This is a genomic window from Roseibium sp. 10G30-5 (assembly GCF_055809635.1).
On sequence record NZ_CM147918.1, the window covers coordinates 1,837,501 to 2,068,186 of the forward strand.

At 56.8% G+C, this 230,686-nt stretch carries 203 protein-coding genes, 4 tRNA genes and 31 pseudogenes (1 of these 238 cut by a window edge); 120 read left to right on the forward strand and 118 right to left on the reverse strand.

What is annotated here, in order from left to right:
• The first annotated feature begins 39 nt into the window (after positions 1-39).
• A complete protein-coding gene (locus AC0L7U_RS09305) occupies positions 40-1,938 on the forward strand; it encodes a M23 family metallopeptidase (protein WP_473695529.1) in 1,899 nt (632 codons plus the stop codon).
• A gap of 125 nt (positions 1,939-2,063) precedes the next feature.
• Here AC0L7U_RS09305 and clpB read toward each other — a convergent pair whose 3' ends face one another.
• From clpB to AC0L7U_RS09335, 6 genes and pseudogenes are all read right to left on the reverse strand, one after another.
• Positions 2,064-4,670: an ATP-dependent chaperone ClpB gene (gene clpB, locus AC0L7U_RS09310; RefSeq protein WP_473695531.1), complete on the reverse strand. Its 2,607-nt coding sequence runs from the start codon at positions 4,668-4,670 to the stop codon at positions 2,064-2,066.
• 273 nt (positions 4,671-4,943) lie between these two features.
• Entirely contained in the window at positions 4,944-5,663 is a 720-nt protein-coding gene (locus AC0L7U_RS09315; protein WP_473695533.1) for a DUF4167 domain-containing protein, read from the reverse strand.
• 402 nt (positions 5,664-6,065) lie between these two features.
• Positions 6,066-6,920, reverse strand: coding sequence for a peptide chain release factor N(5)-glutamine methyltransferase (gene prmC, locus AC0L7U_RS09320; RefSeq protein ID WP_473695535.1), 855 nt, complete (start codon positions 6,918-6,920; stop codon positions 6,066-6,068).
• Between the two features lie 3 nt (positions 6,921-6,923).
• Positions 6,924-7,997, reverse strand: coding sequence for a peptide chain release factor 1 (prfA, locus tag AC0L7U_RS09325; RefSeq protein WP_473695537.1), 1,074 nt, complete (start codon positions 7,995-7,997; stop codon positions 6,924-6,926).
• Between the two features lie 66 nt (positions 7,998-8,063).
• Positions 8,064-10,328: a phosphoenolpyruvate--protein phosphotransferase gene (gene ptsP / locus AC0L7U_RS09330; RefSeq protein WP_473695539.1), complete on the reverse strand. Its 2,265-nt coding sequence runs from the start codon at positions 10,326-10,328 to the stop codon at positions 8,064-8,066.
• A gap of 72 nt (positions 10,329-10,400) precedes the next feature.
• Positions 10,401-11,650, reverse strand: a pseudogene (locus AC0L7U_RS09335) (aspartate kinase).
• 172 nt (positions 11,651-11,822) lie between these two features.
• Here AC0L7U_RS09335 and ubiG point away from each other — a divergent pair.
• Together ubiG and AC0L7U_RS09345 are read left to right on the forward strand one after the other, a co-directional pair.
• The gene (ubiG, locus tag AC0L7U_RS09340) at positions 11,823-12,581 is read left to right on the forward strand and encodes a bifunctional 2-polyprenyl-6-hydroxyphenol methylase/3-demethylubiquinol 3-O-methyltransferase UbiG (RefSeq protein ID WP_473695541.1); all 759 of its coding nucleotides are present in this window, start codon (positions 11,823-11,825) and stop codon (positions 12,579-12,581) included.
• A gap of 261 nt (positions 12,582-12,842) precedes the next feature.
• Positions 12,843-13,313, forward strand: a complete 471-nt coding sequence (locus AC0L7U_RS09345; RefSeq protein WP_473695543.1) for a hypothetical protein — start codon at positions 12,843-12,845, stop codon at positions 13,311-13,313.
• A 466-nt stretch (positions 13,314-13,779) separates the two neighbouring features.
• Here the strand turns inward: AC0L7U_RS09345 and AC0L7U_RS09350 are convergent, their stop codons facing one another.
• The 4 genes from AC0L7U_RS09350 to AC0L7U_RS09365 form a co-directional block, all read right to left on the reverse strand.
• Complete coding sequence (locus tag AC0L7U_RS09350) at positions 13,780-14,238, reverse strand: DUF1178 family protein (protein ID WP_473695545.1); 459 nt, start codon at positions 14,236-14,238, stop codon at positions 13,780-13,782.
• Between the two features lie 90 nt (positions 14,239-14,328).
• On the reverse strand, positions 14,329-15,198 hold the full coding sequence (locus AC0L7U_RS09355; protein ID WP_473695547.1) for a carbon-nitrogen hydrolase family protein: 870 nt from the start codon (positions 15,196-15,198) through the stop codon (positions 14,329-14,331).
• Positions 15,199-15,306: 108 nt separating this feature from the next.
• Positions 15,307-15,564 (reverse strand): glutaredoxin 3, encoded by a 258-nt coding sequence (grxC, locus tag AC0L7U_RS09360; protein ID WP_473695549.1) that lies wholly within the window; start codon positions 15,562-15,564, stop codon positions 15,307-15,309.
• A 150-nt stretch (positions 15,565-15,714) separates the two neighbouring features.
• Entirely contained in the window at positions 15,715-16,464 is a 750-nt protein-coding gene (locus tag AC0L7U_RS09365) for a ComF family protein (RefSeq protein ID WP_473695551.1), read from the reverse strand.
• A gap of 232 nt (positions 16,465-16,696) precedes the next feature.
• Here AC0L7U_RS09365 and AC0L7U_RS09370 point away from each other — a divergent pair, with 232 nt between their 5' ends.
• Positions 16,697-17,593: a methyltransferase domain-containing protein gene (locus tag AC0L7U_RS09370; RefSeq protein ID WP_473695553.1), complete on the forward strand. Its 897-nt coding sequence runs from the start codon at positions 16,697-16,699 to the stop codon at positions 17,591-17,593.
• Positions 17,594-17,658: 65 nt separating this feature from the next.
• Here AC0L7U_RS09370 and AC0L7U_RS09375 read toward each other — a convergent pair whose 3' ends face one another.
• The 6 genes and pseudogenes from AC0L7U_RS09375 to AC0L7U_RS09400 form a co-directional block, all read right to left on the reverse strand.
• Complete coding sequence (locus tag AC0L7U_RS09375; protein ID WP_473695555.1) at positions 17,659-17,880, reverse strand: Flp family type IVb pilin; 222 nt, start codon at positions 17,878-17,880, stop codon at positions 17,659-17,661.
• Between the two features lie 40 nt (positions 17,881-17,920).
• Entirely contained in the window at positions 17,921-18,328 is a 408-nt protein-coding gene (locus tag AC0L7U_RS09380) for a (deoxy)nucleoside triphosphate pyrophosphohydrolase (protein ID WP_473695557.1), read from the reverse strand.
• A gap of 75 nt (positions 18,329-18,403) precedes the next feature.
• Entirely contained in the window at positions 18,404-19,639 is a 1,236-nt protein-coding gene (argJ, locus tag AC0L7U_RS09385; protein WP_473695559.1) for a bifunctional glutamate N-acetyltransferase/amino-acid acetyltransferase ArgJ, read from the reverse strand.
• 202 nt (positions 19,640-19,841) lie between these two features.
• Entirely contained in the window at positions 19,842-20,279 is a 438-nt protein-coding gene (locus tag AC0L7U_RS09390; protein WP_473695561.1) for a peptidylprolyl isomerase, read from the reverse strand.
• A gap of 22 nt (positions 20,280-20,301) precedes the next feature.
• Positions 20,302-20,463, reverse strand: a pseudogene (locus tag AC0L7U_RS09395) (peptidylprolyl isomerase); the annotation flags it as partial.
• 31 nt (positions 20,464-20,494) lie between these two features.
• A complete protein-coding gene (locus AC0L7U_RS09400; RefSeq protein ID WP_473695563.1) occupies positions 20,495-20,950 on the reverse strand; it encodes a hypothetical protein in 456 nt (151 codons plus the stop codon).
• 107 nt (positions 20,951-21,057) lie between these two features.
• Here AC0L7U_RS09400 and secA point away from each other — a divergent pair, with 107 nt between their 5' ends.
• Both secA and AC0L7U_RS09410 read left to right on the forward strand, forming a co-directional pair.
• Entirely contained in the window at positions 21,058-23,811 is a 2,754-nt protein-coding gene (secA, locus tag AC0L7U_RS09405) for a preprotein translocase subunit SecA (RefSeq protein WP_473695565.1), read from the forward strand.
• A gap of 573 nt (positions 23,812-24,384) precedes the next feature.
• Entirely contained in the window at positions 24,385-25,185 is an 801-nt protein-coding gene (locus AC0L7U_RS09410) for an alpha/beta fold hydrolase (protein WP_473695567.1), read from the forward strand.
• Positions 25,186-25,390: 205 nt separating this feature from the next.
• Here AC0L7U_RS09410 and AC0L7U_RS09415 read toward each other — a convergent pair whose 3' ends face one another.
• The 5 genes from AC0L7U_RS09415 to AC0L7U_RS09435 form a co-directional block, all read right to left on the reverse strand.
• Positions 25,391-26,575 carry an NAD(P)/FAD-dependent oxidoreductase gene (locus tag AC0L7U_RS09415; protein ID WP_473695569.1) on the reverse strand — a complete coding sequence of 395 codons (1,185 nt, stop codon included), beginning with the start codon at positions 26,573-26,575 and terminating at the stop codon, positions 25,391-25,393.
• A 188-nt stretch (positions 26,576-26,763) separates the two neighbouring features.
• On the reverse strand, positions 26,764-28,068 hold the full coding sequence (locus AC0L7U_RS09420) for a methyl-accepting chemotaxis protein (protein ID WP_473695571.1): 1,305 nt from the start codon (positions 28,066-28,068) through the stop codon (positions 26,764-26,766).
• Entirely contained in the window at positions 28,022-28,750 is a 729-nt protein-coding gene (locus AC0L7U_RS09425) for a CHASE3 domain-containing protein (RefSeq protein WP_473695573.1), read from the reverse strand. Before AC0L7U_RS09425 ends, AC0L7U_RS09420 begins: the two co-directional genes overlap by 47 nt.
• 290 nt (positions 28,751-29,040) lie before the next feature.
• Positions 29,041-29,247 carry a YhjD/YihY/BrkB family envelope integrity protein gene (locus tag AC0L7U_RS09430; protein ID WP_473695575.1) on the reverse strand — a complete coding sequence of 69 codons (207 nt, stop codon included), beginning with the start codon at positions 29,245-29,247 and terminating at the stop codon, positions 29,041-29,043.
• Positions 29,219-29,851, reverse strand: coding sequence for a YihY/virulence factor BrkB family protein (locus AC0L7U_RS09435; protein WP_473695577.1), 633 nt, complete (start codon positions 29,849-29,851; stop codon positions 29,219-29,221). Before AC0L7U_RS09435 ends, AC0L7U_RS09430 begins: the two co-directional genes overlap by 29 nt.
• Before the next feature lie 222 nt (positions 29,852-30,073).
• Here AC0L7U_RS09435 and AC0L7U_RS09440 point away from each other — a divergent pair, with 222 nt between their 5' ends.
• Positions 30,074-30,460 carry a YkvA family protein gene (locus AC0L7U_RS09440; RefSeq protein WP_473695579.1) on the forward strand — a complete coding sequence of 129 codons (387 nt, stop codon included), beginning with the start codon at positions 30,074-30,076 and terminating at the stop codon, positions 30,458-30,460.
• Here AC0L7U_RS09440 and AC0L7U_RS09445 read toward each other — a convergent pair.
• Positions 30,452-30,913 (reverse strand): translation initiation factor IF-3, encoded by a 462-nt coding sequence (locus AC0L7U_RS09445; RefSeq protein WP_473695581.1) that lies wholly within the window; start codon positions 30,911-30,913, stop codon positions 30,452-30,454. The two genes, AC0L7U_RS09440 and AC0L7U_RS09445, sit on opposite strands and share 9 nt — an antisense overlap.
• A gap of 274 nt (positions 30,914-31,187) precedes the next feature.
• Between AC0L7U_RS09445 and infC the strand changes: the two genes are divergently transcribed.
• Entirely contained in the window at positions 31,188-31,730 is a 543-nt protein-coding gene (gene infC, locus AC0L7U_RS09450; RefSeq protein WP_473695739.1) for a translation initiation factor IF-3, read from the forward strand.
• A 130-nt stretch (positions 31,731-31,860) separates the two neighbouring features.
• Here infC and AC0L7U_RS09455 read toward each other — a convergent pair whose 3' ends face one another.
• The 3 genes and pseudogenes from AC0L7U_RS09455 to AC0L7U_RS09465 form a co-directional block, all read right to left on the reverse strand.
• Positions 31,861-32,772 (reverse strand): Gfo/Idh/MocA family protein, encoded by a 912-nt coding sequence (locus AC0L7U_RS09455; protein ID WP_473695583.1) that lies wholly within the window; start codon positions 32,770-32,772, stop codon positions 31,861-31,863.
• A 296-nt stretch (positions 32,773-33,068) separates the two neighbouring features.
• Positions 33,069-33,979: pseudogene (gene ppk2 / locus AC0L7U_RS09460) on the reverse strand (polyphosphate kinase 2).
• Positions 33,980-34,163: 184 nt separating this feature from the next.
• Complete coding sequence (locus tag AC0L7U_RS09465) at positions 34,164-35,069, reverse strand: hypothetical protein (protein WP_473690191.1); 906 nt, start codon at positions 35,067-35,069, stop codon at positions 34,164-34,166.
• A gap of 413 nt (positions 35,070-35,482) precedes the next feature.
• Here AC0L7U_RS09465 and AC0L7U_RS09470 point away from each other — a divergent pair, with 413 nt between their 5' ends.
• From AC0L7U_RS09470 to AC0L7U_RS09480, 3 genes are all read left to right on the forward strand, one after another.
• Positions 35,483-35,635, forward strand: coding sequence for a hypothetical protein (locus tag AC0L7U_RS09470; protein ID WP_473690193.1), 153 nt, complete (start codon positions 35,483-35,485; stop codon positions 35,633-35,635).
• 933 nt (positions 35,636-36,568) lie between these two features.
• Positions 36,569-36,790, forward strand: a complete 222-nt coding sequence (locus AC0L7U_RS09475) for a helix-turn-helix domain-containing protein (protein WP_473690195.1) — start codon at positions 36,569-36,571, stop codon at positions 36,788-36,790.
• 39 nt (positions 36,791-36,829) lie between these two features.
• The gene (locus AC0L7U_RS09480) at positions 36,830-37,588 is read left to right on the forward strand and encodes a hypothetical protein (RefSeq protein WP_473690197.1); all 759 of its coding nucleotides are present in this window, start codon (positions 36,830-36,832) and stop codon (positions 37,586-37,588) included.
• 46 nt (positions 37,589-37,634) lie between these two features.
• Here the strand turns inward: AC0L7U_RS09480 and AC0L7U_RS09485 are convergent.
• From AC0L7U_RS09485 to hemC, 5 genes are all read right to left on the reverse strand, one after another.
• Positions 37,635-37,710: transfer RNA gene (locus AC0L7U_RS09485), tRNA-Thr, on the reverse strand.
• A 195-nt stretch (positions 37,711-37,905) separates the two neighbouring features.
• Complete coding sequence (locus tag AC0L7U_RS09490) at positions 37,906-39,831, reverse strand: heme biosynthesis HemY N-terminal domain-containing protein (protein WP_473690199.1); 1,926 nt, start codon at positions 39,829-39,831, stop codon at positions 37,906-37,908.
• A 162-nt stretch (positions 39,832-39,993) separates the two neighbouring features.
• Positions 39,994-41,859 carry a COG4223 family protein gene (locus AC0L7U_RS09495; protein ID WP_473690201.1) on the reverse strand — a complete coding sequence of 622 codons (1,866 nt, stop codon included), beginning with the start codon at positions 41,857-41,859 and terminating at the stop codon, positions 39,994-39,996.
• Positions 41,860-41,986: 127 nt separating this feature from the next.
• Complete coding sequence (locus tag AC0L7U_RS09500) at positions 41,987-42,682, reverse strand: uroporphyrinogen-III synthase (RefSeq protein WP_473690203.1); 696 nt, start codon at positions 42,680-42,682, stop codon at positions 41,987-41,989.
• Between the two features lie 14 nt (positions 42,683-42,696).
• Positions 42,697-43,620, reverse strand: coding sequence for a hydroxymethylbilane synthase (gene hemC, locus AC0L7U_RS09505; protein WP_473690205.1), 924 nt, complete (start codon positions 43,618-43,620; stop codon positions 42,697-42,699).
• 105 nt (positions 43,621-43,725) lie between these two features.
• Between hemC and tsaD the strand changes: the two are divergent.
• The 12 genes and pseudogenes from tsaD (at position 43,726) to AC0L7U_RS09565 (ending at position 53,672) form a co-directional block, all read left to right on the forward strand.
• Positions 43,726-44,832: pseudogene (gene tsaD, locus AC0L7U_RS09510) on the forward strand (tRNA (adenosine(37)-N6)-threonylcarbamoyltransferase complex transferase subunit TsaD).
• 109 nt (positions 44,833-44,941) lie between these two features.
• Entirely contained in the window at positions 44,942-45,283 is a 342-nt protein-coding gene (locus tag AC0L7U_RS09515) for an NUDIX domain-containing protein (protein WP_473690207.1), read from the forward strand.
• A 1-nt stretch (position 45,284) separates the two neighbouring features.
• Entirely contained in the window at positions 45,285-45,434 is a 150-nt protein-coding gene (locus AC0L7U_RS09520) for a hypothetical protein (RefSeq protein WP_473690209.1), read from the forward strand.
• Positions 45,431-46,435: an NAD(P)H-dependent glycerol-3-phosphate dehydrogenase gene (locus tag AC0L7U_RS09525; RefSeq protein ID WP_473690211.1), complete on the forward strand. Its 1,005-nt coding sequence runs from the start codon at positions 45,431-45,433 to the stop codon at positions 46,433-46,435. Before AC0L7U_RS09520 ends, AC0L7U_RS09525 begins: the two co-directional genes overlap by 4 nt.
• Positions 46,436-46,468: 33 nt before the next feature.
• Positions 46,469-46,759 (forward strand): YciI-like protein, encoded by a 291-nt coding sequence (locus AC0L7U_RS09530; RefSeq protein WP_473690213.1) that lies wholly within the window; start codon positions 46,469-46,471, stop codon positions 46,757-46,759.
• A complete protein-coding gene (locus tag AC0L7U_RS09535; RefSeq protein WP_473690215.1) occupies positions 46,760-47,185 on the forward strand; it encodes an EVE domain-containing protein in 426 nt (141 codons plus the stop codon).
• 19 nt (positions 47,186-47,204) lie between these two features.
• Positions 47,205-47,897: a class I SAM-dependent methyltransferase gene (locus tag AC0L7U_RS09540; RefSeq protein ID WP_473690217.1), complete on the forward strand. Its 693-nt coding sequence runs from the start codon at positions 47,205-47,207 to the stop codon at positions 47,895-47,897.
• 136 nt (positions 47,898-48,033) lie between these two features.
• Positions 48,034-49,207: pseudogene (locus tag AC0L7U_RS09545) on the forward strand (M20 aminoacylase family protein).
• A gap of 174 nt (positions 49,208-49,381) precedes the next feature.
• Positions 49,382-50,176, forward strand: coding sequence for a sulfite exporter TauE/SafE family protein (locus tag AC0L7U_RS09550; RefSeq protein WP_473690219.1), 795 nt, complete (start codon positions 49,382-49,384; stop codon positions 50,174-50,176).
• 99 nt (positions 50,177-50,275) lie between these two features.
• Positions 50,276-51,388, forward strand: a complete 1,113-nt coding sequence (gene leuB, locus AC0L7U_RS09555; protein WP_473690221.1) for a 3-isopropylmalate dehydrogenase — start codon at positions 50,276-50,278, stop codon at positions 51,386-51,388.
• A gap of 113 nt (positions 51,389-51,501) precedes the next feature.
• The gene (locus AC0L7U_RS09560; protein ID WP_473690223.1) at positions 51,502-51,918 is read left to right on the forward strand and encodes a hypothetical protein; all 417 of its coding nucleotides are present in this window, start codon (positions 51,502-51,504) and stop codon (positions 51,916-51,918) included.
• Between the two features lie 719 nt (positions 51,919-52,637).
• A complete protein-coding gene (locus AC0L7U_RS09565; RefSeq protein ID WP_473695741.1) occupies positions 52,638-53,672 on the forward strand; it encodes an aspartate-semialdehyde dehydrogenase in 1,035 nt (344 codons plus the stop codon).
• Positions 53,673-53,902: 230 nt separating this feature from the next.
• Here the strand turns inward: AC0L7U_RS09565 and AC0L7U_RS09570 are convergent, their stop codons facing one another.
• The 5 genes and pseudogenes from AC0L7U_RS09570 to typA all read right to left on the reverse strand — a co-directional run bounded on the left by AC0L7U_RS09570 (position 53,903) and on the right by typA (position 59,815).
• Positions 53,903-55,945 (reverse strand): autotransporter outer membrane beta-barrel domain-containing protein, encoded by a 2,043-nt coding sequence (locus tag AC0L7U_RS09570; RefSeq protein WP_473690225.1) that lies wholly within the window; start codon positions 55,943-55,945, stop codon positions 53,903-53,905.
• Positions 55,946-56,255: 310 nt separating this feature from the next.
• Positions 56,256-56,904: pseudogene (locus AC0L7U_RS09575) on the reverse strand (carbonic anhydrase).
• A gap of 183 nt (positions 56,905-57,087) precedes the next feature.
• Positions 57,088-57,537 carry a hypothetical protein gene (locus tag AC0L7U_RS09580; RefSeq protein ID WP_473690227.1) on the reverse strand — a complete coding sequence of 150 codons (450 nt, stop codon included), beginning with the start codon at positions 57,535-57,537 and terminating at the stop codon, positions 57,088-57,090.
• Positions 57,530-57,793, reverse strand: coding sequence for a hypothetical protein (locus tag AC0L7U_RS09585; protein WP_473690229.1), 264 nt, complete (start codon positions 57,791-57,793; stop codon positions 57,530-57,532). Before AC0L7U_RS09585 ends, AC0L7U_RS09580 begins: the two co-directional genes overlap by 8 nt.
• Positions 57,794-57,997: 204 nt before the next feature.
• Positions 57,998-59,815, reverse strand: coding sequence for a translational GTPase TypA (typA, locus tag AC0L7U_RS09590; RefSeq protein WP_473690231.1), 1,818 nt, complete (start codon positions 59,813-59,815; stop codon positions 57,998-58,000).
• A gap of 354 nt (positions 59,816-60,169) precedes the next feature.
• On the opposite strand from typA, the gene AC0L7U_RS09595 reads away from it, so the two are divergent.
• The 3 genes and pseudogenes from AC0L7U_RS09595 to folK all read left to right on the forward strand — a co-directional run bounded on the left by AC0L7U_RS09595 (position 60,170) and on the right by folK (position 62,807).
• Positions 60,170-61,411 carry a multidrug effflux MFS transporter gene (locus AC0L7U_RS09595; protein WP_473690233.1) on the forward strand — a complete coding sequence of 414 codons (1,242 nt, stop codon included), beginning with the start codon at positions 60,170-60,172 and terminating at the stop codon, positions 61,409-61,411.
• 138 nt (positions 61,412-61,549) lie between these two features.
• A pseudogene (gene folP / locus AC0L7U_RS09600) lies at positions 61,550-62,218 on the forward strand (dihydropteroate synthase); the annotation flags it as partial.
• Between the two features lie 97 nt (positions 62,219-62,315).
• Positions 62,316-62,807 (forward strand): 2-amino-4-hydroxy-6-hydroxymethyldihydropteridine diphosphokinase, encoded by a 492-nt coding sequence (gene folK / locus AC0L7U_RS09605; protein ID WP_473690235.1) that lies wholly within the window; start codon positions 62,316-62,318, stop codon positions 62,805-62,807.
• Positions 62,808-62,916: 109 nt separating this feature from the next.
• On the opposite strand, the gene AC0L7U_RS09610 is transcribed toward folK, so the two are convergent.
• From AC0L7U_RS09610 to AC0L7U_RS09625, 4 genes and pseudogenes are all read right to left on the reverse strand, one after another.
• Positions 62,917-63,144, reverse strand: coding sequence for a TspO/MBR family protein (locus AC0L7U_RS09610; RefSeq protein WP_473695743.1), 228 nt, complete (start codon positions 63,142-63,144; stop codon positions 62,917-62,919).
• A gap of 61 nt (positions 63,145-63,205) precedes the next feature.
• Positions 63,206-63,268: pseudogene (locus AC0L7U_RS09615) on the reverse strand (tryptophan-rich sensory protein); the annotation flags it as partial.
• A gap of 158 nt (positions 63,269-63,426) precedes the next feature.
• Positions 63,427-64,649: pseudogene (locus AC0L7U_RS09620) on the reverse strand (argininosuccinate synthase).
• Positions 64,650-64,819: 170 nt separating this feature from the next.
• Positions 64,820-65,302 carry a hypothetical protein gene (locus tag AC0L7U_RS09625; protein WP_473690237.1) on the reverse strand — a complete coding sequence of 161 codons (483 nt, stop codon included), beginning with the start codon at positions 65,300-65,302 and terminating at the stop codon, positions 64,820-64,822.
• 325 nt (positions 65,303-65,627) lie between these two features.
• Here AC0L7U_RS09625 and AC0L7U_RS09630 point away from each other — a divergent pair, with 325 nt between their 5' ends.
• The gene (locus AC0L7U_RS09630; protein ID WP_473690239.1) at positions 65,628-67,193 is read left to right on the forward strand and encodes an OpgD/OpgG family glucan biosynthesis protein; all 1,566 of its coding nucleotides are present in this window, start codon (positions 65,628-65,630) and stop codon (positions 67,191-67,193) included.
• Between the two features lie 128 nt (positions 67,194-67,321).
• Here AC0L7U_RS09630 and rlmN read toward each other — a convergent pair.
• Positions 67,322-68,510: pseudogene (gene rlmN, locus AC0L7U_RS09635) on the reverse strand (dual-specificity RNA methyltransferase RlmN).
• A 363-nt stretch (positions 68,511-68,873) separates the two neighbouring features.
• Complete coding sequence (locus AC0L7U_RS09640; protein ID WP_473690241.1) at positions 68,874-69,383, reverse strand: invasion associated locus B family protein; 510 nt, start codon at positions 69,381-69,383, stop codon at positions 68,874-68,876.
• 253 nt (positions 69,384-69,636) lie between these two features.
• On the opposite strand from AC0L7U_RS09640, the gene AC0L7U_RS09645 reads away from it, so the two are divergent.
• Positions 69,637-70,203, forward strand: coding sequence for a sigma-70 family RNA polymerase sigma factor (locus AC0L7U_RS09645; protein WP_473690243.1), 567 nt, complete (start codon positions 69,637-69,639; stop codon positions 70,201-70,203).
• A 99-nt stretch (positions 70,204-70,302) separates the two neighbouring features.
• Here the strand turns inward: AC0L7U_RS09645 and AC0L7U_RS09650 are convergent, their stop codons facing one another.
• Complete coding sequence (locus AC0L7U_RS09650) at positions 70,303-70,851, reverse strand: RNA methyltransferase (RefSeq protein WP_473690245.1); 549 nt, start codon at positions 70,849-70,851, stop codon at positions 70,303-70,305.
• Between the two features lie 98 nt (positions 70,852-70,949).
• Entirely contained in the window at positions 70,950-71,762 is an 813-nt protein-coding gene (gene xth, locus AC0L7U_RS09655; RefSeq protein ID WP_473690247.1) for an exodeoxyribonuclease III, read from the reverse strand.
• Positions 71,763-71,984: 222 nt separating this feature from the next.
• Here xth and AC0L7U_RS09660 point away from each other — a divergent pair, with 222 nt between their 5' ends.
• Together AC0L7U_RS09660 and AC0L7U_RS09665 are read left to right on the forward strand one after the other, a co-directional pair.
• The gene (locus AC0L7U_RS09660; RefSeq protein WP_473690249.1) at positions 71,985-72,458 is read left to right on the forward strand and encodes a GH25 family lysozyme; all 474 of its coding nucleotides are present in this window, start codon (positions 71,985-71,987) and stop codon (positions 72,456-72,458) included.
• Positions 72,397-72,774, forward strand: coding sequence for a GH25 family lysozyme (locus tag AC0L7U_RS09665; protein ID WP_473690250.1), 378 nt, complete (start codon positions 72,397-72,399; stop codon positions 72,772-72,774). Before AC0L7U_RS09660 ends, AC0L7U_RS09665 begins: the two co-directional genes overlap by 62 nt.
• Positions 72,775-72,802: 28 nt before the next feature.
• On the opposite strand, the pseudogene xerA reads toward AC0L7U_RS09665, so the two are convergent.
• Positions 72,803-73,710: pseudogene (gene xerA, locus AC0L7U_RS09670) on the reverse strand (site-specific tyrosine recombinase/integron integrase).
• A gap of 43 nt (positions 73,711-73,753) precedes the next feature.
• Entirely contained in the window at positions 73,754-73,897 is a 144-nt protein-coding gene (locus AC0L7U_RS09675; RefSeq protein WP_473690252.1) for a hypothetical protein, read from the reverse strand.
• 175 nt (positions 73,898-74,072) lie between these two features.
• Between AC0L7U_RS09675 and AC0L7U_RS09680 the strand changes: the two genes are divergently transcribed.
• The 3 genes from AC0L7U_RS09680 to AC0L7U_RS09690 are packed head-to-tail and all read left to right on the forward strand — an operon-like array spanning position 74,073 to position 77,235.
• Complete coding sequence (locus tag AC0L7U_RS09680) at positions 74,073-74,714, forward strand: shikimate kinase (protein WP_473690254.1); 642 nt, start codon at positions 74,073-74,075, stop codon at positions 74,712-74,714.
• A gap of 29 nt (positions 74,715-74,743) precedes the next feature.
• Entirely contained in the window at positions 74,744-75,892 is a 1,149-nt protein-coding gene (gene aroB, locus AC0L7U_RS09685; RefSeq protein ID WP_473690256.1) for a 3-dehydroquinate synthase, read from the forward strand.
• A 5-nt stretch (positions 75,893-75,897) separates the two neighbouring features.
• Positions 75,898-77,235: an HlyC/CorC family transporter gene (locus tag AC0L7U_RS09690; protein ID WP_473690258.1), complete on the forward strand. Its 1,338-nt coding sequence runs from the start codon at positions 75,898-75,900 to the stop codon at positions 77,233-77,235.
• A gap of 51 nt (positions 77,236-77,286) precedes the next feature.
• Here AC0L7U_RS09690 and AC0L7U_RS09695 read toward each other — a convergent pair whose 3' ends face one another.
• Positions 77,287-77,592 (reverse strand): BolA family protein, encoded by a 306-nt coding sequence (locus AC0L7U_RS09695; RefSeq protein WP_473690260.1) that lies wholly within the window; start codon positions 77,590-77,592, stop codon positions 77,287-77,289.
• Positions 77,593-77,746: 154 nt separating this feature from the next.
• Here AC0L7U_RS09695 and AC0L7U_RS09700 point away from each other — a divergent pair, with 154 nt between their 5' ends.
• From AC0L7U_RS09700 to AC0L7U_RS09720, 5 genes and pseudogenes are all read left to right on the forward strand, one after another.
• Entirely contained in the window at positions 77,747-78,337 is a 591-nt protein-coding gene (locus AC0L7U_RS09700; RefSeq protein WP_473695745.1) for a J domain-containing protein, read from the forward strand.
• A gap of 66 nt (positions 78,338-78,403) precedes the next feature.
• Positions 78,404-79,390: a cobaltochelatase subunit CobS gene (cobS, locus tag AC0L7U_RS09705; protein WP_473690262.1), complete on the forward strand. Its 987-nt coding sequence runs from the start codon at positions 78,404-78,406 to the stop codon at positions 79,388-79,390.
• Positions 79,391-79,397: 7 nt separating this feature from the next.
• Positions 79,398-81,325 (forward strand): annotated as a pseudogene (gene cobT, locus AC0L7U_RS09710) (cobaltochelatase subunit CobT).
• Between the two features lie 29 nt (positions 81,326-81,354).
• Positions 81,355-81,933, forward strand: coding sequence for an esterase-like activity of phytase family protein (locus tag AC0L7U_RS09715; protein WP_473690264.1), 579 nt, complete (start codon positions 81,355-81,357; stop codon positions 81,931-81,933).
• Positions 81,872-82,474: an esterase-like activity of phytase family protein gene (locus tag AC0L7U_RS09720; RefSeq protein WP_473690266.1), complete on the forward strand. Its 603-nt coding sequence runs from the start codon at positions 81,872-81,874 to the stop codon at positions 82,472-82,474. Before AC0L7U_RS09715 ends, AC0L7U_RS09720 begins: the two co-directional genes overlap by 62 nt.
• Before the next feature lie 96 nt (positions 82,475-82,570).
• On the opposite strand, the gene AC0L7U_RS09725 is transcribed toward AC0L7U_RS09720, so the two are convergent.
• Both AC0L7U_RS09725 and rpmB read right to left on the reverse strand, forming a co-directional pair.
• Entirely contained in the window at positions 82,571-83,224 is a 654-nt protein-coding gene (locus AC0L7U_RS09725) for a VUT family protein (RefSeq protein WP_473690268.1), read from the reverse strand.
• A gap of 31 nt (positions 83,225-83,255) precedes the next feature.
• On the reverse strand, positions 83,256-83,558 hold the full coding sequence (rpmB, locus tag AC0L7U_RS09730; RefSeq protein ID WP_473690270.1) for a 50S ribosomal protein L28: 303 nt from the start codon (positions 83,556-83,558) through the stop codon (positions 83,256-83,258).
• Positions 83,559-83,907: 349 nt separating this feature from the next.
• Between rpmB and AC0L7U_RS09735 the strand changes: the two genes are divergently transcribed.
• From AC0L7U_RS09735 to AC0L7U_RS09750, 4 genes and pseudogenes are all read left to right on the forward strand, one after another.
• Positions 83,908-84,729, forward strand: a complete 822-nt coding sequence (locus AC0L7U_RS09735; RefSeq protein ID WP_473690272.1) for a DUF3108 domain-containing protein — start codon at positions 83,908-83,910, stop codon at positions 84,727-84,729.
• A gap of 348 nt (positions 84,730-85,077) precedes the next feature.
• Positions 85,078-86,035, forward strand: a pseudogene (locus tag AC0L7U_RS09740) (acetyl-CoA carboxylase carboxyltransferase subunit alpha).
• A 303-nt stretch (positions 86,036-86,338) separates the two neighbouring features.
• Entirely contained in the window at positions 86,339-86,644 is a 306-nt protein-coding gene (locus tag AC0L7U_RS09745) for a hypothetical protein (RefSeq protein ID WP_473690274.1), read from the forward strand.
• Positions 86,645-86,744: 100 nt separating this feature from the next.
• Positions 86,745-87,707: a hypothetical protein gene (locus AC0L7U_RS09750; RefSeq protein WP_473690276.1), complete on the forward strand. Its 963-nt coding sequence runs from the start codon at positions 86,745-86,747 to the stop codon at positions 87,705-87,707.
• 121 nt (positions 87,708-87,828) lie between these two features.
• On the opposite strand, the gene AC0L7U_RS09755 is transcribed toward AC0L7U_RS09750, so the two are convergent.
• From AC0L7U_RS09755 to ispG, 3 genes and pseudogenes are all read right to left on the reverse strand, one after another.
• Positions 87,829-88,554, reverse strand: coding sequence for a DUF429 domain-containing protein (locus tag AC0L7U_RS09755; RefSeq protein WP_473690278.1), 726 nt, complete (start codon positions 88,552-88,554; stop codon positions 87,829-87,831).
• Positions 88,551-89,489, reverse strand: coding sequence for a pyridoxal kinase (gene pdxY / locus AC0L7U_RS09760; RefSeq protein WP_473690280.1), 939 nt, complete (start codon positions 89,487-89,489; stop codon positions 88,551-88,553). Before pdxY ends, AC0L7U_RS09755 begins: the two co-directional genes overlap by 4 nt.
• Positions 89,490-89,605: 116 nt before the next feature.
• Positions 89,606-90,878, reverse strand: a pseudogene (gene ispG, locus AC0L7U_RS09765) (flavodoxin-dependent (E)-4-hydroxy-3-methylbut-2-enyl-diphosphate synthase).
• Positions 90,879-91,351: 473 nt separating this feature from the next.
• On the opposite strand from ispG, the gene AC0L7U_RS09770 reads away from it, so the two are divergent.
• Positions 91,352-92,134: a 3-hydroxybutyrate dehydrogenase gene (locus tag AC0L7U_RS09770; RefSeq protein ID WP_473690282.1), complete on the forward strand. Its 783-nt coding sequence runs from the start codon at positions 91,352-91,354 to the stop codon at positions 92,132-92,134.
• Between the two features lie 57 nt (positions 92,135-92,191).
• A pseudogene (locus AC0L7U_RS09775) lies at positions 92,192-93,362 on the forward strand (patatin-like phospholipase family protein).
• An 11-nt stretch (positions 93,363-93,373) separates the two neighbouring features.
• Here AC0L7U_RS09775 and AC0L7U_RS09780 read toward each other — a convergent pair.
• Positions 93,374-93,520: a hypothetical protein gene (locus tag AC0L7U_RS09780; RefSeq protein WP_473690284.1), complete on the reverse strand. Its 147-nt coding sequence runs from the start codon at positions 93,518-93,520 to the stop codon at positions 93,374-93,376.
• Positions 93,521-93,767: 247 nt separating this feature from the next.
• Between AC0L7U_RS09780 and AC0L7U_RS09785 the strand changes: the two genes are divergently transcribed.
• Positions 93,768-94,616: a pentapeptide repeat-containing protein gene (locus AC0L7U_RS09785; RefSeq protein ID WP_473690286.1), complete on the forward strand. Its 849-nt coding sequence runs from the start codon at positions 93,768-93,770 to the stop codon at positions 94,614-94,616.
• A gap of 287 nt (positions 94,617-94,903) precedes the next feature.
• On the opposite strand, the gene AC0L7U_RS09790 is transcribed toward AC0L7U_RS09785, so the two are convergent.
• Positions 94,904-95,710: a MipA/OmpV family protein gene (locus AC0L7U_RS09790; RefSeq protein ID WP_473690288.1), complete on the reverse strand. Its 807-nt coding sequence runs from the start codon at positions 95,708-95,710 to the stop codon at positions 94,904-94,906.
• A 277-nt stretch (positions 95,711-95,987) separates the two neighbouring features.
• Between AC0L7U_RS09790 and AC0L7U_RS09795 the strand changes: the two genes are divergently transcribed.
• Entirely contained in the window at positions 95,988-96,278 is a 291-nt protein-coding gene (locus AC0L7U_RS09795) for a YggT family protein (protein WP_473690290.1), read from the forward strand.
• 109 nt (positions 96,279-96,387) lie between these two features.
• Here the strand turns inward: AC0L7U_RS09795 and AC0L7U_RS09800 are convergent, their stop codons facing one another.
• From AC0L7U_RS09800 to AC0L7U_RS09815, 4 genes and pseudogenes are all read right to left on the reverse strand, one after another.
• Positions 96,388-96,591 (reverse strand): Trm112 family protein, encoded by a 204-nt coding sequence (locus AC0L7U_RS09800; protein WP_473690292.1) that lies wholly within the window; start codon positions 96,589-96,591, stop codon positions 96,388-96,390.
• Between the two features lie 28 nt (positions 96,592-96,619).
• Positions 96,620-97,300, reverse strand: a complete 681-nt coding sequence (locus tag AC0L7U_RS09805) for an LON peptidase substrate-binding domain-containing protein (protein ID WP_473690294.1) — start codon at positions 97,298-97,300, stop codon at positions 96,620-96,622.
• A gap of 75 nt (positions 97,301-97,375) precedes the next feature.
• A pseudogene (trxA, locus tag AC0L7U_RS09810) lies at positions 97,376-98,330 on the reverse strand (thioredoxin).
• Positions 98,331-98,483: 153 nt separating this feature from the next.
• The gene (locus tag AC0L7U_RS09815; protein ID WP_473690296.1) at positions 98,484-99,005 is read right to left on the reverse strand and encodes a prolyl-tRNA synthetase associated domain-containing protein; all 522 of its coding nucleotides are present in this window, start codon (positions 99,003-99,005) and stop codon (positions 98,484-98,486) included.
• A 244-nt stretch (positions 99,006-99,249) separates the two neighbouring features.
• On the opposite strand from AC0L7U_RS09815, the gene AC0L7U_RS09820 reads away from it, so the two are divergent.
• Together AC0L7U_RS09820 and AC0L7U_RS09825 are read left to right on the forward strand one after the other, a co-directional pair.
• Positions 99,250-99,324 (forward strand) — tRNA-Gly (locus tag AC0L7U_RS09820).
• A gap of 70 nt (positions 99,325-99,394) precedes the next feature.
• Positions 99,395-99,469: transfer RNA gene (locus AC0L7U_RS09825), tRNA-Gly, on the forward strand.
• A gap of 209 nt (positions 99,470-99,678) precedes the next feature.
• On the opposite strand, the gene AC0L7U_RS09830 is transcribed toward AC0L7U_RS09825, so the two are convergent.
• Positions 99,679-100,362: a metal ABC transporter permease gene (locus tag AC0L7U_RS09830; RefSeq protein WP_473690298.1), complete on the reverse strand. Its 684-nt coding sequence runs from the start codon at positions 100,360-100,362 to the stop codon at positions 99,679-99,681.
• A gap of 338 nt (positions 100,363-100,700) precedes the next feature.
• Between AC0L7U_RS09830 and AC0L7U_RS09835 the strand changes: the two genes are divergently transcribed.
• From AC0L7U_RS09835 to AC0L7U_RS09875, 9 genes and pseudogenes are all read left to right on the forward strand, one after another.
• Positions 100,701-100,997: a YchJ family protein gene (locus AC0L7U_RS09835; protein WP_473695747.1), complete on the forward strand. Its 297-nt coding sequence runs from the start codon at positions 100,701-100,703 to the stop codon at positions 100,995-100,997.
• A 119-nt stretch (positions 100,998-101,116) separates the two neighbouring features.
• Positions 101,117-102,523, forward strand: coding sequence for a lipopolysaccharide biosynthesis protein (locus AC0L7U_RS09840; protein WP_473690300.1), 1,407 nt, complete (start codon positions 101,117-101,119; stop codon positions 102,521-102,523).
• The gene (locus AC0L7U_RS09845) at positions 102,520-103,398 is read left to right on the forward strand and encodes a GNAT family N-acetyltransferase (RefSeq protein WP_473690302.1); all 879 of its coding nucleotides are present in this window, start codon (positions 102,520-102,522) and stop codon (positions 103,396-103,398) included. The genes AC0L7U_RS09840 and AC0L7U_RS09845 overlap by 4 nt, the downstream gene beginning before the upstream one ends.
• Positions 103,399-103,460: 62 nt before the next feature.
• Positions 103,461-103,679, forward strand: coding sequence for a hypothetical protein (locus AC0L7U_RS09850; protein WP_473690304.1), 219 nt, complete (start codon positions 103,461-103,463; stop codon positions 103,677-103,679).
• Positions 103,680-103,904: 225 nt separating this feature from the next.
• Complete coding sequence (gene queC / locus AC0L7U_RS09855; protein ID WP_473690306.1) at positions 103,905-104,594, forward strand: 7-cyano-7-deazaguanine synthase QueC; 690 nt, start codon at positions 103,905-103,907, stop codon at positions 104,592-104,594.
• Positions 104,587-104,943: a 6-carboxytetrahydropterin synthase QueD gene (gene queD / locus AC0L7U_RS09860; protein ID WP_473690308.1), complete on the forward strand. Its 357-nt coding sequence runs from the start codon at positions 104,587-104,589 to the stop codon at positions 104,941-104,943. The genes queC and queD overlap by 8 nt, the downstream gene beginning before the upstream one ends.
• Positions 104,940-105,713, forward strand: coding sequence for a 7-carboxy-7-deazaguanine synthase QueE (gene queE, locus AC0L7U_RS09865; protein ID WP_473690310.1), 774 nt, complete (start codon positions 104,940-104,942; stop codon positions 105,711-105,713). Before queD ends, queE begins: the two co-directional genes overlap by 4 nt.
• A gap of 3 nt (positions 105,714-105,716) precedes the next feature.
• A complete protein-coding gene (gene queF / locus AC0L7U_RS09870) occupies positions 105,717-106,184 on the forward strand; it encodes a preQ(1) synthase (protein ID WP_473690312.1) in 468 nt (155 codons plus the stop codon).
• A 420-nt stretch (positions 106,185-106,604) separates the two neighbouring features.
• Positions 106,605-107,028, forward strand: a pseudogene (locus tag AC0L7U_RS09875) (VOC family protein).
• Positions 107,029-107,099: 71 nt separating this feature from the next.
• Here AC0L7U_RS09875 and AC0L7U_RS09880 read toward each other — a convergent pair.
• From AC0L7U_RS09880 to acnA, 3 genes are all read right to left on the reverse strand, one after another.
• The gene (locus tag AC0L7U_RS09880; protein ID WP_473690314.1) at positions 107,100-107,627 is read right to left on the reverse strand and encodes a rhodanese-like domain-containing protein; all 528 of its coding nucleotides are present in this window, start codon (positions 107,625-107,627) and stop codon (positions 107,100-107,102) included.
• A complete protein-coding gene (locus tag AC0L7U_RS09885) occupies positions 107,624-107,953 on the reverse strand; it encodes an ArsR/SmtB family transcription factor (RefSeq protein WP_473690316.1) in 330 nt (109 codons plus the stop codon). Before AC0L7U_RS09885 ends, AC0L7U_RS09880 begins: the two co-directional genes overlap by 4 nt.
• Positions 107,954-108,141: 188 nt before the next feature.
• Positions 108,142-110,817 (reverse strand): aconitate hydratase AcnA, encoded by a 2,676-nt coding sequence (gene acnA, locus AC0L7U_RS09890; RefSeq protein WP_473690318.1) that lies wholly within the window; start codon positions 110,815-110,817, stop codon positions 108,142-108,144.
• Positions 110,818-111,377: 560 nt separating this feature from the next.
• Between acnA and AC0L7U_RS09895 the strand changes: the two genes are divergently transcribed.
• The 11 genes and pseudogenes from AC0L7U_RS09895 (at position 111,378) to AC0L7U_RS09945 (ending at position 119,590) form a co-directional block, all read left to right on the forward strand.
• A complete protein-coding gene (locus AC0L7U_RS09895) occupies positions 111,378-113,060 on the forward strand; it encodes a methyl-accepting chemotaxis protein (RefSeq protein ID WP_473690320.1) in 1,683 nt (560 codons plus the stop codon).
• A gap of 135 nt (positions 113,061-113,195) precedes the next feature.
• Positions 113,196-113,681: a GAF domain-containing protein gene (locus AC0L7U_RS09900; RefSeq protein WP_473690322.1), complete on the forward strand. Its 486-nt coding sequence runs from the start codon at positions 113,196-113,198 to the stop codon at positions 113,679-113,681.
• A gap of 4 nt (positions 113,682-113,685) precedes the next feature.
• Positions 113,686-114,378 carry a sensor histidine kinase gene (locus tag AC0L7U_RS09905; RefSeq protein ID WP_473690324.1) on the forward strand — a complete coding sequence of 231 codons (693 nt, stop codon included), beginning with the start codon at positions 113,686-113,688 and terminating at the stop codon, positions 114,376-114,378.
• A 325-nt stretch (positions 114,379-114,703) separates the two neighbouring features.
• Positions 114,704-115,015 (forward strand): ATP-binding cassette domain-containing protein, encoded by a 312-nt coding sequence (locus AC0L7U_RS09910; protein ID WP_473690325.1) that lies wholly within the window; start codon positions 114,704-114,706, stop codon positions 115,013-115,015.
• 34 nt (positions 115,016-115,049) lie between these two features.
• A complete protein-coding gene (locus tag AC0L7U_RS09915; protein ID WP_473690327.1) occupies positions 115,050-115,364 on the forward strand; it encodes an ATP-binding cassette domain-containing protein in 315 nt (104 codons plus the stop codon).
• Positions 115,365-115,372: 8 nt separating this feature from the next.
• Positions 115,373-116,029: a heme exporter protein CcmB gene (gene ccmB / locus AC0L7U_RS09920; protein WP_473695749.1), complete on the forward strand. Its 657-nt coding sequence runs from the start codon at positions 115,373-115,375 to the stop codon at positions 116,027-116,029.
• Between the two features lie 66 nt (positions 116,030-116,095).
• The gene (locus AC0L7U_RS09925; RefSeq protein ID WP_473690329.1) at positions 116,096-116,869 is read left to right on the forward strand and encodes a heme ABC transporter permease; all 774 of its coding nucleotides are present in this window, start codon (positions 116,096-116,098) and stop codon (positions 116,867-116,869) included.
• The gene (gene ccmD / locus AC0L7U_RS09930) at positions 116,870-117,076 is read left to right on the forward strand and encodes a heme exporter protein CcmD (RefSeq protein WP_473690331.1); all 207 of its coding nucleotides are present in this window, start codon (positions 116,870-116,872) and stop codon (positions 117,074-117,076) included.
• Complete coding sequence (locus AC0L7U_RS09935; RefSeq protein ID WP_473690333.1) at positions 117,073-117,693, forward strand: DsbE family thiol:disulfide interchange protein; 621 nt, start codon at positions 117,073-117,075, stop codon at positions 117,691-117,693. The genes ccmD and AC0L7U_RS09935 overlap by 4 nt, the downstream gene beginning before the upstream one ends.
• 129 nt (positions 117,694-117,822) lie before the next feature.
• Positions 117,823-118,556 (forward strand): annotated as a pseudogene (locus tag AC0L7U_RS09940) (DUF1223 domain-containing protein).
• Positions 118,557-118,702: 146 nt separating this feature from the next.
• On the forward strand, positions 118,703-119,590 hold the full coding sequence (locus AC0L7U_RS09945) for a cation diffusion facilitator family transporter (RefSeq protein WP_473690335.1): 888 nt from the start codon (positions 118,703-118,705) through the stop codon (positions 119,588-119,590).
• Positions 119,591-119,741: 151 nt separating this feature from the next.
• Here AC0L7U_RS09945 and AC0L7U_RS09950 read toward each other — a convergent pair whose 3' ends face one another.
• Positions 119,742-121,094 (reverse strand): ammonium transporter, encoded by a 1,353-nt coding sequence (locus AC0L7U_RS09950; RefSeq protein ID WP_473690336.1) that lies wholly within the window; start codon positions 121,092-121,094, stop codon positions 119,742-119,744.
• Positions 121,095-121,112: 18 nt separating this feature from the next.
• A complete protein-coding gene (locus AC0L7U_RS09955; protein ID WP_473690338.1) occupies positions 121,113-121,451 on the reverse strand; it encodes a P-II family nitrogen regulator in 339 nt (112 codons plus the stop codon).
• A gap of 478 nt (positions 121,452-121,929) precedes the next feature.
• Here AC0L7U_RS09955 and AC0L7U_RS09960 point away from each other — a divergent pair, with 478 nt between their 5' ends.
• Positions 121,930-122,232 (forward strand): sulfurtransferase TusA family protein, encoded by a 303-nt coding sequence (locus tag AC0L7U_RS09960; RefSeq protein WP_473690340.1) that lies wholly within the window; start codon positions 121,930-121,932, stop codon positions 122,230-122,232.
• A gap of 28 nt (positions 122,233-122,260) precedes the next feature.
• On the opposite strand, the gene AC0L7U_RS09965 is transcribed toward AC0L7U_RS09960, so the two are convergent.
• Complete coding sequence (locus tag AC0L7U_RS09965) at positions 122,261-122,560, reverse strand: 4a-hydroxytetrahydrobiopterin dehydratase (RefSeq protein ID WP_473690342.1); 300 nt, start codon at positions 122,558-122,560, stop codon at positions 122,261-122,263.
• Positions 122,561-122,662: 102 nt separating this feature from the next.
• Between AC0L7U_RS09965 and AC0L7U_RS09970 the strand changes: the two genes are divergently transcribed.
• The 3 genes from AC0L7U_RS09970 to AC0L7U_RS09980 all read left to right on the forward strand — a co-directional run bounded on the left by AC0L7U_RS09970 (position 122,663) and on the right by AC0L7U_RS09980 (position 123,707).
• Positions 122,663-122,887: an arsenate reductase/protein-tyrosine-phosphatase family protein gene (locus tag AC0L7U_RS09970; RefSeq protein ID WP_473690344.1), complete on the forward strand. Its 225-nt coding sequence runs from the start codon at positions 122,663-122,665 to the stop codon at positions 122,885-122,887.
• Entirely contained in the window at positions 122,790-123,152 is a 363-nt protein-coding gene (locus tag AC0L7U_RS09975; protein WP_473690346.1) for a low molecular weight protein-tyrosine-phosphatase, read from the forward strand. The genes AC0L7U_RS09970 and AC0L7U_RS09975 overlap by 98 nt, the downstream gene beginning before the upstream one ends.
• Positions 123,153-123,257: 105 nt before the next feature.
• On the forward strand, positions 123,258-123,707 hold the full coding sequence (locus AC0L7U_RS09980) for a host attachment family protein (RefSeq protein WP_473690348.1): 450 nt from the start codon (positions 123,258-123,260) through the stop codon (positions 123,705-123,707).
• Positions 123,708-123,899: 192 nt separating this feature from the next.
• Here the strand turns inward: AC0L7U_RS09980 and AC0L7U_RS09985 are convergent, their stop codons facing one another.
• Complete coding sequence (locus AC0L7U_RS09985) at positions 123,900-124,454, reverse strand: phosphatase PAP2 family protein (RefSeq protein WP_473690350.1); 555 nt, start codon at positions 124,452-124,454, stop codon at positions 123,900-123,902.
• Between the two features lie 387 nt (positions 124,455-124,841).
• Entirely contained in the window at positions 124,842-126,017 is a 1,176-nt protein-coding gene (locus AC0L7U_RS09990; protein WP_473690352.1) for a hybrid sensor histidine kinase/response regulator, read from the reverse strand.
• 211 nt (positions 126,018-126,228) lie between these two features.
• Between AC0L7U_RS09990 and AC0L7U_RS09995 the strand changes: the two genes are divergently transcribed.
• Complete coding sequence (locus tag AC0L7U_RS09995; protein WP_473690354.1) at positions 126,229-127,197, forward strand: AEC family transporter; 969 nt, start codon at positions 126,229-126,231, stop codon at positions 127,195-127,197.
• A 98-nt stretch (positions 127,198-127,295) separates the two neighbouring features.
• Here the strand turns inward: AC0L7U_RS09995 and AC0L7U_RS10000 are convergent, their stop codons facing one another.
• The 3 genes and pseudogenes from AC0L7U_RS10000 to gluQRS form a co-directional block, all read right to left on the reverse strand.
• Positions 127,296-127,877 (reverse strand): EAL domain-containing protein, encoded by a 582-nt coding sequence (locus AC0L7U_RS10000; RefSeq protein ID WP_473690355.1) that lies wholly within the window; start codon positions 127,875-127,877, stop codon positions 127,296-127,298.
• The gene (locus tag AC0L7U_RS10005; RefSeq protein WP_473690357.1) at positions 127,849-129,441 is read right to left on the reverse strand and encodes a diguanylate cyclase domain-containing protein; all 1,593 of its coding nucleotides are present in this window, start codon (positions 129,439-129,441) and stop codon (positions 127,849-127,851) included. Before AC0L7U_RS10005 ends, AC0L7U_RS10000 begins: the two co-directional genes overlap by 29 nt.
• A gap of 267 nt (positions 129,442-129,708) precedes the next feature.
• Positions 129,709-130,615, reverse strand: a pseudogene (gene gluQRS / locus AC0L7U_RS10010) (tRNA glutamyl-Q(34) synthetase GluQRS).
• A gap of 112 nt (positions 130,616-130,727) precedes the next feature.
• Between gluQRS and AC0L7U_RS10015 the strand changes: the two are divergent.
• Positions 130,728-131,399: a DNA-3-methyladenine glycosylase family protein gene (locus AC0L7U_RS10015; protein ID WP_473690359.1), complete on the forward strand. Its 672-nt coding sequence runs from the start codon at positions 130,728-130,730 to the stop codon at positions 131,397-131,399.
• Positions 131,400-131,409: 10 nt separating this feature from the next.
• Here AC0L7U_RS10015 and AC0L7U_RS10020 read toward each other — a convergent pair whose 3' ends face one another.
• A complete protein-coding gene (locus tag AC0L7U_RS10020; protein ID WP_473690361.1) occupies positions 131,410-131,535 on the reverse strand; it encodes a hypothetical protein in 126 nt (41 codons plus the stop codon).
• A gap of 9 nt (positions 131,536-131,544) precedes the next feature.
• A complete protein-coding gene (locus AC0L7U_RS10025; protein WP_473690362.1) occupies positions 131,545-132,189 on the reverse strand; it encodes an alpha/beta hydrolase in 645 nt (214 codons plus the stop codon).
• Between the two features lie 77 nt (positions 132,190-132,266).
• Between AC0L7U_RS10025 and AC0L7U_RS10030 the strand changes: the two genes are divergently transcribed.
• Positions 132,267-133,463 (forward strand): glycosyltransferase family 4 protein, encoded by a 1,197-nt coding sequence (locus AC0L7U_RS10030; protein ID WP_473690364.1) that lies wholly within the window; start codon positions 132,267-132,269, stop codon positions 133,461-133,463.
• Here the strand turns inward: AC0L7U_RS10030 and thpR are convergent.
• From thpR to AC0L7U_RS10045, 3 genes are all read right to left on the reverse strand, one after another.
• Positions 133,454-134,002, reverse strand: a complete 549-nt coding sequence (thpR, locus tag AC0L7U_RS10035; protein ID WP_473690365.1) for an RNA 2',3'-cyclic phosphodiesterase — start codon at positions 134,000-134,002, stop codon at positions 133,454-133,456. The genes AC0L7U_RS10030 and thpR overlap by 10 nt on opposite strands.
• A gap of 211 nt (positions 134,003-134,213) precedes the next feature.
• Complete coding sequence (locus AC0L7U_RS10040) at positions 134,214-135,266, reverse strand: aldo/keto reductase (RefSeq protein WP_473690366.1); 1,053 nt, start codon at positions 135,264-135,266, stop codon at positions 134,214-134,216.
• 55 nt (positions 135,267-135,321) lie between these two features.
• Positions 135,322-136,089 carry an arylesterase gene (locus tag AC0L7U_RS10045; protein ID WP_473690367.1) on the reverse strand — a complete coding sequence of 256 codons (768 nt, stop codon included), beginning with the start codon at positions 136,087-136,089 and terminating at the stop codon, positions 135,322-135,324.
• A gap of 41 nt (positions 136,090-136,130) precedes the next feature.
• Between AC0L7U_RS10045 and AC0L7U_RS10050 the strand changes: the two genes are divergently transcribed.
• The 3 genes from AC0L7U_RS10050 (at position 136,131) to AC0L7U_RS10060 (ending at position 140,376) form a co-directional block, all read left to right on the forward strand.
• Positions 136,131-136,856, forward strand: coding sequence for an ABC transporter ATP-binding protein (locus AC0L7U_RS10050; RefSeq protein ID WP_473690369.1), 726 nt, complete (start codon positions 136,131-136,133; stop codon positions 136,854-136,856).
• 2 nt (positions 136,857-136,858) lie between these two features.
• Positions 136,859-139,417 carry an ABC transporter permease gene (locus tag AC0L7U_RS10055; protein WP_473690371.1) on the forward strand — a complete coding sequence of 853 codons (2,559 nt, stop codon included), beginning with the start codon at positions 136,859-136,861 and terminating at the stop codon, positions 139,415-139,417.
• 176 nt (positions 139,418-139,593) lie between these two features.
• Positions 139,594-140,376: a Bax inhibitor-1/YccA family protein gene (locus AC0L7U_RS10060; RefSeq protein ID WP_473690372.1), complete on the forward strand. Its 783-nt coding sequence runs from the start codon at positions 139,594-139,596 to the stop codon at positions 140,374-140,376.
• Between the two features lie 224 nt (positions 140,377-140,600).
• Here the strand turns inward: AC0L7U_RS10060 and AC0L7U_RS10065 are convergent, their stop codons facing one another.
• Positions 140,601-141,053 (reverse strand): DUF2794 domain-containing protein, encoded by a 453-nt coding sequence (locus AC0L7U_RS10065; RefSeq protein ID WP_473695751.1) that lies wholly within the window; start codon positions 141,051-141,053, stop codon positions 140,601-140,603.
• Between the two features lie 792 nt (positions 141,054-141,845).
• On the opposite strand from AC0L7U_RS10065, the gene ppa reads away from it, so the two are divergent.
• Positions 141,846-142,373 (forward strand): inorganic diphosphatase, encoded by a 528-nt coding sequence (gene ppa / locus AC0L7U_RS10070; RefSeq protein WP_473690374.1) that lies wholly within the window; start codon positions 141,846-141,848, stop codon positions 142,371-142,373.
• A gap of 52 nt (positions 142,374-142,425) precedes the next feature.
• On the opposite strand, the gene AC0L7U_RS10075 is transcribed toward ppa, so the two are convergent.
• The 4 genes from AC0L7U_RS10075 to AC0L7U_RS10090 all read right to left on the reverse strand — a co-directional run bounded on the left by AC0L7U_RS10075 (position 142,426) and on the right by AC0L7U_RS10090 (position 144,357).
• Complete coding sequence (locus tag AC0L7U_RS10075; protein ID WP_473690375.1) at positions 142,426-142,860, reverse strand: metallopeptidase family protein; 435 nt, start codon at positions 142,858-142,860, stop codon at positions 142,426-142,428.
• A 100-nt stretch (positions 142,861-142,960) separates the two neighbouring features.
• Entirely contained in the window at positions 142,961-143,218 is a 258-nt protein-coding gene (locus AC0L7U_RS10080; protein WP_473690377.1) for a hypothetical protein, read from the reverse strand.
• Positions 143,218-143,733 (reverse strand): disulfide bond formation protein B, encoded by a 516-nt coding sequence (locus AC0L7U_RS10085; protein WP_473695753.1) that lies wholly within the window; start codon positions 143,731-143,733, stop codon positions 143,218-143,220. Before AC0L7U_RS10085 ends, AC0L7U_RS10080 begins: the two co-directional genes overlap by 1 nt.
• 45 nt (positions 143,734-143,778) lie before the next feature.
• Positions 143,779-144,357, reverse strand: coding sequence for a YqaA family protein (locus AC0L7U_RS10090; RefSeq protein ID WP_473690379.1), 579 nt, complete (start codon positions 144,355-144,357; stop codon positions 143,779-143,781).
• A gap of 206 nt (positions 144,358-144,563) precedes the next feature.
• Between AC0L7U_RS10090 and AC0L7U_RS10095 the strand changes: the two genes are divergently transcribed.
• From AC0L7U_RS10095 to AC0L7U_RS10110, 4 genes are all read left to right on the forward strand, one after another.
• Positions 144,564-144,648 (forward strand) — tRNA-Leu (locus tag AC0L7U_RS10095).
• A 284-nt stretch (positions 144,649-144,932) separates the two neighbouring features.
• Positions 144,933-146,021, forward strand: coding sequence for an MFS transporter (locus tag AC0L7U_RS10100; RefSeq protein WP_473690381.1), 1,089 nt, complete (start codon positions 144,933-144,935; stop codon positions 146,019-146,021).
• A 129-nt stretch (positions 146,022-146,150) separates the two neighbouring features.
• A complete protein-coding gene (locus AC0L7U_RS10105) occupies positions 146,151-147,344 on the forward strand; it encodes a CYTH and CHAD domain-containing protein (RefSeq protein ID WP_473690383.1) in 1,194 nt (397 codons plus the stop codon).
• Positions 147,305-147,721, forward strand: coding sequence for a CHAD domain-containing protein (locus tag AC0L7U_RS10110; protein ID WP_473690385.1), 417 nt, complete (start codon positions 147,305-147,307; stop codon positions 147,719-147,721). The genes AC0L7U_RS10105 and AC0L7U_RS10110 overlap by 40 nt, the downstream gene beginning before the upstream one ends.
• Before the next feature lie 142 nt (positions 147,722-147,863).
• On the opposite strand, the gene phnF is transcribed toward AC0L7U_RS10110, so the two are convergent.
• From phnF to urtA, 8 genes and pseudogenes are all read right to left on the reverse strand, one after another.
• Positions 147,864-148,649, reverse strand: coding sequence for a phosphonate metabolism transcriptional regulator PhnF (gene phnF, locus AC0L7U_RS10115; RefSeq protein ID WP_473690387.1), 786 nt, complete (start codon positions 148,647-148,649; stop codon positions 147,864-147,866).
• A gap of 332 nt (positions 148,650-148,981) precedes the next feature.
• Positions 148,982-149,977 carry an AsmA-like C-terminal region-containing protein gene (locus AC0L7U_RS10120; protein ID WP_473690388.1) on the reverse strand — a complete coding sequence of 332 codons (996 nt, stop codon included), beginning with the start codon at positions 149,975-149,977 and terminating at the stop codon, positions 148,982-148,984.
• A gap of 14 nt (positions 149,978-149,991) precedes the next feature.
• A complete protein-coding gene (locus tag AC0L7U_RS10125; protein WP_473690390.1) occupies positions 149,992-151,473 on the reverse strand; it encodes an AsmA family protein in 1,482 nt (493 codons plus the stop codon).
• Between the two features lie 94 nt (positions 151,474-151,567).
• Positions 151,568-152,263 carry an urea ABC transporter ATP-binding subunit UrtE gene (urtE, locus tag AC0L7U_RS10130; protein ID WP_473690392.1) on the reverse strand — a complete coding sequence of 232 codons (696 nt, stop codon included), beginning with the start codon at positions 152,261-152,263 and terminating at the stop codon, positions 151,568-151,570.
• Between the two features lie 24 nt (positions 152,264-152,287).
• Complete coding sequence (urtD, locus tag AC0L7U_RS10135) at positions 152,288-153,034, reverse strand: urea ABC transporter ATP-binding protein UrtD (protein ID WP_473695755.1); 747 nt, start codon at positions 153,032-153,034, stop codon at positions 152,288-152,290.
• A gap of 72 nt (positions 153,035-153,106) precedes the next feature.
• A pseudogene (gene urtC, locus AC0L7U_RS10140) lies at positions 153,107-154,225 on the reverse strand (urea ABC transporter permease subunit UrtC); the annotation flags it as partial.
• Entirely contained in the window at positions 154,222-155,853 is a 1,632-nt protein-coding gene (gene urtB / locus AC0L7U_RS10145) for an urea ABC transporter permease subunit UrtB (protein ID WP_473690394.1), read from the reverse strand. The pseudogene urtC and the gene urtB, both read right to left, overlap by 4 nt.
• A gap of 144 nt (positions 155,854-155,997) precedes the next feature.
• Positions 155,998-157,281, reverse strand: coding sequence for an urea ABC transporter substrate-binding protein (gene urtA, locus AC0L7U_RS10150; protein ID WP_473690396.1), 1,284 nt, complete (start codon positions 157,279-157,281; stop codon positions 155,998-156,000).
• A 345-nt stretch (positions 157,282-157,626) separates the two neighbouring features.
• Between urtA and AC0L7U_RS10155 the strand changes: the two genes are divergently transcribed.
• The 4 genes from AC0L7U_RS10155 (at position 157,627) to rplT (ending at position 162,844) form a co-directional block, all read left to right on the forward strand.
• Positions 157,627-161,085, forward strand: coding sequence for an ATP-binding protein (locus tag AC0L7U_RS10155; protein WP_473690398.1), 3,459 nt, complete (start codon positions 157,627-157,629; stop codon positions 161,083-161,085).
• Complete coding sequence (locus tag AC0L7U_RS10160) at positions 161,078-161,989, forward strand: response regulator (protein WP_473690400.1); 912 nt, start codon at positions 161,078-161,080, stop codon at positions 161,987-161,989. The genes AC0L7U_RS10155 and AC0L7U_RS10160 overlap by 8 nt, the downstream gene beginning before the upstream one ends.
• 267 nt (positions 161,990-162,256) lie before the next feature.
• A complete protein-coding gene (gene rpmI, locus AC0L7U_RS10165) occupies positions 162,257-162,454 on the forward strand; it encodes a 50S ribosomal protein L35 (RefSeq protein ID WP_473690402.1) in 198 nt (65 codons plus the stop codon).
• A gap of 30 nt (positions 162,455-162,484) precedes the next feature.
• Positions 162,485-162,844: a 50S ribosomal protein L20 gene (gene rplT / locus AC0L7U_RS10170; protein WP_473690404.1), complete on the forward strand. Its 360-nt coding sequence runs from the start codon at positions 162,485-162,487 to the stop codon at positions 162,842-162,844.
• 95 nt (positions 162,845-162,939) lie between these two features.
• Here rplT and AC0L7U_RS10175 read toward each other — a convergent pair whose 3' ends face one another.
• On the reverse strand, positions 162,940-163,902 hold the full coding sequence (locus AC0L7U_RS10175; protein WP_473690406.1) for an NAD(P)H-binding protein: 963 nt from the start codon (positions 163,900-163,902) through the stop codon (positions 162,940-162,942).
• A gap of 96 nt (positions 163,903-163,998) precedes the next feature.
• Between AC0L7U_RS10175 and AC0L7U_RS10180 the strand changes: the two genes are divergently transcribed.
• Both AC0L7U_RS10180 and AC0L7U_RS10185 read left to right on the forward strand, forming a co-directional pair.
• Positions 163,999-164,892 carry a LysR family transcriptional regulator gene (locus tag AC0L7U_RS10180; protein WP_473690408.1) on the forward strand — a complete coding sequence of 298 codons (894 nt, stop codon included), beginning with the start codon at positions 163,999-164,001 and terminating at the stop codon, positions 164,890-164,892.
• A 175-nt stretch (positions 164,893-165,067) separates the two neighbouring features.
• Complete coding sequence (locus tag AC0L7U_RS10185) at positions 165,068-165,400, forward strand: hypothetical protein (protein ID WP_473690410.1); 333 nt, start codon at positions 165,068-165,070, stop codon at positions 165,398-165,400.
• A 62-nt stretch (positions 165,401-165,462) separates the two neighbouring features.
• On the opposite strand, the gene AC0L7U_RS10190 is transcribed toward AC0L7U_RS10185, so the two are convergent.
• From AC0L7U_RS10190 to phaR, 3 genes and pseudogenes are all read right to left on the reverse strand, one after another.
• Positions 165,463-166,716, reverse strand: a complete 1,254-nt coding sequence (locus AC0L7U_RS10190; RefSeq protein ID WP_473690412.1) for a gamma-glutamyltransferase family protein — start codon at positions 166,714-166,716, stop codon at positions 165,463-165,465.
• The gene (locus tag AC0L7U_RS10195) at positions 166,691-167,065 is read right to left on the reverse strand and encodes a gamma-glutamyltransferase (RefSeq protein WP_473690414.1); all 375 of its coding nucleotides are present in this window, start codon (positions 167,063-167,065) and stop codon (positions 166,691-166,693) included. Before AC0L7U_RS10195 ends, AC0L7U_RS10190 begins: the two co-directional genes overlap by 26 nt.
• A gap of 151 nt (positions 167,066-167,216) precedes the next feature.
• Positions 167,217-167,800: pseudogene (gene phaR, locus AC0L7U_RS10200) on the reverse strand (polyhydroxyalkanoate synthesis repressor PhaR).
• A gap of 327 nt (positions 167,801-168,127) precedes the next feature.
• On the opposite strand from phaR, the gene AC0L7U_RS10205 reads away from it, so the two are divergent.
• The 3 genes from AC0L7U_RS10205 to AC0L7U_RS10215 all read left to right on the forward strand — a co-directional run bounded on the left by AC0L7U_RS10205 (position 168,128) and on the right by AC0L7U_RS10215 (position 171,003).
• Positions 168,128-169,309: an acetyl-CoA C-acetyltransferase gene (locus AC0L7U_RS10205; RefSeq protein ID WP_473690416.1), complete on the forward strand. Its 1,182-nt coding sequence runs from the start codon at positions 168,128-168,130 to the stop codon at positions 169,307-169,309.
• A gap of 159 nt (positions 169,310-169,468) precedes the next feature.
• A complete protein-coding gene (gene phbB, locus AC0L7U_RS10210; protein ID WP_473690418.1) occupies positions 169,469-170,197 on the forward strand; it encodes an acetoacetyl-CoA reductase in 729 nt (242 codons plus the stop codon).
• A gap of 155 nt (positions 170,198-170,352) precedes the next feature.
• Complete coding sequence (locus AC0L7U_RS10215; protein WP_473690420.1) at positions 170,353-171,003, forward strand: septation protein A; 651 nt, start codon at positions 170,353-170,355, stop codon at positions 171,001-171,003.
• 122 nt (positions 171,004-171,125) lie between these two features.
• On the opposite strand, the pseudogene AC0L7U_RS10220 reads toward AC0L7U_RS10215, so the two are convergent.
• The 4 genes and pseudogenes from AC0L7U_RS10220 to AC0L7U_RS10235 form a co-directional block, all read right to left on the reverse strand.
• Positions 171,126-171,537, reverse strand: a pseudogene (locus AC0L7U_RS10220) (hypothetical protein).
• A 208-nt stretch (positions 171,538-171,745) separates the two neighbouring features.
• A complete protein-coding gene (gene rpmF, locus AC0L7U_RS10225) occupies positions 171,746-171,931 on the reverse strand; it encodes a 50S ribosomal protein L32 (protein ID WP_473690422.1) in 186 nt (61 codons plus the stop codon).
• A gap of 169 nt (positions 171,932-172,100) precedes the next feature.
• Positions 172,101-172,805: a monofunctional biosynthetic peptidoglycan transglycosylase gene (mtgA, locus tag AC0L7U_RS10230; RefSeq protein WP_473690424.1), complete on the reverse strand. Its 705-nt coding sequence runs from the start codon at positions 172,803-172,805 to the stop codon at positions 172,101-172,103.
• Between the two features lie 293 nt (positions 172,806-173,098).
• Positions 173,099-174,390 (reverse strand): annotated as a pseudogene (locus tag AC0L7U_RS10235) (class I SAM-dependent methyltransferase).
• A gap of 199 nt (positions 174,391-174,589) precedes the next feature.
• On the opposite strand from AC0L7U_RS10235, the gene AC0L7U_RS10240 reads away from it, so the two are divergent.
• On the forward strand, positions 174,590-175,495 hold the full coding sequence (locus AC0L7U_RS10240; RefSeq protein WP_473690426.1) for a polyprenyl synthetase family protein: 906 nt from the start codon (positions 174,590-174,592) through the stop codon (positions 175,493-175,495).
• Between the two features lie 75 nt (positions 175,496-175,570).
• Here AC0L7U_RS10240 and AC0L7U_RS10245 read toward each other — a convergent pair whose 3' ends face one another.
• Both AC0L7U_RS10245 and hisC read right to left on the reverse strand, forming a co-directional pair.
• On the reverse strand, positions 175,571-176,497 hold the full coding sequence (locus AC0L7U_RS10245; RefSeq protein ID WP_473690428.1) for a prephenate/arogenate dehydrogenase family protein: 927 nt from the start codon (positions 176,495-176,497) through the stop codon (positions 175,571-175,573).
• 19 nt (positions 176,498-176,516) lie between these two features.
• Positions 176,517-177,645, reverse strand: a pseudogene (gene hisC, locus AC0L7U_RS10250) (histidinol-phosphate transaminase).
• A gap of 469 nt (positions 177,646-178,114) precedes the next feature.
• On the opposite strand from hisC, the gene metX reads away from it, so the two are divergent.
• Both metX and metW read left to right on the forward strand, forming a co-directional pair.
• A complete protein-coding gene (gene metX, locus AC0L7U_RS10255; RefSeq protein ID WP_473690430.1) occupies positions 178,115-179,311 on the forward strand; it encodes a homoserine O-acetyltransferase MetX in 1,197 nt (398 codons plus the stop codon).
• Between the two features lies 1 nt (position 179,312).
• Positions 179,313-179,954 (forward strand): methionine biosynthesis protein MetW, encoded by a 642-nt coding sequence (gene metW / locus AC0L7U_RS10260; protein WP_473690432.1) that lies wholly within the window; start codon positions 179,313-179,315, stop codon positions 179,952-179,954.
• Here metW and AC0L7U_RS10265 read toward each other — a convergent pair.
• Positions 179,938-180,237 carry a hypothetical protein gene (locus AC0L7U_RS10265; RefSeq protein ID WP_473690434.1) on the reverse strand — a complete coding sequence of 100 codons (300 nt, stop codon included), beginning with the start codon at positions 180,235-180,237 and terminating at the stop codon, positions 179,938-179,940. The two genes, metW and AC0L7U_RS10265, sit on opposite strands and share 17 nt — an antisense overlap.
• Positions 180,218-180,721 (reverse strand): methyltransferase domain-containing protein, encoded by a 504-nt coding sequence (locus AC0L7U_RS10270; RefSeq protein ID WP_473690436.1) that lies wholly within the window; start codon positions 180,719-180,721, stop codon positions 180,218-180,220. Before AC0L7U_RS10270 ends, AC0L7U_RS10265 begins: the two co-directional genes overlap by 20 nt.
• A gap of 134 nt (positions 180,722-180,855) precedes the next feature.
• On the opposite strand from AC0L7U_RS10270, the gene gloB reads away from it, so the two are divergent.
• Complete coding sequence (gloB, locus tag AC0L7U_RS10275; protein WP_473690437.1) at positions 180,856-181,638, forward strand: hydroxyacylglutathione hydrolase; 783 nt, start codon at positions 180,856-180,858, stop codon at positions 181,636-181,638.
• Between the two features lie 78 nt (positions 181,639-181,716).
• Positions 181,717-182,143, forward strand: a pseudogene (locus AC0L7U_RS10280) (cupin domain-containing protein).
• 22 nt (positions 182,144-182,165) lie between these two features.
• Here AC0L7U_RS10280 and ftsY read toward each other — a convergent pair.
• The 4 genes and pseudogenes from ftsY to AC0L7U_RS10300 all read right to left on the reverse strand — a co-directional run bounded on the left by ftsY (position 182,166) and on the right by AC0L7U_RS10300 (position 186,468).
• Positions 182,166-183,632: a signal recognition particle-docking protein FtsY gene (gene ftsY, locus AC0L7U_RS10285; protein ID WP_473690439.1), complete on the reverse strand. Its 1,467-nt coding sequence runs from the start codon at positions 183,630-183,632 to the stop codon at positions 182,166-182,168.
• A gap of 44 nt (positions 183,633-183,676) precedes the next feature.
• Positions 183,677-184,946: pseudogene (gene mtaB, locus AC0L7U_RS10290) on the reverse strand (tRNA (N(6)-L-threonylcarbamoyladenosine(37)-C(2))-methylthiotransferase MtaB).
• Positions 184,943-185,863 carry a diaminopimelate epimerase gene (gene dapF / locus AC0L7U_RS10295; protein ID WP_473690441.1) on the reverse strand — a complete coding sequence of 307 codons (921 nt, stop codon included), beginning with the start codon at positions 185,861-185,863 and terminating at the stop codon, positions 184,943-184,945. Before dapF ends, mtaB begins: the two are co-directional and overlap by 4 nt.
• A 155-nt stretch (positions 185,864-186,018) precedes the next feature.
• Positions 186,019-186,468, reverse strand: a complete 450-nt coding sequence (locus AC0L7U_RS10300) for a L,D-transpeptidase family protein (RefSeq protein ID WP_473690443.1) — start codon at positions 186,466-186,468, stop codon at positions 186,019-186,021.
• A gap of 298 nt (positions 186,469-186,766) precedes the next feature.
• Here AC0L7U_RS10300 and AC0L7U_RS10305 point away from each other — a divergent pair, with 298 nt between their 5' ends.
• A complete protein-coding gene (locus tag AC0L7U_RS10305) occupies positions 186,767-187,450 on the forward strand; it encodes a response regulator transcription factor (protein ID WP_473690445.1) in 684 nt (227 codons plus the stop codon).
• 68 nt (positions 187,451-187,518) lie between these two features.
• Positions 187,519-188,025: a cyclic nucleotide-binding domain-containing protein gene (locus tag AC0L7U_RS10310; protein WP_473690447.1), complete on the forward strand. Its 507-nt coding sequence runs from the start codon at positions 187,519-187,521 to the stop codon at positions 188,023-188,025.
• A gap of 125 nt (positions 188,026-188,150) precedes the next feature.
• On the opposite strand, the gene AC0L7U_RS10315 is transcribed toward AC0L7U_RS10310, so the two are convergent.
• The 3 genes and pseudogenes from AC0L7U_RS10315 to argC all read right to left on the reverse strand — a co-directional run bounded on the left by AC0L7U_RS10315 (position 188,151) and on the right by argC (position 190,766).
• Positions 188,151-188,990 (reverse strand): protein-methionine-sulfoxide reductase heme-binding subunit MsrQ, encoded by an 840-nt coding sequence (locus tag AC0L7U_RS10315; protein ID WP_473690449.1) that lies wholly within the window; start codon positions 188,988-188,990, stop codon positions 188,151-188,153.
• Positions 188,991-189,165: 175 nt separating this feature from the next.
• Positions 189,166-189,770, reverse strand: a pseudogene (gene leuD / locus AC0L7U_RS10320) (3-isopropylmalate dehydratase small subunit).
• A 48-nt stretch (positions 189,771-189,818) separates the two neighbouring features.
• Positions 189,819-190,766 (reverse strand): N-acetyl-gamma-glutamyl-phosphate reductase, encoded by a 948-nt coding sequence (gene argC, locus AC0L7U_RS10325; RefSeq protein ID WP_473690451.1) that lies wholly within the window; start codon positions 190,764-190,766, stop codon positions 189,819-189,821.
• 389 nt (positions 190,767-191,155) lie between these two features.
• Here argC and AC0L7U_RS10330 point away from each other — a divergent pair.
• Positions 191,156-195,975 (forward strand): annotated as a pseudogene (locus tag AC0L7U_RS10330) (NAD-glutamate dehydrogenase).
• Positions 195,976-196,103: 128 nt separating this feature from the next.
• On the opposite strand, the gene AC0L7U_RS10335 reads toward AC0L7U_RS10330, so the two are convergent.
• The 7 genes from AC0L7U_RS10335 to htpX all read right to left on the reverse strand — a co-directional run bounded on the left by AC0L7U_RS10335 (position 196,104) and on the right by htpX (position 202,968).
• Positions 196,104-196,232 (reverse strand): hypothetical protein, encoded by a 129-nt coding sequence (locus tag AC0L7U_RS10335; protein WP_473690453.1) that lies wholly within the window; start codon positions 196,230-196,232, stop codon positions 196,104-196,106.
• 121 nt (positions 196,233-196,353) lie between these two features.
• A complete protein-coding gene (gene purH, locus AC0L7U_RS10340; protein WP_473690455.1) occupies positions 196,354-197,970 on the reverse strand; it encodes a bifunctional phosphoribosylaminoimidazolecarboxamide formyltransferase/IMP cyclohydrolase in 1,617 nt (538 codons plus the stop codon).
• Between the two features lie 351 nt (positions 197,971-198,321).
• Entirely contained in the window at positions 198,322-200,010 is a 1,689-nt protein-coding gene (locus tag AC0L7U_RS10345) for a heparinase II/III family protein (RefSeq protein WP_473690457.1), read from the reverse strand.
• Positions 199,968-200,099 (reverse strand): hypothetical protein, encoded by a 132-nt coding sequence (locus AC0L7U_RS10350; protein ID WP_473690459.1) that lies wholly within the window; start codon positions 200,097-200,099, stop codon positions 199,968-199,970. The genes AC0L7U_RS10345 and AC0L7U_RS10350 overlap by 43 nt, the downstream gene beginning before the upstream one ends.
• Before the next feature lie 126 nt (positions 200,100-200,225).
• Positions 200,226-200,837 carry an RsmB/NOP family class I SAM-dependent RNA methyltransferase gene (locus AC0L7U_RS10355; RefSeq protein ID WP_473690461.1) on the reverse strand — a complete coding sequence of 204 codons (612 nt, stop codon included), beginning with the start codon at positions 200,835-200,837 and terminating at the stop codon, positions 200,226-200,228.
• Positions 200,725-201,630: a transcription antitermination factor NusB gene (locus AC0L7U_RS10360; RefSeq protein ID WP_473690463.1), complete on the reverse strand. Its 906-nt coding sequence runs from the start codon at positions 201,628-201,630 to the stop codon at positions 200,725-200,727. The genes AC0L7U_RS10355 and AC0L7U_RS10360 overlap by 113 nt, the downstream gene beginning before the upstream one ends.
• Before the next feature lie 195 nt (positions 201,631-201,825).
• Complete coding sequence (gene htpX, locus AC0L7U_RS10365; RefSeq protein ID WP_473690465.1) at positions 201,826-202,968, reverse strand: zinc metalloprotease HtpX; 1,143 nt, start codon at positions 202,966-202,968, stop codon at positions 201,826-201,828.
• A gap of 215 nt (positions 202,969-203,183) precedes the next feature.
• Between htpX and AC0L7U_RS10370 the strand changes: the two genes are divergently transcribed.
• Entirely contained in the window at positions 203,184-203,390 is a 207-nt protein-coding gene (locus AC0L7U_RS10370; protein WP_473695756.1) for a DUF1674 domain-containing protein, read from the forward strand.
• A gap of 62 nt (positions 203,391-203,452) precedes the next feature.
• Here the strand turns inward: AC0L7U_RS10370 and AC0L7U_RS10375 are convergent, their stop codons facing one another.
• A complete protein-coding gene (locus AC0L7U_RS10375; RefSeq protein WP_473690467.1) occupies positions 203,453-204,196 on the reverse strand; it encodes an SGNH/GDSL hydrolase family protein in 744 nt (247 codons plus the stop codon).
• A 103-nt stretch (positions 204,197-204,299) separates the two neighbouring features.
• Between AC0L7U_RS10375 and AC0L7U_RS10380 the strand changes: the two genes are divergently transcribed.
• The 13 genes and pseudogenes from AC0L7U_RS10380 to AC0L7U_RS10440 all read left to right on the forward strand — a co-directional run bounded on the left by AC0L7U_RS10380 (position 204,300) and on the right by AC0L7U_RS10440 (position 221,110).
• Positions 204,300-205,184 (forward strand): aminotransferase class I/II-fold pyridoxal phosphate-dependent enzyme, encoded by an 885-nt coding sequence (locus AC0L7U_RS10380; protein ID WP_473690469.1) that lies wholly within the window; start codon positions 204,300-204,302, stop codon positions 205,182-205,184.
• 331 nt (positions 205,185-205,515) lie between these two features.
• Positions 205,516-208,345, forward strand: a pseudogene (locus AC0L7U_RS10385) (DNA translocase FtsK).
• A gap of 275 nt (positions 208,346-208,620) precedes the next feature.
• Entirely contained in the window at positions 208,621-209,208 is a 588-nt protein-coding gene (locus AC0L7U_RS10390; RefSeq protein WP_473690471.1) for an outer-membrane lipoprotein carrier protein LolA, read from the forward strand.
• Between the two features lie 2 nt (positions 209,209-209,210).
• Positions 209,211-210,125, forward strand: coding sequence for an ATP-binding protein (locus AC0L7U_RS10395; protein ID WP_473690473.1), 915 nt, complete (start codon positions 209,211-209,213; stop codon positions 210,123-210,125).
• A 438-nt stretch (positions 210,126-210,563) separates the two neighbouring features.
• The gene (locus tag AC0L7U_RS10400) at positions 210,564-211,796 is read left to right on the forward strand and encodes a quaternary amine ABC transporter ATP-binding protein (protein ID WP_473690475.1); all 1,233 of its coding nucleotides are present in this window, start codon (positions 210,564-210,566) and stop codon (positions 211,794-211,796) included.
• A 14-nt stretch (positions 211,797-211,810) separates the two neighbouring features.
• Positions 211,811-212,731, forward strand: a complete 921-nt coding sequence (locus tag AC0L7U_RS10405; protein WP_473690477.1) for an ABC transporter permease — start codon at positions 211,811-211,813, stop codon at positions 212,729-212,731.
• A 99-nt stretch (positions 212,732-212,830) separates the two neighbouring features.
• On the forward strand, positions 212,831-213,379 hold the full coding sequence (locus AC0L7U_RS10410; protein ID WP_473690479.1) for a glycine betaine ABC transporter substrate-binding protein: 549 nt from the start codon (positions 212,831-212,833) through the stop codon (positions 213,377-213,379).
• Positions 213,313-213,855 (forward strand): glycine betaine ABC transporter substrate-binding protein, encoded by a 543-nt coding sequence (locus tag AC0L7U_RS10415; protein WP_473690481.1) that lies wholly within the window; start codon positions 213,313-213,315, stop codon positions 213,853-213,855. Before AC0L7U_RS10410 ends, AC0L7U_RS10415 begins: the two co-directional genes overlap by 67 nt.
• 354 nt (positions 213,856-214,209) lie before the next feature.
• The gene (gene proX / locus AC0L7U_RS10420; protein WP_473690483.1) at positions 214,210-215,343 is read left to right on the forward strand and encodes a glycine betaine/L-proline ABC transporter substrate-binding protein ProX; all 1,134 of its coding nucleotides are present in this window, start codon (positions 214,210-214,212) and stop codon (positions 215,341-215,343) included.
• A 200-nt stretch (positions 215,344-215,543) separates the two neighbouring features.
• Positions 215,544-216,569 (forward strand): glycine betaine/L-proline ABC transporter substrate-binding protein ProX, encoded by a 1,026-nt coding sequence (proX, locus tag AC0L7U_RS10425; RefSeq protein WP_473690484.1) that lies wholly within the window; start codon positions 215,544-215,546, stop codon positions 216,567-216,569.
• A gap of 159 nt (positions 216,570-216,728) precedes the next feature.
• A pseudogene (locus AC0L7U_RS10430) lies at positions 216,729-219,193 on the forward strand (beta-glucosidase).
• Between the two features lie 114 nt (positions 219,194-219,307).
• Positions 219,308-220,030 (forward strand): GntR family transcriptional regulator, encoded by a 723-nt coding sequence (locus tag AC0L7U_RS10435; RefSeq protein ID WP_473690486.1) that lies wholly within the window; start codon positions 219,308-219,310, stop codon positions 220,028-220,030.
• A gap of 141 nt (positions 220,031-220,171) precedes the next feature.
• Positions 220,172-221,110, forward strand: coding sequence for a dihydrodipicolinate synthase family protein (locus tag AC0L7U_RS10440; protein ID WP_473690488.1), 939 nt, complete (start codon positions 220,172-220,174; stop codon positions 221,108-221,110).
• 97 nt (positions 221,111-221,207) lie between these two features.
• On the opposite strand, the gene AC0L7U_RS10445 is transcribed toward AC0L7U_RS10440, so the two are convergent.
• From AC0L7U_RS10445 to AC0L7U_RS10455, 3 genes and pseudogenes are all read right to left on the reverse strand, one after another.
• Positions 221,208-221,639 carry an RbsD/FucU family protein gene (locus AC0L7U_RS10445; RefSeq protein ID WP_473690490.1) on the reverse strand — a complete coding sequence of 144 codons (432 nt, stop codon included), beginning with the start codon at positions 221,637-221,639 and terminating at the stop codon, positions 221,208-221,210.
• Positions 221,640-221,783: 144 nt separating this feature from the next.
• On the reverse strand, positions 221,784-222,473 hold the full coding sequence (locus tag AC0L7U_RS10450; protein ID WP_473695759.1) for a hydantoinase/carbamoylase family amidase: 690 nt from the start codon (positions 222,471-222,473) through the stop codon (positions 221,784-221,786).
• 182 nt (positions 222,474-222,655) lie between these two features.
• A pseudogene (locus tag AC0L7U_RS10455) lies at positions 222,656-222,904 on the reverse strand (M28 family peptidase); the annotation flags it as partial.
• 263 nt (positions 222,905-223,167) lie between these two features.
• Between AC0L7U_RS10455 and AC0L7U_RS10460 the strand changes: the two are divergent.
• The 6 genes from AC0L7U_RS10460 to AC0L7U_RS10485 all read left to right on the forward strand — a co-directional run bounded on the left by AC0L7U_RS10460 (position 223,168) and on the right by AC0L7U_RS10485 (position 230,638).
• On the forward strand, positions 223,168-224,727 hold the full coding sequence (locus AC0L7U_RS10460) for an ABC transporter substrate-binding protein (protein ID WP_473690492.1): 1,560 nt from the start codon (positions 223,168-223,170) through the stop codon (positions 224,725-224,727).
• A 185-nt stretch (positions 224,728-224,912) separates the two neighbouring features.
• Positions 224,913-225,860, forward strand: coding sequence for an ABC transporter permease (locus tag AC0L7U_RS10465; RefSeq protein WP_473690494.1), 948 nt, complete (start codon positions 224,913-224,915; stop codon positions 225,858-225,860).
• Positions 225,857-227,824, forward strand: coding sequence for a dipeptide/oligopeptide/nickel ABC transporter permease/ATP-binding protein (locus AC0L7U_RS10470; RefSeq protein ID WP_473690496.1), 1,968 nt, complete (start codon positions 225,857-225,859; stop codon positions 227,822-227,824). The genes AC0L7U_RS10465 and AC0L7U_RS10470 overlap by 4 nt, the downstream gene beginning before the upstream one ends.
• Entirely contained in the window at positions 227,805-228,833 is a 1,029-nt protein-coding gene (locus AC0L7U_RS10475; protein WP_473690498.1) for an ABC transporter ATP-binding protein, read from the forward strand. The genes AC0L7U_RS10470 and AC0L7U_RS10475 overlap by 20 nt, the downstream gene beginning before the upstream one ends.
• A gap of 39 nt (positions 228,834-228,872) precedes the next feature.
• The gene (locus AC0L7U_RS10480) at positions 228,873-229,679 is read left to right on the forward strand and encodes a FadR/GntR family transcriptional regulator (protein WP_473690500.1); all 807 of its coding nucleotides are present in this window, start codon (positions 228,873-228,875) and stop codon (positions 229,677-229,679) included.
• Complete coding sequence (locus tag AC0L7U_RS10485; RefSeq protein WP_473690502.1) at positions 229,676-230,638, forward strand: acetamidase/formamidase family protein; 963 nt, start codon at positions 229,676-229,678, stop codon at positions 230,636-230,638. Before AC0L7U_RS10480 ends, AC0L7U_RS10485 begins: the two co-directional genes overlap by 4 nt.
• An 8-nt stretch (positions 230,639-230,646) precedes the next feature.
• Here the strand turns inward: AC0L7U_RS10485 and AC0L7U_RS10490 are convergent, their stop codons facing one another.
• Positions 230,647-230,686, reverse strand: partial view of a GatB/YqeY domain-containing protein gene (locus AC0L7U_RS10490; protein WP_473690504.1) — the final stretch only. It continues 488 nt past the right edge of the window; only the last 40 of its 528 coding nucleotides appear in the window; the start codon falls outside the window, past its right edge; the stop codon is at positions 230,647-230,649.

The window sequence follows — 230,686 nt, forward strand, 5'->3', positions numbered from 1 at the left end:
GGTGATCAGGCCCCTCTGATCATCCGGGAAGAAGGGCGCATGCTGCCTGACCGTCGGCAAGTCTCCTTGCGGTGGCTGACCGGCACTGTCTTGACGGGACTGACGTCCATCGCATTGATGGGTGGCGCTCTCACGGTCGCAATGAATGGACAGTATAGCGTCGCTGCGGCGACGAACCTCGCAGGCGAGCGTCTCGACGATCAGGGCATGCCCGGTCAGGAAGTCGGCGCCAAGGGTGACAAGTTCGTTCGCGAGACAGCCTATTACGCCAACAAGCAGACAATTCCAGTCAGTGTGATGACCAAGGTCGGCGACCGCGAACACATCAAGGTGCGCCCTTACATTCTCGTCACGTCAACATTGTCTATGCGCAAGGACCCGGATCTCAAGGCCGATATTCCGCCGTTTGACCCAGTCAAGATGTATGCCAATGCCAAAAGTGGCGCAGCGCCTGAAAAGCCGACAACCGAGCCCGGCGCCTTTTCAGACTCCATCTACAGTGCCAATGTGCAAGGCGAAGTCAGCATCTCACTGAAGCCTTTCCCCGCTGATGCCAGCGACATCGACGTGAAGGCGACGCCGGATGAAACCGCAATTGAAAAGCGGGTTCGCGGATCCGCTCGTTTTCTCGGAGCAAGCCAGGCCGACGCGGGCACAGGTGCGGAAGCGCCCCTGATCGACCCGGCCCGCTTCAGCTTCAAACTCGCAAGCACCCCGGATCTTGCCCGACTATCGGTGAGGATCACGCCGGAGAACGTTTCTTTCGTTTCCAAGAACGAGAGCGCACAGGACGACCCATCCGAGAAGATTATCCCGATCTCTCAAGACAGCGACCTCACCGAAGTGCTCGGTACAAATCTGGACAGCAAGCAGGACGCTGCCAAAGTGGCTAAAGCGTTCGCTGAAAATTACGACATCGACTCTTTGGAAAAAGGCCAACGGCTGCGCATTGCCTATGCCCCGGATGCCGATGGCGAGGATGTGCACCATCCTGAGCGCGTCAGCCTCTATTCGGGCCGCGATCATGATGCGACGGTGGCCCTGTCTGATCACGGCGACTACGTGAAAGCCAAAGCGCCCGCGAATTTCTTGCCTGACGCATTCGCCGAGGCCGATCGCATGTCCTATACGGGACAATCTGCCGACCTTTACGACAGCATTTATCAAACGGCGCTTGAACAGGCGATCCCGAAGCCTCTCATTGATCAGTTGATCCGGGTGTTTGCCCCTAATGTTGACTATAAGTCGCATGCCAAGCCGGGCGACTCCCTCGATGTCTTCTATTCCAGCGATGACGAAGGGGAAAAGTCCGAGATCCTATTCGCTTCGCTGACCACCGGCTCAGGCGAGCACCGCTACTATCGCTTCCGGACACCGGATGATGGTCAGGTCGAATACTATGATGAAGAAGGCCGCACGGGGAAAAAATTCCTTCTGAGAAAGCCTGTAGCGCATGCCCGCTTCTCTTCCGGGTTCGGCATGCGGATGCATCCGATCAAGCATTATGAATATATGCATACTGGCGTCGACTGGGCCGCGCCACGCGGTACGCCAATCATGGCAGCAGGCGATGGAACCATTGAATACATGCGCTGGCGGTCAGGCTATGGCCGCAGCATCGGCCTGAAACATGCCAATGGCTATGAAACGACCTACAATCACATGAGCGGGTATCAGTCGAACCTCAAGGTCGGCGATACGGTGAAGCAGGGTCAGATCGTCGGTTTCGTCGGCTCGACCGGCCTGTCGACCGGTCCGCATTGCCACTTTGAAGTCAAGGTCAATGGCCGCTTTGTAGATCCGATGCGCGTCCGCCTGCCGCGCGGTCGGGTGCTGGAAGGGGAAGAACTGGCGATGTTCGAGGCCGAACGCGAGCGCATCGACTCCCTCGTCAACCGAGCCCATCCGCCGTCGCATCTGGCCATGGCAGACGAATAAACGCACCAGCCTTTCTGGCATTCACCTGCAAAGTGACCACCACAAGACAAAAGCCGCCGCTTCCAAATCAGAGGCGGCGGCTTTTTTACCTAGTCAACCAATCAGCCATTCTGCTGAATGGGGCATCAGGCAGCGGCAGCATCGCTGTGCTTGACCTGAAACAGCAGACGATCAGACCCGGCTGAAATTTCAACAGTCTGACCATCCAGAATTTGCCCCGACAGCAAGCGCTCGGCTAAAGGATCCTGCACTTCCTTCTGGATTGCACGCTTCAGAGGTCGTGCGCCATAAGCCGGATCATAGCCTTTGTCGGCAAGCCAGTCCCGAGCACCACCATCCAGGTCCAGCGTGATCTTGCGATCCTCCAGGAGTTTGTGCAGACGCTCCATCTGGATGTCCACAATCGTTCCCATCTGAGCCCGTTGCAAACGGTGGAATAGAACGATTTCATCCAACCGATTGAGAAACTCCGGCCGGAAGTGACCCCGCACGACGTCCATCACATGGCCTTCAACATCCTTGCTGTCTGCCCCATCGGCCTGATTGACCAGGAATTCAGCCCCAAGGTTAGAGGTCATGATGATCAGCGTATTGCGGAAATCGACCGTCCGCCCCTGTCCATCAGTCAACCGACCGTCATCCAGAACCTGCAACAGAACGTTGAAGACATCTGTATGAGCTTTTTCGATCTCGTCGAACAGGATCACCTGATACGGACGGCGACGGACCGCCTCCGTCAAGGCTCCCCCTTCTTCGTAGCCGACGTAGCCGGGAGGCGAACCGATCAGCCGAGCAACCGAATGCTTCTCCATGTATTCCGACATATCCATACGCACCATGGCGCTGTCATCATCGAAGAGAAAGCGGGCCAAAGCCTTGGTCAACTCCGTCTTGCCAACACCCGTTGGCCCAAGGAACATGAATGAGCCAATCGGTCGGTTGGGATCCTGCAACCCCGCCCGCGCACGGCGGACGGCTGTTGCAACTGCATGAATAGCTTCACTCTGTCCGACGACCCTGTCGGCCAGCACATCTTCCATTCGCAGCAGTTTTTCCCTTTCACCTTCCAACATCCGATCAACGGGAATGCCCGTCCACTTGGACACAACACGGGCAACATCTGCGGCGGTCACCGCCTCATCAACCATATTGCCTGAACCGGCACCTTTTTCATGGGTCTCCGCCTCGGTGAGCTGGCGTTCCAGATCCGGGATCGTGCCATAAGCGAGTTCACCAGCTTTTGCCAGATCACCACGCCGCTGTGCAATCTCCAGATCAATGCGGGCATGATCCAATTGCTCCTTCAGCTTATGCGCCAGGTTCAGTCGGTCTTTTTCCGCATGCCAGCGCTGCGTCAGCGCAGAGGCTTCCTCTTCAAGATCCGCAAGCTCGTGTCCCAGACGCTCCAGCCGATCCTTGGCTGCCTCATCCGTTTCAGTCTTCAAGGCTTCCCGCTCGATCTTCAACTGAATGATCCGGCGGTCGAGCTCGTCCAACCGTTCCGGCTTGGAATCCACCTGCATCCGCAGGCGGCTGGCAGCCTCGTCAACCAGATCGATTGCCTTGTCCGGCAAGAACCGATCCGTAATGTAACGATCTGACAGAGTAGCGGCCGACACAACTGCTGAATCAGTAATGCGAACGCCGTGATGCAACTCGTATTTTTCCTTGATGCCGCGCAGGATGGACACCGTATCTTCCACCGTCGGTTCACTGACGAACACTGGCTGAAAACGACGAGCCAACGCCGCATCCTTCTCAACATACTTACGGTATTCATCCAGCGTGGTCGCGCCAATGCAGTGCAATTCACCACGCGCCAGAGCTGGTTTCAGCAAATTGGACGCATCCATGGCGCCATCGCTTTTACCTGCCCCGACAAGCGTGTGCATCTCGTCGATGAACAGCACAATCTCACCAGCCGCCGCCTGAACTTCGGACAGAACGCTCTTCAGGCGTTCCTCGAATTCGCCGCGATATTTGGCACCAGCAATCAAAGATCCCATGTCGAGTGCCAGAAGACGCTTATTCTTCAAGGACTCCGGTACGTCGCCGTTGACAATGCGCAGCGCCAGACCTTCGGCAATGGCTGTCTTGCCAACCCCCGGCTCGCCAATCAGCACCGGATTGTTCTTGGTACGGCGCGAAAGAACCTGGATTGTGCGGCGAATTTCTTCGTCTCTGCCAATCACCGGATCCAGCTTGCCGTCCCGCGCCACTTCCGTGAGATCACGAGCAAATTTTTTCAAGGCGTCATAGGTGTTTTCAGCCGTGGCACTGTCCGCCGTCCGACCCTGACGCAGGGCGTTGATCGCCTCATTCAGAGCGTTCGGCGTTGCACCTGCCTTTTTCAGGATCTTGCCAGCATCGCCGTCCGTATCCATGGCCAGCGCCAAAAGAAGACGCTCGACGGTGACAAAACTGTCCCCGGCCTTTTGGGCAATCTTTTCAACCTGATCGAAAAGGCGCGCCATGGCTGGCGACAGATACAACTGGCCATTGCCACCCGACACTTTCGGAAGACGTTGCAAATGGGCTTCAAGTTCAGCCCGAGCCAGTTTTGAATTTGCGCCGGCAGCGTCAATCAGTCCGGACGATAGACCTTCCGGATCATCGAGCAAAACCTTCAAGAGATGCTCGGGCGTGAATTGCTGATGGCCCTGCCCAAGCGCAAAGGTCTGAGCGGACTGAATAAATCCGCGAGACCGTTCAGTATATTGTTCCAAGTTCATGTTTGTCCTCCAAACAGCCCAGCTACCCGAAGCATAGCTGGCATCTTTGAAATCGAGCCTTTTTAGAAAGCACCCGCGAGACCGAACATCGTCTCTGGATGAGATATAGTGTTGCAAAATGACAACAAAAGGGGCTGCGACAAATTTATACAGCACCGATAAAGCCGACTGCAAAAATGCCTGCGCACAAACAAAAACCGGCACCCTAAGGCGCCGGTTTCAACATTTCTCTGAGGGTGCGAACCCATAAACCAGTCCGCGTGCGCAAATAGGTTATTCGCCAGCAGGAACCGTTTCTTTGCTGTCAGAAGCGTCCGCCTTCTCAGCAGCAGGCGCACGCGGCTTGCGTGCACGTGGAACCCGCTTTGGCTTCGGCTTTTCATCTGTGCCCCCCGATGCGGCAGAGGCCTCTGTCGGGGCGGCCTCTGCGGCAGACCCTTCGCTGGTTTCGCTGCGCTTGGGAGCACGGGCGCGTGCAACGCGCGGCCTCCGGCGCGGCTTCTCGCCATCATCGGACGCATCCGACTTGCCAGAAGCAGCTTCGCCAGACCCTTTGACCTGGCCGGATTCATCGATCACCGGCATGTCGTCAATAAAGGGCTGAGGCGCATCCTCATCCACAGACGTGTCGGACTGAGCCGACGACTGATTGCGGTTGTAACGCTCACGACGACCACTATTTGCAGCGACCGGAGCATTTTCCGTCTCGTTGTTCATGCCCGTATCGTCGCCATCGTCGGCGTTGTCACCGCGACCGGACGACTGAGCAGGCTGCACACTGCCCTGAGCGGCTGCGATGATACGCAGGTAATGCTCGGCGTGCTGGAAATAGTTCTCGGACATGACACGGTCACCAGACACCTGGGCATCTCGTGCCAGTTGCTGATACTTCTCCGCGACATGTTGAGCGGTTCCTCGAATTTTGACATCCGGACCATTCGATTCGTAAGTCCGGCTCAGCGGGTTCGGACCTTTGCGGCCACGACCACGCATACGCTTGTTGCTTTGATTTCCATAGTCTCATCCTGCCGTTTTCTCTTAAGTAACGGCGGCCGGCAAAACGCCAGCCCAAAATCGGAATTGCCTAAATACCGATGCGAAAGTAACACCGAAACCAACCGTGACGGCCAGCGGCTGTCGTCCATTGAGAGACATCACGAGTCTTCAGGGCGCAAAAAGCATCCACTCATTCGTGATTTTCGGCGACAGTCCGAAAAGTCCGGAGATCCGTAAAACAACAGGGTTTAAAGCATCTTTATGAAAGCTTGCCCCGTTGCCGGATAGGCATGTGCCGCTTAGCAGTAATCACATTATCCGGTCTCGGCGAAACTGAAACTAACCGGTTCCCTCATGATTTCCAAGCGATTTCTCCGATAAAGCGCAAAAGAATACGCGTTAACCCCATTGGCCGGTAACGACGCGCTCGTTGCCACCAAGATCACGCAAAACCTCAAGTCCGCGAAAGCCCGCATCACTCAAAAGTCGCGACACCGCCTCGGCTTGATCAAAGCCGATTTCAAGAGCGATGCGCCCGCCAAAGGCGACAGCCTGTCGCGCCTCGGAAACAATCACCCGGTAGGCCAGAAGTCCATCCGCACCACCATCAAGCGCAAGACGCGGATCATTGTCCCGCACCTCGGGTGACAAAGTCTCGATGACATCGCTGACGATATACGGCGGATTGCTGATGACCCAGTCATAACTGCGGCCCAATGCCGCACCGAAATCTCCCAACACCGGAAAGAAGCGCTGCCCAACCCCAAGCCTGTCAGCATTTTGCTGCGCGCAGGACAGAGCCTCGGGCGCAATATCGACTGCGGTACAAGTGGCTTGCGGCATTTCACTCAAAAGCGCGATAGCAATCGCTCCGGTGCCTGTACCGATGTCCGCCAGACGCAACGCGCCCTCGGGAGCAGAGCGTGCAAGCACAGCCTCGACCAGGCATTCGGTATCTGCACGGGGCTCCAGCGTCGCTGCATTCAAGGCAAACTCCATGCCCCAAAAATCGCGCCGTCCCAAGAGCCGGCCAACCGGCTCATGTGCGATACGCCGCATGATCAGATCTTCAAGGGGCCCGACCATCTCAGCCGGGAACGTCTCCTCAAAGCGCAAGAACAAGTCAGAGGGAGACACCCCCAGAACCCCGGTTAGAAGAAGGCGGGCATCACTTGCACAATTCTCAAGTCCCGCCGCTTCGAAACGTTGGGTCATATCACGACAAACGGTGCGCAAAGATCTGGGGCCGCTCATGGCTCAGACCTCTTCGCTGGCAAGCAGCGTTGCCTGATAGTCCAGCGTCAGCGCTTCAATCACTTCGCCCAACGCCTCCCCCGCCACGATCTGCTCCAGCTTGTAGAGCGTCAGGCCAATGCGGTGATCCGTAACCCGACCTTGCGGAAAGTTGTAAGTGCGGATGCGCTCAGAACGATCACCGGACCCAACCTGCACACGACGCGCTTCGGTGCGCTCATTGGCGGTTCGCTCGCGTTCAGCATCATAGATGCGGGCGCGCAACAACTGCATGGCACGCGCCTTGTTCTTGTGCTGCGAGCGCTCATCCTGAACCGCCACAACAATGCCGGTCGGTTCATGCGTGATACGCACGGCAGAATCCGTTGTATTAACGTGCTGTCCCCCAGCACCGGAGGCACGGTAGGTGTCAATGCGCAAATCACTGTCGTTGATTTCAATATCAACGTTTTCGGCCTGCGGCAGCACCGCAACGGTGGCTGCCGAAGTATGAATACGGCCACCGGATTCGGTCGCTGGAACCCGCTGCACACGATGGACCCCGGACTCGAACTTCAACCGTGCAAAGACATTTTCGCCAGACACCGCGGCGATCACTTCCTTGAAGCCGCCAACCTCACCTTCGCTGGCCGAGACCACCTCGATCTTCCAGCCCTGAAGTTCAGCAAAACGCTGGTACATGCGAAACAGGTCCCCGGCAAACAGCGCCGCTTCATCGCCACCCGTTCCGGCACGCACTTCCAGAATGGCGTCGTTGGCGTCGGCCTCGTCCTTGGGCAGTAGCCCAATGCGAACAGCTTGCGCCAGCGTTTCAAGCTGCTCGCCAAGATCTTCGCGCTCCAACTCGGCCAGTTCACGCATATCCGCATCGGTGGACGGGTCCTTCAGCAAGGTCTCCGCATCAGCAAGCCCCTGCTCCACCTTCTTGTACGCCCTGATTTCATGAACCAGCGGCTCCAGCGCCGCATATTCCCGAGACAAACGCACATAGGTTTCAGGGTCCGCGCCCGACGACATCTGGTGCTCGATTTCGGCAAAACGATCCAGCAGGGTATCAAGCTTGTTTCGCGCGAGCATCGGCGCACGTCTCCTTCAAGGAAAGACAATTGGGAACGGGGCAGGCTCGCCAGATCAGGGATCTCGCTAGACGAGAACCCCATTTTCACGGGCAAACGCTTTCAGGAAACCGCGGATATCACCATCACGATAACCGGTTTCAAGCCGCGGCAAAAGCTGCGAGGACAATTGCTGCGCATCAAGTGACCGCAGCATTGTCTTCACCGGCCCCAAGGCTGCCGGAGACATGGACAGATCGCGGAACCCGAGAGCGATCAACGCCATCGCCTCCAACGGACGCCCGGCCAGTTCACCGCACAAGGTCACCGGCACATGGGCCTCTGTTGCCGCACACACGATCTTGCGCAAAGCCCGCAAGAACCCGACGCTCAAAGTATCAAACCGTTCGGCAACACGAATATTGCCGCGATCCGCCGCACAGAAGAACTGAAACAGGTCATTTGACCCGACCGACACGAAATTCACATGTTCCAGCAGTTCTTCCAACTGGAACAAAAGCGATGGCACCTCGATCATGACGCCAAGCTTGATGACCTCGGGCACGTCGTGACCATGCCGCCGCAGATGACGCAGCTCCTGATCGACCAACCCACGCGCTTGCAGAAATTCATCCACTTCTGCAACCATCGGGAACATCAGCTTGAGTTCACGGCCTGCCGCAGCCTTCAAAAGTGCGCGCACCTGCATACGCAGCAACCCCGGACGATCCAGCCCAAGGCGCAACGCCCGCCAGCCCATCGCCGGGTTCTCTTCCTGAATGGAGCGCAGATACGGCAGCACCTTGTCGCCACCAATATCCAACGAGCGGAACGTCACGGGGCGATCACCAGCAGCTTCCAACACCTGTTCATATTGGGCTTGCTGTTCCCGCAACTTCGGGAAGGACGAGGCGACCATGAACTGAAGCTCTGTGCGAAACAGTCCAACGCCAGACGCCCCGGCTTCAATCAGATGCGGCATGTCAACCAACAGTCCAGCATTCATCTGCAAGGTGATGTTGACGCCGTCCTTGGTGACGGACGCCTTAGACCGCAAACGACGGTACTGCGCCTGCCGCTTGGCACGGAACCGGATCTTCTCGCCGTAAGCGTGCTCAACATCTTGTGCCGGACGCAGGTGAACTTCACCTGCATCACCGTCTACAATGATCGCATCACCGACATCCGCCAGGCTAACGATATCCTCAACCTGTCCGACAATCGGAATGTTCAACGCCCGCCCGACAATCGCGACATGACTCGTCGGACCACCCTCTTCGAGAACCAACGCGCGTATACGGTCGCGGCCATAGTCCAGCAATTCGGCAGCACCCATGGTCCGAGCCACAAGGACAGCGTCATTGGGCAACTCGCCGCCTGCCGTCGGATGACTGCCTGTCAATTCACGGATCAACCGATGCGCAAGGTCATCGAGGTCGTGCAAGCGCTCACGCAAATACGGGTCGGTCTGCCGCAACATGCGGGCGCGCATATCACTCTGAACCTTTTCCACCGCAGCTTCTGCGGTCAGTCCATTGCGGATCGCCTCGTCGATCTTGCGGATCCAGCCGCGATCATAGGCAAACATGCGATACGCTTCGAGAACATCACGGTGCTCGCCCAGCGCGGCCATGTCGCCACGCGACAACAAATCATCAATGGACAGGCGCAATCGACTGATCGCCTCATCCAGACGTTTCTTTTCGCTGTCACTGTCTTCGGCGATCAGATTGGTCACAACGACGCGCGGCTCATGCAGAACCACCTGACCAAGGCCAACGCCCTCGGCAAGCGGAGCGCCTACGACATGGATTGGACGCGACATGTCGAGGCCGGTCGCCTTTTGCGAAATAGCCTCCAGCTCACCGGCAGCAACCATTTCTGCAATGACCATTGCCGTGGTCTGTAAGGCCTCAACTTCGTCTTCCAGATAGGTGCGATGCGCCTTGTTCTGCACAACAAGCACGCCAAGAGTTCGCCCGGCGCGCAAGATCGGCACACCCAGAAACGAGTTATAGACCTCTTCGCCAGTCTCCGGCAGATAGGTAAATCCGGGATGCGCCTGTGCGTTGGGCAAATTGAGGGGGCGCGCCTCTGCGGCAATCAGGCCGACAAGGCCCTGCCCCACGCGCAAGGATGCATTATGCACGGCGCCCGCGTTCAGGCCTTCCGTTGCATAAAGTTCGAGCACTCCGTCCGCACGCAGAATGTAGACCGAGCACACCTCGGCAACCACATTCGCGGCAATCAGAACCACGATCTTATCGAGCCGTTCCTGCGCCTTGATCGGCTCGGCCATGACTTCGCGAAGCTGGCGGAGCAGCAGGCGAGGTCCGGCGAGGTTGCTGCGCATGGGCTACCCCGTCATCCTTGTCGGATCACACTCAAATGGGCACGCACGCCCACCTGTTGCGAGTCAAAGTTGCTATCCGTCTAATCCGTATAGCGAATGGAGTGTTCTCACTGCAAGTTCCGTGTATGCGGAATCAATCAGAACCGAGATCTTGATTTCTGAAGTTGTAATGGCACGGATGTTGATACTTTTCTCCGCGAGGCCGCGGAAACACTGGGCTGCGATGCCCGCATGAGACCGCATTCCAATGCCGATCACCGACACCTTGACCACGTTGCGCTCGCCTTCCAGATTCTGGAAACCGATGGCCTCGCGATTGTCATGTAACACCTTGTTGGCACGGTCGAAATCGGTTTCAGGAACCGTGAAGGTAATGTCCGTCGTCTTGCCATCTGGCGAAATGTTCTGGACAATCATGTCAACATTGATGTTGGCGTCGGCCAAAGGCCCAAAGACAGACTGGGCCACGCCCGGCTTGTCGGCAACATCGCGGAGAGAAATCTGTGCTTCGTCCTTGGAAAAGGCGATGCCGGTGACAACCTGCTGTTCCACGAGTTCGTCCTCGTCGCAAATAAGAGTGCTCTGGGGAAGATCGCCAACGCCGATCTGCGGGGCGTCGGGATCATCAAAACTGGATCGCACGAACGTGCGGACGCCATAAATCATGGCCATCTCGACAGAGCGCACCTGAAGCACTTTCGCACCCAGGGACGCCATTTCGAGCATCTCCTCGAACGACACACGGTCGAGACGACGCGCACGCGGCACGATGCGCGGGTCTGTCGTATAAACCCCGTCAACATCGGTGTAGATATCACAGCGATCCGCCTTAATGGCGGCGGCGATAGCGACGGCGCTTGTGTCGGATCCACCGCGACCCAGCGTCGAAATGCGATTGTCCGGTGCAATGCCCTGAAGCCGGCCAAAACAGCGACCTGCTTCTGTGACAGCCGCTCATTCAAAAGGCTTCCGTCGATGTCCATGATGCGAGCAGCGCCATGGTTCTCATCTGTGCGGATCGGCACCTGCCACCCCTGCCAGGAACGAGCATCGACACCCATGTCCTGCAACACGATGGATAGCAAGCCCGATGTCACTTGCTCACCGGACGCCACAACGGCGTCATATTCGCGCGCATCATGCATCAGGGATGCCTGACGGCAAAATTCAACGAGCTTGTTCGTCTGTCCAGCCATGGCCGACACGACGACTGCAACTTCGTTTCCTGCATCGACCTCGCGCTTCACATGACGCGCCACGTTGCGGATGCGATCAAGGTCTGCGACGGACGTGCCGCCAAATTTCATAACCAGTCGCGCCATTGGTACCGTATTCTCTCGTAAAAGGACATGAGCGCCAGTCGCGCCCGGCGGATCGGGCGCCATCCTTACAACCCCAACGCGGGACCTGCAAGGTTGCACCTTGACAAAAGCGTCAGATCCTCCAAGGACACAAGATGAATGCCATGTTCCAACGGCAAGGGAAAGGACGCAAATGGCTGACAATGAAAAGACAACCATCGGAACGGTCGACTCGTCGGAGGTTGCCCGCTTTTCCGCAATGGCTGCCGAGTGGTGGGACCCGAAAGGCAAGTTCAAGCCATTGCACAAGTTCCATCCGGTGCGCCTTGGCTACATCAAGGAACACGTCTGCGCTAACTTTGACCGCTCGCCCAATGACCCGCAGGCTTTCAAGGGCTTGCGCTTCCTTGACATTGGCTGCGGTGGCGGTCTGCTCAGTGAGCCCATGGCACGGGTGGGAGCAGAGGTGGTCGGGGCCGACCCTTCGGACATCAACATCGAGATTGCCCGCACGCACATGAAGCTTTCGGGCCTCGACATTGACTACCGCGCCGAGACGGCGGAAGCGCTGGCAGAGGCTGGAGAGACCTTCGACGTTGTGCTGAACATGGAAGTCATCGAACACGTTGCAGATGTGCCGCTGTTCCTGAAGGAAACATCACGCATGGTGCGACCGGGTGGGCTGATGTTCGTCGCGACCATCAACCGCACGCTCAAAGCCTATGCGTTGGCGATCGTCGGGGCCGAGCGCGTGCTGCGTTGGCTGCCCAAAGGCACGCACTCCTACGACAAACTGGTGCGTCCGGAGGAAATTACGAGCCCACTCAAAGGCCACGGCATGCAGATAATGGATCGTTGCGGGGTGACGTTCAACCCTCTGCAGGACATCTGGAAACAGTCGTCCGACATGGACGTCAACTACATGATTCTGGCAAAACGTCCGTCAGACTAACGCTAAAATTGTCACGATAATATGACAAATACTTGCAAGAAATACGGTGGCAACATTCGTAATCTTGCAAGTATCTCATTCCATTCAGATAAATTTGAAAAATTTTATCCATTGTAAGTATTTACGAGATTGAGAGTCATTCCAAACTAAATATTTTATCCAAAATTTCTTGCAATCAACGCTCCATGGATCGAAAATATACCCGTGCACGGTGCAAAATCCCCGCATCTCCCACAGGTGCTTCACGAAAAGGAGTGTCAGATGTCCAAAACAGATAAAATTGCAAATGCCGAAAACCAGACCCTGTCCATGTTCCCAGGCTGGGATTGGTTGATGGGATCCCACGCGCGTGACAAGCGCCCGGAAGCTCTTCTGGACGGCTGGCAACAGACGCAACAACAGTTTGCTCATGCTGCCGAAACCATGATGAAAAACAATATGGATTTCATGAGCCGACGTCTTCAGACGTACCGTGACTGTCTTGACGAAACCGCTCAAGCACGTTGCCCGGAAGACATGGCGGAAACCTTTCAGGATTTCATCAGCAGAACAGCAAAAGATTATCAGGCTTTCTCGTATCTGATGCGTGAACAGCTTGAAACCACCGCAAACGCACAGGCCGACAAGGCAGAAGCTACGGCGGACGATATGGCTGACACAGCTGAAGAGCTGACGGATCAGGCTGCTGAAACGGCTGAAAAAGTATCAAAGCTGTCCCAAAAGGCGGCCTGACCGCAAAAGCCGAGGCGGGCTGCCGAAAACGGCCTGCCACCTGCTGCTCCATCTTGGTGCGGCTATCAGAGACTGACACGAAATCGCAGAGAGTTTGCGCGACGAACCGCCATCTGTTTGGCGTCGCAGTGGGCGCAAACCAATTTTGAAGAGGCTTCGGCCCTAGGCACGCAACGGTACATCGCGGCCAAAGGACAATATCGTCTCTTCAGCACGCCCATAGGCTGTCGGTAGCCTCAAAGCTCCAGAGGCGATGGAAAGCGTATGGGTCACAAGAAGCGTAAAACACAGCAAGGCTCCTTGGACGGCCAGCCGAGGACCTTCAGGGCTCTTGGCGCTCGTGTTTTGATGCGTTTCTGGACGAAAGCCGGGGCAAACTTCTGCTCCGGCTTTCTCGTCAAAACATAAACGAATAAAGCGGACCGCGCACACCAACGGCACCCCATTTCACGCTGGCGACTCGCCGTCAGTTCTTGTCGCCGGGCAAGCTGGGCAATGGCAGGATCGAGACGCCTTCTTCAATCAGATCTTTTGCCTCTTCAAGCGTGGTCTCGCCGTAAATGTTACGTTCTTCCGCCTCGCCGTAGTGCATCTTGCGGGCCTCCTCTGCGAAGGCCTTGCCAACATTGTCAGACGTCGCAAGAACTTGCTTGCGCACCTCCTGAAGGGCGGAGAGCACTTCTTTCTGACGCTCTGTCAAAGCCGGTGCAAAAACAGTCGCCGCTGCATCTGACGCAGGACATTCTCCATGTGACTGCGTCTCAGCCTCCACATCCACAACAAGAGCCTGCTTGTGAGCCGTGCTCTGAACAGGCGCTTCAGACGGCACAACGTCTTGCTTATCTCGACGACGCACGGTCGAAACGGCAGGCGCCATCAGAGCCTTGCGCACATCAGACGAGCCACACAGCGGACACGTAACCAACGCGCCCGCAACCTGGATGTCATAATCATCGGAATTCCGAAACTAAGGCCTCAAAAAGGTGTGAGGCCTCACACGAAAGAGCATATCGGATCAAGCACGTGTCTCCGCCGGACGCGGATCACCGCTGATAGAGGCACCCAAAGTGTTGAAATCACGCTCATTGGCGAGCGCCGGAATACGCTGACGCGCCTTGCGAACATCCTCAAGGCTGATCTTCGCGGTCAAGACCCCCGGTTCAGCATGGGCCAGTTCCGCTATAATCTCTCCCCAAGGGCCAACGATCACGCTGTGGCCATAGGTTTCACGACCATCTTCATGCACACCGCCCTGCGCAGCCGAAACCATATAGGCCCCGTTTTCGATAGCGCGGCAGCGCTGAAGGATATGCCAATGCGCTTCACCTGTCTGACGCGTAAAGGCGGCAGGTGCCGTCAACACCTCGGCCCCAGAATGGGCCTGCTGGCGGAAGACGGAAGGAAAGCGCACATCATAGCACACGGCAAGCCCCAGCCGTGTCCACGGCATTTCCGCCAGAGCGCTGGAGTGACCCGGCTCATAAGTCGCGGATTCTCGCCAGCTTTCACCGTTTTCAAGATCAACATCGAACATATGGATCTTGTCGTAGGTGACGGTGATCTGCCCATCCGGAGCGATCAGAAATGCCCGATTGGCAGCCTTGCCGTCTTCACGCAGGATCGCCAGTGATCCCAAGTGCAGCCAGATCCCCAACTCCTGCGCAAGGGCGCGGTAAGCGGCAACTGACGTGTCTTCCTCTTGCAAGCGGATCCGCTCTTTCAACTCATCAAAGCTACGGACCAGAAGATTGGTCATTTCCGGCGTCTGGACATATTGCGCGCCTTCGCTCGCCGCCTGCCGGATCAGTCCGGTTGCGATTTCAAGATTGGATTCAACATCCTTGCCGCTGCGCAACTGAATACAGGCTGCCAGAAAATCACTCATTTCAGTCCTCCAATCTTGGTTTCACGCTGTGCTCGCAACAATCTGTCGCTCACATCGGGCCCACAGTCCGAGACACGACACCATCGCCGTGTACTCTCTTGAGGCTGGTCAAGCAGCAAGCAAACCATCCAGCTTGCCCTGACGTTCCAGCGCATGCAGTTCGTCGCAGCCGCCCACATGCACGTCACCAATAAAGATCTGCGGAAAGGTTGCCCGCCCGTTGGCTTTCTGGATCATCTCCTGCTTCAATGCCGGATCGCCGGAGGCGTCGATTTCCCGAAAGGAAATGCCCTTCTTGTGCAGAAGAGATTTGGCTGCGGTGCAAAACCCGCAAAGCTGGCGTGTGTAGATAAGAACGTTGGCCATGATGCCCTCATACTAGCGGGTGCGTCTGTCTTGGGGGCACCCGAAAATCCCCCATAGTCTCCCCTGTATATGTTTTCTCGACGCAAAAGAACAAGCGTTGAGCCCGACTGCCGTTTTCGAGCAGTAGTCAAAACGCAGCAAGACGGTGCGTCACAGGGCGAGCGAAAACGTCAAAACATCAACGGAAGAGGCGCCCGCCTTGAGCAGAACGCTTGCACAAGCTGTCGCCGTTGCACCCGTGGTCAAGACATCGTCAACCAGAACGATTGATCGTCCCTCGACCTTCATCTGCGCGTCCGGTCGAAGCGCAAATGCACCGCGAACATTCTTATGACGCGCGCCCGCATCCAGACCGACCTGCTGGTGGGTGCGCCGCACCCGCGCCAGCACAAAAGCATCACTGAGAAGATCGTGACGGCGAGCCACCTCTTGCGCCAGCAAGGCCGCCTGATTGAAACGACGATGCCAAAGCCGGGTGCGATGCAAGGGAATGGGCACCAAAAGAGGTCGTGAGGCAAGAAGCTCCTGACCCGCTATAGCCATCCAGCCGCCCATCGCGCGGGCCAACTCGCGCCGCGCACCAAATTTGAAGCGGGTAACGAGATCTTGCGCCGGTCCCTCATGCCGCGCTGCCGCACGCGCGCGGCCAAACACCGGCGGGTCACTGATGGCACGTGCACTCCAAGCCCCTGCACCAAGATCGTGACTGAAAGGGATTCCCAACCTGTCGCACACCGGTTGGGCGATGAACGGCATGGTCGCCCAACAGCGCCCGCACACACCGTCCGCCATGCCCATGCGCGCATCACATGCCAGACAACGGGGCGGCAGCAAGCCATCCAGCATCATGCGGGTGAGATTTCCACCTGCCTGAGCCGCAAAGCGCCGCAGCGATTGCACGTGCCTGGATTGTCCTGCGAGAAATCCGCCCATCACGCCCCCTCTGTAGGAGACTAGGCCACTACATCGACAAAGGAAAGACGGGACCGCGCTGCGTGATCATCAGTGCCCCACTCGTGCGCGACGCAGCAGAGCGTTTTGCCCTTGCAGGACAACGCGACCATATGGGATAGCATCAAAACCTCTTGCGGTGTCACCCCCTGCCCTCGCCTCTGGCCGACTGGACCACGCCATGACCCACCCAAACCTCTTCGACCGCTCCGTCTTGAAACGGCACCGCCAACGAGCGCTCATGCAGGCGACGAAAGGCGCAGACTTTCTTCTCGCGACAGCCGCGGAAGACCTGACCTTCCGGTTGCAGATGGTGGCGCGCGACTTTGACATCGGCATCGATCTTGGTGGACATACAGGCCGGATTGCGGACGTGCTTTCAGAAAGCGGCAAGGTGGCGCGCGTGCTCCGCGGCGATCTGTTTCTGCCAGATCCACATCTGGCAGAAACCCCGGACTTTGTGTTCGACGACGAGTTGACCCCATTGCGAACCGAAAGCGTCAACCTGATCGCCTCCGCCCTGACCCTGCATTGGGTAAACGATCTGCCGGGCGCCCTCATCCAGATCCGCCAGGCCCTGAAACCAGACGGCCTGTTCATGGGGTCGCTGCTTGGCGGAGATACGCTGCTGGAATTGCGGGATGTGATGATGCGAGCCGAACTTGATGTGACCGGCGGTGCGTCGCCGCGTGTCTCGCCTTTTGCCGACACACGCGATCTTGGTGCCCTGCTGCAACGCGCAGGCTTCGCCTTGCCCGTAACCGATATGGATCGGCTGATAGTGCGCTATGACACGCTGTTTGCACTTTTACAGGACCTGCGTGCCATGGGGGCCACCAGCGTTTTGAGCGAGCGTAGCCGAACGCCCTTGTCTCGAGCGGTGCTTCTGCGCGCTGCAGAGCTTTACGCACAAGACTACAGTGATCCCGATGGCCGCCTCAGAGCAACGTTTTCAATAGTCACTCTGTCGGGCTGGGCACCGCATGAAAGCCAGCAGAAACCGTTGCAGCCCGGCTCTGCAAAAAGCAGGCTCGCAGATGCACTCGGCGCTCAGGAAGTCAGATTGAAGAAAGATTAGGGTACGGGTCACAGGCTGACAGCCCGTTGAACCTCGCAGAAGCACTGGCGACCTGCATGATTGAATTACCCGGAGATGTTGTTCAACGTTGTGGCGATCACCGAAAAGACATCATCACGCATTGTCACGGCGATGGCGGACAGGGTCGAGACGATAGCAAGGGCAATCAGTCCAACCATGATGCTGTATTCAACCGCGGTCGAACCGGACTCGTCAGCAGCAAACTTTTTGCAAACGGATCCTGCCTTGGCGGCAACCGAACGAATATGCGTTCCGAATGACTGCATGACTGGACCTCAACGCTTTCCCCGCAAACGGGGGCCATTATCAGGACGCCAGCAGATCCTGAAGAATGGGGATCAGTGGCTCATCTGCCGGCGGCATGGGGAACGACCGAAGCGCATTGGCCCGCACCCATTTGAGCGCCTGACCTTCGCGACCGGACGGGATATTCTCCCATCGCCGACAAATGAATAATGGCATCAGAAGGTGAAAATCCTCATAAGCGTAGCTTGCAAAGGTCAAAGGTGACAGGCACGCTTCGTTAACCACCACCCCCAGCTCTTCGTTAAGTTCCCGGATCAAGGTTTCTTCCGGCCGCTCGCCGGCTTCCACCTTGCCCCCTGGAAACTCCCACAATCCCGCCAGAGATTTTCCTTCCGGGCGCTGCGCCAGCAAAATCCGGTCATCGGAATCTATTAACGCACACGCGGAGACGAGGACCAGACGGCTCATGACAGGTGTTCCATGCTCTGACAGCTTAAAAAGGTTTGATTCACCGTATTGGATAAATCTCGAATAGAAAGCGGCTCAACTGCGATAGTCGCCGTTAATTTCGATATACGCCTTGGTCAGATCGCAAGTCCACACGCGGGCTTCACCAGACCCGAGACCCATTTCGACGCGAATGACGATGTCCTGCTGCTTCATCACCTCTGAGGCCGCCTCTTCGCTGTAGTCGGGATCCCGCTCGCCTTCGACTGCCACCCGGATATCGCCGAACCAGATCGCCAGCTTGTCCCGGTCTGCTGGCTCGCCTGCCTTGCCGACAGCCATGACGACACGACCCCAATTGGCATCCTCCCCGGCAACCGCTGTCTTCACCAGCGGCGAATTGGCGATCGCCATGGCGATCTTATGCGCAGACGCATCGCTGTCTGCGCCCCCGATCTGCACTTCGACGAACTTGCGTGCACCTTCCCCATCACGAACGATCTGCTGCGCCAGATTGGTCATGACATCGGCAAGAGCCGCCCGCAGCGTCGGAACGCGCGGATCGTCAAGGCTGGCAACAGGCTCGACGCCCACTGCTTTGCCCGTTGCAAAGACCAACACCGTGTCAGAGGTCGATGTATCGCTGTCAACAGTGATCGAATTGAAACTCTGATCGGTTTCGCCTGACAGCATGGTCTGCAAAACATCGGCAGCAATCGGCGCATCGGTAAAGATGAACGACAGCATGGTCGCCATATCCGGCGCGATCATGCCTGCACCCTTGGCAATCCCGTTGATAGAGACAGTCACCCCATCCAGATCCACCGTTGCGGTGGCCACCTTCGGATAGGTGTCCGTTGTCATGATGGCACGCGCAGCGTCCATCCAGGAGGCTGGATTTTCAGCGGACGCCAGTTCACCGATCACACCCTCGAAACGATCCGCAGGCAGCGGCTCGCCAATCACGCCTGTGGACGCAAGGTAAATCTCATCCTGCGAACAGCCAACCGCATCAGCCACGATCTTTGCCGACAGATTGACCGCAGCCTTACCCTTCTTGCCAGTAAAGGCATTGGCATTGCCCGAGTTTACCAGAAGCGCACGGGCCCCTCCGCTCTGGAGAACGGACTTGCACCAATCAACCGGAGCCGATGGGCATTTGGAGCGAGTAAACACGCCCGCAACTGTCGTGCCCTCAGCGATGTTTGCAAGAAGAACATCCGTCCGCCCTTTGTACTTGATGCCAGCAGCGGCTGTGGCAAAGACGACGCCGTCGATTTCAGGCATCTCCGGATAGGTTGCGGGAGCGAGCGGCGAAACTTGGGAGGACATGATTTTCATCCAGCATAAAGAGATCAGTGAGCGAGCCTTGCCCCAACCAACGGTATGGTGCAAGCCCTTATGCTTGTGAAGGGGAACCATCAGGCATCCGTTTGTGGATCGTAGACGACCCTGACTGGCTCGGCCGCTCGCCCGAACAAAAAAGGGGACAGCCAGTGGCCGTCCCCTCATCAGAGTACCAACAAAAATCAGATCAGTTCGACGAGCTGTCGTCCTGATCCTTCTTCATGTCGTCGGCCTTCTTTTCATCAGCCTTTTTCTCTTCGGTCTGCTCGATCTGGTCAAAGCTCTTCTTCAGCTCAGGATCCGTGATCTCAACCTTGGCATCAGACTTCAGTGCCTGGAGCTTTTCCTGATATTTCTCGCGCATCAGGCCCTGACGGATCTGATCGGAGACATCTTTCATGGCGGGCTTCGGCTCGGTACGCTTGTCTTCAAGCTTGATGATGTGCCAGCCGAACTGGGTCTTTACCGGAGTCTTGGTGTAAGATCCGACCTTCATCTTTTCGACGGCCTGCGAGAACGGCTTGACCATCTGATCCGGCGTGAAATAGCCGAGATCGCCACCGTTTCCAGCGGAAGGGCCGGTGGAGTTCTTCTTTGCTAAGGTCGGCAAAGTCAGCACCCCCATCCAGCTTCTTGATCAGAGCCTTGGCCTTGTCTTCAGTTTTGACGAGGATGTGGGCTGCCTTGAACTGTTCAGGGCCTTTATAGTCGGCATACTTTGCGTCGTAAGCCTTCTTCACATCAGCGTCTGTCACAGACGCATTGATCGTCTTGGACAGATATTCCCCGCGCAGAGCCTGCAGTTTCATGAAAGCAAGCTGCTTCTGGAAGTCCGGATCCTTATCCAGACCGTCCTTGACCGCTGCATTGCCGACTAAGGTGCATGTCGACAAGATAGTCGACCAAAAGGCCGCGCCACTGTGCAGGAGGAAACTGACGGAGCTGTTGACCAAGGGTCTGGGCTGCAAATGCCAGATCACCTTCTGTAATAGTACTATCTCCGACCTTGGCCACGACGTGATCCTTGTCGGTCGTGTCGGCGGCCATTGCCGTGCTGCAGCCGATCGTCAGGGCGATGGCCGAAACAGCCAAGGCACGAACAGGTTGGCGCATTGAAAAACGGAACATCAGTTGTCCTTTACACATAGAAACAGGAATCTCGAAAAGCCCAGAAGTGATCCGGCTGCCGCAACTTTGCTCAAACCAGCGGCGTTGACAAGCATTGGGGTCCCTCTTATCTGTCATTCGTCCTGGGAACTCTCGCTGGATATCACCTTCGCTTCGGGCTTTATACATGCGTATGTCATACGCACTGTGAAGAACTTGGACAGTAAATTAGACGATTTCATGGGCATGGGGTATCACACGGTGAATAGCCTGCTCACAATAAGAAGGACCGCCACATGGCTGGCCTCGGCGCTCTAGCACGTAAGATTTTCGGTTCTGCCAACGACCGAAGGGTAAAAGCATTCCGGGCAAATGTAGAAGCGATCAATGCGCTCGAGCCCGAATTGCAAAAATTGACAGATGATGAGCTTCGTGCTCGCACGGCGGAATTCAAGCAGCAGCTCGCCAGTGGCGCAAAGCTGGAAGATCTTCTCGTTCCAGCTTTTGCGACAGTGCGTGAGGCAGCGAGACGGACGATCGGACTGCGCCACTATGATGTCCAGCTCATTGGCGGCATGGTGTTGAATTCCAATCAGATCGCCGAGATGCGGACGGGCGAGGGCAAGACGCTTGTCGCAACCGCCGCCGGCTATCTGAACGCCCTGACCGGCAAAGGTGTTCATGTCGTCACCGTCAACGACTATCTCGCACAGCGCGATAGTGAGTGGATGGGCCGCGTTTATCGGTTCATGGGCCTGACGACCTCCTGCATCCTGCACGACATGGACGATGACCAGCGTCGTGAAGCCTACGCAGCAGATGTCACCTACGGTACGAACAACGAATTCGGCTTCGACTATCTGCGCGACAACATGAAACATGAACGCGAACAGATGGTTCAGCGCGGGCATTTCTATGCCATCGTCGATGAAGTGGATTCCATCCTGGTGGATGAAGCCCGCACACCGCTCATCATTTCCGGCCCGCTCGAAGATCGCTCCGACTTTTACAACACGGTCGATGCCTTCATTCCGCATCTGGAAGAAGACGATTACGAACTGGATGAAAAGCAACGCTCCGCCAATTTTACCGACAGCGGCAACGAAAAGCTGGAAACCCTGCTGACCGAAGCCGGTCTGCTCAAGGGTGAATCGCTCTACGATCTGGAAAACGTGTCCGTCGTCCATCACCTGCAGCAGGCGCTCAAGGCGCATAAACTGTTCCAGCGTGACAAAGACTACATCGTCCGCAACGGCGAAGTCGTCATCATTGACGAGTTTACCGGTCGGATGATGCCGGGTCGTCGCTTCTCCGAAGGTCTGCATCAGGCTCTCGAAGCGCGCGAGCACGTGCAAATTCAGCCGGAAAACCAGACGCTTGCGTCCATCACCTTCCAGAATTACTTCCGCATGTACGAAAAGCTTTCGGGCATGACGGGGACGGCAGATACCGAGGCGGAGGAGTTCGCCGACATCTATGGTCTGGAAGTTGTCACGATCCCGACCAACGTGCCAATCCAACGCAAAGACGAGCACGACGAAGTCTATCGCACCGTACAGGAAAAGTTCGAAGCCATCGTCGGTCTTATCGATGATTGCAAGACACGCGGACAGCCGATCCTTGTCGGCACGACCTCGATTGAAAAGTCTGAACTTCTTGCCGAATTGCTGAAGCGTCATGGCTACAAGCAGATCGACGTGACCGACGCCCAGGGCTTTACCGAAGCCCAGATGCAAGAAGGCGGCAAGTCCAAGGTCTTTGCCGTGTTGAACGCCCGCTACCATGAACAGGAAGCGCTGATCATCGGCCAGGCAGGTCTGCCGGGCGCCGTGACAGTAGCCACCAACATGGCAGGTCGCGGAACCGACATCCAGCTTGGCGGGAACGCCGAGATGCGTGTCGACATGGAACTCGACGGTCTGCCGGAAGGTCCCGAGCGCACTGCACGCATCGAGACCATCGAAGCGGAAGTCGAGGAGAACAAACAGCGCGCCCTGGAGGCCGGTGGCCTTTATGTTGTAGGCACAGAACGCCATGAAAGCCGCCGTATCGACAACCAGTTGCGGGGTCGTTCCGGTCGTCAGGGCGATCCCGGCCGGTCGAAGTTCTTCCTGTCTCTGGAAGATGACCTGATGCGCATCTTCGGCTCCGAGCGCATGGATTCCATGCTGCAGAAGCTCGGGCTGGAAGAAGGTGAAGCCATCACGCACCCGTGGATCAACCGGGCGCTTGAAAAAGCACAGCAGAAGGTCGAAGCTCGGAACTTCGACATCCGCAAGAACCTGCTCAAATACGACGATGTCATGAACGATCAGCGCAAGGTGGTGTTTGAGCAGCGCCTTGAACTGATGGACGGCGAGACCACGCTGGAAGCCGTAACCGACATGCGTCACGACGTGGTAGAAGACCTAGTGTCACGCCACATTCCTGAGCGGGCCTATCCTGAACAATGGGATATGGAAGGGCTTGAACGCGAAGTCGTCGAGACGCTGAACCTGGAACTCCCGGTCAAGGCTTGGGCCGAGGAAGAAGGTATTGCCGACGAGGAAGTGCGCGAACGCCTGTTGAAGGCCGCCAACGAAAATATGGCACAAAAGGTAGCCCGCTATTCGCCAGAGGTCATGCGTCAGGTGGAAAAAGCCATTCTGTTGCAAACCCTCGACAATCTGTGGCGCGAGCATCTGGCCAACCTTGACCACTTGCGCTCTGTTGTCGGCTTCCGCGGCTACGCCCAGCGTGATCCGCTGCAGGAATATAAGACCGAGGCGTTCACGCTGTTCGAGACCATGTTGCAACAGCTGCGCCATATCACCACATCGCAACTCATGCGTGTCGAGCTCATCCAGCAAGAAGACGAGCCAGACTATCCGCAGTTTCCAGAGTATCCGGAAGGCGTTGCTCATCACTACAACCCGGACACGGGCGAAGATGAGATGGCATCTAAGCGTGACCCGAACGATCCCTCGACCTGGGGCAAGGTCGGTCGGAACGAAGCCTGCCCATGCGGCTCTGGCAAGAAGTACAAGCATTGCCATGGCGCCCTCGTCTGATTTGAAAACATCAGCGTGGACTGGAACTCAAAAAGGGCAGCCACTTGGCTGCCCTTTTTTAATATCCCGCATTATGGACGGCCGATGATATCGGCCGCAACCGCCTGAAGTACTGGACCAGCCGCAGGTTTCTTGAATAGAAAAACTGTGGATAAAAATTTCACTTACCGATACCCCCTGCTCAAGGCCGCTGTGGCGCGCCGGTCACCGCTTTATCACGTCTCGAAACCCATTTTATACTGGCCCCGCCTCCCCTCGAAAGACCTACTGGGCCGGACCTTCGACCGTCCTGAAAGCCGTTGGTTTATTCTCAGAAATGAGCTGAAATAAGCCGTTCCAGGCAATCTTGTGGCGAGAAACGCCTCACAAGTTTGACGCTGAACCACACGCTCAAATCTGGCCTTTCAGAAACACTCGGCCATCAACGGGCGCATTTTCTGACTGACAGACCAGAGAACAAAGGCAAGGTTCTCGCGTTCAAACCCTTGTGAAATCCCGCAAGGGTCGGCTAACAAGCAAACAGCGCAAGCGAAATTCTGCTGCCTGCACCCCATCAGTGCCCCTGGAGCCCAGATGATTGACCTGACGCCAAACCCGCCACGCCATCTGCCCTATTTTGAGCAGCCACTCGAAACGGAAACGCCACTGGCGGAACCTATCGTCTTTTTGCATGGGTTTGGTGCAGATCGGCAGAACTGGTTCATGCTGCAATCCGCCTTCGCGCGCACGGCACGCACACTGGCGTTTGATCTGCCCGGACATGGCCAAGCGCTGGACTGGCCAGTAATCGGCAATGCATCTGTCTCCGCCAAGGCCGTTCTGCAATCCCTTGATGCGCTTGAGTTGACGAAGGTCCACCTTGTTGGCCACTCAATGGGCGGTGCTGCGGCAACACTCCTCGCACTGCACGCTCCTGAACGCATTGCAAGCCTGACATTGCTGTCCCCCGGCGGGTTTGGCCCCGAGGTCAACCAAACGCTGCTTGAAGGCTACGCACTCACCCGCGATGCCGACACGCTCACACCCTTTCTTGCCGATTTCTTCGGACCGGAGTTTCGCTTGCCCCGAGCCTTGCCGCAGCATGTTGCAGCCAGCCGCTCCAAACCCGGAACCGTAGAGACCCTGGAAGAGATCCTAGGGTCTATCATCATCGACGGAGAGCAAACTCTGGTGCCAGTAGACGCGCTGGAACAGTCCCCCTTTCCAATTGCACTTGCCTGGGGGCTTGAGGACAAGGTGGTGCCCCACACACAGGCACACCGCCTTGCCAGTCTCACGCCGCTGTTGTTGAAGGGGGTTGGTCATATGCCCCATGTGGAAGCACAACGCGCCACCCTCGACCTGATCCGGCGGACAATCGCTCGTGCGGAATAATCTCGGAGCCAATTGTGCAGGTTACACCACCACCACCGACGAAATGTGTCTGCGTGTTGCTTTGATCATCTCGCCAAAATGGCAGGCCCGGTTGAGCCGTCTGTGTCGTTACGACGTCTTGAACCCAAAGAGTTTACTGCGCATCCACGCCGAACAGGCAGGAAAATCTGCTCGACCATTTGAAACGCATTTATGGGTCCACACCCTAGGCGTCAGGCAGAAGGCCCTCGCGCCAGACCTCACCAATCACGCGACGCGCCGTCATGTGCGAACGTGGAGAGTTGATGCTATCGACAGCAATCAGCCTGCCCTCCAGAAGATAAGCCACATAGAACTTGTCATCCTCCGGTGAGCCAACCAAATGGGTTTCGTCGTAGCCTTCGGACAGACCCGCGATCTGCAACTTGACGTGATACTGATCGGACCAGAACCACGGCAGCGGATCATAGACCAGCTCTTCGCCCAGGATTGCCCGAGCGACAGCCTTGGCCTGATCAATGGCGTTTTGTACGCTTTCCAGCCGGATGCGACGGCCATACCGCCCGGAATCGAAGCATGTGCAATCACCCGCCGCAAACACCTTTGGTGCACTCGTATGGCCGCTTCCATCGACAAGGATGCCATCGCTCACCTCAAGTCCCGCCTCAACGGCCAACTCCATATTCGGGACTGCCCCGACGGCCAGCAACACCAGATCAGCAGGCACGATTTCGCCGGTCGCCAACCGCACACCATCCACATGCCCATCACCGACAAGTTCAGTGATGCCCGTGTTGAGCCGCAAATGAATGCCATTCTCGGTGTGAAGGTCACGGTAATAATTGGAAATTGCAGGCGACACGACCCGCTTCATCGGACGATCCTGTGCCTCGATAACCGAGACATTGGCACCGAGTTTGCGCGCAACAGCCGCGACTTCCAGACCGATGTACCCTGCCCCCACCACGGCCATATTTTCACGGCCTGACAGCGTGTCACGCAAACGGTCAACATCTGCCATCGAGCGCAAAGTGATGACGCCGTCCAGCTCTGTGCCCGGCAATGGAATGTGCCGAGCCCGTGTCCCCGTTGCCAGCACAAGATAGTCGTATTCAAAGGAAGCACCACTTTCCATATGGACCGTCTGCGCTTCCGGATCGACATAAGAAACTCGCTCACCGCACATCAGATCGATGCCCTGCATCTTGTAGAAAGCAGGTGGGCGTAACAACAGGCCTTCCGCATCCATCTCACCGGAAAGGTATTTTTTCGATAAAGGTGGCCGTTGATAAGGAGCGCTTGCCTCTTCACCGATCAGCCGAATGGATCCCGTGAACCCACCCTGACGCAGACTGTGCGCCACCTGTGCCCCGGCCTGCCCGGCTCCGACAATCACCACAGCCTCGCCCATCAACGTCCATCCTCTTGATTTGAAACGAATTCGATTGGACGAACCGTAGCGTCGAAGGCGTAACGAAAAAAGGCGGTATCTGGGTTTTCTCACGACAAGACTAAAACACCGGCACGATTTTGCGCGCCTGCACGCCAAAACCACCATACCCGCAAAACTTCAAAGCGCTGGAGGCAGCAATCCCCGCCTCAGGCAGCCCGGACATTGGACAGGAAGGAGGAGATCTCACGACGGATCAACCCGGCCTGCTGAGCCAGATCACTGGCTAGTTCTTCCACCTGACTGCCCGTGGAACGGGAGTGCTCTGTTGCCTGCCCTACCGACACCATGCTGTCGCGACCTTCCTGAGCCCGGCTTGCTGCATCAGAGACATTCTCCGCGATCCCTCGTACTGCCGCATCCTGCTGCACCACGGCAGACGCAACACTGGACGCCAAGTTTTCCATTTCCGAAATAATGTCAGAAACATCCTGAATGGCCAGCGACGCCGTCGAGGACGATGCCTGAATGGCTTGAACCTGATTGGAAATATCTTCCGTGGCACGGGACGTTTGTTCCGCAAGCTGCTTTACTTCCGCCGCCACGACCGCAAACCCCTTGCCGCTTTCCCCGGCACGGGCCGCCTCAATGGTCGCGTTCAGCGCCAGAAGGTTCGTTTGATTGGCAATATCACGGATCAGCCCCATAACCTCGCCGATACGATCTGCCGCCGCCGAAAGTTCGCCCATTGTCGAGGATGTCTCTTCCGCGCTTGCGACTGCTTTCTTGGCAACGTCCGTCGACTTGTTGGCCTGACTTGAAATTTCGGCGATAGAGGCTGCCAGTTCTTCACTGGCTGAAGAGGCCGAACTGACGTTCTCCGCCGCCACTTCCACAGCCCTCGTTGCGCGCTGGGACTGATCCAGCACATCATCGGCCGCAGCCTCAACGGCGGCAGATGTCTGCGACAACTCGTTGGTCGCCTGATCCAGGCTGGTGAGCGCAGCATCTACCGTTTGCTCAAAGTTGGAAATGTAGCCCTCAAGTCGTTTGACACGCTCATCCCGCTGCGCATTCTGCTCTTCGGAAACAGTCTGCAAGTGTTGCCGTTCAATTGCGTTATCCCGGAAAATACCGACAGTTCCTGTCATCGCAGCAATTTCGGATTTGCCCTGAGCATCCGGCAGATCGACATCCGTATCCCCGGCGGCAAGCTTCTGCATGGCCTTTTGCAAGACAGCGAGGGGGCGTGTGATCGAGCCGCCGATCACCACTGCAAGACCAGAGAGGATCAGCAGAACGGAGATGATGACTGCGGAGGACACAAGAGAGGAAAACTCCCGAATACGATTGAATTCCTGCTTCGCCTTGTCTTGCAGGACATGCGCTGCATCATTCAGGGCTTTGATATGCGGGGGGACCAGGTCGAAGAGATTTTCCATCAGCTCGACGTTCTTGGTCTTGTCGTCAATCAATGTCCCGTAGCTGTCGAAGGCCTGGCGATAATCCGCCATGGCCTGTGTCACTTTCGTGGTCGTCGCAGCATCCAGCTTGGCGCGCTTCACATAGCGAGTGAAACGACCATATGCGACCTCGAAACTGCCCAGTGACAAATCGTCTTGTCGAACAATGTATTCCTTCTCGGCCAAGGCGCAATTCCAGCACGGCGAGATAAAGCTTCTTGACCATTTCGGAGCCGCCAAAATTGACCATCTTCTTCAAATCGCGCTGCACCGCCCCAGCTGTCGCTGACAGTGTGCCGCGCACACCGTCCTGTTCACTGAAACCGATCTGCTTCTGTACATCGTTGATCTTGGTGAAGGCAGCCGTCGCGGCGACAAGGCTCTTGCTCACATCGGCGATTTCAGATTTGAGCCGAGCGCCGGCATTGGATGTCTTCAGCGCATCGATTTGAAGTTGAGCTTGAGCCAGTTGCGTCTTGAAATTGCCAAGCGAAGAATCCTTCGGCACGGCCAGATAGCCTTTCTCCGTGGCATGCATCTCACCCGACAGGGTTGAAAGCTCTCCGACGTGCCGGACGATGGTATTGCTGTCACTCAAGCGGTTGAACGCGCGCCCGGTCTCGATCTGGTTCCACCAGAAAACACCCCCGACAAGCAGCATACCGAATGCTGACAAGAGGCACAGGGACAGAATGCGGGCCTTGACCGAAAGACGCTCAAGTCTTCCCTTCAAGAAGTTCGCTTTCAGACGCATATTCATAGACCCTCGACCACGACTGTATTTGGTCAGTCAGCGTGAGAGCAAGTGGTTAACAAATATCCTTGTTTTCAAAGAACCTTTTATAATTAACTGACCTTCTTTTAAGCAATCAGTGTAAAAATTGACCATTCTACAAGGATCTGTCTTTTCTTACCTAACGTCAGGAACACCCTCCGGCTCAGGTTCCGGCAAATCTTCCGGCGTCGATGCCGACACCTGATGACGTTCGCGATAGATCCGTTTTTGCCGAATAATTGAGGCGTTCAACTCCCCCCGATAATAAAGGCGGCCGAGCACATATAGAGGAAGACAATTGCCGACATGATACCTGCCAGGCCGCCGTAGGTGGAGACGTAGTTGGCGAAACGCGCCAGATAAGCGCCGAAAGCCACACCGGCAATCATCCACATAAACAGCGTTGCAATAATCCCCGGAAGAAGCTCAGTGATCTGACGCCGAACAGCGGGCAAGAACCAGTGCACCGCGGTCAACCCGACGAAAAGCAGAGACCCAGCGACAATGTAGCGGGTACAGGTTGAGCGAGGTCAGTGCGCTGCCAATCCGTGGTGAAAAATCGGAAATAGCCGAAATGAGCAACGGCCCGAGGATCACCAGAAACGTGAAAGACACCAGAACCGTGCCGCCCAGCAAGACAAGACCAAGAGATTGCAGACGCAAGAATATGAAAGAGCGCGTATCAGGCACCCGGTAAGCACGATTGAGAGCAACGCGCAGAGCCTCAACGCCATTGGACGCAAACCAGATGGCGCCAATCACACCGACAGTCAGCAAATCACCGCGACGCACCGTCAGCACGTTGTGTATTTCTCTCACCATTGGTGCAGCCACCTGGTCCGGCCACGTCTGGAAGATAAGATCGGAGACCTGATCCGTTGCCCCCTGAACGCCAATAAAGCCCGCCAGTGACGAAATGAAAATCAACATGGGAAAGAGCGCGAGCAGCCCGGATAGCGCCACATGACTGGCCATTGCTGAGCCATCGTCTCTGAAAAAATGGCCGATCGCATTTTTGAGAACGCGATAGGCGAACAAGGCTGCATGTGTCAATTTCATCAAGAAGTGCCTGCGGCGTCAGGGGTGAGTGACAAAAAATGTCTCTATTATGTCAAAGCATGAAAGCGCAATTGGTTCGATCATCACAGGCAATGATCTTCACTTTCTCGACAAACCTCCCACATGATGGAGATCACGTCACCTTTCACGGAACAAGGATTTGGGCACAGGTGTTTACGTACCAACGCACACCCTTGATGAAATGCTCGATGGAGACACACGATGGCATCGCCATTTGACGACATGGACTTCGACACAGATACACTTGGCTCGGAAGCTCATCAAAAGAAGACCGTGCGTGAAAAACTGATCGGCACGGCCCGCAAGGCCGTCGGACAAATCCCTTTTGTCGAGGATGTCGTCGCCGGGTATTACTGTGCACTCGACAGCGACACTCCCCTTCGGGTGCGCGCTGCAACCTTTGCGGCCCTTGCCTATTTCGTCATGCCGTTTGATCTGGTGCCAGATTTCATCGTAGGCATTGGTTTTGGCGACGATGCCACGATCCTGATTTCAGCGCTCTCGCTTCTCAGCGGTCATATCAAGGATGAACATCGCGCAGCAGCCAAAGCCGCCCTCAAGACGGGCAAGTTCCGTCCATCAGTCTGACGGGAGGTTGGAACTGTCGTCGCGTGACCAACCAGAGTGCCAAGTGCCTGAAAAGCGCCCGGCGATGACCCAATAGACGATACCGGCAAAGAAACCTGCCGCCAGGACGACAACCGTACCCGGACGCATCATCTCGCCTTGGGGTGACAGAGGCCCGAACGACCAGAGCCCACAGGCAATAAGCCCACAAACCGCCAGATGATAAATCCAGCTTCGCAGGCCCGCGAGTTCTGCCAGAAGAATGGCAGCACCAGCCGGCAGGAAGGCTTGTGCACCCAGTTGACTGGCAACAATGAAGCTTGTGCCCACGCCTGCGCTGATCGCAAACCACTGCGGCGTCTCCGGCTCCAACTGGAATCCACCCCACACGAGAAACCCTGCAGCAGCCATCAACGCACAGACGTACCCGAAAACCACCAGCACCGCCTGACCGCAAAATCGTAGACCATTCATGATGCCGCCTCTTTCTTCACTTTTCGTCGCTTTTGGAGCCGATCTGCCTGTCAGACCGGGAAAACACCCCAAATGCCCCCTGATGCCGGTGTCTTGATGCAGTTAGATAGCTTTGAAATACGGTTTCAGGTTGACATTTTGGCCGTTTCACCCAATTTTCAGGGCGATCCCCCAGTCTCTGGAGCTTTCGGCAGAAACTTTTTTCTGAACCGGGCGTTCTATCAGAGATAGGGTACAGAAATCCGAATGTTTAACAATATGGGAGATAGCGACCATTCGCCGTCCGTTCCGCGCCCCGCCTCCTACCAAGGATGGCCCACGCACCAACCAAGAAATTCGCGTTCGCGAAGTTCAGTTGATTGATCACGAAGGTAGCAACCGCGGGATCATATCGACAGATGAGGCTATGCAAATCGCAGGAGATGCTGGCCTTGATCTCGTAGAAATTCAACCGAACGCACAGCCCCCGGTTTGCAAGATTCTGGACTATGGCCGGTACAAGTACCAGGCTCAGAAGAAAGCTGCCGAGACGCGCAAGAAGCAGAAGACTGTCGAGATCAAAGAGATCAAGATGCGTCCGAACATCGACACCCACGATTACGAGGTGAAGATGAAGAACATGCTTCGCTTCTTCAACGAAGGCGACAAGGTTAAAGTCACCTTGCGTTTTCGTGGGCGTGAAATGGCCCACCAGAACCTCGGCATGGAGTTGCTCAACCGGGTCAAGGACGAAACGTCCGAGATCGCCAAGGTTGAATCCAATCCGAAACTGGAAGGCCGTCAGATGGTCATGGTTCTTTCGCCGATCAAAGCCTGATCGACGGAGACCACTGAAACGCGAAACCCCGCTTCAAGCGGGGTTTTTTGTGTCTGCCCTGCCAGAAGGCCGCCCCCAAGCCTTCACTGCTATAAAACGCGCCTGAAGCCGCGTCGCCATAACACCGCAGCTAGTCGACCGATGCCCAGCCGCCGGACGTTTCCGACGCAAAAAGTGCATCCAGTGCCTTCATATTGGCAACGGCGTCCTCGATGCCGAAGGGCAACGGGCTTTCACCGCGCACCGCCCGGGCAAACACATCGGCCTGTTCTGCATATTGATCACTTGCAGCAATGATCTCCGGACGCGCTGACAGATCCGAGTGGCAGGTTCCTGCATCAATCGAAATTGCCACTTCTTCGCCCTGAGGGGCATTGAAGGGAATATTGATTTCCAGACGCGCCTTGGTGCCAAAGAGATGCAGGCGTTGATACGGCACCAACTGGGTCGACACGGTGAAATCCAGACGCCGCCCCTGCCCGAAGTCCAGCAACGCACTGGTCAGCCGATCTGTCTGAAACGCAGGATCGCGCTCGATCAAGCTCATGACACGCTGCGGCTCGGCCTCGAAGAAATAACGCCCGGCGACCAACGGATAACAGCCGATGTCCAGCAAGGCCCCGCCGCCGATGTCCGGGTTGTTGCGAATATTGTCCGACGCGTCATTGTAATAGCTGAAGAACGACTGGATCGCGCGCAGGTCGCCAAGACCACCACTGCGCACAATTTCGCGAGCCCGCAGCCACTGTGGGTGCGCCCGCACCATGAAAGCTTCCGCAACCAACCGGTCTTTCGGCAATTCCAGCAAGGCGCTGGCGTCTGCCGCCGTCAGCCCGATAGGTTTTTCGCACAGCACATGCTTGCCTGCCTTCACGGCCTGAATGGTCAGCGGCACGTGCATATGGTTTGGCAAGGGATTGTAGATCGCATCGATCTCCGGATCTGCCAAAAGCTCCTCATAAGAGCCGTAAGCCGTGTCGATGCTGCATGTCGATGCCGCTTGCCGCGCCCGCTCCAGATCGCGCGAGGCGATCGCAACCACCTTGCCGGTCGTGGACCTATTGATGCCCGGGATCACCTTCTCAAGCCCGATCCCTAGCAGTTGAGAGCACTCCCCAGCGCAACGGTTCACTTCCGGCCATGATCATTCTCCGTCTGTTGAAATCGCGTCGTTCTCACCGGGCCTGGCGACCCGAAAGCCGAGCAGGCTCTCCGACAAATCATTGAATGAGAATGCAGATCCGTGAAACAGAGGCAAGGGGGCAGCAGTCAAACAAATGTGTGCAGGCCCAACAAAGCACACTTTTGCCGGGCATTCCGCGGGAGATGACCGAGAATTCAGTAACTTTCAGGCACATACAGCTCGTCAGGCAGTACCTTACGCTCGTAATCCGGGTTGGACACCCGCTCAGGTAACTGGATCTTGGTGTGCGGTATGTCCTCATATGGCAGCAATGACAGGAAGTGGTTGATGCAATTCAACCGCGCACGCTTCTTGTCATTGCCCGGAACAATGAACCACGGAGCTTCTGGAATATTTGTGCGCTCGAACATGGCTTCCTTCGCCAGGGTATAATCTTCCCAGCGCACCCGCGATTCCAGATCCATGGCACTGAGCTTCCACTGCTTCAAAGGATCGTGAATCCGCATCAGAAAGCGCAGTTGCTGCTCTTCATCCGTGATCGAAAACCAGTATTTCACCAGTCGCACGCCAGAGCGTACCAACATCCGCTCAAACTCGGGCACATCATGAAAAAATTCTTCGACCTGTCCATCGTTGGCAAACCCCATGACCCGCTCCACCCCGGCGCGGTTGTACATAGAGAGCGGTCAAAAAGCACGATCTCTCCGGCAGCAGGCAGATGCGGCACATACCGCTGAAAATACCATTGGGTTTTTTCGCGCTCACTGGGGGCAGACAGGGCCACGACCCGGCAAACACGTGGATTGAGCCGCTGTGTGATACGCTTGATGACACCGCCCTTGCCTGCGGCATCACGCCCTTCGAAAAGCACCACGATTTTCTCGCCGGTGTGCTGCACCCAGTCTTGCAGCTTCACCAGCTCTGCCTGCAACCGCAGCAGTTCGTGAAAATAGACCTTGCGATCAAGCGTGGACGTGTGGCGCTTGTGCGAAATGAAAGCAAGCTCGCGGGAGATGAGATCATCGTCGATCTCCATTTCCAGCTCTTCATCCAAACCGTCGAGCCACTCCTCCTCGACCCAGCTCCGCTCACCATCTTTCGTCATTCGCCCAAGCTCCTTCAGATACAAACACGCTCATTCGCCGTGCAAAACCCCGAAGGTGCCTGCAAGCGACATATCGCGCAAGACGCGACTGTCCCCTGATCGTTTGACAGATGAATGACATCGGCGAGATTATGCGAACCGGCACAGATCCAAGATCCGGAAAACAAAACTTTCTCTTGGGTCTTCAGGCGATCTGCTGTCGATACTTGCGGACAGTTTCTGCAATCCGGGCCACATCTGCGCCATTTCCGCCGGTGGTCGCTTTCTTGCTGTCGAGCTTGCCGTACATACGCTCGCGCAACTTGCGGATCTTCTGCTTTTGGCGCTCGCTGAGGCCTTCTGGCAATTTCAAACCTGCCCGGTCAATCTCCACCAGCACCCGTTGCAGGTTGGGAATAGCCTCACAGGACACCGCCAGCTCAGAGCGATCTCTGGCAGTAAAGATCAACGTCGTGGTCTCTTCACGGCTGCTGAGAAGCGCCACGCGCTTGCGATGTGCCGGGGTAAGGAGCCCCGCCAGAGATCCCAATGGCCCAGCTGCTTTCAACTTGCAAACGCGCACCTCCAGAAGTTCAGTGTACCGGAATCGCCCTCGCAATCCGAATTCGCTGATCTCGAAGCCATTGCCGAAAAATCGGATCCACGATGTCTCGTAATGCGCCGCAACCATGAAGGCCAGCAAACTGATGCTGGCAGGCACCAGCAGGCACAAGAAGGAAAGCCCCGCCAGGCCATCGCCATTGGCGGCTCCCAGAAAGGACACGATGATCAACGGAATGGCGATCATGAAGCCAATCGCATCAATCACCAGAACCGGGAACATCCCGTCAGGACGCAGCGCGCCCTTCGGCAAGCGCGGCTTTGGGATCAGCACGTAAATGGCAACGGCCGCAGCAAGACAGAAAAAGCCACTGAACAGGGACATGAACGTAAAGACCCCCACGCTCCCCAGAACCACAAGTCCAGTCGGCACCAGACGCCTTACCAACTCAAGACGAGCTGCTTTTCCCAACTGCCCCTCCTCGGTTCCACGCAGATCGAACCCACACAGTGATTCGTCTATCAGAATGCGAACTTGAAAAATGGTCAAGCACTGTCACTTTCCACGTGACAAACGATCCCCCACGAAAGCTGTTCCGACTTTTCTTTTCGCTTGGTAAGCAAGCAGTTAACGAGCAGATGCTGATAGGCACCAACATCGAACTCGGCATAAAACGGGGAACTGACCATCCGTCAAAAATGTCAGGAATATTTGAGAGCAACATGCAGTTGGACGCAGTTGCCACGTATGGAACAAGACAATGGTATGTCGCCTACACAAGCCGCGTCCGGAGCATTTGTGGACTTTTTAAAAAGCACGCATTTGGCGTGACGGTTCATCGACAAGACTATTGTTAGAAATGCAGAGGCTGATTGAGACGCTTCAGCGCAACTTATTCTTGACCCACACCTGACGCACATCGCGACCTGAAACACACGCCACTCTTATGGGCAGAGGCGGTCGTGCGCGAGGCAGCGGGCGAATCCATCGTCTTGTCTGAACATTTGTGGGAAGCAGCGGCAGAACTGACCGACGTGCGGCTGATCGAGGATGCCTTCGCGGCGGCCCTGGGCGACTGGTTCGCGGATAAGGCCGGGTGCCGTCTCAATGGATAGCCTGAATCTCCTTCTCAGCTTCGATGGGGGAGGCGCCTGTCGCCTATCGAGGTGTAGCAGATCAAGGCAGAAATGGATCGCTTGGGATGGGAAGAAAAAACCCACCGACTGCATGATCTGTCGCAGCGCGAAAAGACACAGCGGCGGGGATTCGCAAGGGGCCACCTGACGAGCGCAAAACGGAATGGCTTGCTCGGCGCGTCGAGCACGGCGTTATCACACTGTTCCGCATCGATGACCCTGCACGATGCGCTTGCGTATGTAACCTGTAACCCCAACACAAGCCCGGCAACCTATTGCGGCCTGCGCTCGGCAGGGGCAGTACACCACTCCTCCTACCCACTTCGAAGCTTTTCGACCTTAAGTTACAGTTACAAGCTACAGCTCCGGCAAGCTCCCGCTGGCGCTGCACTTGGGTGTGGTGTATGCCAGCGGTGCAGCGATGCCCCTCCGAGCCGCCTCAGACGCCCGAGGAGGGCGGTTTGGCAACTTGTCGGCTTTGCGGTTTTATGCCTGCTTGCCGTGATAGTGTGCCTCAGACGTGCTCTGAGCGCCAGCGCAGTGGGGTTATGTACGACGGGCTGGGTTTTGCGGCGCGTGACGGTCGCGGTGGATCGAGTAGACCAGTTTTCCGGTGAAGCCGTGGGCGGCTTACTTCAAGTCAATCCGCATGCACATTAACAGCGCGATCAGACCGAGGACGGAGGCGGGCGGGACGATCAGCCAAAGCATTTTCATCCAGTCCGATAGCGACTGGTATGTGTCGAAGAAATCCTGCCAGAAGTTGTAGGGTTCCATTGCTCTGACGCTCAAATATCCAACTAGATTGTGACTTATAGTGTGCATTCAAATGCAAGATAACGCCAGCACATTCTTGGCGTTGTTACTTATAGTATGTAGACTAAAAAGTCACATCACCCATCTTATGCCGCCATGGACTCGCGGCAGGTGGTTGGCAGAAACGTAAGACGTATTCGGGAGGAGCTAGGCTTATCCCTGGAACAGCTTGCTTTTGAGACTGAGCTGCACCGGACCTATATCAGCGGTGTCGAACGTGGGGTCAGGAATCCGACTGTCCTAGTGATCGATCGCTTGGCAAAGGCGCTGAAGGTTCCATCTCACATACTTCTTATGGTCGGGGATGAATCGCGCTAGCCTTCCTGCCCGAGTATTGCATTTATGGGCAAATTTATAATGAGCCACAACAGAATACCACCTCAATTTATTCAGTACGCGGCTGACATATTGGCCGAAACGGATGGTGGGCTGACCGGTCCAAATATCGTGAAAGCTACGACGGCCTATGCCGTGGAGTATGACGTTGATATTCCCCACGCTTCGTATCCACTTGACGCGCCGAACAAGAGAACGGCTCTTTATGAAAACGTCATGCGCTTTGAACCGGCTCAACAATATCGAATAATCAAAGAACTATGTGATCATCACGCATTTAAGGGGCAAAACGAAAAAGCCCGTAGGGAACTTAAAATAAAGCTAGTCACCCGCTATCGACATCTGGCGGATGAGGATCAATTGTCGGAAATCAGTGAAACTCTCATTGAGGAAACACGACATTGGTTGGATGACCATCAAAGTGTATTGTCACTCTATAATGATGCGCTTCAAAAATATGACGCGGGCATCTTCCACCGCAATTTGCTGGATGATTTGAGGCTAGCGCTAGAGAAACTGCTGCAATCGGTTTTCGGTAACTCAAAGTCTCTTGAAAACCAAATTAGTTTCATCGGCGCATACATAAAGCAGCGAGCTGGATCGAAGGAGCTCTCAAATATGTTTGTGAAGCTAGTCGACTACTACGCGAGCTATCAGAATAGCTACGTGAAGCATGACGATGCGATAATTGAGGAAGAAATCGAATTTGTATTCGAGATCACCTCATCGTTCATGAAGCATCTGATCAGGCTAAGTTCTGTAGAGGTTCCAGATGGCTAAAGCTTGGAAACTCAGAGACTAATATGCTGGTTGTTCAAAGATTTGGTGGTGCCGCCTACGTGACTCGAACACGTGACCCCCGCATTACGAATGCGATGCTCTACCAACTGAGCTAAGGCGGCATATTGCAGGTCGACAGGATCGACCGCATTCACAAAATCAGTTGTGATGCGCCGCTTGATAACCGACGCCTCGCTTTGATGCAAGCCCCTTGTTGCCATCCTGTTGATGACTTTGCGCGGCGCCTTGCCGACAGCCCGGCATTCCTGCGAAACCAGCGCTGTCGGCAAAGCGGAACAGAGCAATGCTCCGGGTGGTCAGTTCAGAAATCGCGGGCGCGGCGGCCCCTCTCCTGCGTCCTGATCATCTTCTGCCTGATCCTCAACGCCCGGATCATCCGGCATCCGGGGCAGATTGAAGGAAATCGGCCCTTTCAGACTGCTCTTGTGAACGCCTGTGCCGCCATCCTCATGGACGGCAGTCGCCTCATCATCTTCACTGAAATCAGTCTCATCGACGGTGACGGAATAGACCGGTTTCTTTGGCATATCAGGGGTTGTCTTGCCACCCGCCTGCGCTGCATCGGTCTTTGAGGACGCTGTGGTCTTCGCAGAGCGTTCGGCCTCGGCGGCATCCTTCGCGGCCACGGCACGCGCGGCGGGTGCCGGATCAGCAGCAGGGTCAACCGTCACTGGCTTCGCCTTTGACACGACCTTGGCTTCCCCCACGATGTCGGTCTTTTCAGCCCCTTTCGATGGCGTAGCAGCGGTTTGCGCATTTGGCATAGGCGTTGATGTCGACGCAGAAGACGCAGCAGCGCCAGAAGGCATGGACAGAGACACGCCCTGATCCGCCATCGGCGCCGTATCCCATTCGCCCGCAACATCCGGTCCAATATCAACAACCGTCAAGACAGGCACATCAAACATGGCCTCATCCAGAACGACGGCGTCTCCACGCTCAAGACCAACCGGGGTAACCCATTCGAAGGCATCAAGACGCCCGGAGACGGGCGACACAGGCTGCCAGTCGCGCGACAGAATACCATCGGCAACCCAAGCCTTGTCTTGCGGCGAGTTGACAGCTCTCGCCAGCCACTCCTGCATCCGGCCCCGATCATCGTATTCAGCCTCTTCCAATTCAGCCATCATCAGAAAAGCACTTTGCACAGGCTCGGTCTTGAGAACGGCCTTCAGCTCCTCGCGTGCCAGTCCGAATTCCTTGGCATCCAGCGCAGCGCGGGCCACACCAAGTCCACCGACCTGCACGTCCTTGCGCAGGCTGACAAGATAGCGCACGCGCTTCAAACGCTCCGTTGCGCTGTCGCCAATGCGGGCATGGGCATAAGTTTCGATGAGATCGGGGTGCGAGGTCATCTTCCAGGTGGTTTCAAGGACCTTGGACGCCTTGCGATACTCGCTATGGCGGGTGGCCAGACGCGAGGCCACGACGGCTGCCGGCACAAGATCCCGCGCAAGTCCATGCGCTTCCTTGGCCAGACCGTAGGCGCGATCCGGATCCGTGTTTTCGATCTGCTGCGCCAGCGCAGTCAGCACAACGGCACGCTGGCGGCGATAGGTCTTCTTGTCCAGAAGTTTGGCCGTATAGTTTCGTTCAAGCGTGCGAAGCGCTTCCTCCCACTTGTCATAGACCGCCTGATAGCCGAGCAATGCCCGACCCGCCCATTCCAGACCGGGTCGTTCGCGCAGGGCCTCTTCTGCATAATGATGTGCGGCAACCGGCTCTTCGAGACGCTCTGCTTCGATGAACAGCCCATGCAGACCAACACTGCGGGTCGCATCATCCGACAACATCGCTTCGAACCGCTCACGCGCCTCCTCATCCCGCCCGGCCAATTGCGCCGATTGGGCAAGCAGCAACTTCGTCGCAGGCTCGCTTCTGAGAAGCTTGTCGGCATCCTGACCATAGCGCCGTGCTAGCCCGGCATCGCCGCTGCCCAGCGCCAGAAGCCCTTGCGACAAGGCCTTATACCCCCTGTCCTTACGGCGCTTTTGAAAGAACCGGCTGGTCAGCCCCGGCGACTTGACGATGGCCACCAACAGCCAGATGGCCGCGAGAAAGACCAAAAGTGCCAGACCAACCAGAACGACAAGCACGATGGGAGGTTTTTCCCAAATGTACCCCTGCCAGCTTATGGTCACGACACCCGGAATATCCGCGAGCCAGGAAAAGCCCAGCGCGACCAGGAAAAGAACACCAAAAAAGATCAGGACACGGATCATTCCGCCAGCTCCCAACAGATCACGACCGAAATCGGACAAAAGGTCTGTTCGATTTTCGGCACCATGCACCGAGCCTTCGAACACAAGATCAAACTTGCCGGCACCCCGGCAAACACGACCTGAATGATGATCTTCAGAGAAAGGTCATCATTCGATGAAAATTCATTTCTGCTTGCGAGACAACTCGCTCAACACTTCGTCAGAAGCCTGCTGCATCAATTGGTTGGCCTCCACACGCGCTTTTGCCTGACGCGCCCAATCCGCCCCGGCATCCTGAGCGGCTTGCGGCAATTGATCATAGGCTTGCAGAGCGGCTGCAAGGTCACCTTTGCCGACAGCATTTTCCATACGGCGCAACACGGCCTGAGGGCTCTTGCCATCCGAAGAGCCTGGACCGCGCACAGCCACCATGGACCGCGCGCCAGACACCAGACTGTGCCAGACATCGCCGTCCGATTTGGGCTGCGAGAAGGCCGAGAACATCTTGTCTGCCACCTTGGGGAATTCGGCAATCAGAACGGAATCCGGCACAAGTCCCGTTTTGGCGTGAGATTCCAGCGCCGACATATCGAGATTGTCCGGCAAGCCTGCCTTCACCGCCGTCAGTTCGTTCTCATAGGAGCGACCAGAATCCACCGCCGACTTCAATGCGGATACGGACAGAGCGCGCGCAGCGACTTCACGCGCCGTCGCATCCCCCATGGTCGCCTCAACCTTTGCCAGACGCGTCGACAGGCTGTCCATCTTGGACTTGACCGACTGCAATCCGTTCTGCGTGGTACTCATATCCGAAGAAATGGTCTGCAAAGTCTGGCTTTCGCGGGCCTGCGCATCCGTCAGGGTTTTCAGGGATGCATTGGACGCCGCCAGTGCCGATTGCGCTCCCTCGCTCTGGGTTTTCAGATCCGCGACCTGCCCTTTCAAAGCGCTCAGATCGTTTTTGAGATCATCAGACACACTGGCGTTGGCGGCCGTCTTCTCCACGGCGCTCACACGGTTCGAGAGAGCAGCAAACTTGTCTTGCAATTGAGAGATCTGCTGATCTGAGGCCCCATCGGTCGCAGCGTCACCACTGTCCGTCGTCGAGGTCATCTTTTGATCGAGAGCTGCGAGTTGCGATTTCAAATCCGCATTGCTGGCAGACAAATCCGATAGCTTCTGCTGAAGACTGCTGATCTGCGCCGCATCTCCCGCACCCGTTGATTGCGACACGGTGAAAGGTCCCAGAAGCTTGGCGGAGTAAAGACCATATCCGCCCCCAAGCACGACAAGCCCACCGAAAATCGCCGCAGCAAGAACCCCCACCGGGCCAATGCCACCCGAAGGGGCAGGGTCCGAATTGGAGAACGCACTGGAGCGCTGATCTTTCGATCCGCCCCCATTGCCGCTGCCCCCGGATGACGGGGAAGACGTGCCCGCCGACGTTTTGCCACCGGCACTTGAGGCAGAGGCTCCCCCGGTTGTGACTTTTGGATCTGCGGCAGCTGTCGATTTTGACGCCGCAGACGAGGATGGCACAGAGGCAGACGCCTTACTTGGCTCCCGGTCTCGATTGGCCGCTGTCGCAGACAACCGTTCGACAGACTTTGCCGCATCTTCTGAAAGCTGGCCCGCAGTCTTGCGCTCTGACTTGGAGCCTGACGAATCGGAGGAGGCTTTTGCAGTAGACGCAGCCGCGGGAGAGGCCGAAGACGGCGACGCTGAAGATGAACCTTTTGCGTCATTGCCAGTCAGATCAGACCCTGCCGTCTTGGCACTTGCGGTCGCCGATGCGGAGGAATTGGGCGACGCGCCAGCCTGTGCAGTGCCGGACGACGCCGCACTGCTCGAGCCTGCCTTGGTGGCAGACTCCTTCGGCGGCACTTTATCGGCCTTTAAATCAATTGTCACAGACCGCTTGGCCTTGGGATTGGCTGTTGAGGGGGCCGCAGGAGACGCCTTTTCACGGGCATCCTTGGCGCCATTGCCAGATGCCGATGCCTGCGATCCGGATTGTGTGCTCCCAGGCTTGTCGTTTTCGGTCGCCATCAAAATTCCCTCAATTTGTAAAACCGGAATGACCCGAAACCTGCGGTCAGACAGCATCCACTATACACGTTTGACCGCCGTGCAGAACCCGTCACACCATCGACGCTGCCCTGCCGCGTCTGCTGCCTCACCCGCACTTTGACAGAAGCGACAAGAGGCTTCGTTCGCTCGGGTGATCACTGACATGCTGCTCGCCAAGACCGGACAGAGGCTCAAGACATCTTTCAGACATGCCAAAAAGGCGCAGATATGGCCAGCGATGCTGCAAGCCACTGTTTTCCATCAACGTTCGAAACACCCTTGCGGTTCTGCGCGAATACAAAAGAATATCGCAAAGCTGCCCGGATCGCAGGTCGTCAACGATAGCCTCTGGCAACACCGTCACCGCTTGCATGGCATAAACGTCCCAAGTGACGCAGCCTATAGCGCGGCTTTCCAACGCGCCCGCCAGATCTCCGGAGCGATCTCGTGCAGCAACATAGGCAACTTTCGCTATGTTTTGATCATGCGCAATGAGCTGTGCCAAGGCGTTCACATCTGCGTTAGCGGATATCACCCTCTCAAAGCCTGCTGCCTCCATTGCGGCGGCCGTCCGCGCGCCCACCGCAAAGACCGGCAAGCGTCGAAGATCATTGATCTGAGAATGCACCAGCAAGGGCCGCACGACCCTCTGGCTCGTCACCGCAAGGGCTGACACGCCATCAAGGTCAAATCGGTCTGGCGCAATGTCTTTCAAGGTCAGCAATGGAGCCTGACGCGCCTCAATACCCAGCCCAAGCAATTCCTTGCAGGTCTGCTCGGCCTCAGGCAGCGGGCGCGTCACCAGAACCCTCAACGCTATCCCTCCAGAAAATTTGGCCCTGCCAGATCCTTGAGTGCCACACCGGCGTCGTGGCCAATGGCCTCAGCATCCTGCGCAAGGCCATGTCGCTCGATCTCGTGAGCCACCGATCCATCTGGCTTCAAGACGATACCGCGAAAATGCAGCTTATCGCCGTCCACCTCGGCAAGCCCGCCGATTGGCGTTTTGCAGGAGCCATCCAGCACCGCCAGAAAAGCCCGCTCCGCGCTCAACTGAAATTCGGTTTCTCTGTCGCTGATGGCTCTGAGCAGCTTGAGCGTCGCCTCATCATCAACGCGACTTTCAATGCCAATAGCTCCTTGGCCGACAGCGGGAAGAAAGGTCTCGGTATCGAGCAGACACGTGACTTCCCCTTCCATTCCCAACCGTTTCAGCCCGGCAAAGGCCAACAACGTTGCATCGACCTCGCCTTCAGCCAGCTTGCGCAAACGGGTTTGCAGGTTTCCGCGATACGTCACCACCTCAATGTCCGGGCGCAAGCGCTTGATCATCGCCTGTCGACGCAGCGAGGCCGACCCCACCACCGCATTGAGCGGCAGATCCAGCAATGTGTTGGCTTTAGGCGAGATGAACGCATCGCGCGCATCTTCGCGCGGCAGAAAAGCTGTCAGCGCCAGTCCATCCGGCAAAACCGTTGGCATGTCCTTGGAGGAATGCACGGCAATATCCAGACTGCCATCCAGCAGCCCGTCCTCAATTTCCTTGGTGAAGAGCCCCTTGCCCCCAACCTCGGACAAGGCCCGGTCCTGAATGCGATCTCCCGATGTCCTGATGACAACAATTTCGAAAGCCTCTTCGGCCAGCCCATGCGCCTGCATCAGGCGATTGCGGGTTTCCTGTGCCTGTGCCAGCGCAAGAGGACTGCCACGGGTTCCGATTCGCAAAGGTTCCGATTGCAACAAACAAGCTCCTGATGTTAGGCCGCAGACCACTGAAGAAACAGGGGACATATTCTGTCCCAGATGATAGGTACTTATGCAGCTTTGGCCAGTGCAGCAAATAAAATGACCTCAGAAAAATGCGAAAGCGACAGTTTGTCGCTCACGGTCTTAGGGATCGAAACCAGTTGTGACGAGACCGCTGCAGCCGTGGTCCGCACAGCTGCAAAGCCTCAAATCCTGTCGAATGTCGTTCACTCGCAAATCGATGAGCACACCGAATTCGGCGGCGTGGTTCCTGAGATTGCGGCACGCGCGCACATTGAGGTTCTGGACCGGATCGTACGCGAGGCAATGGGACAGGCAAATTGCACCTGGGACGACATTGATGCCGTTGCTGCAACTGCCGGACCCGGCCTGATCGGCGGCGTGATCGTGGGACTGATGACAGCAAAGGCAATCGCCTTGGCTGCCAACAAGCCACTGATTGCCGTCAATCATCTGGAAGGCCATGCGCTGACTGCCCGCCTCACCGATGATCTCGATTTTCCCTATCTATTACTGCTGGTATCCGGTGGTCACAGCCAGTTCCTGTTGGTCGAAGGCGTTGGGCGCTATGAGCGTCTCGGCTCTACAATTGATGATGCCATCGGCGAGGCCTTCGACAAGACCGCCAAGCTGCTCGGCCTGCCCTATCCCGGCGGCCCGGCGGTGGAACGTATGGCGGCAAAAGGCGACCCCAGCCGGTTCAAGATGCCACGTCCGCTGATGGATCGGCCCGGTCTGGATATGTCCTTCGCCGGTCTCAAAACCGCGCTGAGAACCTAGGCCAAGAAAATGGAACCAGTGGACGAACAGACCATTGCCGACCTCTGCGCCGGATTTCAGCTTGCCGTGACCGATGTTCTTGCTCGACGCACCAGGACGGCCTTTGACGTCTTTCAGGCTCGTTTTCCCGGCCTCAAACCGACCATCGTGGTGGCTGGGGGCGTGGCCGCCAACAGCCAGATCCGGGCCGCACTGACCTAGGCCGCAGAGGCTGCCAACGCGCGGTTTGTCGCTCCACCAATGGCACTGTGCACCGACAACGCCGCCATGATCGCGTGGGCAGGCATCGAGCGCATGGCGCTTGGCCCGATCGACGATCAACACGTCGCACCGCGCCCCCGCTGGCCGCTGGACGAACGCGCCGGCCAACTGCTTGGCGCGGGAAAAAAGGGGGCCAAGGTCTGACGACCGGCACTGCACAACGAGAGCCATGCGTTTGACGACAGGGCGGTTTCCCATGGCCCTCAGACTTGCTACTGAAGAAGCACCAGTTAAACGGATTCGAGGAGTTCCGATGATCAAGCACAAAGCCTACGTCTACCTGACGTGTGGATCTGAGCTGCTCGTTTTTGACGAACCGGAGACCCCGAACAGCCAGTTTCAGGTGCCCGGTGGAACAATCGATCCCGGTGAAAGCTACCTGATCGGTGCAAGGCGTGAATTTGAGGAAGAAACCGGCATTGCCCCGACATTCGCCCTCGATCTGTTTGCAGAGTTCAATCTTGATTTCGACCGCATGATCCGGGATGGCGAGTTGGTCAACCTGCCCGCCCGCCCCTTGGAAGGGCGTCATTTGCGCAAGTGTTATCATGTTCAACTGGCCGAGAAGCCCGCCGACACCTTGGCAGCACTATGAAATGACCCCCAGCAGCGGTGGTGATCCAATTCTCTTTCGCTTCTTCTGGATCGACCTTCTGAATGATGCCTTGCACCACGACCGGAATTTCAGCAGTTTCTTCGAAAAGCCTCTGGATACCTTGCGCCAACGGATCAGGGAAACAGCATGACCAAATTGCAAAATATCTGGGTTCTTGGCAGCGGCGCATGGGGCACGGCCCTGGCGTTAACCGCAGCCCGTGCTGGCCATAGCGTCACCCTGTGGGGCCGCGACCAGACAATCATTTCCGAGATCCGCTCCAAACAACGCAACACGCGCTATCTGCCCTCCATCACCTTCGACGAGCAATTGGACGCAACCGCCGATCTGAGCGGCGTGCGCGGTGCCGATATGGTGTTGCTGGTCACACCAGCCCAGACCACACGTGATATCGCCCGGAGCCTTGCCGGAGCCTTGCGCGAAGATGCCATCGTTGTTCTGTGCGCCAAGGGGCTGGAACAAGGCACAGCCCGCACTCTGTCGGACGTGGTACGGGATGAATTGCCAAACAATCGGGTGGCTGTCCTTTCCGGCCCGAGTTTTGCGGCCGATGTGGCAAAGGGGCTACCAACGGCCGTGACTGTAGCCGCAGACACGGCAGATCTCGCCCAAGACGTTTGCGCCAGCCTCGCAGGCCCCGCTTTTCGCCCCTATGCCTCCGACGACATGACCGGCGTGCAGATTGGCGGCTCCTTGAAGAATGTCCTCGCCATCGCCTGCGGGGCCGTCAATGGCCGCAGTCTTGGCGCCAGTGCTCAGGCGGCCCTGATCGCACGCGGGTTTGCCGAATTGCAGCGTGTTGGACTAGCTCTTGGTGCCCAGCCAGACACGCTGGCGGGGCTTTCCGGCCTGGGCGACCTGACGTTGACCTGCTCGTCGCCCCAGTCTCGTAACTTTTCCTTCGGCGTACAGCTTGGCAAAGGCAAAACCGCCAGCGAATTGATCGAAGACGGCATCAAGCTGGCCGAAGGCGTCTTCACCGCCGATGTTGCCGTGCAGACGGCAGAAACACATAATATTGATGTTCCGATTTGCGCTGCCGTGGCCAAGGTCATTCGCGGCGAACAATCAATTGACGCAGCCCTTGCCGATCTTATGTCGCGCCCGCTAAAAAAAGAAACAACGCGCTGAATTCTTCTCAGCCCACGCCCAAAGGAAACCCGGATGCTTTACGCAATTCTTTGCACAGACAAGCCAGGCGCTTTGCAACTGCGCATGGACACACGCGAGGCTCACCTCGCCTTTCTTGAGCCCTTGAAACAGAACATCAAGTTCGCGGGCCCCTTCCTTGATGATGATGGGGGCATGACCGGCTCGATGATTGTCATTGAGGCAAGCAACCGCGAGGAAGCCCTCGCCATTTCGCAGGAAGATCCTTACGCAAAGGCCGGCCTGTTCGAAAGCGTCGAGATTCGCCCGTGGCGCTGGCTGATCAACAACCCGGAGACCGCATAAGTGCAGTACTGGCTGATCAAGTCCGAACCCAATAAATGGTCCTGGGAACAGCAGAAAGCCAAGGGCGACGAGGGCGAACCCTGGGACGGTATCCGAAATTATCAGGCCCGCAATCATATGCGTCAGATGGAAATTGGCGACCGCGCCTTTTTCTATCATTCCAACATCGGCAAGGAAGTTGTCGGGATCGTTGAGGTCTGTAGCGGAATTCATCCGGATCCCATGACCGACGATCCACGTTGGGAGTGTGTGGACTTCAAGGCCCTGCGTGACATGCCCAAGCCTGTGACACTGGCCGACGTGAAAGCCGAACCCCAATTAGCGGACATGTCGCTGGTCACATCCATGCGCTTATCGGTGCAACCGGTGAAACCAGACGAATGGAAACTTGTTTGTAAAATGGGTGGCTTGACCGACGACATCTGACCGAAAGGCGAACAACCAAGTGGCACGCAGCTCCGATCCCGAGATCTTTATCAAGACAGAAACGCGGATCGACCGCGTGCCGCATGTTCCAGAAATCGAACTCTATCTTGCCGGCGAAGCCATGGGACTTTGGCAGAAGACCGAGGATGAGCTGGAAGCTATTGGTCTTGCTCCTCCCTTCTGGGCGTTTGCCTGGGCTGGGGGGCAAGCGCTGGCACGCTATATCCTCGACACTCCCGATCTGGTCAAGGGCCGCAAGGTGCTGGACTTCGCCTGCGGATCGGCCCTTGTTGGCATTGCCGCAATGAAAGCGGGCGCGGCGCAATGCACCAGCATTGATATTGACCCGTTTGCCATCACGGCGGCACGGATGAATGCACACCACAATGGTGTTGCGCTTGACCTCATCTGTGCCGACATCACCAGCGATCCCATCGACGACTATGAGGTCGTCTTTCTGGGCGATGTCTTTTACGAATTGCCGATGTCCAATCGTGTTCTGGGCATGGCTGATCGGTTTTTGACAACTGGTGTGCCTGTATTCATCGGCGACCCCAACCGCTCCTATCTGCCAAAGCAACGCTTGCAGACGCTGGCGACCTATACAGTGCAGGTCAGCGGCAATCTGGAAGATGCGGACACCAAGGAAACCAGCGCGTTCCGTCTGCTGCCTTTGCCAGATACACCTTTGCCTGACACGCTGACCGGGTAACCCACGTCACCCCGGCTGAACACGCATGTGCATCACACCTTGCATAGGCTGGCACTTTTTTGCGGCATGACTATAGTGCAGGCAAAATGGTGACCCACACTCTGGTGTCACCTTGCAGGACCTACAGGAGACCCTCATGCCAATCGTCAATCGTCTCGCCGATTTTCACGACGAGATCACGGCACTAGCGCCGCGATATTCACGAGAATCCGGAACTGTCTTTCGACACGCACCGGACCTCCGGCAAGGTCGCCGAGCTTCTGAAGGAATTCGGCGTTGATGATATTACGACAGGCGTTGGTCGCACCGGCGTTGTCGGCGTGATCAAGGGGCGTAATGGCGGCACAGGCAAGACACTTGGCCTGCGCGCCGACATGGATGCACTGCCGATCCACGAGACCACCGACCTCGACTACGCCTCCAAAACCGCAGGCAAAATGCACGCCTGTGGTCACGATGGGCATACCGCCATGCTGCTGGGTGCCGCAAAATATCTGGCCGAGACCCGCAACTTTGATGGCACCGTTGTCGTGATCTTCCAGCCGGCTGAGGAAAAGGGCGGCGGCGGAGAAGCCATGTGCAAGGACGGCCTGATGGACCGCTGGAACATCGACGAAGTCTACGCCATGCACAACCTGCCAGAACTGCCGCTGGGTGAATTCTGCCTGCGCCGTGGTCCGATCATGGCCGCCGTTGATGACTTTGAGATCCATATTACCGGCAAGGGGGGCCATGCCGCACATCCCAATGTCACAATCGATCCGATCATCGTCGGTTCGCAGATGGTCATGGCGCTTCAAACCATCGCCAGCCGCAACATCGATCCGCTGGAATCAATCGTCGTGTCTATTACGGCATTCCAGTCGGGCGAAGCCTTCAACGTTATCCCGCAGGAAGCGATGCTGCGCGGCACCATTCGTGTGTTGGACCCGCAGGTGCGCGAACAAGCTGCAGAGCGCTTGCGCCAGATTGTTCAGTCAACCGCAGCCACCTTTGGCGCAACAGCCGAGATCAAGTACGAAGACGGCTATCCGGTGGTGATCAACAATCCGGAAAAGGCAGAATTCCTCGCCTCCATCGCCGAGAATGTCTCCGGCCCCGGCAAAGTGGACCTGGATATTGCCCCCACCATGGGCGCAGAAGATTTCGCCTACATGCTGGAAGAGCGCCCGGGCGCCTTCATTTATTGCGGTAATGGCGACAGCGCTCCGTTGCACCACCCGGACTACAACTTCAACGACGATGCCATTCCGGTCGGGTGTTCCTTTTGGGTCAACCTGGTGGAAACAGCTCTGCCCGCGGCCAAATAAGGCCACACAGACAAACGGCCGGGCCGAAGATTTCGGCCCGTGGGGCAACTTGCCTCCGGGGCACCCAACCCTTGCTGGAAACCCTCTTTGCTCCACAGGACGAAGAGGGTTTTCTTTTTCGTGACATCATTGTATACGTTTGCACACAATATAAAAACAAGACAGAGACCACACGTGACCCTTTCCCTCTTTGCTCAAAACCTGCTGCCCGACCAGATCAGCCAGGGTGCCAGCCTGCTGCTGATCGTCATCAGCTTTTTCACCTCAGCCCTGACCGCCAGCTTCGGCCTTGGAGGTGGTATTGCATTAATTGCGGTGATGGCCTCCATCGTACCTGTCAGCGCGCTCGTGCCCGTGCACGGCGCGGTTCAGATCGGATCCAACACTGGCCGGGCGCTGCTGATGCTGCGCGAAGTAGACTGGCTGATTGTGCTGTGGTTTGCAGGAGGCGCGATTTTGGGCGCGTTGCTCGGTGGCAGCATCGCCGTCGCCCTGCCTGCAGAGATACTGCGCCTTGGCCTCGCCCTCTTTATTCTCTGGACGCTTTACGGTCGGATGCCAAAGATCAAGGGTACGGGGCGTCCGTTGATGGGCTTTGCCGGGACCTTTGCAACCTGTCTGTCGATGTTCTTCGGCGCCGGTGGCCCCATCTCAGGTACCATCCTCAACACCCTCAATCTGCCGCGCCGCGTCTTCGTTGCCACCAACGGCGCAATGGGCGTCATCATGCACACCTTCAAGATCATCACTTTTGCCGCGCTGGGATTTGCCTTTGCTCCCTGGCTCGGTTTGATCATCCTCATGGTCATCAGCGGCTTCATCGGCACGATCTTCGGTCGCAAGCTTCTTGGGCGTATGCAGGAACGCACATTCCGCGTCGGTTTTCGGATCATCCTAACGCTTCTGGCTCTGAACCTGCATCTGGGAAGGCGCGCGCCCGCTGCTCTTCAGTTGAGTTTTCTTGGCTAAAGAGTTGAGCTCTTCACAAGATAGGTTATCTTGCCAGAGACCGAACCAAACGGTACGCCAAAATTCGTAATTTCATTCTTCAGTTCGAGACAGGCAGTCATGGCAACACACAATCTGCTCCTTCTTCCCGGTGACGGCATTGGCCCCGAGATCATGACCGAAGTCAAAAAGGTCATTTCCTGGTTCAACGCCCAGAGCGAAGACACCTTTGAAACCGACGAAGGCCTTGTCGGCGGTTCCGCCTATGACGCGCATGGCGTTGCCATTTCCGAAGAAGACATGGGCAAGGCCATGAACGCCGATGCTGTCATCTTCGGTGCTGTGGGTGGCCCCAAATGGGATGATGTGCCCTATGAGGTGCGCCCGGAAGCTGGTCTTCTGCGTCTGCGCAAGGATCTCAAGCTCTTCGCCAATCTGCGCCCTGCCATCTGCTATCCGGCGCTGGCCGATGCGTCTTCGCTCAAGAAGGATATTATTGAAGGTCTCGATATTCTGATCGTGCGAGAGTTGACGGGCGGCGTCTATTTTGGCGAGCCCAAAGAGGTTACAGATCTGGGCAATGGTCAGCAGCGCGCCGTCGATACACAGGTTTACGAAACCTACGAAATCGAGCGCATCGCCAAGGTGGCTTTTGAGCTGGCACGGACCCGCAACAACAAGGTCACGTCCATGGAAAAGCGCAACGTGATGAAGTCTGGTGTATTGTGGAATCAGGTTGTTACCGCCACGCACAAGGCAGGCTATGACGATGTGAAGCTGGACCACATGCTGGCCGATGCGGGCGGAATGCAACTTGTGCGCTGGCCGAAGCAGTTCGACGTTGTCGTCACGGATAACCTTTTCGGCGACATGCTCTCCGACGTGGCTGCCATGCTGACCGGCTCGCTCGGCATGTTGCCATCAGCCTCCCTTGGTGCACCGGATGAAGCCACCGGCAAGCGCAAGGCGCTGTATGAGCCGGTTCATGGCTCGGCGCCCGATATTGCAGGCACAGGGGCAGCCAACCCGATCGCCATGATCGCCTCCTTTGCCATGTGCCTACGCTACTCCTTCGAAAAGGTAGCCGAGGCCGATATGCTGGACAAGGCCATCGCCAACACCCTCGAAAAGGGGCTGCGCACAAAGGATATCGCAGGCGACGCCGACAAGACGATCAGCACGACCGAAATGGGCGATGCGATCCTTGCAGAGCTGTCCGCCTTGAGCGCCTGAGGCACGAAAAACCGGCCTTATACGTTTTTTTCGGCCGTCGAGGCTTGCCCCCCGACGGCCTTCTTCTTTTATAAGCAACAAGCGAACTCACATTCCAACCCTGGACGAGAACCATGAGCGACAAGCTGGCCCCTTTTCTGGGCACCTGGATCCTGGACGCTGACGAAAGCGAATACGATCAGGGCGACCCGCCCAAGAGCGCAACGCTGAAGATCGAAGATAATTTCGGTATGGTCGTCTTCACCATCAATCAGGTGGCCGCCGACGGCGAAGTAACCAATGACACGTTTGAAGCCATCCCGGATGGCCCGGAAGTCAAACTGGGCAAGAGCGGTCTCGTTGACGCAATGCGTCTGGTCTACGACGGGGACCGCAAGCTGGTGTCCGAAGCCCGCCGCGGTGGCCTGACGATCATGAAGGCAGAGCGTGAGCTCTCCGAAGATGGTCGGACGCTGACCGTAACGCAGACCGTGCATCTGATAGACGTTGACAGCTTCGTCAATGCCTCCGTCTATCACCGGGCACAGTAGACGATAGGCACGAGCACACGCCTTGCTTGTCTCACCCTCGTCGTGCCGGATTACGATGCGCCATCGCTTTGTTCACTGGCGCGCTGTATTTTATCACGTCACAGGAAGGCCGGACCTTGGCCACGGCAAGCGATGGGTGCGCGTGGCCCCTGCTGGCGGTGCAGAACCTTCAACCACATTCCTGTTGGCGAAGGCAGCAAACCCCAGACAGAAGGATGCAATCGCTAACCAGACTGGCGGGCGGGTGTTTCCGTTTCTGGAAACCGAGGATTTTGAGCGGGACCGCGCTCTTTTTGCCAACCGCGGAATGACAAAAACCAATAATTGAACGAAAGCGTGACTGCTCAAACGCTCTCAGTTTAGAGCGTGATCGATGAAACTGCATCACATCACGATAGTATAAGGCGGACATTCGTCATCTGTTGACATAACTGCGGATCCGCGCCAAAAGAATGCGTTCGCGACGAATGGATGGATCAGGAATGGCGTTTCGCCTTGCCAAAATCGCAGACCTGAAACCGACGGCTTTTGCTGGCGGGTTTCCTGCGTGCGCGCATCCAACCCGAACAATCACCGTCACCACGACGACGACCAAAACCACCGCATAACGGTGCCGCTCGTCCCGCGCTCCCCGGGGATGGGGGGTGCCAGGAAGCTGGCTGATCTCCTCAGAGACCGGACCGGCGACCAGCGGGGAGACGGACGAGGAAATTCAAGACATGGGCTACAAGATCGCAATCGCAGGCGCTACCGGAAACGTGGGCCGCGAAATGTTGGAAATCCTGTCGGAGCGTGGCTTTCCGGCAGACGAAGTCGTGGCGTTGGCATCGCGCCGCTCACAGGGCACAGAGGTCTCTTTCGGCGACAAGACGCTGAAGGTGAAGGCCATGGAAAACTATGACTTCTCCGACACCGATATTTGCCTTATGTCCGCTGGCGGCGACGTGGCCAAGGAGTGGGCGCCGAAGATCGCGGCCAAGGGCTGTGTTGTCATCGACAATTCTTCCGCATGGCGCTACGATTCTGATGTTCCGCTGATCGTGCCGGAAGTGAACCCGGATGCGATCACCGGCTTCAGCAAGAAGAACATCATTGCCAACCCGAACTGCTCCACAGCACAGCTTGTCGTAGCACTGAAGCCGCTTCATGACGCTGCCAAGATCAAGCGCATCGTTGTGTCCACCTACCAGTCGGTCTCCGGCGGTGGCAAAGACGCGATGGAAGAGCTGTTCAACCAGACCCGCGCCATCTTCGTGAACGACCCGGTCGAACCGCAAAAATTCACCAAGCGCATTGCCTTCAACGTCATTCCGCACATCGACAGCTTTATGGAAGACGGCTACACCAAGGAAGAATGGAAGGTTCTGGCCGAAACCAAAAAGATGCTGGACCCGAAGATCAAGGTCACCTGTACCGCCGTGCGCGTGCCTGTCTTCATTGGCCATGCCGAAAGCGTCAACATAGAGTTTGAAAACGAGATCACCGCAGATGAAGCCCGCGCAATCCTGCGTGAAGCGCCCGGTTGCCTGGTCATCGACAAGCAGGAAGACGGCGGCTACATCACCCCATACGAAAGCGCCGGTGAAGATGCCACCTTCATCTCGCGCATTCGCGAAGATGCAACAGTCGAAAATGGCCTCAACCTGTGGGTCGTCTCCGACAATCTGCGCAAGGGTGCTGCACTCAACACCGTGCAGATCGCAGAAGTTCTGATCAACCGCGGTCTGATCAAGCCAAAGTCCGAAGCGGCCTGATCCAAAACCGGCACTGTGACAGATCAAACCCCGGCCAGTTCATCTGCTGACCGGGGTTTTTCTTTGGCTCAGCGCCCCTACGGCCACAAAGGCCGGTTTCACCAAAAAAGACCCGGCTCGCAGTCAAGCAAGCCGGGTCAAATTTCGGTCAAGAAGGCCTGAGACGTTAGAACTTCAGCGAGAAGGTCGCCTGACCACCATGCGACTGGCTGCTGTCGCTGAGGGTTCCCTCATAGCTGACATCCAGCGTTGCGTTTTGTGCAATCCCAAGCGTCACGCCCGCAGACAAGGCCAGCCTGGCTGCGGTCCAGTGTTGCGCCAGACACCTTGAACGCATCGCCGGAGTTGAAGCGCATGGTCGAGGACGGATCGAGATTGCCCTCGGTGTACTGCCAGGCAGCGGAGCCTTGGAGCGCAACAGTCACACCCATGGCATTGCCAAGGCTTTGGCTGCCGCGGAGGCCCAATGTGGTGACCCCGACCGTCTGATCCTGAGAGCTGACCGTCAGCGCTGCGGACCCGCCCGTTTCGGTAAATCCATCCGTTGACTGATAGACAATTGCCTGGTTCAGGAAAGGCTCAAAGCGCGTCGCACCAAAGCCGATCTCATACCCAACTTCGGCAAATCCTTGCAGATTGCTGCCATCATAATCGGCCGACAGGGTTTGCCCCAGAACGCCTCGGTCTGCGTCGATGTCGTTCCAAGTGTAACCCGCCCCAAGACGCAAGCCCAGCGCCCCGAATTGACGCCCGGCATAAAGACCGATGCTGTAATTGTTGCTCTTGCTCGAGGATGGGAGGCCTTCTGCCTGACTGTAGGTATAGCCATACCCCGCGTAGATCCCCAAACGCAGGGCCGGAGCAACTTCTGCATCCGCACCAACAACGAAGCCGCCGTTCAGGCTCTGCATACCTGTGGTGTTGGCGCTGCCATTCAGCTTGGACCAAGACCCGTAGCCTTTACCCCAGACAACCGGGCCACCGGTTGCGGTGACGGCGTCTTCCATGCCGTCGCCATGCGTGCCAACCGTCGCTGACTGCGATGCCGCAACGCCAGAAAAAGCACCGCGAATACGGTTACCGACAATATTGCGTGAGGATGCTGTGCCAGCCAGCAAGGCACTGTTCGTGCCGCCATAAGTCTCGCCAGAAAGGGCCTGTGCGGCTTGCTGGGTCTCCGAGGTCTGCAAGCTGGTGACCTGATTGTAAAGATCCCCTGATCCTGACGACTGCACGGCGGCCAAGGCCCCCTTGGCATTGCCGCCGGACACACTGTCCGCATAACTGTCGGAGGTGCCAGAGAACGTCACAACCACATTGCTGCCGCCAGAGACACTGGTATCTGCCTCCAGAAATGAATATCCAGATGTCACGATTGATGTATCGACACTATCAACCGATGCCGTACCGGAGCCTTTCAGAATAACATATTCGGTCCCAACGGTCGGGGATCCGGTCAACGTGATCGCTACGCTCGACGAATTGCTAAACGTGATGTCGTTGGTTGCAACGATACCGTAGCTTCCATTCGCAGGCGTTGCGCTTGGGTCAATGGTCACTGCATATGTGCCATTGGTACCAACCTCCACATCATAGGCCGTGCCCGTCCCCGTCAAGGTTCCTGCTGAAACAGACAGGCTTCCCCCTGTGGGGCCGTTGGTTCCGTTGGCAAGGTTCAACGTGCCGCCATCAACATTGATTGCAGCAGAGTAGCCCGACAAATCGCTGGTCAGCGTTGTGTAGCCGTTCTCAAAGAACATCGCACCGACCGACCCGGTGACTGTCGTCCCGAACGTAAAATCATCCGTTTGGGTGCCAGTGTGGTTAAAGATGATCGAGCTTCCATCATAGGTCAGGTCGACTGAAGTTGCACTTAATGAGCCTGCCGCTGCAGCATCCAGCCCTGTGGAGGCCCCAAACGCCAACTGGCCGGTGTATGCCGACCCATCACCTAAGGTGACCACCTGCCCGACGGATGCGGCGAGTTGGCCAGCATTTGTCAAAACAAGCACGCCGTTACCATTGGGGCCACCAACGGCGACCTCATCCGTCGATGTCACCGTGGTGCCATCAATCGTGTAGGTCGAATTGTCGACCTGAATACCGGCATAGGTTTGAGGCGTTGTCTCAGTGCGATCCGATGTGACAATTTCCTGAGCCGATGCCCCGAGGAAGCCGCCGGACGCGGAAACAATCGCGGTTGACGACAAGGCGAGCACCGCGAATCGGCGTATCTTGAGAGATCTTGTCGGAAAATAGCTTGTCGGGCTCACTCATCAATCTCCATGTTTGAAATATCGTCAACACGCCACTACGCATCTTGAAATCAGTCACACCAGCAAAGACCAAGAGGCAGGCGTCGTGTTTTCTCTTGCCCATTTTGATTTTCTAAATGTTTCCAAGAAGATAATTTCCGTAAAATAAAGACATTTTCAGCAATAAAAAAATAACCAAGATCAATATTGCATAGATTAACACTGCAAAAGAGACGCACTTGCTCCGCACGCCAGACGTAACTGGCAACAAAAAAACCCGGAGCCTGTCACCAGGATCCGGGTCTTCACGTCACACAAGAGCTGAAGTTCAGCTGACAGGCGGAATCTCGAAACGTTCGGTTTCGGTGTCCATGACCCGCAACTCGCCAGAGCCGATGTCGAACCAGGCTCCGTGCAAATTCAAGTTTCCGGCACTAACGGCAGCATCCACAAACGGGAATGTCCGAAGGTTTTTCAGAGACTGACGCACGCCTGCATATTCCAGCGCACGCTGCGGATCGTCGAAACCATCAATCGGAAGGCATGCCATTGCAATGGCCGCAGGTTCGAGCAGCTTGATCCAGCGGCCGATGAAATCAACGCCCTCCAGCTCTGCATTCGGCGTGGCCCGGAAAGCCTGAACGCCACCACATTGGCCATGCCCCAGCACCACAACATGCTCAACCTGAAGCGACCGCACCGCATATTCCAGCGCAGCACTGGTGCCGTGCTGTGCATTGTCCACCTCGTAGGGAGGCACAAGGTTGGCGACGTTGCGGCTGACAAAGAGCTCACCTTAGCCCCACATTAAAGATCGCTTCCGGCGTGACCCGACTGTCGCAACACGAAATCACCATCACCTTCGGCTCTTGGCCGTAAATGGCCAGATGCTCGTGTTCAGAGCGGTAGCGCGCAAACCCCTGTTGGAGATAGGTTTTATAGCCGTTTGTCAGCTCTATCGGAAAGGACTGGCCCATGTGACACACCTCACTTCGCGACCACGACGGGCGGTCCCGAGCGCGATCTTTTTGAACAATTACAATGTTCCCGAAAATAGTGGCTTCAAGCGCAGCTGTATAGCTCCGTTTGCAAGATGCCCCGCGACACCGACGAGGAACCGTTAAAGTCTGCCGGAATGCTGCAGACACCTGAAAGCTCTGTCAGGTTTCAAGATCAACTTCGTGCGCAGGATCATCGTCAACTGTGTGATCTTCATAAGCGTGCCGCAATGCCGCCTGATCGATCTGTTCAGCTGGAGGCTCCTGCCATTGCGCGGCGGGAACGACGGGGGTGGAAAAAACAGGCTGCGATGGACGGGCTGTTTCGCTCTCGGCTCCAGGATCTGGCGAAGAGCCAGACTCAGCACCAAGCGTGAGACCGGCCTCCGCCTGCTCAGGGGATGGGCGTTGGTCACCGTCCGAAGCGCGCAGAGAAGATGTCTCCGTGACCGCATTGACTTCCGCCACCTCGGCCTCGACGAAGGCATCCAATGCACTCAGGATCTCGTCGGAAGTATCACTGCTGGCATCTTCAGGGCCGGGGCCGCTGCCCACAGCGTCGCCAGCCGCGCGCTGGTCATGCCTTTGTTGATATTGCTGAACATCAGTCACCACAGCCTGATAGGCGGTGACCCCATCCAGGCTGATGGTCTTCGATATGCGCAATATCAATCAGGACGGACCTGTTTTCATTGGGCTGCGGCGCGGTCTCCTCAGATCCTTTTTGATCCTGTGAAGAGCTTCGTCCGCCACCGTCGTGCGAAGACCCCTGACGCTTGTCCCGGTCACGCATTTCCAGCCGATAGGGATAAGCCGTCGCATCTGCCGGACGGGCCACAACATCGCCTCTGATGATCCTGTCTGACATGGCCGCGTCTCACTGAAAGAGAATGGCTGCAAGCGCCCTGCAAGTTCTAAAGATCAGTCTACATGCATTCGACCGAAACAGAAACAAAACGAAACAAGAAAACCCGGACAGAAGACCTGCCCGGGTTCACATTTTCTCTATCTCCACGCGATCATCACTTGCGGCAACTTGCCAAGCACTTGATGAAAGGCTCTATCGGTGCTCTTAGCCCTTGGCCTTGGCACGGTCGGCGCGCTTGCGGTCATTCGGGTCGAGCAGGAACTTGCGCAGACGGATCGATTCCGGCGTGACTTCTACCAGCTCATCATCAGCAATATAGGACAGAGCTCCCTCAAGGCTGAGTTTGATCGGCGTTGTCAGCTTTACGGCGTCGTCCTTGCCGGACGACCGCATGTTGGTGAGCTGCTTGCCCTTCAACACGTTCACTTCCAGATCGTTGCCGCGGGTATGCTCGCCAACGATCATGCCCTGATACACCTTGGTGCCCGGCTCGATCATCATCGGACCACGGTCTTCCAGATTGTACAACGCAAACGCGACCGCTTCCCCGGATCCGTTGGACAGAAGCACACCAGTGTGGCGCCCCTGAATATGACCACGGTAAGGCTCATAGCCATGGAACACACGGTTGAAGATGGCTGATCCGCGGGTATCGGACATCAGTTCAGACTGATACCCGATCAGACCACGGGTCGGTGCATTGAACAGAAGGCGCGTACGGCCACCACCGGAAGGCTTCATTTCCAAAAGATCGCCTTTGCGCTCCTGCAACTTCTGCACGACCGCGCCGGAGAATTCTTCATCAACGTCGATAATGACTTCCTCGATCGGCTCAAGACGGTTGCCGTTTTCGTCCTGCTGCAGCACGACGCGCGGACGACCGACACCCAGTTCGAAGCCTTCACGGCGCATGTTTTCGATCAGGATGGCAAGCAGCAATTCACCACGACCCGAAACGATAAACGCATCCGGCTCATCGGTGTCCTCGATCTTCAGCGCAACGTTGCCTTCAGCTTCCTTGGCCAAACGCTCACGAATGACGCGCGACTGAACCTTGGTGCCTTCGTTCCCGGCCAGCGGGCTGTTGTTAACGCGGAAGGTCATCGACAGTGTCGGCGGATCAATCGGCTGCGCCTGCATGGCTTCCGTGACATCCGGCGAACACAGCGTGTCTGCAACGGTTGCCTTGGTCATGCCGGCGATCGAGACGATATCGCCTGCTTCACCCACTTCAATGGCCTGACGCTCCAGGCCGCGAAAAGCGAGGATCTTTGAAACACGGCCGTTTTCAACAACCTTACCATCGCGCGACAGGGCCTTGAGCGGCATGTTCGGGACTGCCTGACCAGCAACGATACGACCTGTCAGGATGCGGCCCAGGAACGGATCGGATTCGATCGTCGTCGCCAGCATCTTGAAGGAGCCTTCTTCGGCCTTCGGCGGGCTGACCTTGTCCAGAACCATGTCGAACAGGGCGTCCATGTTGTCCTGAGGGCCGTCCGGCTCCGTCGACATCCACTCCTGTTTGGCAGAGCCGTAAAGGACCGGAAAGTCGAGCTGTTCTTCATTGGCGTCAAGGGCTGCGAACAGGTCAAAGACCTCATCAAGCACTTCGTCGGCGCGCTGTTCTGGCTTGTCGATCTTGTTGATCGCAACAATCGGCTTCAGGCCAAGCTTCAGAGCCTTGCCAAGAACGAACTTCGTCTGCGGCATCGGGCCTTCAGCAGCATCAACCAGCAGAATAACGCCGTCGACCATGTGCAGGATACGCTCCACTTCACCACCGAAGTCGGCGTGGCCCGGAGTGTCAACGATGTTGATCCGCGTGTCTTTCCACTCCAGCGACGTGACCTTGGCAAGGATGGTAATCCCGCGCTCACGCTCGATGTCGTTGGAATCCATCATGCGGTCTTCTGTCCGCTGATTGTCACGGAAAACACCCGATTGCTTCAACAAAACGTCGATAAGCGTTGTCTTGCCGTGGTCAACGTGGGCGATAATGGCGATATTTCGCAAGTTCATGTAGCAGGCTCCAAAAGACAATGCGGGCCCGGCGTGGACCCGCAACCATGTCTTGGCTCTCAATTGTGCAGATTTCGATCAGGATCGAGTTTGGCGACCTTATACGCTGCAAGCCGCTTTTGTGCAATGCGCCAAAATAGTCAAAAATGCGATGAATTCTTGAAATGACTAACGCTCTCGCGGTTTTCTTCTTTCTGTTCGCCATCAACTATGACATTTTCCGCCAACAGAATTTGACAAGCTCCTGATTTTCAGGGGTTTAGACCCGCCAAAAACCACTTCACCGGCAGGAGCGGCTCGGCCATTCGCTGACCGGATGCGGTTCACGACTGGCAACCACATGGAGACTTTCACGTGAGTTCGGCCCCAGACGCCGCGCCAAACGCGCAAATGACGCCGCTGCGAACCGCTGTACTCGGTGCCGCGCTGATCGCCATCGGGCCGATCTCCATGGCGCTTTACACTCCGGCCATGCCACAACTGGCCGTGGATTTTGTCACCAGTGAAGCCATGATCAAGCTCACGTTGGCCTCCTATCTGGGCGGCTTTGCCGTCACCCAGCTGATCTGCGGCCCACTGACAGATGCCTTTGGCCGCAAGCCGATGGCCATTATCTTCTTATGCATCTATCTGGTGTCGACGGTCTACGCGAGCCTTGCTCCCTCCATCGACCAGATGATCATTGCCCGCGCGCTGCAAGGGATTGGCGCCGCGATCGGCATTGCCGTTTCCCGCTCCATCGTGCGCGACCAATTCGTCGGTCAGCAGTCGGCGCGTGTCATGAATACCATCAGCATGATGCTGGCCATCGGGCCGGCCATCTCACCCACCATCGGCGGAATTATTCTGGAGCATTTCGGCTGGCGCGAAATCTTCTATTGCATGATCGCCTATGGCGCTGTGCTTCTCGCCGCCGTGATCCTGTTTCAGCATGAGACCAATCATTATATTTCGCTGGCCAATCTGCGTCCAACCCGGCTGCTGATCAACTACACGCGGCTTGCCCGAGATCCGAGGTTTTTGCAACCCGCCGGGCTGTTGTGCTTTTGCATGGGGGCGCTTTATTCTCTGGCCACCGTCCTACCCTTCGTCCTGATCCATAATGTGCATCTCACGCCACTGCAATTCGGCTTTGGCATGTTGCTGCAAACGGGCAGTTTCATTATCGGATCAATCACCGCCGGACGGTTGCTGAAGACTATTGACGCGCACAGACTCACGCCCTTCGGCATCGTCGGAACACTCATCGCGGGCGCTCTCATTGCTGTGCTGATGCATCTGTTCGCCCCAACCTATCTGCTGGTGATGAGCCCGATCGGCCTTTATGCCTTTTCACTGGCCTTCATCCTGCCCGGAGCCTTCACACAGGCCCTGCGCGACTTTCCCGATATTGCCGGAGCCGCCTCCTCAATGCTGGGCTTTCTGCAATTTGCCGGCGGCATTGTCGGCACGATCCTGATTGCCGGGATGGGAGACCCGCTCCTTGGACTGGCAACAGTCATTCCGGTCATGCCCCTGATCGGCGCGGCCTGCTACGCGACCGTTGGCCTCTATCTGCGTCGTCATCCGGTTTACGCTGCCCCTTTGAAGAGCTAAATGCAGGTTGAAAGCCACTATGGCGCCACAAGACAGGATCTCCCTGATGCCTTGGCCCGATCTGGAGTTGTTCCGATGACGTCCGCAGTCCCTGCCTATCACCCCCCTTCCCGCGTCAGCCTTGCTCGGCCGCATGTGATGGGCATTCTGAATGTGACACCGGACAGTTTTTCCGACGGCGGACACCATCACACCGGCAAGCGAGCGTTGGACCATGCCCAACAGATGATCGCAAACGGGGCGGACATTCTGGATATTGGCGCGGAAAGCACCCGCCCCGGTGCCACGCCCGTGACGCAAGACGAAGAATGGGCGCGGCTTGATCCGCTCTTGGATGAGCTTGTCGCACTTGGGACACCGCTTTCAATCGACACCTACAAGGCAGAGATCGCACGACGCGCCTGTGCCCGCGGCGTCGGTATTATCAACGACATCTGGGGCCTGCAAAAAGATCCGAGAATGGCGCAAGTTGCCGCAGACACTGGCGCGCACGTCATCATGATGCACAACCGCGATCAGGTCGACGCCGAGTTGGACATAATGAGCGACCTTCATCGCTTCTTCGAACGCTCACAGACCATTGCCCAATCGGCCGGCATCTCAAGAAACAAGTTGATTCTTGATCCGGGCTTTGGCTTCGGCAAGACGATGGATCAGAATTTTCAGGTTCTGAACCGGCTCGAAGAACTTTCCCAACATGGGTTGCCCGTCCTGGCTGGTGCGTCCCGAAAACGCATGATCGCCGCCGTGCTGCATGCAGATATGGACGGCCGCCTGTTTGGCTCTCTGTCGGTTCATCTTCTCGCCCTTCAGAAAGGCGCGGTCATCGTTCGGGTACACGACGTAAAGGCACATGCAGACGCCGCCATGGGATTTTCAACGCCATGCAGAAAGAACGTGCAGAATGAGCCTTGCGGTGCGTGCAGCCCTTGGACTGGGATCCAATCTTGGCGACAAACGCCACTATCTAGACGCGGCTCTTGCCGCGCTGGACGCAACCAACGGCATTCAGTTGGTGGCACGATCTTCCAATTACCGCACACCTCCCTGGGGCCCTGTGCCACAGGATGACTATATCAATCTGTGCGTCACGCTGGATACGACCCTTGCGCCGCACGCTTTGCTGGAACGTTGTCTCGAAATCGAAAAATCACTGGGTCGCGAAAGACTGGTCCGCTGGGGCCCGCGCACCATTGATATAGATGTGCTGATCTACGGCGGTGAGACGATTAACACGGCCGACCTGCAAGTGCCGCATCCGCGCATTGCAGACCGCGCGTTCGTGCTGATTCCCTTAGCAGAGATCTGGGCAGATGCACCAGTGAGCTCAGGTCGAACTGCGACGCAGGCGCTGAAAATCTGCCCCGATCAGGATAACATCCGACTGATCCCCTGATTAGCGCTCCAGCTCGCAAACACTACGGCGGGCTGTTTCAGTTCAGAGCCAGCAATCCGGCGTTCAAGTAGGTCGCAAAGCAAACCCAAAGCAGATATGGCACAAACAATCAGGCCGAAGTCCTGTCCTGCCGCACGGCAACGCCGATAAAACTGGCAATGCAAATCACCATCGCTGAAATCGTAACCAGACCCAGCGTCAGGCTGTGCAGCGTGAAGACCGTTGGGCTCCAGGCAAAATTCAACAGCATCTGCACACTCCAGACCGGCAACAAACGGTTCTGACCACGTTGTGCGAAAGCGCGCGCGCCTGCGATACCAATCAGAATATAGAGCAGCGTCCAGGCGAGGCCCGAATAACCAGTCCGGCGGCGTCAACGGCGGTTTGGCCAGCGCCGCATACCAGGCACCGGGCAAATTGGTGGTTCCGATCAACAAACCACCACCAACACTGATGATCAAAAAGACGAGAAGATGTGACTAAGGACGGGCGTTGCATGAGAAATATCCGGAGTTCCACAAGGAAAGAATTCAGAGTCGTAACGGCAAAGGGCCCCAACTGAACCAGCCGGAGCCCTTGACCACTTCATTACGCAGGGCTGTGTTCAGCCCGGCTCACCTCAGCCGCGCTGGTTGCGCTTGGCCAATGTCCGCAGGCGCAGCGAGTTCAGCTTGATAAAGCCGGCTGCATCCTTCTGATCATAAGCGCCGTGATCGTCTTCAAAGGTCACCAGCTCTTCGGAATACAGCGACTTGTCGCTCTCACGACCCGTAACAATGACGTTGCCCTTGTAGAGCTTCAGCGTGACTTCACCGTCGACGTGCTCCTGGCTCTTGTCAATCAAGGCCTGAAGCATGTCGCGTTCGGGTGAGAACCAGAAGCCATTGTAGATCAACTCTGCATACCGTGGCATGATCTCATCCTTCAGATGGGCCGCTCCGCGGTCCAGCGTGATGGATTCGATTGCCCGGTGCGCTGCCAGCAGAATGGTGCCGCTGCTGGCGTTTCATAAACACCACGGCTTTTCATGCCAACAAAACGGTTTTCGACCAGATCCAGACGGCCAATGCCGTTGTCACGACCATAATCGTTCAGATGGGCAAGAATGGTTGCAGGAGACAGGCGTTCGCCATTGATGGAGACCGCGTCGCCACGCTCAAACCCAACCTTGATGATCGTTGGCGTATCCGGCGCAGCTTCGGGAGAGATCGTGCGCATGTGCACATATTCCGGCGGCTCAATCGCAGGATCTTCCAGAACCTTGCCCTCTGACGAGGAGTGCAGCAGGTTGGCATCGACAGAGAACGGCGCTTCGCCCTGCTTATCCTTGGCAACCGGAATCTGGTTTTTTTCGGCGAATTCCATCAGATCAGTGCGCGATTTGAACGACCAGTCGCGCCACGGCGCAACGATCTTGATGTCCGGGTTCAGCGCATAGGCCGACATTTCGAAACGGACCTGATCGTTGCCCTTACCGGTCGCGCCATGGGCGATCGCATCGGCACCTGTTTCACGGGCAATCTCGATCAGGCGCTTGGAGATCAGCGGGCGGGCAATGGACGTGCCCAGCAGATAGACGCCTTCATAAACCGCATTGGCACGGAACATCGGGAACACGAAGTCGCGAACGAACTCTTCGCGCAGATCCTCAATGTAGATTTCCTTGATGCCGAGCATCTCGGCTTTCTTGCGGGCAGGCTCCAGCTCTTCGCCCTGACCAAGGTCAGCGGTGAAGGTTACAACCTCTGCGCCAAATTCGCTTTGAAGCCACTTCAAAATGATCGATGTATCAAGACCACCAGAGTAGCCGAGCACGACCTTCTTAATGTCACCATGCGCCATGTAGATGCATATCCGTTCGAGTTAGACAGGCCCGCGCACTCGGGGCCAGATAAAAATGTTCGGGCGCAATTTAGCGGGTTGTCTGCGCCACGCAAGTGCAGTCAACGTGAATGCTGCCGAAAAGGCAGGCAGACACTGGCATTCCAATGCTCTGACTGGCTTTCAAGCCATCAGCTACGCCGCAAGCGCACCACGAGCGCGACAACCTCGCCAAACAGCAAGTGCCCGACAAGCGAGGCCCAGGCCAATTGCCCGAAGCCCAGAAAGGCTGGAAGACCGGCAAAAATATGTGCCATGACGTAAAGCGCAAAGATCCACAGCCCAACACCAAACCCGAGCCCGACGATCCACCAGGGCAGAAACGGCAAGACCAGACGCGCAAGCGGACGGGCGATGAAGAGATAGCCGATCGGGTAGAAAACAACACCGACAACACCATGGATCACTTCAGCCAGTAGCCTGTCGTTAAATCCGAACACGGATTGGACCAAAGCCGCAGGCTCCAGCGGACCGCCGACCCAAAGCGGGGTGAGAAGACGTGCCCAGACTTCCCAAGTTGCATCGGCAGCAACGCCAGCCAGCAAAAGTGTGACTAGCGTCGTCATGCTCAAAGACGGAAACACCCTGGTTTCCCGCGCAGTCATTCTACCCATTCCCCCTCCCATTTTCATCTCGCTGACACGGTGCAAATTCACCAATGCGTGTCCACATAGGATCGCGAAGGTTGATTCTGTTGTTGCATCGCAACCAGATCAGGCTTCAAAACATACGTCTGATGCGAGGCTTCATTCTTATCAGGTCCGTGGAAGTCTGCGCTAAAAAATCTCCTCGTGAACGGCTCTGTGTCCTGTTTCTGCCAAGAACTTGCATCAGATAGAGAGCGGCTCGGCCCATACCCGCATATCAGGCAGGGCAAAAGAGCCACAGAATATAAAATTCCGCCCGCCAGATGGCGAGACATATGAAAGTCGGGGTTCCATGAAGCGTATTGTTCTCGTGATTTTCAGCATGATGATGCTGACAAGCCTTTCAAGAGCCTTTGCGGCCGATAACGCCAGCGCCGAATACGGCCCTCCCGCAAAATTCGACTTTCAGGTTTTAACCGAAAAGGCCAAGGCCCTCGGCAATGCTCCTTATCAGGCGCCCGTGGTCAAGGATCCCAAGATCTTGCAAAGCATCGACTACGATGCGCATTGGAAAATCGCCTTCCGCAAAGACAAGACCGTCAAGATCGGTGGCAAAGTGCCACTGCAATTTTTCTATCTTGGCCGCTATTTCCAGCATCCCATCAAGGTCTACAAGGTCGCCGACGGCAAGGCACGCGAACTGCTCTACCATCGCAACTACTTCAAGATGCCTGCAGACAGTCCGGGGCGTGATTTGCCCGATGACGCAGGCTTCGCCGGTTTCCGTATCATGCGCCCTGATATGAAGAGTGACTGGATTTCATTCCTTGGCGCGTCTTATTTTCGCACCGACGGCCAGTCTCACCAATACGGACAGTCGGCACGCGGTCTCGCACTCGACACAGGCCTGTCGACCGGCGAGGAATTTCCAAATTTCACCAAGTTCTGGTTTGAAGCACCGGACAAGGGTGACAGCGACACCGTCGTAATCTACGCCTTGCTGGACTCTCCCAGCGTGGCCGGCGCTTACAAGTTTGATATCACCAACACCGAAGGCAAAGGGCAGGTGATGGACGTCACAAGCCACCTGTTCTTCCGCAAATCGGTCGAGCGTGTCGGCATCGCTCCATTGACCAGCATGTACTGGTACTCTGAAACAAACCGCTCGACGGGTCTGGATTGGCGCCCTGAAATCCATGACACCGACGGACTGGCGATGGTCACCGCCAACGGCGAACACATCTGGCGCCCGCTAAACAACCCGACCATTATCCGCACGTCGACCTTCGAGGCAAATAACGTCAAGGGGTTCGGGCTGGCGCAGCGAGACCGCAATTTCGATCATTATCAAGATGATGGCGTATTCTACAACAAGCGTCCCTCTGTCTGGATCGAGCCGCTGAAACCCTTTGGCGAGGGCAGCGTGCAATTGGTCGAGCTGCCCACAGACGACGAGATTTATGACAATATCGTCGCCTACTTCAAACCGGCAACAGCACCCAAGCCGGGACAGGAAGAAGACTTCAGCTATCGCATGCATTGGCAGGATCAGGTTCCGGACCAGGGAGACGGCGCCAATGTCATCGCGACGCGCATTGGTCAGGGTGGTCAACCGGGACAGGTGCCCCGCCCCAAGGGACAGATCAAGGTTGTTATCGACTTTCAGGGGAAGGCGCTGGATGGCCTGACCGACAAGGACAAACCGGATCCGGAAATCACCCTGTCCAAGGGCGAACCGATCAACGCCCATGTCTACAAGGTCGTCGGAACCCAGATCTGGCGTGTCGTGTTTGATGCCAAAGTAAACGATACCGACCCGGTTGAAGGTCGTGTCTATCTGAAACACGGTGATGACACTATCAGCGAAACATGGCTTGGTCAGTTGACGCAAAGCCTCGTTGCGACCCGCCAGCGCTGACATTGCGGGGCGAACGGGCGGCCTCAAGCCCCTCGCTACACACAACGCACACACACATGCAAAAAGGCCGGTCTGCTGAACAGGCCGGCCTTTTTGCATGTGTGTGTGCGTTTTTCGCTGGTGCAGACTTACCCTTGTGCACCGGCTGCGAGCGCATCACGATCCTTCTTGCGCATACGCTCCGAGGCCGACTTGAGCTGGCCGCAGGCGAGCAAAAATATCGCGCCCACGCGGTGTCCGGATCGGCGACGCATAGCCCGCCCGATTGACAATGTCTGCAAATTCTTCAATCCGCTCCCAATCCGAACACTCATGCTCGGACCCCGGCCACGGGTTGAATGGAATCAAATTGATCTTTGCCGGAATGCCTCTGAGCAGGCGCACCAGTTCACGAGCATCCGCATCACTGTCATTGACGCCTTTCAGCATCACATATTCGAAGGTGATACGCTTGGCATTCGACAAACCCGGATAAGCCCGGCATGCGTCCAGAAGCTCCTTCAGGTTCCATTTCTTGTTGATCGGGACCAGCTCATTGCGCAAGTCATCGCGCACCGCGTGCAGCGAAATTGCCAACATACAGCCGATCTCATCCCCGGTGCGGTAGATCTCCGGCACGACACCCGAGGTCGACAGGGTGATGCGGCGCTTGGACAGCGACAGGCCATCGCCATCCGAGGCAATCAGAAGTGCTTTCTTGACGTTCTCGAAATTATACAGTGGCTCGCCCATGCCCATCATGACGATATTGGTCACCAGGCGCCCCTCAGACGGCACGATGGCTCCCTGCGGCGTGTCAATGTCTGGAAAATCCCCCAGCCGATCACGCGCCATCATCACCTGTGACAGGACTTCTTCCGCCGTCAGATTGCGTACCAACTTCTGTGTACCGGTGTGACAGAATGTGCAGGTCAATGTGCACCCTACCTGCGACGACACACAAAGAGTACCGCGCCCCTCTTCAGGAATATAAACCGTCTCCACCTCGACTGGGCGCCCTGCGCCGCGTGGCGGAAACCGGAACAGCCACTTGCGTGTGCCATCGACCGAAATCTGCTCGTCGACAATTTCCGGCCGGGCGATGGTGAAGACCTCATCCAGCTTGATGCGCAGTTCCTTGGCCACATTGGTCATCCGCGAAAAATCGGACACGCCGCGCACGTAGAGCCAGTGCCACAACTGCGAGGCCCGCATCCGGCGCTGTTTCTCCGGCACCCCCACCTCGGCCATGGCCGCAGCCAGCTCTTCACGGTTGAGGCCGATCAAAGACGGCTTGTCCGGGTCAATCTGCGTGTTTGCCGCGACAGAAGACGGGATCGTTTGCGCATTTGAATTTTCGCGCGCGATGTCGAGCGTAATCGCCATGTCTTGGTCCGTTCATGCTGAAACGTAAATCATGCCCATGACGGAAACCCGACCGAATTTCGGCGGTCTCAACAGGTGCCACGTCCGTTGCAGGTCATTCCACGACAGGGGTAACCCGCTCCGCTTTTCGGAGCGCCGGACTTGGGCACTGATCACAAGCGCAAGTTTGGCTGCAGTCAAAACCATATTTTCAGCCAGAAATCAAGCATTCCCCGCAATGCCGGGCAACGGCGGCAGTACACGTACGACCTGAAATAGAAAAAGGGGACCGGTCAGAACCGATCCCCTTTTTGAACCACCATCGGGACAAAAGTCTTACTTACAGGCAGACTGAGCCGTCTCGATGGACGCCGTCACACCGGACAGCGAGAATTTGTAGGACGTATTGGTGCCCCGACTGGACACCGCACTGACGCCCATTTCATGGCCGGCGCGCATAGCGGCGACAAGCTGAGCTTCTTGCGCAGCGTTCTCGACCTGAGCCCCGTCGTTCTTGGTGAACATGTTGAACTTCTTGCCGTCAACATCCACCGTAACCTGCGACCCATCCTTGAGCGGATATCCAACGAGCAGGCTGGGCTCTGCCTTCACACCTTCGCTCGGGCGAACCGAAACGAAGAAGAAGACGTCACCGTGATCGCGGTCCGTCGGCAACATCTGCGTCGGCTTGGTCAAGGCATAACATACCTTGCCATTGCTGCCTGTATGCGAATAGGCGGCCCAGTCCGAATGCTGTTTCAGCAAGGTCGGGGTCTGTGCGAATGCCGCTGCAGTCGAAAAAACTAGCCCGACAAAGGCCATTACCAGCGTTTTTGCTTGCATCATCTCCACACCGTTTGTGCTTACGAATGTGTTACACATTCCTGTCAAAAGCCAGAAGGCTTGTAAATCGTCCTTTAAGGATAGCTTAAAGCGAGTTACGAAAGGGTTTAGGCCATCAGGGTTTTTACCGTCCCTGTTGCGCCGATCCATTTCCCCCACGCTGGCCGGATAAATCAGGCGACAGTGTGACGTAGAGGCTTTCGATTTTCTGACAAAATGTTAAGACATGGATCAGCGAAACCAGACAGGTGAACACGTGGGGCAAGCGCAAGAATATTCGGACCTGATCCTTCAGGTGGCCGACACGCGCGACAAGGCAGCCTTCACAAAGCTGTTCGATCATTATGCGCCCCGCCTCAAAGGCTACCTGCTTCAGCAGGGCTGTGATGAAGGCTTGGCAGAGGAGATCGCACAGGAGGTCATGGTGACCTTGTGGCGTAAGGCCAACCAGTTCGACCCTCAAAAAGCCTCTGCGGGAACATGGCTTTACCGGATCGCGCGAAACAGACGCATCGATCATGCACGCCGTCTGAAAACCGCCGAACTCGATGCTGACGAACCCTTGCTGCGCCCTGTCCCTCTGCCCGACATTCAGGTTGAAATGGATGCACGGCTGCGCGAGGAACGTGTGCGCGCTGCCATGGCAACTTTGCCAGAGGAGCAGATCGGCATCATCCGCATGGCTTATTTTCAGGGTCTGTCACATAGTGAAATCGCGGCTCGAACCGACTTGCCGCTCGGCACTGTGAAGTCCCGCATTCGACTTGCCTTCGGTCATTTGCGTCGAAAACTTGAAGCAGACAATGCTGTGGATGCCAGTTGAAAACCACCGAGACACTCCTGGAAACCTGATTTTCGTCGCCGCACTCTCTCGATCCTCGCGTTCAAAAAGTACCACCAAACGCATATTCCACTCTGTATTTCAGGTGGTACCCGGCACAATTCGCCCGCTACGCAGGACAGGCCCACCGCTGACGTGACGTGGTTTTTCCACACTGGGTCCTCCCGCCGTCAAGGAGCGCTCCCGGTATCGGCCCAGCACCCTATGCCGGTCATACATGACAATTGCGCCTGCCATGGCCACATTGATGCAGAAGCTTGTCGGAATCTTGATGACGTGATCGCAGCGCGCCAACATCTGCGGCGACAACGAACCGCGTTCCGGGCCCAGAACATAAGCGGCCTGAAGCGGATGTCCGAAACTTGGCAGATCAATAGCGTCGTCGGTCAGCTCGACACCGACCAGCTGGCATCCGCGCGGCAGATCCATAGTATCCACAGACGGCCACGAAAACAGCGGCAAATGCCCCGGCGATTTGGAGGTGTCCGTTCTGGGAGCCTTGCGCAAGCGCGTATCGGCATCGACCGTAAAAAAGAAATTCGCGCCAAAGGCATGTGCCGAGCGCATTAGATTACCCAAATTGAGCTGCTTCGAGAGCCCTTCGGCCCCAACTGCAAAATAGCCGCGCATGTTCCCAACCCTCAAGCCGCTTTTCTCGTGTCGAAGATGTATCCGCGCCACGAGAGAGCGGCAAGACTGTGCATGCCAGACGTGTCAGGAGATCCCCTCTAGTCGATCACGAACTCAGCAATGACGGGCGCATGGTCAGACGGCTTTTCCCAGCCCCGCGCGTCGCGCAACACGCGGGTCGAGCGGATAGCATCGGTGAGTGTCTGCGACACCCACACATGATCAAGGCGGCGTCCCTTGTCGGCAGCCGACCAATCCTTGGCCCGGTAGCTCCACCAGGAATAAAGCTTTTCATCCATATCGGTGAAGCGACGCATGGCATCGATCCACTTACCCGTCTCCCGCACGGCTTCGAACAGCTCAACCTCGACCGGCGTGTGCGACACCACCTTGAGCAGCTTCTTGTGCGACCAGACATCATGTTCATAAGGGGCGACATTGAGATCCCCCACCAGCACGGCCGCCTTGTCGGTCTCTGCACCATGCAGCCAGTCTTTCATTTCATTGAAAAACTTGAGTTTGTGATCAAACTTCGGGTTGATGGCCGTATCCGGCTCGTCGCCACCGGCCGGCACATAAAAATTATGCAACCTCAGGGCGCCATCACCAAAAGGCACATCCGTTGCGATATGACGGCTGTCGCCCATCTCGCAAAATTCGCGCTTTTCGATATTGGTCAGCGGGCGACGTGCAACAGTTGCAACCCCATGGTATCCCTTCTGACCATTGAATTCGACATGCTCATACCCGGCTTTGCGAAACGCCCCGACAGGAAAATTTGCATCCGGACATTTGGTTTCCTGCAAACACAGGACATCAGGCTGAAACTCTTCAAGAAATCGCTCGACGATCGGCATGCGCAGCCGCACAGAATTGATGTTGCAGGTGGCAATGGTCAGACGATCGGACATGAGGCCTCTTTATAAATATACGTGCGAGGGATCCCGCAGCAGGATCTGCCGTTCCTTGAAGGGAGACTGGGTGTTGCATACCCCGTTCTTCGGGCCGAGGTCCAGTGCCCTTTGACCGGAAATCAATCGCCAGCGTGACGCAAAAGTGATGCTTTTTCCTCCAAACTCCACACTTGTGCACATGGGTGCGCGGCAAATCTCCATAATCCGTTAGGAAAACATATGCATTTTGGCAGCCAGTATTTGCTTCTTGTTTACCAAATGGGATCCACCGTGATCGATCTGTTGCGCCATATATGTTCCATAGCAGGCTTTCTGATGCTGTCGTCCTGCGCGATCTATTCCTTCGATAGCCCTCAAGGACAGGACTTCCCCATCCAGGGCATCGATATCTCCAAATATCAGGGAGACATTGACTGGAACCGTGTCCGCAAGGCAGGCATTTCCTTTGCCTATATCAAGGCAACGGAAGGGGGAGACCACGCCGACGAGCGCTTCATCGACAACTGGTATGCGGCGAAGGCTGCCGGCGTGCTGCGCGGGGCCTACCACTTCTACTATTTCTGCCGCCCGGTTGAAGAGCAGGTCAGCCTGGGTCATGCGCAATGTGCCGAAGGATCCAACCGCACTGCCCATGGTACTGGATATGGAATGGAACGCTCACTCCAAGACGTGCCGCATCCGCCCGTCGCGTGAAAAGGTGCTGCGCGACATCCAATATTTCCTGGACGAAATGCAGGCCTATTACGGCAAGCGCCCGGTCATCTATTCATCGGTCGATTTTCACCGCGACCGGTTGCGCGGCGTCATGCGCAACGAACAGTTCTGGTTGCGATCCGTCGCAGACTATCCCAACAACGTCTATAAAGACCGCAACAACTGGGTGCTGTGGCAGTACACCGCAGAGGGCAAAGTGCCCGGCATCAACGGCTTTGTTGACCGCAATGCTTTCTTCGGCACGTCAAGCCAGTTCAGTGACTGGCTCAGCGGCAAACCGGTTCAGGATCGCTGATCGATCAAGGCGTTGATATAAAAGAACGTCAGACCTCGTTGCGGGAGGTCTGACGACTTGCCAGCGGATGAGCGTTTTCCACGAGTTCACGCAGGCGCTCGTCCAGAACATGCGTATAAATCTGTGTCGTCGAAATATCCGAATGACCCAGCAATTGCTGCACCACTCGCAAATCAGCCCCGTTTTGCAAGAGATGCGAGGCGAACGCATGTCGCAGAACATGCGGTGACACTTTCTCCCGATCAATACCGACCCGTGCGGCCAGAGCCTTCAGATCGCGCCCGAACGCCTGACGGGTAAAATGGCCACTGTCGCCGTGTGAAGGAAACAGCCAGGGCTGCTTGCAAAAGCGCCCTCCTCCGCCCGCAAGCCGACGTAGCGACGCATGGCGTTCTGAGCTGCTTTCGACAGGGGCACCAGACGTTCCTTGTCCCCCTTGCCGCGAATGGCAATCAGGCGTTCATCGCGTTTTGCGGCAACAACCGGCAAAGACACAAGTTCCGACACCCGCAAGCCGGACGCATAGAGCACTTCGATCAACGTATAGAGGCGCGTGGCACGAAGACGCGCTGCCGCACTGTCATGCTCATGCGTCGCATCTGCCTGCGCTGACAGAATAAGGCGATCAACCTCCGCCTCGGATAGAACTTTCGGCAAGGACTGGCGCTTTTTCGGCGCAGAGACCACCCGCGTGGGATCATCTTCACGCTGCCCTTCTGCATAAAGAAATTTGTAGAATTGCTTCAGCACCGAGAGCTTGCGCGCCTGCGATGTCACCGCATAGCCGCGCCCGGACAGGTCTCCCATATAACTGCGAATGTCGTCGCTGGTGGCGGAAACAGGCGGAGAACTGCCAAGCCAGCCACAGAAATCCTCCAGGTCGCGGCGATAGCTCGCCAGCGTATTTTCCGCAGCACCTCGCTCGGCAGCCTGCATTTCCAGAAAACTTTCACATGCGTAATCAACGCTCACGTCTGTCTCAGCGGCCGAAGCCGTCCTTCTGTATCTTGATCGTGATCTGCTGCTCGCGTGGATGCACCAGATTGGCAAGCGCATAGAACACACCGTACCCGACACAGGCCAGCAGCAAGAGCACAAGGATGAGGCGTGTCAGTGTCGGCACGTCAGACAGTCTCCGGTTCGGGGCACTCAATCGGCCCTGGATTCGCGTGCCGATTGTTCCCTGACACGTTCGCCAAGGCAAGCAGCTTGACGCGCTTGTGCAAGGAGCAAATATCCTGACAGTTCTTGGCCTCAATGGCGGTGCCTTTTTTTGCGAATGTGCTAAAACCGAACTCATGAAACAACAACGCACTTCGAATAAAAGCGGCGACGAGCCGCGCAGCCCGACACCGCAGGGCGAAAAACTGGAGCGGCTGCGGGGTGCCCTGGGTAAGCGCTCTATTGTGCTCGTTGGCATCATGGGGTGTGGCAAGTCCACCGTTGGGCGCCGTCTGGCACAACGGATTGGCAAGCCTTTCGTCGACGCGGATACAGAGATTGAAAAAGCCGCGAACATGACGATCGCGGAGATCTTCAAGACCCACGGCGAACCCTATTTCCGCAGTGGCGAAGAGCGTGTCATCGCACGTATTCTTGCACAAGGCGGGCGCGTTCTGGCAACCGGCGGCGGTGCTTTCATGAGCGAGCCGACACGTGTCGAGATTTCACAACACGCGGTCTCCGTGTGGCTCAATGCAGATTTCAAGACTGTCATGGCGCGGGTCCGCAAGCGCTCGACACGGCCGTTGCTGCAAAATCCCGATCCGGAGGGCACCATGCGGCGCCTGATGAAGGAACGGTATCCCGTTTATGGCACCGCGGATCTGACCGTGGATTCCCGCGATGTGCCGCATGAAGCTGTGGTCGACGACATTCTTCGCGCACTGGAAGGCTTCCTGCTGAAAGAGCACGCGGTGGAAGATCGTCAAACGTCCTGAACAGAAGTCAACGAAGGCCTTGTCCCGACATGAGTATTGACACTGCAACACACGCCGGAGCGCAGGCTGGCTTGAAAACGGTCCGCGTCGATCTGGGGGCCCGCAGTTACGACATCGTCATTGGGCGTAATGTCATTGACAGCACAGGCGAACGCCTGACAACTCTGCTGCCCGGAGCTCGCGTCGCCATCATCACCGACGAAACAGTCGCACAATTGCACCTGAAAACACTTCAAAGATCGCTCGACGCGGCCAACATCGACCACGTGGCCCTGACGGTGCCGGCAGGCGAGAAATCCAAACGCTTTGCGGAATTCGAACGCTTGTGCGATGAAGTGCTTGAGGCCCGTTTGGAGCGCGGTGACGCTATCATCGCCTTGGGCGGCGGCGTTGTTGGTGATCTGGCCGGGTTTGTTGCTGCCTCCGTGCGTCGTGGCATGGCCTTCGTACAGATCCCCACAACCTTGCTTGCGCAGGTCGACAGTTCGGTTGGTGGCAAAACCGGCATCAATGCACGTCATGGCAAGAACCTGATCGGCGCGTTCTATCAGCCGACGCTGGTGCTGGCCGACACAGCTTTGCTCGATACACTGCCAATCCGCGACTTCCGCTCGGGCTATGCCGAAGTGGCAAAATATGGACTGCTGGGCGACGAGCCGTTCTTCACCTGGCTGGAAGCCAACTGGCAGGCCGTTTTCGATGGCGGAGCGGAGCGCGATGAAGCCGTCGCCCGCTCCTGTCAGGCCAAGGCTGATGTCGTAGCCGCCGATGAGTTTGAAAGCGGTCGTCGGGCGCTGTTGAACCTCGGCCATACCTTCGGCCACGCTCTGGAATCTGCCGTTTCTTACGAAACCGAGCGTCTGGTGCATGGCGAAGGTGTCGCCATTGGCTGCATTTTGGCACATGCGTTCTCGCATCAACTTGATCTGATCGGGTCAGACGAAGTAGACCGTGTCCTCAAGCATTTTCAAGACATCGGCTTGCCGACGAAAATGTCAGATATTCCGGGCCAACTGCCTCCCGCGCAGACCCTTTTGGACATCATCGCGCAGGACAAAAAGGTCAGTCGCGGCCAGTTGACCTTTATCCTGACGCGTGGAATCGGTCAGGCGTTCGTGGAAAAGGGCGTTGACCCGACCACGGTTCTGAATTTCCTTGTCGAGCAACTGGAGCACTGAGACCCATGACGCTTTGGTTTGCCATTGTCGCAATCTTGATCCTGCTGCTCCTGTCAGCCTTCTTTTCAGGCTCCGAGACGGCCCTGACCGCCGCCTCCCGCGCCCGCATACATCAGATGGCCAAGAACGGTGACAAGCGCGCTCGTCTGGCCGCCGACCTGATGTCAGCCCGTGAACGGCTGATCGGGGCGTTGTTGCTCGGCAACAACATGGTCAACATCCTGGCTTCGTCGCTTGCGACCAGCGTTTTCCTGTCGCTGTTCGGCAATGCCGGTGTGGTGATCGCCACCATCGTCATGACCTTCCTCGTGCTGATCTTTGCCGAAGTTCTGCCAAAGACCTGGGCAATTTCCGACCCGGAACGCTTTGGACTGGTCGTGGCTCCGATCCTCAAAGTCGTTGTCATTGCGTTCACCCCCTTTGTCGTGGCCGTCGAAGCCATTGTGCGCCTCGTCTTGCGGCTGATCGGCGCTCGCCCGGATGAAAACACGTCGCTGCTGTCACCGCATGAAGAATTGCGCGGCGCTGTCGATCTGCAACATCAGGAAGGCGGGTTGGTGAAGGCCGAACGCGACCGCATCGGCGGATTGCTGGATCTGGCTGATCTTGAAGTCTCCGACGTCATGGTTCACCGCACCAACATGGAAGCGTTGAACGCCGATGATGATGTTGGCGAGTTGGTGCAGAAGGCCCTGTCATCGCCCTATACCCGCATTCCGCTGTGGCGCGGGGAAAGCGATAATTTTGTCGGCGTATTGCATGCCAAGGATCTGTTGCGCGCGGTTTATGCTTCCGGCGGACAATCGGACCAGATTGACATTGCGCAGATCACGGCACCGCCCTGGTTCGTGCCCGACACAACGACCCTGCAAGATCAGCTCAACGCCTTCCTCAAGCACAAATTCCATTTCGCCCTCGTTGTGGACGAATATGGAGAAGTGATGGGGCTGGTCACGCTGGAAGACATTCTGGAAGAAATCGTCGGCGAAATCGCTGATGAGCACGATGTGGAGCTGGAAGGCGTGCGACCGCAGGCTGATGGGTCCGTCATCGTTGACGGCTCCGTGCCGATCCGCGATCTCAACCGCGCAACGGACTGGTCACTGCCCGATGATGAGGCCACAACAATCGCCGGACTGGTCATTCATGAAGCGCGCATGATCCCGGAAGAACGGCAGATTTTCACCTTCCACGGTTTCCGTTTCACGGTGCTGAGACGTGAGAAAAACCGTGTCACACGCTTGCGAATCATGCCGCTTGGCTTGCAAAAATTGCAGGCGCCGATTACATCGGCCCCTGTACAGCCCGCTGCAGCGCAATCCGCTCCGGTGGACAGCATGTAAATTAAACTGCCCTGCCGTGCGTGCCTTGTTTTTGCCAAGGCGTGCAGGCATTCAATCGACAGGGTTGTGCACTCTCGCCGCGCGAGGATCCGGATCATCCGGAGTGCGCACTTCAATTGCCAGTGCGTGAACACCGCCTTCGAGTTCGTCCCGCAAGACCTCATTGATCTTGCGGTGGCGCTGAACGCGGGTCACGCCTGCGAAGGCCGAGCTGACGATACGCACACGAAAGTGCGTCTCGCCCCCCTCGCGCCATCCACCATGACCGCGATGGCGGTCGGATTCGTCGATGACATCAAGCGCTTCGGGAGCAAACGCATCCGTGAGCTTGGAAATAATGTGATCTTTGATCGTCATACTTCGGTTGTGACCGCGTTGCCGTTCTCCGTCAAGCCTGTCAATGGTTGAGGGAAAAGACAAAAATTTGGGCAGACAAACCCGGTTTTGTAACCCAGAATGCGCGACCAGCAACCGTTTGTTCCAACCGCAGCGCCGCACCATAATTGAGCCTATGAAACTGGATTCAAAACTCTTCGACAGCATCCGCGTGAAGTCTGGCAAGCAACGCACCCAAGAAGATAAGCACCCGACGTGCGATCATCCCGGCTGCAATCGCCCAGGCTCTCATCGTGCACCAAAGGGGCGTGATCACGAGGGTGAATATTACCGTTTCTGCGTTGACCACGTGCGCGAGTACAACAAGTCGTACAACTATTTCACCGGAATGGGTGACGACGACGTGCGCAGTTACCAGAAGGACAGCCTGACCGGGCACCGTCCAACCTGGAAAATGGGCGTCAACAAGCAGGCTGCGGCAGGACCCGATGGTCAGGACCCGCGCGAGAATATGCGCGCCCGCGCCCAACAACGCTCACAAACTGCGCAAAGACCACGTCAGAGGAAGCTTCTGGCACTTGAAAAACGTTCTCTGGATGTGCTCAATTTAGGTCCATCAGCGCGTGGCGAGGATATCAAGGCGCGCTACAAAGAACTTGTTAAACTCAACCACCCGGATGCCAATGGCGGCGACCGCTCCAGCGAAGACCGCCTCAGGGAAATCATTCAGGCATACAACGTCCTGAAGAAAGCCGGTTTCTGTTAGCCCGCAGTTTCTTGCGGGCCTTTTTCCGATCATTGCGCCCGGCACGGCCGAGGTAGCGGAGGACTGATGACTGATATGACGCACGCGGCTGCAAATTTGCCGGATATCGAAATTTCCGTTCAAGAAACATTCGGTTTCGAATCTGACCTGAAAGTGCCGGCATTTTCAGTTGCTTCGGAACATGTGCCGGAAGCCGACGAAGACTATCTTTTCGACCGCCCGACGACGCTAGCCATTCTGGCTGGCTTTGCACACAACCGTCGCGTCATGGTCACCGGCTATCACGGCACGGGGAAGTCCACACACATCGAGCAGGTTGCAGCACGCCTCAACTGGCCTTGCGTACGTGTGAACCTCGACAGCCATATTTCGCGTATCGACCTGGTCGGCAAGGACGCCATTGTCGTGCGCGACGGCCACCAGATCACCGAATTCCGCGATGGCATTCTGCCTTGGGCCTATCAGAACAACATCGCGCTGGTGTTCGACGAATATGATGCCGGTCGCCCGGATGTGATGTTCGTCATCCAGCGTATTCTGGAATCGTCCGGCCGTCTGACGCTGCTTGATCAGTCGCGTGTGCTGCACCCGCACCCCGCGTTCCGCCTGTTTGCCACGGCCAACACGGTTGGTCTGGGCGACACATCAGGCCTGTATCATGGCACTCAGCAAATCAACCAGGCACAGATGGACCGCTGGTCCATCGTCGCGACCTTGAACTATCTACCGCATGACAACGAAGTTGAAATTGTGCAGTCCAAGGCCAAGCAGTTCCAGACGGCAGAAGGGCGCGAAAAGGTCTCCAAGATGGTGCGCCTTGCCGACCTGACGCGAAACGCTTTCATCAATGGCGATCTGTCGACCGTCATGAGCCCGCGAACCGTTATCACCTGGGCTGAAAACGCGTCAATCTTCAACGATATTGGCATGGCGTTCCGCCTCACCTTCCTGAACAAGTGCGACGATACGGAACAGGCTCTCGTGGCCGAGTTCTATCAGCGCTGCTTTGGCGAAGAATTGCCGGAATCCTCCGTCAACATCGTGATGAGCTGAGGTAGCCATGGTCAGGCCGGGCAGTAACTCCACACCAGGCAAAATGCCCCTACCCTCGACAGAACCGTTCAAGGAAGCTGTCACGGGGACGGTGCGCGCAATGTCCTTACAAGGCGACCTGGAGGTCATCTTCTCCGGCGACCGTCCAGGCCTCGTCCGGCACAACGGTACGGCTTCCAGAACCTTCGCGTCGTCCGACGAAGAAGGAAATGGCGGTCGCCCGCGGCCTTGGCGATTCCATGGCGCTGCGCCTGCATGTGTCATGACACAAAGGTCCACGCCAAGCGCGCGCCAGATGGCGCCGATGCACGTGCCATCTACGATGCGGTCGAGCAGGCGCGTTGCGAGGCCCTCGGGTCCCGGCGCATGGCTGGCGTTGCCGACAATCTGACGGCCATGCTGGATGATCGCTATGAGAAATCCAAGGCGGCTGACATTTCCTCGCGCGACGAAGCGCCTTTGAAAGATGCCATCTCTCTTATGGTCCGCGAGCGCCTGACCGGAGCCAAGCCGCCGGAAAGCGCTACACGGATGGTGGATCTTTGGCGTGGTTGGGTCGAAGCACGGGCTGGCGCCAAACTGGACCAACTGACTGACACCATCGACAATCAGGACCAATTCGCCAACAGTATCTACGATCTTCTGGTGTCTCTCGACATGGCCGATGAAATGGCCAATCAGGACGAGAGTGAAGATCCGGAACAAAGTGAAGACCAGGGCAAGAGCGACGAGGCCGAAACCGGCGCAGACAACGACGAAGCCGAAGGCGAACAGGAAGCCTCTCCGCAAGACAGCGAAATGTCCGGCGACCAGGAAGACGCAGGCGAGCAGGAAGCCGCCGACGGCGAGATGGACGAAATGTCCGAAGACCAGATGGCTGATGCCGCCGAAGATGCCAATGAAGGCGATAGCCGCGAATTGCCCTTCAGCAACCGCCCGCCTGTCTCCGACTATCATGTTTTCTCGACACAGTTCGACGAGACGATTGCAGCGGAAGACATGTGCGACGCAGCCGAACTTGATCGCCTCCGCGGCTTTCTCGACAAGCAGCTTGTCCATCTGCAAGGCGCCGTCTCACGCTTGGCCAACCGCCTGCAACGCAAGCTGATGGCGCAGCAAAACCGCTCCTGGGACTTCGATCTGGAAGAAGGTTTGCTGGATTCCGCCCGCCTGACCCGTGCCGTTACCGACCCTATGGCGGCTCTGGCTTTCAAGCAGGAACGCGACACCGAATTCCGCGACACAGTGGTCACACTGCTGCTCGACAATTCCGGGTCCATGCGCGGTCGCCCGATCACGGTTGCAGCAACATGCGCCGATATTCTGGCCCGCACGCTGGAACGTTGCGGCGTCAAGGTCGAGATCCTTGGCTTCACAACCAAGGCCTGGAAAGGCGGACAGTCGCGGGAGGCCTGGCTTGGAGCTGGCAAGCCCCCATCGCCCGGCCGCCTGAATGACCTGCGCCACATTATCTACAAATCAGCAGATGCTCATTGGCGTCGATCACGCCGCAATCTCGGCCTGATGATGCGCGAAGGCCTTTTGAAAGAAAACATCGACGGCGAAGCTCTGGCCTAGGCACACCAGCGCCTCTTGGCCCGCCCGGAACAGCGCCGTATTCTGATGATGATTTCGGATGGAGCGCCGGTGGACGATTGCACCTTGTCGGTCAATCCCGGCAACTATCTTGAACGGCATTTGCGTCATGTCATCGAGGACATTGAAACGCGCTCGCCTGTCGAGTTGCTGGCCATTGGCATCGGCCATGATGTCACACGCTACTACCGCCGTGCCGTGACGATAATGGATGCGGAAGAGTTGGCCGGCGCAATCACCGACCAACTTGCCAACCTGTTTGATGACGAGCAGAACACACCACGCAGCGCCCGTGCCGCTCGGCGCAATCGGGCAGCAGGCCCCCGCGTGCGTCGGTGAAAAAACACATCGACATGCCAGGGGGCGCTATGAACGCCCTCTGGTCGTTCCGCACAGGATATACACAGAGCGCCCCACGACTGGGGAAAAACATCCTTTTAACGGCTGTTCTGGCAGGACTGGCGTCGATTTGCATTAACGCAAGCGCGCTTTCAGCCCCCCAAACCACGGCCCTCGCCGTCCCCGCGCTTTTAAAAAACGCGCCCCAGGGCAAAGTCACTGTCAGCCGCATCAAGCATTTTCAGATCGGCAGTGACCAGAAGGTCTTCGGTGATTTAACATTTCTCGGCGGCCTCGACATTATCGCGCACCCGAGCGAAATCGGCAGCTTTTCCAATCTGATCGTGCTGGACCACGGACAACGCATCCTGACGGCCTCGGATGAGGGCGTCTGGATCACCGCAACCGTCAAACAGCAGGACGATGGCACACCGCTGGATCTGACCGATGTCCGCTATGCTCTTTTACGGGATGGAAAAGGACATATCCTGCGCGGCAAGCGGCATCATGACATTGAAAGCATCACCCATGATGAGCGCTGGCTTTATGCTGCGACCGAGGGTGACAACAAGATCTATAAATACGCCTGTACCGCTGACAAATCGTAAGGCGCCTTTGCGCGGCACTGTGCCGGTTTCGAAATTCATTCGATCGCTCCCCCGCAATACTGGCCTGGAAGCCATGAGAATGGCACCGGACAACTCGCCCCTAGCTGGAACACTGGTGGCGGTTGCCGAACACGGAAACGGTAAAAAGGCAGATCTACCCGGCTTTCTGATCCATCCGGGTCATAAGGAACAATCGTTCCGCATCACACGCAGCGACGATTTCAGTGCAACGGATCTGGATTTCCTGCCCGACGGTGACATGCTTTTGCTGGAACGCCGCTTCAACCTGCGCGATCTGATTGGCATGCGGTTGCGGCGTTTCAAGGCGAAAAACCTGAAGGCCGGGGCAAGATTGAGCGGAAAAGTACTGCTAACGGCAGATTTTGGCGATCAGATCGACAATATGGAAGGCCTTGCCATCACGCAGGCGCCCTCTGGCGACACGATCCTGACGCTGGTGTCCGACGACAATGGTTCGATCCTCGAGCGCACCTTGCTATTGCGCTTCAAGATCACAACGGCCTCTGTCCCTGCCAAGTGACACGGAAAGCCCAAACGCAAACGGGCCGCCTACAAGTGGACGACCTGTGGGCAGCCTGTTGATCAACTGTGAGCAAAATGTGGGAAAGGTCAGACTTTAAACAGCCTGTGCAGTCGGACTCGGACGCAGGGTCGCCATGAGAATGCGATAAGGAGCAAGCATGACCAGCGCGACGATCAATTTGACGGAAAAATCACCCAATGCCCAGTAAACCCAGCGCGGAACTTCGACGGCAAAGGCTCCAAAGAGCGGCGCATTCTGAACGGCAAAATCATCATGCCCACCAAACAGCGGAGCCAGAAAAGCTGAAAAACACAGAGTGAAGAAAATCACGGTATCCACAACAGAGCCCATCACCGATGAAATCACCGGAGCTTTCCACCAGCTCATCAGGCGCAGCTTGTTAAAAACCGTCACATCCAGCAGCTGTCCGCATAGAAATGCACAGCCCGACGCAATCGCAATGCGTGGGGTGGACAACCAGATGGACAAAACCACGGCAAAAACAAACCCAACCAACACCACCCGGCGTGCCATCGTGGCCCCAAGCTTGCGGTTGGTCAGGTCGGTAACCAGAAAGGCAACCGGATAGGTAAAGGCCCCGAACGTCAAAAGGTTCGAAAGATCCACGGCACCAAGATGCCCCTGAATGGGAAACTGGACCAGATAATTCGATGCAATAACGACAGTCGCCATCGCGAGGCTCGCGATGGCGACTGAAATTGCAGACGTGTTCGAAGAACCCATCATGTCATATCAACCCTAGCGCGCTATTGCCTGATCAGGCAGCAGCAACAGCGGCTTCAGCCTGCTGACGACGGATCGAAGACTTGATCTGACGGGCTTTCTGGGAAAGCTGTGCGTCAGTTGCCTTGGCAAGATACGCATCCAGACCACCGCGGTGCTCAACAGAGCGCAGTGCGTGTGCGCTGATGCGCAGCTGGAAAGTCTGGCCGAGAGCGTCGCTCATCAGAGAAACGACGCAGAGGTTCGGCAGGAACCGGCGGCGGGAGCGGTTGTTTGCGTGAGAGACGTTATTGCCCGTCATCACGTCTTTGCCGGAGAGTTCGCAACGGCGTGCCATGATATCACCTTTTATCTTTTGGCCGGCCCAACAAACGGACCCGGCAGTTGCAACCGGAAGGGAGCGGACCGAGGTCCGACTACAGCGTCTCCGGCTTCTGTACGGAAAAATCAGGCTTGCTATACTCACCAAGCGGCTGATCGTCAAGGGCAGAGGATGCGAGAATCTGTTTCTGCTGCACAATGAGCAGAATTCAGAGCCTCGTTAACGCCCGAGTTACCATAACCGCCAACAATCAGCAAATTGCAAAACCGCCACCAAGAGAAATACGATTGGTGGTCGAAGATCTCGAAATGCCCGGCGATGCACATGAAAGCCTGCATGCAGGCAGTACTCTGGAGTGGCGAAATTGAAGACATGCGTTGGCGCACTGCTGCTGTCAATCTGTGCCTGCCCGCTCATGGCTGTTCCAGCCACTGCGGCGACCACGAGCGTGGGAGGCCTTTATGCCATTAGCCTGGCGGGCTTCACCATCGGCCAGGGAACACTGTCGCTTGTCGTGCAGGGCAACGCCTATTCCGCCAAGGTCGGCTTGAAGCCTGCGGGCGTTGGCACGTTGTTTTCAACCGGCAAGGGGGGCGCGGAAGCTTCGGGCTGGGTTTTGAACTCCAAGGTCATGCCGTCCAAGTACCAGATGGCGTCGCATGCTTCGGGCATCGACTTCTATGTCGGCCTGAAACAGGGGTCGGGCAGCGTTCGCCAGATGGAAGTCATTCCGCACTTCAAGCCCAACAAGGAACGCATCAAGGTCACGGAAAAAGATCGTCACAACGCAATGGATCCCTTGAGCGCCGCGCTGATGCCCGTGAAGGCAGGCAAGGACGCCATGGGGCCAGCTGCCTGCGACCGGACTTTGCCGATCTTTGATGGCTGGACGCGCTTCGACGTTAAATTAAGCTACGACAAGATGGGCGAGGTTTCCGGCCACGGCTACGATGGCCCCGTTGTTATCTGCAAGGCCAAATGGATTCCCATCGCAGGCCATCGCCCGTCCAAACCGTCCGTCAAATATATGGAGGACGCCCAGATGGAAACATGGCTTGCCCCGCTGGCTGGCAAGAACGCACTCATCCCCTACCGGATCTCCATCCAGACGACGACAGGTCAGTTGGTCGTGGAAGCCACCAAACTCACGCTGGATGATGCGGTCTCCAAGCAGGCTGCCCGCTAGGCCCGGCTGAGCCGTCTGACGCAGACGGATCGCCACGGTTTTGACGTCCAAAAAGGATCGGGCAGATTCTCCTGTCTGTGTCGTTGCGACATCTTGAAACCGGACAGTTTACTGCGCATCCGCGCCTAACAGGCAGGAAAATCTACTCGACTATTTGAAACACACGTATGGGGCCACACCCCAGGATACGGGGTCAGCTCTTGCTAATCCGTCCGTCTCTTGGTACAGCCACCTGATGATTTGGTTCCGGAGCGCCCGCAAGGGCAGACTCCGACCAACGAACATATCTCAAGTTCGGGCCTCGCAAACGAGGCCTTTATCCTCGGCTTGTTTCAGGTTTACGAGTACATGCACAGCTATTTGGATTTCGAAAAGCCAGTCGCCGACATTGAAGGCAAGATCCAGGAATTGCGCGCCTTGGCCGCAGGCGGAGAAGCCGTAGACGTTGATGACGAGATCCAGCGTTTGAAGGCCAAGTCGTCGCAGACCTTGCAGGACCTTTACACCCGATTGACGCCTTGGCAGAAAACTCAGGTCGCGCGCCATCCGGACCGCCCGCATGGTGTCGATTACGTCAAGGGTCTGATCACTGACTTCACCGCTCTTGCTGGCGACCGCAACTACGCAGAAGACCACGCCATCCTTGCAGGCCTTGGACGCTTTCAGGGTCAGCCGGTGGCTATTCTCGCGCAGGAAAAAGGCGCGGATACCAAAAGCCGTCTGAAACACAATTTCGGCATGGCTCGCCCGGAAGGCTACCGCAAGGCTGTCCGCATCATGGATATGGCCGAGCGCTTCGGCCTGCCTGTTGTTTCCATCGTCGACACCACCGGTGCATATCCGGGACGGGGCGCAGAAGAACGTGGCTAAGGCAGAAGCCATTGCCCGCTCGACGGACAAGGGCTTGGGCCTGAGCACACCGACCGTCTCCATCATCATCGGCGAAGGTGGATCCGGCGGCGCGATCGCTCTAGCCACGACAAACAAGGTCATGATGCTGGAACATGCCATTTATTCGGTGATTTCGCCGGAAGGCGCCGCCTCCATTCTGTGGCGTGACAGTGGCCGCGCAGAAGACGCTGCGACCAACATGAAAGTGACCGCGCAGGATCTGTTGCATCTTGGCGTTATCGACAACATCATCAAGGAGCCGACAGGTGGCGCACACCGCGACCGTGGCATGGCTCTTAAAAACGTCGAGAATGCGCTTCACACAGCGCTGAGCGAACTGGGCGAACTGGATGCAGCAGCCTTGCGCAAGCAACGCCGCGAAAAGTTCATCAATATTGGCCGCACACTCGCCTAAGGCAAGAATGCATGGCCGGTTGAACTTTCCACTCTCGTCCACAGAGCCTGTAAACATTGCAAAAAGACAGAGCGGGCGCCTTCATGGGCGCTCTTTGTCATATTTGGGCATCCTGCGATTTCGGTGCAAGGCAAGAATGCTCACACAGGGTTTTATTGCCTGCCGAACACAAGCCTTGTAACGTTCCGTCAACCATATCGCGAATAGTGTCGATGACCGTTAAACGCGCAATACCGGGCGACCGCGTGTCCTCCTGGATGAGAGCCGCCGCCCCTTTGACTGACGCTGAACTGGAAATTCCACATGGCTAATCGGCATCCGATGAAAGCTGGCTGGCTCGCTAAGTGCCTTTCCGGCCTGAAACGATCCTCTCTCAAGACATTGGCCGTTATTCTGGTCGCAAGTCTGGCAGGCTCCCTGCTTGCGGGCTGTCAGGTCGACGACCTGGGCTCGGGACCGAAAGCCAAACGCCCGGTCTCGCCTTCCCTGATCCGCAAGATGAGCGATCTCAACATGGATCGTGAATCGCCGATCATGGTCCAGATCTTCAAGGAAGACGCTACCCGCAAGTCTGGAAACAGACACGCTCCGGTCGCTACGCGCTCCTGACCAGTTTTACGATCTGCTCTTATTCGGGCAAGCTCGGACCGAAGAAAAAGAAGGGGATCGTCAGGCACCTGAAGGTTTCTATGAGATTACCCCGGGCCTGATGAACCCGCATTCGAACTACTATCTGGCCTTTAACATGGGCTATCCGAACAAGTTCGATCGGGCGTATGGACGCACCGGCTCTAACATCATGGTGCATGGCGCATGTTCCTCACGCGGTTGCTATGCCATGACCGATGAACAGGTTCAGGACATCTACGCCCTCGCCCGTGACGCCTTCAGTGGTGGCCAGCGCACATTCCAGGTCGAAGCTTTCCCGTTCCGCATGACGCCAGAAAACATGGCCAAACATCACGACAACGAGAACATGCCTTTCTGGCGCATGCTCAAGGTTGGCTATGACCATTTTGAAGTGTCGAAAGTGCCGCCGAAGATTGACGTCTGCGAGAAAAAATACGTTTTTGATGCAGATCTGACCACGCCGGGCACATCCTTCAACGCCACTGCAAAATGCCCTGCCTACACGGTTCCAGAGCCGCTCCAGAGCCTCGTTCAGCGCAAGGAACTGAAAGACAAGGCCGAGTTCGACAAACTGGTGGCCCGCGATATTGCTGACAAGGAACGTCAGGCGCGTTGGGAAGAGCGGCAAAAGAAGATTGCCAATATGTTTTCCTTCGACAAGAAAGACGGCAAGCCCAAGGCCGCAACCGATGACGAAATGACACCCATTCCAACGGATGCGATGAAGGCTGCGGATACTTCAACGGCGGCTCAGGCAACCACCACCGCCACACCACCAACAACGGTGGCAGTTGCGCCGGATGCCAAGCCGGCGACGGCAAGTGGGTCCGCTTATCAGGAACCCGCCGGGGGCAAGCCGAAATCCGGAGGGTTCTTCAAGCGTCTGTTCGGGAGCGGTGACACATCACAAACACCCGTCGCTCCGCCCCCCGTCGCCACAGCCGCAGGCGATGCGCCTGCCAAGAGTGAAACAACATCTGATAGCAACAGCGCTTCGGCGGCCACCGCCTCGGTTGACGTCACTCCGCAAGCCAAACCCTGATCCACAACTTCAGGCCTTAATCAAGCCTAAGACCCAAACCAGTCCAGACACACCGGCACATCCTCGCGCTGCGCTGCGCGGGGACAACCTGTTGAAACATTGTGGAGGGAGCGTGTTTGGCCTACGCCCAGATCGCGATGCGCAGGCCCCGCTTATCGCGCTCAAAGGGCTGAGGAAACGGCCGCGCCTTACCTAACAAGATCCGATTTGCGATCAGCAGGCATACGGCAGCGTCCACCACATCATCAGCACCAACCCCGCTCACGCGGGACTGTTCAAACACGGAAATTGGAACCCCTTCCGCTGTCAGCAGTCGTCGACGTTCAGCCAACCCCGCTTCATTGGCACGCCCTTTGATTTTCTTGGGCAAGGGCATTTCCTGCTCGCCGTTCAATCGCCAGAAGCCAAGTTCAGGATGCACCTCAAAGATCCGATCTTCCAGATCCGGTGACATCAGCTTATCCAATTCCCGCACCTTGGGAAAAAGGTGAAAGCCCTGACGCGACACCTTGCGGGCCGGATCCGAGGTTTCCAGCGCTGACTGGCAGGACTGCTCGTAGCTTTCGGCAAAGACGGCAGAACGGGAAGGCATTGAAAAAACAGAGGATTGGCGCGCGCCAAGACACGCACGAGCCGCGGCATCGGCGGAACGACCGGCGTTGCTGATCATTTCAGGCAACCCGATGGGCATGTCCACGGCAAACACCGCCACATCCGCAAACCGTTCCAGCAGTTCGGCGAACGTCTCGACAACAACGGTTTCGCAGCTGTTGAAATCATCCGGGTCCGCAACAATGCAAACCCAACCTGCCTTGCAGCCGTCTACTCCTGCAATGCGCATACTCATTCCTGTCCGCCAGTCTTGGCTGGCTTACGGACTTCCATGACACGACGGCTTGCGATCAGCGTCATCGGCTTTTCAATGGAAATCTGCTCCGCTGCCAAAAGCATCTCGTCCGATCCCTGCTTAAGACTGCGAGCGACCATTTCGAATGTTCCCGCTGCAGCCTTTTCGACACTGGTTTCAGGGCTTTGCCCAGCCAGAAGACGCGCCAGTAACATGGCGGAAAACATATCTCCGGTTCCCTGCGGCGGATTGACCAACGCGGCATGTTCAAACGCGGTGACCGTCTTGTCATGGACCAGAACATTAGAGATCGAATTGCGCCGCATGGCAGGCGCCGATGTGACAATCAAACCCTGCCGGGGTGTCTTCTGCTCCAGCAGGAGACGGGCCGCCGATACGGCATCTGTTTCCGTCTCGATGTCGCGACCGCTCAACCAGCCCAATTCAAAACGATTTGGAGTGGCCCAATCGCCAAGTGGCAGCAATTCATCCCGCACGGCTTCCGCCGTTGCCTGCGGCACGTAGAGCCCGTGGTGGCTTTCCTTCATATTGTCGCCCAGCACAGGGTCACACAGGAAAACAGCCTCTGGCGACCTCTCCTTGACGGCCCCGACCAGTCGCGCAATCTCTGCAGCCTGCGCCGGATGGCCGAGGTAGCCGCTCATCACGGCTCCAACCTCGGACAATTTGTCAGAGCCGCATAGATCATCAACAAATGCGGAAAATACATCCGGGTCAATCGTCTGCCGCGTCCCGGGACCCTGCCCCGGATGCCAAGGCAGAAGAACCGTCGGCATAAACCAGACCGGATAACCGAGCCGTTGCAATGCAAAAGTCTGCGCGCGGCCACTCAGGCCACCGCGCACGACTTGCGACGTAAGAACAAGGATAGCCGGTTTTTTTCCAGCTTGAGGAGCGGCACCATTCGGGCTCATTTTTCTTTGGTCTTCACTTCATATTTTAGGACGACTTCAAAAAAGACGCCTTAATAGAACACCATCCCGAACAACGCTCGAGATGCTTGATAATACGTTCAAGCCAAGCGACTGGCTCACTCTGCATCAACTTTTTCACTCGGCTGTGCGGCATTTCCGATACCGAAGCGTTGCTCGATGTAAGTCAGAACCATGCCCTTGAACTCGTCGGCAATGCCAGCGCCGCGTAGCGTTGTGACCTTCTCACCATCAATAAAGACCGGAGCCGAGGGAACTTCGCCAGTTCCCGGCAGAGAAATACCGATGTCGGCGTGTTTGGATTCACTATAGCCCGTTGACGATACAGCCCATCACCGCCACGTTCAGCCCTTCAACTCCCGGATATTTCTCGCGCCACACCGGCATTGACTGCCGCAAATGGTTTTGAATGTCGCTTGCCAGTTCCTGAAATACCGTCGAGGTGGTGCGTCCGCACCCCGGACAGGCTGCGACGACCGGTACAAACGAGCGGAAGCCCATCACCTGTAACAGCTCTTGCGCCACCTGAACTTCCCGCGTGCGATCACCGCCGGGCTCAGGTGTCAGCGAAACACGGATCGTGTCACCAATCCCCTGCTGCAACAGCATCCCCATAGACGCCGCCGACGAGACAATGCCCTTGGTGCCCATCCCGGCCTCGGTCAGCCCCAGATGCAAGGCATAATCGCAGCGCTCCGCCAGATCGGCATAGACAGCAATCAGATCCTGAACCTGAGACACTTTGGCGGACAGAATGATCTTGTCACGCCCCATCCCCAGATCCTCAGCCCGTTGCGCCGACAACAGACCGGATTGAATAATCGCCTCACGCATCACGGCTGCGGCAGAAATCGGAGTGGCACTGGCGGAGTTTTCATCCATCAACCGGGTCAACAACTCCTGATCGAGCGACCCCCAGTTAACACCAATACGCACCGGCTTGTCGTATTTCTGCGCAAGATCAATGATCTGCGAGAATTGCGTGTCCCGCTTCGCCTTGAAACCAACGTTGCCGGGATTGATGCGATACTTGTCAAGCGCAGCGGCACAATCGGGATAATCGGTCAAAAGCTTGTGACCAATATAATGGAAATCGCCCACCAGTGGCACAGTGACGCCGATCCGGTCCAGTCGCTCACGAATGCGGGCCACCTGTGCTGCGGCTTCCGGCCGGTCCACCGTAATGCGCACGATTTCAGACCCGGCCTGAGCCAGCGCTGCAACCTGCGCTACGGTCGCATCCGCATCGGCCGTGTCCGTGTTCGTCATCGACTGCACGACGACCGGCGCATCGCCGCCAACGGTGACCGACCCAACCTTCACCGGAACCGAGTATCTCCGGGGGCGTGGCTTTGCAAAATTATCGATCATTGAGAATTGACCAGTCCAGATTGAAGTCTTGCTAGGACACATAAGCCGAAAGGCGGGCAAGTTCAAACCCGTTACAACACGTGCCTGCACGTTCTTCGAGCACAAGCGTTTCGGAAAGAGGCAACGCCCCAGCCCTTTGCCAGCTTTCTGCTCCTGTCCAAAACCCTTGTTCCACTGATCCGACCCAACCGCTGCACGGTCACTCCTTTTCTGCGTTCATCACAGCAGCCCAAAAGCGCGCACCCAACCAGAAAATTGTCGGCTTCGCCTTGCGACACAGTTTTGCCCGAGATCTGCTGCTTCTTTCTTAGCCGATCTCGTTTGCCCCGCAAAAGGCTTGAACCTTTGCAGTGCAACAGCGTTCTGCGTGAGACTGAAGGTCGCCTAAAACGTGAATTTTTGGAAAGATCATTCAAAGGTTGTGTTGCAATGCATATATCATGGCAAGGACACACCAAAAGGGAGAATGGAAGATGTTGAAAGGCAAGACTGCACTTATCACGGGCTCAACGTCCGGCATCGGGCTGGCTTACGCCCGCGCCTTTGCTGCTCAGGGAGCCAACATCGTCATCAACGGACTTGGCGACGCGGACGAGATCGAAAAGACGCGACGGTCGATCGAGACCGACTTTTCCGTCAATTGCCATTACTCCCCCGCCAACATGCTAAAGCCCGAAGAGATTAAGGCGATGATCCTGGAAGCCGCCGAAAAATTTGGCAGCCTGGATGTGCTCGTGAACAACGCCGGTATTCAATACGTGGCGCCGATTGAAGAGTTCCCCGTCGAAAAATGGGACGCCATCATCGGGATCAACCTATCCTCGGCCTTCCACACCATGCACACGGCCGTGCCTATCATGAAAAAACAGGGTTGGGGTCGCATCATCAATACTGCATCAGCCCATGCCCTTGTTGCCTCGCCGTTCAAGTCGGCCTATGTCGCCGCCAAACACGGCATTGCCGGACTGACAAAAACCATCGCGCTGGAAGTCGCCGAGAACAACATCACCGTCAATGCGATTTGCCCGGGCTACGTCTGGACACCGCTTGTTGAAGCACAGATCCCCGACACCATGAAATCCCGCAACATGACCGAAGAAGAGGTCAAGCGCGACGTGCTGTTGGATGCTCAGCCGACCAAGAAGTTCGTCACTGTTGAACAGGTCGCAGATTTCGCTGTGTTCCTGTGTTCGGATGCCGCCGCCTCCATCACAGGCGCAGCCCTCCCCATGGACGGGGGCTGGACCGCGCACTGACGCAGTCCCTCTCCTGTCCTATGCAATCGCCCGTGCCGTTTTCATGCGGTGCGGCGATTGTCGCTTTCTCCTGCATACGGAGTATCTGACGTGGCTGCATCCAAGGCGAAACGCATCAATCTTGCCCTTCAGGGCGGAGGCGCTCACGGCGCTTTCACATGGGGTGTTCTCGACTGGCTTCTGGAGGACGACCGCTTCCTCATCGACGGTGTTTCCGGGACGTCAGCCGGTGCCATGAATGCCGTTGTCCTTGAGACATGGATTTCAAGAAGGTGGGGCGGAAGGCGCGCGCCAACAGCTTGAGAATTTCTGGCGGTCCATCAGCTTCAATTCCTTTCTGAACCCAGTCAAGCGGTCTCCTGCCGACATGGCATTGGGGCAATGGAGTCTCGATTTCTCGCCGAGTTATCTGATGTTCGATCTGATCTCGCGCTTTGCATCGCCCTATGAGTTCAATCCGCTCAATATCAATCCACTTAAAGACATCGTCGACAAGGTTGTGGACTTCGACAAGGTTCAAGCGTGTGATGGCATCAAGCTTTTCATCTCTGCCACCAATGTCTACACTGGCAAGATCAAGGTCTTTGAGGGCGAGGAAATCACGCTGGACGCCGTGATGGCATCCGCCTGCCTGCCACATCTCTATCACGCTGTTGAGATCGACGGCGAGGCCTACTGGGATGGCGGGTATATGGGCAACCCGCCAATTTACCCGCTGTTTTACGAGACCGAAACCAAGGATGTTCTGCTGATCCAGATCAATCCGGTAGAACGTCGCGAGTTGCCACGCTCTGCCCGTGAGATCCTTAATCGGCTGAATGAGATCACTTTCAATTCGACCCTTCTGCGCGAGTTGCGTTCGATCAACTTCGTCAGCCGCCTCATCGAACAAGGCCTCTTGCCGGAAAGCGACTACAGCAAGGTGCACATGCACCGGATCGCCGCCGACGGTCTGAAACCGCTCATGGCATCTTCTAAAATGAATGCGGAATGGTCGTTCCTGTGCGAGCTCAAGGAAATTGGCCGCAGGGCGGCCAGCGCTTGGGTTGAAGAAAATTATGACGCGGTTGGGGAACGCTCGACACTCGACTCTAAGCTGAATTCGAATGACCAGAGCGCTTGCCATGTCAGGCAAAGACCAAGCCGTCGCTTCTTTAATAAAGCCTTCGCCCAAACTCGCAATTTGCAACAGTTCGACTTCAATATCCTAATGAAATCAAAACATTGAAGAATAAAAAATCAAACTTCAGACATAAAAAGCTTGTTTTGAAAACCAATTGGCAAGGCTTTTGGACCAGGATCAACCTTGCTGATTGTTAGGTTGTGCGTCGTCAGCAAATAGTGGATGGAAGAAGCTTGGCATCTGCGACTTGCCGCTTCTTCCATGCCACTTTTCTTGATTTAATAGACAAATGCCTTGGCTTCTCTTGCAAGATGCGGTTTACAAGAACACATCTTGTAGGAAGATCGTCTGATCAGTAGCCGAGTTGCGCAAATGGTTTTCGTCAGTAACCCATTTCAGGACGTACGAAAAAGCCGAGGTCAAAAGGCTATGCGCGCACGATACAAGGAACCAGATAAGCCAAGTCCTTTCGGAAAGGCTCAATTCCTTGCCGCCGCAGTGATCCTTATCATGCTGTTGTTGGGCGTTGTGCTCATCCTGTGGTGCTACATGCACCCTGTCTCGATGATGCAGCCGATTTCCAAGACCCCCATCTCGCAGATCATTGCGAAAGGCGGATGCCCCGGTTGCAATCTGCGCTTGCGCGAATTGCGGAAACTCTCGCTTTCGGGCGGCAATTTCAATGGCACCAACTTCCGTGAAGCCGATTTGAAAGGCACCCGAATTGTCAATTCCAATCTGCACGGCTCCGATCTACGCCGCACAGAACTGGAGAAAGGCAACTTCTCGGGGAGCGATCTGTCAAACAGCCAGATGCGCGGTGCAGATTTTGAAAAAGCTGACCTGTCCAACGCAACTCTGCGCAATGCAGACATGCGGGACAGTGACCTGAACGAAACAGCACTGCTCAAAGCCGATTTTTCCCACGCGGACATGCGCCATTCCTATTTTGTGCGGGCCAATGCCAAAGGCGCTCAATTCATCGGTACGAAATTGAGCCATAGCAGCATGGAACGCACGACACTGGAAAACGCCAATCTGTCGGGCGCACAGCTTGAGAGCTCCAATCTTGACCGCGTCAATGCGCGGAATGCAATTTTCTCCGGCGCAGATTTGAGCAACGTGCGCCTCTCCAGCGCAGATTTTTCCGGCGCAAATCTGAGGAATGTCAACTTCTCCGGCGCCCTCCTTAGACACACCAATCTGACCGGAGCCGATCTAACCGGCGCGACGGGTCTGGACCCGAGACGCGTTATTGGAGCCTGCGGCGATTCTACCACGCGCCTGCCAAGCAATATCAAGCTGGAAGCCTGCTCGTCTGAAGACCAGAGCGACATCATCGACAACGCGGATTACTGAAGCGGCTCAAAAGATAGCCGTAAGGCTCCAACTGTATTTCTTAGCGCGACCCCCAAGGCAGATACGTACACGGATTGTACACGGTCGCCTTCATAGAACTCTCCCACTCCCACACCTGTCGCGGCAGCCTGTCTCCCCTTGCAAAGGAAATAAGGGGGTGGATCATGCGTTTCGTGCAGCATTAAAAACACAAAAAACCGCCCGACAGCAGGACTGCGGGCGGTCATTTTCAAGAACCTGTTTGCAAAGCTCTGCGGCGCCCAAGGATCAGGCGCCAGACTTCACCTTTAAAACAGATCAAACGAGAAGCGGTATGTCAGGCCTGTTTGAACGCTGAAAGCGTTCTTGCTGCCTGCATCGGCAATCGGGCTGTCAGCCGCATCGCCAACAAGACGATCATAGCGTCCAGTGAGATGAACTTTCCAGCTGTCAGACAGGTCATAGGTCCCTGTCGCCGCCAACCCGACAGACTTGAAGCCCCCGTCAGGATGATATTCACGCAGGCGACCACCACTTGCCGCAGCTTCCGACGCAGAGACGCCGAAGTAGGTATCCATGTAATTTTCAGAGGCAAGTGCCAAACGCGGGCCAACGCTCAGAGAGAAGCGGTCCGTCACAGGCCAGATACCGTCAAAACCGAGTTCACCGACCTGCCCGGTATGGCCGTTGATGCCCTGACGCAGGGTTGCGAACGCAAGGAAATGCTCTGTGCGGAAGCCAGCTCCCAAGCCGAGTTCAAGTGCCCAGTCGACCTTATGCGTGCCGGTCAGAGACGCATCATCCGATGCGCTGCGCGAGCCAACGAAATTAAAGGACGGGAACAGGAAAAAACCGCTTGGTGTCGAACCATCTGCCACCTGTCCGAAGATCGGCAGATAGAAGCGGCTAACCAAAAACAGAGGAACAGGCGAGACCTGATAGGATTTTGCAGCCGGGTACTTTGGCGAAATCGATGCACCAAGCCCCAGATCAATGGTGTACTGGTGGCTGGCAGTCGGCGTCGCATGGGTCACACCGTCCTGGGCCATTGCCACGCCAGATCCGGCGAGAGCGGCCAGCCCAAAGCTAACACCGCAGATCAGCCATTTTTTCATCACGCTTTGTCCCATCCGTCAAAACCCTGAATTTATTCGCTCCACTCTAGAATATCAGAGAAACCTTTTAAACATGTAACGCACGCATGAGGCCTTTACCGCAACGCAATAGCGCTCGGGTGCGCGCAAAAAGTCACACATCGCCATAGGTCAAGCTGGTAACCCTGTCGGCAATCACTCAACTGTGTTGCCGACCCTTTTCACGGTTATGCTTGCGAAGCACCGCCATGAAAGCTACATGATAGCTCACACTTAACGACAGGTCCTGGACGAACTTATGCAAGCAATTCTCGACGTTGTACTGCTGGTGCTGCGCCTTTACACCTACGTGATCATCGCAAGCGCCATCTTCTCGTGGCTCTACACCTTGAACATCGTCAACGGCCACAACCAGGTTGTCGCCATGATTGGCCAGACCCTCTACAATCTGACAGAACCGTTGCTGCGGCCCATCCGCCGCGTCCTGCCAAGCATGGGCGGTCTTGATCTGTCACCAATCGTTCTGTTGCTGATTATCTTCCTGATCCAGAACATCATCATCAAGTACATCTATTTCAACGTCCCCTGACCGCAACCGCGCAGAGAATCTCGTCGCCCTGGCTGACGAGGTCACGCAACTGGAGATGTGAGATCAGGCAAAAAAGCCCGGTGGACGTTGTCCCCGGGCTTTTTGTCATTCAGGTCTCGATCTCGCGGGCCTCGTCGACCAACATGATCGGAATGCCATTGCGGATTGGATAGGCCAGCTTGGCTGCGTGGGAGATCAGCTCCTGCCGGTCGGCATCATATTCGAGGGTCGTCTTGGTCAACGGACAGACCAACAATTCCAGCAGCTTGCGATCCACTTGACGCTCCGACGCCTTTTCATCTTCCAAAGACATTCCAACTCCCACTCTCCGACACGCGGCGTTATTGCAAAACAGTTCCGCCGCTGCCACTGTTGGAGCGGGCCAGATCCATTTCCGTAATTGCGATCAATGTTTCCGAGCGCGCGCTAAGGCTTTGCGCTTCAAGCAGAGCCTGCTTTTCCTGCGCTCCAAACGGGCACATGATGCACAGCGCATTGACGAGAACTTCCGTTTCCGCCTCACAGACGCTTTCCCAATCTGTTTCCAGATTGTTCGCATCCAGATAGTTTCGCAGGGTTTGCAAGAGCTTGTTGCGATCAACATCATCTTCTCCGACCCCGAGCAACAGGTCATTCGCATAGTCAGAGAAGTCGCATTCGACCTGGCGAAATGCTGTCCCGTCACGCACTTCTTCAACGACGGAAAACCGGCTGATACCCTGCAAAGTCAGCAGATAACGACCGTCTCCGCTTTCCTGAAGCCCTGTGATCCGGCCAACGCAGCCAACATTCGCAAGACGCGGAAATGCAGTCTGATCGTCTTCCTGGCCGGATGCCGGCTGGATCATGCCAATCAGGCGATTGCCCCCCAACGCCACATCGACCATGTCGATATAGCGTGGTTCAAAAATGTTCAGCGGCAACTGAGCGCGCGGCAAAAGCAGCGCCCCTTGCAACGGAAACACCGGGATGACCTTCGGCAGATCAGCAATGCTTTCGTAAACAGCGTTTCCGGCTTGCATGTCTCAGCCCTCCATCTCGGTTCGCAAAAAGGTCCATGTCCACATTCATCTAATTTGGGACACGGACCCTAAAGATCAAGCGAACAGAACGGCAGACAGCTTGCGCCGACCATAATTCGCGGCTGGATCCTTGAAACCCCAGCGCTTCAAAGAACTGTAAAAGCTGCTGACGGGCTTCGCCATCACGCCAATCGCGATCACGACTGACAATTTCGATCAACTGATCGACCGCAGCCTCCTTTTGCCCGATGCCATTGAGGCCCAGCGCCAGGTCGAACCGCGCGGTAAAATCATTGGGGTCCGCATCGACGCGCGCCTGAACATCAGCCAGATCCCCCAGTTCGCCAGCCTGTTCTGCCAATTCAACAGCCGCCTTGGCGGCAAGATAGGCCTGATCCTGCTGCTTGTCCGCAGGCACCATGTCCAGCACCTGCTTGGCATGCTCCAGATCGTCATGACCGACATAACAATGTGCCAGCCCGGACAAGGCCGCCACATTGGTCGGCTCCATCTGCACCACACCACCAAAGAACTGCATCGCCTGGGTGTAGTCCTTGGCTTCCAACAATGCGGTTGCCTGCTCCAGGAACTGATCCACCTGGCTAACAGGAACCGTGCCACCAAGACCGTCAATAAACGCCTTGATCTTGCTCTCCGGCTGCACACCCATGAAAGCATCCGCCGGCCGACCGTCCTTGAACGCCACCACCGCCGGAATGGATTGAATCCCCATCTGGCCTGCGACTTCCGGATAGTCTTCAATATTCATTTTCGCAAGACGCACGGCACCGCCCGCAGCTTTTACAGCCGCTTCAAGAACGGGGGTCAACTGTTTGCAAGGACCGCACCACGGCGCCCAGAAGTCCACCAGAACGGGATTGCTCTGCGAGGCTTCCATCACGTCCTGCATGAAGGTTTCCGTCGTCACGTCGAAAATCAGTTCACCTGCCGGGGCTGCGCTTGCACCAGACGGCGATCCACCACCTGCCGGAGCACCACCGCCACCGCCGAGAGAACTGCCGCCGCCCATGCCACTGCCGTAACCGCCACCCATTGTGCCGCCAAACTGGCCTCCAACCGAGTAGTTTCCAGTGCTCATAATCTTTGCCTCAAGCTTGCTTTCCGCATTCGCTGCGGAGTGTTCCTTTATGATTGCCCATAACATGGATGAGCGATTGCCAAATTACAAACCCGCGTCATCCGACTGGCGACTTACAGCCAGAATTTTCGGCTCTGCGCCACATGCCTCAAGGAACCGTAGCAGATCATCACGAGCGATGGTCGTTGTCGCATCATTCGCCAAGGGGTGATAATTCAACAAAGTATGCTGCATCATCCGAGCATCCAGAATGATCTGGACTGCGTGCGCTTCCCGATCATTGATCATCGAAAACGGTGTAACTGAACCTGGACGCACACCCAGCGTGTCCACCAGAAGGTCCGCACTGCCAAATGAGAGTCGCCCGCTTGCTCCGATTTTGCTGTGTAAGTGCTTGAGGTCAATCTCGGCATCGGACAGCGCAACGACTAGGAACAGTTTCTTTTTCTTGTCTTTCAAGAACAAGTTCTTGGTCTGCCCGCCCTCGATCTTCCGATCCAACGCACCAGATTCCGCCACGGTGAAGACCGGCTCATGATCCAGCGTTTCAACCGCAATGCCGTTTGTAGCAAAGAAGGCCATCAGCTCATCTCGGGTTGCTGCCATCATCATCTCCCGGGCAATCAGTTTCACACCAGTTTTTAACGTGGTTTCAGCGGTATGGACAAGAGCGACGCTCTTGAATTGACGGTTCGCAGACCTGCGCGATCACCCACTTAACCCACCGATTGTCCACAACCGACGGGGAAACAATCGCGCGCTAAAATTGGCTGTTGCATTCATTTCCAGCTTGGTCCATATACTGCGCACCTCGCTGGCGCTGGGCGGCTTCGCCCCGTGACAGTTGAATGCGGGCGTAGCTCAGGGGTAGAGCACAACCTTGCCAAGGTTGGGGTCGTGGGTTCGAATCCCATCGCCCGCTCCAATCTGCTTCAGGCAGACGAGCGGGACCGAGAAGTTCAAGGCTGAACATCGGTCATGATATGAAACTGAATGCGGGCGTAGCTCAGGGGTAGAGCACAACCTTGCCAAGGTTGGGGTCGTGGGTTCGAATCCCATCGCCCGCTCCAGTTTCAACCACAAGCTGAACGACATTTCTGAAGTACAAAAACCCGCGCAAGCGGGCTTTGGCGTTTAAAGCCGGGCGCCGGGCGGTCTAGTCTGATTGAGGTCACCTTTATGAGCCTGCCAGACAGCCCATGAAGGCCTTTCTTCAAAACACCAATGGTCACGCCGCCGTCACACGCGCCAGCGCGACCCTTTGCTGTGCTCACCCGAGTTACATAGGCGGCATGACCCCATTCTTGCCAACAGCCACAAGGCGAGCATTCAGCTTGCCATCCGCCTTCAGGGCCACGACAAAAACCCCTGCCCCTTTTGCCAGATCGTCGACTTTGCCCGGTTTCAGCGATACGACGGGAGCGGATGCAGGAACCTCGATGGTTTGCTTGCCGCCCTTGTAGGTTACGACGATGGTTTTAGTGCCGTTCTTGGACATGTTCGACGAAACGGAGCCATTGGTCATAGCGCTGGAAACCATCTTGCCTGGCTTGGCAACCATGCTGACATTGCCGTTGGTCATCGCACTTTTCGTGTCATGCTTACCGCCCGCCGTGGTGTCCGGAACCATATCCCAAGGCCTGTGGCCCTCGCCAGCGCCCCGCATGACCGGTGGGAAGATCGCCACTTCCAACGCAATCACCCGAGACCCCTCCGTCTTCGTGGCCGTACCGATATAGCTGTCTTTCTTGATCATTCCGAGGGTGGCCTTATGCACGGCGGCATAATGCGTGTCCTTGCTGATCTGAAAGATTTTCTTGCTGCCAGAGCGCGTCATCACGGTGAAACGATCACTATGAACGGCAACAATCTTGCCTCGGAAATGCTCCGGCATGGCCGCCGCGTGTGCACCGCCACTCGCCAGGGTCAAGGCGACCAGCGTTGTCGTAATCATGGTCTTCATATCGAAATTCCCTCAAGAAATAACAGTGCCAGACCCAGCCAACTCCCAGTACTCACATAGCCCGCGCTGTGTGGCAATCAAGAGACCAACCTCTGATGTTCTTCAAGAATGCGACGACCCGCATAAATTGACAGATGAAATTCCACAACCAACCGCGTAGTCTTGAAAATGCACGGCGTCGTCATTTCTGATTTGCGCCCTACGAAAAGACCGATCAACAGCGGACTTTGCCTGACATGCCGACCTCTCCCTGCCCTTGCGGATCCGGCAGCGCTTTCGAGGAGTGTTGCAATCTATATCTCTCCGGATCAGACATCCCTCCCACCGCAGAAAGTCTGATGCGTTCTCGCTACACTGCGTACACCTTGCAAAACATCGACTACCTGAAAGAGACACTCTGGCCGCCCCAGCAATCGACCTTCGACGCGGTCGCCACAGCGGCCTGGGCCCGTGAAACCCAATGGCTTTCCTTGACGATCATTGCAGCCGAAGACGGGTTGGAGGCCGACCGCGTAGGGTCTGTCCGGTTTGAGGCCAGCTATCTGTCAGGCAGCGCCCTGAAGAAGCATCACGAACACAGCTATTTCAAAAAGAAAAAGGGCGTCTGGTACTACGTGCGGGCTTTGGAGGACTAACAAGGACCTCAGAGGTTGGCCAACACGGCACTTTAAGATTTTGCAAAATACAATATGCGTAATTTGTGATGGTCGTAAAATGACCAGTGTCCATCTCCAGCAGTCCGGATATCCTGAGGGTGACCCCATCATACCGATCTATCGGCCGTCGCCTCGGCGATCGGCTTGGTCCGCTTCTTGATCGCCTGATTTGCAAGGCACGCGCTCTGCTTGGCAACGCATCTGGCCGCATGGCCCTGACGACCTTTGCCATTCGTATCTTCGGTGCCGGTTTTGCGTATGTCCTGCAGGTAGCGTTAGCGCGTCTGATGGGCGCGCATGAATATGGCATCTACTCGGTCGCCTGGACCAGCATCGTCATTCTGGGAATCTTTGCCTGCATCGGCTTTTCATCATCTGCTGTCCGCTTCATTCCGCAGTACCGGGAAACCGGCGACATGAACCGCCTGCGTGGCTTTCTCAAAGCCAGCACACTTATTGTTTTTAGCGCCGGTGTCCTGCTGGCTATTCTCTCCTGCGGTGCAGTTCTGGCTCTGCACTCCATGATCGACCCGATGTATGTCATCCCCACGGTGCTCCTGCTCTGCACCTTGCCGGTCTACGCGCTGACAGTGCACCTGAGCAGCATCGCGCGGTGTCATGACTGGTCAACCATCACCCTGACACCGACATACGTCTGGCGGCCATTGCTGATTCTGGCAGGTGCCCTCGCGCTGGCTGCCATGAATCCCCCTGTTACAGCCAGCCGACTGGCCCTGATTGCAATGATTGCCACCGTTGCTGTTGTCGCTGTTCAGGCCTTCGTCCTGACAGGAAAGTTACGCAAGGCTGTTCCAGCCGGTGCCCGAACTTATGATCTGCCCCTTTGGTTCAAAGTCTCCGCTCCGATGCTGCTAATTGAAGGCTTTCTTCAAAGCCTGACCAGCGCCGATGTGCTTATGGTCAGCTTTTGGCACCCTCCTGCAGATGTCGCGGTCTATTTCGCCGCTTCCAAGACGCTGGCGATCATCCACTTCGTTTATTACGCCGTCCGCCTCGCCACCGGTCACCGCTTCAGCGCGCTGATCCACTCCGGCCAGACCGATCAGTTGCAAGGCTACGTCAGCCGGTCAACACGCTGGACCTTTTGGCCCTCCCTTGGAGCGGCCGTATGCCTGCTGGCCGTGTCGCCGCTGCTGATGGACCTGTTCGGACATGGGTTTCAGGCCGGCATACCGGTTCTCGCCTGCCTGACTATCGGTGTCCTAGCCCGTGCCTCTGTCGGGCCCGCAGAAATTCTCCTGAGCATCAGCGGCGAACAAAAGCGCTGCGCATGGATCTTTGGTCTGACATTTGGCTTGAACATACTTCTCAATGCGGCCCTTATCCCCACGGTCGGACTGACGGGTGCCGCCCTTGGCAGCAGTCTTGCGATCATCTTCGAAACAATCATGCTGTGCCGGATGGCAAAAAAGCGTCTCGGCCTTCAGACCTTTATTTTTTCAACGCATAAGCCCGTAAATGAACCCGGTGGGACGAGCGCATGACCCCGCCCAACTCACACCCTTCCACCTCGCACACAGGACCGTATGTCCCTGTCATTGCCGATCTGACCGCATTAACACCGGGTCTCGTGGCAGACTGGCGCAATCTGGCTATGATCGCGCAAGATGCAAATCCGTTTTTCAGTCCAGATTTTGTGCTGCCTTACCTTGAGACGCTGGGCCGAAGCGGCCCACCCACCCGCGCCAAACTCTGCGCCGTCCGAGACCGGGCATCAGGCCGGTTGATTGTCGCTGCTCCCGTTGTGCGCCGGCGTCTTGGCCGTCTCGTGCCTGCCGCCTGCACATTGACGACGCCGTTCAGCCCTCTCGGCGTACCGCTTTCCGCCGCGGATATCGCCCCCCAATGTCTTCACCTGTTTCTTGATCTGATGAAACAAGCCGCAGGGTGTACATTGCTGTCGTTTGACTATCTGCCCCGGACAAGCGCCTTTTACGACAGCTTGATGCACCAGCAGGATTGGAACGTGCAGTCCACCGCGCCGCGAGAGCGGGCAGCTCATACCTGTGGCGACATCGCCCAAGCACACCTCAAACGCGCGCAATCCGGCAAGCATGGCAAAGAACTGCGCCGCCTGCTTAACCGCCTGAGCGATCAGGGACCTGTCACCTTCGACAGCATCGACACGCCCGAGGCCGTCCCAGCCGCCCTGGCTCAATTTCTGGCATTGGAGAAGCGCGGTTGGAAGGGAGTAGCTCACACAGCCCTTGCCAGCCACGCAGACAGCGAAGCTTTCGCCGTGAAAGTGACTTCGGCACTCTCGCAGCAGGCGGCCATACGGATCGACCGGCTTTGCGTTGCAAACACGCCCATTGCCATGCTGGTCAATCTCAAGATGAGCGGCGTCGCTTTTTCCTGAAAATAACTTTTGACGAGACGTATGGCCGATTTTCACCCGGCAAGCATCTGGTGCTCTACACCATGGCGACCAACCTGCAGGATGACACTGTCAAACGCGCGGATTCCCTCGCTATCCCGAACCACCCGCTGATCAATGCCCTCTGGCGTGAGACCCTGCCTTACGACCACATGCTGGCCCACATGGGAGGATGGCGCGGCGAATGGATGGCAGGCACCGCACAACGCGCCCTGAGTCTTGAGGCAAGAGCAAAGGCCATCCTGCGGCGCAGGCGCGGGTGAAGCCGAAATTTTCTGCAAGCCTCGCGACCTTTTTCACTCTCCCAACGTTTTCTGAAACTTAGACGGCAAATGGGCCTTCTTCGAAGGTATTCGGAGCCCCCATCCTCTCGAACTAGTCAATTCCCCTCTTTTCTTTTTTTGATTTCTTGCTAGAACGCGCCATCTGCGGTCTCCGCAGGCACCGGTCGCAGCCTACCCGGTTCCAACGAAAACAAGGGTCTCGTTTTGAAAACACTCGTTATCTGCTCCGGCGGACTCGACTCCGTGACTCTCGCGCATAAAGTTGCGCGCGAAAACGAGTTGATCGGCCTTGTGTCCTTTGATTACGGTCAGCGACACAAGAAAGAGCTCAGCTACGCAGCGCAATGCGCCAAAGACCTTGGCGCGCCGCACCAGATCGTCAACATCGCCTCCGTTGGAGCGCTTTTGAGCGGCTCCGCGTTAACCGACGACGTCGATGTGCCTGATGGGCATTATGCCGAAGAAACGATGAAGATTACCGTTGTTCCCAACCGCAACGCAATCATGATGTCAATAGCGTTTGGCATCGCAGCAGCCCGCAATGCGGATGCCGTTGCCGCGGCTGTCCATGGTGGCGATCACTTCATCTATCCGGATTGTCGGCCGGGCTTTGTCGAAAGCTTCGAGACCATGCAGCGTCACGCGCTGGAAGGTCTGAACGATATTCGATTCTACGCTCCCTTCATCCACACCTCAAAGGCAGAAATCGCCGCCGAAAGCGCCCGCCTTGGCGTCGACCACACTAAGAGCTGGTCGTGCTACAAGGGCGGAGATGTGCATTGTGGCCGCTGTGGCACCTGCGTCGAACGCCGTGAGGCCTTTCATCTGGCAGGCGTTGAAGATCCGACCACCTATGCAGATCCGGACTATTGGCGAACGGTCTGCGATGTATAGGATCTCCAAGGAATTTCATTTCTCCGCCTCGCACCAGCTTTTCGGCTTGCCCGAAGATCACCCTTGCGCACGGCTGCATGGACACAACTATGTGGTGGAAGTGGAACTGACCTCGGACACACTGAACACTGTCGGCTTCGTGCGCGACTACCGCGAGCTTGGTCCGCTGAAAAGCTACATCGACGATACGCTCGACCACCGTCATCTGAACGATATTCTTGGTGACGACGGCGTGACCGCCGAACGCATGGCCAAGCACTTCTATGATTGGTGCAAAGCCCGCTGGCCGGAGACCACCGCCGCGCGGGTGAAAGAAACACCGAAGACCGTGGCGGAGTACCGCCCATGACCGTGTCTCCCGATACAAAAGCGTTCGAGACCAGACCGACTGAGACCAAAGGTGCGATCCGCATCAGTGAAATCTTCGGCCCCACTATTCAAGGCGAAGGCGCGCTGATCGGCAAACCAACCGTTTTCGTCCGCACAGGCGGATGTGACTATCGCTGCTCGTGGTGCGACACGCTGCATGCTGTCGACAGCGAGCATCGCAGCGACTGGGCCCCGATGGCCGCAGACGCTATCATGCGCGAAGTCGAACGCCTGTCATCCTATGTTCCGTTGACCGTTTCTCTGTCAGGCGGCAACCCGGCCATTCAACCACTGGCCGACCTGATCCGGTTAGGCCGGTCCAAGGGCTATGGATTTGCTCTGGAAACGCAAGGTTCGATTGCGCGTGACTGGTTTGCCGACCTCTCGGTTCTGACACTCAGCCCGAAACCACCTTCAAGCGACATGACGACGGACTGGGATAAATTGCGTGACTGCATCGAGGCAGCAGGCCCCGGCCCGCAGATTGCGCTGAAAATAGTGGTCTTTGATGAAACTGATTACCAGTTCGCCCGACTGACCGCACAGCGCTTTTCCCAGCTTGCCGTCTATCTGCAACCGGGCAACCACACCCCGCCACCTGCCACCGAGGCCGATGCGCGGATCGACACGGACGGCATCATGACACGGATGCGCTGGCTGGTGGATCGGGTGGTCGAAGACCACTGGTTCGACGCCACCGTCCTGCCTCAGCTACACACCCTTCTGTGGGGCAACCTGCGCGGAGTTTGAACGATGAGCGACAAAAGCATCTACGAAAACCTGACCCAGCTCGGCACCAACACCGGTTTGCCCAATTCGCCGGAGGAGGCGGTTCTGGAAAAGGTACCGAACCCGCAGGAGGGCACCGGCTATCTGGTGCGGTTCACGGCACCTGAGTTCACTTCGCTGTGCCCAATCACCAGCCAGCCCGATTTCGCTCACCTGATGATCGATTATGTGCCGGACAAGTGGTTGGTGGAAAGCAAGTCGCTCAAGCTGTTCCTGGGCTCTTTTCGCAACCATGGCGCATTCCACGAGGATTGCACGGTGTCGATCGGCAAACGCATCACAGAGCTGCTGGAGCCCAAATGGCTTCGGATCGGTGGCTACTGGTACCCACGCGGCGGCATTCCGATCGACGTCTTTTATCAGACCGGCGCACAGCCGGACGATGTTTGGATCCCTGAACAAGGGGTTCCACCTTATCGCGGACGAGGGTAACAGCCCCGACCGCGGAGGCGCCCCATCGCCTGAGACCATCGGACAGCCCTGAAATGGCAGGGCTTGCAAGGCACACGATAAAAACAAAATCTGCCCTGCCCCTTTCCCACTGAAAGGTCCTGATGATTGATCTGCCAGAACAGCGGATCCAACTTCAAAACAAAAACAAGAAAAGCATAATAAAAAAATAACAAGCCGTCGGGAAACCGGCGGCTTTTTTTTGAAATCCCGCGCCCTGCACCCTTGCTATTTCAGCTAGGGCACGGTTTCATCACAAGGTCTAAAAAGGAAAGATCGGTGCGGTTAGCCCGATCCTTGTAAGGTCAAAAGCCACAACAAGCCCTGACCACTGTCTGACAGCGAGCCCCATGACCTTCAACACCGATACACCCCCGTGTCGGTGAAAAGAGAGGTCTTGGAATGCAACAGCAGATTTCTGTTATCACGCTCGGCGTCGCTGATCTCGACAGATCACGCCATTTCTACATAGACGGCTTTGGCTGGACTCCTGTGTTTCAGAACGACAACATCGTCTTCTATCAAATGAATGGTCTGGTTCTGGGAACCTTCCTGAAAGACGACCTGGCGGAGGATATGCAGCGCTCTACTCTGGGCACGAGCGGTGCCTTTGCATTGGCGCACAACGTTTCAGAGAAAGCCGGGGTCACGCCTTTGATGCAGACGCTTGCTGCTTCCGGAGGGAGCATTCTGCGTGCGGCAGACGCGCCGCCCCACGGCGGTTATCGCGGCTATGTCGCAGATCCGGACAATCATGCCTTGGGAGATCGCCTGGAACCCGGCATGGACCATCAGTGCCGATGGCCACGTTACTTTCCATCTGTGACGAAACACGAAAAAGGCAGAGGTCACGGCGACCTCTGCCTTTCTCAAATCGCATTGATGCGAACTGATCGATCACGTGTTCCAAGGCACCCGTTTCAACAGCAGCGCAAGACCGCACCAACCGGTGATCCCCGCTATCATCAAGGCGAATGCCAAGACGGCAGCGACGTAGGACACCAAAGGCACCCCCGCCAGCCCTGCGACCACAAGCACACCGATCACGCCTCCCATGATGATCTGCACCTGCCGGAAAATCGACACGCCGTGTCCAGACTTCGCCCCCACGAGCGGGAGACCCTCCGCCTGCCAGGCGGGGAGACCTCCGCTAAGACTGAAGATCTGATCTGCCGCAACCCCGGATGCTGTGAGTATCGCACAGGCCTGTTCGCTTCGCAGCCCTTTGACACAATGCAGAACGACCCTCTTGCCAAGGGGCATCTGCGGCAAGGCGGATTGCGACACGCCCTCGGATAACGGTAAGGAGAAGGCGAATGGAATACGCTTTTCCGCAAATTCGTCCGGCTCGCGCACATCAAGCAGAATGGCGTCTCCAGCCTGCAACCAGTCATAAGCCTCGCGTGCTGTCACTGTCTGTGTCACGTCCGTCCCTTCCCGCAAAATGTGTCGTAAAGCACAGCCATGATCTGGCGCACTGCATCATTGGTAATCCGGTAGTAAAGGATGCGATGTTCCCGTCGAAAGGACACGATCCCCTCCTCCTTCAACTTGCCAAGATGTTGAGACATCGATGTCTGAGGAAGTCCTGTCTCCTCAACAAGTTGGCTGACACTCTTTTCATCTTCACCAAGTCGACAAAGAATGAGCAATCGATGCGGACTGGCCATGCCTTTCAGGAACCCGGCAACCTCCTCAGCACGCTCCGCCATATCCTGCATGGCACCCTGATCCGGACTTACATCTGCCATGACACTCCGCCTCGTTTAAATATTATATTTTCCTAATATCATATTTTTATAATATGTGAAAGTCCCGCGAGATGAAAGAGACGCATCGCCAAATAAGAAAGCCGCTCCGGTAGCCCGGAGCGGCTTCATGATGAACCTGACATGATCCCCGAAACGACGCATCACGCAGCTTCGGACAGATCAATCAATTAGCTGGCAACCAGGTTGCGGAGCACATAGTGCAGGATACCGCCAGCCTTGATGTATTCCAGCTCGTCCAGCGTATCGACGCGGCAGAGGCACTCGATGGTCTTTTTCGTTCCATCTTCGTACGTGACTTCCACATCCATCATCTGACGCGGCTTGATGTCGGCAATGCCCTTGATGGTCACACGTTCCTTGCCGGTAATGCCATGCGACTGCCAGCTTTCACCTTCCTTGAACACAAGCGGGATAACGCCCATGCCAACGAGGTTGGAACGGTGAATACGCTCGAACGACTGCGCGATAACAGCGCGAACGCCGAGCAGCTTCGTGCCCTTTGCCGCCCAATCACGAGAAGAGCCCGTGCCGTATTCCTTGCCTGCAAAGACAACCAGCGGCGTGCCAGCTTCCTGGTATTCCATGCAAGCGTCGTAAATCCACTCGCGCTTGCCGTCCTTCATCGTGACGCCGCCTTCGACGCCTTCAACCATCTGGTTCTTGATGCGGATGTTAGCGAATGTGCCACGCATCATGACTTCGTGGTTGCCACGGCGTGAGCCGTAGGAGTTGAAGTCCTTCTTGGCGACCTGGTGCTGCGCCAGGCATTCCCCTGCCGGGCTGTCGGCCTTGATGTTGCCGGCCGGAGAGATGTGGTCCGTCGTGATGCTGTCGAGGAAGAGACCCATGACAGCAGCGTCGTTCACATCTTCCAGAGCCTTCGGCTCCATCGTCATGCCTTCGAAGTACGGCGGATTCTGAACATAGGTCGAACCCGATGGCCAGGAGTAGGTCATGCCGCCTTCAACCTTGATCGACTGCCAATGCTCGTCGCCCTTGAAAACGTCGCCATAGCGCTCGCGGAACATGCCTTCATTGATGGAAGAGCGAATAAGACCCGCGATTTCTTCTGTCGTCGGCCAGATGTCCTTGAGATAGACCGGATTGCCATCCTTGTCATCGCCGAGGGAATCTTTGGTAATGTCGATGTTCAGGTTACCAGCCAGCGCATAAGCCACAACGAGGGGCGGCGATGCGAGGTAGTTGGCCCGCACGTCCGGGTTCACACGACCTTCAAAGTTCCGGTTGCCCGAGAGAACCGAACAAGCGATCAGGTCGTTGTCGTTGATGGCCTTGGAAAGCTCATCCGCCAGCGGACCGGAGTTGCCGATACAAGTGGTGCAACCATATCCGGCCAGCGTGAAGCCCAACGCATCGAGATCAGCCTGAACACCGGCTTTTTCCAGATAGTCGGTCACAACCTGAGAGCCCGGAGCGAGCGATGTCTTGACCCAAGGCTTGACCTTGAGGCCCTTTTCATGCGCCTTGCGCGCCACCAGACCAGCACCGATCAGAACGCTCGGGTTGGACGTATTGGTGCACGAGGTGATCGCGGCGATGACAACGTCGCCATTGCCCAGATCATGATCACGACCTTCGACAGCAACGCGCTTGTGCACGTCGGCAGCCTTTTTGAATTCCGTGTCCATCGTCTTGGCGAAGCCTTCGGCAGCATCGGCCAGGTTGATGCGATCCTGAGGACGCTTCGGACCCGAGATCGCAGGCACGACGGTGGAGATGTCGAGATCCAGCGTGTCGGTGAATTCCGGCTCTTCGCCGCCCACGCGGAACATGCCCTGTTCCTTGGCATAGGCTTCAACCAGAGCAACACGGTCCGCATCACGGCCGGTCGACTTCAGGTAGTTCAGCGTGTCCTTGTCGATCGGGAAGATGCCGCATGTCGCACCATATTCCGGTGCCATATTGGCGATCGTTGCCTGATCTTCAAGGCTCATGTTGTCAAGGCCAGGTCCGTAGAACTCAACGAACTTGCCGACAACGCCCTTCTGGCGCAGCATTTCAACAACACGCAGCACAAGGTCTGTTGCAGTGATGCCGTCATTCAGCTTGCCGGTCAGTTTGAAGCCAATGACTTCCGGGATCAGCATGGAGATCGGCTGGCCGAGCATGGCTGCTTCAGCTTCAATACCGCCAACACCCCAGCCAAGAACGGACAGGCCGTTGACCATGGTCGTGTGGCTGTCGGTGCCAACCAGCGTATCCGGATAGGCAACGGTCTCGCCGTCTTCTTCCTTGGTCCAGACTGTCTGGGCCAGATATTCCAGGTTCACCTGGTGACAGATCCCGGTTCCCGGAGGAACGGCACGGAAGTTGTCAAAGGCCGACTGCCCCCAGCGCAGGAATTCGTAGCGCTCGCGGTTGCGCTCATATTCCAGCTCAACGTTCTTCTTGAACGCGTCCTGTGTGCCGAAATAATCGATCATGACCGAATGGTCGATGACAAGATCGACAGGAACCAGCGGGTTCACCTTCTCCGGATCACCGCCGAGGCTGACCGCAGCGTCACGCATGGCTGCCAGGTCGACCACGGCAGGTACGCCGGTGAAATCCTGCATCAGCACACGGGCTGGACGATAGGAAATCTCGTGATCGGACTTGCGCTCGGTGAGCCATTCGGCAACAGCACGAATGTCTTCAGCAGTTACCGTGCGACCGTCTTCGTGGCGCAGAAGGTTTTCAAGAACAACCTTCAGCGAGAAAGGCAGCTTCGAGACGCCCTTGAGGCCGTTCTTCTCAGCTTCCGGAATGGAGAAATACGTGTAGGTCTTGTCACCGACCTGCATTGTCTTTTTGGACTTGAATGTATCAAGGGACTGGGTCACGACTGGCGTTCTCCTCGTTGTCCTGTCTTGCAGTTCGGCGGGGGAGCCGGCTGCGGGTCTAGAATCTCTGGCTGCCCCCGTTTCCGGGAACAAGTGAGCCTCTTTCGGGCATGCTTTCAAGACGCAAGATCCCTCAAGAGGCATCTTCCATCCAAACGCTTCGACGATCTTATAACGAGATTTGCATACACTTGCCAATGCATCCGGCAACAAGACGTCAAACACGCCCCATTGCGCGCCACTGGACACGCAAAAACTCGATCATCACCGCCTTTATATACAAGCGTATACAAAAGTCAGCCCCCTTTTAATAAGGGGATTTTTCTATTCACGACCTAACGGAAACTTGAAATAACAATAAATTACTTTCTATTTATAATAAATAAAATAACTATACATAGGTATTATTATAAATACGCAGATTTAATCAGAATAAAAATATATTCCTCGAACCTAATCAATTTTTTCGTAGTAAAAAACTTCATTAATCTTTTAGTGAAATATACGTATGTGACTGGGCTTGGTCCCGGCCCCTCTCTTCAACAGGAAAGAGCCGTCGCGTGTCGCTAAAGAATTTGTCTATCGTCCAGAAGGTCATCTGCATCGTTGCTGTCATGGCGGTTGCCGCAGCCGGGATCGCAACCGCCGCGTTCGTCAAGATCGAATCCCTGAACGCCGCTTTCAATGAAGTTTCCGCCCTTGATGCCAAGATGCATGATGCCATGGTGCTTCGCGTCGATACGATAACGCTCAGCCGTATGGCCTATCAGATGGCAATCGGCGAGTTGGCCTCAGACACCTATCGCGACGAAGTCAAGGCACGCACTGTCAAGATGACGAACCTTCTCCCCGCTCCGGAAACAGCCAACACCGCAGAGCGCCAGAAGGACTTAAAAGACATTCATGCCGAGCTGCAAACTTATGCCAGCACTCTGTCGCAACTGATTGACCAGGTCGACACGTCCAAGGGCGATACAAGCAAAAGTATTTCAGCGCTCATCCGCGCTCAAGCCATTCAAGTCCAGCTTGATACGGCCTTGAAACATTACGCTGACAGCTCCGAAAGCCTGATGACGGACACACGGTTGAAAGCAGAACAACAGGCCTCATCCGCCGGGATCACGATCTTGATGCTTGCCTTCTTCGTCACCCTTCTGGCCCTCGGCATCGGCATTTTGATTGCCCGTCGGGACATTGCCACTCCGATCCGCATGATCGTCAGCACATTGAAGAGTTTGGCAACCGGTGATACCGCCATCGCCATCGCAGGCATTGAACGTAAGGATGAAGTCGGAGAGCTTGCCAGGGCCGCTACTTATTTTCAGCAGAAAATGGATGAAAATCAGCACCTGACGATGGAAAGCGCCGAACGCACCAAGCTGGAAGAAAGAGAAAAGCGCGCCATGATGGCAGCGCTCGCCGAAGACTTCGAGAACTCTGTTGGCAATATTGTTCACACGGTGATGGCAGCTTCAGCCCAGCTTTCAGGGTTCGCCTCACAGATGTATGAAAGTGCGTCTTCAACAGCGCGGGAATCCACTGCCGTGTCAATTGCCGCCCACACAGCCACGGCCAATGTGGAAACAGTCGCCGCTGCAACGGAAGAACTCACTGCGTCAGTTCGTGAAATCACCGAGCAGGTCGATCGGTCCAACACCATGTCTCTGCGTGCAGCCGACGATGCGAACAGCGCCGCACATACTGTCCAGGGACTGTCGTCTTCGGCACAGAAAATCGGCGACATCGTTGAGCTGATTACCGGTATTGCCGCCCAGACCAACCTGCTCGCCCTGAACGCGACGATCGAAGCCGCACGCGCAGGAGAAGCCGGCAAGGGATTTGCGGTTGTGGCCGCAGAAGTCAAGCAGCTTGCAGACCAGACAGCCAAAGCGACCACGGAGATTGCAGCTCAGATCACCGAGATCCAGTCCTCCACGAGCAACTCCGCCGCCGCCATTGACGGCGTTGCCGAGATCATCGACCAAATGAAAAAAGTGTCGTCCGCCGTTGCTGCTTCCGTTGAGGAGCAAGCTGCCGCGACAGCAGAAATTTCCCGAAATATTCAGGAAGCCGCCGCCGGCACCGTAGAGGTCTCCAACGCCATCTCCAACGTCACTTCGCAAGCAGATACATCAAGCCATACCGCGAATGAACTGCTCAGCTCCTCTGGCGGACTGGCAACTCAGGCAGAATGCCTGCAAGCAGAGGTCACCAAATTTCTGAACAGCATCCGCGCCGCCTGACGGCGCGGTTTCACCCCTCTCAAGCACGTCGGCGCGACCCATTTATTTTCGCTAACAGATTGATCCTGACTGCGGATGTCGCGTGACACAATCCAGCCGCTCGTTTAAACTGGGGTCTCATTATTGGGGACCCCATTGCAACACGACTTTCAACAAGACCTCGATCTGATAAAAGAGATCGCTGCCGTTCCCACCATCCTCGATGTGGTGTGCCGAACGACAGGAATGGGATTCGCCGCCATCGCCCGCGTCACTCCGGACCGGTGGATTGCCTGTGAAGTTCTCGACAAAATCGACTTCGGCCTGAAGCCCGGCGGGGAGCTTGATGTGGGAACCACGCTCTGCCACGAAGTACGGCAGAGTACGACGGCCGTCGTTATCGACAATGTCGCCCAAGACGAAACCTATTGCACCCACCCGACACCATCCATGTATGGCTTCCAAAGCTATATATCTGTACCGATCATTTTATCGGATGGCAGTTTCTTCGGAACACTTTGCGCGATTGACCCCCGTCCGGCCCGTCTGAACAGCCCAGAGACAATCAGCATCTTCAAGCTTTTTGCCGAGTTGGTTGCCTCGCATATCAACGCACGTCAAAGCGTTCACCAGTACCGATGACTCGTTGAAAGACGAACGCGAAACCGCCCTTTTGCGGGAACAATTCATTGCCGTATTAGGACATGATTTGCGTAATCCGGTGGCATCTATTTCCTCAGGTGCACGCATGCTGAAAAACACGCCGCTGGACGAGCGCGCCACGAACATCGTCACCCTCATTCAGGGCAGCGTCGTTCGCATGAGCGGGCTGATCGACAATGTCATGGATTTTGCCCGAGGGCGTCTGGGGGGCGGTCTGCAATTGTCACGCAATGCAGATCTTCCCGTCGCCGACACGATCCGACAGGTGGTCGATGAGCTACAAACTGTACATCCAGACCGGGAAATCAAAACGGACATCAGATTAGCAAGCAACATCGATTGCGACCGTCTGCGCATCGCACAGCTCTTGTCGAACCTGTTGGCAAACGCCCTGACACACGGCAAGCCCTCCGACCCCGTGCTGCTGCAAGCCAGCGATCAGGGTTCTCTCTTCAAGTTGTCCGTGAGCAATACGGGTGCCCCCATTCCTGAAGAAGCCATTGAACGCCTTTTCACGCCCTTTAATCGAGGCAAAACCAACCTGCCCGCGCAAGGACTTGGCCTTGGTCTTTATATCTCCAGCGAGATTGCCAAAGCTCATGGCGGCACGCTGACAGCAGAGTCCTCGTTCGAGGAAACGCGCTTCACATTCCAGATGCGAAAGCCCTATCTCTGAACGACCGCAAACACTGCCTGCATTTGAGGCAGCATCGGTCTTCAGGCGTATTTCGTCCAAATCCCACACTTATGCTGCCGCCCCAGCATTCTGAAGGCTTCCGTCATCGCAGCACAAACGCCTGCCGCAATGACGATAATACCTGATCCGGCATATTTGTGGCTGCGGTTGTCACGTGCACGCATGACAATTCACTGTCACACTCTGAGCAACGCAATGCGACCCGTGGCCTGCCTCTTGCCAACGGCTGCCATTTCCTGCAATCGAAGAGGATGAGATTTGCATCAGGCGGATGCGACCAACCAGAGCCGGAAGCGCTGCACCCATGCTGCACCTCAGTGCCGACACCCTGACTGTCACCCGCGGCGAGCGACTGGTGCTCACGGAGTTGTCTTTCACAGTCGCCAGTGGGCAGGCGCTGCTCGTTACCGGCAACAATGGCAGCGGCAAGACCTCTTTGCTGCTCGCCCTCGCCGGGCTGATCCCACTGGATTCAGGTTCGTTACGTCTTTTTGAAAGCCCTGACGGGGAAGCCATGGTTGGCGAGCAGGCGCATTTCATTTCCTACAAAACGGCCACCAAAGGCGCATTGAGCGCTTTGGAAAACCTGTACCTTCTGGCAAGCGATGACCCGTGAGGCGTCCGCCGGTGGCGACTTTGAACCAAGAACAATGACGCCACAAACGGCGCTGGCGCATCTGGACCTGGCTGATCTGGCGCGCCTGCCTGCACGATATCTGTCCTCAGGCCAATTGCGCCGCCTGTCGCTCGCCCGTCTATTGGTGTCACCACGGCCGGTGTGGTTGATGGATGAGCCGATGGCAGCTCTTGACACATCCTCACAAGCGGTCCTGGAAAACATGATCCGCGCACATCTCGACTGCGGCGGACTGGTGGTCATGGCAACCCATCAATTGCCCGACATCACCGGGGCCTTGGAATTGCGTCTGACCGCAAGTGCCACACAGCCGGGAGATCTGGTATGAGCGGCTGGATAGGAGCGTTTTTCTGGCGTGAATTGCGTTTGACGCTGAAGTCCGGAGGCGGTGCGCCCATCGGCGTGCTGTTCTTCCTTGCCGTCATCAGCATCGTTCCCTTCGGCATCGGGCCCGATCTGAAACTGTTGGCGCAGATCGGCCCGGCACTTCTCTGGATCGGGGCCCTTCTGGCAACGCTGCTCGGATTGGACCGGCTGTTTCAGGAAGATCGGGAGGACGGCACGCTGGAACTTCTTATGCTGTCTGGCCGCCCCTTCGAAATCATTGTCCTGTTGAAGGCCCTGGCCCATTGGTTGGGCTCAGGATTGCCACTTGTCATTGCCACACCACTTCTGGGACTGCTTCTCAATCTGCCCGCAGCGACGCTTCTGGCGACCACGGCAACGTTGTTTGTCGGCACACCCGCATTGACCCTGATCGGCACCGCGGCGGCGGCCGTGACCGTGTCGCTGCGGCGTGGCGGTTTGCTTCTGTCCATTCTGGTCGTACCCTTGAGCGTGCCGGTGCTGATCTTTGGTGTCAGTGCCGCGGCCTCGCCCGCATCGCCTTTTATCGGCTTTACGAAACCCTTTCTCGCTATGACCGCGCTCACCCTGTTTGCGGCCGTCATCGGCCCGTTCGCCGCTGCGGCTGCGCTGCGCCAAAGTCATTGAGCGGACAATGCTGGTCACAGAACAAATGATTTGCTGCCCCAACCGCCTTTGGTTAAAAAAACTCTCATGGCACTGATGGACTACGCAAATCCGACCAGGTTCTCGCGTTTGGCGCGCCGCTTGATTCCATGGATCAGCGTTGCCTGTGGCGTGGTAATGGCTGTAGGCCTGTATTTCAGCCTCAGCGCGCCGGACGACTATCAGCAAGGCGACACAGTGCGCATCATGTTCATTCATGTGCCCGCCGCTTGGCTGGCGATGTTGTGCTATGTTGTCATGACACTTTCAGCACTGGGAACGCTCGTCTGGCGACATCCTCTTGCTGATGTCTCGGCCAAGGCCGCTACCCCCATCGGAGCAACCTTCACCCTGATGGCGCTTGTCACCGGGTCCCTTTGGGGACGTCCCATGTGGGGGACCTATTGGGTCTGGGATGCCCGGCTAACATCGGTTTTGGTGCTGTTTCTGATCTATCTGGGCTTACTGGCCTTGTGGCATGCGATGGATGATCAGATTCGAGCCGCGAAAGCCGCCGCCATTGTCACACTGGTAGGCGCATTGAACCTGCCGCTGATCAAGTTTTCCGTCGACTGGTTCAACACGCTCCATCAGGGTGAGAGCATTTTTCGCGCCGACGGACCGGCCATGCCGCCGGTGTATTTATGGCCGCTGTGCCTCATGGCATTTGCCTTCACCCTGTTGTTCATCGCGCTTCATTGGGCCGCAATGCTCAACGAAATCCGTCGACGCCAGTTGAATGGTATGCGGCGGCGAGCAGCACACACCGCACGACCGGCAAGCACCGCCACGGCTCCCACCCCTGTGGCGGAGACCTTCTGAATGAACGATGGCCGCTACACCGACTTCATCCTTGCAGCTTATGGTCTGTGCGCCGCCCTGATCCTTGTATTACTCGCGTGGATCCTCATCGATCGCTTGCGCCTCGACCGCAAGATCGCAGAGCTGGAGCGCGCAGGCATTCAACGGCGTCCTCGCAGCGGATCCTCTCAACCAATGACGCCAGACAATTCGGACAGCGCGACATGAGTGAGACACCCAGTCCGTCGGGACGCAGGAAGTTTCCGGTTCTGGTGCTCTTGCCGCTTGTGGTGTTTCTGGCCCTCGCCACCCTCTTCACGCTGCAACTGTTTTCCGGGCGCGACATTTCCGCAATCCCTTCCGCTCTGATCGGCAAACCCGCCCCGACAGACGCGCTGCCACCCGTTGCTGGCGTAATGCGTGATGGTGCTCAAGTTCCCGGATTTTCAGGAGATGTCTTCAAGGGCAAGGTAACGATCGTCAACGTCTTCGCCTCTTGGTGTGTACCCTGCCGACTGGAGCACCCCGTGCTTGAAGACCTGCGGGCGCGGATTGCCGACAACCGCCATATCCAGCTCATAGGAATAAATTATAAGGATAAGGCCACAAACGTGAGGGCCTTCCTAAAGGAGCTTGGCAATCCCTACGCCCGCATTGGCGCTGATCGCCGTGGCCGCGTTGCCATCGACTGGGGCGTCTACGGTGTACCGGAAACCTATATCGTCGATAGAGAAGGCCAGATCAGGTTCAAATTCACCGGCCCCATGACACCCGCGTCGATGACGGCAACCCTACTGCCACAACTTGAGGCTGTATTGACCAAAGGTGCGCTGATCAAAAACTGAAAAATTCAATTGTATCAGATATATCACCGCCACGTGATTAGCGCTTGACCGCAGCGCAATGTAAAAAACCGTGTCGTGCCGCAACTGGCATTCAGCAGGAACCAACGGTCTATGGCGCTCCGGCATTTCATGCAGGTCTGCTTTGTCTTCAGCCTACTCGCCTTGACAGCGTTTCGGGCCAACGCCGAACCTGTCGCTGTTGCTGAATTGTTCACAAGTCAGGGCTGTGCCTCCTGCCCAAAGGCCGACGGCCTTTTGCAGACCATTGCCAGGGACCACCACGTTCTGGCCCTCTCGATGCCTGTAGATTACTGGGACATGCTGGGCTGGGCCGACACATTGGCCAAGCCGGTTCACGCAACACGGCAATATGCTTATGCCGAACAACGCGGTGACAACAACGTCTATACACCACAGCTTATCCTCAATGGACATGAAGAGCTGATCGGCCACGACACCAAGACCATCCTGAGCGCCTTGAAAAAACTGCCCCCCTGTCGGTCAGCGTTGATCTGACCATCCGCGACATGGCTGTCGAGGCGAAAATTTTCGGGCAATTGCCAAAAGGCATACACGGCGCGACAGTGTTTTTTCTCACGCTGACCCCAAAAGAAGAGGTCTCTGTAAGCGCTGGTGACAATGCTGGCGAAGAGCTGTCCTATATCAATGTGGTTGAGAGCCTGCTTCCAATCGGTCTGTGGAGTGGCAACGAAGCGAGCTTTCTCATGCCCCTGACAGAAATCCGGCGCACGCACACCAGGCGATGTGCCGTGCTGGTGCAGCTTGAAACCGAGACCGGTCCATCGCGCATCATCGGCGCAGGCGTTCTGGACTTACCAACACTCGACGAAGCCTCCCGTTAAGGGGTTTTTGCCACAGGCATGGTAGAGATGGCATTGCTGCACCGAATATCGGTCTGGGGGCAGTGCTGCTTGAGCCTTGCGTTGTGGTCAAAACCTGCTACCCCTGCGCCAGTTCCTGCGAGCCAGAAAAAAGACGGAGACTGCAAATGACCTTGAGAATGAAGGTGGCATTTGGCAGCATTGGTGTTGGGCTGGTCGTGCTTGCGCTGAAGGCCGCTGCCTACAGTTTGACTGGCTCCCTTGCACTTTATTCCGATGCACTGGAAACATTGGTTAATCTGGCCTCAGCATTGGCAACAATCATTGCCATCTGGTTCGCCAACAAACCTGCCGATTCAAACCACCCTTACGGTCATGACAAGGCTGAATATTTCGCTGCCGTTCTGGTTGGAGTGATGATTGTGCTGGCCGCCTTGTCCATCTTCAAGATGGCATGGATGGGCTATGTGTCTCAGGATCCAGTGCATTATTCGCCTCTTGGCCTTGCAGTCAACGCACTGGCCGGCGTCTTCAATGCCGGCTGGGCTGTCGTTCTGATCCGTGTGGGGCGCAGCTCGCGCTCGCCTGCGCTCATTGCGGATGGCAAGCATCTTGTAACCGACGTTATCACCTCACTTGGTGTACTGGTCGGCGTGATTCTGGTGATCCTCACGGGCTGGCAGCCGCTTGATTCTCTCCTCGCAGCCCTTGTTGGACTGAACGTGCTGTGGAGCGGCTGGGAGGTTATGAAAGAATCCATTTCCGGATTGATGGACGAGGCCGCGTCCGAAAAGGATCAGACAATCATTCGTCAGTTGATCTCCGATCATGGCGATGGTGCCCTTGAGGCGCATGATCTGAGAACCCGCAACGCTGGTCGCACGACCTTCGTCGATTTTCACCTGGTCGTCCCAGGCGATATGACAGTCGATCAGGCCCATGACATCTGCGACCGAATTGAAAAAGCGATCGGCCAGAAGATCGTTGGCGCCCACGTGACGATCCATGTCGAGCCGGACTACAAGGCCAAGCACGCAGGCATCGTCGTTCTCTGAGATGAGCTCGCTGGTCTCGGCGACCACGCATCTTCAAAACACCGAAACGACAGCCAGACAAAAAAGCCCCGAAGCGCTCGGCTCCGGGGCTTTTCATCTTGCCAGAAGCGACCAAATTCAAGGCCTCTTCTTTCATAGTCGAAATGTTAGATCAGACGCGCTGTGAACCAACCCCGAATTCCGGATAAGCTTCCACACCAACTTCGACCTTGTCGAGACCCAGTGCTTCTTCTTCTTCCGAAACACGCAAGCCAACAACAGCCTTCAGGATCAGCCAGACAATGCCGCTGACGATGAAGGTAAAGGCGCCGATGGAAACGATCCCGACGATCTGAACACCGAAGGACGTGTCTGCGTTGGACCACGGCACAATGAAGGTGCCCCAGATACCGGCCAGCAGGTGAACCGGGATTGCGCCGACAACGTCATCGATCTTCAGCTTGTCGAGCAGCGGCACAGCGAACACAACAATCGCAGCCCCAACCCCACCAATGACAACGGCCTGCCAGATGCTTGGTGCCAGCGGCTCTGCCGTGATGGCAACCAGACCGGCAAGAGCACCGTTCAGCGCCATCGTCACATCGACCTTCTTGTAGAGGATCTGGGTGAGAACCATTGCGACGACGACACCCGCTGCAGCAGCCATGTTGGTATTGCCGAAGATGCGCGAGATGTCAGATGCATCCGAGATGGTGCCCATGGCAAGCTGCGATGCGCCGTTGAAGCCGAACCAGCCGAGCCACAGAATGAACGTGCCAAGCGTTGCAAGCGGCATGGACGACCCCGGGAACGGTGTGACCTGACCGTTCGGGCCATATTTGCCCTTACGTGCACCCAGAATGATGGCACCGGCAAGAGCCGCCCAGCCACCAACCGAGTGAACCAGCGTCGACCCGGCGAAATCGGAAAAGCCCATGACCGACAACCAGCCTGCGCCCCACTGCCAGGACCCGGTAATCGGATACAGGAAGCCGGTGAGAATGACCGTAAAGATCATGAAAGGCCACAGCTTGATCCGCTCGGCCAGAGTGCCGGAAACAACCGACGCTGCCGTTGCGCAGAACACCATCTGGTAAAACCAGTCAGACGCCGTGGAATAGCCGGTGTCCAGAAGCGCTTTCGTGTCAGCGCCCTTGAGGCCAACCGCATCGAACGCATAGGGGCCAAAGGAGCCGATAAAGCCACCGTCAACGCCCGTGTACATCAGGTTGTAGCCGGTGATCCAGAACAACAGACCTGCCACAGAGAAAATGGCAATGTTCTTCAGACACTGCATCGAAACATTTTTGGTCCGCACGAGGCCTGCTTCAAGCATGGCAAAGCCAGCGGCCATCCACATGACCAGAAAACCACCGATCAGGAAAAGAAGCGTGTTAAAGATATACTGGACTTCCGGGCTGACAGGTGCCGGTGCAGCAGCGGCAGCGTCCTGTGCAAATGCCGGGACAGTCATCAAACCGATGGCCCCAAGCACCGCCGCAGATTTTGCGACAAACTTATTCATAGTCTTCCCCTCAGACATTCAAAGAGCTTCCGCGTCGGTTTCACCGGTCCGGATGCGGACGACCTGATCGATGGAATAGACAAAGATCTTGCCATCCCCAATCTGGCCGGTCTTGGCAGCTGTCGAAATGACCTCGACCACCTTGTCGATCGTCTCAGACGCGACCGCGACTTCGATCTTCAACTTCGGCAGAAAGCTGACAGCGTATTCAGTGCCACGATAGATTTCGGTGTGCCCTTTCTGGCGCCCGTATCCCTTGACTTCCGTAACCGTCAAACCCTGAATTCCAATGCCCGTCAGCGCATCCCGAACTTCATCGAGTTTGAACGGCTTGATGATCGCCATAACGATTTTCATTGCGCGTTCCCGTTCCTTGTGCTTGGGCTCCCTCGGTTCGAGAGAGCTTGGCCGACCGCCCGCAACATGCCCCCTTGGGTCACTGGTTCACCCGTCACAGCCCAACTGGAGCCGAAACGACACGGCGAAACGGGTCGGTGTCGAAACCTTTAGAAACAAGTCTCGTGCCAACTTGAAAAAGAATGCAAAAAAACCCGATTAGACGCAGAATTCTGCGTCTACAGAAAAAAACAGAGATATTAAAAAGGGGAAGGAATACGGCCAGATACTCTAAATTGCCTAAAAATTAGGTGAAATATAATTTTATGCGCAATAAATTTGCAATCTTGTGGCAAAAACGTGGTGCCGTCTATTTTTCAGGCACACGCTCCCTCATGTCGCTCAAGACAGGCTTACAGGAAACAAAGACTTGCCTCAGCCCCCTGGACGCAGACAATGTGACCAAGGCCTTTCACAATGCAGTCGGACCCTTGCCGCTATGCCGCCCACCCCACCTTCAGATGCAGCAAAACCGCCAGAACAACTTGATCTCAGAGGGCTGAAATGCCCTCAACCTGCTCTTCGCACCCGCAAGAAGCTGGCAACAATGACAGCAGGCACCGAACTCCTTGTGCTGACGAGCGATCCGATGGCGTTCCTGGACATTCCGCATCTGTGTCAGGAGCAGGGCCATTATCTCGTCCAGCAGGCTCGCACAGATATAAACGTGGGGCATTTCCTCATTCGCTGCGGTGACCGCGCCGCACCACGGCAGGACACAGACACCGCAGCGTCAACCTGAGACAGGCCGCCGGCGCATGATGCATGGCTTACGAATACGTCGTAGCCACCGCATTAATTGCTTGCGCCATGTCCAGATCTTTTTGGCTGATGCCGCCAACATCATGCGTGGATAGGGTAATGACCACACGATTATAGACATTCGACCACTCAGGGTGGTGATCAGCTTTCTCAGCAATCATCGCAACACGCGTCATGAACCCGAAAGCTTCTGAAAAATCGTTGAACTTGAACTGCCTCTGCAACGCAGACGTGTTTTCCAACAACATCCAGTTAGGAACACGACCAAGAGCCTTGCGAACGTCTTCGTTCTTCATGGCATCAGACATATCGATACTCCCGTTTTAGTATTTCCATGTAACTATTCGATCCAAGCTTCCATCACGCATCGCGATCAAAGCAGACGTCGCATCTTTCATAAGGGCTTCCGAATGACCTCACTTCTCTTCGTGTGTCTTGGCAACATCTGCCGATCCCCTTTGGCTGAGGGAATCTTCAGGCAGGCCGCCGCCGCCGAGGGCGAAGAAGAAGTTTACGAGATCGATTCCGCAGGAACGGGTGCCTTGGCACATCGGCGCACCGCCCGACCCCCGCTCCATCGACGTTGCCCAACAACATGGGATCGACCTTACCCGGTTGAAAGGCCGACAGGTTGAGAGCAACGATTTTCACCGATTTGATATCATCCTGGCGATGGATAAAAAAAATCTCGATGAGCTGCAAAGCCTCGCGCCGGTGGATGGCAAGGCAAAGCTACGCCTGTTTCTTGAGAACCCACCACAGGACGTTCCTGACCCGTATTACGGCGAGGATCACGGATTTGAGAGCGTCTACGATCTGATCGTGCAGGGCGCCAACCAGTTGTTGGCTGAACTGCGTCAGGAGGCCGGACGGCAGCCACGAGACACGGTGCCGGGCTGACCCCGCTCTCTTGAAACCCGGCCCTCAATGCCCACGTTCTCTTAAGGTCAAGCGTCTGCAACAGAGGCTCGGCCGAGGCAAAAATAAGAAAAGAGGAGCTTCCTCATGAGTGGCCTGAAAATCGAACACAATGCTTGGGTTCTTGTCGGGGACGGCGAGAAGGCCATTGTCTTCCGCAACGAAGGCGATGAAGCCTATCCCAATCTTCAGGTGGTCAACCTTCTGACCCACGACAATCCAAAAACCTCGGAACAAGGCACAGATGCCCCCGGAGCCCGCTCCGGGTCGTACAGTCCTCAACTGGACACGACGGAGCAGACCGATTGGCACGAGCTTGAAAAACATCGCTTCGCCAAGGAAATGGCCGATTTGATTTACAAAGCAGCCCATAAAAACCGCTTCTCTCAATTGGTGGTCGCGGCACCACCCATGACATTGGGTGATCTGCGAAAGGAATTCCATAAGGAAGTGAAATCGCGGATCGTCGCTGAAATTCCCAAAACGCTGACCGGACATCCGGCAGATCAAATCGAGAAGCTGCTTCTGGCCGCCTGAGAGGCGTCAGCAGCGGTTCGACAACCGTCGATCAAATCCTCTGGCGCCAAGCGCCAGAGGGTCAAGCCCCGAGAACATCGCGTTTCCGGGGCTTGAATCTGGACCACTGTCGACTGCGAGACCAGTCAAACGCAACAACGCTGCCGTCGGCAGCGCGAAGCGCCAACCGTTGCAAGCTGCGCCCCCGGCGCGTCAACCACACGTCCAAGGTGCTCTGTCCCCGAGCATCTCAGGCGCACGAACAAACAAGAGCCTGTGCATCAGGACGATGACCAGCAATGTCAGACCCCACGACAACATCGTATCCGACAGGAAATGCCCACCAAAGGCAATGCGGTTCAGGGACCAGCCGAGGACCAATGGCAGAAGACAGCCGAGAACAGCCCGCCGCCAACTCGCCGGTACGCAAAACGCCAGACACAAAAGCCAAACAGCGCCAGATGCCTCTCCGGAAACAAACGAGCAGTTGGTATAGCAAAGGTCGGATGGCATCCAGACCGGCTGATAGGGGAAAGATCCCCCGAACAGATCCACCGAAACTGGGCGCGGGCGCCCCCAGTTGTTCTTGAGCACGAGATTGACCAGAATTCCCGGACCGATGATCAATGTGGACAACAGGAAAAGCGGATAGCGCAATGGCAGCACAGGACGCCGTCCCGGTAGCATCAGCTTCATCACGATAACAGCCAGGCTCCCGCCCGCAATGATCTTGATCAGAAAGGGAAGCAGATGCCTGAAATCGCGCAAGATCTCGGAATGGCGCGCCCAGAATCCCGAAGCGGACTGGTAAAACAACCCCGAGACCCACAGATCAAAACCCTGAAGTTCCAGAAAAAATAACGATACAATCGCCAGATAAAGACAGATGGCTTTAACGGGCTCTGCACACGCCCAACCGGTAGCAGCCTGAAGAAAATAAATGAAGTTTTTCCGCACCGGAAATCCGTCCGACATTGATCAAATGGTACGATCACCCTAAGCCGAAACCACTTTCGGCTCAAGAGAACTTATCCTCAGCAATCAAGCATTCAAGCACAACACTTATGTGAATTTTTCGATAAATAGTCTGGAAACAGTGAAAAACACAAATCAACATGCGTTGATTTACTTAGGAGCCAGTGAGAGTTCTGTCTTTCAAAGCAAGCCTGAGGCGTTAGACTTCTCCACCTGCAATCGGTCTAGAGTTTCAAATAACCGCGATGGCACCATCGGCTTTTCCAAAATTTCCACAAACCCCAATCGCCGGCAGTGATTCATATCGACCTGATCAAAGGCGGCGGTCACCGCAATCAACGGAATTTTCGCCTCCGTCGGCCGAGCCTGCAATCGCTCGGCAACTTCAAAGCCATCCATTTGCGGCATGTTGAGATCCAGCAGTACAGCATCAAAGGTCTCTGCATCCAGGCACCTCAACGCTTCCGGGCCATCCTCCGCCTGTTCGCTGACAACGCCATGAGATTCGAGCAAGGCCGCCAACAAACGGCGGTTGGTGTCATGGTCATCAACGATCAGGACCTTCAGATCAGCATCTCGCATCGTGACCGGTTTCACCGGCACTGACTCTGACGCGACCTCTCGTACCCTCGCATCCAACGGCAGGACGAGCGCAAATGCACTGCCCTTGTCTGCATCCGCGACAGACAGCGTTGCCGCAATACTACGCGCCTGCTCCATCGCCCCCCAAAGCCCGAGCCCCGCTCCCTCTGCTGTGTTGCGGGTATCTGCACCGCGCACCAAAGGAACAAACAGTGCTTCACGGGCATCATCGCTCAAACCCGGCCCGGTATCCCGCACCAGCAGGCGCACCTGTGTCACACCCGTCTCGCTGGTTTCACATGACAGAGAAACCGTGACGCCGCCCTCGGGCGTGTATTTGATGGCATTGTCCAGAAGCACGGTCAAAATACGATAGATCGCCACGGCAACCCGGGGATGAACCGCCACATGCGCTTGCTCTGAGGCGTCGCTGAGTGACAGGAGAAGCGACTTTCGCGCTGCAACCGGCGTAAAGAGTTGGACAAGATCCGCCACAAGTTGCGACAGATCCGATCCGGCAACGCCTTCGATCTGCTCATCCCGACGCGCCTGTTGTTCAGAGGGGCTGCCGCCGGTCAAGGGAACCAACTCGCGCGTCATTTCTCCCAGCGCGTGAACGGCCTGAGACAATAACCGCAAGCGTTCACGTTGCATGTCCGAGAGAGGTTCTTGGCCAATCAGTTCAGCCGTAAGTTGCATCGCAGACAAAGGCGCCCGCAGATCATGTGCCAACAGCGCAAGGCGAGCATCATCGAGTACCGTCTTGTCGATCACCAGCACAGCACCCCCATCGCCTTGATCCAGCCGTCACAACGCGTTCTTCACACGCGAACACGCCCTTATATGCACTCCCCGTTATTAAACAGTCCTGCACGACGAGCGAAAGACCTTTCTCCATCCACAGACTTGCGCCAGAATGCGTATCTCTTCTCGTCAGCCATTCGCGGCAGGCTCCCAGCCTCCGCCCTCTCGCTCCGGAAGCCGCATGTCATTTGCCGTTCTCAATATTGTCCTGCCCGTTTTCATTCTTGTCGGTATCGGCTACCTGATCGCCCGCACTGGCCTCTTAGCTGCCCAGACCGGGGAAGCCCTGGCCCAATACGTCTTCGTGATTGCCATTCCGGTGCTGATCTTCAAAACCCTCGCCCATGCCAACCTCAATCAGGAGCACCCTTGGGGGCTGTGGGCGTCGTTCTTTTCCGGCATCGCCATCACATGGCTTTTGGGAACGCTTACCATCCGCAAAGTATTTGGCCGGGATGCCCGTGCCGGGGTCATAGGCGGCATGTCGGCCGCCTTTACCAACACCGTGATGGTTGCGCTGCCACTGGTCTCCTCGGTTTACGGCGATGACGGGCTGGTGCCGTTTCTCATCATTCTCTCGATCCATCTTCCCATCCTGACAATTGCTATCGCCATCCTGATGGAGCGCGCCGCTGCAATCGACGAGGCGCGCACCCCACCTCCCGTTCATACGCTGGTGCTGACTGTCTTGAAAAACCTGGCAAGCAATCCGATCGTTATCGGCATTTTGTGTTCACTGGTCTGGCGCATGACCGGGATTCCAATTACCGGCATCGCGCAAGACGTGCTCAACCGGATTGCGGCAACCGCCCTTCCCGTCGCGCTGTTCTCGCTGGGCATGAGCATGGTCACCTACGGCATTCGCGGCAATGTTCTGCCAGGGCTGATCCTGAGCCTGCTCAAAGTCGGCGTTATGCCACTGGTCGTGTTTTTCCTCAGTGGCTATGTGTTTCACTTGCCAACACTGTGGACCGTCGTTGCAACCCTGACTGCCTCCTGCCCCACAGGCGTCAACGCCTACATCTTTGCCAATCGCTACGGCACTGGCCATGCCATGTCAGCCAACTCGATCACCTTGACGACCATCGCGGCCGTTGTCACTAGCGGCCTTTGGGTCGCCTTTTTGGAAGCCTGGCGCACCGCAGTTTAAGCCAGAACATAAAAAGCGCAGGCTTTGGCCCGCGCTTTCAAAATGAGATGGAGAACTCGACTGGTCTGGCAAGTCTGCACGCCTTTCCCGGCAAATCATCAGGCGCGCCGAATCACACCCGGAATTGTCGGCTCGACGGATGCCCCACCTTGAGCATCCTGACGCACCAATTCCCGGAATGCCGTCAAATTGACTGGTGGGCTCCACAAGAACCCCTGACCGATGTTGCCCCCCCAATGACGGCTGAAATCCAACTGGGTTTCGGTCTCAATGCCCTCGGCTACGGTTTTCATCCGGAGCTGTTTCGCCATCATCAGGATCAACTGAACAATCGCCCGGCGATCTTCGCTCTCAGACAATTTCATCACGAAAGAACGATCAATCTTGAGCGTGTCGAACGGCATACTGGCAAGCGTGTGCAAGCTGGAATATCCCGTGCCAAAATCGTCGATCGCGAAGCTCACCCCCTCTTCTTTCAAAGGCATGATCTGGCGGCGCACCTCTTCATACGACTGCATGACGCTGGATTCAGTGATTTCCAGCTCAAGCCGGTCCATCGGGAACCCGCTCTCTCCAATAATGCCAAGCATTCTGTCCGAAAAATAAGCGGATTCGAATTGCACCGGCGCGACATTGACGGCCACATTCAGATCAAAACCCTCGCGCTTCATGTCGCTCATGTCCGACAAAGCCTTGGTGCAGCACGAACTCACCAATCGGAGTCATCAACCCACATTCTTCAGCGACCGGAATGAAGAAGAACGGCGACACACTGCCAAGAACCGGATTGTTCCAGCGCAGCAACGCTTCTGATCCAATGATGCGGCTCGTCGTCAAGTCTACCTTTGGCTGATAGAAAACCTCGAATTCCTTGTTTTCGAGCGCTGAAACGATGTGGGTTTCCATATCCTTGCGATGCTTCATGTCACGATCGATATTCTCGTTGAACGTGACAATCTGATTACGGCCGAGTTTCTTGGCTTCGTACATCGCAACGTCGGCGGCGCGGAACACTTCCTCGCTCGATGAGCCATGTTCCGGATAGAGCGCCACACCGATACTGGCGTGCACCTTGAGGTTCAGATTATCCACCTGAAATGGCACCTGCATTGCGTCAAGGATCTCTGCGTTGAACATCTCAATCTGCTCGGAATCGGTAATTACAGGCAGAAGAAAAATGAACTCATCGCCTGCAAGCCGGCCCAAAAAGACGCGTGAGTGGATGCCTTTTTTCTTCTTTTCACCGGGCTTTCGGATCTTCTCTTCAAAAGTCGTCTTGACCCTGGTCAGACGCGCGGCAACAGCCCACAGCAACTTGTCACCAACCGTATGGCCATAAGTGTCGTTGATGGTCTTGAACCGATCCAGATCGACGAACACCAGCGCACCTTTAGACGTCGGAGAAAGATCGACCACCTGCGTGACGACATTGACGTATTTCAAACGGTTCGGCAGTTCGGTGACACTGTCGAAATTCGCAAGGTATTCGATGCGCTTGATTGTCTTGTTGAGGTTGTTCAGCATCGCCTGAAAGGCGATCTGCAGATCCCCGACCTCGCCTTTGGCATCAACTTCAAAGGATTGGTCTAAAAAGCCCTGCGCAGCCTCGTTTGCCGCTTCGGCAACGTGACTGATCCCGCGGGTCGAGTGTCGCAGAAGCAAGGCCACGAGCGGCAGGAGGATCAGGAGCACAATGCCGTTAAGACGGATAACGTCCAGCAGCGCTTCGTGCCGGGCCTGATACGCAATAGACTTGGATTTCTCGATAACAATCACACCGACCGCATGACCCATGTGATTGATCGGCGTGGCCCAGGCCAGAGATGCGCCCATGTCGAGACGACCGGGCTTGCCGCTTTTGACAAGTTGTTGCAAAGCGCCATGTGTCGGATCAGCGGGATCATGCCCAGCCCCGTCCCGACCAGAAAGCAACAGACCCTTGGGATTGAAAATCCGAACCGAAATCACATGTGGCTTCAAGATTAACCCATCAAGAATTGCGGTAAGGCGTGCCCGATTATTTGCAGCAATGTCGTAGCTCGCAAGTTGAGCCAGCCGGTTGGATTCAATGCGAGCATTTCCCGCCAGGTTTTCTTCGATGCGCTGAAGGTCTTCATAAAACTTGACGACTGAGAAGAGCGACACGAACATGACCAACAGCAGTCCGATGTACAGTGTCGAGCGTACAAATACACGCCCCATGGCCTGACGTAGGCGCTCTCGAATTCGCTGGAACTGACGCATTTATCCACCCGCCCTATCATTGCCGAGAAGTGCTCGACGCACTTCGATTTTCCGGTATCAGCGAAAGGGAGAACTGACGCCTGCACCTCGCACATTGAAATGCAGCGCAGCAGAAAACGCCAACAGACGACAGGAGCATCATCTCGATCACGGGGATCCCCTTTTCACAAAAGACACACCCAAAATAAGACGAATCAAGTATACAAAGTCATAATTAGGAAATATAAATTCAAAATCAAAATAACAGCAATTCTTATATAGATAAAATTACCAATACTTCAATACAGATCTTATGATTAATTTTACCGATACGCCTCTTCCCCTCAAAGATCGCAAGCTTTCATCATTCGCCGACTTAGAAAGCTTCTGACCATCCCCTCGGGAAATCAATCGGTGATGCCGATAACGCGGTTCAGGAAGGCACAGAAGCCCTTGCAAAAGGCGATGCACAGAGGTCGCAGCGTAGAGATCCCTCCCGCGCAAGACATCTGTAACGCCTTGAACTGCGTCATCGATCACAACGGCAAGGTGATAACTTGTCGGCGTGTCCTTGCGACGCAAAATGACGTCGCCCACAGGCAGCCGGATCGGCATCCACCCTTTTGCCATCTGTAAGATTTTCGGAAGTGACGCCCTCGGCTTGGCCCTCCCACCAGGTCAGGGACGTACCAAGGGTCGCTATGGCTTTCTTCATATCCAACCGCACAGCAAATGGAGCGCCTGTCCGCACGCGATCAGCCCGTTCTGACGTCGACAACACCCTCTCATCTCCGGGATAAAGCGGCGCACCATCCGGGTCGCGTGGCCACAGTTTGCCATTGGCCTCGTAAGCTGCGACATGGCGCTGTATCTCAGCGCGAGTCAGGTAGGCATTGTAGACAAGCCCTTGCGCATCCAGCCGGTCAAGTGCGGCCTGATACTCGGCAAAACGTTCCGATTGCCGCAAGACCGGCCTCTCATAGCGGACGTCCAGCCAATCCAGATCTTCGTACATGTCACGCACCAATGCGGGCGTGCAGCGGACGACATCAATGTCCTCAAGCCGCAGCAAAAACCGGCCATTCGTTGCCTGCGCGGCCTCGACGTTCAAGAAGGCCGACAAGGCATGGCCCAGATGCAGATGCCCGTTTGGCGAAGGCGCAAAGCGAAAAACCGGACATGAGACGTCCCACATCGGAATATCGTCGTCCTGTGTTGCGTCACAAGAATGCGAAAAAGTCATTGGTTATCCGCGCCGAACATGAGATTTTGAACTTGGCCTCATCCTATCTTCTACCGGAGTAATCATGATTGAACAGCCCGCGCCGACCGTCCTGCGCATTGAGACACAGGACGATCTCGATCAGGCGCTGATCAATCTTTGCCGTCAAGCGCCCGACATTGCCCGATTGAGCATCGGCATGTCCCCTTTACCCCTGCGCCGTCGCAGCGCCGATTTTGCAGGCCTTGCCCAGATTATTGTTGGCCAGCAGGTTTCCGTCGCCAGCGCAAGAGCGATTTTTTCGAGGCTCGAGCAGGCTCTGGATCCTTTAACGGCAGCGGCGGTGCGCGACACCGGCGACGAAATACTCAAAGCCGTTGGGCTGTCGCGGCCTAAAATCCGCACGTTACGCGCCATTTCCGATGCCTGCACGGCAAAAGATGGTCTCGATATTTCAGCGCTCGCCACACAACCCGCCGGTGCCGCGCATGCTGCATTGTGTGCCATCAAGGGCATCGGCCCATGGACCGCCGACATCTTTTTGTTGTTCTGCGTCGGCCATATTGATGTCTTTCCAAGTGGTGATCTGGCCTTGCAGATTGCCATTCAGGAGGCACAGGAGCTTGAAATCCGGCCAAGTGCCAAAGATGTGGCATGCCTCGCAGAGGCCTGGACACCCTATCGCGCTGTCGCCGCACGAGTGCTCTGGGCAGCCTATGCTGCAAAACGACAGGACCGCGCAACTCTGCCGGTCTGAGGAGCAACCATCAAAGGTAGGCCGCAACCGCATCGCACAGTCGACGCAGATCTTGCTCACGCGACAAACGATGATCGCCATCCGGCACCAGAGACATCGTCAGGTCTATATCGGGAAGCGCTTCCGCCAATCGCATCGCATGTTGCTAGGGCACATCAACATCCTTCGCCCCATGCAGGATCGTCACCGGACAAGAGAGCGTGATTTCCCTTTCGAGCAACAGATGCTTGCGGCCATCCTCGATCAAATGTCGTGTGATGACATAAGGATCATCGGAATAGGCCGTTGGCTGCTCCCAGCGCCCCTCGCTCAGAATGGTCTGGCGAATAGCGTCATCAAAGCCCCGCTTCCACATCAGGTCCTCGGTGAAATCAACGGCGGGCGCCACAAGAACGAGGGCCCGCGGACGGGTGGCCTTTTGCCGTGCCAGCGTCACGAGAAGGGCAAGCCAGCACCCCATCGAGGATCCGACCAAAATCGTATTTGGCCCCGCAAACCGATCGAACACCGCCAGAGCTTCTTCCAACCAGTCGGACAGGCAAGCGTCTTCAAAAACGCCCCCGGAAACGCCGTGCCCGGAATAATCGAACCGCGTACAGGCAAGTCCAAAATCGCGTGCAAAGTCATCCAGTGCCAGCGCCTTGATACCCGCCATCGACGAACGAAACCCAGACAACCAGAACAATCCGGCCCGCGGCTCATCCTTTAAAGCCGCCCGGTGATGCACAGCAATGGCGCGCTGCGACGGCCCCTTTCCCACGTCGATCATTTGCGGTTCGGCTGCACTCATATTATGGCTCTTTGAAACATGGGTCGGTGTCGTCGCCTCTGCTTGACACAGACAACAGGGAAAGAGAAGCAAGAGCCATGACCACACCCGGCAAAAAACCCACTATCCTGCAGGTCATCCCCGACCTCAAGACAGGCGGCGCCGAGCGCACCACCATCGACATGGCGGCTGCGGTGCGTGAGATTGGCTGGCACCCCCTTGTGGTCAGTCAGGGCGGCCCGATGGTGCGCGAACTTGAAGCTCTGGGCATTGAGCATCTGATCCTGCCGGTCAAATCCAAGAACCCGCTGACGCTTTGGCGAAATCGCGCCCGACTGATCAAAGTCATCCGCGACCACGATGTGTCTTTGATCCATGCGCGCAGCCGGGCGCCTGCATGGTCCTGCCTGTGGGCCGCCCGCTCAACCGGCATTCCGTTCGTCACGACATATCATGGCATCTACAAGCAGACAGGCAAGTTGAAGGCGCTCTACAACTCCGTCATGGCACGCGGCGACAGGGTGATCGCCAATTCAGGATACACCGCCAATCTGATTGAAGAACGTCATCCCTTCGCCAAGGACGCTCTGACGGTGATTTACCGTGGTTCAGATCTGAACGACCTGGATCCTGCCACCATCGCCGCAACGCGCATCGAGACCTTGCGCCAGAACTGGAACCTGCCGGAGAACTGCAAAGTTATTTTGAATGTGGCTCGTCTCACCGCCTGGAAGGGCCAGAAAGTCGTGATCGAAGCCATTGCCGATTTGGCCCAGCAGGGCGACACCTCGACGATTGCCGTTCTGGCTGGAGATGCACAGGGACGCGAAGGGTATCTGCAAGAGTTGAAAGACCTGATTGCGGCGCACGCGCTTCAAGAGCGGGTGTTTCTCGTAGGGCATTGCGACGATATAGCCGCCGCCCACGCACTCGCCGACGTGGCCGTCGTTGCATCGACCGAACCAGAAGCGTTTGGCCGTGCAGCCGTTGAAGCACAGGCTGCCAACGTGCCCGTGATCGTCTCAAATCTGGGCGCGGTGCCGGAAACCGTTCTCGCTCCGCCCGAAGTCAGCGACGCAGAGCGCACCGGCTGGCGCGTTCCTGCAGGTGACGCGAAGGCTCTCAGCCAATGCATTCGCGCTGTTCTGGCACTTTCAGAAGACCAGAGAACCGCTCTGACACACCGCGCCAAGGCCCATGTCAGTGCGCATTTTTCGCTCGCCAGAATGTGTGAGGACACGCTGACGGTCTACCGCCAGGCCCTGCAAAGCTCTAATGTGCGGCCTCACACGTAGGCGTAAGCATCCAGCGGATAAGCCTCTTCAACAAGATACGGCCCGCCGCCAATGCTTGAGCGAGAGGAGAAAAGAACAAAGCGCCCCGCTGTAAACGAAGGCGCTTGAAAATTTCCCCGCTCGGAGAGCCATTTGGCAACGTCTTCGTTGCTGGAAGTTCGACATCTGCCAAGCGTGACATGCGGCAAATACTTGCGCCGCTCAGGCGTCAGATGCAGCCTCTGGAGAAGCCGCTCCTGCTCGGCCTGCATCTCCTGCAATTCCGGTGTCGGCTCCACCCTGCTCCAGACGCAGTGTGGCTTGCCATTGCCGAAAGCCCCCAACCCGGTCAGACGGATATTGACTGGGCGCCGATCGACCCGATCAAGCATGCCTGCAATCTCATCGGCGGTGCGGTCGTCGACATCGCCAATGAAGCGTAAGGTTATATGGTAATTCTCGGGATCAATCCAACGAGTCCCGCGCAAACCTCCACGTACCATGGAGAGCATGAGAGCCGTTTGAGCTGGGATCTCTAGGCCGGTGAAAAGCCGTGGCATCGGGTGCCTCCCCTGCAAAGTCTCGATAGAGACCATGAGGAATCAATCCGTTCGCACACGCAAGAAGAAACAGCAATACCTTGAAATGGCACTCGAAATAGTAGCGTCAATCGGGACGGCCTGCAGCACGTCGCGTTATTTTTGAAAAGTGATTCGATTTCAAAGCCTGCTGCGGAAGAGACCAATCTTTCCCGCAGCAGGCGAATTTGACTTACGGACAGGTGCTGCCGTGAAGTTGATACAAAGCATCAATCCGGTCCATAACGTCGTCCGACAGAACCATGTCAGCAACGTCGAGATCCGTTTCAAGCTGGTCAAGCTTTGTCGCCCCGAGAATGACCGAGGTCATGAACGACTTTTGCTGTGCAAAGGCCAACGCCATTTGTGAAGGGTCGAGCTTCAACTCCGCCGCCAAGTCGAGATAAGCGTTGATCGATTCTTCCGCACCCGGCTTTTCATAGCGGCTCAAGCGGTTGAACAGCGTCTTGCGTGCGCCCGCTGGCAACGCGCCATCGCGGTATTTGCCCGTCAGATAGCCTTGTGCCAGCGCCGAATAAGCCAGAAGCCCCACATCTTCGCGCAGCGCAACTTCCGCAAGGTTCACTTCGAACGTGCGATTGACCAGCGAATAAGCGTTCTGAATGGACACAGGGCGCGGCAGTCCCTTCGCGTCTGCATGTTGAACGAATTTCATCGTGCCCCAGGCACTTTCGTTCGACAGACCGAAATGGCGGATCTTGCCTGCCTTGATCAGCTCGGCCATCACATCCAGCGTGCTTTCGATGCTATTTTCGTCGTCAGCGTGATCCATATCCTTCCAGATCGTCGGATTGGAACCGAACTGTGAGACGACCCGGTCGGGCCAATGGATCTGATAAAGGTCCAGATAATCCGTCTGCAAGTTGGTCAGGCTCTGATCAATGGCTTCCATGATCTGTGCGCGGGTCAGACGGCCAGCACTGCCATCCTTGCGAAAATACGTGCTGTCGGTGCGACCAACGACCTTCGAGGCCATGATCACCTTGTCGCGTGCGCCGCGCTCCTTGAACCATGACCCAATAATGCGCTCTGTGCGGCCCTGAGTTTCAGCTTTCGGCGGGATCGGATAAAGTTCAGCGGCATCAAAGAAATTGACGCCCCGGTCAAGCGACAGATCCATCTGCGCGTGACCTTCCGCTTCCGTATTCTGTTCGCCAAAGGTCATCGTCCCCAGGCACAGGGCACTGACCTTGATATCCGTACGTCCAAGACGGCGGTATTGCATATTTCTTCGTCCTCTACATGAAGAGACTTATGTTTATTTTGGGAAAAGGCGCGGCTCAGGAAGGTGAAACGCGCGCAAGAAGCTCTTCGACCTTAGGTATCATATCGGTGACGATAACCGAAACCCCTTTGGCCGTCGGATGCATGCCATCTGCCTGATTCAGGTCAGGTTTCAGGGCAACACCCTTCAGAAAGAATGGATAGAACAGCGCATGATACTTGTTAGCAAGCTGTCCGAACATCGGATCGAATGCTTTGACATAGTCATCGCCAAGATTTCGCTGCGCCATCATTCCCGTCAAGAGAACCGGAAGCTTGCGTTGCGTCAACTTTTGCAAAATCATAGAAAGATTGGCGCGTGTCTGCTTGGGATCAATACCACGCAACATGTCGTTGGCCCCAAGTTCGACGATCACCGCATCAGTGTCTGGCGCGACCGACCAGTCGAGCCGCGCCAGACCACCGGATGATGTATCGCCCGAAACACCTGCATTGATAACGATGACATCATGCCCGCGCTTGCGCAGGGCTTTTTGAAGTTGCGCCGGAAAAGCTGCGTCATGAGCAACCCCATATCCGGCACTCAGGCTGTCGCCCAGAACCACCAGTTTGACAGGGGCGGCCTGACCCGGCGCGGATATAGCCAGCAGAGCGAAAAGGGCAATCACGAAGATGCGCAGCAATTTTATCTCCTGAAACTGGATGCAGGTCTTGTTGCGCACCATATGGACAGACGAAGACGCCTTGGCAAGGCTCACACCTGCCAAACACCAGAGACGCAGGGCGCATTGGAAAGTGATTTTACCGGCAGGCACTCTGACCATCTGACGCTCCGTATTCCCGTTCCACGATACAAAGGCCGTACATGACCGACACCCCGGCGATTGCCCTGACCGATGTCCACCTTCATCTCGGCGAAGGTGCCGGACGTGTTCACATCCTGAAGGGAATTGATCTGGAAATTCCCGTCGGCCAGTCTGTCGGGCTCATCGGCCCCTCCGGATCTGGCAAATCGACGCTGTTGATGGTTATGGCCGGGTTGGAGCGTGTCGAACAAGGCACCGTCTCTGTCGCCGACACGGATCTAGGTCAATTAAGCGAAGACCAGCTTGCAAAGTTTCGAGGCCAGCACATTGGCATCGTCTTCCAGTCCTTCCACCTGATCCCCAACATGACAGCCCTGGAAAATGTCGCGGTGCCGCTGGAACTGGCGGGCGAGAGCAAGGCTTTCGAGCGAGCACAAGAAGAGCTGTCCGCCGTTGGACTGGCCGACCGTATGTCACATTATCCAGCACAAATGTCAGGCGGCGAACAACAGCGCGTTGCCATTGCCCGGGCGCTTGCCGTCGACCCTGCCATTCTGATCGCGGATGAGCCCACCGGCAATCTGGACGAAACAACCGGCGCACAAATTGTCTCCGTGATGTTTACTGCCCAGAAGCGCCGCAACATGACCCTCGTGCTGGTCACGCATGACCCGGCGCTTGCAGAACAGTGCGATCAGGTGGTCCGGGTTCGTTCCGGTCACATCGAGGCAGCGCAAGAAAACGCCACGCTTCACGCCACCACCCTGACATCTGACGAGGCATAAGCGTGACATCTACTTCTTCAAGGTTCCCGCTCAGCCTCCGCTTTGCTGCACGAGAACTGCGCGGCGGCCTGCGCGGCTTCTACATTTTCATTGCCTGCATCGCACTGGGCGTCGCCGCCATTGCGGGCGTTTCCTCGTTGGCGAAATCTCTCACCGACGGAATTGACGCGCAAGGCCAAAGCATTCTGGGTGGCGACCTGTCGTTCTCTCTGATCCACCGCGAGGCAGACCCCAAGGAGCTTGCCTACCTCAAGGGACTGGGGCAAGTCTCGCGTGACCTGACCATGCGCGCCATGGCGCGCAATCCAACCTCGGGCGATCAGGCTCTCGTCGAACTCAAGGCCATTGATAACGCCTATCCGCTGTTCGGCCAGATGACGTTGAAAGGCCCACAGCAGAATGTCCACGCACTTCTGACGCGTAAGGACGGCGTCTATGGCGCGGTGGCGGAAACCGCGTTAATGGCCCGGCTTGGTATCAAGATCGGCGATACGATATCGCTCGGCAATGCGAAATTTGTCTTGCGTGGCGAAATCGACAATGAACCTGACAAACTCGCTGGGGGTCTTGAATTCGGCCCGCGACTGATGATTTCGCAAGCGGGCATCCAGTCCACAGGCCTCGTTCAGCCCGGCAGTCTTGTACGTTGGAGCTACAAGATCAAACTGCCGAAGACCGCGAGTGAAGTCGGACTTCGCCAGATCATCGACCAGGCCAATACGGCTTTCCCCAAGGCAGGCTGGCGGGCGCGGGCTCGCACCAATGCGGCACCGGGCCTCAAGCGCAATATCGATACCTTCGCTCAGTTTCTAACGTTGGTAGGCCTGACAGCGCTGGTGGTAGGTGGGGTCGGCGTGGCCAACGCCATACGCGCCTTTCTGCAAACCAAGCAGGGCGTCATTGCCACGTTCAAATGCCTCGGCGCGTCTGGCGGCTTCACCTTCCGCGTCTATCTCTTGCAGGTCATAGCACTGGCTTTTGTTGGCATCATCATCGGGCTCTGCATCGGGGCTGTTCTTCCGTTTATTGCCGCCTATTTGCTGAAGGGCCTGCTGCCGATCACCATTGATGCCAGCCTGTATCCGGCACAGCTTGCCCTTGGCGCGCTCTACGGTGTGCTGACAGCCTTGGCCTTTGCGCTATGGCCACTGGGGCAGGCGCATGATGTACCTCCAACCGCTTTGTTCCGGGATGTTGCAGGAGCGGTAAAAGACTGGCCGCGCAAGCGCTATCTCTTGGCCAGCCTTGCAGTTGTGGTGCTTCTGGCAGCCACGGTTCTCGCACTGTCAGACAATCGCCGCATCGCGCTGATCTATATTGTCGCCGCGGGCCTCAGTTTCCTGCTGCTTTTCGGCGTGTCACGTCTGGTGATCTTTATTGCCCGCAAGGTGCCCACAACCCGTCTGACGGAGTTACGGTTGGCCATCGGCAACATTCATCGCCCCGGCACATTAACCCCCTCCGTCGTCCTGTCGCTCGGCCTCGGGCTGACCCTTGTGGTGGCCCTGACGCTGATCGACACCAATTTGCGCCGCGAATTGACCTCAACCATTGCAGACGAGGCTCCGTCCTTCTTCTTCATCGACATTCAAGGCCCTCAGAAAGACCCGTTCGAGACGTTTCTGAGCACAAATGCCCCGAAGGCTACGATTTCGGCAGTTCCGATGTTGCGCGGGCGGATCGCCAGCCTCGCCGGCACCCCCAGCGACAAGATCAACCCGCCCTCCGACGTGGCGTGGATTCTGCGTGGTGATCGCGGCATCACTTATTCCGCCACGAAACCCAAAAATGGCACCCTGACAGAGGGCAAATGGTGGCCGAAGGATTATAACGGCGAACCGCTGGTGTCTTTCGAGGATGAGGCCGCCCGGAAATTCGGTCTGAAGATCGGCGACAAGGTCACCGTCAATGTGCTGGGGCGGGAAATCACCGCTGGGATTGCCAATTTCCGCAAGGTGAATTGGCAATCTCTGTCAATTAACTTCGTCATGGTGTTTTCGCCCAATACGTTTGCCGGAGCGCCACACAGTTTCCTGATGACACTGGGCTGGAAAGAGGCCGTCAGCACACAGCAGGAGGTCGGCCTTCTGCGCAAGATCGCAGCGCAATTCCCAACCGTGACCGCCATCCGGGTGAAAGATGCCATCGCCCAGGTCAATACACTGGTGGCGCAAGTGGCCTGGGCCATCCGCGGGGCCTCGTCCATCACCCTGATCAGCAGCATTCTGGTTTTGGCAGGCGCTCTCGCGGCCGGTCATCGCAACCGGATCTATGATGCCGTTATCCTGAAAACACTGGGTGCGACACGATGGCGCCTGATTGCGGCCTATAGTCTGGAGTATGCTCTGCTCGGACTGGCGACATCCCTGTTCGCAGTGGTTGCAGGTAGTCTGGCGGCCTGGTTCGTACTGTCACAGATCATGCATACAGCATTCACTCTGTATCCCGGCACTGCCCTCATGGCCTCTACCATTGCATTGGTGCTGACGGTCGGCTTTGGCCTGATCGGGACCTGGAGAGTGTTGGGTGAGCGACCTGCCGCGATTTTGCGAAATCTTTGAGCAGCTTTTCGCTAAGATCCGTTAACTCTTTGAACGATGACCTGAAATGACAAAAATGTAATCACGTCGTGTCCGAATAAACCTTGTTCTGACCAAAGTGAATAATCATATTCAGGTGGAATTCCATGTTGGTCACAGATCCTGTGGCCGGAAGTAACCGAAAGGGAAGTCTCGCAATGTCGACCTTCAACCGAAATTCAAATTCGACATATTCGGTGGCCGGCAGCCGCGCCGACGCAGCCATCGATCAGGGGCTCCGCTCCTATATGCTCGGTGTCTACAACTACATGACGTTCGGCCTGGCTCTCACGGGCCTGTTTGCCATCGGCACCTTCATGCTCGCCGTAACAACAGATCCGAGCGCTGGCGTTGCTCAGATGCGCAGTGGCGTATTCCTGACCCAGACAGGCTACTACCTCTACGCCAGCCCGCTGAAGTGGGTTGTGATGCTTGCTCCACTGGCAATGGTCATGTTCCTGTCGTTCCGCATCCAGTCAATGAGTGCGAGCACTGCCCGCAATGCTTTCCTGGTGTATGCAGCTCTGATGGGCCTGTCGCTGTCCTCGATCTTCCTTGTCTACACAGGAACGTCGATTGCACGCGTGTTCTTCATCTCCGCCGCCACCTTTGGTGCAACGAGCCTCTACGGCTACACCACCAAGCGTGACCTGTCGGGCATGGGCTCGTTCCTGTTCATGGGTCTGATCGGCATCGTGATCGCATCGCTCGTCAACATGTTCATTGGTTCCTCGGCTCTGCAATTCGCCATTTCGGTGATCGGCGTTCTGGTCTTCACGGGCCTCACAGCCTTTGACACTCAGCAGATCAAGTCGATGTACTACGAAGGCGATGGTCATGAAGTGGCTGCCAAGAAGTCCATCATGGGTGCCCTGCGCCTGTACCTCGACTTCATCAACCTCTTCATCATGCTGCTGCAGCTGATGGGCAACCGCAACTAACAGCGGCTCCACGGCTCACGCAGAGCCTGAACAACACAACATTAAAACCCGGCCTCGTTGGCCGGGTTTTTTATACCTGTAACGTTGATTGAGAAGAGAAACCTGTGTCGATGCAGGGTCATTGGCCTATCGATCTCGCTCAGGACAAAGCAGACATCAGCCCGGACTTACGCCCGCAAAGACTGCTTTGAAGAGGAAAGAGATTGCGGCGGATATGCTGCGGGTCAGATCAGATGCAGATGATGGCGCTTCTTCTTCTCCAGAACCTTGATCACCTGGGCCAGCTCGTGCCCGCGCTTCATGATCATGCCCCCGGCCGCCACGACCGAAAACGCACCTTGTCGTTTGGCCATCTTTGGATCTTTCTCGATCCGGTAAAGCGGCATTTCCGACGTGCGACGGAAAACCGAAAACACGGCCTTGTCCTGCAACAAATCAATGGCATAATCGCGCCATTCACCATCAGCAACCATCCGGCCATACAGGCGCAACAATGTATCCAGCTCGCGCCGGTCAAACGAGACGAAGCTCTTCGCGCCCGCACTGCCAGTGGTCGTCGAGCCTGACGTGCGAACCGTAAAGCTGCTCTGATTGACATAGCCCTTGGACGATTTGCCCTTACCGTCTTTACCGGGACGACTAACGGAAGCGCTGGACTTGGAGGACGTTGCAGACACAGCCGACACAGAAGCGTCAGAGACGACTGCCCTGGGCGACACAGCAACTGTTTTTGTCTCAGTGACTGTCGTTGTCGTTGCGCGCTCGTCGTTGACCTGCGTCATATGCTGCTGAGATGGATCCTCAGGGCCTTCTGTCATATGGTCTTCGCTCCTGATCCTTGCTGCGCTGCATCTGAAAAGGCCTGTCAGATATAAGTCTGACAGGGACAAGACATGGGGTCTGGCGCCAAGCCTTGCCAAGAGACATCGCCGCAGCCAACCAAGCTCGCCCTGATCAACAACAGCCTTGATTTGAGAAGCTGTTGCCCAAGCCTCCATGATGGCGGACGAAACACCTTTCTGGCAAGCCTGTCTCTGCCGAAAAACAAGCCCGGTTTCAAGCCCGCAACAACGCTCTCAGCCCCCCTTCAAAAATCACGGTTTTGCCTTATTCCAGCCTTTGGCGAGCCAAATTGAGTAAGCATATTGTGATCATACCCTGATGGGCTACGAAGAGCCCGGCCTTGGAACGCATCAGCCCCCCAGCCCCCCAAGGTTCGTGGCATCTGGTCATATTTTTTGAGTATCAAACATCAGGGAACTGGAAGGGCCGACCACGCGTCGGCCCTTTTCATTTGTCCGACGACATCTCCCCCATCGTTCATGGCGTCTTTGACCATTCTGCCCTTTCATGCGCGGCAAAAAGCGCTATAAACCTCGGCAACGACGGTGCCTGCCCGCACTTAGGGACACGCACGGTCTGGGTCTGTGTGCAACAGACCTCCCCTCGTTCAAAGGAGTCGAACTCACATGCGCATTGAAGCCGTGCCGATCGGAAAAAACCCGCCAGAAGAAATTAACGTCATCATCGAAGTCTCGGTTGGCGGCGAGCCAATCAAGTATGAAATGGACAAGGATTCCGGCGCGCTGTTCGTGGACCGTTTCCTCTATACGCCCATGCGCTATCCGGGCAACTACGGCTTCGTACCCCACACATTGTGTGGCGACGGCGACCCAATTGACGTGATCGTCATGAACCAGCGCCCGCTGATGCTGGGCTGCGTCATCCGCTGCCGTCCGGTTGGTGTGCTGATCATGGAAGACGAATCCGGTCAGGACGAAAAGATCCTCGCCGTGCCGGTCACCAAGCTGACGCGCCGCTATGAAGACGTCAACGACGTCTCCGATCTGCCGACCATCGCCGTTGAACAGGTGAAGCACTTCTTCGAGCACTACAAGGATCTGGAACCCGGCAAGTGGGTCAAGGTCACCGGCATTGAAGGTGTCGATACAGCCAAGAAGCTGATCGTCGACTCGATCGACCGCGCCAAGGGCTGATCCTGAGCACGACCTGTCTCAAACAGGCAAAGATTACGGGCCGTACGGAGTGTCAATCGTCTCCTGCGGCCCGCATTGTTTCCAGCTCAGCGTCCGAGAGATCGAAATGCTGCGCGATCTCCTGCAACAGCGCATAAGTGACGATCTCACCAAGCGTTTCGCTTTGCGAACTCCAGAAATCCAGAATTGGGCGACGAAACAGCCACATGCGATTGGGCACCATGCCGCCAAGCGCAGACGCCGCACCTTCGGTCAGATGGCTGCCTTCGAAAAAACCGAGGAGATCGTTCTCATCTTCAACGCCCAGCGCATCCAGAAGTCGATCTTCCGGGTACTCGGCGAGACAAATTCTCAAATCACCGCATTTGCGCAGGATATCATCTGGCATTCTGGCCATGGCAGCAGTTGCCAATTCCTCGAAAACCGCAATATCGGGTGCAAATCTGTTTCCCCAGTCTGTTGACCGAGGAGGATGGATGGACGCCATCAGTGGCTCCTGTCGTGTTATTTCATCAGTCCAGGGGGGAACCCATCGCCTCGGATTGTCTCCCGCCCTGCCCGAATAATCGTTCAGCCTGTGCGGCTGATCATAGGTACGTCGTGACAAGCTGGGCGATCAGGATCAGCGCAACGATGAGAGCCAGTACGCGCGCAATGCGCACGCCCAGCACCTCAATCTTGTCATCACTGTTCTTGTCTGCCGCAGAGAAGTGATCACCCGCGCGCCTGGCCATGCGTGCAAGCGATGAACTGCCAATGGTCTCACTTTCCCGGCTGACCCGGTCGAGAGAGGCCTTGGCATCGCGAATGCGCTCCTCATCGTCTTGCTGGCGCTTGTCCGCCATCAGCTTATCCGACGCATGCGAGAGGTAAACCAGGCTCCGAGCAGCGCAAACAGTGCCAGACCAGCAGCTGCAACCACATTCCACCCGGCGAACGACAGCCCCAGAAAGCGGAAGCTGGCCTCGGTGCAACTGACAACGCGCGTGTGCTGCAGGGCTGACAACATGCTGCTGGCGCTGGTTGGCGCGGCATTACCGCCGCCGCAATCCGTGGGTCCGGCCCAGAAATGCCATTGCGCACCCGCCTGATAAGCCCCAATACCGCCGCCATAAATCATCAAAGCAGCAACCACAACCAATAGCAGCACACACAACATTCGCGCCCGCCCCGTAACCATCAGCCCAAGCGCGATCAAAAGCAAAGGCAAACTGACATAATAGGGGACGCGCTGCTCAAGACACAGCTTGCAAGGCACATAACCGCCAAAGATCTGGAAACCACAGGCCGTCGCAATGGCCGCAAGGCCGCCGACAAATGTCAGCGCGGAAAAGGCGCGTGCCTTTGTATCATTCGTCATCATTTCAAGTTTTCCATCACCGCTCCGTGCGCCCCATCTCCCCTTTTAGAGCAATTTGATAAATAGGAAACCGCCAACCACCAAAACCATGACTAGGGTAAACATCAGCGCCAGTCGTTTTTCGATGAAAGTGCGGATGGGCGGGCCGAACAAATAGAGCAAAGCGGCAAGCACGAAGAACTTCAACCCGCGCGACAACAGGCTGGCAAAAAAGAAAACGGGAAAGGCCAGACCAGCCGCGCCGCTGGCCAACGTGATCACCTTGTAAGGAAATGGTGTCAGCCCGGCAAAAAGCACGAACCACCACCCCCACGTATGGAAAACCTCTTTGAAGGACTCGAATTTGTCTGTGTAGCCGTAGACCGTCAGGATCGGCTCAGCGATCTGCACAAAGAGGAAGTGACCGATCAGATAGCCAGCAACACCCCCCAGCACGGATCCGATGGTGCAGATCAGCGCATAGCGCCATGCCGCCTCGCGCCGGGACAGAACCATGGCCAGAAGCAGGAGATCAGGAGGGATGGGAAAGAACGAACTTTCCACAAAGGCGACGCCAAAAAGGGCGTAACCAGCTCGCGGACCGGCTGCCAGCCTTAGGGTCCAGTCGTAAAGGCGTCTCAACATGCAAATTGCTTAACTTTTCAAGGCCACAAAGTCATCCGCTTTCAACCCAGCATCCAAAAACATATCGGTGAAACAGGGTACTTTTCATCCCAGGCCACCCCACGAACGGCCCGGCATACACACTGTGCAATCATTCTGTGATCTGACGGCCAGAAAGGATTGACGCCACTCCAACTATAGCTATTATCGCGCCTGCCTTTCACGCTGCCCCTCTGGCGGAACTGGTAGACGCGCGGGATTCAAAATCCCGTTTCTTCGGAAGTGCCGGTTCGATTCCGGCGGGGGGCACCATCTACCCTTTTACAAGGGCTTTTCGACAAGGCAGGCGCATTCTCCGTGCCGTTTTCCGAATCTGTTTACGTTTATTTTTTGGCGGAAAATCTGCCCTTTATCTGGCCCCAAACCAGAATTCTGTTTTAGCCTTCCGCGAACGGTCGAAGATACTCAAGACCATTCAATGTTCGCAGTCACAGGGCTCCTCCGCACTGCGTCACTTCAGGGAACCCCCAGCATGACACACCTCCTCTCCGCCAACCGCCCGGACACGCGCCTTGCAACGCGGCTGGCTTTACTAGGTGGCAGGCTTCGGTGTCGCCTGCTGGTCGCCGCTCGTTCCCTTCGCCAAAGAGCGACTGGGTGTTGAAGACGGAATGCTGGGCGCACTGCTCCTGTGTCTTGGTATTGGATCGGGACTGACCATGCTTGGTGCCGGAATTCTAAGTGCACGCTTCGGCAGCAAACCAATCATCCTGTTCGGCGGCCTCGGTCTGGCTGTGTTACTGCCCTTTCTGGCGCTGGTCAGCACGCCTCTGGCACTGGCCGTTGCATTGCTGGCCTTCGGAACCGCGCTTGGTTCCATTGATGTGGCCATGAACATCCATGCCATCGAGGTCGAAAAAGCCTCTGACACACCGCTTTTATCTGGCTTTCACGGGCTTTTCAGTGTCGGCGGGTTTCTCGGCGCGCTGGTCATGACGGTGCTGCTGTCTGCCAGAATTTCTCCGTTGATCTCAACGCTGTTGTGTTCGCTGATGATGATCATTGCCATGCTGTTCGCTTGGCCACGCTTGTTGCGGCGGGTGCCTGAGACCGACAATGGGCCGCTCTTCGCCGCCCCCCATGGCATCGTGCTGCTGCTTGCAGCACTTGCTGCAATTGCCTTTCTGGTTGAAGGCGCCATTCTCGATTGGGGAGCTTTGCTTCTCACTTCGCAAGACATCGTTGATGCCAGCAAAGGCGGCCTCGCCTACATGATGTTTTCCATTGCCATGACTCTTGGCCGCCTCACGGGTGACCGCATCATTGCACGCTTTGGCGACCGGGCTGTGCTCATTTGGGGATCAGGGCTGGCCATTCTTGGCTTGGCGCTTCTCCTCCTCTGGCCGGTCATGATCCTCGCTTCACTCGGGTTTTTGCTGATAGGCTTTGGCGCGTCAAACATCGTGCCGGTTCTCTTCCGCAAGGCTGGCTCACAAACACTGATGCCATCGGGCCTCGCCGTCGCCTCCATCACAACGGCAGGCTATGCAGGCATCCTGATCGGGCCCGCTGCCATTGGCGGCATTTCGCATTTTCTAAGTCTGCCGGCAGCGTTCTGGATCCTGGCACTCTTGATGGCCATCATTCCATTGTGCGCCAGCAGGGTTACTCGCAGCACGACGTAGGGTGCCCCCCTTGAGCGCGGACGTCGCTGCGTTGTCCAGAATATGCCGCATCCCATGGATCATACTTTTCCGCCCCCGGCCTACACATAGGTCTTTCTGGCGTCATGGTGCTGATGCTATGGTTTCTCAATGAGTAGCCATGACAAGGAAATCGAGCTCAAGCTCGACGTCTCCCCGCACGACATCGGACGCATCCGGAAAAAGAGCCGGATCAACGGGTTCACCACAGAACGTCCCGTTACGCAGCCGCTGCGGTCGATCTACTACGACACGCCGGACCATCGGTTGAGAAAGGCGCGTATTGCCTTGCGCACGCGTGACACCGGCAAGGGCTGGGTGCAGACGTTGAAGATCGGCACGGGTCTCGTCGGCGGCCTGTCCTCTGCCGTGGAGCTGGAGCACCCGATCAACGGGCCCACCTTTGATCTCGACCAGGTGAGTGATGCCAAACTGGCAACAGCCGTGCGTGAGACCATTGGTGATGCCAATGTTCTTGCGATCTTCGAAACGCACATAGAACGCACCACCCGCTTGCTGAAACCAGACGATGCCACTGACGAGACCGTCATTGAGGTTGCGTTTGATGGCGGCACTATTCTGGCTGATGACCAAAAACTGCCAATTTCCGAAATCGAGCTGGAATTGAAGAGCGGCAGCAACACCTCGCTGCTGTTTGAGGCCGCCGCCGGCCTCTTAGGCGCCGCCCCCTTTGCACTTGCCCGACACAGCAAGGCAGCCCGCGGCTTCATGCTGTGCGACGGCAAACTGGCAGCGCTGCACACACCAACGCGCACAGGAAATCTTCGACTGAAGCCCACGCAAAGCGTCCTGGAAGCCCTGCAGCAGACCAGTTTCGGCTGTATCAGCCAGATCACAGAAAATCGTCGCGCCTTTCTGGAAGAGCGATCCAGCGAATCCCTTCGCCAGATCCGCATCGGCCTGCGGCGACTGCGCAGCACTCTGACCTATTTCGAGCAAGTGCTGCCAAGCGAAACCGCACATGCCCTGAGCCGAACAGCCGCCACCTTGGGCAGATCCCTGTCTGGCCTGCGGGATATCGATGTGTTGCTGGAACAGATCTTGCCTGCAACCCGACCCCATCTACCCTCCGGTCTGGAGCTGGACCCTTTGTACGCTCATCTGACTGCAGAGCGTGAAACAGCGCTCGCAGGCGTGGTCAAAACGGTTTCCGGCCCTCAGTTCAACGCCCTGCTCTTTGCGGTCGCAGCCTTTGTTCAGGATGCTGGCACCCTCGACAAAAAAGAAAAAAACGTGCCAAAGCATTGGAAGCGCCAGTCAGAGACTACATCGCCACAGCTCTGAAACAACATTGGAAGGTGGTCAAGACCTACGGACGTGGGTTGGAACGCCTGAGCGTCTCCGAGCGTCACGACATGCGCAAGGCCGTCAAAAAATTACTCTTTGCAGTGAGGCTCTCACAAGAGCTCTATCCAAGTGAGGCAACCAAGGCGATGCGGCGCAAGCTTCGCGCCATGCAAGACACATTCGGCTACATGAATGATGCGGTCACAGCAGAAGAAACATTATCTCTGACCCACCCCACAGTTGCCTCCGCTCCTGATCTTGCCGCCGTTTCCGGCTTTGTTGTCGGCTGGCACAAAGCCAATGCAGAGCAACTCCGCGCCAACGTACGGGATATATGGACCAGCCTGAGAGACAGCCCCAAGTTCTGGAAATAGACCGGCGCAGCCGGATAAGCACCCGCCGGTGGCAAGGATGATCTTTCCTGAACAACAGAAGAGGGGAGAGAGCCTTCAGGCTATTGAATGGATTTGGGCACCACCGGCTCTCAATATAGGCTCCATGTGTCCGACCGCGCACTCATGGAGCGGTCTCAACCCTATCTGTCGCTTCCGAAGGCACGAGAATTTCGGTGCTTTCGATGACCAACTCGACGCGGCTGGCGACGACCTTGGTCCTGTTGTACATAAGCGCTGAACCATCACGGTCGACGTCCACGCTTTTGATGAACAACAGAGGCTGTCCGGACGCCACACGCAGAAGACCTGCGTCCTTCCCATCGGCGACTGTTGCACTCACACGTGTGTTCTTGCGCATGTAGCGTTCGATCCCGAAAGCCCGCAAGGCACCAGTCATGGTTCCCGCAACCTCAACCTTTGCAGATAGATTCGGGAAACGCCGTGCCGGAACCCAGGTATTGGCCAACATCACCGGAATATTATTTGCATCGCGCAATGCAACAATATGGAACACTTTAGCGCCCACGTTGAGCCCGAGCTGTGCTGCAATATCCTCGTCGGCCGTTTCCTCGCTCCAGTCCAGCACACGCCCACCCGGGATGGCGCCACTGGCCGAGACCAGATCGCTAAACCGCACCCTGTTCTGGATCGGGTAAGCTATTGGCGCGGCAGACACAAAGGTTCCACGTCCCTGATCGGCATAAAGCAGTCCCTCTCGGGTCAGCTCTGAAATGGCACGTCGCAGGGTATGGCGATTGACACCAAGAGATTCCGACAAGGCGGCCTCCGTCGGCAAACGACTGCCCTGCTCCAGCAAGCCACTGCGAATGCTTGAGCGAAGCCACTCCGCGATCTGCTTCCAGACAGCAGTCTTGGCGTGTCTATCTATCTTAACGAGCTGTGTCATACGCTGTGTTTTCAAGAATCCAACCCAACCATAAAACTCTCTATTTATCTATACAAAAAAATACCTTGGGCTTATGAAAACGTTAATCTGATTACACACGCCAAGCAATATTTTTTGCTTCAAGACACCTTCTCAAGTCTGAGTAACTACTGTCAAAATTGACTAAAAACTCCGACAAATTAGAACCATCTTCCGACTGACATGCACCCGGTCACGTCACTTGCGAACCGCGGAGCGTTTTAAATGCAAAAAGGCGCCGCCACCCGTCGTCGGGCGGTCAGCGCCTTTTCGTCACACATCAAATAAAAAATTTGAGGCGATAAAGGTTCCGGTTAGTTATCTTTTTTCTTCTGCTTGATGAGCCCGTTCAACATTCCATCAGGCAACCCAAGACCCTTTTCGACCGACCGCAGAACCTGATCGTCATTGGCTTTTCCGTCCAGAACCTTGTCGACATCAATGCTGCCATCCCCTTGCGCAGCATCCTTCAGGGCGCCCTTCGCGGCATCCGCCAAACCCTTGCGTACATCGGCCTTGCCAAGCGACTTGAAAATGCCGCCCCCCATCTGCCGAAGTTTGGCGTAGGCATCTTGCGGATTGTCGAGAATTCCCTTGATGTCCGGGTAGATCCGCGGGTTATCCCAGGAGCCTTTGACGATCACCGGCACGCCGAGACCATCCAGTTTTTCGGTCGCTCCCTTTTCGCGAGGCACCGGAACGCCACCGGCCTGATCTTCGCCGATACGCGGTTCCAGACGCCAATCAAGTTGGTGCGTAGAAAGGTTTGTCGTGCCCTTGCCGGTGACCTGAACCAAAGGCCCGGTCAAGCGCAGGTCCTTGTTGGTCGCAACACCGTTTTTCAGATCAAAGCTGGCATTCAGCGAGGTAACGTCAGTGCTCCCGGAAACGCTGTTGTCGAGCCCAAGCAATGTTTGCAGCGACAGTTTCTGGATCACCTTGGCGATATCGATCTTGGTGATCTCACCATCGGTGAGGCTCACTTGTGTCGTTCCGTTCAGGCTCTTCAGGAAATTCGTGCCGTTAACGCCGTTCGAGGTCAGATCCAGTTGAGCGCCCAACTTGCCATCCAACCAGTCAAAGTCGAACGCCTGTGTCAGCAATGGCTTTGCCTGTGCGCCTGCCACTTTCGCCTTGAATATCACACGCGGTGTGACGCCGGATGGCTGCAAGACAAACTGCCCGGTCGCTGTTCCACCGTAAAGTGCCGTCTTTTGCAACGTTGCGGTCGCCTTACCCTGATCCAGCGTTACATCGGCCATGGTGCTGTTGAGCGTGATCTTGTTCCAGGTGGTCTCATCCGAGGACAAGGCGAAATGCGCTTTCAGATCGCTGGACGACGCGGTTTTATTCGCCCCCCCTTATCTGACCCGCTGGATGTTGCAGGCTGCGCCGTTACAGAAGGGGCTGGTGAGCTGGAGGCACCATTTGCGGCCTCAAGAAAAGGATCAAGCGCCAGATGCTTGAAGTGGACCTTGGCGTCGAGTTGCGGCACCGAACCGGAGACGATTTTACCCTCGGCAGTTCCCTGCGTTGCGCCCCAGACGAACTGCGCATTACGAAAAGTCAGCGTGTTATCGCCCAGACCAAGCTGCGCCTGAGATGAAAAGCTCTGCAAGCTGTCGGGCAAGGCGCGGTCTACGCCAAGTCTTTTCAAAACCTGCGAAAGCTGTTTGGTGGAAATAGAAAGTGTTCCAGCCTCGGCACCGGAGGCTGCCGGATTGCCAACATACCCGACCGTGAGGGGCAACGCTTTGTCACCCGTCAGCGAAACCGTGGCTTTCGCGGTCTTTCCAGACAGCGCGACGGCCCCCTTGCCCGACAGGGCCAGATCGCCACTGGCAATCTTCAAGGCCTGAAACGACACTTCGTGTGGTTTTGCCAGAACCTGAGTGGAGAACGACACAGGCTGCCCCGCAAGTGATCGTTCGCCGGTCGCATTGGCGAGTGCTTGCGGGTCGCTGACCTGCCCCGTCAATGCCAGCTTGGCCGTCAAAGGTTTCGTGCCCAGCAGACCATTCGCTTTCAGGTCCACACCGCCCGCAGTCCCCGTCAGTTGTACCGACGTCGCATCACCCGCCGCAAACTTGGTCAGCTCGGACACTTTGCCCGAAACACTGACCGGAAGCCCGTTCCAAGCCAGCTTCCCGTCAAACTGTGCTTCCTTTTCCGGATCAGGCGCTGCAAACGAGACATTGATACCGGAGAGTTTTACATCTGTGCCCGAACGTGCATCCTTGTAGACGAGCGTCCCGTCCGTCACCGTGAGATTGTCGATACCAGGCGTGCTGCCCGGCTGACCACCGCCGCGGTCGCCCGATCCCATCGTTTCGTCGCCATCAGAAGCACTGACGTCAGAAGATTTCTTTGCGCCGGAAGAGGACCTCGTCGTGGCGTCGGTCGCATCGCCGCGCAAAGGAACACGCGCCGCCCGGGACGTCGCGCCGCTTTTGTCGACGCTCAGGAAAAACGCTGGCTGGGTGAGAGTGACACCGCTGATATGAAAATCGCCGCCCAACAAACTGTCCCAGGTCACCCCGAAGGACACCTGCTTTGCCTGCGCGAAATTCACGCCGTCCGCGCCAGCTGCTCCCGACAGCGACACATCATCGACCACCAGAGACGGCTCCGGCCACACAGCCACATGCACAGGCCCGTCAATGGCAAGCTTCCAGCCAAGAGAGGCATCCAACCGCGCCACGACCTGCTGTTTTAAAGCGCCGGTCGGCAACAGATAAGGCACGGCAAACACGGCGACCACCAGCAACAGGACGATCACGCCCAATGCAATCAGAATACGGCGCATGCAGTGCTCCTCTCAGCGTCAGCATAAGGTGAAGATCCACCTTATTTTGAGAGAAAGCGCAGCCTACGCCAGTCTGTCAACCACCACAGAGCGATCAGACGGTCAAATGCGCGCGCACTTGTTGTTCATCAAGATCTGCACGCGCGCCCGACAGGATCACTTCACCACGGTCCATGACGGCAAAATCATCCGCCAGATCCCGGGCAAACTCGAAGTACTGTTCAACCAGCACGATCGCCATGGTTCCCTGATCTCTCAGCCATTCGATGGCGCGGCCAATGTCCTTGATGATGGACGGTTGAATGCCCTCCGTTGGCTCGTCCAAAACAAGCAAGCGCGGCTGCGTGACAAGCGCACGGGCGATCGCAAGTTGCTGTTGCTGTCCACCGGAAAGATCGCCCCCCCGACGGCCAAGCATGGATTTGAGCACCGGAAACAATTCGAAAACAGCCTCCGGAATCTTCCGCTCTCGTCTTGGCAGACAGGCATAGCCGGTCTCCAGATTTTCCTTCACGCTCAACAGCGAAAAGATTTCACGACCCTGTGGCACCATGGCAATGCCACGTTTGGCGCGGGCATGAGGGGCCAGACGAGACACATCCTCGCCTTCCCAGGTGATACTGCCACCACTGATGGCGTGCTGACCGGTGATCGCCCGCAAGGTCGACGTTTTGCCGACACCATTGCGGCCCATGAGGCAGGTCACTTTGCCGATTTCGGCATTCAGCGACACCTGCTTCAGCGCCTGCGCTGCTCCATAATGCAGATTGATTGCGTTGACACTCAGCATGTTCTTCCCCGATTCCGGCGCGGTTCAACGGCCCAGATAGACTTCGACAACCCGTTCGTTCGCCGAGACATGGTCCAATGACCCTTCTGCCAGCACAGCCCCCTCGTGCAAAACGGTGACCCGAACCCCGAGCGCGCGCACAAAAGTCATGTCATGTTCAACCACGACAACGGAATGCTCGCGGGCAATATCGCGCAACAGATCGGCGGTCTCGGCGGTTTCGGCATCCGTCATCCCCGCTGCCGGTTCATCCACCAGCAGCAGTTTCGGGTCCTGCGCCAGCAACATGCCGATTTCCAGCCATTGTTTCTGGCCATGTGACAGGTTGGCCGCCAGCGTGTTGCGCTTGTCACCCAGACGGATCAGCTCAAGCAGCTCTTCAATGCGTATCCGCTCACGGTTCTTAAGGACGTGAAACAAGGTGGCAAACGGCCCGCGCGGTGCCTTGAGCGCCAGCTCCAGATTGTCCCACACCGTGTGACTCTCAAAGACAGTGGGTTTCTGGAACTTGCGTCCAACACCCAGCTCGGCAATCGACGCCTCGTCCTCTCCGGTCAGGTCAATGGTGCCATCAAAGAACACCTCGCCGCTGTCCGGTCGGGTCTTGCCGGTGATGACATCCATCATCGTGGTTTTCCCCGCCCCGTTAGGGCCGATGATGGCGCGCATTTCGCCCGGAGCAATATGCAGCGACAAATTGTTGAGCGCCTTGAAGCCATCGAAAGAGACGGAGACGCCATCGAGATAAAGGAGACTGTTGTTTCGCGCCATGGTCGTTACTCCGCCGCCTCGGCCTGTGGGGGATCCGGTGACGGGACCGGACGGCCCCCCGTCTTGCCCGCGTTCAGCATTGCGCGCTGCGCGCCTGTCCCGCAGAGCGGTCCAGCCACTCCCAAGGGTGCCAAGAATGCCCTTGGGCAAAAACAGCGTCACCAGCAGGAACAATGCGCCCAGAACAAACAGCCAGACATCCGGCAAGGCCGCGGTAAACCAGCTCTTACCAAAGTTGACGAGAATGGCCCCGATGATCGGTCCAGCCAGTGTGGCGCGCCCGCCAACGGCCACCCAGATCACCACCTCAATGGAATTGGTCGGCGAGAACTCCCCCGGATTGATGATGCCAACCTGCGGCACAAACAGCGCCCCTGCGACACCGGCCATCATGGCAGACAGCGTCCAGACGAACAGTTTGTAATGCTCAACACGGTAACCGAAGAAACGGGTACGACTTTCCGCATCCCGCACCGCCACCAGAACCTTGCCTAATTTCGACCGGGTGATCGCCCGGCAAATCAGGAAGCCCGCAATCAGCGCCAACCCAGAGGCAATGAAAAGGCCGGACCGGGTTGCATCCGACTGGACGTCGAAGCCGAGAATATCCTTGAAATCCGTCAGGCCGTTGTTGCCACCAAACCCCATGTCATTGCGGAAGAAGGCCAGCATCAGCGCATAGGTCAGCGCCTGAGTGATGATCGACAAATAGACGCCGGTGACCCGCGACCGAAAAGCGAACCAGCCAAAGATGAATGCCAGAACGCCGGGAACCAGCACCACCATGACGGCGGCAAACCAGAACATGTCGAAGCCAGACCAATACCATGGCAATTCCTTCCAGTTGAGGAACACCATGAAGTCCGGCAGAACCGGGTTTCCATAGACACCGCGGGAACCGATCTGGCGCATCAGATACATGCCCATGGCATATCCGCCCAGCGCAAAAAAAGCGCCATGGCCAAGAGACAGGATACCGCAATAGCCCCACACCAGATCGACCGACAGCGCCAGCAGCGCATAGGTCAGATACTTGCCCATCAGCGTCAGCGCATAGGTCGAGATGTGAAATGGACTGCTGACCGACGTCAAAAGATTCAAGGCGGGAAAGGCAAAAGTCACCACCAGCATGAGACCCAGAAAGGCACTGAAGCGGGCATCAAGCGTCTTGAAAAGATAGGATGTCATCATGCTTCCACTGCCCGGCCCTTGAGGGCAAACAACCCGCGCGGACGCTTCTGGATAAAGAGAATGATAAAGACGAGCACCAGGATTTTGCCAAGCACAGCCCCGGCGTATGGCTCCAGGAACTTGTTCAGGACCCCAAGCGACATGGCTCCGACAAGCGTGCCCCAAAGATTGCCGACACCGCCAAAGACCACGACCATAAAGCTGTCGATGATGTAGTTCTGGCCCAGGTTGGGCGAAACGTTGTCGATTTGCGACAGCGCCACACCGGCAATCCCGGCAATCCCGGACCCCAAGCCAAAGGTGAGAGCGTCAATCCATGGCGTGCGTATACCCATGGAAGCGGCCATACGCCGGTTCTGCGTTACCGCTCGGGTGAAAAGGCCAAACGACGACTGCTTGAGCAGGATCATCAGACCGGCAAACACCAGAAACGCGAAGATCAGGATGTAGAGACGATTGTAGGTGATCGTCATTTGGCCAAGTTGAAAGGCCCCGGACATCCAGTCCGGCGAGCCAACCTCCCGGTTGGTTGGACCAAAGATCGTGCGTGTCGCTTGCTGCAAGATCAAGGAGATCCCCCAGGTTGCGAGCAGGGTTTCAAGCGGACGTCCGTATAGAAAGCGGATAACACACCGCTCAATGATGACACCGATGACCCCTGCGGCCAAAAAAGCCAGCGGCAAGGCAATAAAAAGAGAATAATCAAAAAGCCAAGGGGCAGACCCACGAATGGCATCCTGCACCATGTAGGTGACGTAAGCGCCGATCATCACCATTTCGCCATGCGCCATGTTGATGACACCCATCACGCCGAATGTGATGGCAAGACCGATAGCTGCCAGCAGCAAAACCGAGCCAAGTGACAGGCCGTACCAAACATTCTGCGCCCCATCCCACAGCGCCAGCGTGTCTTGAATGCCACTGGCAGCCTTCGCTGCTGCATCATGCACAGCACCTTTTGTCTGATGAGTCGCGCCAAGCAGCAGTGACAAAGCCTGTCGACTGCCCATGGACTTGAGTTCGGCGACAGCGCTCAGTTTCTGCTCATCGCCCATGTCCGATTGTAAAACGGCGGCTGCGCGCGCCTGCTGCATATCGGCCCTGATGCCAGCATCTTTTTCCCGCGCAATCGCCTTGTCGAGAGCCGGAATGGTGTCCGGATCCTTGGATTGAAACATGGCGTGAGCGGCCTGACGGCGCACCTCAGCATCTGGTGAATGAAGCGTCAGTTCGCCGACGGCCGAACGCAAGGCCCGGCGCACACCGTTGTTGACGCGGATCTTGCTGACATCACGCCGACCGGCGTCTCCCGCCGATTTCATGGTGATCGGGTCGATCAGCGCATACCCCTTTGGCGCGCGTTCAACGATGAAAACCTGCTTGTCTTTCTTGCGGAAATACAACTTGCCGTGGCTCAAAGCCTCCAACGCAGCGGCCGCATGTGCATCGCCGGTCTCGACGATGGTGCCAATCTGCTTTTCCGTGTCCTGAAAGCTGCCCAGAGCCAACGCGTTGATCAGGGGACGCAACTGCTCGCCGGTCTCCTGCGCAAAAGCGCCTGCCCCCGACGACAGAATGGCGAGCAGAACGATGCCAGCGAGAACAAGAAGAGAGCGTACAGAAGGCATGCCGACACCCGCGTTGAGATGACAAGGGATCTCTGCCGCGACCCTCCCACCCCTCCAAAGAGAGCTGATCCAGAGCCGCGACAGAGAAGAAGAAAAAAGAAAGGAGAGGCACGAAGCCATCTCCTTTCAGGCTGCATGGGACTTTTAAGAACCAGAACCGCCACACTTACCGGTCTTCACATTGAAGTTGCCGCAGGACATCGGCTTGCGCCAATCCGAGATCAGATCCTTGGAACCCGGCAGATAGTCCGACCAGGCATCGCCTGCGACTTCGCCCGGAGTCTGCCAAACAGTTTCGAACTGGCCATCATCCTGAATTTCACCAATCAGCACCGGTTTGGTGATGTGGTGGTTTGGCATCATGGTTGCCGTGCCGCCCGAGAGGTTGGGAACGGAAACGCCGACCATGGCATTGATGACCTTGTCCGGATCAGTGGATCCGGCCTTCTGAACCGCCTTCACCCACATGTTGAAGCCAATGTAACTTGCTTCCATCGGATCGTTGGTAACGCGCTCTTCGTCCTTGGTGTAGGCGTGCCATTCATCAATGAACTTGGCATTGGCATCCGTATCAACGGATTCAAAGTAGTTCCAGGCGGCAAGGTGTCCGACCAGTGGCTTGGTATCGAGACCCGCCAGCTCTTCTTCACCAACGGAGAAGGCGATAACCGGAATGTCTTCTGCTTTCACGCCCTGATTGGCCAGTTCCTTATAGAAAGGTACGTTGGCATCGCCGTTGATGGTGGAGACCACAGCGGTCTTTTTGCCTGCCGAGCCAAAGTCCTTGATGGCGGCCACTTCCGTCTGCCAGTCAGAGAAGCTGAAAGGCGTGTAGTTGACCTTGATGTCCTCCGGCTTGACGCCCTTGGATTCCAGATAAGCCTTCAGGATCTTGTTGGTCGTACGCGGGTAGACATAGTCGGTGCCTTCCAGCACCCAGCGCTTCACGCCTTCCTGGTTCATCAGGTAGTCAACAGCCGGAATGGCCTGCTGGTTGGGGGCCGCACCGGTGTAGAAAACGTTACGCTCACTTTCTTCGCCTTCGTACTGAACCGGATAGAAGAGGATTGAATCCAGCTCCTTGAACACCGGAAGTACGGCTTTGCGCGATGCAGAGGTCCAACATCCAAAGACGGCAGAGACCTTGTCGGTCGAAATCAGTTCACGGGCTTTTTCCGCAAAGGTCGGCCAATCGGAAGCAGGATCGACGACAACTGGCTCAAGCTTCTTGCCGAGCAGACCGCCCTTTTCATTCTGCTCCTTGATCAGCATCAACATGGCATCTTTCAGGGTCGTTTCCGAAATAGCCATGGTGCCGGACAGGGAGTGCAGAATACCAACCTTGATCGTGTCGTCAGCAGCATAGGCACCCGTGATCATGGTGGAGGCCATGAGGCCGGCGATCACCAAGGCCGGACAGTCGGGCATTAAGTCTTGCAGTCATCATTTGTCCCCTCTTGTTGACCGCCAGGCGCTCCGTAAAAGCGGGAGGGCAGCGGCAGGACGACGCATCAATTTCGTCGCTGGGTAAATCGTGACTGCAATGTGGCGCGATCCCTATACGTCAATTGACGTAGACCGCTTGCGCATTTTACGCAGATGGCGCTGGGCAAACTGACAGGTCAGTGCAAACCGGCATGAAACCTGCTTTAACCAACGCAAAGATGAGGTACATGCCGCACAACCCGTCAGGACTGTGCGGTACAAGTGCTTGGCTGCGCACAGAAACACATCAATCGGGGGTGAGATGATAGCTTTTAGGGCAATTTGCCAATGACAGCGCGCCAACGCATCCTGCCGGTTCGGCGCAAATACAACCAGTGGGTCAACAATCAAACGCTGGAAGACTATGCCCTGCGCTTCACGGCCAAGAAAGCGCGGCGGTTCTCATCGCAGCGAATTTCTCAGACGGCCATCGGAGCGATCTCGTTTCTGGCGCTGGAAGCCATCGGCGGTGCCGTAACCCTGTCACACGGCACGCTGAACGCCATAGCCGCGATCATGATGGGCAGCTTGACTTTGTTGATCGTGGGGCTTCCTATTGCCCGCTACGCCATGCGTCACGGGGTCGATATTGACCTTCTGACACGCGGTGCAGGCTTCGGCTATATCGGCTCGACCATCACGTCGCTGATCTATGCCAGCTTTACCTTCATCCTGTTTGCCATCGAGGCCTCCATCATGTCGGGGGCGCTGGAATACGCTTTTGGCGTGCCGATCTGGATAGGCTACATCCTCAGTGCCGTCGCTGTCATACCGCTGGTGACCCATGGCATCACCTGGATCAGCCGATTTCAATTGCTGACGCAGCCGTTCTGGATCTGCCTCAACGTTCTGCCGTTCATCTTCATCGCCTTTTCCAGCAATCACAGTTTCTCCACCTGGCTCACCTTTGCCGGTCTCGACCGGGCCACCGGACTGGTCCGTGAGGGCGGTGCGCCCTTTAGCCTGATCAGTGCCTGCGCCGCCTCTACCGTCATTCTGGCGCTGATGGCGCAGATCGGCGAGCAGGTTGATTTTCTTCGCTTTACGCCACCGCAGAAAACGGCGCAGCGGCGTCATTGGCTGGCGCTGTTTCTTGCCGGCCCCGGCTGGGTGGTGATGGGCGCGCCGAAAATGCTGGCCGGGTCATTTCTTGCCGTCCTCGCCCTTAGCACCGGCATCCCGGTGGAACATGCAGCAGAACCCTCGCGCATGTACGCTGTGGCCTTTGGCTACATGTTGCCCTGGCACAGCCTCGTCATTCTGCTGATGGCCGCCTTCGTGGTGGTCTCACAGCTCAAGATCAACGTCATGAACGCCTATGCCGGGTCGCTTGCCTGGTCGAACTTCTTTTCCCGCCTGACTCACTCACATCCCGGTCGCGTCGTCTGGCTTGTCTTCAACGTGCTGATCGCGCTGTTGTTGATGGAGCTTGGCATCTACCGCGTTCTGGAGCAGGCGCTGGGTGCGTTCTCCATTGTTACCATGGCCTGGCTCGCGACGATTTCCGCCGACCTCTTCATCAATAAGCCACTGGGACTTGCGCCGAAGGAGATCGAATTCAAGCGCGCGCATCTCTATGACATCAATCCGGTGGGGACCGGCGCCATGTTGCTGGCGACAATCTGTGGCCTCGCAGCGCATTCCGGCACCTTCGGGCCAATCGGGGTGGCCGTCTCCTCCTATCTTGCCATGCTCGTCGCCTTTATCGCTGCGCCGACCATCGCATGGGCCACGAAGGGACGCTATTATCTGGCCCGCAAGCCGCGCCGTGCCTGGCAGAACAAGGAAACGCTGACTTGCTCGATTTGCGAAAACCCCTTCGAGCCGGAAGACATGGCGTATTGCCCCGCCTATCAGGCCCCGATCTGTTCGCTCTGTTGTACGCTTGACGCCCGCTGTCACGATCTGTGCAAGCCCAAGGCGCGGCTGTCCTATCAGGTCGGCACAATTGCCGCAGCAACCTTGCCGCAAAAGGTCGTTGACCTTCTGAACACCCGGCTTGGGCGTTATGTCATCACCACGACCACGTCCATCATAGCCATCGGTCTGGTGCTTCTGGCCATCTCATCGCAAGCCAGCGTGCATTACCCTGAAAGCGCTGCGATCGTCGCCCAGACAAGCCTGTTCATTTTCGTGATCTTTTCGATCGTCACGGGTATCGCATGCTGGTTTCTTGTGCTGGCCCATGACACACGCCGCGTGGCAGAAGAAGAATCCGCTCGCCAGAACACCTTGCTGCTCAATGAAATCAACGCCCATCGCAAGACAGATGCCGAATTGCAAAAGGCCAAGGACTTTGCCGAATCCGCCAATCATGCAAAGAGCCGCTATGTGGTCGGCCTCTCACATGAATTGCGCACACCCCTGAACGCGGTTCTTGGCTATGCCCAGTTGCTGGAGCGGGATTCACATCTGCCGACGAAAGCGCTGACGAACATCCACACCATCCGCCGCAATGCCGAACACCTTTCCGGCCTGATTGACGGCCTGCTTGATATTTCGCGCATCGAATCCGGACGATTGCAGCTTTATTCCAATGAAATCGACATTCACGAGTGCCTTGACCAGATCGTCGATATGTTCCGCATGCAGGCGGAGACCAAGGGGCTGGAATTTCGCCACAAGCGGGTCGCCCATCTTCCCCGCATTGTCCGCACCGACGAAAAACGGCTCCGCCAAATCCTTGTCAATCTGCTGTCGAATGCGGTGAAATTCACCCACGAAGGCGCCGTCACCTTTTCCGTCGACTATCGCTCGCAAGTGGCTCATTTCAGTGTGGTCGACGACGGCCCTGGCATCGCGCTGGAAGACCAGACAGTGATCTTCGAGCCCTTCGGGCGCGGCTCCAGTGAAACCGCTCTCAGCACGCCAGGTCTCGGACTGGGCCTGACGATCACCAAGCTTTTGACCGAAACACTGGGCGGAGCCATTGCCTTGTCCAGCGAGCCGGGCAAAGGCGCAAGGTTCGATGTGCGCCTGATGCTGGGAGCCGTCAGCAACCCGACCATCATCCCCTCGCATCTGACCCAACAGGTTACCGGCTATCAGGGAGCGCGTCGCACGATCCTCATTATAGACGACAATGCCGAGCATCGGGGTTTGCTGCGTGAGATCCTCGTGCCGCTGGGGTTCGACCTTTTGGAAGCTGAAAACGGCAAGCAATGTCTGGCGCTGACCCGGGCAGGCATTGAGGCCGACCTTTATCTCATCGACATTCTGATGCCGGACATCAACGGTTGGGACTTGCTGCAGAGCCTGAGGGAAAGTGGCGACAACACCCCGGCGCTGATGCTGTCGGCCAACATCAATGATCACACACTCAAACCGCAAGGCCCGGACCTGCACAATGGCGCAATCGCCAAACCGTTTGATCTCGACAAGCTGCTGGAAGCGCTGAAGCGGCATTTGCGCATCGATTGGATCACGGCAAAAGCTGTCGCGCAGCGCGCGCCAATCCTCACCCCGGCAGCGCCGATACAGCCCCAGTCCCGGTCTCATTCCTCGGCAGACGGAACTGCTCCGCCGATCGTTTCCGGAGACACTGCTGCGACCTTGCCGCCTGCACAGGTGCAAGACCTGATAAACCTTGGAGCTATTGGCTACATTCAGGGCATCGAGGCAAAATTAAAGGAGTTGGAGCAATTGCCCGACCATGCGCCGCTGATTGCCGCGTTGCGCGTGCACCTCATCCAGTTTGATCTGGATGGATACCGAAAAACTCTGGAGGATATCGCGGCCAATGGCTGACAGCTACAAGAGTATTGTCCTGATTGTCGATGATTCCCCCGACACTCTGGGGCTGCTGACGCAGGCGCTGGAAGATGCCGGCCTGACCTTGCTGGTGGCCACCAGCGGCAAGGCTGCGCTGTCGGTGGTCGAGCGCGTCACGCCGGACATGATCCTGATGGATGCCGTGATGCCGGGATTGTCAGGCTTTGATACGTGCCGCGAAATCAAAAGCCGACCGAACCTGCAGCATGTGCCCGTCATTTTCATGACCGGATTGAGTGAAACAGAGCACGTGGTGCATGCACTGGAGAGCGGCGGCGTCGACTTTCTCACCAAGCCGATCAATCTGGACGAATTGCAGGCGCGCATCCGGGTGCATCTGGCCAATGCCCGCTCGGTGCAAAGCGCCCGTGTCGCCCTTGATGCCGCGGGCCGTCACCTGTTGGCGCTGACCGCGACAGGGCAGATGCGGTGGGCCACGCCACAAACCTACGAACTGGCCGCAACGGCTGGCAACGGCGAGGCCATCCTGACAGAGATTGCCGCACAGCTTGGTTCGCTGCTGCGTGCCGGGCTTGACCGAACGAGCCCTGAAGCGATCCGGCTTGAGCCTGCCCCTGGCCTGTCACTGCATCTGAACTACATTGGCTCCATCGGCACCGATGAGGTGCTGTTCCGGCTGACGAGCGACGCCCATCCCAATGAGGACGAGATCCTCAAGCAGCATTTCGGCCTGACCAGCCGCGAAGCGGAAGTGTTGCGCTGGATTGCGAAAGGCAAGGCCAACAAGGACATTGGCGAGATTCTGGGCTTATCACCACGCACAGTGAACAAGCATCTGGAGCAGATCTACGAAAAGCTCGGCGTCGAAAATCGCGCCTCTGCCGCCGTCCGTGCCGCTCAGGCGCTGCATTCCTTGTGAAACCAGCCTTCAGCACATACCGCTGCGAAAATGCGTCCTCTTTTTACCGGGCTCCCCCTTGCACTCTGCCCGGCTTTTCCCTATAAGCGCTCGGTCCAGAGTCGTCCGGCCTCTTCGGGAGCCGTTCTTTTATTGTCTTTCTTTCAGCTTTGCCTGCGATGAGACATGAAGTGCTCCTGATATTTTCAGGGCATGCCGTGGCGACGTCTCGATGCACCACAAAAGACTGCGTCCGGGTCACCGGATGCGCCAATGAAAGGATGCAAAATGCCCAAGCTGAAAACGAAGTCTGGAGCCAAAAAGCGCTTCAAGCTGACTGCAACCGGCAAGGTGAAAACTGCTCAGGCCGGCAAGCGCCATGGCATGATCAAACGCACGACCAAGTTCATCCGCAGCGCACGTGGCACCACCACGCTGTGCGAACAGGATGCAAAGATCGTGAAAAAGTTCCTGCCCTACGGCTAAGCCAAGCACCTGTTTTAAAGGAGTTATCACATGTCGCGCGTAAAACGGGGCGTCACAGCCCATGCACGTCACAAAAAGGTTCTCAAGGCTGCCAAAGGTTACTATGGCCGTCGCAAGAACACGATCCGCATCGCCAAGCAGGCCGTCGAAAAGGCAGGCCAATATGCTTACCGCGACCGGAAAAGCCGCAAGCGCAATTTCCGCTCGCTCTGGATCCAGCGCATCAACGCTGCTGCACGCCAGCACGAGCTGACCTATGGCAGCTTCATCAACGGCCTGAACAAGGCTGGCATTGAAGTCGACCGTAAGGTTCTCTCTGATCTCGCCATCAACCAGCCGGACGCATTTGGCGCCCTGGTTGCACAGGCAAAGGCTGCTCTGGCCGCTTAAGTCGAAAGACAGCCAGACGGACGAACAAAAAACAAAAAGCGCGCCTCGCGAGAGACGCGCTTTTTTTGTGTCGCGGGTCGCGGTCTAACCCCCATTCAGGGCAGACACTTCATGGCCCGCAGTGTCCGTGTAAGCGCTTCGTCCGTCGATGTATGCGGCTCTTCTCCCAGAAAGCCAACGAGCTTGGCATTGTCGAGACGCATAGACCGCTTCCAGAGATAAGCAATTTCCGTCACCTCCCGAAAAAACGGCACGACCGGAGACAAGAGCCGCACGGCCCACCAGGGAAATCCGCGTCTTTGCAAGTGTGGCTGCCCGCTCACTTTGGCCAGATGCCGCACAAGCTCATCGCCCGGATCAAACCAGTGCCCCTGCATGTGAAATACTTCGAAAGCATCAAGGTCGGACCGCCGTACAACCAGACGCAACGCAGTCTCCGCGAAATCCGGCAGATACGTCCATGTGTGCCCGACACCTGATTTTCCAGGATAGCGAACGGAGCGCACTGGCTTTCCCGGGGGCACCACAAGCTGAGAAAACCACGAATTGCCAACGTGGGACCCAAAGAAATCTCCCGCCCGCACGATGATCACCTGAACACCTTCTTCTTTCTCAGCGACATCTCGCAGACGCTTTTCCAGAGCAATGCGGATCTTGCCCTTACGACTATCAGCACTCTGCCGTGTGTCTTCACTTAGAAGCGGGCCATCCTCTGCTGCGAAATTATACAGCGTTCCGGGAAAGACGATGGTGGCACCGTTTTGTCGAGCCGCCGCGATCGTGCTTTCCAGCATGACAGGCACAACCTCAGGCCAATTGCGATATCCCGGCGGATTGACGCCATGAAAGATGACGTCCACGCCGTCCGCTGCGCGCACAACGCTCTCCCTCTCCATCGCGTCGCCACGAAGCCACGTTACTTGCGGCAGCAACGCTTGCCCGGCCTCCGGTCTCCGACTAAGAGCGCGCACCGCCCAGCCCTCAGCCAGAAAGCGTTGTGCCATCGCATGCCCACTGCCCCCAGTCGCCCCCAATATCAAAGCCGTTTTCGATCCCATGTCAGTCCCCCTTCTGTGTCGATGACATCGAGACCGTGACAGAGCTGCGACCTAAAAAGAATTCCAATAATCTCGATCTCTGCTATACGAAAATAGATGAGCACACTCGCCCCTACCTGGGATCACTACCGCTCCTTTCTTGCGGTTCTGAAGGAAGGCAGCCTGTCCGCGGCGGCCAGAACGCTGGGTCTGACCCAGCCGACGGTTGCCCGACATATCGATCAGTTACAGGACGCTCTCGGAAACGTCAGCCTTTTCACCCGCTCCCCGCGCGGCTTGGAGCCAACCTCTGTCGCGCAACGTCTGGCACCTCACGCCCGGGCCATGGCAGAGGCAGAACAGGCCTTGGTGCGCACCGCAAGCAGCGATCCTCAAACCATGCAGGGAACGGTTCGTCTGTCCGTCAGCGACGTCATCGGTGCGGAAATTCTGCCGGCCATGATCCGCCGCTTTCAGGAACTCCACCCCGAGATTTATTTTGAAGTTTCGCTGTCTAACCGCACGGCGGATCTCTTGTTGCGAGAAGCCGACATCGCCGTGCGCATGACACAGCCACGTCAAAAGGCTCTTGTCACGCGTCACGCCGGATCAATTCCTTTGGCATTTTACGGCCATGAAGACTATCTGGCATCCCACGGCACGCCAAACAGTCTCGCGGACCTGGCCCATCACAAGGTGATCGGATTTGATCGCGATCACTCCTCGGCCAAAGCGCTTGGTGATATCGGCATTCCACTCACAGCCGCCCTGTTCAGCTATCGCACCGACAGCCAGATCGCTCAAGTTGCTGCCGTGCGCGCCGGGTGTGGTATTGGCATCTGCCAACGCCCGATTGGCGACGCAGCCCCTGCGCTCAAACGCATTCTGGAAGACGTCTTTGACGTACCCATGAACGTCTGGATCACCATGCACGAGGACCTGAAGCACGACGCGCGCATGCGCGCTGTCTTTGACCATCTGCATCAGGAATTCAGCCACTACTGCAAGTAACCACTGAACGGCCGTAGTGCCGCCTTGCGTTAACCATTTTCTCGACAAATTGCAAAAAATAGCCAACAAAAGTTAACAACTCAGCAGATTTCACAGGATCTGGCATGCAGGTTGCGGCGTTGATGTCAGGTACGGAACAGCCCGTACCGTTCTGGCACACGTAGAGGCGAAACCGTTGCGAGTTGAACCAATCAAGGCTCTAGTCTGTACCGATACGAACCGGCACTCCCGCTCAGATGATGAGCGACCCCGGCAGCGCCGCCGTCATGCCTTCTCAGCAGACACGGTCATTCTCGAGGGCCGACTTGAAGAAGAGCACACGGTCTACCTGGCCCGCTACCGGCCAAATTCAACGTTTCTAGCCCACCTGATTGCAACGCGCGACGGCGATCCGCAAACTCGCAACAAACGTCGCATCGACCAACAGACCGGCGTCGACACCTACCGCGAGACCGCATCTCGCCCGCGCCAGCGCGCCGCCGGACACGTCATCTCGCGAGAGTACTGAGAGCAAAAGAGGCAACAACGGTGATGAGCTGGGTCGTCGCCGCAGAGATCGCATTGCCAGCCTCAATAACCGCCCGCCTGACCATCCTTGCGTGGGTCGGAGCCCCCGATGAGCCGACCACCTTTGCGATCCACCTGAATGGCCTGCCCGCCACCAATGGGGGATGGCGCACGGCGCACCTCGTGCCCAAGCCGCCGCAACCCCTCAACGGAAGTGTCGGGAACGCCGCCTTCGACATCCACCCGGTGCGTTTTCAGATCGAAGAAAACGCGCGGGCAATCAATCGCCTCCTGCACATCCATGCCATAGTCAACGATGTTCGAAATCAGATGCGCATGGCCGCAGGCCTGATAGTGGCCTCCCATAACACCAAAAGAAAGCCACGGCTTGCCGTCGATCAGGCCCATCGCCGGGATGATGGTATGCAGAGGCCGCTTTCCCCCTGCGACCGAATTGACATGGCCGGGCTTTGCCTCGAACACCAGTCCCCGATTGTGCAACAGCAGGCCGGACTTTGGCGTGGCAATACCTGTGCCGAACGCGCCGAAAATCGAGTTGATCAACGACACGCATAGACCATCCTTGTCAACGACTGTCAGATAGACGGTGTCCGTTTGCGGTGCCATTTCAATACGCGGAGCCGTTGCCAGGCGCTCGGTATGAGAAAACTGACCGGCAAGCTGATCCAGATAAGTCGGATCCAGAAGCTGTACAACACCGACATCCATGTGTTTAGGATCGCTCAAAAAGCGGGACCTGGCCGCATAGGCGATACGAGCCGCTTCGACCTCCAGATGCAGTCGCTCGGCGGAAAGAGGGCCATGGGCAGCGACATCAAAGCGCTCCAAAAGCCCCAGGATCATGAGTGCGATAATCCCCTGTCCGTTGGGCGGCAGTTCGGCGATGGTATATCCACGATAGTCGCGCGTTACCGGACAAACTGCCGTAGTCCGGCAAGCCGCCAGATCGGCCAGGGTCATCACGCCGCCCTGCTTTGTGATCGTGGCAACGATATCCTTCGCAATTGCACCGGTATAAAAGCCTTCGGCTCCGTACTCGGCAACGGTTTTCAATGTTTCAGCCAGAAGCGGAAACCGCATGACATCGCCAACTTGTGGGGCGCTGCCGTCTTTCAGATATATCCGCGCAGCGACAGGATCAGCCTTCAGTTTGGCAATGTTTTCCGGCAGCGCCCAATCGCGCGCAACGCGAGGGGCCACCAGAAACCCATCCTCTGCATAAGAAATCGCTCTTGTGAACAGGGATGAGAACGGCTTGGAACCATGTGCTTTATGCAAGGTTTCCAAGGCTCGCACAGCACCTAGGCACTGTCACCGCATGTACCGAGTCGCCGGCGATTTCGTCGATGCCCTGCTGGGCCAGAAACTCAGGCGTCAATGCCATGGGCGCAGCGCCGGACCCGTTGAATCCCTCCATTTCCCCAGTCGGCTCGCAAATGATGGCGAAACAGTCACCACCAAGACCCGTCATCTGAGGCTCAACCACACATTGCACGCTCACAGCCGCCAAGGCAGCATCGACAGCGTTGCCGCCCGCCTGCAACACTTCCAGCGCAGCACTTGTCGCCAGCGGATGCGACGTGGCGGCCATCGCCTCACGCGCATAGACCGGCGAGCGGCCCGGCCTTTCGAAGTCTCTGCTCACCTTGACAGTTCTCCAAGTCAATCTTCCGATCCGGCAGACTGCACACCCCTGACACGTCACCGCTCAAAGACGGCATGACCGATCTTCTGCGAGAAACGCGGGGGACACATCAGTCCTGCGCCTCAGGCCCGCGCATCTGACAGACTTGAAATCAGGATTTCTCGGACAGGGCGTTGATCTTCTCCTGCATGTCCGCCAATTGGCGCTTCATGTCAGAGAGGTCGTCATTGGTGGCTGGCGCCTGAGGCTGCTGTTGGGATGTTTGCCCTGCGGCGCCAGCCGATCCGGCTGGAAATGGCATGAACATGCCCATCGCCCGCTCAAACATTTCGGCGTTGCGCTTGACCTGCTCCTCAATGGCATCCAGTGCCGTTGCGCCAAAGGCATCGCTCATCTGAGCGCGCAATTTATCCTGTTCCTGCGTCAGAGACGTCATGGAATATTGCAGAAGCTGGGAACCAGCCCTTGCATGCTATCGCCATAAAAACGGATCAATTGTCGCAGGAACGTGACCGGCAGCAAATTCTGCCCCTTACCTTCCTGCTCAAAGATGATCTGCGTCAGGACCGATCGCGTAATCTCATCGCCGGACTTTGCGTCAAAGACAACGAAGTCCTCCTCCCCCTTCACCATGACTGCCAGATCTTCAAGCGTCACATAGGTGCTGGTTCCGGTGTTGTACAAACGCCGGTTCGCGTATTTCTTGATAACTATTGGTTTATTGGTCTTTGCCATTCACGTCTTCCATTTTCAGGAACCTCGCGGCAAGGTCCGTTTGACAACGCTCATCCTCCAACGTTGCCGGTTCCTCCAGCCCTCAGACTAGCCATGACAGGCACGTGACGCCAGAATTTTCTACCACGCGGACAACAAAGATCTTTTTGAACACATTCGATCGCCAGATTCACTTTCAGGCCGCTGGACCAGAAAGCGGATCAATGCAATGCGGTTGACTTCACCTTTCGCAACCGCTCTAGTTTCAAATGCAGGATGCTTAATGGTTACTGAACAGGTGGCTGGATTTGAGAGGATCTTGCTGGAGGAAAGCAGTCGGAGTCTATGATGAGTAATTCAAAAGATATTGTCATCGTCAGTGCCCTCAGAACCGCCGTTGGCAGCTTCAACGGAAGTCTGGCAAGTGTCGCCGCGCATGATTTGGGCGCGACGGTCATGAAGGCCGTTCTGGAGCAGACAGGCGTTTCCGGGTCCGAGGTTGATGAAGTCGTCTTCGGCCAGGTTCTCACAGCCGGTCAAGGGCAGAACCCGGCGCGGCAGGCAAGCATTGCCGCCGGACTTTCCGAAAACACAACCGCATGGACGCTGAACCAGGTGTGCGGCTCCGGCCTGCGCACCGTGGCCATTGCCGCCCAGCAGATCATGTGCGGCGACGCCACCATCATGATGGCTGGCGGTCAGGAAAACATGTCGCTCTCGCCGCATTGCGCGCATATGCGCTCCGGCTACAAGATGGGCGACTTCAAGATGATCGACACGATGATCAAGGATGGTCTCTGGGATGCCTTCAACGGCTATCACATGGGCCAGACTGCTGAGAACGTCGCCGACAAGTGGGAGATCAACCGCGACCAGCAGGATACCTTCGCTGTCGCCTCTCAGAACAAAGCCGAGAGCGCCCAGAAAGCTGGCAAATTCAAGGACGAAATCGTTCCTGTGACCATCAAGGGACGCAAGGGGGATACCATCGTCTCCGAAGACGAATACATCCGCCACGGCGCAACGCTTGAAAGCCTTGCCAAACTGCGTCCCGCCTTCAACAAGGAAGGCTCCGTAACCGCGGGCAACGCCTCGGGCATCAACGACGGCGCTGCGGCCATCCTTGTCATGACCGCAGAAGAAGCCGAAAAGCGCGGTCTCAAGCCACTGGCCCGCATCGCCTCCTGGGCGACCGCCGGTGTCGACCCCGCCGTCATGGGGTCCGGGCCAATTCCGGCCTCACGCAAGGCGCTCGAAAAAGCAGGCTGGACTGTCAACGACCTCGATCTCATCGAGGCCAATGAAGCTTTTGCCGCGCAGGCTTGCGCCGTGAACAAGGACCTGGGTTGGAACACCGACATCGTCAACGTCAATGGCGGTGCCATTGCCATCGGCCACCCCATCGGTGCATCGGGTGCCCGCATTCTCACGACCCTGCTGCATGAAATGGGCCGTCGCGACGCGAAGAAAGGCCTCGCCACACTGTGCATCGGCGGTGGCATGGGCGTTGCCATGTGCCTGGAGCGTTAATGCCCCGCAGCCAACGCATGTGGACCAAGGCATCTTCAAAGATAATCTGCTCCACGTGAAGACGTGCGGCGCCGTGTGAAAACCACGGCGTCCTTCCGACAAATATTACAAACCCCGGAGCAATCCAGGGAAAGGTCAGTTCAGTTTTGGGAGGATAGTATGGCGAAGGTAGCTCTTGTAACGGGGGGAACGCGCGGCATTGGGCGGGCAATCTCCATCGCCCTGCAAGATGCAGGATATGCAGTGGCCGCAACCTATGCAGGCAATCAGGAAAAGGCTGAGGCCTTCCATGAGGAAACCGGCATCCACGTTTACAAATGGGACGTGTCTGATCCGGACGACTGCGCAGACGGCATAGCCTCCGTCGAAAGAGACTTGGGTCCGGTAGAGGTGCTGGTCAACAATGCCGGGATCACCCGCGATTCCATGTTTCACAAGATGACATTCGATCAGTGGCGCGAAGTGATGTCGACCAATCTGGATTCGATGTTCACCATGACCCAGCCGGTTCTTGGAGGAATGCGTAGCCGAGGCAGCGGTCGGATCATTAACATCTCGTCGATCAACGGACAGAAAGGCCAGTTCGGTCAAGCCAACTACTCCGCCGCCAAGGCGGGCGTCATCGGTTTTACCAAGGCGCTGGCACAGGAAAGTGCCTTCAAGGGCATCACCGTCAATGCGATCTGCCCAGGCTACATCAATACCGAAATGGTTGCAGTGATGCCGGAAAAGGTTCTGCAGTCCATTGTCGAAGATATTCCCATGCGCCGTCTTGGCAAGCCGGAGGAAGTCGCCGAGAGCGTCGTGTTCCTGGCGTCCGATGCCGCAGCCTTTATGACGGGCGCGGTCATGACCATGAACGGCGGCCAATACATCGCCAATGGCTGATTCGACGCCCGCTGATTTGATGAAAATATTCAGCGTGATGAGCCTGCGAAACACCCTTTCCTTGCAAAGCTTCACTTGACCTTGCAGGGGAAGGGCCTCTATCTCCGAGAAGAGGCGCAATGCCTCTGCCCCTGTGCAATCGGAGTAGGACGCTGATGGAATTCGAACGAGATCCGAACGACCCCGCCAGAGCCGAGCTCTCCCCCGTGATGAAGCTGGTGCTTGAACTGGGCCCTCTGGGCGTCTTCTTCCTGTTCAACGCTCGTGGCGAACAGATCGCCGACCTGTTTCCAGCCCTCGCCGTTCTCGGCAAGCCGATCTTCATGGCGACGGCCGCTTTTATGGTGGCCATTGCCTTGTCGCTGGCAGTGTCACTGTGGCTGACACGACGCCTGCCCGTCATGCCGCTGGTGACAGGCGTTGTCGTGCTGATCTTCGGCGCCCTGACCCTGTGGCTGCACGACGACATCTTCATTAAGCTGAAGCCAACCATCGTCAATTGCCTGTTCGGTGGAACACTTCTAGGCGGTCTTCTGTTCGGCAAATCATTTCTGGGCTACGTCTTCGATAGCGCCTTCAGCCTGACGGAAGAAGGTTGGCGCATTTTGACGTTGCGCTGGGGCATCTTCTTCTTCGTTCTCGCCATCCTGAACGAAGTTGTCTGGCGCAATTTCTCGACTGATACCTGGGTCAACTTCAAGGTCTTCGGCATCATGCCGATCACCATCGTCTTCACCCTGTCTCAGTTGCCGCTCATCCAACGCCATGCTCTGAACGATGAAACTCCAGACAACCAAGAGGGTTGATGCCCCCCTATCGTCAGAAAAGATCTAAATCTTGAAAACATCCGCGCGCGGCAGGTGGCTCAAAAAGCCTGTCACGCGCGGTTTTCTTTGCAGCAGTGTGTCTCTCGGCCCCCACGTTTTCCTCAATCACCATGCCCGAACGACACATCACGACGCGCACCGGTGATGGAAATCGAGAATCCTGCGATCACGTCGATCAGTGAAATCGCCATCAGGACGAAAAACAGCGACGTTGCGGCCGCAGGCCACACCAGAAACTCAACACAGGTAAAGCACGAAAACCAGCACTGACAGGATATGATCCGTCAAGGCTGCCGAGCCGATGCGCGTTGCCTTGAGGATCTCAAAGAACAGCAGTAACAGCGCAAAAGTGATCACCAGATCCGCCAGCTTAAGCTCGAAGACTGCGCCAGAGACCATCGGCAACGTGAACAATTCACTCTGAAACGACGCGTCGGATCCCCCCAGAAGTGCAAGTGCATTGTAGATCAGAAACGGGATCACGGTGAGCGGCAGGGCAGCAAAAACTCTCATGGAAGTATCCTCAGACAAACAGACAGCCCCCACGCGGGACGGAGACGGCTGCGAAAAAATCACTCTACCCGTAAACCCGTTGCATCGCAGTCCGTTTCCTCGCCCCCGGCCGTTTCTGCGGAAAGGCGTCGAAATCACACAGCAGACAAAGAAAAAGGCCAACCCTTTCGGATTGGCCTTGATCTGAGTGCCTAACGGCGACCTGACCTCAAACGTCTTCTTTCGGGGTCAGGATTTGACGGCCCCGGTACATGCCGGTCTTCAGATCAACGTGATGCGGACGACGCAGTTCGCCCGAATCCTTGTCTTCAACGTAAGTCGGCTGTTTCAGGGCGTCCGCAGAACGGCGAAAACCGCGCTTCATGCGCGAGGTTTTTCTCTTCGGAACGGCCATTTTGTATTCTCCGTGGTCATATGTCGCGCGGCCCGGACCGGGATAGCCCGGGGCGTGGCATCACGCAGCATGTTTGAATGGGCGGCGTTATACAGGCAACGCACAGCTTTTGCCAGCCCAAGGGGTGAATTTTCTTGACCCCACCTCCTAGAGATAAAAATCGGCTGCGTCAAGGATTGATAACACACTTGAAAATCGGCCCCGCGCCGCGGACCCTCGCCATATTCGTGCGCGTCAAACTGCGCTGATTGGCTGTGGGTTTTGTTGGATTACGCTCAATCGGATTGGGCAAAGAGGTCGCAAGCCGCGATGACTGAAGTCGCGTCAGGTCTTTGGCAGGCCGTTTGAACCAGTGCTTCGCCGCAGCTTCCGCCCCAAACACACCATCCGGGCCCCACTCCGCAATATTAAGATAGATCTCCATGATCCGGCGCTTGGTCAGAACCGCATCAATCAGCAGCGCCAACGGCAATTCCAGAACCTTGCGCATATAACTGCGCCCATCCCACAGAAACAGGTTCTTGGCCACCTGCATGGTCAGCGTACTGGCCCCGCGCGGACGGCCATCATCCTTCACCAGCACGTCAATTTGGCGGCCCAGCGCGTCCCAGGCCACACCATCATGCTGACAAAAGCCGCTGTCTTCCGAGGTAATGACGGATTTTATGAGGTTTGGCGAAATATCATCGATAGACCGCCAATGCCGATCCACCGGCTGCAATTGTACATAACGCACCAACATCAAGGTGCTGACCGGTGGCACAATGGCATAAATGATGGTGAGACAGATCGGCAGCACAACCAGAGCAAGAAGAAACCGCAGAGCATAAACCCTCAGTCGCCCGGGGAATATCCAGTCGAACCTCGTCTTCATGTTGCGATTGCGGTTTTTACGGCCCGCTCCCCGTGAAGCATGCAGTGTTCCGTTTCCGATAAGTTGTTTTCATCCAGCAGGAGACAAAGGACAAATGACGGCAACGACAAAACCTGCAAAGCCCGCCATGGAAATGAGATTTAGCCCGTCATCAAACGTCTGGCATGATGATCATCAACACGAAACACACCTGCCCCTGAAACGTTAACGTCACAGAGACCAGAAAGTTTCACCGCGTCGTCAACCCAGACAAGAAATCTGACCTGACGGCGCGGCACAAAATGGAAGCAGACTTATTCAGCAGCTTCTTCGTGTTCAGGCCGCTGCGTGAACGCCTTTTCCTCAAGCGCATTGGCGATGGCATCATCCTTGTCACCACGAATGACGCGCTCGTTGTCGGTAATAAAATCACGCGTCAACGGAACGGCATCACGTGTGCGCGCCAGCATGACCTGAGCCACCATCATAACGCCGTGCAGGAAGGTCATTTCCACACCGGCGAGGTAGAACTCCCACATGCGGCAGAAGCGCTCGTCATAAAGCTTGGCCGCTTTATCCCATTGCGCTTCAAACCGCAGGCGCCAGTCGCGGATCGTGTAGTAGTAGTGCAACCGCAGCATTTCGCAGTCGGCGCTCCACAGGTCCTAGTTCTCGATGGCACGGAAGGTTTCCGACAGCGATGGACAATACCCACCCGGGAAGATGTATTTCAGCACAAAGGGGCCGGTCATGCCGGGAGGCGACATACGCACGATCGAATGGATCATGGCAAAGCCGTCCGGTGTCAGACATTCCCGGACCTTGCCGAAGTAGGTTTCAGGCTGCGTTGGCCAACGTGTTCCATCATGCCGACAGACACAACCCGATCAAACTCGCCCTTGAACTCGCGGTAGTCCTGCGCCACGAACCGGACGCGATCCTGGAGACCTTTTTCCGCAACCCGCTTTTCTGCGATGGCAATCTGCTCACCGGAAACATTAAGCGAGGTCACATCGGCCCCCGCCTCACCCATGCGAATTGCAAGAGATCCCCAGCCACCACCAATTTCAAGAACACGCATGCCGGGTTTCAGATCGAGCTTGGCCACGATGTGGTCAAGCTTGGCGTCTTGTGCCTGCTCTAGGGTGTAGTCTGGCGACTTGTAATACGCACAGCTGTAATTCAGGCCTTCATCGAGAAACAGACGATAAAGCTCGGTCGACAGGTCATAGTGATGTTGAACCTGCTGCTTCGTCTTGGAGACAGCGAACTTTTCGTTGAGACCGCCGATCTTGTCAAAGATGCGCCCCAACTGTTCCTGCAGTTTAGCCAATCCCAGCGGCGCCGGATTGATGAAGAAAAGCTCGATAAAGTCAACGCACGTTGAGCCTTCTTCCAAAGTCAGCGTTCCGTCCATATAGGCCTCGGCAACGGCCAACTCAGGATTGAAGAGAATCTTACGGTGCAACGCACTGTCATGAACTCGAATGGTCACGGTTGGGCCATTCAAACCCGTCCCGAATTCGGAAAATGTTCCGTCTGCGTCGTATAGTCGCAACTTCCCGTTTTTCACGCTGTTTGATAAGAGGCGAGAAAGTGTACTCATCTGGACTGCTCCTTATTTTTGAATATGTTAAAATATTGTCAGCACATTTATCAATATGAACCTTCAAATTCGTGTGACGTTGCATCACCACTTGACGAGGTGAGGTTTTTCGGTACCACCCTCAACACCGCACCTGCACAAAATATTGGAGAATCAGAGGCGTGACCGCCTTTGACCCCTCCTGAAAATTGAGGCCACCGTGAATTCTCCTTTTGAGACCCGTCTGAAAGATCAAGCAAATCGCACCGAAGCGGCGCTGACCCGATTGCTTGACAGCGCCCTGGAAGAGGGAGAGCAGGCTCGCCCCGAGCGCCTCTTGCAGGCCATGCGGCATGCAGCGTTAGGCGGCGGAAAACGTCTGCGACCCGTGCTGCTTCATGAAACAGCGGCCTTGTTCGGGCGCACCGACGATGGTGTTGTGCAAGCTGGGGCCGCACTGGAGCTGATCCATTGCTATTCGCTGGTCCATGACGATCTGCCTGCAATGGATGACGACGACCTGCGCCGTGGCCAGCCGACCGTGCATAAGGCGTATGACGAAGCGACCGCCATTCTGGCCGGTGACGCTCTGCTCACGCTGGCTTTCGACGTGATTGCTGCGCCGGAAGTTCACAACAGCGCCGAAGTACGGCTGACCCTGTCGCGCGACCTCGCACGCGCTGCCGGGATCGGCGGCATGGCAGGCGGACAGATGCTGGATCTTGAATCTGAAAACCGTGCCCGCAGCGAACCTGAAATCAGAAAACTGCAATCCATGAAAACAGGCGCACTGTTGCGCTATGCCTGTCGTGCCGGAGCTTTGGTTGGCAATACATCCCCACAGGATCTGAATACCATGACCCGTTTCGGCGAGGTCATCGGTTTGGCCTTCCAGCTCGCCGACGATCTTCTGGATGTGTTTTCAACCCCGGAAGCGCTTGGCAAGGCAACCGGCAAGGATGCTGACGCGGGCAAGGCAACTCTGGTGAGGCTGCTGGGCGTTGAAACCACCCACACCGAACTGAACAACCTGCTGGCAGAAGCCCGCGCACTGCTCGCCCCCTATGGTGCGAAGGCACAGACGCTTATGGACATCGCGGACTATATCGTTCAGCGCGACCGCTAAAGACAAAAGGCGGCGGCGCTACCAGATGCCGCGCCACCGCCTGAACTCGGCTATCCCGGCAAGAAACCCGGATTTTTAGCGGTGCGTTCGACCACGTCCGAAGTCCGGGGCATCGGTTTCCTGCCCCGCTGCCACAATGGAGCGGCGAATACTGCGCGTGCGCGTGAAGAGATCGAACAGCTGCTCGCCGTCGCCCCAACGAATTGCCCGCTGCAAGGCCGACAGATCTTCCGAGAAACGCGCCAGCATTTCCAGAATGGCATCCTTGTTGTTCAGACACACATCCCGCCACATCGTTGGGTCCGAAGCAGCCAGTCGGGTAAAGTCACGAAAGCCCGAGGCAGAATATTTGATGACTTCGGACTGTGTCACCATTTCAAGATCATCGGCCGTGCCCACAATGTTGTAGGCAATCAGGTGCGGCAGATGCGACACAATCGCCAAAACCTTATCGTGATGATCTGCATCCATCAGATCGACATTCGCCCCGGCCTCTTCCCAGAAGCGCGTGAAGGTCTTGAGCGCAGCTTCATCACAAGCCCCTTCTTCCGGAGTCAGAATGCACCAGCGATTGTCAAACAACGTGGCGAAACCGGCATCCGGACCGGATTGCTCCGTTCCGGCAATCGGGTGTCCGGGAATGAAGTGAACCCCGTCCGGCACATGCGGACGAACTTGTGCGATGACAGAACCCTTGGTGGAGCCCACGTCGGACAAAATGGCACCGGGACGCAAATGCGCTGAAATCTGTTCTGCGACCGCCCCGTTGGCACCAACCGGCACACACAGAATAACAAGATCCGCTCCTTCAACCGCCTCGCCTGCGTCAAGATAATATCGGTCCGCCAGCTCAAGCTCTTCGGCACGCTTCAGCGTGTCAGGAGAGCGGGTGGAGACGACAATTTCCTTGGCAAGCCCACGCTCGCGCACAACGCGAGCAAGAGACGATCCGATAAGCCCGATCCCAATGAGGGTCAGGCGTTCAAAAAGCGGGTCTTTCATGAGATCAACAAAACTTTCCTCAAGCTAGAAATTCGCGCAGGAGCGAGACGACCGTCTCATTCGCCTCTTGCGAGCCGATGGACATGCGCAGCGCATTCGGCAGACCATAATTGCCGACCTGACGCAAGACACATCCACGCTCCAGCAAGAACGCATCCGCTTCCGACGCAGACTTGCCCGGATCGTCCGGGAAATGGATAAGAATGAAATTACATACGCTGGGCGTGACCGTCAGACCAAGCTTTTCCAATTCGCCGGTCACCCACGGCAACCACTGATCGTTGTGATCAATGGCCTTTTCCGTAAAGCTCCGGTCCTGGACAGCCTCAACAGCCGCAGCAATGCCAACGCCTGAAACATTGAAAGGGCCACGGACACGATTGAGAATGTCAATGACATGCGCCGGACCAAAACACCAGCCGACCCGCAGGTTGGCCAGACCGTAGATCTTGGAGAAGGTACGGGCCATGACGACATTATCGGACGACCCGGCCAACTCGACACCACTTTCATAGTCGTTCTTGCGCACATATTCCGCATACGCCGCATCCAGAACAAGCAGTACATGCTTGGGCAGTCCTGCATGCAAACGCCGCACTTCGTCAAACGGCAGATAGGTGCCGGTGGGGTTGTTCGGATTGGCCAGAAAGACGATTCTGGTGCGCGCGGTCACTCGCTCCAGAATAGCATCGACATCGGTGGTGAGGTTTTTCTCAGGCGCAATGACCGGCGTTGCCCCTGCCGCACGGATCGCGATGTCATACATCAGAAAGCCATGCTCACTATAGATCGCCTCGTCCTCAGGCCCCAGATAGGCTTGCGCCAGCAGCGACAAGATTTCATCCGACCCCGCACCGCAGACGATGCGGTCCGGATTGAGGCCATAGACCTCGGCAATTGCCCCACGCAGTTTCGAAGCCGAAGGATCGGGGTAAAGTTCAAGCGCCTGCAAGGCACTGGCAACAGCGGCAATAGCCTTTGGGCTGGCACCAAGCGGCGTTTCATTAGACGACAGCTTGAAGCGCGTAACACCTCCCGCACCGGAAGATTTCCCAAGGCACATAAGCGGCAATATCCAGCACACCGGCTCTTGGCTGCGGACGCACCACAGCCAAATCGGCTGCATCATTTGCTTGAACTTCACTCATTCTTCAGGCTCCAAACCGCAGGCCATCCCACAGGCATGGCTGCACCATCTCTCTTGCCTTCGCACATTCCGGGCGCGCGCAATCACGATTTTCCAAACCGGAGAGCAATCCTGCGCAAGCGTTCCCGACCGGGAGACCCCACCCTTTTGACGAACGAAAGGCGGTTCGGTTTCGTGCACCAAAATCAGCCGTCTGGCAACCATTTCCACTTGCCGACCGCCCGATACAGACCCGTTCCACCGACGCATCCACCGCCTGAACTTTTGCGATCGCAGGGAGGCTGCCGCGTGAGAGAGCCTTCTATCGCAGGTTCAGAATGAAAAGAAAGATTGACACCAGTCCCAAGTCTTCACTAGGTCGAAGAGCCAGTGCCAACAGATCGTACCAAAAACACAGGATCGCAGTGGTTACGCGCGCGAAAGATTGACCTGCAAGGGTGTAGCCCACAAGAGACAAAAGACCAAAGCCCATGGCAGATGCCCCCTCCGTGACCCCATCCAGCGCAATTCCCCTTCAGGAGGCCAACCGCCCCAGCAGCAAGCTCGCGACCTTTGGACCAGAAACCCCGCTTGAGCTTGACTGTGGCCAGACGCTGACCAGCTGGCAGATCGCCTACGAAACGTATGGCGAACTGAATGCCGACAAAAGCAATGCCATTCTGGTATGCCACGCGCTGACCGGCGATCAGTATGTCGCCTCGATAAACCCCATCACCGGCAAAACCGGTTGGTGGTCCTTGATGGTTGGCCCCGGGCGTCCGATTGATACGGATCAGTATTTTGTCATCTGCGCCAATGTTCTGGGGGGCTGTCAGGGCACGACAGGGCCAGCCACGATCAATCCGGAAACAGGTCACTATTACGGCCTTGAAATGCCAGTTGTGACGATCCGTGACATGGTGCGTGCGCAAGCCAAGCTAGTGGATCACTTTGGCATCGACACGCTGTTTGCCGTTGTCGGCGGCTCCATGGGCGGCATGCAAGTGCTGCAATGGGCAGTTACCTATCCTGAGCGTGTTTTTGCAGCCGTGCCGATTGCCACCGGCGCGCGACACTCATCGCAGAACATTGCCTTCCATGAAGTTGGCCGTCAGGCAATCATGGCTGATCCGCACTGGGTCAATGGCGACTATATTGCTCAGGAGTTACGCCCCACCAAGGGTCTGGCCGTTGCCCGCATGACTGCACATATCACCTATATGTCGGACGAATCCTTGCAGCATAAATTTGGCCGCAAGCTGCAAGACCGCAGCGACCTGACGTTCGGCTTCGATGCAGATTTTCAGGTCGAGAGCTACTTGCGCCATCAGGGCATGACCTTTGTCGACCGCTTCGATGCCAACTCTTATCTGTATGTCACACGCGCCATGGATTATTTTGACCTCGGCAAGGAACATGGCTCACTGCCACTGGCCTTTCAGGGAACCAAAACCCGCTTCTGTATCATGTCCTTTACGTCTGACTGGCTGTTTCCCACCAGTGAGAGCCGCCTTGTGGTCAAGGCCCTGAACGCGGCAGCAGCCAACGTGTCCTTTGTCGAAGTGGAAAGCGATCGCGGCCATGATGCTTTCTTGTTGAACGTACCGGAAATGTTCTCCACCATTCGCGGTTTCATGACCGGAGCCGCCATCGCGCGCGGTATTCCCGGTCCGGGAGGGAGCGTCTGACATGACCACTGACGTCAATCTGAATTTCAGCGGCACGGCTCTGCGCGGTGATCACCACGTCATGGCGCAGCTTGTACCGGAAGGCTCTCGCGTATTGGACATCGGCTGCGGTGACGGAGCACTGCTCGGCCTCTTAGCCGAAACCCGTGGCGTCGACGGTCGCGGCATTGAACTCTCCCAGGCAGGCGTGAACAAATGCGTCGCACGTGGTCTCTCGGTGATCCAAGGCAATGCCGACACGGATCTGGCAGACTATCCCGAGCAGGCTTTCGACGTGGTCATCATGAGCCAGACATTGCAGGCGACACGAGAGCCGGACAAGGTGTTGGGCCAACTCGTGCGCATCGGCAAGACAGTAATCATCTCGATCCCGAACTTCGCGCATTGGCGCAACCGGGCACAGCTTTTGATGCGCGGCCGCATGCCCGTGACCAAATATCTGGCCTATGAATGGTACGATACGCCCAACATTCATTTCTGTTCGCTGCGAGATTTCATGCAACTCTGCCATCAGAAAAATGCGGACATCGCTGAGTTTTTCCCGCTGACCGCCTCTGGCGACAAGATCGCGTTCCCGGCTCCCCTGGCGATCTGGAATCTCTTGGCCGAGCAAGCGGTTTTCGTGCTCAAACGCGCGTCTTGATCCGGACCTTTGCCGCACGGTAAGGCTTGATGCCAGCCGTTGGTGCACCTTCTGGAACGAACAGAGGCCGCAGAACCCTCAGGCCTTTTTTCTCATCCTTGGCCGGAATGCCCCGAAACAGCTTCTTTTCTGCCTCCACCAGCAGCAGTCCGCTGAAGGCAGGCCACAGACGGCGCCCCACCCCTTCCCAGGTTCGGGCCGACCCAAGAATGAAATTGCGATGCAGCGGTGGCAGAAACAGCGCATCGTCCTGAGCGGTAACCTCAAAAGAGGCACTGCGCAAAACGGCTCGTAACTGCGACCCGGAATAGGGCCGCCCATAGCCAAAGGGTGAAATTTCCGATTGCGCCCAAAGCCCGCGCCGGTTTGGCACGATGACGATCATCCGTCCGTGCCGGCGTCAAAACCCGCCAGAGTTCCTCCAGCAACGCACGCGAATCCGCCGTATGCTCCAATGCATGCACCACGATCACGCGGTCGAAAAAGGAATCCGAAAACGGCAGCTGCGTATCCTGTACCAGCGTCGCCGCATTGTCGCGCTCGCGCGGCCAGCCGACAGCACCCTGCTGCGCGGGCATTGCGGCGATACAGCGCTCGGCATTGCCCATGTAAGGCCGCATGAAAGGCCCGGCATAGCCAAACCCGAGCAGGCTTTCACCTTTGATATCAGGCCATAGGGTGCGCACCCGTCCGCCAACGAGAACCCGCATCAGCCGTCCGAGCGGCAGATCGTAAAACGTTCGCAAATCGGCAACGTCAAGATACATGCAAAATCCGCTTCACGCTGGCGGGATCCATTTGTCATCCCTATGTTGAGCACGGTCAGACATAGTGCCTGCGCACTGCCCCCCTGTCACCTTCACCGCATTTTGCATTTGCCGGGAATCCAAAGGAAAGACACATGCCGACAGCCGAAAACTTCGAAGTCCGTCACTTCACCTGTCTCTCCGACAACTTCGGTCTTCTCATCCATATGAAAGACACGGACACCACCATCGCCATCGACGTGCCCGAAGCGTCTCCCTATCTTGCGGTTCTGGAAGAGACAGGCTGGAAGCTAACGCATATTCTGGTGACGCACCATCATCATGATCATATCGGCGGGCTGGCCGACCTCAAGACGCGCACCGGTGCAACCGTGATCGGACCGGCACGCGACCGCCAGAAAATCGCGACACTCGACAGCTTTGTCGAGGGAGACGATTCCGTCCTTCTGGGCGAAGTGGAAGCCAGAGCACTTTACACACCGGGCCACACGGTCGACCATATCAGCTGGTATCTCAAAGAGCTGAAAATAGCCCATACCGGGGACTGCCTGTTTTCCGCTGGCTGCGGTCGTCTTTTGGAAGGTGATGCCGAAATGATGTGGGCCTCGCTGAATGATCTGAAAGAGCAGCTCCCTGACGACACAACGATTTACTGCGGCCACGAATATACGCAGGCCAATATCAAGTTCGCTCTCACCATCGAGCCGGATAATGAAGCACTGAAACAGCGGGCCGAAGAGGTTGATGTCCTGCGAGCCGATGGCAAGCCGACACTGCCCACTACAATGAAGCAAGAGCTGGCGACCAATCCGTTTCTCCGCGCCAGTGAAACCTCCGTCAAGGCCGCACTCGGGATGAACGATAAATCCGACGCGGATGTCTTTGCAGAACTCCGCAAGCGCAAGGACAATGCTTAACCGACCGCACTTTCTTCTGAGGCTCAACCAATGACAGAGACCCACCCTTCAACGGGGACCACGGCAATGCCGGTCCCCATGAGCGCGGATGACGTGATCCATCGCCTCGACCTGGCTCCACACCCGGAGGGTGGGTTCTTTCGGGAAACGTTCCGCGACAGTGCGACAGATGCGAGTGGGCGCGCCCACTCGACGATCATCTATTTCCTGCTGCCCGGCGGGGTCACCTCGCGCTGGCACCGTGTGGATGCAGTCGAAGCCTTGGCATTGGTATGCAGGCGCGCCGCTGGAATTGTCCATCAGCGAAGACGGCACATCGGCTCAGGCGCTTCGTCTGGGGTCCAATCTTGCATCCGGAGACCGCCCGCAAGCCATCGTGCCCCGGCACGGCTGGCAACAGGCCAAAAGCCTTGGCGACTGGACGCTGGTGGGCTGCACCGTTGCGCCTGCTTTCGAGTTTGCAGGGTTCGAAATGGCCCCGACTGATTGGGAGCCGGGAGCCTGAACGGCAGTCTGTGAATAAGGCGTCAAGCGCGCCCGGCAATCGCGTCGGCGAAATCCTTGGCTGAGAAAGGCTCAAGATCCTCAACGCCTTCGCCAACGCCGATAAAATGCACTGGTAGATTATACTTGGCTGCAATCGCCACAAGAATGCCACCCCGCGCCGTGCCATCCAGCTTGGTCATCACCAGGCCCGTGACGCCAGCAACACGCCCGAAAATCTCAACCTGATTAAGCGCGTTCTGTCCCGTGGTCGCATCCAGTGTCAAAAGCACATCATGCGGTGCATCCGGATCATGCTTCTTGATCACGCGAATGACCTTTTCCAACTCGTCCATCAATTCGGCACGGTTCTGCAACCTCCCTGCCGTATCAATGAGAAGCACGTCAACGCCCTTTTCCTTGGCTTCTTTCATTGCGTCGAAGGCAAGACCCGCCGCATCGGCACCGGTTGGTCGCGAAACGACATGCGCGCCCGTACGGTCGCCCCAGATCTTGAGCTGCTCAACGGCTGCGGCACGAAATGTATCGCCCGCCGCCAACATGACAGACTTGCCTTCACGCGCCAGTTTCTGAGACAGCTTGCCAATTGTCGTTGTCTTGCCCGTGCCATTCACACCAACCATCAAAACGACATGCGGCTTGTGCCCTTTGTCGAGATCAAGCGGCAGAGCAACGGGCTGCAAAACCCGCTCAACTTCTTCAGACAAAATGGCGCGCACTTCTTCCGGGGCAATTTCCTTGTCATACCGACCTTTCGAAACGCGATCAGTGATAGCCACCGCTGTATCGAGGCCCAGGTCGGCCTGAATAAGCACGTCTTCCAGATCCTCCACCATGGAAGCATCCAGCTTGCGCTTGGTGAAGATCGACGAGATTCCATCCGTTAGCGCGGAAGACGAGCGGGACAGACCAGCCCTGAGCCGCTGAAACCAGCTCAGACGCGGCGTCGCGTCCACCGTTTCCGGCGCAAATGCAGGAACCGAAACAACGGCATCATCAAGACGGTCGGTCTCCGGCGCAAGAAGCGAAGAGTCTGGAATAACCGGCTGCGTCGACGGCACCGGTTCGACCGGCTCAGTCACGGCGGCAGGTTCATCACCCAACACCGGAGCGACCGTCGCAGCAGAAGCGCTAACCTCCGCCTTGCGTTCCTCTTCCTGCTCGTCGGTCTCTGTTGCTTTGCGCTCCGACTTGTCTTTTTCTTCTTCCTCTTCCGCCTCTTCATAGGCGTCAGGCTCCTCAACGGCGACGTCTGGCGGAACCTTAAAGGGCTCCCCCTTCTCGCCGCCATCGTCCTGCGAGGTCTCGTGGGCAGCCTGGATTTCATCCACCACAGACGGTTCATCAGCCGCCGGCGTATCAATGACCGGCGCATCCGTTGACGGCTCACCTTCGGTCTGCTCGAGACCCCGTGTCTCGGTCTCCTGCTCGCCGTCGGCCTCCTTGCCACCAAAGAGACGTCCGAAGAACCCGCGCTTTTTATCGCTCATGAAACTGCCTTGTCGCCCTTATACGGGAAAATAGAGTGCCTTGCTCAGGCTTGGTTCGTCACAACATCTCCAAGAAGATGTCGCCCTGTGTGCCCCGTGATGAGAACCTGAATAATCTCGCCCGGTTCGCCGCCTGCAATTTCCGTCTGGGTAAATTGCTCAGTCCGTCCCAGACCCTGCTTTTCGATCAGGATAGGCCGGACGTTGCCGACTTCACCTGCCAGATGCGCGGTGAGAACCTCTTCTCCCTTGGCGCGCAGTCGGGCGCCGCGCTCTTTGACCAGCCCGCGGTCCAGCTGTGGCATCCGCGCGGCTGGCGTGCCGGGGCGAGCCGAAAACGGGAAGACGTGCAGATGTGTCAGGCCGCATTCATCAACGATGCGCAGCGAGTTCTGGAACATCTCTTCCGTTTCAGTCGGAAAGCCAGCGATAATATCCGCTCCGAACACCACATCCGGGCGCATACGACGCACATCCTCGCAAAAGCGGATCGTGTCGGCACGCAGGTGACGGCGCTTCATCCGCTTCAGGATCATGTCATCGCCCGCCTGCAACGACAGGTGAAAATGTGGCATCAGCCGTTCATCCTCTGCAATCACCCGCATCAGATCGTCGTCTGCTTCGATGGAATCGATGGATGACAAACGCAGGCGCTTCAGATCAGGCACCATTTTCAGGATTTTCGCCGTCAACGTGCCAAGCTTCGGCGTGCCGGGGAGATCCGCGCCATAAGAGGTGATGTCAACGCCGGTCAGCACGATTTCATTGTAGCCATTGTCGACCAGACGCTTGATCTGATCGATCACAACACCCATTGGCACCGAGCGTGAGTTGCCCCGACCATAGGGAATAATGCAAAATGTGCAGCGGTGATCACAGCCGTTTTGAACCTGAACGAAGGCACGAGCCCGGCCCTCCAGGCCATCGATCAGGTGGCCTGCGGTCTCTTCGACACTCATGATGTCGTTGACGCGAACCTTCTCGCTCTCTTCAATCCCGAAAGCGGCCACCTGGCTCGTAGGATTTACGCTCCAGCTTCTCCGTGTTGCCAAGCACCAGATCGACTTCTTCCATCTCGGAAAACGTCGAGGCCTCGGTCTGGGCCGCGCAGCCGGTGACGATGATCCGGCTTGCCGGGTTGTCACGGCGCGCCTTACGCACCGCCTGCCGCGCCTGCCGCACGGCCTCATTGGTAACGGCGCAGGTGTTGATCAGAATGGCATTTTCAAGCCCGGCGGATTCCGCTTCGCGCTTCATCACTTCGGATTCATAGGCGTTCAGACGGCAGCCAAAGGTTAAAACATCAACGCTCATGCAGATGCCCCCAGTTCCGTGGTGCCCTCGGTACTCTCCAGTGGATCCCCTGGCTCGGTGCGTGTCCAGGCCAGCGTGTCCAGCTCGACCTCTCCTTCAAACTCAACCTGTGTCCCACCGGTCATCAGCACATGATCGTCGCTTTCGCGCCATTCAATCTTGAGCGCTCCGCCCGGCAGATGAATGGTCGAGATGCGCCCGGCCTTGCTGTCACGCGCCGCAGCAACGGCAACAGCACAGGCAGCCGTACCGCAGGCTTGTGTCAAGCCGACGCCGCGTTCCCATACCTTCACCCGAATTTCATCGTCGCCAATGATCTGAGCCAGAGAGATATTCGCAGCTTCCGGGAAAACCGGATGCAGTTCCAGCAAGGGGCCAACCCGCGCCAGATCATAGGCTTCGATGTCCTTGACCCAGAAAATCGCATGAGGGTTACCCATGTTGACAACGGCTGGTGTATGCAGGATCGGATCGTCAATCGGACCGATCTGCAATTCGATGGCGCGCGTGTCGGCAAATTCTTCAGCCAGCGGTATTTCATCCCAGCGCACACGAGGTACACCCATGTCGACCGTGACCGTACGCGGATCTTCGTTGGCAAACGCATGCAACAACCCGGCATTGGTCTGAATGGTCACGGCTTGCTTGCCGGTTTCTTCCAGCAGCAACCGACCAACACAGCGCGTGGCATTGCCGCAAGCATCCACCTGCGACCCATCCCGGTTGTGAATGCGCATGAAAGCCTCCGCGCCATAAGGCGAGCGCTCAACGGTGATCATCTGATCGAAACCGATGCCCTGTTCGCGATCGCCAAGCGAAGCAATGGCATCCGGCTTCAGCGACAACGCATCGACGCGCGCATCCCAGACCACAAAGTCATTGCCAAGGCCATTCATCTTCAAAAAAGGACGCCGCATCGTCGCGAACCCAGTCTTAGTAATTGATCGGAGTTGAAAGGCTGGCCGTCACCACGGCAGCGCAGGCTTATTCTGACACTATATGGCCGAAACAACCCGCAATTACCAGACCACAGCTTGCCGGATGCCCGTGAAGGCAAGGACTATTACCCAAGTCAGTAAACTCGCAAGGCATCTCCCGGCCCCAGTTTTTCGAGAAGACAGCGCATGTGCTTGTCAGCAATGGCGACACAGCCTTCGGTCGGTGCATAGCCCGCCCGCGCCACATGAAAAAAGATCGCACTGCCACGACCCGGCACAGCCGGGAACATGTTTTGATCCAGAACAACAATTATATCGTATAGATTGTCTGAGCGCCAAAGATGCTCATGCCCAAACGTAAACGGCAATTTAACAGGACGATTATAGCGTGGCGACAAGGGATCATCACACCACCCATCATCGGGCTCAAGCGCAGACACCGGCAATCCGGTTCTGGGCCGCAAACCGCGATCTGCGCGATAATAGACCTGCAACACCGGAAAAACGCCTATGGGCGTTGCGCCATCTCCTTCCTGCTTGCAAGATGTTGTTCCTGAACGCCCAAGGGCGCAAGGAAACTGCAAATTGCCCAGACAAATTATTCCTCGTTTCGCATCCCGCCTGAGGGATCGAACGCCCAGCACCCTCGTTATTTTCGACGAGACACCCCTTGAAGTGATCACTTTCCGCATGATTTCCGTCCATCCAGCCCGAAAAATCCCATTCTGACCTACATATCAGATGAAGAACTTGTGATTTATCATGAGGTAATTGACGTTGCACAACTTGCGGTGAACACTGATGCTCGCAAGGATTTGATCAGCGTGCATGCATAGCGCTAAGATAGACCGAAATGGCGCCAAACCGACTGAGGAGCCGACAATGACTGCCCGTACCATCCTGATTGTTGACGATGATAACGAGCTCCGTGAGGCCTTGGTCGAACAGCTATCGCTTTACGACGAATTCGCCACCATCCAAGCGGACACTGCAACCAAGGCGATCGAACGAGCAAAGCAGGGCCAAGTTGACCTGTTGCTCATGGATGTTGGCCTGCCAGACGTGGACGGTCGTGAAGCGGTGAAGCTGCTGCGCAAAAGCGGCTTCAATGCGCCGATCCTGATGTTGACCGGCCACGACGGCGACAGTGACACCATCCCGAGCCTGGAAGCCGGAGCGAACGACTATATTCCCAAGCCGTTCAAATTCTCCGTGCTGCTGGCGCGCATTCGCGCGCATTTGCGCCAGCACGAACAGAGCGAAGACGCGACCTTCACCATTGGTCCCTTCTCGTTCCGCCCAGCCGCAAAGGTGATGCAGGATTCCAATGGCGACAAGATCCGGCTGACGGAAAAGGAAACCTCAATTCTGAAGTTCCTTTATCGCGCAGGCGAAAAACCTGTCACGCGTGATGTGTTGCTGCACGAAGTGTGGGGCTACAATTCGGGTGTTACGACGCACACTCTGGAAACGCATATCTATCGTCTGCGTCAGAAGATCGAGCATGACCCGTCCAATGCGCGTCTTCTCGTGACTGAAGCTGGTGGCTACAAGCTGGTTCCGTAAACAAGGATTGCGGTTGTGCTGCAACCGCAATCTGGACCCGGCGCAAAAAGCAGCGTAAAGCTTACATCATGAGCTTGGCCCAAGACATTGCGATCCTGAAAGACATACCGATCCTTTCCGATTTCGAAGAGGATCAGTTGCGTCTGCTCGCGTTCAGCGCCGAGAGCCTCGATTACCTGAATGGCAGTGTGCTTTTTGATCAGGGCGAACGCTCCGACGGCGCTCTGATCGTGGCCGAGGGTGAAATCGCTCTGCTTCAGCGCTCTGGTGGCGAGATGACCCGTGTCGATGTTGTCGGCGTCGGCACGCTTCTGGGCGAGACCGCGATGCTCGTCGACACGCGCCGCCCCTGCCGGGCAGTGGCTGAAGGCAGTGTCCGCGTCATCCGGATCCGCCGTGCGCTCTTCAAGCGCATGATCCAGGAATATCCGGAAACCGCACGTCGTCTTTATGAAATGCACGCCCTGCGCTATCAGCGCACGGCTGAAGCCATCGCACCCATTGGCGTTCGCATGGCCGAGCTGGAAATTCTCAACGCCAGCCGATCGCAGAAGAAACCTGCGCCGAGCGAGTAACCAGACGCGTATAAATCCGATCAGAGTCTCGCCCACTGCGATCCTCATGGAAAAGGCGAACCGTTTCCGGCTCGCCCTCTCGTTTCCACCCGCTCTCAATATGCTGGACCTGATACACGCAGCAATTACGCCCTTCGCCCAATCGGCAGTTGCGGCACGAAACGCTTGTACAACCTGAAGAGCAGAGCCGCGATCGCGACCGCAACACCGATGATGCCGACCCAGACGGACGGACGGATGGTATAGGCAAACTGAAAATTGGCCAGAAACACGCGGTAGGCGGGAATATTGGTACCAAGCGCATACCAGACATACTCAATGCCCGCCGACAGCGCTGCGCCTGCAATGGCACAGCCCAGAAGAACCAGCGGATTGGTCAGCGGAATTTTGAAGCGCTGCGCCAGCCGGTAGATCATCAGCAGTCCAAACAGACCCGCCATCAACGTCGGCTCAGTAACATCCGATTTCGATTGCAGGAAGTAGTGCCACAGCCCCAGCGCCATGATCGGGTAGATCAATTTATGCAACTGGGTCCAACGCTTGCCCAGCTTTCGGATGGCACTGTCGAAAGACGTCAGCCCGAGAACCACCAATCCCAACAGCGCCACAAAGCCAATGGTCAGATAGAAACGCAGCACGATCTCGCTGATGACCGTGCCAACCTTCCAGTTTTGCTGCACGATATAAAGCATCAGATGCAGCAACGCATAGGCCATCGCCGACACGCCAATCAGGCGGCGGTATTGGATCACCTTGTTCCAGTGAAAGATCCGCCGAATGGGCGTGATCGCAAGGGTGAGGACAAGCAGACGGATCGTCCATTCACCACATTCGTGCAAAGCGTCCTCATAGGGCTCGGCATGCACCGGACCGAAGAAAAGCTCGGCAAAGATAAAGACGCCCGGCGCGAGAAGCGCCAGTAAGACAAGCAGTCTGGGCCATGGACAGGTTCCCGCGCCGATCAAGCCAGGGTGCGTATTGCTGATAGATCTTCATGGTTTGGATAGTAGGTCAGAAAATGTCCAAAACCAGACAAAGCACCAGAAACAAACGTACATAAATAAAATTTAATAAAACGCCTCGGCCTTCCAAGAAGGCCGAGGCACAGAAACCGCAGGAGAAGGCAACACCTGAAGATCTTTAAGCCCAGGGACGGCTGTCTTCTGTCTTGCTCTCATAAGTCTGAATGTCAGACCCTTTCTCTAGCGTCAGGGCAATGTCATCCAGGCCGTTTAACAAGCAATGTTTACGCCAGGATCAATTTCAAACCCAAGCTCACCACCATCCGGCCCCTTGATCGTCTGGGCTTCCAGATCAATCGACAAGGTGGAGTTCGAGCCGCGTGAGGCATCATCCATCAGTTTGTCGAGATCTTCTTCTGACACCTTGATCGGCAAAATACCGTTCTTGAAGCAGTTATTGTAAAAAATATCAGCGAAGGACGTAGAGATCACGCAGCGAATACCGAAGTCGAGCAGCGCCCACGGGGCATGTTCACGCGACGATCCACAACCGAAATTGTCGCCCGCAACCAAGATTTTGGAATTGCGGTAGGCTGGCTTGTTGAGCACGAAATCCGGATTTTCCGAGCCATCGTCATGGGTGCGCATTTCGTGGAACAGAGCGCTGCCCAAACCGGTGCGCTTGATCGTTTTCAAGAACTGCTTCGGGATGATCATGTCCGTATCGACATTGATGATCGGCATCGGAGCCGCCACACCCGTTAGCGTGTCAAATTTTTCCAAGACGTTTCTCCTCTCCAGAGATCTTCCAAGTAATGATGAGGCCCGGGCTCAGGCGGCAAGACTTGTTGCCGCATCCACTCCAAGCATCAGGTTCAGGTTCTGGACAGCCGCACCTGAAGCGCCCTTGCCCAGATTGTCATAGACAGCCACCAGCGCGACCTGATGTCTGTCATCATTGCCAAAAACATGCAGGCGCATGGCATTGGTGCCCTTGAGCGCCTGAGGATCGAGCGCAGCAGGGGACGCATCCCCAAGACTTGCCACTTCAACAAATCCACCAGGGATGGCGCTGTAGTGATCGCTCAAGGCTTCATGCACGTCACGCAAACTCGGCGTGCGTGCAAGGGAGGCCAGGTTCAGCGGGATTGACGTCAGCATTCCCTGATAGAAATCGCCAACTGCAGGCGTGAACAACGGCGCCTGAGCAAGACCTGCATAGGCCTGCATCTCGGGAAGATGCTTGTGATTGAAAGTCAGACCATAGGGCGCAAACGGATTGGCAGAATTGCCTGCGGCTTCATAGTCGGCAATCATCGACTTGCCACCGCCGGAATATCCCGAAATCCCGTTGATGGAGATCGGCAGATCGGCAGGCAAAATTCCAGCGGCAATCAGAGGGCGCAGAAAAGCAATCAGCCCCTGTGGCCAGCACCCGGGATTGGCGACGCGCTTCGACGCGGCAATCCGATTGCCCTGCCCCTTGTCCATCTCCGCAAAGCCATAGTCCCAACAATCCGCAACACGGTGCGCGGTCGAAGCATCAATCACCTTGGTGGTGTCGCTGGTAATCAGCGCCACACTTTCAATGGCAGCCGCATCCGGCAGGCAAAGAATGGCAACATCGGCCTCATTAAGCAAATCCGCCTTGGCCTGGGTATCCTTGCGCAGATGATCAGGGATCGACAGAAGCTCGATATCTCGACGCACGATCAGACGCTCGCGGATCTGCAATCCCGTTGTGCCTGCTTCGCCATCAATAAATACACGCGCGACCATCGCTCTGGTTCCTCTCACGTTGCCGGTAAAACCCGCAGCTATCTAACCTGATTTCGCTAAAAAGTCATCTTCTTGCATGAGATTCAAACTCAATCGCTTGTTGAGTCAAACTCATCTCTCGTCAAACGGAGCAAAAGAAGATGCCGAGCGGTCGAACTATCGCCCGGGGAGTGCATTAATCAACTTTGGGCCTGAGAAACCCGACCATGAATGCTGTGAGCCTTTTGGGGTCCAGTCACAACAGGACAGCCTCGAATTCGCGCGTGCCTGTGCGGTCAAACGAGCAGGAAGAAACCCGGATCTTTATTAAAAACGTAAGCGTTCCCTTCACAGTCTAGCGCTAGCATAACCGAAAATGTTGCCTCCATCGTGAGCAGAAAGGGTGGAAAATGCCTGACCGTAAAGACGTTGAGAAAACCGAGCTCATCGCCAAACTGCATGCCCAGCTTGAGCCGGAAGGAGAAGCCTTCGCGGATTTTGCCCGGGAATTTTATATGCGCGGTGCAGCCGAAGACGTCATCGGGTACACTCTTGAAGAACTTGTCGGCTTTGCCCGGCAAGCCCTGGCAGGAATTCGGCCGCCACCCCAAGGGTACACACCGCATCAGCGTTCAGAACCCTGCATTCCGCGCCACAGGCAACCGGTTTTCAGAAATCACGGTCGTCGAGATCGTCAATGACAACATGCCGTTTCTGGTCGATTCCGTCATGTCGGAGCTTCAGGAAAGCCGGGTGGAAGTCCACCTCATCCTGCACCCGATCTTTGATGTCGAGCGCGACGCAGATGGCACTCTGCTCAAGGCATCCGGCAAGAAGCGCGGCGCCCCCCGCGAAGACAATCAGGAAAGCCTGATTCATATCCACATTTCGCGGATCGATTCCGAGGAAGAACGCGACAAGCTGACCGATCGGCTGAACATCGTCCTGAACGACGTGCGCGCCTCCGTCACCGACTGGAAGCCAATGCAGAAACGTCTGCTTCAGGCAATCAACACCTACAAGACGACGCAGGCCAACAGCGGTGGTGACGAACTGTGGGAAGCCATCCACTTCCTCGAATGGCTGGCCGCTGACAACTTCATCCTGCTCGGGATGCGTGAATACAAGTTCGAAGGCGGAATAGAAGAAGGCGAATTGTCGCCTTATGAGAACACCGGCCTCGGGGTTCTTTCCGATCCGGACGTCCGTGTGCTGCGCCGAGGCAAGGAATTCGTTCAGATCACGCCGGAAATCCGCGAATTTCTGAAGAAGCCGGAAGCCCTGATCATTGCCAAGGCCAATGTGAAAAGCCACGTTCACCGGCGTGTCTACATGGATTACGTCGGTGCCAAATTGTACGACGACGACGGCAATATGGTGGGTGAATTGCGCATTGTCGGGCTGTTCGCGTCCACCGCCTACACCGAGCCAACCAGCACCATTCCATTCATTCGCCGCAAGGTCGCCAGCGTTCTGGCCCGCGCCGGATACGATGCTGACAGCCACTCGGGTCGTGCTCTGAACAATGTGCTGGAAAGTTATCCGCGCGATGAACTTTTCCAGATCGAGCGCGAAACCCTGTTCGATTTTGCCATCACCATTCTGCAACTCGACGAGCACCCGCGCATTCGTGTGCTGGCGCGCGCCGACAAATTTGATCGCTATGTCTCCATTCTCGTCTTTGTACCCCGGGATCGCTACAAAACTGAAATCCGGCTGAACATCGGCACCTATCTGGCTTCCGTTTTCGATGGGCGCCTCTCCGCCTGAGTACGTCAGCTACATGGAAGCGCCGTTGACCCGGCTGCATTTCATTGTCGGTCGCGATACAAGCCCGACACCAACGCCGGATCGTGACGAACTGGAAAAGGCCATTGCCTCAATCATTCGCACATGGCCGGACAATCTGCGCGATGCGCTGCGCGAAAAATTTGATCCGGTAACGGCCCGCAGTCTGGCAGACCGATACGCACTCGCTTTCCATGGCGGCTACAAAGAGGTCTATAACGCCTCCAGCGCCCTGAGTGACATCATCACCATCAAGTCGCTGCACGGCGAGGAAAACACGGCCACACTGTTCCAGAACGGCAGTGCATCCAGTGCAAAACGCGTCTCTTTGAAAGTCATTCACCGGGATGAGCCCATTCCATTGTCGGCCCGCGTGCCACTGCTGGAAAACATGGGTTTCCGCGTCATCAACGAGCGGACCTATCGCATCACTCCTGCCGATAGCCCCTTGTTCTATCTGCACGAAATGACGCTCGAAGCCGCTCGTGGCGGCACGATTTCGCTGGACGAAAACGACCTTCAGAAGCGGCTGGAAGATCTGTTCATGGCCGTCTGGAAGGGAAATGCAGACAATGATGGCTACAACGCGCTTGCCGTTACGGCGCACCTGCCCTGGCTGGGACATTGCCGCGTTGCGTGCCATCTCCAAATATCTGCGGCAGGCTGGCATCCCATTCTCCGAAGACTATATGTGGACGACACTCAACAACTATCCGGACATTTCCCGGGCGTTGGTGCAACTCTTCAACACCCGTTTCAGCCCTGTGCTGGCAGATGGCGATCGCACAAAGCGTGTCGAAGACATCGAAGCGGACATCGCCGGCAGTCTTGACGCGGTTTCGAGCCTGGATGACGACCGCATCCTGCGGCGGTTTCAGAATGCCGTCGACAGCATCCTGCGCACCAACTTCTTCCAACGGGATGGAGCCGGCGCACCCAAGGAAACGATTTCTTTCAAGATCAATTCACGTGAGATCGAGGATCTGCCACGGCCGCGTCCCTTCCGCGAGATCTTCGTCTACAGCCCGCGTGTCGAGGGCGTCCATCTGCGGTTCGGCATGGTCGCCCGCGGCGGCTTGCGCTGGTCAGACCGCCCGCAGGATTTCCGCACCGAAGTGCTGGGGCTGGTGAAGGCACAGCAGGTCAAGAACGCCGTGATCGTGCCGGTTGGCGCCAAGGGCGGCTTTGTACCCAAACGCCTGCCTGACGCGAGTGACCGCGAAGCCTTCTTCAAGGAAGGCACGGAAAGCTACAAGATTTTCATCAACGCCTTGCTGGACGTGACGGATAACCTGATCAACGATACGGTTGCCCCGCCCGTGGACGTCAAGCGCTACGATCAGGACGATCCCTATCTGGTTGTCGCAGCCGACAAGGGCACAGCAACCTTTTCCGATACCGCCAACGGCATTTCGCAGTCGCGCGATTTCTGGCTGGATGACGCCTTCGCCTCTGGCGGATCTGCCGGTTATGATCACAAGAAGATGGCCATCACCGCGCGTGGGGCCTGGGAAGCCGTCAAGCGTCACTTCCGTGAAGTCAACCGGGACATCCAGAGCGAGCCTTTCACAGTGGCCGGCGTTGGCGACATGTCCGGAGACGTCTTCGGCAACGGTATGTTGCTGTCAAAGCAGATCCGTCTGGTCGCCGCCTTCGACCATCGCGACATCTTTATCGATCCGGATCCCGACACAGCCACAAGCTGGGATGAGCGCAAGCGCGTCTTTGATCTGGGGCGCTCGTCTTGGCGCGACTATAACTCCGAGCTGATCTCCAGGGGCGGCGGTATCTTCTCACGTCAGGACAAGTCGATCCCGCTGTCGCAGGAAATTCAGGATCTGTTGGGCATTGCCAAGAAGCGCGCAACGCCGCAGGAAGTCATGTCGGCCATTTTACGCATGGAAGTCGACCTGTTGTGGTTCGGCGGCATTGGCACTTACATCCGCTCCACCTCAGAAACAGATGCCGAGGCCGGGGACCGCGCCAATGATGCCATCCGCATCACAGCCAATCAGGTTGGAGCAAAGGTTATTGGCGAAGGCGCAAACCTTGGCCTGACGCAACTTGCGCGCATTGAGTTTCTCCAGTGCGGCGGCCGATGCAACTCCGATGCTATAGACAACTCTGCTGGCGTGAACTCCTCCGACATGGAGGTTAACATCAAGATCGCGCTTGGAGCAGCCGTCAAGGCTGACAAGCTGACGATCCCGGACCGGAATACGCTTCTGGCCGAAATGACCGATGAGGTGGCAGGGCTTGTGCTGCGCAACAACTACCTGCAAACGCTGTCCCTGTCGCTGACCGAGCGGCGCGGCATGGAAGACTTTGGCTTTCAGGTCCGGATGATGCGCCAGCAAGAGCAGGCCGGACATCTGGACAGGCAGGTCGAACAACTGCCCGATGACACCAGGACTGGCTGATATGTCCAAGGCCGGTCAGCCGCTGACCCGTGCCGAACTTGGTGTCCTTCTGGCTTATGCCAAGATCTCGCTGTTTGATGCACTGCTGGAAAGCCCCGTGCCGGACGATAGCTATCTGGGTCGAGAATTGTTCCGCTACTTCCCGCAACAAATGGCCTCCACCTATAGCGACGAAATCAAGTCACATCGATTGCGCCGTGAGATCATCGCCACCATGCTGGCCAACTCGATCATCAACCGTGGCGGGCTGACCTTCATCACCCGTCTGATGGATCAGACCGGCGCCAAGGCCTCTGAGATTGCGCAGGGTTATGCAGCCGTCCGCAACAGCTATGGCCTGACGGAACTGCATAGCGAGATCGACGTGCTGGACACCAAGATTGATGGCACGTTGCAGTTGGAACTGTACCGGCGTCTTCAGGATCTGCTGCTCGAACAGGTGGTTTGGTTCAAGCGCAACATTGCCTTCGAGAAGGGCATCTCGGACATCGTCGAGCGCTTCGGCACAGGCATAAATGATCTGCGCCCGCGTCTGGCAACCTTGATCGGCGATCAGGGGGCAAGTGAAATCCAGGCGGATCAGGATCGCTATGTCGCTGCCGGAGTGCCTGAAAAACTAGCCAAGCGCATTGCCTGTATTGCCTCTGGAAGCTGCCATCCCCAACATTGTTCTGATTGCAGAATCCACCAGTTCCGACATGGAAACGGCAGCCCTCGCCTTTTTCGATGTGGCAAAGCATTTCCGGATTGGTGCCATGGACGCACTGACCCGCGAACTGCGCATTTCCGACTATTATGACGGCCTGGCGCTGGATCGCGCCCGCTCCACCTTGGAAGCCGCCCATCGAGAATTGGCCGAAGGGGCAATCCGCGCAGGCAGCTTCCAGAGCTGGCTTGGCACCCACGAAGATGACGTTCACCGCACAACGCGCACCGTGAACGAGATCCTCGACGGAGACCTGACCGTGTCGAAATTCGCCGTCGCCGCCAGCTTGCTGGCCGAGATTGCAAAATACCGGTAAAGCCCAACGACAAGAAAGAGGCCGGGGCCCCCCGGCCCTTCACCTGCAAATAAAAAAAGCCGCAGCGAGAAAACCCGTTGCGGCTTTTTATTTACAACGCTGCCAACAACAACGCGGTGGGCTCTGCGTCAGCTGCCACTCAGCCACATCGACGCATATTGAAAGGCCGCAACTGCGGTTCCTGCACAAAAGCCGATAAAGGTCAGCGTCATGAATCCCAAAAGCAACTTGGTCTTCAGCGGAGTGTCTTCCAGCATCATTTTCTCCAGCGCCTGACCCTGTTCTCACAGTCAGGCTTCGGTTCGGCGGACCATGCCGCAGGCCATTTCAGGACGTGAGAAACAGTATCCTCCCGAACGCCCCATCAGTTCAAGACACTCAGTGACGGAAATGACGCATACCCGTCATGACCATGGCGAGACCAGCTTCATCCGCTGCTGCAATCACTTCATCGTCGCGCATAGACCCGCCCGGTTGAATAACAGCCGTAGCACCAGCTTCAGCGGCCGACAAAAGCCCATCCGCGAACGGGAAGAACGCATCGGAGGCCACAACGCAGCCCTTGGTCAGCGCTTCGCTCAATCCGGCGGCGTCCGTAGCATCCAGCGCCTTGCGGGCTGCGATGCGAGCGGAATCGATCCGGCTCATCTGGCCCGCACCCACGCCAACCGTTGCCCCATCCTTGGCGTAGACGATGGCGTTCGACTTGACGTGCTTGGCAACGCGGAAGGCAAACTTGAGATCAACAAGCTCCTGCTCGCTCGGAGCACGCTTTGTCACGACCTTGAGATCGAGATCCTCGACAATGCCATTGTCGCGCGACTGCACAAGCAGCCCCCCGGCAACGGTTTTGGCGAAAAGCCCCGGTGCTCGCGCATCGGCCAGACCTCCGGTTAGAAGCAGGCGAAGGTTCTTTTTGGCTGCAATGATTTCCATTGCCGCATCATCGGCATCTGGCGCAATAATCACTTCCGTGAAGATCTTGACGATTTCCTGAGCGGCGGCGACATCCAGCTTCTGGTTCAGCGCGACGATGCCGCCAAACGCGGAGACCGGATCGCAGCGCAGCGCCAGCTCATAGGCCGCCTTGAGGCTGGTCGCCTCAGCCACTCCACAAGGGTTGGCATGCTTGATGATGGCCACTGCGGCAGTGCGGGCCGGGTCAAACTCGCTGACCAGCTCAAACGCAGCATCCGTATCATTGATGTTGTTGTAGGACAGTGTCTTGCCCTGAATCTGGCGAGCTGTCGCAACGCCTGGGCGCTGTTCGCCAGTCTTGTAGAAGCCAGCAGACTGATGTGGGTTTTCACCATAGCGCATGACTTCTGCAAGGCTGCCACCCAGCGCACGGTGCGCCGGTGTTGCTTCATCAAGTTGCGCCGCAAGCCAGTTAGAGACAGCCGCATCATAGGCTGCTGTCCGGGCAAACGCCTTGAGCGCCAGCGTCTTGCGCAATTCGATCGGGGCCTGACCGTCATTCTTGTCGAGTTCGGCAATGACCTTGTCATAGTCAGCCGGATCGGTCACGACAGTGACATAGGCATGGTTCTTGGCAGCGGCGCGTGTCATGGCGGGGCCACCGATGTCGATGTTCTCGATGCCGGTCGCATAGTCTGCGCCCTTGGCCACCACATCTTCAAACGGATAGAGATTGCCACAAAACAGATCGATGCCCTTGATGCCGTGGGTTTCCATCGCGGCCTGATGATCAGCATCGTCGCGGATCGACAAAAGACCACCATGCACATTCGGGTGCAACGTCTTGACGCGACCATCCATGATTTCCGGGAAGTTCGTGACTTCCGAGATATCCAGAACGTCCAGGCCAGCATCCTTCAAGGCCTTATAGGAACCGCCTGTGGACACCAGCTCGACACCGCGCGCGGCCAGTGCCTTGGCGAATTCGACAAGTCCTGTCTTGTCATACACCGACAGAAGAGCCCGCTTGACGGGAACAAGGGAAGGGACCGGAATGCTCTTGGAGACAATGGCCATGACGACGCCTCTTGAATTGGACAGCTTACATTGGATTGGTGATGGCCTGGGAAGAGGCCTCATGAATGCGCTTCAAATGACCGGAACACAGGTGCCTGCGCCTTGCCTGATCAGGACGTCAACACCGTTTCGCTCTGATTAGGCGGCTCACCCGGGCGACAACCCGCCTGGAGACCCCGTCCTCGCAGCTTCTTGCGGTTTATGACGCCATTTAAAATGCATTAATTGCGCCACTCCCTAGCATGAAAGCTTGCCAACCGGAAGGTGGTCTGGCGGCCGCTTTGCGCTAAAAAGAGTGCGCGTGGACGGCTTTTGCGACCGCCCTGCGAAATTTGCATATTCTTTTTGCAGTCAGGCGTCGTCGTCCGGATGCCAGTCAAACAACGAGGTGTCCTCGAACGCAGGCTCCCGACTGCGCCGCCCGCCGCGTGCTGCGGTCGATGTCCGCCGGAACTGCCAAACGAACGAAATACTTTCCGGCGTCCGCCCGTAGATAACAATCTGCTCTGTCTTGCGATGCCCATAGACATCCGACAGGTAGATGCTCTCTTCCAGTCCCAACTCAAACCCCGGAGCATCAAACTCCCATGCCTCGCCATCAGGAGACACCAGCAACACAACCGACCCGTCACGCATCAGACTGGCACGAATGGAGGGATGCAAATGAAAGCGCGCGGCGAACTCGGTCATCGGACCGATGCGATTTTGAAAATGCAGGCTATCGACGCCGTCCAGCACCGTCCCATCCGAGGACAGGCGGATGTCGCGAACATGAATGATGCCCAGCGCTTCGGCATAGCCATTGTGCGACGCTGTCAGATGCGTGCCCATATCACCGTCCGTTCGCTCCACCGGAACCACAGTCTGACCCGACAGGATCGGCGACCCCATCCACTGGCCGAACCGGGTCTCAGGCAAGAAACGGCACGATGACATGTCGTTGAGCGTAACAGTAGAATGCGCTGGGGTGGAGCGGCTAACGCGACGCCACATTGGGCTGACCCGATTTGACACTCCGCAATTGACGATCCAACGCTGAACGCCGCTGGAGAACTCAAACGACAGGCAACTTGCATGTGCCTCCGTGCTCAAATGTGGCACTGGCGGGCGGCCCGTATCAACGATCACAACTGCATCGCCACCGACAAGACGCTGATAACCGGAATGCGGCGCGTTGACCGGAGCCTGCCCACGCGCATCGTCGTAGGCCAGGATCGTGGCAATCAGATCTGATGGAGTCGACCCCATGCCGTTGAAATGCGCAAGCGCACCGTCGCCATGCCGAAAGAAGCGCAACATCGGGATCATCCGGTCGACGGACCGCAGAATGGCTTCGGGAATTTCCAGCCCTTGCACGATGAAGGCCTCACGCAGAGGCAGGAGGTCGGCGAGGATTTCCACCACGGCACGGGGATTGCGCGAGATATGCCCGCCATCCGGATAGATCTGCCGCGTCAGTTCCAGATTCAGGCGTCGCACCGCGCTGCGTGCGATTTTCGAAGACCCGGTCATGGAAATGCAGCCAGCTGCAATCGCCATTGAGGACTGCAAACGCTCGAGACCATCTTCCGTGTCGTTGATATTGCGTCTTAGAAACCGGATCTGCCGGCCCAGGGACCGCATGAAGCGCGCATAAAATTCATGGTCGCACCCTTCCAGAATGAAGGGCGAATGTGCCAGCCATGACCGCACCCGGCGACTGGTCACGTCGACTTCCCAGCCAATCCGGTGCCAACGACCGCAATGCTTCATCCAATCGTCGACCAGAGCCCGGGCATTCTGGCGGGAAATCTGCGTGTCGGCCGCACGCAAGTCGCGCAACCAACCGAATGTATGCAGCTCACGCTGCCAGTCTGCATTGGCGTTTTCAACTTCGAACGGAGTATCGCCATGCGTCTCGACCAACTGACCGGAAAACAGGAACCGGCCGCCGTAGATATCGGCTGCATTGGCCTTAGTCAGCGGTGCGCAAATCCCAGGGGGCGATGAGAAGGCGTTCAGGCGTCGTGCCGGACGGCGAAAACCGAAACATCGGCCCACTGTGCAGCCAGCGCAGCCAACGTCGCCAGGCGACGCGTCATCGCCAGGCGCGCAATACGGCTCTGTTCTGGCACCAGTCCCATGGTCATGGAACCTTCTGCAGGTCAGCTAGCACGGTCACAGTAATTGCGAGGCCTTTCGAAACGCGTCTTTTCAAATCGGGAATATGGTTAGCAAGATCTCACCATAAAACCCGAAAATTGGTTTCTTTCTCGTTAAATCCGCGCAATTCGCGCTGCGAAGAAACCATCAAGACCACGCACCAAAGGCAAATCATCTTGTTGAATAGATTGCGTTTCTGCCACCGCAAGTTGATCTGGACGGCTGCGCAGACACCCCTCCGGTGTGACCAGATGCGCAAGGCCGCCAAGGTCACCGGCCGTAATCGGCACCAGAGCAAAGCCGCTGTTTTCTGCCAGGAAGCTGTTGATCTGGTCTTCCCCTTCCTGCCGCTCCAACGAACAGGTGCAATAAACAAGCTGTCCGCCCGGCTTCAACCAAGAGGTAGCGCGACGCAAAAGTTCTGCCTGAACGCCAGACAAAGTTTCCACATCATACATTTGCTTGATCCAGGGCAGATCAGGGTGCCGGCGGATGGTGCCTGTCGCACTGCAGGGCGCGTCAAGCAAGATCGCATCGAAAGGAGCGTCCGGCTCCCACTTGCGCAGATCCTCAGTCACCACGTTGGCGCTCAGGTTCAGCCGCTTGAGGTTTTCAGTCAGGCGCTTCAAGCGGCTGCCGGAAATATCGACGGCCGTGACATCGGCCCCGCCCGCAGCAAGCTGCAACGTCTTGCCGCCATGGAGCCGCGCACAAATCGGCCACACGCTTACCGCTTACATCGCCCAAAAGACGCGCGGGCAGTGCTGCTGCGGCATCCTGCACCCACCAGTCGCCCGTTTCGAACCCTTGGATGCGCTCGATCTGAAGCCGCTCACGCACACGCACAGAGCCGTTGCCCACAACGACGCCGCCGAGCCGTTCTGCCCAGCCCGCCGGGTCGATCTTGACGCTGATATCGAGTGCCGCCTCGGAGGCATGTGACGCTGCAATGCTGCGCGCCTGCGGTTCGCCGTAAATCTCGACCCAATTTTCAAACAGCCAGTCAGGTGTGTTCAGACGTTCCGCATCAAGATCGGACTTCATAACCTTCAGCTCGCGTCCCAGACGACGCAGCACGCCATTCACAAGGCCTTTGTATGGCTTGGCACGACGATCAAACCCAGCATGTTCCACAGCCAGAGACACGGCGGCGCGGTCCGGTACATCCATGAACAGCATTTGCGTGATGGCCACATGCAGAATGTCCATGACACGGCCGGTTTTTTCCGGAATGCGACGATCGAGCAAACGATCCAGAATGGCATTGATCTCGCCTCGACGTCGCAAACTGGTGCCGATGATAGCGCGCACCAACTGGCGATCGTTGCCGGGCAATTCGCGAAAACCGGGATGGCCGTTCACCACATCCAGCTCACCATCCAGCGGGCGCCGCTTGAAAACGACGTTGCCCAGCATATCGGCAGCGGCTTTGCGCGCCTGAAAACCGGGAGGGAACGTCAGCTTCGGAGCTTCTGCCGGAGGGGTCTTGCTGGAACGGGGACGCTTGTGGTCTGCCAAATCAGAAGGCTTTCACTGTGAGGAATTAAACGCAGCGCCTCGACATTCGGTCGGACGGCAATGTGAAGCGGCTTTTACGCGTCTTCTGCGGCTGAAGAAAGAGATTTCTCAGTCGCAGACATCAGCCGTGACAAGCGCCAGCATCACACAAAGCAACAATCCCGCCCTCAATTGGCAGCAAAACAGCGGCGGACGTCAGCCCCAAGGGCCGCGCGGCTTGTCATTGCCACGATCATTCAACCGTCTTCCCCAAGGCCCGCGCTTTGCCTGTCGCCCTTCGGAGGGGCGCAGCGGTTCCGCAGGTGAAGGCTCATTTGATGATCGGTTGGAGCGGCCCCAGGGTCCCCGCGACGGGGCTGGCTGATCGCTACGACCAAACCGCGACTTAGCACGCCGAGCCTCTCGCCCCCACGGACCGACGACAGCGCCGTCGTCGTCAAAGGAAGGCTGCTCAAATTGTGTCGGGGCAGCTGCGTGATAGCTTTTGTTGCCCAAGCCGCCTTGCGCCAGTTTCTGCAACGCGGCAATCCGATTGCCGGTGTCCGGATGGGTCGAAAACAGACCATCCATCTTCTCACCCGATAGCGGATTGATGATAAACATATGGGCGGTCGCCGGATGCTGTTCGGCGGCCGGATTATGCACCCGCTGCACGCCACCGGCGATCTTTTCCAGAGCGGAGGCAAGCCACATCGGCTGCCCGCAAATCTCGGCGCCTGCCCGGTCGGCGGCATATTCCCGTGTCCGCGACACGGCCATCTGCACGATCATAGCCGCCAGCGGCGCAACGATCATCGCCAGCAACACGCCAACAAAGCCCAGCGGATTGTTGTTATTGCGGTTTCCACCAAAGAAAAAAGCAAAGTTCGCCAGCATGGAAATCGCCCCGGCCAGCGTCGCCGTGATGGTCATCGTCAGAATATCACGGTTCTTGATGTGGCCCAGTTCATGTGCCATGACCCCGGCAACTTCCTCATTCGACAGCATCGACAGAAGCCCGCTGGAAGCTGCGACGGCAGCATGCTCGGGATTGCGCCCGGTGGCAAAGGCATTCGGCTGCGGTGTGTCGATGATATAGACCCGAGGCATCGGCAGACCGGCATTTTGCGCCAGTTGTCGCACAATTCCGTAATACTCAGGCGCGCTGCGGGCGTCCACTTCATGCGCATTATGCATACGCAGGACCATCTGGTCCGAATTCCAATAGCTGAAGACATTCATGCCGAGCGCGAAAACAAGCGCAATCATCATGCCCATCTGACCGCCAATAAAGAAGCCGATGGCCATGAACAGTGCCGTCATTGCGGCCAGAAGCATTCCAGTACGCAGGTAATTCATGCTCTTAATCGCCCTGAAGACCTTTTCCAACGTGTGCCGCCTCCCTTATATAGGGGGTGGGTAAGGCAGAAATGGGAATGCCACCAGCTTTCTGCAAGCTGGCGGACTGGCAAGAAAGAACAGGCATGAGCGATCAGAACAACACCCCGACGCCCCCGGCAGCGGACAATTCCAACGAGCGCCCGACCTACAAAGTCGCCACAGATGCGCCATCGCTGGCACCTGAGACCGTGGACGTGCCGCGACGCGCGTTTGAGGACCTGCCCCCCGCTGCCCAGCGCGCCCTTGAGGAAGCCGAAGCCCGGCGTCAGGAAATCGACGCGCGTAAAAGCGCACTTCCCAAGGAAATCAATGGCCGCGACGGTCCCGAGCCAACCCGCTACAACGATTGGGAACACAAAGGCCTGACGTCCGACTTTTAAAGTCGGACACCCAAATTAAGGCGTCACACGAGGAGCCAACAACACTGTCTCTACAGAGCACCTCAGCGACCGGACAGATCCCGCACCTTGGCCGCCACGGCCTGCGCAAGCGGTCCCTGCATCTCAGCGTCCAGATGAATGGCATCCAGCGCACTGCATTCAACATGTTGTGAGGTATCCAGAAACGCGCATCTCGTTGCTGCCGCTAACGCGGCATAGGCGATCCTGAGATCGCCGGAGATCTTCACTGTCGCCTGTGCCACCTGACGCTCGAACTCATTCTCGTAAGGCGACCCGGCGAATGGCCGCACGACCGGTGGCGCCATCAGCAGAATTTGCGGTGCCTGCGTCATTCCCGGTCCTGCATCAACCGTCTGGGCCAATCGGATAAGACGCCCCATACTGCGGGCGATTTCCTGGGCACTCAGGCCAAAACGGGCTTTGAGATCATTCGTACCCAGCATCAACACCAGCAAATCGATCGGGCGATGTGTGGCAAGAACGGTCTCCAGATGCACCAGACCGTTGCGGTTGCCCATGACCGGATCATCAAAAACGGTGGTGCGCCCGTTCAACCCCTCTTCAGTCACATCAAAGCCCGGTCCCAACTGCGACTGAAGCAGCTTCGTCCAGCGAACGGCGCTCGAATAGCGGGAACCATCGGCTGGATTAAAGCCCCAGATCAAAGAATCCCCGAAACACACGATAGAAAAGGGTTCGATAATTTCCGCCATCTTTTCAATACCTTTGCCTGCCACAAGCCCTGTGGGAAAAGTTGAGAGATCCGCCAGCGTGACGACCGGCACACCAAAATTGCCCTGAAAGCCATACGGTTAATCGAGGCTTTACCAAGGTCAGAGTAACCTAGCCGTTAAAATTGCGTAGTAAATGCGTAGGGCATTTTAGATAATGACGAGTACAGCTTATCGGCGTGGGGCCTCCCTGCCGAGTTCCAATCCGTTTCAGCGTTTGTCTGCCCTTTTGGCCGAAATCGAGCCTGGGCAGGATCCGATCGCCATGACCATCGGCGAGCCGCAACACGCGATTCCAGAGTTCACCGCCAGTGTTCTGGCCGAAAATATCGGAGACTTCCGCCGCTATCCACCCATCGGCGGGACACCTGCCTTTCGGGAGGCGGTCGCAAGCTGGCTGGAAAACCGCTACGGTCTGAAGACGCAAATCGACCGCGCCCATGGGGTGCTGCCACTCAATGGATCTCGTGAAGGCTTGTCGTTTGGCGCAATCGCGGCCCGTGATGTGCTCGGCAAGACTGTCGATGTACCAGCCGTGTTGCTGCCCAATCCATTTTATCAGACCTATGCCGCCGCCGCCCACATCGCAGATGCGCAGGCGGTGCTGCTGAACGCCGAAGCCGATGCAGGCTTTCTGCCGGATCTCGACCAGCTCGATGAAACGTTGCTGGACCGCACGATTGCGTTTTACATCGCCTCGCCGACCAACCCGGAAGGCTCGGTGGCGACGCTGGACTATTGGTGCAAACTGATTTCTCTCGCCCGCAAGCATCGCTTCTATATCTTCGCTGATGAATGCTATTCGGAGATCTACCGCGACACCCCACCTGCAGGCATTCTGGAAGCCGCCGAAACCCTCGGCGTCAGCTTTGGTCAGATCATCGTCCTGAATTCCTTGTCGAAACGGTCAAACCTCGCAGGCCTACGCTGTGGATTTGCCGCAGGCGACCCTGTGTTTCTGGCGCGCTGGCTCAATTTCCGCGGTCTCAGCTGCTCCGCAGGTGCCATTGCCCAATCAGGCCGTCGCCGTAGCAGCTTATAGCGACGAAGCACACGTGATCGACAATCGGCGCCTCTACAATACCAAGTTCGAGATCGCCGAACGGCTTCTCTCACCGTTGATGGGCCCCGTTACCCCTGACGCCGGCTTCTTTCTCTGGCTGAACATTGCTCGCTGGGGTGACGCCGTCGCGGTGACTGAACGCCTGTGGCGGGACACAGGCGTCAAGGTTCTACCGGGCAGCTATCTGGCCTCGACACAAGACGATGGCAGCAATCCCGGCGACGCCTATATCCGCGTCGGCCTGTGCGCGCCTGAAGACATCACCGAAACAGCCCTCACACGCCTTAGCAACCTGGTTGGGAGACAATGCATGAGACGCGCAAGTGCGGTTCGTAACAGTCATAGCCGTCCCTCGGTCGATCTGCTGGACACTCAAAGTCCGTTCAAACGCTTCCTCCGGCGCAATCTGATTGCGCTTGGCGGCCTGTGCATCATTGCCGTGGCCGCGGCAGCCGCAGCGAGCCTCGCCACTTGGTCGGTCAATGACCCGAGCCTGAACCATGCCACCTCCGGACCGGCCCACAATGCACTTGGACGTGTTGGTGCGATGACGGCTGACTTGCTGATGCAATCTGTCGGTCTGGCGACAGCGGTGTTTCTGATTCCGGTCGTCTTCTGGGGCTGGACACTGCTGTCAGGCACCCGCACGTTCGTTGAAAGAAAGCGCATCGCCTATTGGGTTCTGGGCACCATTCTGGCTGCTGGCGCACTGGCTTCCATTCCCGTTCCGCAGACCTGGCCCTTGCCGACAGGCCTTGGCGGCTTCATCGGCGACACGGTACATCAGGTGCCGGGCCTTCTGACCAACCATCTGACCCGCGGCGCAGCCGTGATCATCGGCGCGCTGGTACTTGGCGTTCCGGCGCTGCTTCTGCTTGTGGGTGCCAGTGGCGCCATGGCCAAAGCCGCGCCAGCCAGTCCGCCGACCCGCGACGCCTATGACGACGACGAGGAGGATTACGGCGAAACGGTTCAGGATTATATTGACGCTGATGAAGAGACCAACGGCAGTCGTCTGGCAAATTTTGTCAGTTCCAGCATCGGCATGGTCGAGCACATGTCCTTGCTGGGTCTGGCCCTTTTACGCCGTGCAACCGGTCGCACCCGCAAGCATCATGAGGCATGGGACGATGAAGAACCGCAAACCGTCTATGAGCCGGAAGATCCACGGCACGGCGGCGCGCTGCGCGCTTTCCGCAAGACCATCGCCAACCGGCTGATGCCCGAAGCCGAAGACGATGGCCTCGATGTCTTCTATGAAAGACCGACAGCCCAACCAGCCCCCCGCGCTGCCCCTTGGGATCCGGACCATGGTGATGCCGGACTGAACGATTACGAACCCTATGAAGATGCCTTTGAAGGGGCTGAAGCCGGCTACGACGAAGAAGAGGGGGAAGAATTTTCTCCTGATGAGTTGCTGTCCAACAAGGGACCGGTGCGCGAAGCTCCACCGCGCCCTGTCGGCATTGCGGCCCCTGCCTCCCCTCCCCCGCAGGAGGAGGTAGAAGGTGGTCAACGCAAACGCGTCGTGCCGCAGGCACAGGTCATGCCGTCACGCGGACCTGCTGCCCGTGGTGTACCGATGGAACCGCCGGCAGGTGCCCCCGAAACCTATGAGATGCCGCCACTGGATCTCCTCACCGAGGCCAATTCAAAAGACCGCATTCGCGGCCTGACACAAGACGAACTGGAACAGAACGCCCATATTCTGGAAGGTGTTCTGGAAGACTTTGGCGTGCGTGGCGAAATCATCGAAGTGCGCCCCGGCCCTGTTGTCACACTGTATGAGCTGGAACCTGCACCGGGTATCAAGTCATCTCGCGTCATCAACCTTGCTCGACGATGTGGCTCGCTCGATGAGCGCTATCTCTGCCCGCGTCGCGGTGATCCCGGGCAAGAACGCCATTGGCATTGAGTTGCCGAATGCGCAGCGCGAAACCGTGTATCTGCGCGAATTGTTCGACGCACAGGATTTCTCAAAGTCGAAAGCCAAGCTGGCTCTGGCGCTGGGCAAGACAATTAACGGTGAATCCGTTGTCGCCGATCTGGCCCGCATGCCGCATCTGCTCGTCGCTGGAACGACCGGGTCGGGCAAGTCGGTGTCGATCAACACCATGATCCTGTCATTGCTCTACCGGATGTCTCCAAATGACTGCAAACTGATCATGATTGATCCGAAGATGCTCGAACTGTCGATCTATGACGGCATTCCGCATCTTCTCACACCGGTCGTCACCGATCCCAAGAAGGCCGTTGTCGCCCTCAAGTGGACGGTCCGCGAGATGGAAGACCGCTACAAGAAGATGTCCAAGGTCGGTGTCCGTAACATCGATGGCTACAACACTCGCATCAAACAGGCGATGAAAAAGGGGGAGAAATTCACCCGCACCGTGCAGACGGGCTTTGAACCTGAGACCGGCCAGCCGATCTACGAGGAAGAAGAACTGCCGTTGGAAACCATGCCGTATATCGTCGTGGTGGTCGATGAAATGGCCGACCTGATGATGGTCGCGGGCAAGGACATCGAAGGTGCAATCCAGCGTCTGGCACAGATGGCGCGTGCCGCAGGTATCCACCTGATCATGGCAACGCAGCGTCCATCCGTTGATGTGATCACCGGCACGATCAAGGCAAACTTCCCGACCCGTATTTCCTTCCAAGTGACGTCGAAGATCGACAGCCGCACGATCCTGGGCGAAATGGGAGCCGAGCAGCTCCTCGGTATGGGAGACATGCTGTTCATGGCCGGTGGCGGTCGCATTCAGCGTGTTCATGGCCCCTTCGTCTCGGATGAAGAAGTCGAGGACATCGTCTCCCATCTGAAGGATCAAGGCACCCCGCAATATCTGGAAGCGGTGACGCAGGATGAAGATGAAGGCGGTTCCGCTCCTTATGACGGTGGTGGCAGCGCCTCAGGCAGTGGCGATGGTGACGGAAACGAGCTTTATGACAAGGCCGTCAACATCGTACTGCGCGACAAGAAGGCGTCGACCTCTTACATCCAGCGCCGCCTGTCGATCGGCTACAATCGTGCCGCAACCTTGATTGAGCGTATGGAAGATGAAGGCGTCATCAGCGCTGCCAACCATGCGGGAAAACGCGAGGTTCTGGTCCAAAACGGATTGGACGACGACATATAGAGCGTGATGCAAGCCTCGTCGGGGCCGTCATCTTGAGAACAGGTGCGGATTTTTGTCTGACAAAGACAAAAATCCGCACCCCTCTTTGAAATTCAATTATGTTGACACGTGACGGTCGCAAAATGCCTCACACTTGCCACATCCGACACCTAGGTGAAGGATAAGCGTCAGTGACTTGCAGACTGACATTTTTGACTTTCAAGCAGATACAGGATCAGACACCGTGCAGCAGACAGCCCTCGCTTCCATCAAATGCCTGGTTCTGGCGGCGCTTCTTGCCGTTTCTGCCGTGCTTCCTGCCCAGAGCAGCTCTGTCCGCAGATCAGCAAAAAACGCTGGCGGAAGTCAATCAGTACTTCAACAAAGTCAAGACGATGGACGGTGACTTCACCCAGTTCGGTCCGCATGGCAACCAGACCGATGGCAAGTTCTATCTGGCGCGTCCAGGACGTGTTCGGTTTTATTACAATGCCCCCGCACAGCTCGATATCATCGCCGATGGAAAGTCCGTCTCGGTCAAAAACCGCAAGATGAACACGCAGGACATCTGGCCCCTGAGCCAAACACCACTGCGGTTTCTGCTCGCCAGCCACGTCGATCTGACCAAAGATACCAAGGTCACGGACGTCAAGGTTGAGCCGGATCTGGTCACCGTCGTCATCACCGACAAGACAACCTTCAACTCCGGTAAGCTGACCCTTGTCTTCGATGCCAAGGACTATGCACTCAAGCAGTGGACTGTGACCGACCAGCAGGGCCTCGACACAACTGTCGCGATCTACAACGTCAAGGTGAATGGCCCGACCAACCCGAAGCTGTTCAAAATCGACTATCTGGCCAATGCACGCCAGAGGCGCGGATAATCATGGCGCCGGAAGCCGCCGCCCCGACGCGCCCCCCGGGTCCGCTGGTCCAGCGGCTTCTAAGTGCTTTTTGCAAGAAACATGGCCTGAAACTGGTGCTTGATGGCGAGCGCGGCCACGCCGGCTATATTGAAGCGCCCAACGGCAAGCGCTCGTTTTTTGTCGGCACACGCTTCGACCTCAACGGCCAAGGCGCCAGCCAACTAGCCGGGGACAAGGCCTATAGCCTGGAGTTTCTGAAGCGCGACGGCGTGCGTGTCCCGGACACCCGCTTGCTTTACTGGCCAGACTATCTCACAAAGCCCGTTCAACGCGCAGCCTGCCAGCAAGAGGCGCTTGAATTTGTCCGCCAGACCGGCTATCCGGTCTTTCTCAAGCCCAATGATGGCTATGGCGGGCGCGATGTCCATCGTGTCGTGAGCCGGGACGCTCTGATCCAATCGCTCGACGCCCTGTTTGAACGCCACGAAAAACTCCTGATTCAGAAAGCGCTTACAGGACACGAAATTCGGGCCGTCGTTCTGGATGGCAAGGTCGAACTCGCCATCCTGCGCTCCCCTCCCGAAGTGACAGGAGATGGCGTCACCGCCATTCGCGTTCTCATGACGGAGCACGTTCGCCTCGACAGTGCTTCAGGCGACATTGCCCGCACTCTCGCCTCGCAAAAACTGACCCTAGGCAGCATCCCGGACGCGGGTCGTATCATTCGGCTCCTCGACACCAGCAATCTGTCAAAAGGCGGCCACGCCAGCGAACTGGCTCAGCCATTGCCAAAATCTGTCGCCAAATTTGCAATTTCCGTCGCTGAAAAGCTATCCTTACGTCATGCAGGGATTGACTTGGTCATCGACAGTCTTTTCACAGATGATCCTATGGTGACACTTCTGGAAGCAAACTCAGCTCCAGTACCTGTCTGAACTCTATCGCGCAGCGCCTAGGTTGAGGGCAAAAATAGAGACCTTTTACGGCGAATTGTTCAGCCGAATTCTGAATTCAATTTCTTGATCTTATCGCCTCCCTAGCGACGAATTACGCATTTTTGAGGCGAGATGTGGAACCCGATGCGGGTTTCGGCGTTAATCTACCGAATCTCTATGTCATATAGACGAAATGTGGCAACCGGAATCCTGCACGACAACAAGAAAACATGATTTTGCCTTTTTCTGATTTGCTTTTGTCAATGAATGAAATACGCAATATTGATGTATATCTTCTCTACTAGGAGCAATTTTTAAGTCGTTTTGAAGTATTGAAAATGAGATATGTCATCAAATTGAAACGAATGACAGCTTATTGAAAATATGTATTTTGCTCCTAGGGTTTCAATTATCGGCAATCCACGTTAAGAAGCACACATGACAACAAAATTGAACGTAAAACGTGTCTCTAAGCTCTTCAACGATGATCGTGGAGAAGGGCTTAAACGTCTGAAAAACGGCGAGAGCAAAGAACAGATCTTCCGTGAGACGGGAGTGACCGTTGGCGTCAATGACGTCAGCTTCGAAGTCGAAGAAGGCGAGATCTTCGTGATCATGGGCCTCTCCGGCTCTGGGAAATCGACGCTGGTCAGAACCTTGAATGGTCTTATTCCGTCGACATCCGGCGAGATTCTGATCGACAACGATGACGTCGCTTCGATCAGCAAGGATAAACTCCGGGATGTACGGCGCAAGAAGATCACCATGGTCTTCCAACATTTCGCCTTGTTCCCGCATCGGACCGTCGCTGAAAACGTTGCCTTCGGCCTGAAGGTCAAGGGTGTCGGCAAGGAAGAACGTCGCGAAGCAGCCTTGAAGGCATTGGCGAAAGTTGGCCTGGACGCCCATGCGGATGTGTTGCCGAGCTCGCTTTCGGGCGGTATGCAACAGCGCGTCGGACTGGCTCGCGGTCTGGCGACCGATCCCGAGATCCTGCTGATGGATGAGCCCTTCGGTGCACTTGATCCGTTGATCCGCCGCGAAATGCAGGATGAGCTGATCGTCCTTCAACGCGAGTTGAAGAAGACCATCATCTTCATTACGCATGACCTCAACGAGGCTCTGCTGCTTGGCGACCGCATCGCCATCATGAAGGATGGGTCTTTCGTTCAGGTCGGTACGGCACAGGACATCGTCTCCCATCCGGCTGATGATTACGTCCGTGCCTTTGTGGCCGACATCGACCGCAGCCGGGTCTTCACCGCATCCGACATCGCTCAGGATCCGACAAAGGTCACCGAGGATGCAACGGCGGGCGAAGCGCTCGCCGCAATGGATCGGGCTGAAACGGACTTCGTCCATGTGGTGAAGGGCAATGAACTCACCGGTGTCGTCAAGCGCAGTGATGCATTTGCAGCCGGCCCGCAAACGAAGGTGTCCAAGTTCATGTATCCCGAGCCGCCCTCGGTACAGAACGAAGCCTTCATCAACGAAATCTACTCCGAAGCGACCTCGGGCGTTCCGGTTGCCGTGACCAATGACGAAGGCGAACTTGTTGGCGTTGTTTCTCCGGAAGCCATCTTCTCGCACCTCTCCCCGGAAGAGGAAGAGATTCCTAACGACGCATCCGAGTCTTCGGCCGCATCTGACACCAACCCGGCAAAACGATAAAATAGGAGACCGAGTTGATCAGTCCTTCAGATCTTTACATCATTCCGTTCGACGACTGGGTCAATACCTTCGTCCGCGGCTTCCTTGTTCCGAACTTCCGCCCGTTCTTCCGCGCTCTTCAGGTGCCGGTGAATGAAGTGCTGATGTTGCTGGACAACTTCTTCAACTGGGTTCCGATGCTGGTGACGACCTTGGTCTTCACATTCCTGTCCTGGCGCATCGTCGGTCGCACGATGACCATTGTAACCTTCGTCGGGTTCTGTTTCATCGACATGATCGGCCTGTGGGGCGACACCATGACAACCCTGTCGATGATCATAACCTCGGTGTTCTTCTGTTCGATTATCGGAATTCCAGTCGGAATTGCGGTGGCGCGCAGTGACATCGGCTGGAAGATTGTCCGCCCAATCCTTGATGTGATGCAGACTGTCCCAAGCTTTGTGTATCTGGTGCCGATTGTCATGCTCTTTGGTGTCGGTATGGCACCAGGCATCATCGCAACGATCATCTTTGCGTTGCCGCCCATCGTGCGCATGACCAACCTTGGTATCCGCAACGTTCGTGGCGACCTGATCGAGGCCAGTGAAGCATTCGGTGCAACCGGTCGTCAGACACTTCTTGAAGTGCAGTTACCGCTTGCCATCCGCACCATCATGGCTGGTCTGAACCAGACACTCATGCTGGCACTGTCGATGGTCGTCATTGCAGCCTTGATTGGCGCTGGCGGGCTTGGCCTGGTCGTGAACACCGGTCTTGGCCGTCTTGATGTTGGGGGAGCGACAGCAGGCGGTGTCGGCATCGTCATCCTTGCCATCGTGCTTGATCGCCTGACACAGGGTTTGATCGAACCACGTCAGGATCTCATGACGCTGCGTGATGCCTTCAAAACGTTTTTCGCCGGTCAAAAGACCGAAGCGGCGAACAAGGCAGGCTGATCAGCTTGTCTGCGCCGGGCGGTACATCATTGCCCGGCTTCACTATGTTCCGCCCACGAGGGTGGACCTGTCCACACACACGTGAATCGGAGAGACCGTATGGCTCATAAGTTCCGTAAGCTCGCGGCGACCGCAGCATTTGCCCTTGGGGCTTTTGCCGTTGCCACGCTTGGCGCTTCCGCAGCAGACATGCCCGGCAAGGGCAAGACCATCAAAATGGCTCAGGCAACCTGGGACACCGGCTGGTTCCACGCCGAGATCTACAGCGAGTTGTTCCAGAAGCTTGGCTACACCGTCAAAGGCCCGACCACGCTTGATGCACCTGCCTTCTATCAGGCCCTTTCCCAGGGTGATATGGACCTGTGGGTGAATGGTTGGTTCCCGCTGCACGACACCTTCAAGCCTGCCTTCGAGGGGTCGGCTGAAATCGTCGGTGCCGTTGCCAAGGCTGGCGCGCTTCAGGGTTTCCTTGTCGACAAGAAGGCCGTCGAAAAATACCACATCAAGACGTTGAACGATTTCAAGCGTCCTGAAGTCAGAAAAGCTTTTGACCGCAATGGCGATGGCAAGGCTGACCTTGGTTGCTTGTCCTCCAGGCTCGGGGCTGCGAAATCCGCATTTCCAAAATCCTCAAAGCCTACGATCTGAACAAGGACATCAACCCAATCAAGGCCGGTTATTCGGCTTCGATGGCTGATGCGATTGCGTCCTATCAGAACGGCGAACACATTCTGTTCTACACTTGGACTCCGAACTGGACTGTAAACCAGCTCAAGCCGGGCAAGGACGTTGAGTGGATTCAGATCCCGTCCAAGGTCGTCAAGGGCAACTTCAAGGCTCCGCCTGCAGCCAAGAACGTCAAGGATTGCGTTTCCAATCCATGTCGTATGGGCTTCAAGGCCAATGACATTACTCCGGTTGCCAACACCGCATTCCTGAAAAAGAACCCGGCAATCAAGAAGCTGTTGCTGGAAGTGAAGATCCCACTGTCCGACATTTATGCGCAGAATTCTGCCATGAACAAGGGCGACAAGGACATCAAGGGACAGGCTGCTGCCTGGATCAAAAAGCATCAGGATGAAGTCAACAAGTGGCTCTCCGATGCGCGGGCTGCCGCCAAGTAATTGACAACATGAATACGGGCCGTTTCCATGGAGACGGCCCGTATTCTATCTCAAGACAAAGACACTTGTACGCTCGATGCGTGCCAATAAAACCATGATCGCAATGCTTGACCGACGTTCCAAGACAAGAGCGCAGACGACTTTGTGGCGCAGTGCAATCCCATTGCAAGGGATACACGCTGACGGTTTTCGGTTCCCCATCCAGCAGGACCGAAACGGCAAGGACATCCCCTGCAGCAGCCCTCATGGGCAGCGCACGTCCGCGAAACACATGGGCACAGGCCCGTTTCTCCGATGGCTTTAGGCCAGTCTCGCCGGTTGCAGAGAGCGATGTAAGAAAGTTTCGAGGGGTTGATGGAAAGCAAAGACGGACATGCGTATCCGGGCATGCCGACCACTGACCCGAAAGTCGGTGAACCTGATCCCGCGGGACACGCTCACCAATTGGTAGAAGACGGAATTGACATGTCCAACGTCGTTCGCAATCTCGCCGCCGCCATCGGCATCGCAGCCACCTGCATCTGCCTCGCATTGGGCACAGCCAACGCGGCAGAAACGCCGCCCGGCAACGGAAAGGCCGTCAAAATGGTCTTCCCCAACTACAATTCCGGACTGTTTACCGCCGAAATCTATCGTCAGATGATCGAAAAGCTGGGTTACAAGATCGACAAGCCGATCACTTTGGCTGGTTCCGCTTTTTACCTGGCCGTCGCACAGGGCGATGTTGACCTCTGGGTCAACGGCTGGTTCCCGCTCAACAACAACTACAAGCCAGCCATCAAAGGCAAGGCCGAAATCGTCGGCGAAGTGGCCCACAAAGGCGCTGTGCAGGGTTTCATGATCGACAAGGCTGCCGCCGATAAATATCACATCAAGACATTGGCAGACTTCAAACGCCCAGAAGTCGCCAAGGCATTTGATCGCAACGGCGATGGCAAGGCCGATCTCATCGGCTGCCAGATTGGCTGGACATGCGAAAAGACAATCAAGGACCTGATCAAGGGCCTGGGGTTGTCCGATACCTTCAATATCGTTGGCGCCCAGTATGTTGCAGCGTTCGCGCAGGCGGAAGCTGACTATCAGGCAGGCGAACACATTTTGTATTACGCTTGGACCCCGAACTGGACCTCGAACGAACTCAAGGCTGGCAAGGACGTTGTCTGGATTCAAGTGCCGAAGAGCGACAAGATCAAGTTGCCCCGGGCAACGCCTGACGTAAAGGCCTGCGTCTCTGATCCCTGCCGCCTGGGCTTTGAGGCCAACACCATCTCGGCCGTTGCCAACAGCGCCTTCCTCAAAAAGAACCCTGCGGTCCGCAAGCTTCTTGAAGAAGCGCATGTGCCGGTGGCCGACATTAGCCGCCAGAACGCCGAAATGCATGCTGGTGACGATCATGTCGACAAGCATGCGGCCGCTTGGATCAAAGCTCACCAGTCAGAAGTTGACGGCTGGTTGAAAGATGCCCGCGCAGCCGCGGCCAAAAACTAACCCCAAGCAATTGCCCGTGGGCAGGGCCTTTCTGCTCCACGGGCGTTGAAAGAGTAAATCGGCGACGCAGACCTCTTTCACTTCACTGTTCACTTGCTGCCCCCAAAGGACTGCAAGCTGAAGCATAACCAAAGAAGAACAAGAAACTCTCCGCGAGAGAATTCGAAAATAAGATCACCTTCTACAAACTGGAGAAGCATATGACATTCAACATTCGCAAGCTGGGCGCTGTCGCGGCGCTGGTTCTGGGCACCGCAGGGATTGCACAGATGCCGGCCCATGCTGCCGACATGCCAGGCAAGGGCACGACGATCAAGCTGGCGCGCGCTGACTGGGATACGGGCTGGTTCCAGACCGAAATCTACCAGCAGTTGTTCAAGAAGCTTGGCTACACTATCGACGGCCCAACGACGCTGAACGTTCCGTCCTTCTATTCCGCAGTTTCCACCGGCGATGTTGATCTTTGGGTCAACGGCTGGTTCCCGACGCAGGACCCCTTCATCAAGCAGATCAAGGACCAGGCGCAAATCGTTGGCAACAGCATGCCGCACGGTGGGATCATGGGCTTGATGGTCGACAAGGCCGCAGCCGACAAGTACCACATCAAGACGCTGAACGATTTCAAGAAGCCGGAAATCCGCAAAGCGTTTGACCGCAACGGCGACGGCAAAGCCGATCTCGTGAGCTGTCAGCTTGGCTGGAAGTGCGAAGAGCGCATTGCCAACATGGTCAAGAGCCTTGGTCTGAACAAGGATATCAACATCATCCACGCCAAGTACACGGCTGCCTTTGCAGACGCGCTGGCTGCTTATAAGGGTGGCGAACACATCCTGTTCTACGCCTGGACCCCGAACTGGACGTTCCAGGAACTGAAGCCGGGCAAAGACGTTGTCTGGATCGGCCTGCCGAAGAACGACGAGTTCAAGAAGCCTTTCATGGCCAAGGGCATCAAGGGCTGCGTCTCCGACCCTTGCGAGCTTGGCTTCAAGGCATCTGACATTCGCCCGGTTGCCAACAAGGCATTCCTGAAAAAGAACCCAGCCGCCAAGAAGCTTCTCGAAGAAGTTCAGATCCCGGTTGCCGACGTGAACGCTCAGAACTCTGCGATGCACAACGGCAACAAGGACATCAAGAAGCAGGCTACCGACTGGATCAAGAAGAACCATGGACAAGGTCAACGGCTGGTTGGACGACGCACGCAAGGCGGCTTCCTGATCCCAATTTGACTGGATCATGAAAGCTTACATTGAAACGGAAAAGGCCGGGCACATCAGCCCGGCCTTTTTCATATCAAGCAATGGCAAATACGCGCGCCCTCTACCCGTGGCGCAAGCGTCTGATACAGTGCTGACAAGAGGACACGCAGGAGACGGACCATGGCCGATATGCAACGCACAGCAGAAACCCTTGTCGATGAGCTGACACTTGACGAACAGATCGCGCTGCTGTCCGGACAGGACGACTGGAGCGTTCCAACCATCGACCGCCTGAAGGTCGGCTCATTGGTTGTGACCGATGGCCCAAACGGCGCACGCGGTGGCGGCAGTATCATCGGCAACAACAAATCCACGGCCTTTCCCGCCGGTATTGCCATCGGCGCAAGCTGGAACACCGACCTGGCGCGGCGTATTGGCGCCGCAATTGCGCAGGAGACTCATGACAAGGGCGCGCATGTGCTGCTGGGACCGACAATCAACCTGCACCGCGGCCCGCTGAACGGACGCAATTTCGAGTGCTATTCGGAAGACCCCATCCTTAGTGGCCAACTTGCCGTGGCCTACGTTCAAGGACTGCAATCCCTTGGCATTGCAGCCACCCTGAAGCATTTCGTCGCCAATGAGAGCGAAATCCGGCGCACGACCGTCTCTTCAGACATGGACGAACGCACCTTGCGAGAAATGTATCTGGTGCCCTTCGAACAGGCAGTGAAGCACGGCGAAGCATGGGCTGTCATGTCCAGCTACAATCGTCTGAATGATACCTACACCTCCGAAAATCCATGGCTGCTCACGGACATCCTGCGCAAGGATTGGGATTTCGACGGAGTGGTCATGAGCGACTGGTTTGGCTCGCACACGACAGTGGAGAGCGTTGCTGCCGGTCTGGATCTGGAGATGCCCGGCCCAACCCGGGACCGTGGCGCAAAGCTGGTGGACGCTGTCGAGCGGGGCGATATTCCGGCAGATCTTATCCGTAAGGCTGCACTCAATATCCTGCGTCTTTTGATCCGCACCGGTGCCATCGACAACTTTTCAAAGCGCACTGAGAAGGCCATCGAACGCGAGGACGTTCGCAAGCTTATCCGCACAGCGGGCGCAGAAGGGATGGTCTTGCTAAAAAATGATACAACCACCCTGCCGCTTGAAGGCCCGCGAACCATCGCGGTCATCGGACCTAATGCAAAGGAGGCTCGCGTAATGGGTGGCGGCTCGGCGCAGCTGAATGCCCATCGCCTCGTCTCTCCGTGGGACGGCCTGTGTGCCGCGCTTGGAGAAGACCGCCTGACCTTTGCGCAAGGCTGTCGCAATCTGCGCTTTGAGCCGGTTCTGGAAGGCGACATCACTGTCGACTGGTTCAACAATCTGACGCTTGAGGGGGAGCCTGTGTTCCGCTCTGTCGGCGAACAGGCAACACAGTTCTTCTACCAGGACGGCGTTGCCAGCGAGGCCGTGAATCTGAAACATTTCTCCGTCCGCATCACCGGGCATTTTACGCCTGACACAAGTGGTCGTTACCGCATCGGTATGCATTGCGCCGGTCGCGCCAAGGTGTTTCTGGATGGCAAGGAAATCATCGACGGCTGGGACACATGGCAGCGCGGCGCGACCTTCTTCGAGGAAGGCAGCGATCACATGACCACCGATGTCACGCTGGAAGCAGGCAAGACCCATGAACTGGTGCTAACCTTCAAGCGTGGTGATTTTTTCAATCTTGAGGTCGCCGGTTATTATCTCGGTATCGGACGCCCCACAGACACTGCCGACATCACTCATGCAGCAGACATTGCAGCGCAAGCCGATGTCGCCGTGGTGTGCGTCGGACGCAATGCGGAATGGGATACGGAAGGCTGGGACTTGCCGGACATGAACTTGCCCGGCGATCAGGATGACCTGATCCGACAAGTCTCCGCCCGCGCTAAAAAAACAGTGGTCCTGCTGCAAACAGGCGGTCCCGTTGAAATGCCCTGGCTGGACGAAGTCGATGCCGTCCTGCAAGCGTGGTATCCGGGGCAGGAAGCAGGCCATGCCATCGCCGATGTACTGCTGGGCAAGGCAGAGCCGTCCGGACGTCTGCCGCAGACGTTTCCGGCCAGCTTATCCGATACGCCAATACTGACGGACGACCCCGCCACCTATCCGGGCAAAGACGGACATATGGTCTATACGGAAGGCCTTCTGACCGGGTATCGCCACCATGACAGTCACGACCTTCGCCCCTTGTTCCCCTTTGGTTTCGGACTTGGCTACACGTCTTTCACAATTTCCACTGTCAGTGTTGACGAGAGCCAGTTTGACCAGACCCATCGCATCACAGTGTCCGGACTCGTGGAAAACACCGGTCCTCGTGATGGCCAGGCCGGTCTTGCAACTCTATGTGGCTCCTCTCAAGGCCACCGTGGCCCGCCCAGAGAAGGAATTGAAAGCTTTTGTCAAAGTGAACGTCCCCGAAGGTGGTCGGACGAGCTTCAGCCTGACACTGGATGCGCGTGCTTTCGCCTTGGTTTTCAAGCAAAGCCCAGACCTGGATCATCGATGCGACAGACTATGAATTACGGCTCGGGTTCTCAGCCGCAGATGCCGCAACGGTGGCAACCGTCAGCCGGGCTCAGGCAATGAAACTGGACAAATAAATCAATACCTGCCCCGACCCGGGACCGAAATATTTTGGTGCGTGACCTGGTCTCAGGTCACGGAAAAGCAAAAGATCCAAATCGGCGCAAAAGCACTGCTTGTGAAAGGGAACTATGGCCATATCGCGTAAGGCACCAGCAGAAGGAACTCCGCAAACCCTCAAGCGTGGCGCGGGGGCAACCCATGTCTACGACACCTTGAAGGCTGAGATCATTGAGTTGACGCTGCAACCCGGAAGTCCCATCGATGAGGTGCTCTTATCGGAGCGTTTCTCGCTCTCCCGCACACCGATCCGCGAAGCGTTGGTCCGGCTCGCGGCCGAAGGGCTGATCACAACCTTGCCGAACCGGGCAACCGTCGTCTCCAGCATCGACTTTCTGCATCTGTCGGATTTCTTCGATGCGCTGACCCTGCTTTACCGGGTGACAACACGCGAAGCGGCTTTGAAGCACACAGCCGCAGACATCGAGACCATCCGCGCGCATCAGAGCGCTTTCGCCGAAGCTGTTGCGCAGCAGGACGCGCTGGCGATGATCGCCAGCAACCGCGAGTTTCACGTCGCCATCGCCAAGGCTGGCGGCAACCGCTACTACATCGAGCCTTTCACTCGCCTGCTGGACGAGGGGCGCCGGCTCCTGCGGCTGTATTATTCCTCGTTCAACGACAAGCTGCCGCGCCAATATGTGCAGGAGCACGATGAAATGATCGAGGCCATTCTGACAGGCAATGTCGAAGCCGCCGACCGGCTGGCGCGCGCCCATGCAGACCAGATTGTCCAACAGGTACAGTCCTATATCGCGGCAGACAATCGCACCAACCACGACTTGGCGCTTTGAGAGGCGCGATACCCTGAATCAGGACAACAAACTTGGCACAACATTTTGTATTTTTTTTGTCGACAAGATGAGATTTAGGCATGATGATTATTAGAATGCCGTTCCACAGCGCTCTTTCCAGTCTTGATGAAGGACATTGCCATGCCGTCGACCATTTTTTCCGGCTGTATTCCAGCCCTGATGACGCCCTGCACGACAGAGCGCAAACCCGACTTTACCGCCCTTGCCCGCAAAGGCCGTGAACTGATCGACGCAGGCATGTCGGCCGTCGTCTATTGCGGCTCCATGGGGGACTGGCCCCTCCTGAGCGATGAACAGCGGATGCAGGGCGTTCAGGCGTTGGTTGAGGCAGGCGTCCCAACCATTGTCGGCACAGGGGCCATCAACACCAAATCGGCGATGGCGCTCGCCGCCCATGCGGCAAAGGTCGGCGCACATGGATTGATGGTCATCCCGCGCGTGCTGTCCCGTGGCAGTTCGGCTAGCGCACAGAAAGCGCATTTTTCCGCCGTTCTGGAAGCCGGGAACGGTCTGCCTGCGGTGATTTACAACAGCCCATATTATGGCTTCGCCACCCGGGCCGACCTGTTTTTCGAACTGCGCGCCAGCTATCCCAACCTGATTGGCTTCAAGGAATTTGGCGGGTCTTCTGATCTCAGCTATGCGGCCGAAAACATCACCGCAGGTGAGGATGATCTGACATTGATGATCGGCGTCGATACCAATGTCTACCACGGCTATGTCAATTGCGGAGCCGGCGGAGCCATCACAGGCATCGGCAACGCCTTGCCAGCAGAAGTGCTGCATCTCGTCTCCCTGTGCCAGAAAGCCGCTGCCGGAGATGCAACCGCCCGCGCCAAGGCGAAAGAGCTGGAAGAAGCGCTGATGGTTCTGTCGATTTTCGACGAAGGCCCCGATCTCGTGCTCTTCTACAAATACCTGATGGTGCTGAATGGCGACACTGAATACAGCTTGCATTTCAACGAGAGCGATGCACTGACCGCCTCACAGGCCGCGTTTGCGAAAATGCACTACGACCAGTTTCGCACCTGGTATGCCAACTGGAGCAAGAGCGCCTGACGGCCCCATCTGGGTCGACCGAATAAAAAAGGCCAGCGTCAAGGCGCTGGCCTTTTTTACACGTAGAGGCGCACAGTTGCATGAGTGCGGATCATCGTCAGACGATGATGCCCTTGCGCAGGATAAAGTTGCCGTAGGAGCGCGCTTCAAGAGTACGAACCACGGCAAAGCTGCGCTTGGAACGCTCATAAAAGGCAAAGCGCTCGATACCGACCGACTGGAAGCCCTCGGCTTTCAGGAGCGGAGCGGCTTCCGCGATCACCGGAGGCACGTCATCCGGGCTGCCAACGACCTGCATGGTCAAAACCGGATCCTCGCCAAAAGTGTCCAGCGGAAACAGGGACAGAACCGCTTGCAAAGCCCGTAGCACATCGCAATCCATATGCAACTCGTGCCCAAGCACAGTTTCTGCACCAACCGAAGCGCATGGAAAATTGGCGTCCGTCAGAACAATTTCGTCGCCATGACCCATGCTTGCCAGAACATGCAGCAAATCCGGTCCGATGAATGGATCTATTCCCTTGAGCATGTCCGATACCTCCCTGAACATTACGTCACTTGTTTAGAAGTGCGGCACCACGTGCACAAACCAAGTTTGCCACCTCAGACACACTCCTCCCGCCTCAAGCCTTGCCACGGATCACCCTGCAACTGCAAGCATCGCAATAAAGCGTTATGCGCAGCACAACCGGATGACAGCCTGCAGCATCAAATTGGCCCCCTTCTCGATATCATCCCAGCCACTCTGCTCTTCCGGCGCATGACTGATCCCCTTATGGCTAGGGATGAAAATAAGCCCGGATGGACATAAACCCTGCATGGTCTGGGCGTCGTGGCCGGCCCCTGAGGGCATCCGCCGGGCAGCAAGACCGGCCGCATTTGCCGTGTCCTCCAGAAGCCCAACGAGATCCGGATCCAGCGCAACCGGAGGCAGCCAACTGCGCTCCTCGATGGTCAGCGACAGCGCCTGCGTTGCCGCAATCTGTGCTGCGCGTGTTTCCACGGCCTGTCGCAATCTGCGCATGACGGCTTCACTGGTATCGCGCAAGATGATCGAAAACACTGCGACACCCGGAATAGTGTGCGGATGATTGGGAGTCAGGCTGACATGACCAATCGTCAAACGGCTCTCGACAGTCCCCTGCTCAGCAATGATCTGCGGGAAGCTCTGTGCCAGAGCGCTGAGGCCGACGAAAGCGTCCTGGCGCAGAGCCATGGGTGTGGTGCCAGAATGATTGGCAACGCCTTTGAGCATGATCTCAAGATAGCAAACGCCTGAGATTTGCTCGACAATGCCGATGGACAGTCCTGCTGCCTCCAGCACCGGTCCCTGCTCAATGTGAAGTTCCAGAAAGGCTCGAATGTCCTCCCCCTGCGACTGGCCTGCAACAAGGTTTGCGGATCAAGCGACTGCGCCCGCATGGCCTCGGTCAGTCTCACGCCCTGCTCATCCACCGCCCCGGCGATGCCCTCGGGGGTCAAATCGCCGGCAATTGCCTGGGAGCCAAGCATCCCGCCGAAGCGACCCTCTTCTTCCGAGGTCGCGACAACCTCCAGCGCCGCTTTCAAAGGAAGGCCAGAATCTCTTACCGTGCGCGCGCATTCCAGCGCCACGCAGGCCCCCAGAGCCCCATCGAAGGCACCGCCTTCTGCTACCGTATCCAGATGCGACCCGGCCAGCACAACCGGCCCTTCACCTAGCCCCAACCGCGCAAAAAGATTGGCCGCACCATCCCGTCGGACACACAACCCGTCGGCACGCATCTGCTCGGCAAACCAGGCTCGGCACGCCATATCCGCTTCTGAGAACCCAATCCGGTTGAATCCGCCCGTATCCGGGTTATGGCCGAAGCGGTTCACCCCCCAGAAGGGACTTGAGCCGCATGAGATCAATCTTGTGGTCCTGCGGCCGCATTCAAATTTCTCCCGTTTTTTGAAGCAATTGGCGCGGAATGAACCGCGCGGTGGCTGGCTTTAGGGAAATCAATATGAATTAATTATTGCCATATTTCAATTTATCATGATTAATAAGATGAAGAATAATAGGGGAACGTAAGATGAAACGATTACTCGCTGCGGCTTTTGCCACGGCGCTTTTCGCTCTGTCTCCCGGAGCGCAGGCGCAAACACCACCCAATGTCCTTATCGTGGGGCAGATTGCCGAGCCGAAATCGCTCGATCCGCAGGCTGATACCGCGGTCAATGACTTTCGCATTCTCGTCAATATGTACGATGGTCTGGTGCGCTATAAGGATGGCACGCTTCAGGTCGAGCCAGCCCTAGCAACGAGCTGGACAATCTCCGACGATGGCAAGACCTACACCTTCAAGCTGCGCAAGGGCGTGCAGTTCCACGATGGCTCGCCCTTCAACGCTGAGGCCGTCAAGTTCGACTTTGACCGCATACTGAAGAAGGACAGCCCCTATCACGACACCGGCCCCTTCCCGCTCGCGTTCTTCTTCTCATCCGTTCAGGACGTTGTGGTGGACGACGATTACACCGTCACCTTCAAGCTGAAGACACCCTATGCACCTTTCCTCTCTAATTTGGCTTACCCAACCGGATTGATCGCCTCGCCCACCGCGATCAAGAAATATGGTAAGGACTATGGCCGTCATCCTTCTGGCACTGGCGCTTACAAGTTTGAAGAATGGGATGCCAACAAGAAGGTTGTCCTCGTCAAGAACCCGGATTATTGGGACGGCGCACCGAAGCTGGATGCAGTTGTCTTCCGTCCGATCACCGATGCCAACACCCGCAATGCCGAGATGTTGTCCGGTGGTCTGGATGTGATGGTGGAAGTGCCGCCCGACAGCCTTCAGCAGTTCAAGTCTGACAACCAGTTCACAGTTCATCAGCAGGCAGGCCCGCACGTCTGGTTCCTGATCCTGAATGAAAAGCAGCCTCCATTTGACAAGAAGGCAGCACGTCAGGCCGTCAACTACGCCATCAACAAGAAAGCGATCGTCGACAATATCCTTCAGGGCACGGCCGAAGTGGCTGCTGGTCCCACGCCTCCGGCATTTGCTCGGGCACATGACGACAGCCTGAAGCCCTATCCGTATGACCCGGAAAAGGCGAAGAAACTGCTGAAGGAAGCCGGCTACAAGGGTGAACCTCTGACGCTCTATGTCACCGAAGGTGGCTCGGGCATGCTGGATCCGGTTGCCATGGGAACGGCCATTCAGGCGGACCTGAAGAAGGTCGGCATGAACGTCAAGATCGAGAGCTACGAGTGGAACACCTTCCTGGGCAAGGTCAACCCGGGGCTGAAGGGCAAGGCCGCCATGGCCGAAATGGCCTGGATGACCAATGATCCCGATACGCTGCCGTTCCTGACACTACGCACCGGCGCCTTCCCGGACAAAGGCGGCTTCAACTCGGGTTATTACTCCAATCCGAAGGTGGACAAGCTTCTGGAAGAAGCGCGTCAGGAAACCGATCAGTCCAAGCGTGCCGAGCTCTACAAGAAGATGCAACAGATCGTGCATGATGATGCGCCCTGGGCTTTCATCGCCAACTGGAAACAGAACGCGGTGACCAAGGCTTCGGTCAAGGGCTTCAAACTGCAACCGTCGTTCTTCCTGATGCTGCAGCACGTCTCCAAAGGCCAATAATGCAAATGGAAGCGTGAAAACTGGCGAGGCCGCAAGCGGCCTCGACCTTTGCCCCACACGGGCAGAAAGTGCGGGGCCTCACCCCAAAACGAGTATCCGGCAGGCCCTCAGACTTCAGACTTCACCCAAGAAAGTCAGCCTGCCGGAGCGTTTCATCTCCAGTGCCAGCCACAGGGGCATTTGTCTTGGCCAGCTACATCGTCAAACGCCTGCTGATTGTCGTGCCCATCCTTTTCGGGCTGACACTCATCGTCTTCCTGATCATGGCAATGATCCCCGGAGATCCGGCGACAGCCATTCTGGGGGCTTATGCAACGCCGGAAAACGTCGCAAGGCTCAACGCCCAGCTCGGTCTCGACAAAAGCCTGCCTCAGCAATATTTCATCTGGCTCGGCAATCTCCTGCATGGCGATCTGGGACGATCTTACAGTCTCAATCGACCGGTCCTGAACGAAGTGCTGGAACGGTTTTCCGCCACGCTGCTTCTCGCCGGAGCCGCGCTCGTCATCTGTTCTATACTGGGACTTCTCGCAGGTGTCGTCTCCGCCGTGCGCCAATATGGCTGGGCAGACAAACTGATCACGCTTCTGGTGCTGATCGGCATTTCAACGCCCTCCTTCTGGCTCGGGCTGATCATGATCCTGTGCTTCGCCGTCAAATTGCACTGGTTCCCGGTCTCCGGCATGTACGCCATCTATGGCGGCGGTGGCTGGCCAGATCTGCTGCACCATCTGGCCCTGCCCGCCATCACACTGTCTGTGGTGGCAACGGGCGTCATCGCCCGCCTGACCCGCACCGCCATGTTGGAAGTGCTGAGGCAGGACTATATTCGCACCGCCCGCGCCAAAGGTCTGTCGGAGCGTAAAGTCATCTACAAACACGCTTTCAAATCGGCGCTGGTCAACGTTGTTCCGGTGATTGGCATTCAAGCCGGGTTCGTCATCGGAGGGGCTGTCTACATCGAAACTGTGTTCCAGTGGCCGGGCATCGGCTCCATGCTGGTCAATGCCATTGCAACGCGAGATCTTCTGCTGGTGCAGGGCGGTGTGCTCATCGTCGCGGCGGCTTATGTTCTCTTTAATCTGGTGGCCGACGTCATCCAGACGATGCTTGATCCGAGGTTGCGCTCATGAGCCAGACCGCCACGACCACACCGTCTTCCGCACCCGCTCAAGAGTCTAGGGGCAAATCCTCCCGCCCCGGTACGCTGCGCCTGCTGATGAACAACACATTGGCTGCCGCCGGATTGATCGTCTTCGCCCTCATTGTGCTGCTGGCACTGGCCGCCCCCATTCTGCCTTTGCCCGATCCTGATGCCACGGCTCCGGCTCAACGCCTGCTCTCTGCGTTTCAAACCGGACATTGGCTTGGCACAGATCAGCTTGGCCGCGATATTCTGTCTCGCCTGTTATGGGGCACCCGCGTCTCGCTGACCGTCGGCATTTCCGCCACGCTGATCGCAGCGTTGTTTGGCTCGCTTTTCGGTCTGGTGGCCGGCTATGCTGGCGGGCGTACAGATTCCATCATCATGCGCGCCATCGACATGGTCATGGCCTTTCCTTACATCCTGCTGGCGCTGGCGATCGTTGCCGTACTGGGCGCAGGGCTTTTGAACGCGCTCTACGCCATTGCATTGGTCAATATTCCTTTCTTTGCGCGGAATATTCGCGGCCTTACTCTCGGCCTGTCGCGACGCGAGTTTGTCGATGCGGCCCGGTTGACCGGCAAATCTCCGGTCCAGATCCTGTTCATCGAGATCCTGCCAAATGTATTGCCGGTCATCGTCATCACCATGTCCACCACTGTCGGCTGGATGATCCTTGAAACCGCAGGCCTGTCATTTTTGGGACTGGGCGCACAGCCCCCGCAAGCCGATCTCGGGTCCATGCTCGGCGAAGGGCGCAAGATCCTTTTCACCGCACCGCATGTTTCTATCATCCCCGGCCTGATGATCTTCGCGCTGGTGATGAGCATCAATTTGCTGGGCGATGGCCTGCGCGATGTGCTGGACCCACGTCTACGCTCCGGATCTTTGAACCGTCCGCATGCCCGCACAGCGGTGGAGCGCGCGCCTGCCGACATTCCGCCCCCATCCCAAACGCCGGGTGTGCTGGACATTCAGGGCATGAAAACCGAATTCACCATTGGCGGGTCGGTGTATAAGGCAGTCGGTGGTGTGGACCTGCATCTGAGCGACGGCGAATGTCTTGGTATCGTCGGGGAATCCGGGTCTGGAAAATCTGTCACCGCCATGTCGATCATGGGACTGGTGCCCACACCTCCGGGCAAGATAGCCGGGGGCGCTGCCTATCTGGAAGGAGAAGATCTCTTTGCCATCTCTGACCGACGGGTGCGCGACCTGCGGGGACGCTCGGTCGCCTATGTGTTTCAGGATCCACTTTCCACACTGCATCCACTTTTCACGGTGGGCGATCAGGTGATCGAGGCGATTACCGCCCACCAGCCCTTGTCAAAAAGACAGGCCCGCGACAAGGCAATTGAGCTTCTTTCCCTGGTGCGCATTCCCAATCCAAAAGAACGCCTTTCAGCCTACCCGCACGAGTTGTCTGGCGGCATGCGTCAGCGTGTGTGCATTGCCATGGCGCTGGCCAATGACACGCGGGTGTTGATTGCCGACGAACCGACCACGGCGCTGGACGTAACGGTTCAGGCTCAAATTCTCACCTTGATGAATAGCCTGCGCCGCGAGCGCAATGCGGCCATCCTCTTCATCACGCATGACTTCGGTGTTGTCTCCGCCCTCTGCGACCGTGTCGCTGTGATGTATGCCGGACGCATCGTGGAAACCGGCCCAACGCGAGAGCTTCTGGAAAACCCACAACATCCCTACACCGCCAAGCTGATCGACTGCGTACCGGTTCTAGGCGAACCGGATCGACGCATGGATGCCATTCAGGGGCGGCCGCCAGTCGTCAATGCGTTGCCCCAAGGCTGTGCCTTTGCGCCTCGCTGCCCGAAGGCACGGTCCGAATGCCGCATAGGCGACATCCCGCTTGAAATGAGCTCACCACAGCGCGGCGTGCGCTGCCTGTTTCCCATAACCGAAGGAGGTTTCGATGACCCGTCAGCAGCCTGAGGGCCCGGTGGGGCAACCGGACGACGGCGCAAAGCCATTGCTCACGGTCCGCGGCGTCGGAAAAGTGTTTGGCGGAGAGCGCAAGCTGTTTGGCGGTCACGCGCCTGCCGTTCATGCTGTACAGAGCATGACCCTGGATGTTCGCCGTGGGGAAACCCTCGGCGTGGTTGGTGAGTCCGGCTGCGGCAAGTCCACACTTGCCCGCCTGCTTGTGGGGTTGGACCTGCCAACCTCCGGCAGCATCACCTTTGATGGTGAAAACCTCACGACTCTGGCCCGCAAAGATCGACGTGCTCTTTCCCGCAAAGTGCAATATGTCTTTCAGGATCCGGTATCATCACTCAATCCGCGCAAAACCATCCGCACCATTCTGGAAGCGCCCCTGAAACATCTGACGTCGCTGGACAAGGCAGGTCGCGCGGCGCGACTGGATGAACTGTTGGACGCCGTCAATCTGGCGCCAGAGTTTCTGGAGCGCTACCCCCACGAGTTTTCCGGCGGACAGGCCCAGCGCATAGGCATCGCCCGCGCCCTCGCCGCCAATCCGGAACTGATTGTGCTGGACGAACCTGTTTCGGCGCTGGATGTCTCCGTTCAAGCACAGGTCCTCAATCTGCTGGACGACCTTAAAGGCCACTTTGGCCTGACCTATCTGTTCATCAGCCACGACTTGTCAGTGGTAGAGAGCGTCAGTGACCGGGTGGCTGTCATGTACTTCGGTCGAATGGCCGAGCTTGGCCCGGCCAATCAGGTTTTCGCCCGGCCGTTGCATCCTTATACGGACTTGTTGATGCGGTCGGCCCCAGCGCCCGGTCGCGATACACTGCTCGCAGAAGATGGCACTGCCGAATTGCCCGATCCCTATCACCCGCCAAAGGGATGCGCCTTTGCGGCACGTTGCGCACGCGCGACAGACAGATGCCGTGCCGCACAACCTGAAGAAACGCAAACAGTTGGCCAAACATCCCGCCATATCGCCGCTTGCTATCATCCCCACGCACAGGCATAGCACTGCGGACCTTCAGCCCCAGCAACACAGAAGACAAGAATGAAAATTCCCGCCGGCGCAACCAACCCGACAACGCAGAAAAAGCTTCGCCGCTCCGATCTGGTGGCCCGCCAAATTCGCGAGCAAATCATCGAGGCGAACCTGTTGCCCGGCGAGCGCGTGCCGAACGAATGGCTTCTGACAGAAACCGTGAAGGTTTCGCGTGGCACCTTGCGAGAGGCTCTGAAGGTTCTGGAATATCAGGGGCTGATCACCACCAAAAGCGGTCCCGGTGGCGGTGTCTTTGTCTCTTCAGTCAAACCGTCAGAAGCAATCCGCTTGCTGGACAATCTGTTCTTGTTCGATCAGCCAACGATTTCCGATATTTACACCATGCGCAAGCTGCTGGAGCCGGAACTGGCCGCAGCCGTCGCCGGAAACCTGAACGACGAAGGCTTTCAGGCACTGCAAAATTGCATTCGTCTGTATGAAGATGAACCGCAGACAGCAGAGGAAGAATACAACCAGCGGCTGGCCGAACTGGATTTCCACGAAGAGCTCGCGCGCCACTGCGGCAATCCTCTTCTCGCGTTCACCTGTTCCTTTCTGTTGTCGCTGCTGCGCGACATGACGGTATGTCGGGCGATCTACCGCGCCCCCAACCCGGCCATGCGCGAAACCGGGCTACACTATCAAGTCCGCCTGTTGCGGGCGATCCGATCCGGCGACCGGGAATTGTGCCGGATGATCATGCGTGGACACATGATGGAAGCCGAGAAATACATGTTGGAGACAGCGGCCATGCACAGCCCGCTCAAAGCGCGCACTGACGACACCGCACCACACCAGGAGACCGGATCCGCATGAGCCATTTCCATCCACCGCACGAGCACATGGGCCACACGATCCACAAACACCAGACACATCTGGGCTGGGATCGGACCATTGCCCCTGTTCAGGTTGTGAAGAGCGGCGTGGAAATTCTGTTTCAGTGCAAGGATGCAGCAGGAGGGCACTTCAGTCCGTCCAGCACCGTAGAAGACATTGCGCGGATGGCGAACGCCGAGGCCAATCCGGTCAGCGGTCCAGTGTTCGTGGAAGGAGCCGAGCCGGGCGACGCTCTCAAGGTGGACATTATCGCCTTCAATCCCTCCGGTTTCGGCTGGACAGCCGTTTTGCCCGGCTTTGGTCTTCTGGCCAACCAGTTCACCGAACCGGCCTTGAAACTCTGGTCCTATGACAGGGTCAATCTTCATCCCGTCGCCTTTTCCGATCAGGCCTTCGTGCCGCTTAAACCCTTTCCCGGCACAATCGGTTTGGCACCGGCCGCCAGCGGGCGACATTCCGTTATTCCACCACGTCGCGTTGGAGGAAATCTCGACATCAGAGATCTTTCAGCAGGAACAACACTTTATCTACCGGTCGAAGTACCGGGTGCATTGCTGTCCATCGGCGACACCCACGCCGCGCAAGGCGACGGTGAGGTCTGCGGAACAGCGCTGGAAAGTGCCATGGATGTCGTGGTTCGGGTCGAAGTTGTCAAACACGCAGCCCCAAAGACCCCACGTTTTGTCACGTCTGGCCCGGTAACAAACCATCTGGATGGCAAAGGCTATATGGTCACCACCGGCATTGGCAGTGATCTCATGCAGGCCTCCCGCGACAGCGTCAGCGCCATGATCGATCTTTTGACGGCCATGACACAGATGACGGCGCATGAGGCCTATATGCTGTGCTCAGTCTGCGGCGATCTGCGGATTTCCGAAGTGGTCGACGCGCCCAACTGGGTCGTGTCCTTCTATTTTCCGCAGATCGTGCTGGGCTGACATCGAGATCAGCCGCCCTGCTGCAATTTCTTGATCAGGACAGAGGCC

Coding starts and splice junctions, on each gene's coding strand:
- urtE (WP_473690392.1), bottom strand. CDS start 152,263: ATGCTGAGTGTCAACGCAATCAATCTGCATTATGGAGCAGCGCAGGCG.
- aroB (WP_473690256.1), top strand. CDS start 74,744: ATGAGTATTGACACTGCAACACACGCCGGAGCGCAGGCTGGCTTGAAA.
- dapF (WP_473690441.1), bottom strand. CDS start 185,863: ATGCGGCGTCCTTTTTTGAAGATGAATGGCCTTGGCAATGACTTTGTG.
- AC0L7U_RS09495 (WP_473690201.1), bottom strand. CDS start 41,859: ATGGCGACCGAAAACGACAAGCCTGGGAGCACACAATCCGGATCGCAG.
- AC0L7U_RS10155 (WP_473690398.1), top strand. CDS start 157,627: ATGACAGCGCGCCAACGCATCCTGCCGGTTCGGCGCAAATACAACCAG.
- urtA (WP_473690396.1), bottom strand. CDS start 157,281: ATGCCCGACTGTCCGGCCTTGGTGATCGCCGGCCTCATGGCCTCCACC.
- AC0L7U_RS10435 (WP_473690486.1), top strand. CDS start 219,308: ATGGCCATATCGCGTAAGGCACCAGCAGAAGGAACTCCGCAAACCCTC.
- clpB (WP_473695531.1), bottom strand. CDS start 4,670: ATGAACTTGGAACAATATACTGAACGGTCTCGCGGATTTATTCAGTCC.
- proX (WP_473690483.1), top strand. CDS start 214,210: ATGGAAAGCAAAGACGGACATGCGTATCCGGGCATGCCGACCACTGAC.
- AC0L7U_RS09795 (WP_473690290.1), top strand. CDS start 95,988: ATGCAAGCAATTCTCGACGTTGTACTGCTGGTGCTGCGCCTTTACACC.
- rpmF (WP_473690422.1), bottom strand. CDS start 171,931: ATGGCCGTTCCGAAGAGAAAAACCTCGCGCATGAAGCGCGGTTTTCGC.
- leuB (WP_473690221.1), top strand. CDS start 50,276: ATGGCAACACACAATCTGCTCCTTCTTCCCGGTGACGGCATTGGCCCC.
- secA (WP_473695565.1), top strand. CDS start 21,058: ATGGCTGGCCTCGGCGCTCTAGCACGTAAGATTTTCGGTTCTGCCAAC.
- AC0L7U_RS10305 (WP_473690445.1), top strand. CDS start 186,767: ATGACTGCCCGTACCATCCTGATTGTTGACGATGATAACGAGCTCCGT.
- AC0L7U_RS09475 (WP_473690195.1), top strand. CDS start 36,569: ATGGACTCGCGGCAGGTGGTTGGCAGAAACGTAAGACGTATTCGGGAG.
- AC0L7U_RS09780 (WP_473690284.1), bottom strand. CDS start 93,520: ATGGAAGAAGCGGCAAGTCGCAGATGCCAAGCTTCTTCCATCCACTAT.
- metX (WP_473690430.1), top strand. CDS start 178,115: ATGGCAGATGCCCCCTCCGTGACCCCATCCAGCGCAATTCCCCTTCAG.
- metW (WP_473690432.1), top strand. CDS start 179,313: ATGACCACTGACGTCAATCTGAATTTCAGCGGCACGGCTCTGCGCGGT.
- ftsY (WP_473690439.1), bottom strand. CDS start 183,632: ATGAGCGATAAAAAGCGCGGGTTCTTCGGACGTCTCTTTGGTGGCAAG.
- AC0L7U_RS09700 (WP_473695745.1), top strand. CDS start 77,747: ATGAAACTGGATTCAAAACTCTTCGACAGCATCCGCGTGAAGTCTGGC.
- AC0L7U_RS09480 (WP_473690197.1), top strand. CDS start 36,830: ATGAGCCACAACAGAATACCACCTCAATTTATTCAGTACGCGGCTGAC.
- AC0L7U_RS09850 (WP_473690304.1), top strand. CDS start 103,461: ATGGCGACCAACCTGCAGGATGACACTGTCAAACGCGCGGATTCCCTC.
- AC0L7U_RS09980 (WP_473690348.1), top strand. CDS start 123,258: ATGAGTGGCCTGAAAATCGAACACAATGCTTGGGTTCTTGTCGGGGAC.
- AC0L7U_RS09525 (WP_473690211.1), top strand. CDS start 45,431: ATGACCAAATTGCAAAATATCTGGGTTCTTGGCAGCGGCGCATGGGGC.
- AC0L7U_RS09925 (WP_473690329.1), top strand. CDS start 116,096: ATGGCACTGATGGACTACGCAAATCCGACCAGGTTCTCGCGTTTGGCG.
- AC0L7U_RS09565 (WP_473695741.1), top strand. CDS start 52,638: ATGGGCTACAAGATCGCAATCGCAGGCGCTACCGGAAACGTGGGCCGC.
- ccmD (WP_473690331.1), top strand. CDS start 116,870: ATGAACGATGGCCGCTACACCGACTTCATCCTTGCAGCTTATGGTCTG.
- urtB (WP_473690394.1), bottom strand. CDS start 155,853: ATGCCTTCTGTACGCTCTCTTCTTGTTCTCGCTGGCATCGTTCTGCTC.
- AC0L7U_RS09815 (WP_473690296.1), bottom strand. CDS start 99,005: ATGGCAGCAACCCGAGATGAGCTGATGGCCTTCTTTGCTACAAACGGC.
- pdxY (WP_473690280.1), bottom strand. CDS start 89,489: ATGAGCCCGAATGGTGCCGCTCCTCAAGCTGGAAAAAAACCGGCTATC.
- AC0L7U_RS10350 (WP_473690459.1), bottom strand. CDS start 200,099: ATGACCATGGGACTGGTGCCAGAACAGAGCCGTATTGCGCGCCTGGCG.
- AC0L7U_RS09790 (WP_473690288.1), bottom strand. CDS start 95,710: ATGAAAAAATGGCTGATCTGCGGTGTTAGCTTTGGGCTGGCCGCTCTC.
- typA (WP_473690231.1), bottom strand. CDS start 59,815: ATGAACTTGCGAAATATCGCCATTATCGCCCACGTTGACCACGGCAAG.
- folK (WP_473690235.1), top strand. CDS start 62,316: ATGAGCCTTGCGGTGCGTGCAGCCCTTGGACTGGGATCCAATCTTGGC.
- AC0L7U_RS10040 (WP_473690366.1), bottom strand. CDS start 135,266: ATGCAATACCGCCGTCTTGGACGTACGGATATCAAGGTCAGTGCCCTG.
- thpR (WP_473690365.1), bottom strand. CDS start 134,002: ATGCCACGGCTTTTCACCGGCCTAGAGATCCCAGCTCAAACGGCTCTC.
- AC0L7U_RS10005 (WP_473690357.1), bottom strand. CDS start 129,441: ATGCGTCAGTTCCAGCGAATTCGAGAGCGCCTACGTCAGGCCATGGGG.
- AC0L7U_RS10020 (WP_473690361.1), bottom strand. CDS start 131,535: ATGCGATTGGCGGAAGCGCTTCCCGATATAGACCTGACGATGTCTCTG.
- AC0L7U_RS10410 (WP_473690479.1), top strand. CDS start 212,831: ATGGCTCATAAGTTCCGTAAGCTCGCGGCGACCGCAGCATTTGCCCTT.
- AC0L7U_RS09725 (WP_473690268.1), bottom strand. CDS start 83,224: ATGATGGGTTCTTCGAACACGTCTGCAATTTCAGTCGCCATCGCGAGC.
- AC0L7U_RS09955 (WP_473690338.1), bottom strand. CDS start 121,451: ATGAAAATCGTTATGGCGATCATCAAGCCGTTCAAACTCGATGAAGTT.
- AC0L7U_RS09915 (WP_473690327.1), top strand. CDS start 115,050: ATGACGCCACAAACGGCGCTGGCGCATCTGGACCTGGCTGATCTGGCG.
- queE (WP_473690310.1), top strand. CDS start 104,940: ATGACCGTGTCTCCCGATACAAAAGCGTTCGAGACCAGACCGACTGAG.
- ubiG (WP_473695541.1), top strand. CDS start 11,823: ATGGCTGACAATGAAAAGACAACCATCGGAACGGTCGACTCGTCGGAG.
- AC0L7U_RS09585 (WP_473690229.1), bottom strand. CDS start 57,793: ATGTCAGACAGGATCATCAGAGGCGATGTTGTGGCCCGTCCGGCAGAT.
- AC0L7U_RS10085 (WP_473695753.1), bottom strand. CDS start 143,733: ATGACGAATGATACAAAGGCACGCGCCTTTTCCGCGCTGACATTTGTC.
- prfA (WP_473695537.1), bottom strand. CDS start 7,997: ATGCTCGCGCGAAACAAGCTTGATACCCTGCTGGATCGTTTTGCCGAA.
- AC0L7U_RS09625 (WP_473690237.1), bottom strand. CDS start 65,302: ATGGGTAGAATGACTGCGCGGGAAACCAGGGTGTTTCCGTCTTTGAGC.
- argC (WP_473690451.1), bottom strand. CDS start 190,766: ATGGTCGCGCGTGTATTTATTGATGGCGAAGCAGGCACAACGGGATTG.
- AC0L7U_RS09835 (WP_473695747.1), top strand. CDS start 100,701: ATGCGTTCTCGCTACACTGCGTACACCTTGCAAAACATCGACTACCTG.
- prmC (WP_473695535.1), bottom strand. CDS start 6,920: ATGAGCGGCCCCAGATCTTTGCGCACCGTTTGTCGTGATATGACCCAA.
- AC0L7U_RS09355 (WP_473695547.1), bottom strand. CDS start 15,198: ATGAGTGATTTTCTGGCAGCCTGTATTCAGTTGCGCAGCGGCAAGGAT.
- AC0L7U_RS09950 (WP_473690336.1), bottom strand. CDS start 121,094: ATGAATAAGTTTGTCGCAAAATCTGCGGCGGTGCTTGGGGCCATCGGT.
- AC0L7U_RS09380 (WP_473695557.1), bottom strand. CDS start 18,328: ATGAGCCGTCTGGTCCTCGTCTCCGCGTGTGCGTTAATAGATTCCGAT.
- AC0L7U_RS09995 (WP_473690354.1), top strand. CDS start 126,229: ATGTCATTTGCCGTTCTCAATATTGTCCTGCCCGTTTTCATTCTTGTC.
- AC0L7U_RS10080 (WP_473690377.1), bottom strand. CDS start 143,218: ATGGCGGACAAGCGCCAGCAAGACGATGAGGAGCGCATTCGCGATGCC.
- AC0L7U_RS10470 (WP_473690496.1), top strand. CDS start 225,857: ATGAGCCAGACCGCCACGACCACACCGTCTTCCGCACCCGCTCAAGAG.
- ppa (WP_473690374.1), top strand. CDS start 141,846: ATGCGCATTGAAGCCGTGCCGATCGGAAAAAACCCGCCAGAAGAAATT.
- grxC (WP_473695549.1), bottom strand. CDS start 15,564: ATGGCCAACGTTCTTATCTACACACGCCAGCTTTGCGGGTTTTGCACC.
- AC0L7U_RS10175 (WP_473690406.1), bottom strand. CDS start 163,902: ATGGGATCGAAAACGGCTTTGATATTGGGGGCGACTGGGGGCAGTGGG.
- AC0L7U_RS10445 (WP_473690490.1), bottom strand. CDS start 221,639: ATGCTCAAGGGAATAGATCCATTCATCGGACCGGATTTGCTGCATGTT.
- AC0L7U_RS10045 (WP_473690367.1), bottom strand. CDS start 136,089: ATGGTCAGAGTGCCTGCCGGTAAAATCACTTTCCAATGCGCCCTGCGT.
- purH (WP_473690455.1), bottom strand. CDS start 197,970: ATGGCCATTGTCTCCAAGAGCATTCCGGTCCCTTCCCTTGTTCCCGTC.
- AC0L7U_RS09695 (WP_473690260.1), bottom strand. CDS start 77,592: ATGACGATCAAAGATCACATTATTTCCAAGCTCACGGATGCGTTTGCT.
- rpmB (WP_473690270.1), bottom strand. CDS start 83,558: ATGGCACGCCGTTGCGAACTCTCCGGCAAAGACGTGATGACGGGCAAT.
- AC0L7U_RS09520 (WP_473690209.1), top strand. CDS start 45,285: ATGACCCCCAGCAGCGGTGGTGATCCAATTCTCTTTCGCTTCTTCTGG.
- AC0L7U_RS10460 (WP_473690492.1), top strand. CDS start 223,168: ATGAAACGATTACTCGCTGCGGCTTTTGCCACGGCGCTTTTCGCTCTG.
- argJ (WP_473695559.1), bottom strand. CDS start 19,639: ATGTCCTCCCAAGTTTCGCCGCTCGCTCCCGCAACCTATCCGGAGATG.
- AC0L7U_RS09515 (WP_473690207.1), top strand. CDS start 44,942: ATGATCAAGCACAAAGCCTACGTCTACCTGACGTGTGGATCTGAGCTG.
- AC0L7U_RS09490 (WP_473690199.1), bottom strand. CDS start 39,831: ATGATCCGTGTCCTGATCTTTTTTGGTGTTCTTTTCCTGGTCGCGCTG.
- AC0L7U_RS09375 (WP_473695555.1), bottom strand. CDS start 17,880: ATGCAGTCATTCGGAACGCATATTCGTTCGGTTGCCGCCAAGGCAGGA.
- AC0L7U_RS10000 (WP_473690355.1), bottom strand. CDS start 127,877: ATGAGCGACATGAAGCGCGAGGGTTTTGATCTGAATGTGGCCGTCAAT.
- AC0L7U_RS09690 (WP_473690258.1), top strand. CDS start 75,898: ATGACGCTTTGGTTTGCCATTGTCGCAATCTTGATCCTGCTGCTCCTG.
- AC0L7U_RS10270 (WP_473690436.1), bottom strand. CDS start 180,721: ATGTATCTTGACGTTGCCGATTTGCGAACGTTTTACGATCTGCCGCTC.
- AC0L7U_RS10245 (WP_473690428.1), bottom strand. CDS start 176,497: ATGAAAGACCCGCTTTTTGAACGCCTGACCCTCATTGGGATCGGGCTT.
- AC0L7U_RS10075 (WP_473690375.1), bottom strand. CDS start 142,860: ATGGCGTCCATCCATCCTCCTCGGTCAACAGACTGGGGAAACAGATTT.
- AC0L7U_RS09345 (WP_473695543.1), top strand. CDS start 12,843: ATGTCCAAAACAGATAAAATTGCAAATGCCGAAAACCAGACCCTGTCC.
- AC0L7U_RS09965 (WP_473690342.1), bottom strand. CDS start 122,560: ATGTCTGATGCCATGAAGAACGAAGACGTTCGCAAGGCTCTTGGTCGT.
- AC0L7U_RS10310 (WP_473690447.1), top strand. CDS start 187,519: ATGAGCTTGGCCCAAGACATTGCGATCCTGAAAGACATACCGATCCTT.
- AC0L7U_RS09400 (WP_473695563.1), bottom strand. CDS start 20,950: ATGTATAAAGCCCGAAGCGAAGGTGATATCCAGCGAGAGTTCCCAGGA.
- AC0L7U_RS10400 (WP_473690475.1), top strand. CDS start 210,564: ATGACAACAAAATTGAACGTAAAACGTGTCTCTAAGCTCTTCAACGAT.
- AC0L7U_RS09750 (WP_473690276.1), top strand. CDS start 86,745: ATGAACCCGCATTCGAACTACTATCTGGCCTTTAACATGGGCTATCCG.
- AC0L7U_RS10090 (WP_473690379.1), bottom strand. CDS start 144,357: ATGTTGAGACGCCTTTACGACTGGACCCTAAGGCTGGCAGCCGGTCCG.
- rplT (WP_473690404.1), top strand. CDS start 162,485: ATGTCGCGCGTAAAACGGGGCGTCACAGCCCATGCACGTCACAAAAAG.
- AC0L7U_RS09945 (WP_473690335.1), top strand. CDS start 118,703: ATGACCTTGAGAATGAAGGTGGCATTTGGCAGCATTGGTGTTGGGCTG.
- AC0L7U_RS09720 (WP_473690266.1), top strand. CDS start 81,872: ATGCTGCGACCGAGGGTGACAACAAGATCTATAAATACGCCTGTACCG.
- AC0L7U_RS09755 (WP_473690278.1), bottom strand. CDS start 88,554: ATGAGTATGCGCATTGCAGGAGTAGACGGCTGCAAGGCAGGTTGGGTT.
- AC0L7U_RS09665 (WP_473690250.1), top strand. CDS start 72,397: ATGGTACTGGATATGGAATGGAACGCTCACTCCAAGACGTGCCGCATC.
- proX (WP_473690484.1), top strand. CDS start 215,544: ATGACATTCAACATTCGCAAGCTGGGCGCTGTCGCGGCGCTGGTTCTG.
- AC0L7U_RS09935 (WP_473690333.1), top strand. CDS start 117,073: ATGAGTGAGACACCCAGTCCGTCGGGACGCAGGAAGTTTCCGGTTCTG.
- AC0L7U_RS10160 (WP_473690400.1), top strand. CDS start 161,078: ATGGCTGACAGCTACAAGAGTATTGTCCTGATTGTCGATGATTCCCCC.
- AC0L7U_RS09830 (WP_473690298.1), bottom strand. CDS start 100,362: ATGAAGACCATGATTACGACAACGCTGGTCGCCTTGACCCTGGCGAGT.
- phbB (WP_473690418.1), top strand. CDS start 169,469: ATGGCGAAGGTAGCTCTTGTAACGGGGGGAACGCGCGGCATTGGGCGG.
- AC0L7U_RS09845 (WP_473690302.1), top strand. CDS start 102,520: ATGACCCCGCCCAACTCACACCCTTCCACCTCGCACACAGGACCGTAT.
- AC0L7U_RS10030 (WP_473690364.1), top strand. CDS start 132,267: ATGACCACACCCGGCAAAAAACCCACTATCCTGCAGGTCATCCCCGAC.
- AC0L7U_RS09435 (WP_473695577.1), bottom strand. CDS start 29,851: ATGAAATTGACACATGCAGCCTTGTTCGCCTATCGCGTTCTCAAAAAT.
- AC0L7U_RS09560 (WP_473690223.1), top strand. CDS start 51,502: ATGAGCGACAAGCTGGCCCCTTTTCTGGGCACCTGGATCCTGGACGCT.
- AC0L7U_RS10335 (WP_473690453.1), bottom strand. CDS start 196,232: ATGCTGGAAGACACTCCGCTGAAGACCAAGTTGCTTTTGGGATTCATG.
- AC0L7U_RS09650 (WP_473690245.1), bottom strand. CDS start 70,851: ATGCGCGGCTATTTTGCAGTTGGGGCCGAAGGGCTCTCGAAGCAGCTC.
- htpX (WP_473690465.1), bottom strand. CDS start 202,968: ATGAATTACCTGCGTACTGGAATGCTTCTGGCCGCAATGACGGCACTG.
- phnF (WP_473690387.1), bottom strand. CDS start 148,649: ATGACACAGCTCGTTAAGATAGATAGACACGCCAAGACTGCTGTCTGG.
- AC0L7U_RS09630 (WP_473690239.1), top strand. CDS start 65,628: ATGAAGCGTATTGTTCTCGTGATTTTCAGCATGATGATGCTGACAAGC.
- AC0L7U_RS09770 (WP_473690282.1), top strand. CDS start 91,352: ATGTTGAAAGGCAAGACTGCACTTATCACGGGCTCAACGTCCGGCATC.
- AC0L7U_RS10395 (WP_473690473.1), top strand. CDS start 209,211: ATGGCGCCGGAAGCCGCCGCCCCGACGCGCCCCCCGGGTCCGCTGGTC.
- AC0L7U_RS09885 (WP_473690316.1), bottom strand. CDS start 107,953: ATGGCAGATGTAAGTCCGGATCAGGGTGCCATGCAGGATATGGCGGAG.
- AC0L7U_RS10215 (WP_473690420.1), top strand. CDS start 170,353: ATGGAATTCGAACGAGATCCGAACGACCCCGCCAGAGCCGAGCTCTCC.
- AC0L7U_RS09960 (WP_473690340.1), top strand. CDS start 121,930: ATGCCGCCCACCCCACCTTCAGATGCAGCAAAACCGCCAGAACAACTT.
- cobS (WP_473690262.1), top strand. CDS start 78,404: ATGACTGATATGACGCACGCGGCTGCAAATTTGCCGGATATCGAAATT.
- AC0L7U_RS10015 (WP_473690359.1), top strand. CDS start 130,728: ATGATTGAACAGCCCGCGCCGACCGTCCTGCGCATTGAGACACAGGAC.
- urtD (WP_473695755.1), bottom strand. CDS start 153,034: ATGGCGCGAAACAACAGTCTCCTTTATCTCGATGGCGTCTCCGTCTCT.
- AC0L7U_RS09315 (WP_473695533.1), bottom strand. CDS start 5,663: ATGCGTGGTCGTGGCCGCAAAGGTCCGAACCCGCTGAGCCGGACTTAC.
- AC0L7U_RS09745 (WP_473690274.1), top strand. CDS start 86,339: ATGGCTAATCGGCATCCGATGAAAGCTGGCTGGCTCGCTAAGTGCCTT.
- AC0L7U_RS09305 (WP_473695529.1), top strand. CDS start 40: ATGCTGCCTGACCGTCGGCAAGTCTCCTTGCGGTGGCTGACCGGCACT.
- AC0L7U_RS10440 (WP_473690488.1), top strand. CDS start 220,172: ATGCCGTCGACCATTTTTTCCGGCTGTATTCCAGCCCTGATGACGCCC.
- queF (WP_473690312.1), top strand. CDS start 105,717: ATGAGCGACAAAAGCATCTACGAAAACCTGACCCAGCTCGGCACCAAC.
- AC0L7U_RS09370 (WP_473695553.1), top strand. CDS start 16,697: ATGACCCACCCAAACCTCTTCGACCGCTCCGTCTTGAAACGGCACCGC.
- ptsP (WP_473695539.1), bottom strand. CDS start 10,328: ATGCGCAGCAACCTCGCCGGACCTCGCCTGCTGCTCCGCCAGCTTCGC.
- AC0L7U_RS10050 (WP_473690369.1), top strand. CDS start 136,131: ATGACCGACACCCCGGCGATTGCCCTGACCGATGTCCACCTTCATCTC.
- AC0L7U_RS09445 (WP_473695581.1), bottom strand. CDS start 30,913: ATGAATGGTCTACGATTTTGCGGTCAGGCGGTGCTGGTGGTTTTCGGG.
- AC0L7U_RS09800 (WP_473690292.1), bottom strand. CDS start 96,591: ATGTCTTTGGAAGATGAAAAGGCGTCGGAGCGTCAAGTGGATCGCAAG.
- rpmI (WP_473690402.1), top strand. CDS start 162,257: ATGCCCAAGCTGAAAACGAAGTCTGGAGCCAAAAAGCGCTTCAAGCTG.
- AC0L7U_RS10485 (WP_473690502.1), top strand. CDS start 229,676: ATGAGCCATTTCCATCCACCGCACGAGCACATGGGCCACACGATCCAC.
- AC0L7U_RS09715 (WP_473690264.1), top strand. CDS start 81,355: ATGAACGCCCTCTGGTCGTTCCGCACAGGATATACACAGAGCGCCCCA.
- AC0L7U_RS09420 (WP_473695571.1), bottom strand. CDS start 28,068: ATGGCGGATTATCGCCAGGCCTTCGACAGCTACGGGACATTGATTGAC.
- AC0L7U_RS09415 (WP_473695569.1), bottom strand. CDS start 26,575: ATGGGCGAGGCTGTGGTGATTGTCGGAGCCGGGCAGGCCGGGGCACAG.
- AC0L7U_RS10380 (WP_473690469.1), top strand. CDS start 204,300: ATGACGAGTACAGCTTATCGGCGTGGGGCCTCCCTGCCGAGTTCCAAT.
- AC0L7U_RS09390 (WP_473695561.1), bottom strand. CDS start 20,279: ATGGGGGTGCTGACTTTGCCGACCTTAGCAAAGAAGAACTCCACCGGC.
- AC0L7U_RS10475 (WP_473690498.1), top strand. CDS start 227,805: ATGACCCGTCAGCAGCCTGAGGGCCCGGTGGGGCAACCGGACGACGGC.
- AC0L7U_RS09785 (WP_473690286.1), top strand. CDS start 93,768: ATGCTGTTGTTGGGCGTTGTGCTCATCCTGTGGTGCTACATGCACCCT.
- AC0L7U_RS09910 (WP_473690325.1), top strand. CDS start 114,704: ATGCTGCACCTCAGTGCCGACACCCTGACTGTCACCCGCGGCGAGCGA.
- queD (WP_473690308.1), top strand. CDS start 104,587: ATGTATAGGATCTCCAAGGAATTTCATTTCTCCGCCTCGCACCAGCTT.
- AC0L7U_RS10205 (WP_473690416.1), top strand. CDS start 168,128: ATGAGTAATTCAAAAGATATTGTCATCGTCAGTGCCCTCAGAACCGCC.
- AC0L7U_RS10060 (WP_473690372.1), top strand. CDS start 139,594: ATGTCGACCTTCAACCGAAATTCAAATTCGACATATTCGGTGGCCGGC.
- AC0L7U_RS10180 (WP_473690408.1), top strand. CDS start 163,999: ATGAGCACACTCGCCCCTACCTGGGATCACTACCGCTCCTTTCTTGCG.
- AC0L7U_RS10480 (WP_473690500.1), top strand. CDS start 228,873: ATGAAAATTCCCGCCGGCGCAACCAACCCGACAACGCAGAAAAAGCTT.
- mtgA (WP_473690424.1), bottom strand. CDS start 172,805: ATGAAGACGAGGTTCGACTGGATATTCCCCGGGCGACTGAGGGTTTAT.
- AC0L7U_RS09410 (WP_473695567.1), top strand. CDS start 24,385: ATGATTGACCTGACGCCAAACCCGCCACGCCATCTGCCCTATTTTGAG.
- AC0L7U_RS09805 (WP_473690294.1), bottom strand. CDS start 97,300: ATGCAAGCCGGAAACGCTGTTTACGAAAGCATTGCTGATCTGCCGAAG.
- AC0L7U_RS10105 (WP_473690383.1), top strand. CDS start 146,151: ATGAGTAGCCATGACAAGGAAATCGAGCTCAAGCTCGACGTCTCCCCG.
- AC0L7U_RS10025 (WP_473690362.1), bottom strand. CDS start 132,189: ATGAGTGCAGCCGAACCGCAAATGATCGACGTGGGAAAGGGGCCGTCG.
- AC0L7U_RS09970 (WP_473690344.1), top strand. CDS start 122,663: ATGACCTCACTTCTCTTCGTGTGTCTTGGCAACATCTGCCGATCCCCT.
- gloB (WP_473690437.1), top strand. CDS start 180,856: ATGCCGACAGCCGAAAACTTCGAAGTCCGTCACTTCACCTGTCTCTCC.
- AC0L7U_RS09440 (WP_473695579.1), top strand. CDS start 30,074: ATGGCATCGCCATTTGACGACATGGACTTCGACACAGATACACTTGGC.
- AC0L7U_RS10125 (WP_473690390.1), bottom strand. CDS start 151,473: ATGCGCCGTATTCTGATTGCATTGGGCGTGATCGTCCTGTTGCTGGTG.
- AC0L7U_RS09660 (WP_473690249.1), top strand. CDS start 71,985: ATGCATTTTGGCAGCCAGTATTTGCTTCTTGTTTACCAAATGGGATCC.
- AC0L7U_RS09640 (WP_473690241.1), bottom strand. CDS start 69,383: ATGATGCAAGCAAAAACGCTGGTAATGGCCTTTGTCGGGCTAGTTTTT.
- AC0L7U_RS09680 (WP_473690254.1), top strand. CDS start 74,073: ATGAAACAACAACGCACTTCGAATAAAAGCGGCGACGAGCCGCGCAGC.
- xth (WP_473690247.1), bottom strand. CDS start 71,762: ATGTCCGATCGTCTGACCATTGCCACCTGCAACATCAATTCTGTGCGG.
- AC0L7U_RS09530 (WP_473690213.1), top strand. CDS start 46,469: ATGCTTTACGCAATTCTTTGCACAGACAAGCCAGGCGCTTTGCAACTG.